At 51.4% G+C, this 228507-nt stretch carries 237 protein-coding genes, 2 tRNA genes, 4 pseudogenes, 2 riboswitches and 1 other annotated feature (2 of these 246 only partly in view); of the genes and pseudogenes, 134 read left to right on the top strand and 109 right to left on the bottom strand.

All coding sequences use genetic code 11. The annotated features are described in order from the left end of the window. The 6 genes from ACRQU7_RS11265 to ACRQU7_RS11240 form a co-directional block, all read left to right on the top strand. Positions 1-292, top strand: the 3' portion of a protein-coding gene (locus ACRQU7_RS11265; RefSeq protein ID WP_038324602.1) for a YhbY family RNA-binding protein. The gene continues 14 nt to the left of window position 1, outside the view; only the last 292 of its 306 coding nucleotides appear in the window; its start codon lies off the left edge, out of view; the stop codon is at positions 290-292. 24 nt (positions 293-316) lie between these two features. After that, positions 317-928, top strand: coding sequence for a nicotinate (nicotinamide) nucleotide adenylyltransferase (gene nadD, locus ACRQU7_RS11260; protein ID WP_444640916.1), 612 nt, complete (start codon positions 317-319; stop codon positions 926-928). Next, positions 921-1493, top strand: coding sequence for a bis(5'-nucleosyl)-tetraphosphatase (symmetrical) YqeK (gene yqeK / locus ACRQU7_RS11255; protein WP_141825367.1), 573 nt, complete (start codon positions 921-923; stop codon positions 1491-1493). The genes nadD and yqeK overlap by 8 nt, the downstream gene beginning before the upstream one ends. Before the next feature lie 17 nt (positions 1494-1510). Then, the gene (gene rsfS, locus ACRQU7_RS11250) at positions 1511-1867 is read left to right on the top strand and encodes a ribosome silencing factor (protein ID WP_038324597.1); all 357 of its coding nucleotides are present in this window, start codon (positions 1511-1513) and stop codon (positions 1865-1867) included. Between the two features lie 24 nt (positions 1868-1891). Continuing rightward, complete coding sequence (leuS, locus tag ACRQU7_RS11245) at positions 1892-4300, top strand: leucine--tRNA ligase (protein WP_444640913.1); 2409 nt, start codon at positions 1892-1894, stop codon at positions 4298-4300. Positions 4301-4623: 323 nt separating this feature from the next. Further along, positions 4624-5172, top strand: a complete 549-nt coding sequence (locus ACRQU7_RS11240) for a hypothetical protein (RefSeq protein WP_444640911.1) — start codon at positions 4624-4626, stop codon at positions 5170-5172. A gap of 589 nt (positions 5173-5761) precedes the next feature. Here ACRQU7_RS11240 and ACRQU7_RS11235 read toward each other — a convergent pair. After that, a complete protein-coding gene (locus tag ACRQU7_RS11235) occupies positions 5762-6034 on the bottom strand; it encodes a DUF1294 domain-containing protein (RefSeq protein WP_038324592.1) in 273 nt (90 codons plus the stop codon). 14 nt (positions 6035-6048) lie between these two features. Further along, positions 6049-6417 (bottom strand): zinc ribbon domain-containing protein, encoded by a 369-nt coding sequence (locus ACRQU7_RS11230; RefSeq protein ID WP_444640909.1) that lies wholly within the window; start codon positions 6415-6417, stop codon positions 6049-6051. Between the two features lie 136 nt (positions 6418-6553). On the opposite strand from ACRQU7_RS11230, the gene ACRQU7_RS11225 reads away from it, so the two are divergent. Beyond that, positions 6554-7837 carry a glycoside hydrolase family 10 protein gene (locus ACRQU7_RS11225; protein WP_444640907.1) on the top strand — a complete coding sequence of 428 codons (1284 nt, stop codon included), beginning with the start codon at positions 6554-6556 and terminating at the stop codon, positions 7835-7837. A 78-nt stretch (positions 7838-7915) separates the two neighbouring features. Here the strand turns inward: ACRQU7_RS11225 and mtaB are convergent, their stop codons facing one another. After that, positions 7916-9232 carry a tRNA (N(6)-L-threonylcarbamoyladenosine(37)-C(2))-methylthiotransferase MtaB gene (gene mtaB, locus ACRQU7_RS11220; protein WP_444640905.1) on the bottom strand — a complete coding sequence of 439 codons (1317 nt, stop codon included), beginning with the start codon at positions 9230-9232 and terminating at the stop codon, positions 7916-7918. A 129-nt stretch (positions 9233-9361) separates the two neighbouring features. Between mtaB and ACRQU7_RS11215 the strand changes: the two genes are divergently transcribed. Then, positions 9362-9601 carry an HPr family phosphocarrier protein gene (locus ACRQU7_RS11215; RefSeq protein WP_038324589.1) on the top strand — a complete coding sequence of 80 codons (240 nt, stop codon included), beginning with the start codon at positions 9362-9364 and terminating at the stop codon, positions 9599-9601. 38 nt (positions 9602-9639) lie between these two features. On the opposite strand, the gene ACRQU7_RS11210 is transcribed toward ACRQU7_RS11215, so the two are convergent. Further along, the gene (locus tag ACRQU7_RS11210; protein WP_444640903.1) at positions 9640-11538 is read right to left on the bottom strand and encodes an ABC-F family ATP-binding cassette domain-containing protein; all 1899 of its coding nucleotides are present in this window, start codon (positions 11536-11538) and stop codon (positions 9640-9642) included. Between the two features lie 88 nt (positions 11539-11626). Next, a complete protein-coding gene (locus tag ACRQU7_RS11205; protein ID WP_141397600.1) occupies positions 11627-12058 on the bottom strand; it encodes a hypothetical protein in 432 nt (143 codons plus the stop codon). A gap of 200 nt (positions 12059-12258) precedes the next feature. Here ACRQU7_RS11205 and ACRQU7_RS11200 point away from each other — a divergent pair, with 200 nt between their 5' ends. Together ACRQU7_RS11200 and nrdR are read left to right on the top strand one after the other, a co-directional pair. Next, on the top strand, positions 12259-13044 hold the full coding sequence (locus ACRQU7_RS11200) for a sugar phosphate isomerase/epimerase family protein (protein WP_444640900.1): 786 nt from the start codon (positions 12259-12261) through the stop codon (positions 13042-13044). An 81-nt stretch (positions 13045-13125) separates the two neighbouring features. Then, on the top strand, positions 13126-13584 hold the full coding sequence (gene nrdR / locus ACRQU7_RS11195) for a transcriptional regulator NrdR (RefSeq protein WP_038324582.1): 459 nt from the start codon (positions 13126-13128) through the stop codon (positions 13582-13584). A 51-nt stretch (positions 13585-13635) separates the two neighbouring features. Here the strand turns inward: nrdR and ACRQU7_RS11190 are convergent, their stop codons facing one another. The 3 genes from ACRQU7_RS11190 to ACRQU7_RS11180 form a co-directional block, all read right to left on the bottom strand. Beyond that, a complete protein-coding gene (locus tag ACRQU7_RS11190) occupies positions 13636-14016 on the bottom strand; it encodes a DUF4363 family protein (protein WP_038324581.1) in 381 nt (126 codons plus the stop codon). Beyond that, positions 14013-14690: a DUF421 domain-containing protein gene (locus tag ACRQU7_RS11185; RefSeq protein WP_038324623.1), complete on the bottom strand. Its 678-nt coding sequence runs from the start codon at positions 14688-14690 to the stop codon at positions 14013-14015. Before ACRQU7_RS11185 ends, ACRQU7_RS11190 begins: the two co-directional genes overlap by 4 nt. Positions 14691-14903: 213 nt before the next feature. Then, positions 14904-16157, bottom strand: coding sequence for a glycosyltransferase (locus ACRQU7_RS11180; protein ID WP_444640897.1), 1254 nt, complete (start codon positions 16155-16157; stop codon positions 14904-14906). 136 nt (positions 16158-16293) lie between these two features. Here ACRQU7_RS11180 and ACRQU7_RS11175 point away from each other — a divergent pair, with 136 nt between their 5' ends. The 4 genes from ACRQU7_RS11175 to ACRQU7_RS11160 all read left to right on the top strand — a co-directional run bounded on the left by ACRQU7_RS11175 (position 16294) and on the right by ACRQU7_RS11160 (position 19497). Beyond that, the gene (locus tag ACRQU7_RS11175) at positions 16294-16419 is read left to right on the top strand and encodes a hypothetical protein (RefSeq protein WP_444640895.1); all 126 of its coding nucleotides are present in this window, start codon (positions 16294-16296) and stop codon (positions 16417-16419) included. A 2-nt stretch (positions 16420-16421) separates the two neighbouring features. Continuing rightward, positions 16422-17486 (top strand): glycosyltransferase family 2 protein, encoded by a 1065-nt coding sequence (locus ACRQU7_RS11170; protein ID WP_444640893.1) that lies wholly within the window; start codon positions 16422-16424, stop codon positions 17484-17486. After that, entirely contained in the window at positions 17486-18673 is a 1188-nt protein-coding gene (locus ACRQU7_RS11165) for a glycosyltransferase (RefSeq protein ID WP_444640891.1), read from the top strand. The genes ACRQU7_RS11170 and ACRQU7_RS11165 overlap by 1 nt, the downstream gene beginning before the upstream one ends. 257 nt (positions 18674-18930) lie before the next feature. Continuing rightward, a complete protein-coding gene (locus tag ACRQU7_RS11160) occupies positions 18931-19497 on the top strand; it encodes a hypothetical protein (protein ID WP_444640889.1) in 567 nt (188 codons plus the stop codon). 110 nt (positions 19498-19607) lie between these two features. On the opposite strand, the gene ACRQU7_RS11155 is transcribed toward ACRQU7_RS11160, so the two are convergent. Further along, positions 19608-20972, bottom strand: a complete 1365-nt coding sequence (locus tag ACRQU7_RS11155; RefSeq protein WP_444640887.1) for a radical SAM protein — start codon at positions 20970-20972, stop codon at positions 19608-19610. Positions 20973-21307: 335 nt separating this feature from the next. Here ACRQU7_RS11155 and ACRQU7_RS11150 point away from each other — a divergent pair, with 335 nt between their 5' ends. From ACRQU7_RS11150 to ACRQU7_RS11105, 10 genes are all read left to right on the top strand, one after another. Further along, positions 21308-22762: a UDP-N-acetylmuramoyl-L-alanyl-D-glutamate--2,6-diaminopimelate ligase gene (locus ACRQU7_RS11150; protein ID WP_444640885.1), complete on the top strand. Its 1455-nt coding sequence runs from the start codon at positions 21308-21310 to the stop codon at positions 22760-22762. A gap of 8 nt (positions 22763-22770) precedes the next feature. Beyond that, positions 22771-24129, top strand: coding sequence for a UDP-N-acetylmuramoyl-tripeptide--D-alanyl-D-alanine ligase (locus ACRQU7_RS11145; protein ID WP_444640883.1), 1359 nt, complete (start codon positions 22771-22773; stop codon positions 24127-24129). Between the two features lie 410 nt (positions 24130-24539). Next, positions 24540-25979, top strand: coding sequence for a C40 family peptidase (locus ACRQU7_RS11140; protein ID WP_444640881.1), 1440 nt, complete (start codon positions 24540-24542; stop codon positions 25977-25979). A 371-nt stretch (positions 25980-26350) separates the two neighbouring features. After that, a complete protein-coding gene (gene potA / locus ACRQU7_RS11135; RefSeq protein WP_444640879.1) occupies positions 26351-27484 on the top strand; it encodes a spermidine/putrescine ABC transporter ATP-binding protein in 1134 nt (377 codons plus the stop codon). A gap of 2 nt (positions 27485-27486) precedes the next feature. Then, a complete protein-coding gene (locus tag ACRQU7_RS11130; RefSeq protein WP_141825352.1) occupies positions 27487-28305 on the top strand; it encodes an ABC transporter permease in 819 nt (272 codons plus the stop codon). Beyond that, a complete protein-coding gene (locus ACRQU7_RS11125; protein WP_444640876.1) occupies positions 28302-29114 on the top strand; it encodes an ABC transporter permease in 813 nt (270 codons plus the stop codon). The genes ACRQU7_RS11130 and ACRQU7_RS11125 overlap by 4 nt, the downstream gene beginning before the upstream one ends. A gap of 3 nt (positions 29115-29117) precedes the next feature. Further along, positions 29118-30320, top strand: a complete 1203-nt coding sequence (locus ACRQU7_RS11120) for an ABC transporter substrate-binding protein (protein WP_444640874.1) — start codon at positions 29118-29120, stop codon at positions 30318-30320. A gap of 219 nt (positions 30321-30539) precedes the next feature. Continuing rightward, positions 30540-31772: a SpoIVB peptidase gene (gene spoIVB, locus ACRQU7_RS11115; protein WP_444640872.1), complete on the top strand. Its 1233-nt coding sequence runs from the start codon at positions 30540-30542 to the stop codon at positions 31770-31772. A gap of 120 nt (positions 31773-31892) precedes the next feature. Then, positions 31893-32678, top strand: coding sequence for a sporulation transcription factor Spo0A (gene spo0A, locus ACRQU7_RS11110; RefSeq protein WP_444640870.1), 786 nt, complete (start codon positions 31893-31895; stop codon positions 32676-32678). A gap of 103 nt (positions 32679-32781) precedes the next feature. After that, complete coding sequence (locus ACRQU7_RS11105; RefSeq protein ID WP_444640868.1) at positions 32782-33051, top strand: hypothetical protein; 270 nt, start codon at positions 32782-32784, stop codon at positions 33049-33051. 10 nt (positions 33052-33061) lie between these two features. Here the strand turns inward: ACRQU7_RS11105 and ACRQU7_RS11100 are convergent, their stop codons facing one another. Both ACRQU7_RS11100 and ACRQU7_RS11095 read right to left on the bottom strand, forming a co-directional pair. Next, positions 33062-33232: a hypothetical protein gene (locus ACRQU7_RS11100; RefSeq protein WP_444640866.1), complete on the bottom strand. Its 171-nt coding sequence runs from the start codon at positions 33230-33232 to the stop codon at positions 33062-33064. A 129-nt stretch (positions 33233-33361) separates the two neighbouring features. After that, a complete protein-coding gene (locus ACRQU7_RS11095) occupies positions 33362-33841 on the bottom strand; it encodes an acyl-CoA thioesterase (RefSeq protein ID WP_141825349.1) in 480 nt (159 codons plus the stop codon). Between the two features lie 304 nt (positions 33842-34145). Here ACRQU7_RS11095 and ispD point away from each other — a divergent pair, with 304 nt between their 5' ends. The 13 genes from ispD (at position 34146) to pfkA (ending at position 48304) form a co-directional block, all read left to right on the top strand. Continuing rightward, entirely contained in the window at positions 34146-34853 is a 708-nt protein-coding gene (gene ispD, locus ACRQU7_RS11090) for a 2-C-methyl-D-erythritol 4-phosphate cytidylyltransferase (RefSeq protein ID WP_444640864.1), read from the top strand. Beyond that, on the top strand, positions 34850-35320 hold the full coding sequence (gene ispF, locus ACRQU7_RS11085; protein WP_444640862.1) for a 2-C-methyl-D-erythritol 2,4-cyclodiphosphate synthase: 471 nt from the start codon (positions 34850-34852) through the stop codon (positions 35318-35320). Before ispD ends, ispF begins: the two co-directional genes overlap by 4 nt. 60 nt (positions 35321-35380) lie before the next feature. Then, complete coding sequence (locus tag ACRQU7_RS11080; protein WP_243122461.1) at positions 35381-35608, top strand: DUF3343 domain-containing protein; 228 nt, start codon at positions 35381-35383, stop codon at positions 35606-35608. Beyond that, positions 35605-36741 carry an aminotransferase class V-fold PLP-dependent enzyme gene (locus ACRQU7_RS11075; RefSeq protein WP_444640860.1) on the top strand — a complete coding sequence of 379 codons (1137 nt, stop codon included), beginning with the start codon at positions 35605-35607 and terminating at the stop codon, positions 36739-36741. Before ACRQU7_RS11080 ends, ACRQU7_RS11075 begins: the two co-directional genes overlap by 4 nt. Positions 36742-36826: 85 nt before the next feature. Beyond that, entirely contained in the window at positions 36827-37711 is an 885-nt protein-coding gene (gene cdaA / locus ACRQU7_RS11070) for a diadenylate cyclase CdaA (RefSeq protein WP_444640858.1), read from the top strand. Then, complete coding sequence (locus ACRQU7_RS11065; protein ID WP_038324405.1) at positions 37708-38985, top strand: CdaR family protein; 1278 nt, start codon at positions 37708-37710, stop codon at positions 38983-38985. The genes cdaA and ACRQU7_RS11065 overlap by 4 nt, the downstream gene beginning before the upstream one ends. Before the next feature lie 220 nt (positions 38986-39205). Further along, complete coding sequence (gene hprK, locus ACRQU7_RS11060) at positions 39206-40171, top strand: HPr(Ser) kinase/phosphatase (RefSeq protein WP_038324404.1); 966 nt, start codon at positions 39206-39208, stop codon at positions 40169-40171. A 33-nt stretch (positions 40172-40204) separates the two neighbouring features. Beyond that, positions 40205-40945 (top strand): phosphatase, encoded by a 741-nt coding sequence (locus ACRQU7_RS11055; RefSeq protein ID WP_444640855.1) that lies wholly within the window; start codon positions 40205-40207, stop codon positions 40943-40945. Positions 40946-40987: 42 nt separating this feature from the next. Beyond that, a complete protein-coding gene (gene murB / locus ACRQU7_RS11050; RefSeq protein WP_444640853.1) occupies positions 40988-41899 on the top strand; it encodes a UDP-N-acetylmuramate dehydrogenase in 912 nt (303 codons plus the stop codon). Between the two features lie 9 nt (positions 41900-41908). Next, the gene (rapZ, locus tag ACRQU7_RS11045; RefSeq protein WP_038324399.1) at positions 41909-42769 is read left to right on the top strand and encodes an RNase adapter RapZ; all 861 of its coding nucleotides are present in this window, start codon (positions 41909-41911) and stop codon (positions 42767-42769) included. Positions 42770-42790: 21 nt separating this feature from the next. Beyond that, a complete protein-coding gene (whiA, locus tag ACRQU7_RS11040; protein WP_444640851.1) occupies positions 42791-43711 on the top strand; it encodes a DNA-binding protein WhiA in 921 nt (306 codons plus the stop codon). Between the two features lie 23 nt (positions 43712-43734). After that, on the top strand, positions 43735-47232 hold the full coding sequence (locus tag ACRQU7_RS11035; protein ID WP_444640849.1) for a DNA polymerase III subunit alpha: 3498 nt from the start codon (positions 43735-43737) through the stop codon (positions 47230-47232). A gap of 103 nt (positions 47233-47335) precedes the next feature. Then, positions 47336-48304 carry a 6-phosphofructokinase gene (pfkA, locus tag ACRQU7_RS11030; protein WP_038324393.1) on the top strand — a complete coding sequence of 323 codons (969 nt, stop codon included), beginning with the start codon at positions 47336-47338 and terminating at the stop codon, positions 48302-48304. A gap of 44 nt (positions 48305-48348) precedes the next feature. Here pfkA and ACRQU7_RS11025 read toward each other — a convergent pair whose 3' ends face one another. The 3 genes from ACRQU7_RS11025 to ACRQU7_RS11015 all read right to left on the bottom strand — a co-directional run bounded on the left by ACRQU7_RS11025 (position 48349) and on the right by ACRQU7_RS11015 (position 49733). Next, the gene (locus tag ACRQU7_RS11025) at positions 48349-48657 is read right to left on the bottom strand and encodes a late competence development ComFB family protein (protein ID WP_444640847.1); all 309 of its coding nucleotides are present in this window, start codon (positions 48655-48657) and stop codon (positions 48349-48351) included. Between the two features lie 119 nt (positions 48658-48776). Then, on the bottom strand, positions 48777-49268 hold the full coding sequence (locus tag ACRQU7_RS11020; protein WP_444640845.1) for an amidase domain-containing protein: 492 nt from the start codon (positions 49266-49268) through the stop codon (positions 48777-48779). A 72-nt stretch (positions 49269-49340) separates the two neighbouring features. Next, a complete protein-coding gene (locus tag ACRQU7_RS11015; RefSeq protein ID WP_444640843.1) occupies positions 49341-49733 on the bottom strand; it encodes a hypothetical protein in 393 nt (130 codons plus the stop codon). Between the two features lie 225 nt (positions 49734-49958). Between ACRQU7_RS11015 and ACRQU7_RS11010 the strand changes: the two genes are divergently transcribed. Then, the gene (locus ACRQU7_RS11010) at positions 49959-51155 is read left to right on the top strand and encodes an HD-GYP domain-containing protein (protein ID WP_444640841.1); all 1197 of its coding nucleotides are present in this window, start codon (positions 49959-49961) and stop codon (positions 51153-51155) included. On the opposite strand, the gene ACRQU7_RS11005 is transcribed toward ACRQU7_RS11010, so the two are convergent. The 6 genes from ACRQU7_RS11005 to ACRQU7_RS10980 all read right to left on the bottom strand — a co-directional run bounded on the left by ACRQU7_RS11005 (position 51152) and on the right by ACRQU7_RS10980 (position 53776). Beyond that, positions 51152-52078, bottom strand: a complete 927-nt coding sequence (locus tag ACRQU7_RS11005) for a Gfo/Idh/MocA family protein (protein ID WP_444640839.1) — start codon at positions 52076-52078, stop codon at positions 51152-51154. The genes ACRQU7_RS11010 and ACRQU7_RS11005 overlap by 4 nt on opposite strands. 192 nt (positions 52079-52270) lie before the next feature. After that, positions 52271-52423 (bottom strand): hypothetical protein, encoded by a 153-nt coding sequence (locus tag ACRQU7_RS11000; RefSeq protein ID WP_156103900.1) that lies wholly within the window; start codon positions 52421-52423, stop codon positions 52271-52273. 131 nt (positions 52424-52554) lie between these two features. Further along, entirely contained in the window at positions 52555-52827 is a 273-nt protein-coding gene (locus tag ACRQU7_RS10995; RefSeq protein ID WP_038324384.1) for a zinc-ribbon domain containing protein, read from the bottom strand. Positions 52828-52954: 127 nt separating this feature from the next. After that, complete coding sequence (locus ACRQU7_RS10990) at positions 52955-53167, bottom strand: cold-shock protein (protein WP_038324383.1); 213 nt, start codon at positions 53165-53167, stop codon at positions 52955-52957. Between the two features lie 224 nt (positions 53168-53391). Then, complete coding sequence (locus tag ACRQU7_RS10985) at positions 53392-53535, bottom strand: hypothetical protein (protein ID WP_038324382.1); 144 nt, start codon at positions 53533-53535, stop codon at positions 53392-53394. 73 nt (positions 53536-53608) lie between these two features. Next, positions 53609-53776, bottom strand: coding sequence for a hypothetical protein (locus tag ACRQU7_RS10980; RefSeq protein WP_156103898.1), 168 nt, complete (start codon positions 53774-53776; stop codon positions 53609-53611). 88 nt (positions 53777-53864) lie between these two features. Between ACRQU7_RS10980 and ACRQU7_RS10975 the strand changes: the two genes are divergently transcribed. Next, positions 53865-54140 carry a hypothetical protein gene (locus ACRQU7_RS10975; RefSeq protein ID WP_444640835.1) on the top strand — a complete coding sequence of 92 codons (276 nt, stop codon included), beginning with the start codon at positions 53865-53867 and terminating at the stop codon, positions 54138-54140. A gap of 367 nt (positions 54141-54507) precedes the next feature. On the opposite strand, the gene ACRQU7_RS10970 is transcribed toward ACRQU7_RS10975, so the two are convergent. The 3 genes from ACRQU7_RS10970 to ACRQU7_RS10960 form a co-directional block, all read right to left on the bottom strand. Next, complete coding sequence (locus ACRQU7_RS10970) at positions 54508-55956, bottom strand: amino acid permease (RefSeq protein WP_444640833.1); 1449 nt, start codon at positions 55954-55956, stop codon at positions 54508-54510. A gap of 171 nt (positions 55957-56127) precedes the next feature. After that, entirely contained in the window at positions 56128-56895 is a 768-nt protein-coding gene (locus ACRQU7_RS10965) for a type III pantothenate kinase (RefSeq protein ID WP_444640831.1), read from the bottom strand. Between the two features lie 14 nt (positions 56896-56909). Further along, positions 56910-57581, bottom strand: coding sequence for an ECF transporter S component (locus ACRQU7_RS10960; protein WP_444640829.1), 672 nt, complete (start codon positions 57579-57581; stop codon positions 56910-56912). 269 nt (positions 57582-57850) lie between these two features. Between ACRQU7_RS10960 and ACRQU7_RS10955 the strand changes: the two genes are divergently transcribed. After that, positions 57851-57997, top strand: a complete 147-nt coding sequence (locus ACRQU7_RS10955; RefSeq protein ID WP_185741074.1) for a hypothetical protein — start codon at positions 57851-57853, stop codon at positions 57995-57997. Positions 57998-58058: 61 nt separating this feature from the next. On the opposite strand, the gene ACRQU7_RS10950 is transcribed toward ACRQU7_RS10955, so the two are convergent. The 7 genes from ACRQU7_RS10950 to ACRQU7_RS10920 form a co-directional block, all read right to left on the bottom strand. Further along, complete coding sequence (locus tag ACRQU7_RS10950) at positions 58059-58259, bottom strand: hypothetical protein (RefSeq protein ID WP_038324376.1); 201 nt, start codon at positions 58257-58259, stop codon at positions 58059-58061. 123 nt (positions 58260-58382) lie between these two features. Beyond that, positions 58383-58808: a CBS domain-containing protein gene (locus ACRQU7_RS10945; RefSeq protein WP_444640826.1), complete on the bottom strand. Its 426-nt coding sequence runs from the start codon at positions 58806-58808 to the stop codon at positions 58383-58385. A gap of 118 nt (positions 58809-58926) precedes the next feature. After that, positions 58927-59487: a CBO0543 family protein gene (locus tag ACRQU7_RS10940; RefSeq protein ID WP_444640824.1), complete on the bottom strand. Its 561-nt coding sequence runs from the start codon at positions 59485-59487 to the stop codon at positions 58927-58929. Positions 59488-59500: 13 nt separating this feature from the next. Beyond that, positions 59501-60082 (bottom strand): CBO0543 family protein, encoded by a 582-nt coding sequence (locus tag ACRQU7_RS10935; protein WP_444640822.1) that lies wholly within the window; start codon positions 60080-60082, stop codon positions 59501-59503. A 37-nt stretch (positions 60083-60119) separates the two neighbouring features. Then, positions 60120-60623: a CBO0543 family protein gene (locus ACRQU7_RS10930; protein WP_141825332.1), complete on the bottom strand. Its 504-nt coding sequence runs from the start codon at positions 60621-60623 to the stop codon at positions 60120-60122. Positions 60624-60949: 326 nt separating this feature from the next. Continuing rightward, positions 60950-62284: an acetyl-CoA hydrolase/transferase family protein gene (locus tag ACRQU7_RS10925; protein WP_444640819.1), complete on the bottom strand. Its 1335-nt coding sequence runs from the start codon at positions 62282-62284 to the stop codon at positions 60950-60952. A 20-nt stretch (positions 62285-62304) separates the two neighbouring features. Next, positions 62305-63513 (bottom strand): MFS transporter, encoded by a 1209-nt coding sequence (locus tag ACRQU7_RS10920; protein WP_444640817.1) that lies wholly within the window; start codon positions 63511-63513, stop codon positions 62305-62307. 246 nt (positions 63514-63759) lie between these two features. Here ACRQU7_RS10920 and ACRQU7_RS10915 point away from each other — a divergent pair, with 246 nt between their 5' ends. Continuing rightward, positions 63760-64647, top strand: coding sequence for a LysR substrate-binding domain-containing protein (locus ACRQU7_RS10915; RefSeq protein WP_444640815.1), 888 nt, complete (start codon positions 63760-63762; stop codon positions 64645-64647). Between the two features lie 332 nt (positions 64648-64979). On the opposite strand, the gene ACRQU7_RS10910 is transcribed toward ACRQU7_RS10915, so the two are convergent. From ACRQU7_RS10910 to ACRQU7_RS10830, 17 genes are all read right to left on the bottom strand, one after another. Next, entirely contained in the window at positions 64980-66608 is a 1629-nt protein-coding gene (locus ACRQU7_RS10910; protein ID WP_444640813.1) for a recombinase family protein, read from the bottom strand. A 191-nt stretch (positions 66609-66799) separates the two neighbouring features. Beyond that, positions 66800-66955, bottom strand: coding sequence for a hypothetical protein (locus ACRQU7_RS10905; protein WP_164919018.1), 156 nt, complete (start codon positions 66953-66955; stop codon positions 66800-66802). An 11-nt stretch (positions 66956-66966) separates the two neighbouring features. After that, positions 66967-67353: a recombinase family protein gene (locus ACRQU7_RS10900; protein WP_444640810.1), complete on the bottom strand. Its 387-nt coding sequence runs from the start codon at positions 67351-67353 to the stop codon at positions 66967-66969. A gap of 557 nt (positions 67354-67910) precedes the next feature. Next, positions 67911-68360: a sigma-70 family RNA polymerase sigma factor gene (locus ACRQU7_RS10895; protein ID WP_444640808.1), complete on the bottom strand. Its 450-nt coding sequence runs from the start codon at positions 68358-68360 to the stop codon at positions 67911-67913. A 410-nt stretch (positions 68361-68770) separates the two neighbouring features. Further along, positions 68771-68862, bottom strand: a riboswitch (cyclic di-GMP riboswitch). Positions 68863-68957: 95 nt separating this feature from the next. After that, complete coding sequence (locus ACRQU7_RS10890) at positions 68958-69227, bottom strand: hypothetical protein (protein WP_128742608.1); 270 nt, start codon at positions 69225-69227, stop codon at positions 68958-68960. A 73-nt stretch (positions 69228-69300) separates the two neighbouring features. Next, the gene (arsA, locus tag ACRQU7_RS10885) at positions 69301-71037 is read right to left on the bottom strand and encodes an arsenical pump-driving ATPase (protein ID WP_444640806.1); all 1737 of its coding nucleotides are present in this window, start codon (positions 71035-71037) and stop codon (positions 69301-69303) included. Between the two features lie 143 nt (positions 71038-71180). Beyond that, a complete protein-coding gene (gene arsD / locus ACRQU7_RS10880; protein ID WP_066648736.1) occupies positions 71181-71573 on the bottom strand; it encodes an arsenite efflux transporter metallochaperone ArsD in 393 nt (130 codons plus the stop codon). 66 nt (positions 71574-71639) lie between these two features. Further along, a complete protein-coding gene (locus ACRQU7_RS10875; RefSeq protein WP_444640803.1) occupies positions 71640-71963 on the bottom strand; it encodes an arsenic metallochaperone ArsD family protein in 324 nt (107 codons plus the stop codon). A gap of 30 nt (positions 71964-71993) precedes the next feature. After that, positions 71994-73082, bottom strand: a complete 1089-nt coding sequence (gene arsB / locus ACRQU7_RS10870) for an ACR3 family arsenite efflux transporter (RefSeq protein ID WP_444640801.1) — start codon at positions 73080-73082, stop codon at positions 71994-71996. 50 nt (positions 73083-73132) lie between these two features. Then, complete coding sequence (locus ACRQU7_RS10865; protein ID WP_444640799.1) at positions 73133-73486, bottom strand: metalloregulator ArsR/SmtB family transcription factor; 354 nt, start codon at positions 73484-73486, stop codon at positions 73133-73135. Between the two features lie 426 nt (positions 73487-73912). Continuing rightward, complete coding sequence (locus ACRQU7_RS10860) at positions 73913-74386, bottom strand: arsenate reductase ArsC (RefSeq protein WP_444640797.1); 474 nt, start codon at positions 74384-74386, stop codon at positions 73913-73915. 82 nt (positions 74387-74468) lie between these two features. Further along, on the bottom strand, positions 74469-76112 hold the full coding sequence (locus tag ACRQU7_RS10855) for an FAD-dependent oxidoreductase (RefSeq protein ID WP_444640795.1): 1644 nt from the start codon (positions 76110-76112) through the stop codon (positions 74469-74471). Continuing rightward, positions 76100-76429: an ArsR/SmtB family transcription factor gene (locus ACRQU7_RS10850; protein ID WP_444640793.1), complete on the bottom strand. Its 330-nt coding sequence runs from the start codon at positions 76427-76429 to the stop codon at positions 76100-76102. The genes ACRQU7_RS10855 and ACRQU7_RS10850 overlap by 13 nt, the downstream gene beginning before the upstream one ends. A gap of 178 nt (positions 76430-76607) precedes the next feature. Continuing rightward, entirely contained in the window at positions 76608-77081 is a 474-nt protein-coding gene (locus tag ACRQU7_RS10845; RefSeq protein ID WP_444640791.1) for a C-GCAxxG-C-C family protein, read from the bottom strand. A gap of 349 nt (positions 77082-77430) precedes the next feature. Continuing rightward, complete coding sequence (locus tag ACRQU7_RS10840) at positions 77431-77925, bottom strand: GNAT family N-acetyltransferase (RefSeq protein ID WP_444640789.1); 495 nt, start codon at positions 77923-77925, stop codon at positions 77431-77433. Positions 77926-77939: 14 nt separating this feature from the next. Continuing rightward, positions 77940-78749, bottom strand: coding sequence for an arsenite methyltransferase (gene arsM / locus ACRQU7_RS10835; protein ID WP_066648714.1), 810 nt, complete (start codon positions 78747-78749; stop codon positions 77940-77942). 41 nt (positions 78750-78790) lie between these two features. Then, positions 78791-79231, bottom strand: coding sequence for a MarR family winged helix-turn-helix transcriptional regulator (locus ACRQU7_RS10830; RefSeq protein WP_444640787.1), 441 nt, complete (start codon positions 79229-79231; stop codon positions 78791-78793). A gap of 54 nt (positions 79232-79285) precedes the next feature. On the opposite strand from ACRQU7_RS10830, the gene ACRQU7_RS10825 reads away from it, so the two are divergent. Continuing rightward, a complete protein-coding gene (locus tag ACRQU7_RS10825) occupies positions 79286-79654 on the top strand; it encodes a MerR family transcriptional regulator (protein ID WP_444645585.1) in 369 nt (122 codons plus the stop codon). A 175-nt stretch (positions 79655-79829) separates the two neighbouring features. Here ACRQU7_RS10825 and ACRQU7_RS10820 read toward each other — a convergent pair whose 3' ends face one another. The 3 genes from ACRQU7_RS10820 to ACRQU7_RS10810 form a co-directional block, all read right to left on the bottom strand. After that, complete coding sequence (locus ACRQU7_RS10820) at positions 79830-80588, bottom strand: ABC transporter permease (RefSeq protein WP_444640785.1); 759 nt, start codon at positions 80586-80588, stop codon at positions 79830-79832. Then, positions 80585-81250, bottom strand: coding sequence for an ATP-binding cassette domain-containing protein (locus tag ACRQU7_RS10815; RefSeq protein ID WP_321173108.1), 666 nt, complete (start codon positions 81248-81250; stop codon positions 80585-80587). The genes ACRQU7_RS10820 and ACRQU7_RS10815 overlap by 4 nt, the downstream gene beginning before the upstream one ends. A 66-nt stretch (positions 81251-81316) precedes the next feature. Continuing rightward, positions 81317-82507 (bottom strand): MFS transporter, encoded by a 1191-nt coding sequence (locus ACRQU7_RS10810; RefSeq protein ID WP_246419221.1) that lies wholly within the window; start codon positions 82505-82507, stop codon positions 81317-81319. 394 nt (positions 82508-82901) lie between these two features. Here ACRQU7_RS10810 and ACRQU7_RS10805 point away from each other — a divergent pair, with 394 nt between their 5' ends. From ACRQU7_RS10805 to ACRQU7_RS10780, 6 genes are all read left to right on the top strand, one after another. Continuing rightward, positions 82902-83378, top strand: coding sequence for a helix-turn-helix domain-containing protein (locus tag ACRQU7_RS10805; protein WP_444640782.1), 477 nt, complete (start codon positions 82902-82904; stop codon positions 83376-83378). A 207-nt stretch (positions 83379-83585) separates the two neighbouring features. After that, the gene (locus ACRQU7_RS10800) at positions 83586-84125 is read left to right on the top strand and encodes an RNA polymerase sigma factor (RefSeq protein WP_444640780.1); all 540 of its coding nucleotides are present in this window, start codon (positions 83586-83588) and stop codon (positions 84123-84125) included. Between the two features lie 261 nt (positions 84126-84386). Further along, a complete protein-coding gene (locus ACRQU7_RS10795) occupies positions 84387-85325 on the top strand; it encodes a zinc ribbon domain-containing protein (RefSeq protein ID WP_444640778.1) in 939 nt (312 codons plus the stop codon). 7 nt (positions 85326-85332) lie between these two features. Continuing rightward, entirely contained in the window at positions 85333-85959 is a 627-nt protein-coding gene (locus tag ACRQU7_RS10790) for a phosphatase PAP2 family protein (protein WP_212506671.1), read from the top strand. A gap of 13 nt (positions 85960-85972) precedes the next feature. Beyond that, complete coding sequence (locus ACRQU7_RS10785) at positions 85973-86584, top strand: DedA family protein (protein WP_212506672.1); 612 nt, start codon at positions 85973-85975, stop codon at positions 86582-86584. 123 nt (positions 86585-86707) lie between these two features. After that, positions 86708-86798, top strand: a riboswitch (NiCo riboswitch). 106 nt (positions 86799-86904) lie between these two features. Next, complete coding sequence (locus ACRQU7_RS10780; protein ID WP_444640775.1) at positions 86905-89433, top strand: cation-translocating P-type ATPase; 2529 nt, start codon at positions 86905-86907, stop codon at positions 89431-89433. A 79-nt stretch (positions 89434-89512) separates the two neighbouring features. Here ACRQU7_RS10780 and ACRQU7_RS10775 read toward each other — a convergent pair whose 3' ends face one another. The 6 genes and pseudogenes from ACRQU7_RS10775 to ACRQU7_RS10750 form a co-directional block, all read right to left on the bottom strand. Further along, entirely contained in the window at positions 89513-90025 is a 513-nt protein-coding gene (locus tag ACRQU7_RS10775; RefSeq protein ID WP_066648681.1) for a ferritin-like domain-containing protein, read from the bottom strand. 202 nt (positions 90026-90227) lie between these two features. Beyond that, positions 90228-90635: pseudogene (locus tag ACRQU7_RS10770) on the bottom strand (cupin domain-containing protein); the annotation flags it as partial. 224 nt (positions 90636-90859) lie between these two features. After that, positions 90860-91069 carry an FMN-binding protein gene (locus ACRQU7_RS10765; protein WP_444640772.1) on the bottom strand — a complete coding sequence of 70 codons (210 nt, stop codon included), beginning with the start codon at positions 91067-91069 and terminating at the stop codon, positions 90860-90862. Positions 91070-91118: 49 nt separating this feature from the next. Next, a pseudogene (locus ACRQU7_RS10760) lies at positions 91119-91358 on the bottom strand (hypothetical protein); the annotation flags it as partial. Between the two features lie 59 nt (positions 91359-91417). Further along, entirely contained in the window at positions 91418-91798 is a 381-nt protein-coding gene (locus ACRQU7_RS10755) for an ArsR/SmtB family transcription factor (RefSeq protein WP_444640770.1), read from the bottom strand. A 49-nt stretch (positions 91799-91847) separates the two neighbouring features. Next, positions 91848-93971 carry a heavy metal translocating P-type ATPase gene (locus tag ACRQU7_RS10750; RefSeq protein ID WP_444640768.1) on the bottom strand — a complete coding sequence of 708 codons (2124 nt, stop codon included), beginning with the start codon at positions 93969-93971 and terminating at the stop codon, positions 91848-91850. Positions 93972-94152: 181 nt separating this feature from the next. Here ACRQU7_RS10750 and ACRQU7_RS10745 point away from each other — a divergent pair, with 181 nt between their 5' ends. Next, a complete protein-coding gene (locus ACRQU7_RS10745; protein WP_164919016.1) occupies positions 94153-94296 on the top strand; it encodes a hypothetical protein in 144 nt (47 codons plus the stop codon). 589 nt (positions 94297-94885) lie between these two features. On the opposite strand, the gene ACRQU7_RS10740 is transcribed toward ACRQU7_RS10745, so the two are convergent. From ACRQU7_RS10740 to ACRQU7_RS10560, 37 genes and pseudogenes are all read right to left on the bottom strand, one after another. After that, positions 94886-95140: a helix-turn-helix domain-containing protein gene (locus tag ACRQU7_RS10740; protein WP_212506677.1), complete on the bottom strand. Its 255-nt coding sequence runs from the start codon at positions 95138-95140 to the stop codon at positions 94886-94888. A 12-nt stretch (positions 95141-95152) separates the two neighbouring features. Further along, complete coding sequence (locus ACRQU7_RS10735) at positions 95153-96970, bottom strand: type IV secretory system conjugative DNA transfer family protein (protein WP_444640765.1); 1818 nt, start codon at positions 96968-96970, stop codon at positions 95153-95155. A 13-nt stretch (positions 96971-96983) separates the two neighbouring features. After that, positions 96984-98435 carry a DUF3991 and toprim domain-containing protein gene (locus ACRQU7_RS10730; protein ID WP_444640763.1) on the bottom strand — a complete coding sequence of 484 codons (1452 nt, stop codon included), beginning with the start codon at positions 98433-98435 and terminating at the stop codon, positions 96984-96986. A gap of 15 nt (positions 98436-98450) precedes the next feature. Further along, positions 98451-98576: a hypothetical protein gene (locus tag ACRQU7_RS10725; RefSeq protein ID WP_444640761.1), complete on the bottom strand. Its 126-nt coding sequence runs from the start codon at positions 98574-98576 to the stop codon at positions 98451-98453. Between the two features lie 14 nt (positions 98577-98590). Then, positions 98591-101481 (bottom strand): annotated as a pseudogene (gene mobP3, locus ACRQU7_RS10720) (MobP3 family relaxase). A gap of 5 nt (positions 101482-101486) precedes the next feature. Next, positions 101487-101900 carry a hypothetical protein gene (locus tag ACRQU7_RS10715; RefSeq protein WP_444640759.1) on the bottom strand — a complete coding sequence of 138 codons (414 nt, stop codon included), beginning with the start codon at positions 101898-101900 and terminating at the stop codon, positions 101487-101489. Positions 101901-102346: 446 nt separating this feature from the next. Then, positions 102347-102817 (bottom strand): hypothetical protein, encoded by a 471-nt coding sequence (locus ACRQU7_RS10710; protein ID WP_444640757.1) that lies wholly within the window; start codon positions 102815-102817, stop codon positions 102347-102349. Between the two features lie 209 nt (positions 102818-103026). Next, positions 103027-103329, bottom strand: coding sequence for a plasmid segregation centromere-binding protein ParR (locus ACRQU7_RS10705; RefSeq protein WP_444640755.1), 303 nt, complete (start codon positions 103327-103329; stop codon positions 103027-103029). A gap of 5 nt (positions 103330-103334) precedes the next feature. Further along, positions 103335-104219 (bottom strand): ParM/StbA family protein, encoded by an 885-nt coding sequence (locus ACRQU7_RS10700; RefSeq protein WP_444640753.1) that lies wholly within the window; start codon positions 104217-104219, stop codon positions 103335-103337. A 187-nt stretch (positions 104220-104406) separates the two neighbouring features. Then, a complete protein-coding gene (locus ACRQU7_RS10695; RefSeq protein ID WP_444640751.1) occupies positions 104407-105450 on the bottom strand; it encodes a M23 family metallopeptidase in 1044 nt (347 codons plus the stop codon). 98 nt (positions 105451-105548) lie between these two features. Further along, positions 105549-106061 (bottom strand): gamma-glutamylcyclotransferase family protein, encoded by a 513-nt coding sequence (locus ACRQU7_RS10690; protein ID WP_444640749.1) that lies wholly within the window; start codon positions 106059-106061, stop codon positions 105549-105551. Positions 106062-106084: 23 nt separating this feature from the next. Further along, a complete protein-coding gene (locus ACRQU7_RS10685; RefSeq protein ID WP_444640747.1) occupies positions 106085-107134 on the bottom strand; it encodes an amidoligase family protein in 1050 nt (349 codons plus the stop codon). A 24-nt stretch (positions 107135-107158) separates the two neighbouring features. Continuing rightward, positions 107159-108508, bottom strand: a pseudogene (locus ACRQU7_RS10680) (VirB4 family type IV secretion system protein); the annotation flags it as partial. Positions 108509-108988: 480 nt separating this feature from the next. Continuing rightward, entirely contained in the window at positions 108989-109384 is a 396-nt protein-coding gene (locus ACRQU7_RS10675) for a DUF4320 family protein (RefSeq protein ID WP_174193237.1), read from the bottom strand. Continuing rightward, a complete protein-coding gene (locus ACRQU7_RS10670) occupies positions 109378-109743 on the bottom strand; it encodes a DUF3848 domain-containing protein (RefSeq protein WP_444640745.1) in 366 nt (121 codons plus the stop codon). Before ACRQU7_RS10670 ends, ACRQU7_RS10675 begins: the two co-directional genes overlap by 7 nt. A 106-nt stretch (positions 109744-109849) precedes the next feature. After that, positions 109850-110722, bottom strand: a complete 873-nt coding sequence (locus ACRQU7_RS10665; RefSeq protein WP_444640743.1) for a secretion protein F — start codon at positions 110720-110722, stop codon at positions 109850-109852. Between the two features lie 5 nt (positions 110723-110727). Continuing rightward, a complete protein-coding gene (locus ACRQU7_RS10660) occupies positions 110728-111657 on the bottom strand; it encodes a type II secretion system F family protein (protein ID WP_444640741.1) in 930 nt (309 codons plus the stop codon). Next, on the bottom strand, positions 111654-113012 hold the full coding sequence (locus tag ACRQU7_RS10655; protein WP_444645583.1) for a type II/IV secretion system ATPase subunit: 1359 nt from the start codon (positions 113010-113012) through the stop codon (positions 111654-111656). Before ACRQU7_RS10655 ends, ACRQU7_RS10660 begins: the two co-directional genes overlap by 4 nt. 11 nt (positions 113013-113023) lie before the next feature. Next, positions 113024-113839 carry an AAA family ATPase gene (locus ACRQU7_RS10650; protein ID WP_086035622.1) on the bottom strand — a complete coding sequence of 272 codons (816 nt, stop codon included), beginning with the start codon at positions 113837-113839 and terminating at the stop codon, positions 113024-113026. Next, on the bottom strand, positions 113839-114684 hold the full coding sequence (cpaB, locus tag ACRQU7_RS10645) for a Flp pilus assembly protein CpaB (protein WP_444640738.1): 846 nt from the start codon (positions 114682-114684) through the stop codon (positions 113839-113841). The genes ACRQU7_RS10650 and cpaB overlap by 1 nt, the downstream gene beginning before the upstream one ends. Positions 114685-114703: 19 nt before the next feature. After that, positions 114704-115120, bottom strand: coding sequence for a prepilin peptidase (locus tag ACRQU7_RS10640; RefSeq protein WP_444640736.1), 417 nt, complete (start codon positions 115118-115120; stop codon positions 114704-114706). Positions 115121-115125: 5 nt separating this feature from the next. Continuing rightward, positions 115126-115356, bottom strand: a complete 231-nt coding sequence (locus tag ACRQU7_RS10635; RefSeq protein WP_444640734.1) for a DUF6133 family protein — start codon at positions 115354-115356, stop codon at positions 115126-115128. A 51-nt stretch (positions 115357-115407) separates the two neighbouring features. Beyond that, complete coding sequence (locus ACRQU7_RS10630) at positions 115408-115794, bottom strand: SpoVG family protein (RefSeq protein ID WP_444640732.1); 387 nt, start codon at positions 115792-115794, stop codon at positions 115408-115410. A 41-nt stretch (positions 115795-115835) separates the two neighbouring features. Next, entirely contained in the window at positions 115836-116834 is a 999-nt protein-coding gene (locus ACRQU7_RS10625) for an IS30 family transposase (protein WP_444640730.1), read from the bottom strand. A gap of 147 nt (positions 116835-116981) precedes the next feature. Next, on the bottom strand, positions 116982-118898 hold the full coding sequence (locus ACRQU7_RS10620) for a DUF5057 domain-containing protein (RefSeq protein WP_444640728.1): 1917 nt from the start codon (positions 118896-118898) through the stop codon (positions 116982-116984). Positions 118899-118974: 76 nt separating this feature from the next. Further along, positions 118975-119565, bottom strand: coding sequence for a hypothetical protein (locus ACRQU7_RS10615; protein WP_444640726.1), 591 nt, complete (start codon positions 119563-119565; stop codon positions 118975-118977). Between the two features lie 48 nt (positions 119566-119613). After that, a complete protein-coding gene (locus tag ACRQU7_RS10610; RefSeq protein WP_444640724.1) occupies positions 119614-120183 on the bottom strand; it encodes a hypothetical protein in 570 nt (189 codons plus the stop codon). A gap of 40 nt (positions 120184-120223) precedes the next feature. Next, entirely contained in the window at positions 120224-120823 is a 600-nt protein-coding gene (locus ACRQU7_RS10605) for a YodL domain-containing protein (RefSeq protein WP_444640722.1), read from the bottom strand. Between the two features lie 28 nt (positions 120824-120851). Further along, the gene (locus ACRQU7_RS10600) at positions 120852-121448 is read right to left on the bottom strand and encodes a hypothetical protein (RefSeq protein ID WP_444640720.1); all 597 of its coding nucleotides are present in this window, start codon (positions 121446-121448) and stop codon (positions 120852-120854) included. Next, positions 121441-121737 (bottom strand): AbrB family transcriptional regulator, encoded by a 297-nt coding sequence (locus ACRQU7_RS10595; RefSeq protein ID WP_444645581.1) that lies wholly within the window; start codon positions 121735-121737, stop codon positions 121441-121443. The genes ACRQU7_RS10600 and ACRQU7_RS10595 overlap by 8 nt, the downstream gene beginning before the upstream one ends. After that, entirely contained in the window at positions 121724-122170 is a 447-nt protein-coding gene (locus ACRQU7_RS10590) for an AbrB/MazE/SpoVT family DNA-binding domain-containing protein (RefSeq protein WP_444640718.1), read from the bottom strand. The genes ACRQU7_RS10595 and ACRQU7_RS10590 overlap by 14 nt, the downstream gene beginning before the upstream one ends. Before the next feature lie 135 nt (positions 122171-122305). Continuing rightward, positions 122306-123250 (bottom strand): DNA adenine methylase, encoded by a 945-nt coding sequence (locus ACRQU7_RS10585; RefSeq protein ID WP_444640716.1) that lies wholly within the window; start codon positions 123248-123250, stop codon positions 122306-122308. After that, the gene (locus ACRQU7_RS10580; protein WP_086035635.1) at positions 123247-123453 is read right to left on the bottom strand and encodes a hypothetical protein; all 207 of its coding nucleotides are present in this window, start codon (positions 123451-123453) and stop codon (positions 123247-123249) included. Before ACRQU7_RS10580 ends, ACRQU7_RS10585 begins: the two co-directional genes overlap by 4 nt. A gap of 195 nt (positions 123454-123648) precedes the next feature. Next, complete coding sequence (locus ACRQU7_RS10575; protein ID WP_444640714.1) at positions 123649-124878, bottom strand: hypothetical protein; 1230 nt, start codon at positions 124876-124878, stop codon at positions 123649-123651. After that, the gene (locus ACRQU7_RS10570; protein WP_444640712.1) at positions 124865-125596 is read right to left on the bottom strand and encodes a DUF4314 domain-containing protein; all 732 of its coding nucleotides are present in this window, start codon (positions 125594-125596) and stop codon (positions 124865-124867) included. Before ACRQU7_RS10570 ends, ACRQU7_RS10575 begins: the two co-directional genes overlap by 14 nt. Position 125597: 1 nt before the next feature. After that, positions 125598-126068: an LPD28 domain-containing protein gene (locus tag ACRQU7_RS10565; RefSeq protein WP_444645579.1), complete on the bottom strand. Its 471-nt coding sequence runs from the start codon at positions 126066-126068 to the stop codon at positions 125598-125600. A gap of 318 nt (positions 126069-126386) precedes the next feature. Beyond that, positions 126387-126462: transfer RNA gene (locus ACRQU7_RS10560), tRNA-Ala, on the bottom strand. A 426-nt stretch (positions 126463-126888) separates the two neighbouring features. On the opposite strand from ACRQU7_RS10560, the gene dhaS reads away from it, so the two are divergent. The 16 genes from dhaS (at position 126889) to ACRQU7_RS10480 (ending at position 142658) form a co-directional block, all read left to right on the top strand. Continuing rightward, a complete protein-coding gene (gene dhaS / locus ACRQU7_RS10555) occupies positions 126889-127497 on the top strand; it encodes a dihydroxyacetone kinase transcriptional activator DhaS (RefSeq protein WP_042081847.1) in 609 nt (202 codons plus the stop codon). An 83-nt stretch (positions 127498-127580) separates the two neighbouring features. Then, positions 127581-128543 carry a glycosyltransferase family 2 protein gene (locus ACRQU7_RS10550; RefSeq protein ID WP_444640709.1) on the top strand — a complete coding sequence of 321 codons (963 nt, stop codon included), beginning with the start codon at positions 127581-127583 and terminating at the stop codon, positions 128541-128543. 195 nt (positions 128544-128738) lie between these two features. After that, positions 128739-130085 (top strand): tRNA (N6-isopentenyl adenosine(37)-C2)-methylthiotransferase MiaB, encoded by a 1347-nt coding sequence (gene miaB / locus ACRQU7_RS10545; protein ID WP_444645577.1) that lies wholly within the window; start codon positions 128739-128741, stop codon positions 130083-130085. A gap of 70 nt (positions 130086-130155) precedes the next feature. Then, entirely contained in the window at positions 130156-130563 is a 408-nt protein-coding gene (locus tag ACRQU7_RS10540) for a YlbF family regulator (protein ID WP_038324338.1), read from the top strand. A gap of 39 nt (positions 130564-130602) precedes the next feature. Further along, entirely contained in the window at positions 130603-133212 is a 2610-nt protein-coding gene (gene mutS, locus ACRQU7_RS10535; RefSeq protein ID WP_444640707.1) for a DNA mismatch repair protein MutS, read from the top strand. 19 nt (positions 133213-133231) lie between these two features. Further along, complete coding sequence (locus ACRQU7_RS10530) at positions 133232-133756, top strand: GNAT family N-acetyltransferase (protein WP_444640705.1); 525 nt, start codon at positions 133232-133234, stop codon at positions 133754-133756. A 26-nt stretch (positions 133757-133782) separates the two neighbouring features. Then, positions 133783-135696, top strand: coding sequence for a DNA mismatch repair endonuclease MutL (gene mutL / locus ACRQU7_RS10525; protein WP_444640703.1), 1914 nt, complete (start codon positions 133783-133785; stop codon positions 135694-135696). Continuing rightward, complete coding sequence (gene miaA / locus ACRQU7_RS10520) at positions 135696-136649, top strand: tRNA (adenosine(37)-N6)-dimethylallyltransferase MiaA (protein ID WP_444640701.1); 954 nt, start codon at positions 135696-135698, stop codon at positions 136647-136649. The genes mutL and miaA overlap by 1 nt, the downstream gene beginning before the upstream one ends. Further along, positions 136646-137932, top strand: a complete 1287-nt coding sequence (locus ACRQU7_RS10515) for an HlyD family efflux transporter periplasmic adaptor subunit (protein WP_444640699.1) — start codon at positions 136646-136648, stop codon at positions 137930-137932. The genes miaA and ACRQU7_RS10515 overlap by 4 nt, the downstream gene beginning before the upstream one ends. Continuing rightward, on the top strand, positions 137910-138647 hold the full coding sequence (locus ACRQU7_RS10510; protein WP_444640697.1) for a YggS family pyridoxal phosphate-dependent enzyme: 738 nt from the start codon (positions 137910-137912) through the stop codon (positions 138645-138647). Before ACRQU7_RS10515 ends, ACRQU7_RS10510 begins: the two co-directional genes overlap by 23 nt. Before the next feature lie 20 nt (positions 138648-138667). Beyond that, the gene (locus ACRQU7_RS10505; RefSeq protein ID WP_038324326.1) at positions 138668-139144 is read left to right on the top strand and encodes a cell division protein SepF; all 477 of its coding nucleotides are present in this window, start codon (positions 138668-138670) and stop codon (positions 139142-139144) included. Then, a complete protein-coding gene (locus ACRQU7_RS10500) occupies positions 139144-139899 on the top strand; it encodes a YlmH/Sll1252 family protein (RefSeq protein ID WP_444640695.1) in 756 nt (251 codons plus the stop codon). Before ACRQU7_RS10505 ends, ACRQU7_RS10500 begins: the two co-directional genes overlap by 1 nt. 14 nt (positions 139900-139913) lie before the next feature. After that, the gene (locus tag ACRQU7_RS10495) at positions 139914-140681 is read left to right on the top strand and encodes a DivIVA domain-containing protein (protein WP_444640693.1); all 768 of its coding nucleotides are present in this window, start codon (positions 139914-139916) and stop codon (positions 140679-140681) included. Positions 140682-140789: 108 nt separating this feature from the next. Continuing rightward, positions 140790-141269 carry a signal peptidase II gene (gene lspA, locus ACRQU7_RS10490; protein WP_052010595.1) on the top strand — a complete coding sequence of 160 codons (480 nt, stop codon included), beginning with the start codon at positions 140790-140792 and terminating at the stop codon, positions 141267-141269. After that, positions 141269-142189 (top strand): RluA family pseudouridine synthase, encoded by a 921-nt coding sequence (locus ACRQU7_RS10485; RefSeq protein ID WP_444640690.1) that lies wholly within the window; start codon positions 141269-141271, stop codon positions 142187-142189. Before lspA ends, ACRQU7_RS10485 begins: the two co-directional genes overlap by 1 nt. 22 nt (positions 142190-142211) lie before the next feature. After that, on the top strand, positions 142212-142658 hold the full coding sequence (locus ACRQU7_RS10480) for a ComEA family DNA-binding protein (RefSeq protein WP_444640688.1): 447 nt from the start codon (positions 142212-142214) through the stop codon (positions 142656-142658). A 162-nt stretch (positions 142659-142820) separates the two neighbouring features. On the opposite strand, the gene ACRQU7_RS10475 is transcribed toward ACRQU7_RS10480, so the two are convergent. From ACRQU7_RS10475 to ACRQU7_RS10460, 4 genes are read right to left on the bottom strand one after another with little or no spacing between them, the layout of a single operon-like run. Further along, positions 142821-143054 (bottom strand): hypothetical protein, encoded by a 234-nt coding sequence (locus ACRQU7_RS10475; protein WP_444640686.1) that lies wholly within the window; start codon positions 143052-143054, stop codon positions 142821-142823. 16 nt (positions 143055-143070) lie between these two features. Beyond that, positions 143071-144147, bottom strand: a complete 1077-nt coding sequence (locus tag ACRQU7_RS10470; RefSeq protein WP_141825318.1) for a 6-phosphofructokinase — start codon at positions 144145-144147, stop codon at positions 143071-143073. Positions 144148-144183: 36 nt separating this feature from the next. After that, entirely contained in the window at positions 144184-146298 is a 2115-nt protein-coding gene (locus tag ACRQU7_RS10465) for an RNA degradosome polyphosphate kinase (RefSeq protein ID WP_444640683.1), read from the bottom strand. An 18-nt stretch (positions 146299-146316) separates the two neighbouring features. After that, a complete protein-coding gene (locus tag ACRQU7_RS10460; protein WP_444640681.1) occupies positions 146317-147792 on the bottom strand; it encodes a Ppx/GppA phosphatase family protein in 1476 nt (491 codons plus the stop codon). A 384-nt stretch (positions 147793-148176) separates the two neighbouring features. Between ACRQU7_RS10460 and larE the strand changes: the two genes are divergently transcribed. Continuing rightward, positions 148177-148989, top strand: coding sequence for an ATP-dependent sacrificial sulfur transferase LarE (larE, locus tag ACRQU7_RS10455; protein ID WP_444640679.1), 813 nt, complete (start codon positions 148177-148179; stop codon positions 148987-148989). Between the two features lie 84 nt (positions 148990-149073). On the opposite strand, the gene ACRQU7_RS10450 is transcribed toward larE, so the two are convergent. Beyond that, a complete protein-coding gene (locus tag ACRQU7_RS10450) occupies positions 149074-149847 on the bottom strand; it encodes a sulfite exporter TauE/SafE family protein (RefSeq protein WP_444640677.1) in 774 nt (257 codons plus the stop codon). 177 nt (positions 149848-150024) lie between these two features. Here ACRQU7_RS10450 and ACRQU7_RS10445 point away from each other — a divergent pair, with 177 nt between their 5' ends. Then, positions 150025-151335: a glycosyltransferase gene (locus tag ACRQU7_RS10445; protein ID WP_444640675.1), complete on the top strand. Its 1311-nt coding sequence runs from the start codon at positions 150025-150027 to the stop codon at positions 151333-151335. On the opposite strand, the gene ACRQU7_RS10440 is transcribed toward ACRQU7_RS10445, so the two are convergent. Both ACRQU7_RS10440 and ACRQU7_RS10435 read right to left on the bottom strand, forming a co-directional pair. Continuing rightward, positions 151306-152004, bottom strand: a complete 699-nt coding sequence (locus tag ACRQU7_RS10440) for a GNAT family N-acetyltransferase (protein WP_444640673.1) — start codon at positions 152002-152004, stop codon at positions 151306-151308. The genes ACRQU7_RS10445 and ACRQU7_RS10440 overlap by 30 nt on opposite strands. A 188-nt stretch (positions 152005-152192) precedes the next feature. Next, a tRNA-Ser gene (locus tag ACRQU7_RS10435) sits at positions 152193-152278 on the bottom strand. A gap of 191 nt (positions 152279-152469) precedes the next feature. On the opposite strand from ACRQU7_RS10435, the gene asnS reads away from it, so the two are divergent. The 34 genes from asnS to purD all read left to right on the top strand — a co-directional run bounded on the left by asnS (position 152470) and on the right by purD (position 185681). Then, on the top strand, positions 152470-153864 hold the full coding sequence (gene asnS, locus ACRQU7_RS10430) for an asparagine--tRNA ligase (protein WP_444640671.1): 1395 nt from the start codon (positions 152470-152472) through the stop codon (positions 153862-153864). Between the two features lie 51 nt (positions 153865-153915). Further along, entirely contained in the window at positions 153916-154308 is a 393-nt protein-coding gene (locus ACRQU7_RS10425) for a bacteriohemerythrin (RefSeq protein ID WP_141825310.1), read from the top strand. A 187-nt stretch (positions 154309-154495) separates the two neighbouring features. Next, positions 154496-155776: an aminotransferase class I/II-fold pyridoxal phosphate-dependent enzyme gene (locus ACRQU7_RS10420; protein WP_444640669.1), complete on the top strand. Its 1281-nt coding sequence runs from the start codon at positions 154496-154498 to the stop codon at positions 155774-155776. 148 nt (positions 155777-155924) lie between these two features. Then, entirely contained in the window at positions 155925-157334 is a 1410-nt protein-coding gene (locus ACRQU7_RS10415; protein WP_444640667.1) for a preprotein translocase subunit SecD, read from the top strand. Beyond that, entirely contained in the window at positions 157331-158287 is a 957-nt protein-coding gene (gene secF / locus ACRQU7_RS10410; protein ID WP_444640665.1) for a protein translocase subunit SecF, read from the top strand. Before ACRQU7_RS10415 ends, secF begins: the two co-directional genes overlap by 4 nt. A 207-nt stretch (positions 158288-158494) precedes the next feature. Beyond that, a complete protein-coding gene (gene recJ, locus ACRQU7_RS10405; RefSeq protein ID WP_141825307.1) occupies positions 158495-160582 on the top strand; it encodes a single-stranded-DNA-specific exonuclease RecJ in 2088 nt (695 codons plus the stop codon). Beyond that, positions 160557-162734 carry a RelA/SpoT family protein gene (locus ACRQU7_RS10400; RefSeq protein ID WP_444640662.1) on the top strand — a complete coding sequence of 726 codons (2178 nt, stop codon included), beginning with the start codon at positions 160557-160559 and terminating at the stop codon, positions 162732-162734. Before recJ ends, ACRQU7_RS10400 begins: the two co-directional genes overlap by 26 nt. A gap of 61 nt (positions 162735-162795) precedes the next feature. Then, complete coding sequence (locus ACRQU7_RS10395) at positions 162796-163431, top strand: MBL fold metallo-hydrolase (RefSeq protein WP_038324303.1); 636 nt, start codon at positions 162796-162798, stop codon at positions 163429-163431. Further along, a complete protein-coding gene (hemZ, locus tag ACRQU7_RS10390) occupies positions 163428-164924 on the top strand; it encodes a coproporphyrinogen dehydrogenase HemZ (RefSeq protein ID WP_444640659.1) in 1497 nt (498 codons plus the stop codon). Before ACRQU7_RS10395 ends, hemZ begins: the two co-directional genes overlap by 4 nt. Then, entirely contained in the window at positions 164887-165831 is a 945-nt protein-coding gene (locus ACRQU7_RS10385) for a uridine kinase family protein (RefSeq protein ID WP_444640657.1), read from the top strand. Before hemZ ends, ACRQU7_RS10385 begins: the two co-directional genes overlap by 38 nt. 74 nt (positions 165832-165905) lie before the next feature. Continuing rightward, positions 165906-166271, top strand: a complete 366-nt coding sequence (locus ACRQU7_RS10380) for a zinc-ribbon domain-containing protein (protein ID WP_081928281.1) — start codon at positions 165906-165908, stop codon at positions 166269-166271. Positions 166272-166475: 204 nt separating this feature from the next. Continuing rightward, positions 166476-168239 (top strand): putative polysaccharide biosynthesis protein, encoded by a 1764-nt coding sequence (locus tag ACRQU7_RS10375; protein WP_444640654.1) that lies wholly within the window; start codon positions 166476-166478, stop codon positions 168237-168239. 47 nt (positions 168240-168286) lie between these two features. Then, positions 168287-169078: a nucleoside triphosphate pyrophosphohydrolase gene (mazG, locus tag ACRQU7_RS10370; protein WP_444640652.1), complete on the top strand. Its 792-nt coding sequence runs from the start codon at positions 168287-168289 to the stop codon at positions 169076-169078. A 54-nt stretch (positions 169079-169132) separates the two neighbouring features. Next, the gene (locus ACRQU7_RS10365) at positions 169133-169408 is read left to right on the top strand and encodes an HU family DNA-binding protein (RefSeq protein ID WP_038324296.1); all 276 of its coding nucleotides are present in this window, start codon (positions 169133-169135) and stop codon (positions 169406-169408) included. A gap of 78 nt (positions 169409-169486) precedes the next feature. Next, positions 169487-169747: an RNA-binding S4 domain-containing protein gene (locus ACRQU7_RS10360; RefSeq protein WP_444640649.1), complete on the top strand. Its 261-nt coding sequence runs from the start codon at positions 169487-169489 to the stop codon at positions 169745-169747. Positions 169748-169805: 58 nt separating this feature from the next. Continuing rightward, on the top strand, positions 169806-170084 hold the full coding sequence (yabP, locus tag ACRQU7_RS10355) for a sporulation protein YabP (protein WP_444640647.1): 279 nt from the start codon (positions 169806-169808) through the stop codon (positions 170082-170084). Positions 170085-170098: 14 nt separating this feature from the next. Then, the gene (gene yabQ / locus ACRQU7_RS10350) at positions 170099-170635 is read left to right on the top strand and encodes a spore cortex biosynthesis protein YabQ (protein WP_444640645.1); all 537 of its coding nucleotides are present in this window, start codon (positions 170099-170101) and stop codon (positions 170633-170635) included. 3 nt (positions 170636-170638) lie between these two features. Then, a complete protein-coding gene (locus ACRQU7_RS10345) occupies positions 170639-170941 on the top strand; it encodes an FtsB family cell division protein (protein WP_038324291.1) in 303 nt (100 codons plus the stop codon). A gap of 33 nt (positions 170942-170974) precedes the next feature. Further along, positions 170975-171418, top strand: a complete 444-nt coding sequence (locus ACRQU7_RS10340; protein WP_038324290.1) for a S1 RNA-binding domain-containing protein — start codon at positions 170975-170977, stop codon at positions 171416-171418. 46 nt (positions 171419-171464) lie between these two features. Beyond that, positions 171465-172619: an amidohydrolase gene (locus tag ACRQU7_RS10335; protein ID WP_038324289.1), complete on the top strand. Its 1155-nt coding sequence runs from the start codon at positions 171465-171467 to the stop codon at positions 172617-172619. A gap of 10 nt (positions 172620-172629) precedes the next feature. After that, complete coding sequence (locus ACRQU7_RS10330) at positions 172630-173472, top strand: fumarate hydratase (protein ID WP_444640642.1); 843 nt, start codon at positions 172630-172632, stop codon at positions 173470-173472. 89 nt (positions 173473-173561) lie between these two features. Then, the gene (hpf, locus tag ACRQU7_RS10325) at positions 173562-174098 is read left to right on the top strand and encodes a ribosome hibernation-promoting factor, HPF/YfiA family (protein ID WP_141825296.1); all 537 of its coding nucleotides are present in this window, start codon (positions 173562-173564) and stop codon (positions 174096-174098) included. A 120-nt stretch (positions 174099-174218) separates the two neighbouring features. After that, positions 174219-175337 (top strand): THUMP domain-containing class I SAM-dependent RNA methyltransferase, encoded by a 1119-nt coding sequence (locus ACRQU7_RS10320; RefSeq protein WP_038324285.1) that lies wholly within the window; start codon positions 174219-174221, stop codon positions 175335-175337. 32 nt (positions 175338-175369) lie between these two features. Further along, the gene (locus tag ACRQU7_RS10315; protein WP_444640640.1) at positions 175370-176272 is read left to right on the top strand and encodes a diacylglycerol/lipid kinase family protein; all 903 of its coding nucleotides are present in this window, start codon (positions 175370-175372) and stop codon (positions 176270-176272) included. Positions 176273-176429: 157 nt separating this feature from the next. Further along, a complete protein-coding gene (locus ACRQU7_RS10310; protein ID WP_038324283.1) occupies positions 176430-176714 on the top strand; it encodes a co-chaperone GroES in 285 nt (94 codons plus the stop codon). A 39-nt stretch (positions 176715-176753) separates the two neighbouring features. Beyond that, complete coding sequence (gene groL / locus ACRQU7_RS10305; protein ID WP_444640637.1) at positions 176754-178388, top strand: chaperonin GroEL; 1635 nt, start codon at positions 176754-176756, stop codon at positions 178386-178388. Between the two features lie 243 nt (positions 178389-178631). Beyond that, positions 178632-179087, top strand: a complete 456-nt coding sequence (locus ACRQU7_RS10300) for an NfeD family protein (RefSeq protein WP_038324281.1) — start codon at positions 178632-178634, stop codon at positions 179085-179087. Between the two features lies 1 nt (position 179088). Further along, the gene (locus ACRQU7_RS10295; protein WP_038324279.1) at positions 179089-180006 is read left to right on the top strand and encodes an SPFH domain-containing protein; all 918 of its coding nucleotides are present in this window, start codon (positions 179089-179091) and stop codon (positions 180004-180006) included. A 303-nt stretch (positions 180007-180309) separates the two neighbouring features. Continuing rightward, entirely contained in the window at positions 180310-180816 is a 507-nt protein-coding gene (purE, locus tag ACRQU7_RS10290) for a 5-(carboxyamino)imidazole ribonucleotide mutase (RefSeq protein ID WP_141825292.1), read from the top strand. A gap of 22 nt (positions 180817-180838) precedes the next feature. Beyond that, complete coding sequence (gene purM / locus ACRQU7_RS10285; protein ID WP_444640634.1) at positions 180839-181873, top strand: phosphoribosylformylglycinamidine cyclo-ligase; 1035 nt, start codon at positions 180839-180841, stop codon at positions 181871-181873. Then, positions 181867-182496, top strand: a complete 630-nt coding sequence (purN, locus tag ACRQU7_RS10280; RefSeq protein WP_444640632.1) for a phosphoribosylglycinamide formyltransferase — start codon at positions 181867-181869, stop codon at positions 182494-182496. Before purM ends, purN begins: the two co-directional genes overlap by 7 nt. Positions 182497-182498: 2 nt before the next feature. Next, the gene (locus ACRQU7_RS10275) at positions 182499-183206 is read left to right on the top strand and encodes an IMP cyclohydrolase (RefSeq protein ID WP_444640630.1); all 708 of its coding nucleotides are present in this window, start codon (positions 182499-182501) and stop codon (positions 183204-183206) included. A 15-nt stretch (positions 183207-183221) separates the two neighbouring features. Further along, positions 183222-184400: a phosphoribosylaminoimidazolecarboxamide formyltransferase gene (locus ACRQU7_RS10270; protein WP_444640628.1), complete on the top strand. Its 1179-nt coding sequence runs from the start codon at positions 183222-183224 to the stop codon at positions 184398-184400. A gap of 21 nt (positions 184401-184421) precedes the next feature. Continuing rightward, positions 184422-185681, top strand: a complete 1260-nt coding sequence (purD, locus tag ACRQU7_RS10265) for a phosphoribosylamine--glycine ligase (RefSeq protein WP_444640626.1) — start codon at positions 184422-184424, stop codon at positions 185679-185681. A gap of 50 nt (positions 185682-185731) precedes the next feature. Here the strand turns inward: purD and ACRQU7_RS10260 are convergent, their stop codons facing one another. The 5 genes from ACRQU7_RS10260 to ACRQU7_RS10240 all read right to left on the bottom strand — a co-directional run bounded on the left by ACRQU7_RS10260 (position 185732) and on the right by ACRQU7_RS10240 (position 191132). Beyond that, positions 185732-186031: a hypothetical protein gene (locus ACRQU7_RS10260; protein WP_444640624.1), complete on the bottom strand. Its 300-nt coding sequence runs from the start codon at positions 186029-186031 to the stop codon at positions 185732-185734. A 56-nt stretch (positions 186032-186087) separates the two neighbouring features. Then, positions 186088-186333, bottom strand: coding sequence for an IreB family regulatory phosphoprotein (locus ACRQU7_RS10255; RefSeq protein ID WP_038324264.1), 246 nt, complete (start codon positions 186331-186333; stop codon positions 186088-186090). Between the two features lie 72 nt (positions 186334-186405). Continuing rightward, entirely contained in the window at positions 186406-188784 is a 2379-nt protein-coding gene (pheT, locus tag ACRQU7_RS10250; protein ID WP_444640622.1) for a phenylalanine--tRNA ligase subunit beta, read from the bottom strand. Between the two features lie 15 nt (positions 188785-188799). Then, positions 188800-189819, bottom strand: a complete 1020-nt coding sequence (pheS, locus tag ACRQU7_RS10245; RefSeq protein WP_444640620.1) for a phenylalanine--tRNA ligase subunit alpha — start codon at positions 189817-189819, stop codon at positions 188800-188802. Between the two features lie 62 nt (positions 189820-189881). Further along, positions 189882-190096 (bottom strand) — a binding site (T-box leader). A gap of 46 nt (positions 190097-190142) precedes the next feature. Beyond that, complete coding sequence (locus tag ACRQU7_RS10240; protein ID WP_038324261.1) at positions 190143-191132, bottom strand: LacI family DNA-binding transcriptional regulator; 990 nt, start codon at positions 191130-191132, stop codon at positions 190143-190145. Positions 191133-191466: 334 nt separating this feature from the next. Here ACRQU7_RS10240 and malQ point away from each other — a divergent pair, with 334 nt between their 5' ends. The 9 genes from malQ to sigE all read left to right on the top strand — a co-directional run bounded on the left by malQ (position 191467) and on the right by sigE (position 200785). Further along, entirely contained in the window at positions 191467-192960 is a 1494-nt protein-coding gene (gene malQ, locus ACRQU7_RS10235) for a 4-alpha-glucanotransferase (protein WP_444640617.1), read from the top strand. Between the two features lie 27 nt (positions 192961-192987). After that, the gene (locus tag ACRQU7_RS10230) at positions 192988-195327 is read left to right on the top strand and encodes a glycogen/starch/alpha-glucan phosphorylase (RefSeq protein ID WP_444640615.1); all 2340 of its coding nucleotides are present in this window, start codon (positions 192988-192990) and stop codon (positions 195325-195327) included. Positions 195328-195434: 107 nt separating this feature from the next. After that, positions 195435-195947 carry a DUF6106 family protein gene (locus ACRQU7_RS10225; RefSeq protein WP_444640613.1) on the top strand — a complete coding sequence of 171 codons (513 nt, stop codon included), beginning with the start codon at positions 195435-195437 and terminating at the stop codon, positions 195945-195947. Beyond that, a complete protein-coding gene (gene acpS, locus ACRQU7_RS10220; protein ID WP_038324253.1) occupies positions 195928-196314 on the top strand; it encodes a holo-ACP synthase in 387 nt (128 codons plus the stop codon). The genes ACRQU7_RS10225 and acpS overlap by 20 nt, the downstream gene beginning before the upstream one ends. Then, entirely contained in the window at positions 196295-197827 is a 1533-nt protein-coding gene (locus ACRQU7_RS10215; RefSeq protein ID WP_444640611.1) for an NAD(P)H-hydrate dehydratase, read from the top strand. Before acpS ends, ACRQU7_RS10215 begins: the two co-directional genes overlap by 20 nt. Positions 197828-197859: 32 nt before the next feature. Then, positions 197860-198357, top strand: coding sequence for a hypothetical protein (locus tag ACRQU7_RS10210; protein ID WP_444640609.1), 498 nt, complete (start codon positions 197860-197862; stop codon positions 198355-198357). A gap of 160 nt (positions 198358-198517) precedes the next feature. Next, entirely contained in the window at positions 198518-198889 is a 372-nt protein-coding gene (locus tag ACRQU7_RS10205; protein ID WP_038324246.1) for a type II toxin-antitoxin system PemK/MazF family toxin, read from the top strand. 285 nt (positions 198890-199174) lie between these two features. Beyond that, positions 199175-199999 (top strand): sigma-E processing peptidase SpoIIGA, encoded by an 825-nt coding sequence (locus ACRQU7_RS10200; RefSeq protein ID WP_444640607.1) that lies wholly within the window; start codon positions 199175-199177, stop codon positions 199997-199999. 69 nt (positions 200000-200068) lie between these two features. Next, positions 200069-200785 (top strand): RNA polymerase sporulation sigma factor SigE, encoded by a 717-nt coding sequence (gene sigE, locus ACRQU7_RS10195; protein WP_081928287.1) that lies wholly within the window; start codon positions 200069-200071, stop codon positions 200783-200785. A 41-nt stretch (positions 200786-200826) separates the two neighbouring features. Here the strand turns inward: sigE and ACRQU7_RS10190 are convergent, their stop codons facing one another. Both ACRQU7_RS10190 and ACRQU7_RS10185 read right to left on the bottom strand, forming a co-directional pair. Further along, a complete protein-coding gene (locus ACRQU7_RS10190) occupies positions 200827-201327 on the bottom strand; it encodes a DNA-deoxyinosine glycosylase (RefSeq protein ID WP_038324241.1) in 501 nt (166 codons plus the stop codon). Beyond that, on the bottom strand, positions 201311-202633 hold the full coding sequence (locus tag ACRQU7_RS10185; protein ID WP_444640604.1) for a CCA tRNA nucleotidyltransferase: 1323 nt from the start codon (positions 202631-202633) through the stop codon (positions 201311-201313). The genes ACRQU7_RS10190 and ACRQU7_RS10185 overlap by 17 nt, the downstream gene beginning before the upstream one ends. Before the next feature lie 183 nt (positions 202634-202816). Between ACRQU7_RS10185 and sigG the strand changes: the two genes are divergently transcribed. Beyond that, on the top strand, positions 202817-203587 hold the full coding sequence (gene sigG, locus ACRQU7_RS10180; RefSeq protein ID WP_038324238.1) for an RNA polymerase sporulation sigma factor SigG: 771 nt from the start codon (positions 202817-202819) through the stop codon (positions 203585-203587). A gap of 88 nt (positions 203588-203675) precedes the next feature. Then, a complete protein-coding gene (locus ACRQU7_RS10175) occupies positions 203676-205814 on the top strand; it encodes a glycosyltransferase family 39 protein (protein ID WP_444640602.1) in 2139 nt (712 codons plus the stop codon). 72 nt (positions 205815-205886) lie between these two features. Here the strand turns inward: ACRQU7_RS10175 and ACRQU7_RS10170 are convergent, their stop codons facing one another. Next, complete coding sequence (locus ACRQU7_RS10170) at positions 205887-206417, bottom strand: inorganic diphosphatase (protein WP_038324237.1); 531 nt, start codon at positions 206415-206417, stop codon at positions 205887-205889. 108 nt (positions 206418-206525) lie between these two features. Between ACRQU7_RS10170 and ACRQU7_RS10165 the strand changes: the two genes are divergently transcribed. From ACRQU7_RS10165 to hisE, 19 genes are all read left to right on the top strand, one after another. After that, positions 206526-206816: a YlmC/YmxH family sporulation protein gene (locus tag ACRQU7_RS10165; protein ID WP_243122456.1), complete on the top strand. Its 291-nt coding sequence runs from the start codon at positions 206526-206528 to the stop codon at positions 206814-206816. Between the two features lie 144 nt (positions 206817-206960). Beyond that, positions 206961-207707: a 30S ribosomal protein S2 gene (gene rpsB, locus ACRQU7_RS10160; RefSeq protein WP_444640599.1), complete on the top strand. Its 747-nt coding sequence runs from the start codon at positions 206961-206963 to the stop codon at positions 207705-207707. Positions 207708-207762: 55 nt separating this feature from the next. Then, complete coding sequence (gene tsf / locus ACRQU7_RS10155; RefSeq protein WP_444640597.1) at positions 207763-208677, top strand: translation elongation factor Ts; 915 nt, start codon at positions 207763-207765, stop codon at positions 208675-208677. A 189-nt stretch (positions 208678-208866) separates the two neighbouring features. Beyond that, the gene (gene pyrH / locus ACRQU7_RS10150) at positions 208867-209577 is read left to right on the top strand and encodes a UMP kinase (RefSeq protein WP_275715938.1); all 711 of its coding nucleotides are present in this window, start codon (positions 208867-208869) and stop codon (positions 209575-209577) included. A gap of 2 nt (positions 209578-209579) precedes the next feature. Next, positions 209580-210134 (top strand): ribosome recycling factor, encoded by a 555-nt coding sequence (gene frr / locus ACRQU7_RS10145; protein ID WP_444640595.1) that lies wholly within the window; start codon positions 209580-209582, stop codon positions 210132-210134. Between the two features lie 8 nt (positions 210135-210142). Continuing rightward, entirely contained in the window at positions 210143-210850 is a 708-nt protein-coding gene (locus ACRQU7_RS10140) for an isoprenyl transferase (protein WP_038324230.1), read from the top strand. Beyond that, on the top strand, positions 210851-211696 hold the full coding sequence (locus ACRQU7_RS10135; protein WP_038324229.1) for a phosphatidate cytidylyltransferase: 846 nt from the start codon (positions 210851-210853) through the stop codon (positions 211694-211696). It begins immediately after the preceding gene. Positions 211697-211739: 43 nt separating this feature from the next. Then, positions 211740-212891, top strand: a complete 1152-nt coding sequence (locus ACRQU7_RS10130) for a 1-deoxy-D-xylulose-5-phosphate reductoisomerase (RefSeq protein WP_444640592.1) — start codon at positions 211740-211742, stop codon at positions 212889-212891. A gap of 13 nt (positions 212892-212904) precedes the next feature. After that, complete coding sequence (locus ACRQU7_RS10125) at positions 212905-213978, top strand: M50 family metallopeptidase (RefSeq protein ID WP_444640590.1); 1074 nt, start codon at positions 212905-212907, stop codon at positions 213976-213978. After that, on the top strand, positions 213978-215021 hold the full coding sequence (ispG, locus tag ACRQU7_RS10120; protein ID WP_444640588.1) for a flavodoxin-dependent (E)-4-hydroxy-3-methylbut-2-enyl-diphosphate synthase: 1044 nt from the start codon (positions 213978-213980) through the stop codon (positions 215019-215021). Before ACRQU7_RS10125 ends, ispG begins: the two co-directional genes overlap by 1 nt. Before the next feature lie 14 nt (positions 215022-215035). Then, entirely contained in the window at positions 215036-219379 is a 4344-nt protein-coding gene (locus ACRQU7_RS10115; RefSeq protein ID WP_444640586.1) for a PolC-type DNA polymerase III, read from the top strand. 71 nt (positions 219380-219450) lie between these two features. Beyond that, positions 219451-220647, top strand: coding sequence for an ATP phosphoribosyltransferase regulatory subunit (hisZ, locus tag ACRQU7_RS10110; protein ID WP_444640584.1), 1197 nt, complete (start codon positions 219451-219453; stop codon positions 220645-220647). A gap of 12 nt (positions 220648-220659) precedes the next feature. Next, positions 220660-221298, top strand: coding sequence for an ATP phosphoribosyltransferase (gene hisG / locus ACRQU7_RS10105; RefSeq protein WP_444640582.1), 639 nt, complete (start codon positions 220660-220662; stop codon positions 221296-221298). After that, positions 221295-222572: a histidinol dehydrogenase gene (gene hisD, locus ACRQU7_RS10100; protein ID WP_444640580.1), complete on the top strand. Its 1278-nt coding sequence runs from the start codon at positions 221295-221297 to the stop codon at positions 222570-222572. The genes hisG and hisD overlap by 4 nt, the downstream gene beginning before the upstream one ends. Before the next feature lies 1 nt (position 222573). Beyond that, positions 222574-223626: a histidinol-phosphate transaminase gene (hisC, locus tag ACRQU7_RS10095; RefSeq protein WP_444640578.1), complete on the top strand. Its 1053-nt coding sequence runs from the start codon at positions 222574-222576 to the stop codon at positions 223624-223626. A 17-nt stretch (positions 223627-223643) separates the two neighbouring features. After that, the gene (gene hisB, locus ACRQU7_RS10090) at positions 223644-224219 is read left to right on the top strand and encodes an imidazoleglycerol-phosphate dehydratase HisB (RefSeq protein ID WP_444640576.1); all 576 of its coding nucleotides are present in this window, start codon (positions 223644-223646) and stop codon (positions 224217-224219) included. 21 nt (positions 224220-224240) lie between these two features. After that, on the top strand, positions 224241-224978 hold the full coding sequence (hisA, locus tag ACRQU7_RS10085; RefSeq protein ID WP_444640574.1) for a 1-(5-phosphoribosyl)-5-[(5-phosphoribosylamino)methylideneamino]imidazole-4-carboxamide isomerase: 738 nt from the start codon (positions 224241-224243) through the stop codon (positions 224976-224978). Beyond that, positions 224965-225321, top strand: a complete 357-nt coding sequence (gene hisI / locus ACRQU7_RS10080) for a phosphoribosyl-AMP cyclohydrolase (protein ID WP_444640572.1) — start codon at positions 224965-224967, stop codon at positions 225319-225321. The genes hisA and hisI overlap by 14 nt, the downstream gene beginning before the upstream one ends. Then, positions 225314-225640 (top strand): phosphoribosyl-ATP diphosphatase, encoded by a 327-nt coding sequence (hisE, locus tag ACRQU7_RS10075; RefSeq protein WP_444640570.1) that lies wholly within the window; start codon positions 225314-225316, stop codon positions 225638-225640. The genes hisI and hisE overlap by 8 nt, the downstream gene beginning before the upstream one ends. Before the next feature lie 103 nt (positions 225641-225743). Here hisE and ACRQU7_RS10070 read toward each other — a convergent pair whose 3' ends face one another. Continuing rightward, positions 225744-226703 (bottom strand): RluA family pseudouridine synthase, encoded by a 960-nt coding sequence (locus ACRQU7_RS10070; protein WP_444640568.1) that lies wholly within the window; start codon positions 226701-226703, stop codon positions 225744-225746. 150 nt (positions 226704-226853) lie between these two features. Here ACRQU7_RS10070 and pyrE point away from each other — a divergent pair, with 150 nt between their 5' ends. The 3 genes in view from pyrE to uvrB are tightly spaced (at most 23 nt apart) and all read left to right on the top strand, a layout consistent with a single transcriptional unit that may run on beyond the window. Continuing rightward, on the top strand, positions 226854-227435 hold the full coding sequence (pyrE, locus tag ACRQU7_RS10065; protein ID WP_444640566.1) for an orotate phosphoribosyltransferase: 582 nt from the start codon (positions 226854-226856) through the stop codon (positions 227433-227435). A gap of 23 nt (positions 227436-227458) precedes the next feature. Beyond that, positions 227459-228220 (top strand): JAB domain-containing protein, encoded by a 762-nt coding sequence (locus ACRQU7_RS10060; protein ID WP_444640564.1) that lies wholly within the window; start codon positions 227459-227461, stop codon positions 228218-228220. A gap of 3 nt (positions 228221-228223) precedes the next feature. Then, positions 228224-228507 carry the 5' portion of an excinuclease ABC subunit UvrB gene (uvrB, locus tag ACRQU7_RS10055; RefSeq protein WP_444640562.1) on the top strand. It continues 1678 nt past the right edge of the window, so the window shows 284 of its 1962 coding nt (coding positions 1-284); it begins with the start codon at positions 228224-228226; its stop codon lies beyond the right edge, outside the window.

Genomic DNA, 228507 nt, shown 5'->3' with positions numbered 1-228507 from the left:
ACAGCGCGCATTTCTCCGCTCCCTCGCGAACGATATTGATACGATTTTAATGGTGGGAAAATCCGGCGTCGGCCCGGATGTCGTCAAACAGGCGGACGACGCTCTGACCGCGCGGGAAATCCTGAAAGGGAAAGTATTGGAGACCTCTCCCGTCCCCGTCAGGGACACCGCCGAACGGATTGCCGCCGAGACGGGTTCGGAAGTCGTACAGGTCATCGGTTCCAAGTTTGTACTGTACCGCAGAAACGAAAAAGAACCGAAAATCACTCTTCCCAAAGCGGCAAAAAAGTAATATGATATGACATAAGGTGGAAATATGCAGAAAATTGCCGTATTCGGCGGCACCTTCAACCCCATTCACAACGGGCATATGCATCTGGCAAAGCGGTTTGCAAAGATGATCGGGGCGCAAAGGGTACTGCTGATTCCGACTTATCAGCCTCCGCACAAGCACGCGCCCAACCTTGCCCCCGGCAGGGACAGGCTTGCAATGTGCCGCCTTGCGTGCGAAGGGAATATTTTTGAAGTCAGCGACATAGAGCTGAAACGGAGGGGCCGCAGCTACACTGCGGACACTCTGCGGGAACTGAAAAAAAGAAATCCGGATTCCGAGCTTTACCTGATTACCGGCGAGGATATGTTCCTTACCCTGAAGCAATGGTACGAAGCGGAAACGATTTTTAGGCTGGCTGTTCTGTGCGCGGCCCCGCGCGGCGGCGACGGACTGCGTTCCCTTTTGGACTACGCTGAAATTCTGGAGAGGGAAGGGGCGAAGACCTTCATCCGGAATATTGAATATCTTCCTATTTCGTCAACAATGGTCCGCAATGCGGTTCGGGATGGAAAAAGCATCTCGGAGCTTGTCCCGCCGAAGGTTGCGGATTATATAGCGGAAAATAAGTTGTATTTGGAGCAGGAAAATGAATAAAATCGATTATGAGGCGATTATTAAGCCTTTTCTCAGCCAAAAACGGTATGATCATTCCCTTTGTGTCCGCGACGCTGCGGTGCGTCTTGCAAAAAAGTATGAGGCCAATGTGGAAAAAGCGGAAGTTGCCGGAATCCTTCACGATATTATGAAGGACGTTCCGCCCGAGGAACAGCTGAAAATGATGATGCGCTACGATATCATCCTGACCGATGTGGAGCGCAGCGCGCAGAAGCTTTGGCACGCAATGCTTGGGGAAGCTTATCTGGAAAAGGAACTGAAAATCGCCGACGCGGAGATTTTAAATGCCGTAAGATATCACACGACCGGGCGGGCTCACATGACCCTGCTCGACAAAATCATCTTTATCGCCGATTTTATTTCCGCGGACCGCGACTACGACGGCGTAGAGGCTTTGCGCAGGGCCGCCGACGTCAGCCTGGAACAGGCGATGATCGAAGGAATGGTTTACACCATTCAGGACCTGACAAAGGGCTGCCGCGCTATCCATCCCGATACGATCGCCGCTTATAATGAGGCGGTTCTGAAAAATAAATACAGTTAAAGGAAAGGTTGTTGTGTATGACGTCACTGGAACTGGCAAAGGAAACAGTTAAGATTTTGGATGAAAAGAAAGCCATGGACCTGAAGGCCATCGGCATTAAGGATATTTCCGTACTTGCGGATTATTTTGTTTTTTCGACCGGTACCAGCAGCACTCACGTCAAGTCGCTTGCGGAAGAGGTCGAGTTCAAGTTAAAGCAGCTCGGCGTCAGCCCGGAGCATGTTGACGGCTACCGTTCCAACTCCTGGGTGCTTCTGGACTACGGTAATGTCATGGTCCATATTTTTACGGCGGACGCGCGCGAATTTTACAATCTTGACCGTTTGTGGCAGGACGCGGAAAAAATCGATATTTCCGATATTGTAAAAGATTAATCAAAATATAGGAGCGAAGGAAAGATGAAATACGATCACAGGTCAATTGAGAAAAAATGGCAGGATAAATGGGAAGCGGCAGGTGTTTTCCATGCCTCCAACGCCAGCAGCAAGCCGAAATATTACACGCTGATAGAATTCCCTTATCCGTCCGGACAGGGGCTTCACGTCGGTCACCCGCGCTCCTACACGGCAATCGATATCGTTGCGCGCAAGCGCCGCCTGCAGGGCTACAACGTTCTTTATCCCATCGGCTGGGACGCGTTCGGCCTGCCCACGGAAAATTTCGCCATCAAGAACCATGTGCATCCGACGGAAGTGACGAAGAAAAATATCGCCCGCTTTAAGCAGCAGCTTCAGTCCCTCGGCATCTCCTTCGACTGGTCGCGGGAAATCAATACGACCGACCCCGATTATTATAAATGGACACAGTGGATTTTCCTTCAGCTGTTCAAGCACGGCCTTGCCTACAAGAAGGAAATGGCCGTCAACTGGTGCACTTCCTGCAAATGTGTGCTGGCCAACGAAGAAGTGGTCAACGGCGTCTGCGAGCGGTGCGGCAGCGAGGTCGTCCGCAAAGTCAAATCCCAGTGGATGCTTAAAATCACCGAGTATGCCCAGCGCCTGATCGACGACCTTGACCTTGTCGACTACCCCGACCGCGTCAAGGCGCAGCAGAAGAACTGGATCGGCCGCTCCACCGGCGCGGAGGTGGACTTCACCGCGACGACGGGGGACAAGCTCACCGTTTATACCACCCGGCCGGACACGCTTTACGGTGCGACTTACATGGTCGTTTCCCCGGAGCATCCCATGATCGAAAAATGGGCCGACAGGCTGAAAAATATCGACGAGGTGCGCGCTTACCAGAGCGAAGCCGCCAGAAAGTCCGACTTTGAGCGCACGGAGGTCGCCAAGGATAAAACCGGCGTCCGCCTTAATGGCGTAGCGGCTGTCAATCCCGTTACCGGAAAAGAGATTCCGATTTTCATTTCCGATTACGTGCTCGTTTCCTACGGTACGGGGGCCATCATGGCCGTTCCGGCGCACGATACCCGCGACTGGGAGTTTGCGAAGAAATTCGATCTGCCGATTATTGAAGTGGTCAAGGGCGGCGACGTGGAAAACGAAGCCTTTACCGACTGCGCGACCGGCATTATGGTGAATTCCGGGATTCTCGACGGCCTGACCGTGGACGAGGCCAAGAAAAAGATCACCGATTACTTAACGGAGAAGGGACTGGGGCACTCCAAAGTGAACTTTAAGCTGCGCGACTGGGTCTTTTCCCGTCAGCGCTACTGGGGCGAACCCATCCCGGTCGTTTACTGCGAGAAATGCGGCTATGTTCCGCTGCCGGAAAGCGAGCTTCCGCTGCGGCTGCCGGATGTCAAATCCTACGAGCCGACCGACACCGGCGAATCCCCGCTGGCGCACATGACGGACTGGGTAACGACTACCTGTCCGCACTGCGGCGGCGAAGCGAAGCGCGAAACGGACACCATGCCGCAGTGGGCCGGTTCCTCCTGGTACTTCCTGCGTTACATCGATCCCCACAACGACAACGCGCTTGCCAGCGAGGAAGCCCTGAAATACTGGACGCCGGTCGACTGGTACAACGGCGGAATGGAGCATACAACGCTTCATTTGCTCTATAGCCGCTTCTGGCATAAATTCCTTTACGACATCCATGTGGTACCTACGCCGGAGCCGTACGCTAAGCGCACCAGCCATGGCATGATCCTGGGCGAAAACGGCGAAAAGATGAGCAAATCCCGCGGCAACGTCGTCAACCCCGATGAAATTGTCAGCGAGTACGGCGCGGATACCATGCGCCTTTACGAGATGTTTATCGGCGATTTTGAGAAAGCCGCCCCGTGGAGCTCCGCGGGCATCAAGGGCTGCCGCCGCTTTGTGGAGCGCTACTGGAACCTTCAGAATATTCTCTGTGAAGAGAAGGGCGTCAGAAAGAGCCTTGAAATTTCCTTTAATAAGGCAATCAAAAAGGTCGGCGAGGATATTGAGGCGCTCAAATTCAATACCGCCATTGCCACGCTGATGGCGCTGATGAACGATATTGCCGACGCGGGCTCCATTACCAGGGATGAGCTCAAAGTTTTCACTGTTCTGCTCAATCCGTTTGCACCCCATGTAACGGAAGAGATGTGGGCGCTGATGAAGTTCAACGGCGCGATGGCCTGCCAGCAGGCGTGGCCGGAATACGACGAGGCGAAATGCACCGAGGACACCGTTGAAATTGTTGTCCAGGTCAACGGCAAAGTGCGCGCGCACCTGAGCGTCGCGGCGGATATCGCCAAGGATGCGGCGGTTGCGGCAGCCAAGGCCGACGAAAAGATTGCCGCCGAACTCGGCGGAAAAACCGTTGTCAAGGAGATTTATGTCCCCGGCAAGCTGGTCAATATCGTCGTAAAATAATAAATTAAAATCAGCAAACGGCACCGGTTTTACCGGTGCCGTTTATTTGTTTGTCTTACTATTTGTTCTGGAACAGAAATGGCATACTGTATAAAAAACCATGAATCGATTTATACAACATCACAAATTTTAAAAAGCTTGGGAAAAACTGTAACAAAACACGGTTTGAATCGTTATATCTATAGGAAAGAAAATGGACTTTCGTTATTCACTGTGTTCATTGTGTCGGATTTTCAGAGGGATAGCCGATCGGCATGAAATGTGCAGGCAAATCATACATTATGTTGGCAATACCGGATTAAGCAAAAGAAAGGTCGATAGAGTTGCAGAAGCTTTTAAAACAAAGGAATGCATCCGGTGAAAACAGTCCATCCGCTCTGGTACCGTTTGTATTGTTTGGGGTCGTGATGTTCAGTGTCAATATCATCCAGTTCAGCTATCGGGTCTATTCCCGTCAGGTATATTTGGCGCTGCTGTCGCTCCAAAAGCAAAGCGTCAAGTCGCCGGAGCTGGACAGTCTTTGGAAAACAATCGGCTATACGGCGACGGCCGTCGAGATCGGTTATTACCTCATTGGAATCGCCTTTTTTATCTGGATAGGATATCGGATGGTCTATTCCAGAATTCAGATTCATCAGGTGTTTCTGTATACCTTTCTGATGTATGCTTTTTCCATTTTGATTTTTCTGCCGCTGCAGATCAATTATCTGGAAGGGAATCTTCTGTCGCCTGTTTTTATTTCCTTTCTTCTTTCTTTTGTACAGATATTTCTTGCATGGACAAAATGCAGAAGAGAGAATTCCGTATTGGAGGAAACCAAAGATCAGCCCGTTTCCCGTCCTGCGGACGACCGAAAAACAGTGGGGTGGTAGTCGCATGAACAAAAAGTGTCACATTCTGCTTTTCGTGAAGCATATTTGCGAACCGGCTGTTTTTATACTGTTTACCATCGTCAACCTTTTCGTTCTGAAAGCGATGGATCAAGACCGTGTGTTTTATTTCCATCCCTATAGAACGATCATTGTACATATAATCATTCTGTTTCTATCCGGAATGTTTTTCAATGCGATTAACAAAAAACTGATCTTTCGCTTTGCTCTTTTTTATTTAGCAGTTTCTTTGCTGTGTATTGTGGCTATCATACTTCTGTATGTATTTTATGCGTCTCTGCCGCAGTTCTTCGTTCAGAATTTGAATACCATTCAATTGTTTCTGTCTATCTATTCCGGGGCAAATTTCCTTTCTGCTTTTTATGGAGAAAAATCCGAATTGGGAACGTAATCTGGTTTCCCGCTGCAAATCGGTTGTCAGGAAGCAATACCGGGCATTATCCGGAAACAAAAAACCAACCAAGGGGCTGATGCAAATTCTTTTGCAACAGCCCCTTGAAATTTTTATAAGGATGGATGTCTGCTTTTCTTTCTTGCCCAGGCACGAATCTGAGCCCTCTTTCCTACGGTATCATCTGAAAAACAGGTAATAGACAAAACACACCTGCATCGTAATAATCATCGGAATGCCAAACATAAATTTCTTATGCTGGGTTTTATGCCGGATCGCATACATGGTGAGCAGCATAGCGGGGGAGCCGCCGAGCGCCGCAATCAGGAACAGGGTGTTTTCCGGAACACGCCAAAGGTGTTTTTTCGCGTTGTGCTTGTCTGCTGCCGTTATGATGACCGCAATAAAATTAATAATAATTAAGTAGCAAACCCAATATATATAACTAGGCATGTCTTACGCCTCCGTCAAAGCAGTCTGGCGCCGCAGTTGGGGCAGTACCGGCTGTTGGGGTCCACCGCGTACCTGCAGCTCGGACAGGTTTTCCGGCTGGCGCCCTGTACAACATACATTCTCTCCGGATTGATTTCAGCCGCAGGGTCTTTTTCAATGCGCCTGCCCTCGTCTTTTGCCAGCTCGTATACGGTACCGCAGTTGGGGCAGGTGACGAAGTATCTTTTCCCGAAACGGAACAGCGGGATAAAGAAAAGCGTGAATTGCTGAAACGTATAGGTAACCGCCGCCATCGCGCCGCCGCCGGAACAGCAGGAGAAATAGCCGCATCTCCGCAGGCCAAGGTCGTGCGCGCCGCTGGTTACTCCGATAATGAAGAACACCACACCGCCCCCAATCAATGCATTTATTAAATTGTATCGTACACTATCCGGACAGTTCTGTCAAATAGATGGTTGTTGAAATTGAAAAAACGTCACAAAATGGGGGGAAAGCTACAATTGGAAAGGATGGGTTTCTATGGTAATCAAGCTTTTTAACCGGCACAGTATTTTTATCTGCGCCTGCATTCTGGCAGGAGTCATCGCACTTACTATGCTGGTCAATATCGGGCATAACCGGTTCAGCGAACAGTCCTCCTCGGCGCCCGGGGGGAATTCGGATTCCACGTCCGCTTCCGCGCCCGCCGCGACCGCCGCCGCAGTTCCGGCCTCCTCCGACGAAATGCGGGCGGTATGGGTGCCGTATATGAATCTGAATATGAGCAAGGAAGAGGATAAAAGCGAAAAGGGCTTTCAGAAAAAGTTCGACGCCATTGTTGCCGGGGCAAAAAACTGCGGGATGAATACGCTGATCGTCCACGTACGGCCGTTTGGGGACGCGCTGTATAAATCGGCCTATTTTCCGTGGAGCCATGTCGTCGGCGGAACACAGGGGGTGGACCCCGGCTACGATCCCCTCGCTTACATGGTTACGGCTTCCCACAAGGCAGGGCTGAAAATTCAGGCGTGGATCAATCCGCTGCGCATTCAGGTGTCCGGAACGCCGTCCATTCTGGCGCAGGGCAATCTTTACAATACATGGAAAAGCGACACTTCCAAGGCGGGCTGGGTCGTGGACAGCAACGGCGGTAAATACTACAATCCCGCCTATCCTCAGGTGCGCAAGCTGATTGCGGACGGCGCGAAGGAAATCGCGCAGAATTACGACGTCGACGGGATTCAGTTTGACGATTATTTCTATCCGACGCAGGACGGCTCGTTCGATAAGAGCGCCTACGACGCATACTGCGCCTCCGCTTCCAAAAGCGGCACGCCGCTCGGTCTGCTGGAGTGGCGGCGCGGCAACATCAATGCGATGGTTTCACAGGTCTACAGCGAAATCAAGTCGGTAAAGCCGAACCTGCCGTTTGGAATCGCCCCGCAGGGAAATGTGCAGAACGACATGAATATGGGCGCGGACGTCGCCTCCTGGTGCAGCGCGCAGGGGTATGTCGATTATATCTGCCCGCAGCTGTACGTCAACTTTGAAAATCCCGTTCTTCCGTTTGACACCGCCGCCCAAAGCTGGCGCAAAATGGTGGTGAACACAAACGTGAAACTGTACCTGGGTCTTGCCGTTTACAAAAGCGGCTCTGACGCCGACAGCGGCACCTGGAAAAAATCGAACAATATCCTGGCGCAGCAGGTGGAGGTCGGCCGGAAAACCTCCTGCGACGGGTTTATGTTTTATTCCTGGGATTATCTGAACAGCGACCAGACGAAGCAAGAGGTGCAGAACGTCATGAAGGTGCTGAATTCGTGACGCCCGGCTTTGGATGATTTACATCAAAGAAAAGCACTTTGAAACGGCTGTAAAAGCCAGTCAAAGTGCTTTTTGCTGTCATGTGGAAGCAATCGGCTGCCCGCTATTTTTTATTTCGGCAAGGCAGCAGTCGCTCAGGGCATCCGTAATGAGGGCGGGAACAATTTCCCCGCTCAGGCTTTTGCCGCTGTGCGCTTTGACCGGCGTGTAGTTTTCGGTGTAGCCCTCATAGACGTTCCTGTCGCATTCCCGCTCGAACAGCACCGGCTCGGTCAGTCCGATCTGTCTTTGGAAAAACGCTTCCTTGGTCTGCTGCGTCGCTTCGATCATCAGGCGGCTGCGCTGTTCCTTCACCGTCTGCGGAATCTGGTCGGGCGCGTCGTTGGCTTTTGTGCCGGGGCGGCGGGAATAGGCGAAAACATGAACCTTCGCGAAAGCGATTTCCCTGGCAAAGGCCAGCGATTCCTGAAACTCCTCTTCGGTTTCGCCGGGGAACCCCACCATAATGTCGGTGGTGATCGCCGCGTTTTCAAAGGCCGCGCGCAGGTTTTTTACAATCGTCCGGTACTCCTCCGTGCTGTAATGCCTGTTCATGCGCTTCAGCGTGGCGTCTGAGCCGCTTTGCAGGGACAGGTGGAATTGAGCGCAGAGCTTTTGCTGCCGGCTCAGACGGGCAATGACGTCCTCGCTCAGCTGCTCGGGCTCCAGGGAACCCAGCCGTACGCGCGCGACGGAATCCGGTTCACAGGCGGCTTCGACCGCATCGCAGAGATGCAGGCCGATCTCCTGCCCGTAAGCGGACAGGTTGATTCCGGTCAGAACGATTTCCCGGTATCCGTTCGCGGCGATTTCCGCGATTTCTTTTTTCAGCTCGTCCATCGGCTTGGAGCGTACCCGACCGCGCGCATAGGGGATAATGCAGTAGGAGCAGAAGCGGTTGCAGCCGTCCTCAATTTTAACAAAAGCGCGGGTGCGCTCAAAAAAGCTGCTCACGTTCATCGACTCAAAGCCCGGGGCCTTTTCATGGGGAACAATGTCTACAACGCGCTGACGCGAGGAAAGGTATTTCATGATGTCGGGCAGAAGCGCCGCACGGTTGGAATTGCCCAGCACAATGTCCGCGTCGTGCAGCCCGGCCGCCGCTTCGGGGAAGGCCTGGGGCATGCAGCCGGTCAGGACAAGGACCGCTCCGGGGTTCTTCCGCCTTGCCCGGTGGAGCGTCTGGCGCACCTTGTGGTCGCTCATGGAGGTGACGGTGCAAGAATTGATTAACACCACGTCGCTTTCCTCCGCGGCGTCGCATACGGTAAATCCCGCAGAGACAAGCTGAGCCAGCATTGCCTGTGATTCGTATTGGTTTACCTTGCATCCAAGGGTAATAACAGAGACTTTCATTTTTTCACCTTTTACAAATTTAGATATTTAAAATTACTTATTGACATAATGTATGGCTATATTAAATATTGAAAAAATTCCTTCCGTGCTATATCATGAGTAGTGAATTTTGTAATACGGAGGTATCTTATGTATACAACTTCTATTTTACTTTCCAGCATTGAGGCTGTCAAAAAGTTTGTAACGCTGACGAACAGCTATACCTTTCCGATTAACCTGACTACAGATAGATACAAAATTGACGCGAAATCAATTATGGGAGTATTTAGCCTGGATCTGTCCAAGCCGATTACGATCGAAGTTCCGGGTGAGGAAGGGAAAGAGTTTATCTCCCAGCTTGAACAGTTTAGACCGCAGACACAAAACTAAATTGATGGTAAGCAGTCCGGTGATCCGGACTGCTTTTTTTATTCCTGATATTTCTGCGCCAGATCGCTCCAGCGCTGAAACAACTCTTCGTTCTCTTTGGTCAGGCAGTCTATTTTTTCGGTGATTTCCATCGCCGCTTCGTAGTCGCTGGCCACTTCCGGTTTGGAGAGCTCTTCCTTTAAAACGGTGATTTCCGCTTCTAGCTCGTCAATCCTCGCTTCGCTGCGTTTCAGCTCCGCCTTTTCCTTCCGGATAGACGCGTCGCGTTCCTTCTGCAGCCGGTACTCGTTCGGTTTCACGGCGGCAGGCTCCGCTGTTTCCGCGGTCTTTGTGCGGCTTTTTTCAAGATAGCTGTCGTAGCCGCCGATAAATTCCTGCGCGCCGTCCCTGTCAAGATAATAGACCCGGTCGGCGATTTTATTGATCAGGTAGCGGTCGTGAGATACGATCAGCAGGGTGCCTTCGTAGCTCTGCAGTGCTGCCTCCAGCGCTTCGAGGGAGTCGATATCCAGATGGTTGGTAGGCTCGTCCAGCAAAAGGAAGTTGTCCATGGAAAGCATCAGACGGAGCAAAAGAACGCGCGCCCGCTCTCCGCCGCTTAAAGACTCCACGGCTTTGAACACATCGTCGCCCTTGAATAAAAAGACGGCCAGCGCGTTTCGGATATCAGTCTGGGTCATTTTCGGGTAGGAATCCCAGATTTCGTGGATCACGGTTTTTTCCGGATGCAGGCCCGCCTGAATCTGGTCGTAATAGCCGACGTCGATTCCCGCGCCGAAACGGAATTCGCCGCCGGAGGGGGTGTTGATCCCCAGAAGCGTCTTTAGAAGGGATGTCTTTCCGCAGCCGTTCGGCCCGATCAGAAAAATTCTTTCGCCCCGGTGGATTTCAAGATTCACATTCTGAAACAGCAGTTTGCCGTCGAATTGCAGGGCAAGGTTTTCGGTGCTCAGGACATCGTTTCCGCCCCGCTGGCGGATACCGAAATCAAAATGGATGCCGTCCGGTTTTTCATCCGGCTTTTCCAGCGTTTTTTCCAGCCGTTCGATCACCTTCATTTTGCTTTCCGCGGTCCGGATGCTCCGTTCCTTGTTCCATTGCCGCTGCTGCGCCACGATTCCCTCAATGCGCTTGATTTCCTTCTGGGTATTGTCGTACTTGCGCTGCGCCGCCAGATTGTTTTCGTCTTTCTGGGCAAGATAGGTGCTGTAATTGCCCTTGTACGGCATTAGGCGGCCGTTTTCCATTTCAAAGGTACGGTTGGTCACTTTGTCCAGAAAATACCGGTCATGGGAGATGACCACGAAGGAGCCGCCGTAGGAACGCAGAAAATCTTCCAGCCATTCCACGGAGGAGATATCCAAATGGTTGGTCGGTTCGTCCAGCAGCAGCAGGTTGGCGCCGCACAGCAGCATTTTCGCCAGTTGCAGCTTCGCCTTCTGCCCGCCGCTCAGCACGGCGATCGGCAGCCCCATCTGCTCGTCGTCGAAACCGAGTCCCAGCAGCGCGGAGCGCGCCCTGCTTTTACAGGTCAGCCCGCCCTGTGCGACAAAGCGGTCGTTCATTGCGGCCTGCTTTTCTATCAGCCGGTCAATGTCCTTCGGTTTTGTCTGCAGCTGCAGATTGATGCTTTCCAGTTCCTTTTCCATTTCCAAAAGTCCGGAAAATACGGTCAGCACCTCGCTGTAGGCGCTTCTTTCCAGATCGCGGCAGACATGCTGTTCCATATAGCCCAGAACGGTCGAATTCGCCTTGAAAATATCGCCGCCGTCCGGCTGCGTTTCGCCGGTCAGCAGCTTGAGCAGAGTGGTCTTGCCCGAGCCGTTGATCCCCACAAGCCCTATGCGGTCGTTTTCCTGTATCTCAAAAGAGACGCCGCTGAAAATCACATCGGCGCCGAAGGATTTATTCAAATTGCTTGCGCTCAGCAAACCCATAGCAGTAAAAACCCCTTATATGTAAAGTGCGGAGCGTTCGGGCCCCGCTCCCATATTATAATGAAATAGCGCGGTTAAATCAAGTTCTTCAAAGATGCTTCTTCAATTCGTCAATATTTTTCTGCTCATTGATGATATAATCTTCCGCCAGCTTCTTTACTTCGGTGTCGGCGCCGTCGAGCCGGTTCAGGTTTTTGGTGATGTCTTTGATTCCCATGGCGGTGCCGTTAATCATCAGCTTGGCTATGTGCGACGGGGTCTGGTTCATCATCGTGTTGATCTGGATGGACCCGCGCAGCATTGCCTTCTGCATCGTCTTTTCCGGCTTCGGCATCCTTCCGTCGGTGTGAAGCATCTGCTTTGCTTTCGCGCCCATATCCTGATAGCGCAAAGCATGATCCTCTATTTCGGTGCGCAGCTGCGGATTTTGAACCTTGGGAATGATCAGCTGAGTCGCTTCCAGCCCCATTTTTGTTGCCTGATAGATTTCTTCCAGCAAAGATGCGTTTTCGTTTATCATGATTTCTTCTCCCGCTTTCTTTTAGGCCAGGCTGCCGATCAGGTCATGCAGCCGTAAAATTGCTTTACAGATTTTCGACGGTCCGGGCCTTGTTAAGGAATTTGTTTTTTCCGGCAATATTATAGAATATCCAGCCGTGCATTGATTAATCTGGACATTTTTCTTCCGTCGGGATATAATCTTAAAAAAGGGGTGATACTATGCGTTCCGGCATCTCAACGGCCTGCCTTTATCCCATGGAACTGGAGCAGGCTCTTCCGGCATTAATCGCGCTTGACTTCCACCTTTTTGAGGTGTTTATCAATACAATCAGCGAATTAAGACCGAAATATATCAAAGAATTAAAAAGAATGGCGGATGACAGCGGAAGTATCGTAAAGTCCGTTCATCCGTTCACCTCCGGCTTTGAAAGCTTCCTTCTTTTTTCGGATTACCAGCGCCGTTCCGACGACGGTTTGGAGTTCTATAAACGGTACTTTCACGCCGCGAACCTTCTGGGCGCGGAAATTCTGGTGCTTCACGGCCAGCGCAACGACAAACGCAGCAGAATCACCGAGCAGGAATATTTTGAGCATTACGCGCGGCTCTATGCGCTGGGAAAAACGTTCGGCGTCACGGTGGCGCAGGAGAATGTCAATCTGTTCCGCAGCAACGAGCCTGGGTTTATCTCGAGAATGCGGGAATATCTGCACGAGGACTGTGCGTTTGTGCTGGATGTCAAGCAGGCGGTGCGCGGAGGGGAGGATCCCTTTCAGATGTGCGCGGCGATGGGGGAAAGGCTGGTCCATGTCCATATTAACGACAACAAACCGGGGGAGGACTGCCTTTTGCCCGGCAGCGGAACCATGAATTTCGGCGCACTGAAACAGCTGATGCGGAAATCCGGCTACAAAGGGGACCTGGTTATCGAGGTCTACCGGCGCAATTTTGGCGAACTGAACGAATTGACAGGCGCAAAAAAAGTCGTAGATGGTCTAATTTACTAATATTTTGTTTCATAAACGCTTGCTAATGGCTGAAAAAATATGCTATAATTATACAAATAGTTTTATAGAGGTGATTTTACAATGCGGTGCCCGTATTGCGGCCATGAAGAGTCAAAAGTCATCGATTCCCGCCCGACCGACGAAGGCGAAAGAATCCGGCGGCGCAGGGAATGCTTGAAATGTACCAAGCGCTTCACAACCTATGAGGTAATCGAAACGGTGCCCATTGTTGTGATAAAAAAAGATAAATCGCGTGAAACCTTCGACCGCAACAAGCTGTTGAACGGCCTTCTGCGCGCGTGTGAAAAGCGGCCCGTGTCCATCGACACGCTGGAACGCATTGTGGACGAAATCGAAAACATGCTCCAGAATTCGCTTGACCGCGAAGTGCCCTCCAGCCTGATCGGCAAGTACGCTATGGAAAAGCTGAAGGACGTGGATGAGGTGGCTTACGTCCGTTTTGCCTCGGTTTACCGTCAGTTCAAGGATATCAATACCTTTATGGATGAATTGAACAGAATGATTAAAAGCAGGTCCTGAAAAGTTTCATAAAAACAGGGAAAGCGGCAGGTATAACCTGCCGCTCTTTTTTTAAAAGATATTTTCAATGGAGGGAAGCTGGGATTCGTTCAGATACATGATCTGTGTGATACCGCGGTCGCAGTCCGCCCCGAATTGGTCCGTTCCCTCAAAATAACAGAGCATGGGAAGCCCTGAGAGCGTCTGGTCAACGGCTTCCAGCGGTGCGTGCGGCATAAAGGTGCACAGCACTTCATGATAGCCGTGCCAGTCGTCCGCGGCCTTTTGGCTCAGCTTCTGTGCTGTTTCAAGATCGCCCTCCAGCGCCGCCTGTCGGGCGCTTTCGAGGGTTTTGGTCATCTGTTCGCTGACCTTTTGGGTTTTGACCGTTCCGTAGGTGCAAACCGTTATGAGCAGAACGAGGATCACTGCGCAGGCCCATAAACGTTTCATTGTTTTTCATCCTTTTTGATAATATTGAAATCTCCCTTTCTGTTGGCCGTCATAATAAAAATCTGGTCTGTGCTGATGTTTTTGCCGCGCAGGACGCCTTCCAGCCATTCCCGGCTTTTGTTGCACAGCTGAAGGGAAAAGTCGGAAATGACTCCGTCGCTGATGACGACGGTTTCGAGCCCGGTGTCCGGCAGCGCCACGCCCAGCATACCGGCGGTCGGCTGCTCCTTGTCCGTCTTTTTGATGATGCTCATCTTTCCGTTGGTCTCCACAATCGCGTAGGCAACGTCCTCAAGGCTGAATACGTTTTTCTGCCGCAGCTGCTCGGAGAGGTCCTCCGTGCTCATGCGCAGGCGGCGCATTTCCTTCTGGTCTACCTTCCCGTCGTTGATCACGATGATCGGTCTGCCGCAGATCAGCTTTCGGAATTTCGTGCTTTTCAGCATCAGGCCGGATACGAGGATTTCACACATTACGAGCACCGCGATGGGGATGAACCCGCTTACCAGGGGCTGCCCGGTGTCCTGCATCGGGATTGCCGCAATATCGGAAATCAGGAGGGTCACGACGAGCTCGCTTGTCTGCAGCTCGCTGATCTGCCGTTTGCCCATCAGCCTTACCGCTACAATAATGACTATGTAGAGCAGTAAGGTCCTTATAAATGAAATGGTCATGTTTTTATCACCGCTGATAGTATGTTCCTCCTGCGGCGGCTTATTCATTTTGTCCGAAATCGAAGAACCGCACAGAACCAAAAAAGGCGGAAAATCTGTGTTTATAAAGCGGTCCAAAAATGAAAAAACATGCCCTCTGCAAAGGCTTTTCAGCCTGTCAAAGCGCATGTTCGGCACATGGTATTTTTGATGATGTTTTTGCCGCGGTCCTTTTTAAAGCGGTTTAATCTGCTGGGCGAAAGCGGCAAAATTGTCCTGCGCACAAAAGGTGCTCAGATAAACCGACCGGCAGTTTTCGCGCAGCTTTTTTCTTTCTTCCGCCGGTAACTCCGCCACGGAACGAATGGCCGAAGCCAGCTTGTCCGGGGTAAAATCCGCCTCGATTAAAAAGCCGGTTTCGCCGTCGCGGACGATTTCTCCGGTTCCTCCCACATCCGTTGCAATCGCGGGAATCCCGAACGAGCAGGCTTCCATAATGCTGACAGGAAGCCCCTCCGTGCTGCTGGTGTTGACGAACAGGTCTACCGGGGTGTTTCGGTAATAGGCCATCAGGTCGGAATTTTTCACTTCTCCCCGGAAATCATACTCCATAAACCGCAGATTTTCCTCCGCGTATTTTTTCAGCTCTTCCAATGCGTCGCCGCCGCCGAAATGCGTCCATTTCAGCGCAAGACCGCTGCCGTTCAGCAGACTCAGGGATTTGGCAAGCAGATCCACGCGTTTGAGCGGGACGATGTGGCAGCAGCTGACAATCTGGAAAGGTCCCGTTCCGTCTGCTTGTGTCGTCCCGTAATCCCGCGTACCCAGATAGGCAGTCTGGATTTTTCCCGCGTATTGGGGATACAGGCCGGTCAAGTAATCGTTTCCGTCTTGGGAGCAGGTGTAGACCTTGTCTATGTTTTTCAGAAGGTAATGCCGCAGCGGCAGATAATTCATGGAGTTGCGGTAAGCGTAAAGGTCGTAGCCGTGCGCCCGGCAGACCGCCAGCTTGGCTTTTGCCTGACAGTACCGTTTGAGCCTTACCGCCGCCATGGCGATATCGTAGAACCAATAGCTGTAAAACGTTACGCCGTCGTATTGCTGCAGGGAATACGGGGCGAGAATTTTAACCGTTTCATCGTACACGATTTCGGATTTCGCGATAAAATAACTCAAATAAAGGTTTTTTTTCAGCGATCCCTTTACGGCGTTCCGCTCATCTTTTCCGGAATAGCCCTTGTAATCCTTAAAAGGAAACTGTCTTGCCACCGCTCCGGCAAGGCTGCGTTTGACCTTGGATGCACGGATGCTGTGGACGCAGACGTTTTCAGGCACGCTTCTTGTCTGTACCGGGTTGTCGGCAGTGCTTGTGGCCACGATAATGACCTGATCGAATGCTTTCGCCAGAAGAGGGAGTTCGTCTTCTATGAATTCTTCCCCTTTGTCGAAAGGGAACGTTTTCGTTAACAATACCAGGCAGTCCTTCATCGGAAAACAGCCTCCTGATCGATTTAAAATAGAAATATATAAAAGAATAGCATACAAAATGCTGCATTTCAACACGCTGCTGCAAAATAATCTTGTATTGGTTCACAGAAAATGGTATCATAAGATGTATTTTTATATGCGAATACGTTGGCTGGCGCCTGTTTCCCGGTTCTTAACCGGTTTGATTCGGGGGCTGGAAGGATGCCCGGTGCTGTCCGGAAAAGGACGCTGCCGCCGGGGCGACGAAGAGAAGGAGGTCTGATCTTGCCAAAAGTAAGTGTGATTGTACCGGTATATAACGTAGAAAAGTATTTGGCGCAGTGTGTCGAAAGCATTTTGGCGCAGACGCTGACGGATATAGAGATTCTTTTAGTAAACGACGCATCGACCGACCGTTCGCTGGAGCTTGCGCGGACATATGAGAAGGACTCCCGTGTCCGGGTGCTGGACAAGCCCCATGGAGGCCTGGGAAATACCCGCAATTACGGCGCCGCCCGCGCCGCCGGAAAATACCTGTCTTTTGTGGATTCCGACGACTGGCTTGACCCGGAGGCATTGCAGAATCTGTATTCCTCTGCGGAAAAATGTGCCGCGGATATGGTCGTCTTTAACTTTGTACGCGAAAACAGTAAAGCGGAGGAGCACCGTGTCTGCAAGCTGCCGGTGAGTTTCCCTGCTTTCGATCGGGAAACGCGGGAAATCCTGCTCCGGGAGCTGATCGGCCCCGATCCGACGGACAGCCCCTGGCGGCAGGTAGAGATGCTCGGCTGCGCGTGGCGCAGGTTTTTCCGCCGGGAGTGGTTTCTGGAAAATCACCTTTCCTATTTCAATGAGCAGGAAATCATGCTGGAAGATCTTCCGGTATCGATCATGGCGCACTGCCTGACGGACAAAGTGCTTGTTCTTGGCGGGGCCTATTATCATTACCGTTATAATCCCGAATCGTTAAGCACCCGGTACCGTCCCAGAAAAATGGAAATGATGACCGCCTGCTACCATGTGGTGCGTGACTTTTTGCAGAAAAACGGCCTTTACGCCCAGTATGGGGAACGCCACCTTGCGTGGCTTCTCCGCAGCGCGGCGCATTCTTCTCTGGTCAACTGCTTCAGCCTTAATAATGATAAGGGTTTTGCGAAAAGATACAAAGAGGTGCGCGGCATCCTCCGGAATCCGGTGCTCCGGGTTGCGGCCCGTTCCGACTACCTGAAAAACGGCACCCGTGCGGACAGGATCGTCCTGCGGGTTATCCGGTCCAGAATAACCCCGGCCGTCTATTTGTTCTACCGGATTTATTCCAATATGCTGTTGAAAAACGCGGGGAAAAGATAATGGCGAAAAAACGTGTTCTTTTTATCAATTACAGCCTGCACAGCGGCGGCATTGAAAAAAGTCTGGTCACGGTGCTGTCTTTGTTCGATTATGAAAATTACGAGGTCGACCTTCAGCTTTTCGCAAACGACGGCCTGTTTCTGAGCCGCGTTTCACCGAAGGCAAACCTTCTGCCTCCGCTCTTTCCGGCGGAGTATAAATTAAATATCCGCCAGGCCTTTTTTGCCCTCATCAGAAAGGGGCATCCGCGAATCGCGCTCTGCCGCCTGCTGGTTTCCTTTGCCGGTCTGCGCGGGACCATGGGCGAGCGGCTGGTACGCATGTGGAATGTGGAAAGGTGTTTTATCCGGCCTTCCAAGAAGGAATACGACGCGGTGGTGGCCTTTATGGAAGGCCAGCCGATTTATTACGCCGTAACCAAGGTCAAAAGCCCCGTCAAAATCGGGTTTATCCACGGCGATTATATGGCAATGGGTTTGAACAGCGATTTTGACCGTGCGTTTGTTGGAAAACTGAACGCGCTGTGCACGGTTTCCGAATCCTGTAAGACTGCGCTTGAGAACACTTTCCCGGAGTATTCCGACCGGTTCCATGTGATCTACAATATTATTTCCTCCACCTTCATGCGCCAGATGGCCGAAGAACCGGCCGATTTTGAAGATGATTTTTCCGGCCTGCGCGTACTGTCCATTGCCCGTCTTTCTCACCAGAAGGGGCTTGACATTGCGCTGCCCGCCATTGCCGTGTTAAAGAAGAAGGGGCTTCGCTTTAAGTGGTATATCATCGGAATCGGCCCGGAAAAGGAAAACCTGGAGGCGATGGTCCGGGAACTCGACATCGGCGATTACGTCCGGTTCATGGGGGAGCGCCCCAATCCGTACCCGTATCTGAAGGCGTGCGACGTCTACCTGCAGCCGTCCCGGTTCGAGGGCAAATCCATCGCCGTCGACGAGGCGATGGTCATGTGCCGCCCGATTCTTCTCACCGATTTTTCCACGGCCCGCGATCAGATCGATTCCGGCAGAAACGGACTGATCGTTCCCATGGACAGCGAGGGGGTTGAAGCGGGTCTGGAAGATTTGCTGCTGCATGAGGAGAAACGCGCGGAGTTTTCACAGTCTTTGGCACAGTGTGATTATACCAATGAAGAAGAAATCGAAAAACTGTATGCGCTACTCAATCATTAAATAAAACTTAAAAAATGGTGTTTCAAAATTAATTTTGAAACACCATTTTTGCGTGGTATCTTATCTTTTGAAGAAAATATTGACATATATGAATTATAGTGTTAAGGTGAATATGGAAATATAAAAGGGGATGAGACAATATCTTATTATACTGCTTCTGAGGCAAGCGATTTGAGTGGATATATCAGATACAGCGGTGGAGGAACAGAGGCAATCAGCACCGGAATATTATATTCTGAGTAATTAAGGAGATTGAAATGATAAACAGCATAGCTTCCGTATATTCAAATGGATTCTCAGGCTTCGTCAATAGTGCCGGAAAAAAAGCGAGATCCGGTGCTTTTGCCAATATGGTGCAAAGCGCCTCAAAAGAAAGTATGGATGGAGTTACATTTTCTTCCCAAAATGAAGCATGCCTGCCAGCTATTACGGAAAAAGGGAAAAAATCAACAGGGGGTAACACGTTGTCCGGTGTGCAGAAACAATATTTTCGGGACAAGTACTCTGGTTCAGACGCTTCCGGAATGGATTCCTTGCTGTCTGAATTGACCAACAGCGGCGTTTTGTCCTATCAGGATTACCTCCTGGCGGGGGCGAGACCGACGACGGCACAGGGGACGGTAACAGTAACGAAAGGTTCTGCCGATGCTTCTGACAGCTTGCTGTCATCGGGAAATTATGCGGAGTATTTTAAAAAAGTAATTCAGCAGGAAGTGGAAGAGGCGGAGTATATCAAGAAAAGTGGAGACGAACCGTCTGCTTCTTTTAATGAGTGCATCCAGTCACATCAACACATTGTAAACGTGTTGGAATCGTTTCTTTAAGGACTCGTTGAAATATAAAAAGGACGGCTTCCGCTTAGAGTATGCGAAAGCCGTCCTTCTTTATATATTAAGAATATTGATGAAATCGGATACTTTGTTCGGCTGTTTGGTCAGCCCGCGTTTTCCTGTTCTTCGGGATGGGATTCGTCCCAGAGCCTTTCCGCGACGGGAGCCCAGTTCTTCGCGGCGTTGACGCATTTTGCGCTCAGCTCCTCAACATCCTCGGGATGAGTCATGTCCGTCGATTGTGCGCCGGACTTGTGCACTATGTCGGACAGTCTGCCCGGATTGTCGAGCAGAGGGCAGGGGCGCAGGTGATTTCCGTTGAACGGCTGGTTCCTGCGGTACTGCATGAACAGCGGGGATTGGTACGCTTCCAGAAGCGTTTTGTCCCTGATGTTGGAATCTGCATAATGGATAAACGCGCACGGCTCGATATCCCCGTTCGCGTTGATGTGCAGGTAGCAGCGTCCGCCCGCAATGCATCCCTGTACATACTCGCCGTCGTTCCAGAAGTCCATGGTGAACAGCGGCTTGGTTTCCCTGAATTTCCGGATCTGGTGATACATGAACTCCCTTTGCTCCGCGGAAGCCATCAGCTCGGGGACCGCGTCGGCCCCGACCGGCATATAGGTGAAGAACCACGCGAATTTCGCGCCCTTTGCAATCATGTCGTCAAAGTATTCTTCGCTGCCGATCACGTCGGTGTTCTTGCTGGTGTAACAGCAGGAAATGCCGAACGGAAGCTTTTTCTCCTTTAAAATCTCCATCGCTTTGATGACCGCCTGATAGGTGCCTTCTCCGCGGCGGAAATCGGTGGCTTCTTCAAAGCCCTCCACGCTGATCGCGGGCACGAAATTCTTTACCCGCAGCATTTCGTCCGCGAACGCTTCATCAATGAGCGTTGCGTTCGTAAAGGCCAGAAATTCACAGTCGCTGTGCTTTTCGCACAGCCTGATAATATCGTCCTTCCGTACGAGCGGTTCGCCGCCGGAATAGATATACATATAGGTGCCGAGCTTTTTCCCCTGCTCGATGATGCTGTCGAGCGTCTCAAAGCTCATATTCATCTTGTTGCCGTAATCCGCCGCCCAGCAGCCCTTGCAGTGCAGGTTGCACGCGGAGGTGGGGTCCATCAGGATTGCCCACGGAATGTTGCAGTCGTACTTTTCTTCGTTTTTATTTTTGCGCTGACAGCCTACAATGGAGGAATTGATCAGGAAATTTTCGAACATTTTTTTCCTGACACCGGAATCAATGTCGTCATAAAGGCTCATAATCAGTTTGTACCAGTTGTTTTCCGGATTTTTCAGCGCTTCTCCAACCAGATCGTAAGCGTTGTGATAATAATCCTCCCTGTCGAATCTGCGTACCCAGCTTAAGACCTTCGGTACGTTTTCCTCAGGATTGTTGTCCAGGTAGCTCAATACTTTTTTCAGTCCGTAGGATTCCAGTTTTTCATTCACAGTTCCCATCACGTATGCTCCCTTTCTATCGTTTTAAGCGCCGTGTACGCTGTTTGACTGTATGTTAGCATTATCCGGAACGGTTGTATCTATACAAAACAGTTCCACAGTCCAAATATCATACATAAAGTGGAAAGTGTCATGTAACCGCAAAGAAGGGTTACCGGGCTAATACAATTGACTTTGACATATCTTTATTGTATCATCAGAAGAGTTTCTATCGTAATTCCAGTTACGTTTGCGGGATAAAACATGTTCCTCCCCCGCCTTCGGCGGGGGAGGAACGCAACCTTGTTGCAGAATCGACTGGAAATGCTCTAAATTATGGATACGGAGGCTGGATTATGCAGTTAAAAAACATACTCGAAGGATTAAAATATACCTGCTCCGGCAACACGGACGTTGAAATAACCGATATCGTTTACGATTCGCGCAGGGTGATTAAAAACTGTGTGTTCGTGTGCCTGTGCGGCTCTTCCGTCGACAGCCACGACTTTGCGCAGCAGGCGGCGGATGCCGGCGCGGCCGCGATTGTCGCGCAGAGCCCGGTAACGGTGCACGGTGCGGCGGTGATCTTGGTGGAAAATACGCGCTATGCCATGGCGGTGATGTCGGCGGCCTATTTCGGGCACCCCGCCGATCAGCTCCGCGTGGTGGGCATTACCGGCACGAAGGGCAAAACGACGGTTTCCTATATGATCCGTTCCATTCTTGAGGCGGGCGGAATCAGGACCGGCATCATCGGGACCATCGGGACGGTTGTCGGCGACGAAGTGATTCAGACGAACAACACCACTCCGGAATCGTACGATGTGCAGCGTTTCCTGCGCAAAATGGCGGACAGCGGCTGCAAAGCCGCCGTGATCGAGGCCTCTTCCATCGGGCTCAAGGACCACCGTGTGTCGGGCTTTCTCTTTGACATCGGGCTGTTCACCAATTTTTCGCCCGACCATATCGGCGGCAACGAGCATAAAACACTGGAAGAGTACCTGCAGTGCAAAAGCATGCTGTTCCGGCAGTGCCGGACCGGTATTATTAATATAGACGATGAAAATTACACGGGAATTATAGAAGGCCATACCTGTACGATCGAGACCTACGGCTTTTCGCAGGAGGCTGGGCTGCGCGCGGGTAATGAAAAGCTCATTTCGCGCCCGGGTTATCTCGGCGTTCATTTTGACCTTGAAGGTCAGCTTGCCTTTGGCGTGGACGTGGATATCCCCGGCAGATTCAGCGTTTACAACGCACTTGCGGCGGCGGCGGTCTGCCGCCATTTTGACGTGACCCCGCAGGCGATTGCCGAAGGGCTGAACACGGTCAAGGTCAAGGGAAGGGTAGAACCGGTCGGTGTTCCCGGAAATTATACTCTGCTGATCGATTACGCGCACAATGCGCTGAGCATGGAAAATATTCTGGAAACTCTGCGCGAGTACCATCCGCACCGCCTGGTCTGCATGTTCGGCGCGGGGGGCAACCGCGCGCGTTCCCGCCGCTATGAAATGGGCGAGGTCAGCGGAAAGCTCTCCGACCTTTCCGTCATTACGGCGGATAATTCACGCTACGAGGATGTCATGGACATTATTGAGGACATCAAGGTCGGTATCGCCAAAACGGACGGAAAATATGTGGTGATTCCCGACCGTAAGGAAGCGATCAAATACTGCATGGAGAACGCCGAAGACGGCGATATCGTCGTCCTTGCGGGCAAAGGCCACGAGGATTATCAGGAAATTCAGGGCGTCAAATATCATTTGGATGAACGCGAGGTTATCGCGGATATTATCAACGGAAAAATATAGGTGATAGTATGAGAATGACAGTTGGAGAAATTATCGCCGCCTGCGGCGGGAAGCTGCTCTGCGGCGATCCCAATACTCTGATCACGTCGGTCAGTACGGACAGCCGCAAAATCCAGTTCGGCACCCTCTTTGTCCCCGTCGTGGGGGAAAGGACGGACGCCCATTCGTTTATCAATGCGACTTTTGCGGCGGGGGCCGCCGCAACGCTCACACAGGAGCACGATGGGATGATCGACTCCCACGCGTGGATCCGCGTACAGAACACGGAACAGGCCCTGCAGAGGATCGCCGCCGTTTACCGGCAGCGGTTCCGTATTCCGTTTGTCGGAATTACGGGAAGCGTAGGCAAAACGACCACGAAGGAAATGGTCGCCCTCGCGCTTTCCGGCTCGTTCAACGTGATGAAGACCGAGGGAAACTATAACAGCCAGATCGGGCTTCCGCTGACCATGTTCCGGATTTCCGACAGGCATCAGGCCGCCGTGGTGGAGATGGGGATGAGCAATTTCGGGGAAATGAGCCGTCTGGCGCAGATCGCCGCGCCGGACTATGCCGTTATGACCAATATCGGCATTTCCCATATTGAGCAGCTCAAAACGCAGCATAATATTCTGAACGAAAAGCTGCATATTACCGATTGCTTCCATAAGGATTCCATCCTGTTTCTGAACGGCGACGACGCGCTCCTTGCGGGTCTGCGCGGAAAACCGGGAATCAAAATCGTCTGGTTCGGCACCGCCTCCTGGTGCGATTTCCGGGCGGAAAATATCCGTACGGCGGCCTCGTCCACCCGGTTCACTCTGGTAATGCCGGGCGGGTCCTGCGAGGTGGAGCTTCCGGCGCTGGGCCTTCATAACGTGACCAACGCGCTGGCCGCCCTGGCGGTTGCCAGAACGCTCGGCGTTCCGATGGAAAAGGCCGCTGCAAAACTTGCGGAGTACCGTCCTCTTGCCATGCGCCAGCAGATCCATCACGTCAGCGATGTCACGATCATCGACGATTCCTATAACGCCAGCCCCGACGCGATCAGAGGCAGCGTCGACGTCCTGTGCGGCTTCCATACGGGCAAGCGCATCGCGGTGCTGGCCGATATGCTGGAGCTCGGCGATTTCTCCCAGCAGGCGCATTTTGATGTGGGCGCGTACACCGCCCGGGCGGGGGTGGACATCGTGCTGACGGTCGGCGAACGGGCCAGAGAAATCGCCGAAGGGGCGCGCAGCGTCAATCCGGACTTCGTCTGCTATTCCTTTGGAGACAACGCGGAAGCGATTGCAAAGCTCAAATCCCTTCTGACCGGGGGAGACGTGGTGCTTGTCAAAGGTTCCCGCGGAATGAAAACCGATCAGATCGTCAAAGCCCTGCTTTAAAAGAACGGTCTCCTGTTTTGCCTCCCTCCGGCGCATTGCGCACGTCACTTCTCTTTTTCGGCATTCTCCCGCGGCGGACTTTTTTAGTCCGCCGCTTTGCTTTCCAGAATACAGCATTTCCAGTTGATTCTGTAACAAGCTTGCGTCACTCCCCCGCCGAAGGCGGGGGAGTGACGTCCTTTGTCGCGCAAACTGAAATGGAATTGCTGTAAGATAATTATTTAACAATTTTAGCATGCGAAAGTTGACGCGAATTGTGAATTTTTTCATAATTCTGGTCTTTGCCTGTTGCGTTCCGGAAAAACATATGTTAAAATGTTACTAATTTGTAATATGTGTAACGAATATGTATCATTTTTTACAGACAGAAAGTAGAAAAAAGAGTAACGGAAGTGCAGCAGGAGGTTAAAATGAAAAAGGGGTTCGGGTTTCTATCAGCGTTCGTCGTGGCAGTCCTTATCGCGATCCTTTCGATGAATGTTTCTTCAGCCGTCAGCGCGGCAAGCGCCAAAACAGGAGTCGGACTTTCCGAACATGTCCTCAAGGCTTATAAAGAGGGATGGAAATACCGTGCCGGCGGGTACGGCCAGTTTTCCGGCGGAGTACGCGGGACCGATTGCTCCGGCCTGATCAAGTCGTATCTTTGGTGGACAGGCGATTCCAGCGACCCCAGACCCAGTTTGGTTTCCGTAGCCGGAAGCTCCGGCGCGATGCTCGATTCCGCCAGCTCAAAGGGTAAAATCAATTACTCCGATTCCTCCTCTCTGCCGCGAATCCACGGCTTGATTCTGTACCAGCCGGGCCATGTCGGCGTTTACGTCGGCAATAACATGGCGGTGGACAACCGTGCGACGGGGGTCAATATAAAATACGAGAAGGTTTTCGGCCGCGATACGCCGAAATGGACCATGTGGTTCAAACTGCCCCAGATTACATATCCTACCACAGGCTTTGCAAGCTTCAACGGCCAGAAATATTACTATGAAAACGGCCAGTATGTCGTCAATACGACCAGAACCATTTCTGGCGTTACCTATACGTTCGGCGCTTCCGGCGCACTGACCGCTTCCTCCGGGGAGGCGATCCAGGCTGCCGCGGAATCCTCGGGCGCGACCCCTTACCTCACGCTTCAGACGGATTCCAAAGGCGCGGATGTGGAAAAGCTGCAGCAGCGTCTCAAGGACCTTGGGTACTATTATGAATCGGTAAACAATTATTACGATTACTGCGTGTCCGATGCCGTCAGCGCGTTTCAGGGCGCTGCGGGCATCAATTCCACCGGCATTGCCGATCCGGCCACACAGACAAAGCTGTTTGCATCCAGCGCGGTGAAAAACCCGAAGCCGGGAACCGTTACGCCCGGCATGCATTCCTCGCTGGTTCTTTCTATGCAGAAAAGGCTGATCGCTTTGGGCTATATGACCGGCGACCCGACCATTTACTACGGGGACCTTACCAAACAGGCCGTTCTGGCCTACCAGAAGGCTTCCGGTCTTGCGCAGACCGGAATTCTGGATCAGGCCGCCCTTAGCGTCCTTTATTCGGATGCCGCGGTGAAAGCCCCGGCGCAGCCGGTTTCCTCCGTAGCGGAGAAGAGCCTTTCCGCTGAAGCTGCTGTGGAAAGCAAATCGAGTGCGGAAAGCAAATCCGGGACCATCGTCTTCAGCAACATGATTCCCGCCGTCAACGCCGCGGCGGCTGACAGAAGCGCACAGGAAGCTTCCGGTTCCGACGGCGGTATGGTTTTCAGCGTCGTGCTGTTGTCGGCATTTTTGTCCGGCGTCTTTATGACGGTGAAAAGGATTCTGTCTTTACGGAAAAGAACGGCAGCGGTTATTATTAAAAAATAAAACAGCTTGATTTCTCACAAATCCCGCAGGAAACTGCGGGATTTTTTCATCCATTTAACAATTATTTTGTCTGGAGAAAAACAGAGCATTTCAGCGGAAAACAGAGGAAAATTAATAAAATTCGTGTGTAATTTAAAAAATCGATAGAAATTTGATGAAATATTCAAAAAAATCTTGACAAATCGTATTTATGACACTATATTTGATATGTTGCGTTTGCATCTGAATTCTATATCGGCGACGCTTCACTGCCGCAGTCAGCAATGACCGCGAAAAATCCTTTGCGGAGGGCAGTGGCAACGGCGTGGCTGGGATTGCGTTTAACCGCTAGGCTTAACGTAACTAATTTTACCGCAAAGGGGATGCACTATTTGGAAAATCCATCCATCATTTCATTAAAAAACATCGCGGTATCGTTTGACGGAGAAATTGTGCTGAAGGATTTTAACCTCAGCATCAGGGACGGTGAATTTGTCACCCTGCTGGGACCTTCCGGTTGTGGAAAAACGACAACCCTCAGGATCATCGGCGGCTTTGTCAAACCGGACACGGGCGATGTTTTTTTCAATGGCAAAAAAATCAACGATCTTCCGCCGCATAAAAGGGAGGTCAACACCATCTTTCAGAAATATGCCCTGTTTCCGCATTTGAACGTATACGACAACGTCGCGTTCGGCATGAGGGTACACGGCAAGAGCGAGAGCCAGGTCAAAGCGACAGTAAAAGAAATGCTCAACCTTGTCAACCTGAACGGTTTTGCGCACAGAAATGTCAATCTGCTTTCCGGCGGTCAGCAGCAGCGCGTTGCCATTGCGAGGGCGCTTGCGAATGAACCGAAAGTTTTGCTCCTTGACGAACCATTGGGTGCGCTCGATTTAAAGCTGCGAAAGGATATGCAGGTTGAGCTTAAAAAGATACAGCAGCAGACCGGAATTACCTTTGTTTTTGTTACCCATGATCAGGAAGAAGCGCTTTCCATGTCCGACACCGTCGTGGTGATGGACAAGGGTGCCATTCAGCAGATCGGCTCTCCGCGCGACATCTACAATGAGCCGGAAAATGCTTTTGTTGCTGATTTTATCGGAGAAAGCAATATCCTTGACGGCGTGATGCATGAGGATTATCTTGTGGAATTTGCGGGATACCCCTTCAAATGCGTCGACAGGGGATTTGAGCCGGACGAGCCGGTGGACGTCGTGATCCGCCCGGAGGACATCGACGTGGTCGAGCCGGATACCGGCCATCTGTCGGGGATTGTTACCAGCGTGACCTTTAAGGGCGTTCATTACGAAATCATCGTGGACGTCCGCGGCTTTAAATGGATGATTCAGTCGACCGATTTTCAGGAGGTCGGCAAAAAAATAGGAATGATGCTTCAGCCGGACGACATCCACATTATGCATAAATCGGAATACTCCGGTATGTTCGGCGATTACAGCACTTTCAGCGACGAAATGGACGAGGACAGTCAGCCTCTGCCTGAAGAAGGGGAGGTCGAGAATTAAGAATGAAAGCAAAATCAGCCGCGGCTCCTTATGCTGCATGGATGTCCATTTTTATTATTGTTCCGATGATTCTGATCGTTATTTTTGCGTTCACCGATAAGAGCGGGGCGTTTACCTTCAAAAATATCGCCGAAGTCGGACAGTATTCCAATGTTTTTCTGCGCTCCATCTGGCTGGGCGCTCTGGCCACCGTGATTTCCCTGCTGCTGGGGTACCCGCTTGCCTATATTATTTCCCACATCAGCGCGCGCAGGCAGAGCATGATGATTATGCTCGTCATGCTGCCGATGTGGATGAACTTTCTGCTCCGTACCTACGCCTGGATGACCCTGCTGGAGGACAACGGGATCATCAACAGCCTGCTTGCGTCGTTCGGCCTGGGCAAGCTGCATTTGATCAATACGCAGGGCGCGGTCGTGCTTGGAATGGTCTATAATTATATTCCGTATATGATCCTGCCGCTTTACTCCGTACTTACCAAAATCGATTCCAGTGTGATTGAAGCGGCCCAGGACCTCGGTGCGAATCAGATGCAGGTATTTTCAAAGGTCACTTTTCCCATGAGCATGCCAGGGGTGATTTCCGGAATCACCATGGTTTTTGTACCGGCGGTCAGCACCTTTATCATTTCCAAAATGCTCGGCGGCGGCGCGAACCTGATGATCGGCGATCTGATCGACATGCAGTTTCTGGGAAGCGCCTACAACCCGAATCTGGGTTCCGCCATTTCGCTGGTCCTTATGGTGCTGATTCTTATCTGCATGGGGATTATGAACCAGTTTGACGACGGGGAGAGCAACGGGGGAGGAATCATGATATGAAAACAATTTCAAGGATTTATTCCGCCGTCCTGTTCCTTTTCCTCTACGCGCCGATTTTCGTATTGATCGTTTTTTCCTTTAATAATTCCACCACCATGAGCCGTTCCGTCTGGTCGGGCTTCTCTTTCAAGTGGTACGCACAGCTGATGCAGGACGGCATGCTCCTGAACGCTCTGAGAAACACGCTGGTCATCGCGGTGATCGCGGCGGTCGTTTCCACCGTTCTGGGAACGGCCGCGGCCATCGGCATCAACGGCATGAACAAATGGATGAAGCGCATGGTCATGAATGTGACCAACTTGCCCATGGTCAATCCCGAGATTGTCACCGGCGTTTCCCTGATGCTGCTGTTCGTGTTTTTCGCAAAGGGCATGGGGAACGTATCGCTCGGCATGTTTTCCCTGATCCTGGCTCACATTACCTTCTGTCTGCCTTACGTGATCCTGTCTGTCATGCCGAAGCTCCGCCAGATGGATTCCCATCTGTATGAAGCGGCACAGGACCTCGGGTGCAGCCCGGTTCTTGCCTTTTTTAAGGTGGTTCTGCCGGAAATCATGCCGGGAATTGTGACGGGCATGATTATGGCCTTCACCCTTTCCATAGACGATTTTGTCATCAGCTATTTTACAAGCGGTACCACGCAGACGCTTCCGATCTTTATCTATTCCATGACAAGAAAGAGAATCAGCCCTGAGATCAACGCGCTGTCGACATTGCTGTTCGGCACGATCATGGCGCTGCTCATCATTGTCAATCTTCGCCAGTCGAAAGACAAGAAAGCGGAAGAAAACCTGATTGAGGAGGCGTGAGATTTGAAAAAGACGATTGCAGCTCTGGCAGCTGCCGTACTGCTTGCCGTCACTGTCAGCCCGTCGGCGTTTGCTTCTTCGGAAGAGCCCGAACAGCCCGCCGCGCCGAAAACGGGGGTGACCATCAATGTATACAACTGGGGCGAGTATATTTCGAACGGCGTCGACGATACGCTTGACGTCAACAAGGAGTTTACCAAACGGACCGGCATCGACGTTAACTATACCACGTTCGACACCAACGAATCCCTTTACTCCAAGCTTGCCAACGGCGGGGCGAACTACGACATTATCATTCCTTCGGATTATATGATCTCGAAGCTGATTGACGAGAAAATGATTGAAAAGCTGGATTTCAGCAACATCCCGAATTTCCAGTATATCGACGAACAGTTCCGCAACCCGAAATACGACCCGAAAAATGAATATTCCGTCCCCTACACATGGGGGGTAGTCGGTATTTTTTACAATAAAAAATACGTCAAAGAACCGGTCGACAGCTGGAAAATCCTGTGGGATAAAAAGTACGCGGGAAAAATCCTGATGTTTGACAACCCGCGCGATTCCTTCGGCATCGCGCAGAAAATTCTCGGCTATTCCTACAACAGCACGAATGTGGAGGAGTGGGAGAACGCCGCGAAGCTTTTAAAGGAGCAGAAGCCGCTTGTTCAGGCCTATGTCATGGACCAGATTTTTGATAAAATGTCCAGCGGCGACGCCTGGCTTGCCCCGTATTACGCGGGGGACGCCGCCACTCTGGTGGAAGATAACCCGGATATCGGTTTTGCCATCCCGACAAAGGAAGGGACAAACTTCTTTGTCGATGCAGTGTGCATTCCGACCGGCGCCCAGCACAAAAAAGAGGCCGAGGCATACATCAACTTTCTGTGTGACCCCGAAATAGCCGCGGCGAACGTGGACTATATCGGTTATTCCACGCCGGAGTCGGCCGCCAAGGAGCTTTTGCCGGAAGAAACCGTCAACAATCCCATTTTTTATCCCAGCAAGGAAATTTTGAATAAATCGGAAACCTTTGTCAATCTTCCCGAAGATACGAATCTGCTGCTGGATACGCTTTGGGCGGAAGTAAAAATGGGCGGTCCCGGCCAGACGGCGACATTGGTCGCGGTTCTCTTGGGATTTTTACTGCTCTATATCGGAATTGTTGTTTATAAAAAAATGAAAGCGAAACGCGAACTGCAATAAAATTGCATTTTTAAAAATGAAAAGAATTCAAAGCCCGCGGTGTTTATGCGCCGCGGGCTTTGCGATTTTATCCCATCTCATGTAAATCAAGGCATTTTCGGCCTAAGACAGCGCGACTGGAGTAAATAATTCCAGTTAATTCCAATAATCAAGAGAATTGTCATAATAATTTCACCGTCCCGTGGCAGATTAATAGAGCGGCGCAAGGGAGGTGAAATTTTGAAAAAATTTCTAAAAGGATTCACCGCATTCGCGGCTGTGCTGGCTCTTTTGTATACTGTCAGTGTCGGCATGGCCGATTATTTCACACCTGATTCCTATAAAATTACTGCCGGAAGCAGTCTGCAATGGGGTTCGGACGCAATTACGGCGGTGGCCGAAAACGGCGCCGATATTTCCACCGGCATAGATGCGTCACCGAATAAAAGTTATAAGGCAAAGCTGATGCTCTATCATGTGATACCCATCAAGACGGTCAACGTGGATGTCGTCAAGGAAACGCTTCTGGTACCCTGCGGCACGCCGTTTGGGATCAAAATGTTTACAAACGGTGTGGTTGTCGTAGGCGTAGCCGATATTAAAACTTCATCCGGAACCATTAACCCCGCAGCCGTAGCGGGCCTCAAGGTCGGCGATATCATTACGGAGGTTGACGGCAAAAAAGTCAATACCAACGCGGAGATCATCGACATGGTCACAGACAGCGAAGGCCGCAGCCTTACTTTTACCGTTTCCAGAGACGGACAGGTCTTTACGGCCGCCGTTCAGCCGGTTAAATCCGAAATTGATTTCCAATACAAAGCCGGCGTATGGGTGCGGGACAGCACTGCGGGAATCGGGACACTCACCTTTTACAATCCTGTTACGAAATCTTTTGCCGGTTTGGGCCACGGTGTCTGTGATACGGACACCAATGAGCTGATGCCGCTGCTGAACGGAGACATCGTTCCCGTTACAATCAGCGGAATTACCAAAGGCGAAAAGGGAAGTCCGGGAGAGCTTCGGGGATATTTCAGCACCGATACCGCGATGGGAACGCTGGAAGCCAATGTTCCGGCCGGTGTCTACGGAACCCTGAATAACGCTCCGAAAGGAGAAGCCATGGAAGTGGCGATGAAACAGGACATCAAAGCCGGCCCCGTCAAAATCCTTTCGACCATAGACGGCGGCAGGCCGCAATACTTTACCGCTGAAATCGAAAAAATAGACTATCGCGAAAATGTACAGAGTAAAAACATGGTTTTGCACATTACCGACGAAAAGCTGCTGAACGCCACCGGCGGAATCGTTCAGGGAATGAGCGGCAGCCCAATTATTCAAAACGACAAAATCATCGGCGCTGTGACTCATGTTTTTGTGAATGATCCGACACGAGGATATGGCATTTTCGCTGAAAATATGCTGTCGGTTTCACAGAGCGTTAGCTCTAATGACAAAGAAAAAGCTTCTTAATCCGGTGTCCCACTTTTATATTTCCCCTTTTTAGCAAAAAATATTTTTACAACCTATTGCCATTTTTTCCAATATATGGTAATATAACGGTAAATTAAATCTATTAGGGGGACACTCAAAATGGAAAAGCGTATTAAACTTCTCATAGCAAATGACAGTGCAGAGTTTAACCGTGATTACGGTCGAATTTTCGAACAATCCGGCATGGAAATAATCTATACGCAAAAGGATGGCATGAAACTCCTTGAAAAAATAGAAGCCATCCATCCCGATGTTGTCCTTGCCGATTTGTTTATGCCTCGTTTGGATGGAATAGGCGTGATGAAAGCGACTCAGGCAAAGGTCCCGGGCATGGGACCGATGTTTGTAATTATTTCCAATTTTACCAGCCCTGCTTTGGAGCGTGAAGTGATGATGTCGGGAGCGGCTTATTTTGCGATTTATCCATTTAACGCCGCGGACCTTTCCGACAGAATCATTCAGCTTTGTTCCATTTCCGGTTTAACGCAGAAAGCGCCTTCCAGACAGCAGGCACCGGCCGCGGCGGAACCATCGCTTGAAATTCAGGTAACTGAAATACTCCATCAAATAGGAGTCCCTGCTCATATTAAAGGTTACCACTATTTACGCGACTCAATTATTATGGCAATAGAAACACCGGATATTATCAATGCAGTTACCAAACAGCTTTACCCCAGCGTTGCAAAACAGTATGATACAACGGCTTCGCGCGTGGAACGCGCCATTCGCCATGCAATAGAGGTCGCGTGGGACCGCGGCGACGTGGATATCCTCAATTCCTATTTCGGTTATACCATCCACAATACGCGCGGAAAACCAACCAACAGCGAGTTTATTGCAATGATCAGCGACAGGCTCAGGCTTCACATGAAAAGCGCAAGCTGATTTTGATTTTTAAATTCTGATGCACTCCTTTACTTTATTGGATGTGAATTTTTATTCTGCCTTTAAAGTAAAGGAGTTTTATTTAACATGGGTGGTGATTGCTATGAGACGAAGCATCTTGATTGTCCTCTTTCTGCTTGTAATGACGCTGAATTTCACCGGCTGCAAAAATACCGCCAAAACAGAGGCTGCGGGCAAAACCGCCGACGCCGGCGCCCAGAGCAAGGTGCCGGATAATCTGAAGCTGGTCAGCCTCACGAAGATCAGCGCGGACGATATCCTGTATGTTTATGTCGACCAGGTTTATCATACGGAGGTTTATGTCTGTAAAAATTTAAAATCAAACACGGTCAGTATTTCCACCAACAAATAGAAGAGGCGGATCAGTTCGATCCACCTCCGCGATAATCAATGACATTTGTAAAATCAATGGCCAAATCATCCGGCTCTCCCGCCAAAAGGTCGGCCTGTACTTCCTTGGGCGATTTTCCCTGCTGGGTGATTTCTTCTTTGCTGTCCCGGTTGGTTTCCCGGTGATCGAGTCGGTCAGACATACCATTCACTCCCTTCGATTCACAGGCTTAGTATAACACCGTACACGGCATTTCATTCAAGGCCCGGGAATCAGGAAGAAAATGCAAAAACTTTTTATTCGGATGCCGATACCGGATCGGCCGGCGTCTTCAGTATGCTTCCAGGCGGCGCTGTTTGCGCAGGTTGCGCCGCTTTTCGCCGGCGTCCCATTCCATTTTTTCCTGAAAGCTTTCACAGATCAGCCCGGGAACAGGGGTCGGCTTTTCGTTTTCGTCAAGCGCTACAAGAACCAAGTATGCCGTGTTTACAAGCCTTCTTTGTCCCAACAGGTCCTCGGAAAAGCTGTCGACGCGCACTTCCATCGAAGTCGTTCCGACGTAAGTGATTTTGCCGTGTAAAACCACCAGGTCGGTCATGTAGACCGGGCTTTTGAACCGGAGCGTATCGATTTCCGCCGTGGTGACATTGCGGTTGGAATGCCTGCGCGCAACGGTCCCCGCGACAATGTCGATCCAGGAGGCGAGCCGCCCGCCGAAAACACGTCCCTGGCCGTTCAGATCGTTTTCGAAGATGACCTGTATCTGTTCCGTTTCAGAATCCGACACCCTTTTTGCCGGTAACTCGTTCATAATATCACCAGTCCTTATCAATGAATTCATACACTTAATCATATACGATCCTTGGAAAAAACTCAATACAGCATTTCCAGTTCATTCTGCAACAAGGTTGCGTTCCTCCCCCGCCAAAGGCGGGGGAGGAACGTGTTTTGCCCTGCAAACTGAAATGGAATTGCTGTAGGCGGGGCGCCTCTATAATTGTTAACACAGTTTTAATTTTCAATTAGTGACAGGATTGTAATTGCGCCGCGGCGGATAAAATATTATAATAATAACCATTCGATCAAAATCCGATCAAAAAGGAAGGGACGAATGGATGGGAAAAAAGCCTCACTGCTGTGCCGTTATCGTTGCCGCCGGAAGCTCCACCCGCATGGCGCTCGGTTTTTCAAAGCAGTTTGTTTCCCTTTGCGGGACGCCCGCCATTGTGCGTACGCTTTCCGCCTTTAGCAGCGCGGAATTAATCCAGAGTATCGTTGTGGTCTGCCGCGAAGAAGATATTGCTCAAGTCGGGAATGAGATTCAGAAATATAAAATCAAAAAAGTAACCGCGATCGTCCAAGGGGGCGCTACCCGGCAGCAGTCCGTTGCGGCGGGGATTTCCGCGGTGCCAGAAAATGCTGCCTATTTTGCCGTTCACGACGGTGCAAGAGCGCTGATTACTCCCGAAGAAATCAACGCGTCGGTGGAAGATGCCTATGAGTGCGGTGCGTCCGCGCTTGCGGTTCCCGTCAAGGATACGATTAAAATAATCGGGAAAAATAATTACGTGGTTTCCACCCCGGAGCGTTCCACCATGTGGGCGGTCCAGACCCCGCAGGTGTTTGAACGGGGGCTTTACCAGCGGGCGATGCAACAGGCCCAGGCGGACGGGGCAGATTATACGGACGACTGCCAGTTGGTTGAACATATAGGGGTTAAGGTGCATTTATGCATGGGAACATATACGAATATCAAGCTGACCACGATGGAAGATGTGGAAATTGCGCAGGCCATTTTAAAAGGCAGGGAGGTACCGCTATGAGGATCGGCCACGGTTACGACGTGCACCGGCTGACGGAAGGCAGAAAGCTGATTTTAGGCGGTGTCGAAATCCCTTATGTCAAGGGCCTTCTGGGCCACTCCGACGCGGACGTGCTTGCCCACGCCGTCGCCGATTCGCTATTGGGGGCCGCCGCTCTCGGCGATATCGGGACGCATTTTCCGGACACGGACCCCGCTTTCAAAAACGTGGACAGCCTTATGCTGCTTACGAGGGTTTGCACGCTTCTCGCTCAAAAAAATTACCGTATTGCAAATATTGACGCCACGGTCATTGTGCAGGCGCCGAAATTAAAACCCTATATCGCGGCCATAAGGGAAAGGCTGGCGGCGGCCTGCGGGGTTGGCTTGGATCAAATCAGCGTGAAGGCCACCACCGAGGAGCATCTTGGTTTTACGGGTGCGGGCGAGGGAATCGCCGCTCACGCGGTATGTCTTATTGAATCATAACCGATAGTCAAAAGGCATGTTTTCGGCATACTCTGTAGTAAAAACAGAGAGGTGATTATCATGAGCAAACCGATGATTCTGATTAGTTCAATCACGTATGCCATGAAGAGCCGCGACATCCTGTTCAGCTACGGTATTAAAGCTTATGTTGAAAGAACACCGAGCGGCAACCGTGCCGGCTGCGGTTACAGTATATATGTTCCCGACAGGACGGATGAGGCGGAAAGTATTTTAGTCGGTGCCGGCATTAAAATACTTGGACGAGCGGAAAGAGACGGATCCTTATGATTTATCTTGACAATGCCGCGACTACGTATCCAAAGCCGAATTCCGTTCTAAGTGCGGTAAATGTTGCTTTGAGAAATTATGGGGCCAACCCCGGACGCGCAGGCCACAGTATGTCGCTTGCAGCGGCAGAGGAGGTTTACCGCTGCCGTAAGGCAGCGGCCGATTTTTTTCATGCACCGGGGCCGGAATGCGTTGTATTTACTCTGAATTGTACGCATGCGCTGAATTATGTGATAAAAGGACTGCTCAGGCCCGGCGACCACGCGGTGGTTTCCTGCCTTGAGCACAACGCCGTCATGCGGCCCCTGCAAAAACTGATGGAGTCCGGAGTGACTGTTACCAGAGCGCGTGTTTTTCCGGGCGATAACGACGCCACGGTAGACGCTTTCCGCAGTGCGCTCAAGGAAAGCACAAAGCTGATTGTCTGTACACACGCCTCCAATGTCTGGGGGATCCGGCTGCCCGTCGAGCGCATTGCCGCCCTGGGCCATATTTACGGCATCCCGATTGCGGTCGACTGCGCACAGTCGGCGGGCGTTCTGCCGATCGATATGGCGGACGGCGGTTTCGACTATCTCTGTATTGCGGGCCATAAGGGCCTTTACGGTCCGATGGGGACCGGTATGCTGATTACGCCGAACGGCGCGGAGCTTCCTACGATCATTGAAGGCGGAACCGGGACCAACTCCCTTTTGCTCGAACAGCCTTCCAGCATGCCGGACCACATGGAAAGCGGCACTCAGAACATGCCGGGCATCTCCGGGCTGAGGGCGGGAATCGAGTTCGTGCAAAGCCGCGGGGTCCACACGATCTATCAGCATGAGATGTCGCTGATCCGGCATCTGTATAAAAAACTGTCGGAAATAAAAAATGTGAAGCTTTACACGGCGGAGCCGGACGCACCGTATTTCGCGCCGGTACTTTCATTCAATGTGGGCGACGTTCCCAGCGAGACTGTCGCGCAGAAGCTGAACGCCCGCGGTTTTGCGGTGCGTGCGGGACTGCACTGTGCGCCTGCGGCGCATGATTTTATGGGTACCCTGACACAGGGCACCGTGCGGGTCTGCCCGTCCGCTTTCAGCAATTTGGGCGAAATTAACAATTTTGTTGCGACTCTGATGAAAATAATCTGAAAATAAAGATAAAAGGATTGCATATCAAATTATATATGTTAAAATTATAAGGGATGTGTTTTATTCTGACGGAAGGAAGTAAGTTATGGATGTCGTTGTAACCATATGGAATTCGTTTATCGGTATTGTGAAACTGTTTCGTGTTTCCGATGCGTTGGACGTCATTCTGGTTTCCTTTATCATTTACAGTGGAATAAAACTGGTTCGTGAAACAAGAGCGGAACAGCTGATTAAAGGAATTATTGTGCTTCTGGCGGTGTGGGGTGTGTCCTATGCCCTGAAGCTTTATATGATGAAAAACCTGCTGACCTATTTTTTTCAATTCAGCGTTGTGGCTGTTATGGTGGTCTTTCAGCCGGAAATCCGGCGTGCGCTGGAACAGATCGGCCGCAGCGGTATGGGGAATAAGCACTGGCTGTTCGGAGTTTCAAACGATGACCTTGAAACGATGAGGCAGCAAAACCGCAGGGGCGTGAATGCCGTTGTGGATGCCGCGGCGGTTCTGCAGAAACAGAAAACGGGCGCCTTGATTGTTTTTGAAATGCAGACAAAGCTGGGCGATATTATTGATACGGGCACGGTGGTGAATGCGATTCCGTCCTCGCCCATTATCTGCAATATCTTCTTCAACAAGGCTCCGCTTCACGACGGCGCCATGATTATGCGCAGCGGTATGGTGTATGCTGCGGGCTGCATTCTGCCGCTGACTAAGAACGACAGCGTCAGCATTGAACTCGGTACCCGCCACCGCGCCGCGATCGGCATGAGTGAGAACTCCGATGCCGTTGTGGTTGTGGTGTCCGAAGAGACGGGGCAGATTTCCGTTGCCGTAAACGGCGTGCTTACGCGCAACTATACCAGGGAAACGCTGAAAAGCGAGCTGGAAAGCCTGATTCTGACCAGTGAGGCCGAACCCGGCGAAAAGCGCCAGAGCATCATCCCTTCGATCAGGAGGGCAAAAAAGAAATGAAGAATAGAAAATTTAACATAGGACGTTTATTTTATGACGATAAATTTGTAATGCTGTTTTCTGTCCTTTTCTCCATCGTCCTGTGGATTTTTATGGCTACCGGAAACACCGAGGAGTTTCCAAGGCAAATCACCGAGGTGCCGGTTGTCATCAATCTGTCGGACGCAGCGCAGGAGGACGGGTTAAAGGTTTTCAGTCCGGTCGATCAGACCGCGACCGTATCCATTAAAGGCAACAGCCTGATTGTCAATCAGATCAAGGCTTCCGATATGCAGGTTGTGGCTCCGCTGGCTTCCACCATTACCAGTCCCGGAAGCTACACGTTTAATTTGTCGGTCCAGAAAAAAGGAACCCTTTCCGATTACGATTGGGTTTCCATTTCCCCCAGCCAGGCGATCATCACGGTGGACCGGTATGCGGAAAAGACCTTTACCATCCAGAATGACATCAAATACAAGTCGGGTTATCAGTCCGATCCCGCTTTCTTTGTCAGCTCGCCTACCTTCAGCAGTGACACGGTCACGGTTTCTGGCCCTGAAAAGGAAGTCTCACAGATCAACAGGGTGTCCGTACAGTACGAGATCAGCGACACGCTGAGAGAATCCAAGAGCTTTACGACCGATTTGGTCATGTACGATGCAAACGGCAATAAAATTACGAGCAACAAGCTGAAAATGAGCGAGCAGAAGGTGGATGTCACCATCCCCGTCCTTGCAAGGCAGGTCCTGCCTCTCAACGTGAGCTTCACAAACAAGCCTCTGGGCCTGTCGTTTGCCTCCGGCCAGATCAAAATTGACCCTCAGACCATCGAGGTGGCGGGTCCGCAGGATGTGCTGGCCAACCTGACGGAGATCAGTCTTACTCCTCTGGATTTTTCGGGCATCAGCCCGACGAGAAATTCCTTTGACGTGAACGTGACCCTTCCGGCTACCTGCAAGAATCTGAGTAATGTTCCGGTTGCCAAGGTTACGCTGGATTTGAGTTCCATGTCCACGCGGCAAATGGTGGTCAATAATTTCACCGTTAAGAATCTCGCGGCCGACAAGTCTGCCACCGTTTATACCAAGACACTGACGGTTACGGTGGTCGGGCCGGAGGCTGAGATTTCCAAACTGACGGAAAACAGCCTTTCCGCTCAGATTGATATGTCCGGCAAGGAGAATTTCACCGGACACACGGAAATGCCGGTCACCATCAGCGTGGGGAATTCCGTAAGCACCTGGGTGTACGGAAGCTATATGGCAAATATCAGCGTCACCTCCAAAAGCGGATAGCCCGTGAAAAAACTGCTTTATTTACCCCTGGCAATGAAATGAATGACGCCGTGAAAACGGACAGCAAACACCTCCGGCTGCAGGCAACTGCGGGTGGGGGTGTCTTTCTGAAAGTGTGCGATATTATTTAATTATTGGCTTTAAACTTTTCGCCGGTTGAGATATAATAAATATATCATAATATTCTATATATTATAAAAAGAGGGAAGCAGGTGTTTTTTTGACTAGCAATTTTACGGTGCCTCTGTCCAAGGTGATCGGCGAGCTGTCGCTGGATACGATTTATATGCCCGGAGACCCTGAAGATATTCTGATTTCTTCCACGGATGTCAACCGTCCGGGACTGGAGCTGAACGGGTTCTATGATTATTACGATACAAGACGCATTATTATTTTCGGAAACGCGGAGGCCTCCTTTCTGAGATCGATTTCCTCCGATAAACGCAGCACGGTTCTGAACGAGATTTTTTCCCAAAAGCCTCCCGCCGCGATCATTGCGCGCAGCATAGAGCCGATGTCCGAACTGCTGGAAGCAGTCAAAGCCCATGAAATACCACTTTTAACAACGCCGGAGACAACCTCCAGCCTGGTGGCTTCCCTTGTTTCCTTCATGAACGTGGAGCTTGCCCCGCGGATTACGCGCCATGGGGTGCTGATCGAGGTTTACGGCGAAGGAATCCTTCTGGTCGGCGACAGCGGCGTCGGCAAAAGCGAAACAGCCATTGAGCTGGTTAAGCGCGGTCACCGCCTGATAGCGGACGACGCGGTGGAAATACGCAAGGTGTCCGCTAAATCGCTGGTCGGACAGGCCCCGGATAACATTCGGCATTTTATTGAGCTTCGCGGCATAGGCATTATTAACGCCCGCCGCATTTTCGGCATGGGCGCCGTCAAGCTGACGGAAAAGATCGACATGGTAATCAACATGGAAATCTGGGACAATAACAAGGTTTACGACCGCATGGGCATCGACAGCGAATACACGGAAATTCTCGGTATCAAGGTGCCTGTGCTGACCATTCCGGTAAAGCCGGGCAGAAACCTTGCGATCATCATCGAGGTGGCCGCTATGAACAACCGTCAGAAAAAGATGGGCTACAACGCGGCGCAGGAGCTGATGCAGAACCTCGGCATGGATATTTCCGTGCTGCAGGAATCAGAAAAAAAACTGGATCTGGATTTCTAATATGGAATAAGGGAATAGAAGCTGGGAGTAAACATGAATATCATCGCAGATACGCATACGCATACAATCGCGTCCACACACGCCTACAGCACCTTACAGGAAATGGTACACGCAGCGTTTTTAAAGAAGCTCTATGCCATCGCCATTACCGACCACGGCATCACCATGCCGGGCGCGCCGGGCCGCTGGTACTTTCACAATTTACGGATCGTTCCTCATCTTCTGGAAGGGGTGCTTGTCCTGCGCGGGCAGGAGACCAATATCATTGATTTTGACGGCAATATCGACCTTGAAAAGGACAGCATCTCTACGATGGACTGGGTGGTTGCCTCCATCCACGCGGAAGCGATTCCGAAGGAAAGGCCGACTGTCGAGGAAGTTACAAACGCATGGATGAATATTGCGAAAAATCCGCATATTCATGTAATCGGGCACAGCGGTACGCAGAAATACCGGTACGACTACGAGTCGGTGATCCCGGAATTCGGGCGTCGGGGAAAGCTGGTGGAACTGAACGAAAGCAGCTTTACCGGAAGGGAGTCGTCCATCCCCAACTGCAAAAAAATCATGGAAATCTGTAAAAAGCGCGATGTGCCGGTCATTGTCAACACGGATTCCCATTTTTCCAGCCTGGTGGGCTGTTTTGACCGGTCGCTGGCGCTGTTGAAGGAAGTGGATTTTCCAGAGGAGCTTGTGGTGAATTCCAGCGTGGAACGTTTTCAGGCATACCTCAGAGAATATACGGATGTTTTTAGCGATCCTTTATTACAGTAAAAATGATTCCGATTGACACTGTCGGAATAGCCGGAGGAAACGATGAATCATTTAGAACAGCTTGCTTTGACGGCGGAAGACCTGGGCTGTAAAGTCATCCGCAAGGAACCGATGAGCCGGCATACCACCTTTAAAATCGGAGGACCGGCGGATTTGTTTATTACCGTGTCCTCGCGTGCGGAAATCCAGAAACTGTACCGCGCGGCGGCCGAACTGGAAGTGCCGCTGATGCCGATCGGCAACGGCTCCAACATGCTTGTGAGCGACGGCGGGATACGGGGAGCGGTTGTCGCGCTGGACGGCGAGTTCCGCGAAATCAGACAGAACCCGGACGGTACGGTTTCCTGCGGTGCGGGCGCGTCCCTGGCGGGTGTCTGCGTTTTTGCCAGAGAGCATTCGCTGACCGGCCTTGAGTTCGCCTGGGGAATTCCCGGAGCGGCGGGCGGAGCCGCGTTTATGAATGCGGGCGCCTACAATAAGGAAATGAAGAGCGTACTTCTTTCCTGCACGCATGTTACAAAGGAAGGGAAAATCGGCACGCTGTCCGGCGAAGCGCTGCAGCTGGGTTACCGCCGCAGCGCCTATACCGATAACGGATACACCATTCTGGAGCTCAGGCTCGATCTGAAGCCGGGGGATCAGGATGAAATTTCGGCGGAAATGGATGACCTTTACAGTCGCAGAAAATCAAAGCAGCCGCTGGAGCTGCCGAGCGCGGGAAGCGTGTTTAAACGGCCGGAGGGCCACTTTGCCGGCACCCTGATCGAGTCCTGCGGCTTGAAGGGCAGAACGGTGGGGGGCGCGATGGTCAGCCCCAAGCACGCGGGCTTTATTGTCAATACCGGCACAGCAACCTGCCGGGATGTGACGGAGCTGATTAAAATCATTCAGGATACGGTTTATCAGCAGACGAAGGTATCTTTGGAATGCGAAGTGAAAACCATTGGCAGTTAGGGAGGAATTATGGAGTTTCTAATTATTACGGGCCTTTCAGGCGCGGGGAAATCCCGCGCCATTGACGCATTGGAGGATATCGGCTTTTATTGTGTGGATAATATTCCTCCCAAGCTGATTATCGCTTTCTACGAAATGTCCAAACAGGCGAAGGGCACGCTGTCCCGGGTGGCGGTCGTCACCGATATCCGCGGAGGGGACATGTTTTCCAGCCTGTTTGAAACGCTGGATCAGATGAAAAGCGAAAATAAGGAATATAAAATCCTGTTTCTGGACGCGAACGATTCTGTGCTGATGAACCGCTTTAAGGAAACCCGCCGCAAGCATCCGCTGGTGGAAAACTGCCTCGGCTCGCTGGAACAGGCCGTAAAGCTGGAACGGGATGTTTTAAAGCCGGTCCGCGAATGCGCGGATTATATCATCGATACCTCGTATCTTTCGCCCGCGCAATTGAAAGAACGCATTTCCAGCCTGTTTCTGGGCGATTCCTCCGACGCGCTGATGATCCACTGCGTTTCCTTTGGATTCAAGTACGGGATTCCCGCCGAGTCGGATCTGGTGTTTGATGTGCGCTGTCTGCCTAACCCCTACTATGTTGAGGATTTGCGCAACCTGACCGGACTTGACGAGCCGGTGCGCAGTTATGTGATGAAATGGGAGCAGACGCAGGGCTTTATCGAACGCTTCCTGAATCTGATCGATTACATGATCCCGCTCTACTGCAACGAGGGCAAAAGCCAGCTTGTGATCGCGATCGGCTGTACCGGCGGACATCACCGCTCCGTTGCCTTGGCCCAGCTTCTGTACAATCATCTGCTGGAACAGAACCGGAGGACAAGCGTCAACCATCGCGATATTCAAAAGCAATAACAGAATCGGGAGCGTGCAAAAATGTCATTCGCGTCTGAAACAAAAACCGAACTTTGTCAGGCGATGCCGCAAAATTTCTGCTGCCGGAAAGCGGAATGCTACGGCATGCTTTTATTCGGCCGCAGCTTTTCTCAAAATGCCATTTCCCTGACGATTGAAAACACCGCCGCCGCCCACAGGGCCGCGCAGCTTACCGCGGAAACCGTGGGGGTGATCGTGGATATTTCCACCTCTCTGCTGCGTCGAAAAGAGCGCAAAAGCGCTTTTACCGTTGCTGTATCCGGTGGCGGACAGAGGGAAGAGGTGCTTTCCTGTTTCGGGCACACGGGAAAAGAGATCCATCTTCGGATCAACCGTGCCAATATGGAAAATGATTGCTGCGCCTGCGCGTTTTTGCGGGGCGTTTTTCTTTCCTGCGGTACCGTGACCGACCCTAGCAAGGATTATCATCTGGAATTCGTGGTGCCGTTTATGAACCTTGCCAGGGATTTATGTGCCTTCATCAGCGAAATCTATGAGCTTGACCTGCAGCCGGGTCTGCTGAACCGGAAAGGCTCGTACGTCGTTTATATCAAGGGGAGCGAGCATGTCGCGGATTTCCTGACCTTTATGGGCGCCGGAAAGGCCGCCATGAGCCTGATGCAGGTCAAGATGCTGAAAGAGGTCCGCAACAACGTCAACCGGAAAACCAATTTTGAGACGGCGAATATTGACAAGACGGCGTCCGCCGCGGCGGCGCAGATTGTTGCAATCGAAAAGATCATCCGTTCAGCCGGGGGATTGTCCGCGCTGCCGGAGGAACTGCGGGAGCTTGCCGTGCTGCGCTGCCGGTATCCCGAAATGTCGCTCCGCGAGCTAGGCGCAACGCTTTCCGAACCGCTCAGCCGTTCCGGGGTGAACCACCGTCTGCAGCGCATTATGGAGTTTGCAAGAGTATTATAAAGACTGACAGGAGGGTACCGCACATGTTTGTTCATCTGCATCTGCACACCGAGTACAGCCTGCTGGACGGCGCGTGCCGTATCACGGAGCTGCTGAATACCGCTGCCGAGCGGGGAGACACCGCCGTAGCGATTACCGACCACGGGGTTATGTACGGCGCGGTCGATTTTTATAAGGAAGCCAAAAAGCGCGGCATCAAGCCGATCATCGGGTGCGAGGTCTACGTCGCGCAGCGCACGCGTTTTGACAAGGTGCACGAGATGGACTCGGAGCACCGGCATCTGGTCCTTCTCTGTGAAAACAACACCGGCTACCAGAATCTGATCGCCCTTGTGTCGAAGTCATGGACGGAAGGCTTTTACAGCAAGCCGCGTGTGGATTTCGACCTTTTAAGGGAGCACCACGAGGGGCTTATCGCCCTTTCCGCCTGCCTTGCGGGAGAAATCCCGCGCGCCCTGACCGCGGGCGACTACGCCGGGGCGAAGGAAGCCGCCCTTCGCTACCGTTCTATTTTTGGAGAGGACAATTTCTATCTGGAGCTGCAGGATCACGGTTTGAGGGAGCAAAAGCGCATCAATCCGTCCATCATAAAGCTTTCGGAGGAAACGGGAATCCCGCTTATTGTGACCAACGACTGCCATTACATCAGTCAGGAAGACAATAAAATGCATCATATCCTCCTTTGTATCCAGACCAACCATACGGTTGAGGATAAGGACGGTATGGAATTCGGCAGCGACCAGTTTTATTACAAGAGCGAAGAAGAAATGCGCGCCCTGTTCCCGGGCCATCCGGAGGCCGCCGACAATACGGTCCGTATCGCGGAGCGGTGCAATGTGGAGTTTGAATTCGGCAAAACCAAGCTGCCGCATTTTGATACGCCGAACGGACAGGAGAACACGGCTTTTTTTCGTGACAAATGTTACGAGGGCCTTTACAAATATTACGGCGAGAATCCCGCAAAGGAACTGGCCGAGCGGCTGGAATATGAGTTAAATACCATTGAGCATATGGGGTACGTCAATTACTACCTGATCGTCTACGATTTTGTACGTTATGCGAAGGAAGCCGGTATCCCGGTGGGGCCGGGAAGAGGCTCCGGTGCGGGAAGCCTTGCGGCGTACTGCATCGGGATTACGGGAATCGACCCCATTCGGTACAATCTGCTGTTTGAACGCTTTCTCAACCCGGAGCGTGTCAGTATGCCGGACTTCGATATCGACTTTTCCGACGAACGCCGTCAGGAAATGATTGATTACGTGGTGCGGAAATACGGCGCGGACCATGTCGCTCAGATCGTCACCTTCGGCACCATGGCGGCGCGGGGCTCCATCCGCGATGTGGGCCGCGCCATGGCGATTCCCTACGCGACGGTGGACGGGGTCGCGAAGCTGGTGCCGATGGAACAGAACATCACGCTGGAAAAGGCGCTCAAAGCTTCCTCCGATTTAAGGCAGCGCTACGACACCGATTCCCAGATTCACGAGCTGATCGATATGGCGAGAAAGCTGGAAGGAATGCCGCGCAACGCCTCCACCCACGCCGCGGGCGTCGTCATTACGGACAGGCCGGTCGCGGAGTATGTGCCGCTTGCCAAAAACAACGATTCCGTAGTCACGCAGTATACCATGACCACGCTGGAAGAGCTCGGCCTGCTGAAGATGGACTTCCTCGGCCTGCGCAACCTCTCCGTCATCCGCGACGCACAGGACATGATCGCCGCGCAGCGGCCGGGCTTTCAGATCGAGGACATTCCGCTGGACGATAAAAAGGTGTACGCCATGCTTTCCAGCGGCGCGACCGACGGCGTGTTCCAGTTTGAATCCGCCGGGATGCGCAGTGTCATTATGCAGCTGAGGCCCGAATACATCGAAGACCTCATCGCGGTCATTTCGCTTTACCGCCCGGGGCCGATGGAATCCATTCCGCGCTATGTCGAAAACCGCCATCATCCGGAAAGGGTTTCTTACCGCCATCCGCTTCTCAAGGACATTCTGGACGTTACCTACGGCTGCATTGTCTATCAGGAACAGGTGATGCAGATTTTCCGTACGCTGGCGGGCTATTCGCTGGGGCGCGCGGATATCGTGCGCCGTGCGATGAGCAAGAAAAAAGCCTCCGTAATGGAGCGGGAACGGGAAATCTTCCTCTACGGGCTGACCAACGAAAAGGGAGAGGTTGAAGTGGACGGCTGCATCCGCCGTGGTGTGGACGAGCCGACGGCAAAAGCCATCTACGGCGAAATGGAAAGCTTCGCGTCCTACGCCTTCAACAAATCCCACGCCGCGGCCTACGCTCTGCTCAGCTATCAGACCGCCTGGCTCAAATGCTTCTATCCGCGCGAATATATGGCGGCGCTGATGACCAGCGTGCTGGACAACAACAATAAGCTGGCGGCTTACATAGCCGAGTGTATGCGCCTGGGCATCCGCGTGCTGCCGCCCAACGTCAACCAGAGCGGCGTCGGCTTCACCGTTGCGGGGAAGGACATCCGCTTCGGCCTGCTCGCCGTGAAAAATCTGGGCAGGGGATTCATTGTCAGCACCCTGCGCGACCGGAAAGAGAACGGGCAGTATACCACGTTTTACGGCTTCTGCAAGCGTATGTACGGCGAACTGAACCGGCGCGCGCTGGAAAGCCTGATCAAATGCGGGGCGCTGGACGGCCTTGGCGTCAACCGCAGACAGATGCTGACCAGTGTCGGCAATATCATGGATCATCTCGACGACGACAAGCGCCGCAATGTGGACGGCCAGATGGGCTTTTTCGACACCCCCGCCCAGACGGCGGACGATGAGGAGTATTCCATACCGGCCATGCCCGATTTCAGTGCCGGCGACAAGCTCTCCATGGAAAAAGAAGTGACCGGCATGTATCTTTCCGGCCATCCCATGGCAGAATATATCAATCAGTATGATGCAGTCCACGCAAGCCGCACCGGCGATATCCTTGACGACGCAAGGGAGGACGGGGGACGCTTTCACGACGGCGATACGGTGACTCTCCTCGGGATTATTGCCGGCGTAAAAATGAAAGTGACCAAGAGCAATACCACAATGGCCTTTGTTACGCTGGAAGACATGTTCGGCTCTATGGAGGTTCTGGTTTTTCCGAAAATCCTCGCCCAGTATGCCGAGTGGATCACGGAAGGAAAAATCGTGAAGATGTTCGGCAGAATCAGTATGCGCGAAGACGAAGAGGCCAAGCTGGTGTGTGAGTCGGTCGCTCCCGCTCCTTCCCTTCACGGGGGTTCGGAAAAAAGTGCGGGAGCCGCAAAGCCCGCGCACCCGGGGCTTTACATCAAAGTGCCGGAGGAGGAGTCGGAGCTTTATGACCGGGCCAAAAAATACCTTGCCATTTTTGACGGCAGGACGCCGCTTTATATTTACTTTGTCAATACCAAAAAGCTGGTGCGGGCTCCCTTTTCCATGTATGTCAGCGTCAACGATATTTTGGTGCGGGAATTAAAAAATCTGCTCGGAGAAAAAAATGTGGCGGTTGTGAAGGAAATACAACAATAATCCATATAGCAGATACTTTTGTCCATATTCACCGGTTGATTCTTCTTTGCCTGATATACTATAATTTAGATATGGCAAAGCAACGAATTTAGGGGGTATCATCATGAATGCAAAAACAATTGCGGTTCTGACCAGCGGGGGAGATGCGCCGGGAATGAACGCAGCCGTCCGGGCGGTAGCAAGGGCCGGTATTTCTTATGGAATGAGAGTCATGGGCGTACGCAGAGGCTTCAACGGCCTTTTGAACCGCGACGTCTTTGAAATGAATCTGCGCAGTGTTTCGGATATTATTCATCACGGCGGTACGGCCTTGTTTACGGCCCGCAGCCCGGAATTCAATACTCCGGACGGCGTAAAAAAGGCGGCCGACAATTGCCGCGACATGGGCATCGAGGGCATCGTGGTCATTGGCGGAGACGGTTCTTTCCGCGGTGCGCGCGACCTTACCAAGGAAGGAATTCCCTGTGTAGGCGTGCCGGGTACGATTGACAACGACATTGCCGCCAGTGAATATACCATTGGCTTTGACACCGCCATGAACACCGCCGTGGAGATGGTTGACCGTCTGCGCGATACGACCGAGTCGCATGACCGCTGCAGTGTTGTAGAAGTAATGGGCAGGAAATGCGGCGATCTGGCACTCCAGACCGGCATTGCGGTCGGTGCAACGACCATCCTTGTTCCGGAAGTTCCCTTCGATTTTCAGACGGACATCATCAACCGTATGATGTTTACCCAGAAAACGGGTAAAAAGCATTTTATCATTGTGGTGGCCGAGGGCGTCGGTGGAGTAGACAAGCTGGCAAAGGATATTGAAGAAAAGACGGGGATCGAAACCAGAGCTACGGTACTTGGCCATGTACAGCGCGGCGGGTCGCCCACGCTCCGTGACCGTGTGGCCGGCAGCGTGATGGGATTCCATGCCGCCGATCTTCTGTACAAAGGCCGGGGCAACAGGGTCGTTGTGATGCAGAATGGCAAGATCGTTGATCTGGATATTACGGAAGCGCTTGAGATGGAGCGCGTTTTTGACAGGAGCCTGTACGACATAGCGCTAAAAATTTCAATCTAAATTAAAAAAATAAAAGGAGTTCCGTTTTTCTGGCGGAACTCCTTTTATTTTTGCGTACTATTTTCAGAAGAAATTTCAGTGGGAAGAGTATGGTGAGGGTTTTCCGAAACCACCTTTGCGGCCTGAAACAATGCGTTGAGCAAATCCGTTTCATACTGTGTGGACAGCGTATCCAGCTTGGAATAAACCTCGCCTTCATAGGTGGCAACATATTTGGGCGGGAGTCTGTTCAATGCGTAAGAAGCGATGTCCATCCGGCATTTTTCACATTTACAGCAATCCAGCTTATCGATTACCTCGTCCATTTTGGTCAAAAGCAGGGATTCCATCAGATTTTTCAGTTTTACTCCCATACAGATCTGCCTTTCCTTCAAATTGCCTGTTCATAGCTATTTCATTCTATCATTATTGGAAGTATTTGTAAATGATTTTCGAAAACATGCTGTTCTCTTTTTCAAGCTCCGGAAAAATTTCATTGATATTTCCTTACGCCTTTGATATGTAAGTAACGGATGGTACTGTAAAAATAGCTGCTCAGCGGCCGCATATATGCGTCGTACGTATGGGCGGCGATAAAAATATCCTGCTCAGTGATACCCACAATGACGGGGGAATGGTAAAAGTGGTTTTCGGCGTTGCCGAGCTGAACAATATCCCCAACCTCCAGGGAGCTTACGTCGACCTGCTCCGCATAAGGTCCCGCTTCCTTGTTTGTCGTCAGGAAATTAAAAAGATATTGAACGCCGCTCCACGAAGGGGTACGGTCATTGCTGCTTTTGTAGTACCAGCCGAAAATGGGGGTGTAATTCATCACCCTGCTTCCGGCATAAATGCACTGCGAGGCAAAATTGGTACAGTCGCCGCCCATTTTATCGAAATTCATAAAGGCGCGGTTCCTCAAAAGAGCCCACGTTTTGGCGTATTCGGCTACCTGTTCCCGGTTATACGGTATCTCAACCAGCATAAGGATGCACCTCTTCCAATTATGATTCTTATCAAATCTTATGATGCATCCGTCCTTGGCATGACAAAACGTTCAGTCTTTTCCGCGATATCGGATTTTGTGATAACAATAGGAGAGGAACTGCAATACGGTGCCGGCGCAAAGCCCGATGGCCATCCAGGTGAACAGGGATAAAAGGCCGGCCAGGTCCTCCCACCCGCTTCTGCTTCCCAGAAATGTCCGGAACATATCAAGGTATCCCACGAAAAGTCCCAGCACGAAGACAAAGCACATGATTTTCAGCTGCAGCAGATACAAAACGGAGGAGACGGCGCCGAAAATCAGGGAAAGGATGACGTATGCGGCAATATTCTGCAGGGTGACCGGATTTCCGAGCAGATATTTTATACCGAGATAGAGCAGCGTAAAGGACAGAATAGCCACAGTGAAAAAAATGAACCAGAAATTTTTTTTGTTTTTCTTCATGCAAATCCTCCTGACCAAACAGAATAAAAAGGATATTTCTGTCAGGAATATGCCCGTTTTTCCGCTTGCTTAGACGCAGGCGGAAAGGGAGGTTTGTGCAGCGTGGGTAGATTTTTTAGATTTAAAATCTGTAAATTTTGATACATGGTCATAAAAAGTCATTTCTTGTATTATTATAAAATAAATGTTATAATTTACCAAACTGCAAACATGGAGATTGTGATCATGGATTTTAATGTAAATGAACTATTGAATTCTCTTTCCTATACGCTTGACTTCGTAGAAAAGGATTTAATCAGCGACGTTACCAATCACGGCAGAAGGGTTGCCTATATTGCCGCAAGAATCGGGCAAAAAATCAATTTATCCAATACGGAATTGTTCGACCTGATTTCCTATTCGCTTCTGCACGATAACGGCGTGACCAAAGCACTGATCCAGGTAGATGGCATTGAAAACTACAGAAAAGCGGAACTCGACAGGATGCATTGTGTGGAGGGGGAGAAAAACATTAATTTTTTCCCTTTCTTTCATAAAATACCGAATGTTATTCTCTATCATCACGAGCATTATGACGGCAGCGGATTTTTCGGCGTTTCCGGCAAGGAAATCCCGATGTTTTCAAGGATTATCGCTCTGGCCGATTTCGTCGCCATCTATTTTTCCGAAGGAAAGAAGCACGCCGATATCGAAGCCCGGGTTAAAAAATTCCCGATTTTCGACCCGGATTTTATCGATGTTTTTCTGGAGCTGAGCAGAAATATTGAATTCTGGCTGAATATGGATGACAATTTCGTATTTCAGGCGCTGCGCGTAGTTACCCCCACCGTCCACAGGGAGTTCAGCTATCAGGAAATGCGCACGGTTTCCAGAATATTCAGCAATATTATTGACGCCAAATCGCCGTTTACCGGTTCGCATTCGCGCGGGATCAGTGAGAAGACCGGGATTCTGTGCGATTATTATGAATTTGACAGAGAAGCCTATTGGAAAATGCGGATTGCCGCTGATCTGCACGATCTGGGAAAATTGATGATACCCAATGAAATTCTGGACAAACCCGGTACTCTGGATGCGAATGAAATCGCGGTCATACAGTCCCATCCGTTTTATACCCGCAAAACGCTGGAAGAAATCACAGGGTTTGAAGAGATCGCCGACTGGGCGGCCAATCATCATGAAAAGCTGAACGGGAAAGGGTACCCGTATGGATTTGACGGGAACAGGCTTGACTTTAATTCCCGGCTTCTGTGCTGCGTGGATATCTATCAGGCCCTGACGGAGGACAGGCCGTACCGTCCGGCTATGCCGCACAGCAGGGCGATTATGCTGATGCGGAACATGTCGGAGCACGACCTGATTGACGCTTCCATTGTAGAAGATATCAATTCCATTTTTGAAGCGGCTTGCGCGACGGCCTAATTTCCGATATGCATCATCGTGTCCAGAAGCCTTTGGGTTTTCAATGCTTCCTCGCCGTTTACCAGCGGCTGGGTATTTCCCCCAATGGAATTGATAAAATGGAGAATGGCCCCTTCAAATCCCTTGCGTTTTAAAATGGTTTCCCAGGCCGGCGGAGTTTCCGTTTCCGTTTTTCCCCCGGCTTCGGTTTCAAAAGTATCTATGTCCAAGACCCGCACGAGGGCCCCTTCGGTGAGAACCTCGATTCTTTCCAGATTGGTACCGGCTTTCCGGTGCATGTCCAGAAAGACGGTACAGCCGTTTTCCGCTTTATATTGGTGCTGGGCAAAAATCAGTTCCTGATTTTCATTCACCTTGACGGAACCGCCGATCTGACTGCCGTCCTCGGGCTCGGCGAACCAGCGGGCGGTGTCTGCCAGATGAATATAGTCGTCCAGCATTGTGATTCTATAATTTTCGGACCGGATGGAGTCCGCCCGGTGCTTTTCCAGCCGAATCAGCGCCGTGCCGGCGTCCGTCATGTTTTTTGCCCGGACATACATCGGCGCAAATCTGCGGTTGAACCCGACCATCAGCTTTCTGCCGTATCGCAGGCTGAGCTCCGCGAGCTGTTCCGCTTCGTCGGAGGTAGCCGCAAGCGGTTTGTCTGCATATACGTCTTTTCCGTGCTTCAAAGCTTCTGAAACGATTTCATAGTGAGACTCCGTTGACGAGGACACGAATACGGCGTCCGTCTCCCTCAGCAAATCCGTCAGATTGGGGAACGCTTTGATCCGGTACATGCCGCACAGCTGGTTCCTTTTCCATTCTGTAGGGCTGTATCCCCCGGCCAAAGTCCAGTTTTTTTCCGCGGAAAGAAACGGGAGATAAACCTTCTGCGCTATATTTCCAAGTCCGATCATTCCAATACGAATTTTTGACATGGTGTCCTCCTGATATGTGTTTTTTCCATTTTATCATAGCGCGGAAGCGATATCAATCATGCGGTTAAGATATGGACGGCAGTCTGCAGACAGAAAAAGACCTCCGGCTTCATGAAAACAGGCATGGCTTTTTAAGCCGCATCTGGTTCAACCAAGCGGAGGCAGTTATTGGGAACGGGCATTGCCGCTCATTCAGTCCATACTATCGATTTCTTCCTGGAGTTCGTCTATGAAAACTTCGATCTTGTCCATGCGTGTATGGTCCTTTTGTTTTTCAGCCTGCTGATAGCAAACCTTGTATACCAATAATTTGCTTTTCAGCATTGCTTTTTTCTTTGTATTCAATAGAGCACCTCCTAAGTGTATTTCTTTTATTATAACATAGAAATATAAATCCATAGTGTGATTGAAGAAAGAGAAATATTGACAAAAAAGTACGCCGTAAACGGCGTACTTCAGCAATCGGCATTCTTAAATTATCTTTGCTTGGAAAAGCATTCGCTACAGTAAACCGGGCGGTCGTCCCTGGGACGGAAAGGAACCTTGCAGGTTGTTCCGCAGGAAGCGCAGACAGCGTCAAACATTTCACGCTGGGGTTTTCCGGCGTTTTTGCGGGCATTGCGGCAGTCCTTGCAGCGTGTGGGTTCATTAGTGAATCCTTTTTCAGCGAAGAAGTCCTGTTCACTTGCGGTGAATACGAATTCTTGTCCGCAGTCTCTGCATGTCAGGGTTTTGTCTTTGTTAAACAATTGAAGTACCTCGTTTTTAAAATATATGCCTGACCGTGAGGTCAGGCACTATTGTCAGTATACAGGATACCAGCTTGATTGTCAAATTTATTTTTATGAAAAATTTGACCTTTTTTGCTTCATAATGTTATTGTACAACAGTAACATTGGCAGCTTTCAGTTTCCCGTTGCGAGGATCTGTCTCGGTGTCGAAAGTAACTTTCTGACCTTCCGTTAAAGATTTATATCCCTGACCGGTAATAGCGGAAAAATGGACAAACACATCGTCCCCGCCTTCGTCGTTGGAAATAAATCCAAATCCTTTATCCTGATTAAACCATTTTACTGTACCTTTATTCATAAAAAGCACCTCCAAATATATTATATCCGCATGTAAAATAAAAAACCGCACATTTATGTAAATCATTAAACGGTCAATGACTTACATAAATATGCGAGTTCCATTGGTACATTTAGAATACATATCTATTATATCACAAAAACAGGAGAAGTCAACCGTAGCCAACGATTATTTGGGGATTTTTCATATTCTATTCCTGCGGCCTCTGAAAAAGCAGCAGAGGGTTACCCCTCTGCGACAATGGAGTCCAGGCACTTAATCAAATCCTGAATGGAATTGATTTTGACATCCCTCTTCATGATTTCTTCTTTCAGATCCTTTGACAGGGAGTCAAACTTGCTTTTCATCGCAGGTCCTATATCAGCCATATTATCACCTCGCGAGTAGGATTCCCTTTCCTCTGTGAAAAATACAGCCGTCCCGGATTCCGGGACGGCTTTTTCAGTTTGGCTGATTCCGATCGCTCCGAAGAAAATCCTGATAAGAATTGTCTTCGTCACTGTCATTTTTTTCTGTTTCTTTCTCGTTGTACTCCATAAAATCATAGTCGCCGGCTTCAAACGGATTATTTTTGTCGTTTTTATTCCAGCCGCAATACGGAATATTCATAAAAATCAATCACCTCAGGATTAATTTTTACGAAACCGCTTGATTTATGAATGGAAATTTATTTTGAACGCGGTGTGTTGCCCCCGCTTTGCTTTTTAATGTCCACGCTGGCGTCCCGGTCTGCCGGGCGTATGAGGCGGTCCCGGCGGATGAGGCGGCCCCGGTGGATGGGGTGGTCCCGGTGGATGGGGTGGCCCCGGCGGACGGGGTGGTCCCGGTGGATGGGGTGGCCTTGGCGGACGGGGCGGCCCCGGCGGATGAGGCGGCCCCGGCGGACGCCTTCTGGGCTGGAACCACCACCAGAAGGGGAAGAATCCTCTTGCCATATTATTACACCTCCTTACTCTCTATAATATGCAGCTGACAGAGTTAAGAAGGTTCCAACGTAAAATAAAAGCGGCTCATACCGTATCACCGGTGCAAGCCGCCTGTACCGCCTGTTTTCAGACGGGCAAAAAAGAGGGAAATGAAAAAGAGTATATGTGAATCCCCATAGGGGAACCTGCTGTTAGTCTGCCTGCCTGTCGGTTCGGTATTCCGTCTGTGCCGACAGGCGTACGGCAGTAATCATAATATCTTTATACATAAGGAGGAGCAAAAACCTTTTCGGAACAATTAAAAGTATATCGTCCGCTTATGTCTGTGCGGTGAAGCAGCTTTTAAAATTTTAAGAAATTAATGTTAACAAATTAAAAACATGGAAATATGTGGAGTTCAAATAAAAAAACCGTTTATTTCCGATTGGTGTCGTTGTTTTTCGTGTTTGGCGGGGTAAGCTCTTTGGAAAATTCAGCCGAAAGATTTTTCTTGAAATCTTTTTTAACTGCGTTTCCGCGGGAAAGCTCCGGATGCTTCGAAAGATAATACAGTCTGACTGCGACATAGCACAGCGAATAAAAAATGACCATAAAAATTCCTGCCATCAGTCCGGACGCCTGTCCGGGAACGAAGGGCATACTGACCATGATCACGATCAGGGCAAGCAGGACAAACAGGGAGGTGTAGGGATATCCCTTTACCTGACATTTCCCGTTCGGCGGACAGCCGTGCTGTTTGCGAAAACGGATATGGGTCGCCATGATGAGCGTATAGGTGAAGAGCAGGGCAAAGCCGCCGGAGCTGATCAGAAACAGGTAAACTCTCGGAAACAGCAGACCGAGTCCCAGCCCCACCAGCATGGAAAAACCTGAAAACAGGATTCCGCGGCGGGGAACATCGTTCTGATCCTTCAGCCAGACGGGGGCAAGTCCCTCCTCCGCGAGCGAACGCATCATCCGCCCAAGACCGAACATGGCCGCCAGCATAGTGGACAGGATGGCAGTCACCAGCACCAGGTTCATGGCGGTACCGGCCCATCCGATTCCGCTTCTGTTCAGGGCGGCGACCAGGGGACTCGTATCCTCGTTAATATCGGCGGTCGGAATCAGGGGGAGAAGTACGGCGACGGAGAGAATGTAAAATCCGACCAGACAGAACACCGTATAATTGATTGCTTTCGGAACGGTTTCCTGCGGGTTGTCCGCTTCCGAAGAAGCGAGGCCGATAATCTCAAAACCAGCATAGGCGAACATGACGATCAGCATGCTTCCGGCGATCCCCTTGATTCCTCCCGGCATCAGGGGCTCCTTCATAAGCGCTCCCGTACCGACTGCCGGGCTTCCGGGGAAGAGTCCGGCAATCAGCAAAGCGGCAATTACCACAAAGGAAACGATGGCCAGCAGCTTGATTGCCGCCAGTCCGCTTTCCAGCCTGCTGAGCTTGTCCGCGCCCAGCAGATTCAGAGCGGTTACAATGATAATAATCAGGCTTCCGAACAGCGGGATGGAAAGATTCGGCACCCATTCCCTGACAAGGATGGAGACGGCGGTGGCCTCGCTGGACATGGCGAGAATCATTCCCGTCCAGTACACCCACCCCACGACAAATCCCGTGCCCTGCCCGTACGCCTGAGCCGCAAAGGTACGGAAAGAGCCCGAGTCGGGATTGGCGACGGTCATTTCGGACAGCGCGAACAGGATAAAGTAAACCAGAAACCCGGCTAAAATGTAAGACAGTAAAATCGACGGGCCCGCGGCGTGAATTGCCACCGACGAGCCGAGAAAGAAGGAACCTCCTATGACCGTTCCCAGCGCCATCATGGTAAGCTGCCACGCGGACAGTCCCTTTTCATTTTTCTTCATAATCCCAGCTCCGAACATAAAATCTCTCTGTTGTTTCGCAACAAAGATAGTATGTCCGGATTTTTCCTGATCCGGGCTGTCAGCTTTTTCCTCGGCGGACGATGAACTTCTGTCCATACAGCGGAATTAAAAAAGGAAGGCTGAAATCCACCGGATTTCAGCCTTAGTAAATTATTTGATATTTTTTTTATAGATGATGTACAGACCCTTTAAAGTAAGGTCGTTGTCCCAAATGATCTTGCTCTTGCAGTAAGGAACAATGTGGCGCGCAAGTCCGCCCGTAGCCACGACGGTCACGTGCTGATGCAATTCTTCCTCAATGCGGTCGATCACCCCGTCCAGCATGGCGGCATTCCCGAAAATAGCGCCGCTTTTCATACAGTCCACCGTGTTTGTTCCCGTGATTTTTTTCGGCGCCTCCAGGCTGATGTGCGGAAGCTGAGCGGTTTCTCTGGAAAGCGCTTCCATGGCGACGCGTACGCCGGGCATAATCATGCCGCCGATGTAGTTCCCGCGCGTGTCTAAAACAGAGAGGGTCGTGGCGGTGCCCATATCGAAAATAATGGCGGGCTTCGGATACTCGGCGTAAGCGGCTACCGCGTCCACGACAAGGTCGCTGCCGAGCTGCGCCGGATTGTCGATCAGAATATTCAGCCCGGTCTTTACGCCGGAGCCGACAATCAGAGAGACTTTCCCCGTCAATTTTTCAATCGCATCCTGTAAAACCACAGAAAGCTCCGGGACAACCGAGGAAATGATTCCGCCCTCTACTTTGGAGAAAGGACAGCGGTTTACCATAAAAAGGCTCTGCACCAGAATCGCGTATTCGTCGCTTGTCTTTGCACGGTCCGTGGCAAAGCGGGCGGTAAAGTGGATTTTATCGTCATCCATACAGCCCAGGACAGTATTCGTATTCCCAACGTCAACGGCGAGAATCATAAAAAATCACCTGCTTATTTTCTATTCGGAAGATTTTGGACTCCGGCATATTCTTTTTTCCGCAGCTTCAGCAGCGGCTTGCATACCGCAACGGTAATCAGGGCGGCCACAAGAGCCTCCGGCACGCCGTTTGTTCCGACAATGCCGAGCACGACGCCGATTACCGCACTGACCGGAATGGATTTGGCGGTCGCATAGGCTTCTTTAAACAGAAAATAAATCAGGCTCATTACCAGCGCGGTGTTGGTGAGAGCTCCTGAAATTCCGCCAAGCGTAAGGGAAAGATATTCTCCCTTGGAGCTGTTCTTTGAGAGCTTCTGCGCAAACTGATACACATAATACGGCACAACGCCCACCAGAATGCGGGGAATGAAGCAGATCACGAGGGCCAGAGGGCTGCCGTGCGCGGTTCCCGGGACAGGAATAAAGGGACAGAACGCGAAAGAGAGTACGGACGGTGTCATGTAGTTGCTGAGCAGGCTTGTCAGGCCAAAAATGCCGCCCAGAATCGCCCCGCGTTTCGGTCCCAGCACAATCGAGCCGATGATGACCGGGATGTGGATGATGGTGGCTTTGATAATCACCAGATTGATAAAACCAATCGGGGTGAAAGCCAGCACGAAAATGATGGCGGCGAACAGCGCCGTCAGGACAAAGTCCCCATACTTTGCGGATTGTTTATTCACTTTTATTACCTCCTGCTGCTGTTCCGTTGCCGGATACAGCGCAAATTTCCTGTTTATTATATCAGTCTGTGGGAAAAAGTCAATCGCTTTATCCAATCCTAAGGAAATAGCGATAGTATTTCCGATTGATTCTGCAACAAGATTGCGTTTCTCTCAAATTTAAAATGGAATTGCAATAGGCACCATTTGATGATAAAAAACGATGGGTTTTAGCCGAAACAGACGAATTCCTTGATTTCTCAGACAGTACCTGATAAAAAAAGCCGCCGATGAATCAAAAAATCCAACGGCGGCGAAAAGGCAAAACTGTCAGCGGTGGCCGCGTGGCCGCATCCACCCGTGGGGACGGCGCGGTTGTGGAATCCTCGGACGACGGGGAGGGAACCACCACCAGATATAAGGTAATCTTAACATAATACACACCTCAGTATTATGATATGCAATGATGCTGAGGTGTGGAATCGTTTTCGACTTTCTTTATTCGTGCTGCAGACCGTTGTTTTCTTCATTTTCCGGTTTCGGAATATGGTAAATTTCCGTGTAGGATTCAGCTTCCCCTTCGGATACCGGAGGAGTCTGTATCAGGCCGGTGCATTCCGTCGAGGAGATGACGTTGTCCGTATAGAAAAAGGAATCCTGATCGTTCAGCTTCAATTTGCGTTTTTGTATATCGCTCATTAGGTTGTCCTCCTTAATTTTGATGATATCTTAGTTTATCCAAATCACAGAATTTATTGCATAATAAATGCACCCCTCATCGATTTCGGACCTTGGGGTGCATTCTATGGGACGGCTGCGTATTCACATACTGCCGTGGTTGGGCTGAGAAATATTTTTTAAGGCTTCCTGGGCATTGTCCTGCTGGGTGGGCTCAAGGGAGATGTCACCCAGCGCGACGATCCCGATCAGGCTGTTATGGTCCACAATGGGAAGCCGTCGGATCTGTTTTTCACTCATGATTCTGGCGGCGTCATGGACATCCATATCGGGGCTTCCGACGACCGGATCAGAGCTCATGATATCCCTGACCGTCTGTTTCGCGTCCCCGCCGTCCGCCGTCGCCCGCAGGGCGATATCCCGGTCGGTGACGATGCCGATGACCTTATCCTGACTGCACACAGGGATCGAACCTACATCGTATTGCTTCATCAGCTGTGCGGCCTTTTCGATGGAATCATTTGAATCCAGGCTCGCAATTTTTGTTGACATGATTTCTTTTACTTTCATAATCCTCACCTCAGTGTTAGTTTTCCTTTGATGGGCGGAATTATTACCGGTTCAATAAATTTCATGCGTCAAATGCCGCCTGTGCATAGAAAAAGGACGAACCGAAGAAAAGCTACGTTCAAAGCTGTCCGGAATGTTTTATCTGCGTTCTGAATATCTTCACCATGATTGCTTTTGAACAGATTCCTATGGCGAAATACAGCGGCAGTCCATAATAGGTTTTCCATGTAATCATTTGATAGATACCGCTCAAAACAAAAAGAGGCTCAAGGACGAAACACGAGAGAACGGACATAATAATCGAGGCAATCGCGAAGCTCTTCCATGTCCGGAAATGTTGATAGATCACAGAGTAGACCAGAGGCAGGCTTGCCAGGTCAATAGCCGCTATGGGAGGAAACAGCGGAAATATCTCCACGGGATAATCCCAGAGAGTCATTTCCTCACCCAACTCGTCAAGGATCAAAATCATCACGGTTACAATGCCTGCATACAGAATGATCTCATTCAGTCTGGATTTGTCGACTGTTTTCCACCAGACAACAATAGAAAACAGAAACACAAGCAGCAGCAGCCACCACCTAAAACGCAGCAGCTCGGTCTGAAACCATTCTTCAAAGCGGGCGGAAGTCAATTTCCATTGAATGTCGGCGTTTGCCAGCATATTATTCGGTATCAATTACATCCGCTCCTTAATTTCGATTCGCCGGGACACTGATCTGATTTTTTTCTCTGATCGCGTAAATTTTCATTACCGCTGCTTTTATGCCGATTGCCACTATCGTATAAATCGGGAAGCTGAAATAATATTGCCAATGAATAAGATAGTAGAATCCTCCCCAGGTAAGGAGCGGCTCAAACAGAAAACAAACTGCAGCCGATGTTATGATAACTGCATATACAAACCTTTTTCCCTTGCCGAAGTGCTGATAAACCAGTGAATAAATCAGGGGGAAACTTATTAAATTAACGGAAGACAACGGCGGGAATATGGGAATAAGATCGGTCGGATAATCCCATAACGTCAATTCTTCCCCGTATTCGTTGATGCCCATAAAGACTATGACGGACAAAATCACAAACAAGCAGATTTCCATCGATCTCGATTTATCAAGCATTATCCACCAGATCAATGCAAGAATTACAAGAAAGGCAATCAAAAACCACCATTTAAAATGGAATACGTCTTCCCGCAGCCACTCTTGGATATGGATATCCGTCAGTTCTTTTTGGATATCCACACTTTTGGGGACAGCAAACTCTTTCGCAAACATCGAAATTCTCCTAAAAATGGTACATTCAAATAAATTTTTATAAATCCGCTAAAGGAATTTTAAAATGGAATACTCCGCCGGCCACTAATGCAAATAATATCACCCATGCCCATATCGGATTTTTATAGTGCAGCCGCAGCAATGGGAATACTCCAACGTAAAGCAAAACGGACCACCAGAGATTCCAGCCGTTGTAATATTTTATCTCTCCATGGGAATAAAGCACGATTTCGACGAACGACATCACGGCAATAAATGCACATAAATACGCGATCTGCTTCATTCTGCCCTTGGGGTATCTTGATAAAAACAGGATTACCACACAGGGAAAAATCAAAAAGCCGAATAGATAATCGGCTAATCGGTCAATCGACGTTGAGCCATAGTAGAGCCACAAAGGTTTTTTGCAGGTGATAATGTCTTCCGTCAGATTTCCAATAATATAAAAAAGCATTGTCGGGTAATACAGTTTCCAGTTTTTCCAATCGCTCCACTTATAGCAAAGTCCTAAAAATACGATTTGCATGATGGCAAGCGTCAAAATTTTACACGTCCTCACAAATTGGAATTTTTATAGTACTTTACAGCATTTCCCAGTTGGTTCTGCAACAAGGCTGCGTTCCTTCCCACCGAAGGTGGGGGAGGAACGCGTTTTGTCTCGCAACTGAAATGGAATTGCTGTAGATAGTTTGTTCCTGTATTTTTGCTGCTTTAGAAATGATGGTTTATTAGTAGAAAGGGACGCTTCCTATAATTTCTCCAGCCGTCCCATTTTCTATACAATAAAATAAACAAGCAAATGCAAGCGCACCCTCTGCCGCAGGAAAACCGCGGCGGGGGGTGCGCTGTGCTAGGGAAAGCAGTTCTTTACCAAATTTTGTTGATTTCAGCCTGGCGGCGCAGTTCCTCGCGAAAGTCCGGGTGCGCAATGTTGATGAGCGCTTCGACGCGGCGGCTCACGTTCAGCCCGCGCAGCCACGCAACACCGTATTCCGTTACCACGTAGTCCGTGTCGTTGCGGGACGTGGTGACCACCGCGCCTTCCTGCAAAAACGGCACAATCTTTGAATGAAGGATCTCTTTGCCGTTTTCGTCCTTGGTGGTATAGGTGGAGTGCATGGCGATAATCGACTTGCCGCCGGGGGACATCTGGGCACCCTGCACGGTTTCCGACTGTCCGCCCGTGCCGGACCATTGGGTATGGCCCACTGTTTCCGAAGCGCATTGTCCGGTAAGATCAACCTCCAGTGTGGCGTTCACCGAAACAAATTTGTTGTTTTTCCCAATGGTGTACGGGTCGTTGGTAAAGGTGCAGGATTTAAACAAAACGGATGGATTGTTGTCGATGTAGTCGTACAGCCTCTGGCTGCCCATTGTAAAAGAGCAGACCGAGTAGCCGTTGAGCAGACCCTTCTGGGAATTGTCCACCGCGCCGCATTCAAGCAAATCCACCATGGTTTCCGTAAACATTTCCGTGTGGATTCCCAAGTGATGTTTGCTCTTCAGCTCTGTCGCCACCGCGTTCGGAATATTGCCGATTCCCAGCTGAATCGTGGAGCCGTCCTCGATCAGTGAGGCAATAAATCTGCCGATTGCCGCATCCGTTTCGGTGTAGGGAGCCAGCTTGCTTTTTAAAATCGGACGGTCGGATTCCACAACTGCCGCAACCTCGGAAATGTGAACCTGTGTATCGCCGAAGGTACGGGGATAATTCGGGTTTACCTCCACGATGGCAAGCGCCCCTTTGTTGATCAGGTCCCGCTCATAAATCGCGCTGACGGAGAGAGACATATATCCGTGCTGATCCATGGGTGATACCGTGGCCAGCACCACGGGACGGCGGTTTTCATAAGCGATGCGGTCAAGAGTTTTGCGTAGAATGGAGGTGGAGCTTTGGGGCACGTCGCTCACCAGCTTTTTGGTTTGTGCGTCGCGCAGACCGGCATTGAAGAACCAGCCGTTGTGCGCCATGATACCCTTCATTTCAGGGTCCTTGAACGCCTCGTAATACTTCAGGGGCAGACAGGTGTTCAGAACCGTGTTTTTTACGCCGGTCTTCTTGAGATGCTGTAGTTTTTCCAGAATCGCCTCGGGCTCCCCGGCGGCTTGGGCGGAAAACAGATAGTCGTTGTCCTGAATCAGCTCGAGTGCCTGTTCTGCGGTCATTTTTTTCTCACGGTATATTTCTTTAAACGATTTCATAAAGATATTCCTTTCCATTCTTACTGCTTCTTTTCTTTCGTGGTACGCCCCGTTTCCGGAAGGAGGAACGATCCGAGAAAGAAGGTGGCGCTCATTACCAGCGCGATGGTCAGTCCGGCCGAATACCCGGATTTGTCGATCACAATGCCGATCAGATAGAATACGACCGATTCAATCACATAGGACAGCGCCCAGAACAGCCCCATGATGGTCGTCAACTTTGCGGGGGACATGTTCGGCAGTTCCTGCGGAATCATTACGAGGGAGGTGATCGGCAGGAACATCAGCACGCCGATGGCAAAGGCGGCAATGATCGAAAGTATGCCGTTTTTCGTGTTAAACATCAGCACACCGAAAAGGGTCATGGCCAGACCGCTCCAGCGGATTACGGGCAGGCGCTTGAAGTATACCCTGGACAGAAGAATCGCCAGCACGGAACCGACAACGCCGCCGACCGCCACCAGAGTGCTGAGTGTTTTAGAGTTGATTGCAGTAACACCGGAAATCGGGAAAATATTGAGCAGCACAATGTAGAAGGTAAGTAATCCGGAATACGTAAGCGGCAGGAACCAGTTGTTTTTTTCCTTGATCGCATCTCCTATGGTATATTTTTCCGCGTCCGCTCCGGAGGAACGGTTCAGTTCAAAGTCCTGTCCCAAAACGGGCCACGCGATAAACAATACGGCGCTGATTGCTGCGAAAAACGCCATGCTGTACTGCCAGGTCTGCATCCAGCGGATGACCGGGCCGACGATCAGCATTGCGATGATTCCTCCGACATTGTAGGCCACGTTATTGAGCGCATTGACTGTCGGTCGTTTCTCAGGGGCAAAAAAGTGAATGACAACGGGGCTGAAATAGACGACGTACAGCGCACCGCCAAACCCCATAAGAAAGCGGCCCAAAATAAAAATCCAATACTGCGGCGCCAGCACAGCCAGCGCGCTGCCCGCGACGATCAGCCCGGACCCCAGACCGATCGCTTTTTTGGGCAGCAGCTTGACAAGAATTCCGGCAGCCAGGAAGTTGCCGATGATTTTTGCGATAGTAATCGCGTTGGAAATGAAGGTTGCCGAAGCAAACGACTGCAGATTGAAATACTTCATGATCTGCGGCGTCAGCGTACTGCCGGCGACCCAGTTTACGGCGAAAAACGCGTATGTAAAAAACATCACCGTTTCAATCAGAATGGCTCTGACGGAAGATACTTTTTTCTCTTGCTCTTGCACAAATACCTCTCCTCTCGCTTACATACAGCCGCATGCAAGCAGTTCATTCAATTTTGTCTGCTTTGGCCAAAGCATTTCTTTACTGTAATCATAGCACGGCATTTTTCAGAGGAAAAATACAAAAAATTCATACCCGTATGAATTAAATTCATACAAAAACACCTTGATCTATCTATTTCAGAATTGCAATCACGGAATTTCCAAGTATAATGAAGACAGAGTAAAAGATTGAGGAGGGAATCCCCAATGACAATGATTCAGCTGGCTTACTATGTGGAAGTGGTAAAGCAGCGTAATTTTACAAGAGCGGCTGAGAAGCTTTTTGTCAGCCAATCGACCCTGAGCAAGGCCATTCGCGCACTGGAGAATGAATTTCAGGCGGAATTCATCGGACGCCGGGCGAAGGATCTTCTGATTACGCAGGACGGTTTGGCGTTTTATGAATACGCAACAAAGCTGCTGGACTATTATCAGACCCAGACGCAGGAACTGGAGCAGCGGCTGCGCTGTGCGGGCGGTTCCCTGACGCTCGGCCTGCCCCCGTCCGCCGGAACCATCTATTTTTCCTCCCTGATTTATCAATTTCGGAAAGCTTACCCGGAAACCGACCTGCAGATTACGGAGATCACCTCCAAATCGATCCGGGATATGGTGGACGACGGAACGCTGGACCTGGGCGTGGTGATCGAACCGTTTTCGGACAGTAAGTTTTACAGCCAAACCGTTTTTCATTCGGAGGCCGTGCTGGTCGTCCCCAAGCAGCATCCGCTTGCCGCCAAAAGCAGCGTGGACTTCGGGACGCTGGGTACAGAGCGTTTGTTGATGGTTTCTCCGGATTATATGTATTATGATGTAGTGATGGAACGCTGCAAAGCCGCGGGCTTTACGCCGAACATCGTTTTTGAAAGCTCCCAATGGGATTTGCTGCTGGAGATGGTAGCAAATAATCAGGGCGTCAGCATTTTGCCAAAGCCTCTGGTCGATAAGCTGTACTCCGGCCGCGTGTGTCATCTCCACCTGAAGAACCCGGAATTTCCCTGGGCGCTCTCCGTTATTTACCGTACGGATAAGTTTCTGACCGTACCCATGCAGCGTTTTTTAAAAATCTGCGGCAAGTCAAAGCCGACCCCTTAAAGCAGTATGGACGGGTTAGAAGCAGTAACGGACGGAGTAAGGGCAAAGGGCTTGATGCAAAACAGCCGATAAAAAAGTCGGAGTGACCGGCCCATAGGGTCGGCAGCTCCGACTTTATACGTTTCTGTGTATTTTTCAAGGCAAAACAAAAAATCCAGGAACCATCAGGTTCCTGGATTTTTACTTGGTGGAGCATAGCGGGATCGAACCGCTGACCTCCACACTGCCAGTGTGGCGCTCTCCCAAAGTATCGGGTGTGCACCACCACAAAACCCAACCCGCATATGTAGATATTTACTCAGCTGTAGAGAGTTTATGGAGGCTGCATCAATTTACGATGCCACCGCGGGACGCGATTCTTCATCGTCGCTGATGCTGTCAAGACCATTCAGAAATTGCTGCACATTCAGGTTCAGCTCAATGTCCAGTTTATAGCCTTTGAATACATTGACTCTCTTGATGATGTAGTTCGCGATCATCTTCTTGACTTCCATATCGCTGCCATCGAAAATCTCCGACCATGTGCGGATGCGGGAAAGTTCAGATTTCATTTCAGTTACCCTTGCATTGCCGCGTTCCAACTCGGCTGTTAATGAAGTCAACCGTTCACTGGTGGCAATCACCTTATCGCGGCACTCATTTACAACCTCTGACAATACATCCTTGGGCATATCGCTCGTGCCAAGAACGACCTTTACCATTTCAGCTTTCATGGATTCGTACTCGGTGGTAGCCTTGCTGTTCTCGGCCTTAGCCCGTTTAACCTCGGCTCGTAATTCCGCCATCCGGCGATCCTCCGTGCTTCCAAGAATCATGCTGTCGGAAGCCGAATTCATGCGGTCAAAAATCTGATGCAGGACCTGAACCACCGCATCGTCAAGGATGTGCATAGTATAGCCTGTTTGTCCATCGCAGTCAAGACGGCGCCTCGTTTTGTTATAGCAGATATAACGAATGCGCTTGACACCCTTTTTTTCACCGTTTGCAAGCCTGACTACTTTGCCGTTGGTGGTTAGGACCAGGCGCCCGCCGCAATGTCCACAGAATACATTTCCGGACAGAAGCGATTGACCTGCGGTGTTTAGCGGAACCGTTCTTTCGTTTTTCTTCTCATTTACCCGCTCAGTCATAAGCCTTTGCGCTAAATCAAAAGTAGAGGGATCAACGATTTGAAGTTTCTCGAACGGCTCTGAGAAAGTGGTGCCGCTCCGGAGGACGCCCTTGTATATCACGTTGTGCAGAATTGCGCCTACCGATGCGTCATGCCAATTGGTTCCCTTGCGAGTCTTGATTCCCTTATCATTCAGGAACATGGCAAGCCGCCAGCGTCCGTAACCTGCCGAAACGCATAAATTAAACATCATGCGTACTACTTCGGCTTCTTCCTCGTCAATGACCAATTTGTAGACTTCATGCTTGCGCTTGTTGATGATGCCGCTTTTCTCGAGACAATAACCATATGGAGCAGTGCCGCCGCGGAAGCGTCCCTCCTGAACCATCTGTCCAAGAGCAGTTCTGGTTCTGATGGAGGTTTTCTGACTTTCGCCGTCAGCCTGCCAAAAGCGGATATAGTTTGTCAAGCGGTCGGTGTGGGACTCAAACCGCTGCTCTCCTTCATTGACGCTCCATACTCTGACACCCTTTTTTACGAACCATTCCACTACAAAGGGAGTTTCATCGGCTTTCCTGCCGAGCCTGTCGAACATAAAAACCAGAAGGATATCAAATTTGCCTTGCTCTGCATGTTCTCTTATGAGCTGGATTTTGTCACGCTGAGCGGCACTGACTTTATAGCCGGAAACACCGTCTTCCTGTTCTTCATGAACAATGGTCCAGCCCATGCGGTCTGCAAATTCATGGCAGGCTTTGCGCTGCATGGGAATGTCGGCCTGATTCTGTTCATCATGGTCTACCTGCTTTGCGGTAGATACTCTGTATAAACAATAAACTCTTTCAGCCATTTTGTATCCGTCCTCTCATATCGTTGGTGTTTTGAGTGAGAGACCGGACACTTGATTTTATTCAATTGTCAAGGAGCAGTTGGTTTTTTGCCAACGCCATTATCTCACACAAAGCAGGAAAAAGCTATACAAATAGCTGATTTTTCGCATATTGACATTAGAAAAAACCGCCTTTAAATTGTGCTTTGCGTTTATGCTGTCCTAACTACATAAGCATTTATCAAAGCCTTTTTTATGAAATCAGCCGCTTCTTTGTTCGGCTCCGCAGAAAAAAGCAATGTGACAGGTAGTCCATTTACTTGGATTCTTATAGTCTCAGCTCTTGTATCCGGCTGCTTTGCCTTCATAGTGAAGCCTCCTATTCCATGCCCATGGTGAGCTCATGGATTGCATTGATATCTCTGAACAATCTGATTTCTCCTTCCAGCGGTGAATAGAGCTTTATGCCCGACTGCTCCAGCTTCCGGAGAAAATCCAGCGTTTGTGCCGAATCTCTCCCGAGGCGGCTTAGTTGTTTTACTAACAAGACATCCATCCTGTCTTGTTCAGCGGCACGTTCGACTGCAATCAGGCCGGGGCGATTATATTTCAGGCCGCTTCCCAAATCCTCGGAACAGCCAACAATGGTGAATCCCAGCTGATCCGCATAGTCATAGAGCTCTTTTTTCTGACCTTTCAGCATGCCGTGGGCATCCTCCGGCGCGTCAATGCGGCAGTACAGCCACGCTCTTTTTTTCAGTCCCATTATAAAAACCTCCTGTTCCTAAATAATGTGGTTTGACCTCACAAGGGCGCGGCAGGGCGCAATTGTCCTGCCGCGTAGTTTCTAAGGTCAAACGATTTGCTTGTTCTTCATTTCAATTTAATGCTTCTATTCGGCACTGCTTCCCGAAGCGAGGGCGGCAACATAAATGGTTTGCCGGTTAAGCAAACACCATAGGGATTTCACCTCTCCGTGGTTCTCACCGAGCCGCCCCCATTGCGTGATCCCGCTTTCAGGCGGGGCTGTGGCTGGACGGAAGTAGCGTTAGCACTGTCCGTTTCATTGCGAAACAACCCACCACGGGCTGCTTTATAACCGGGCTTTGCCGCTCGTCGCCTTCGATGCCATCGGTTCAACGGATGTCTGTCACCCATCCGCAGGTAGTCTTGGCGCGCCCGTCAATGTCGCTGCCGCTCATCACGGCCGGACAGATCATGTATTTATGTTGCCGGATATGAAATTTTCAAGGAGCAATGAGGGAAGAGTAAAACCCCCTCACTTATTTCCACGTTGAGTGAGGGGGTTGAGCGGATAAATTTTTATTTTCCCATAAGTTTTTTTAATTCCGCCAGGATTTTTACCTTTCTATCGTGAATTGTCCGCTGCGCGATCCCGGTTTCTCTGGATAGCTGGCGCTCGCTCTTATCCATAAAAAAGAGAGCCGTGATCAACTCCTGTTCTTCCGGGGCGAGATGTTTGAGGCAGGCCAGCATTTTCCCGATCAGCACCGTCTTGATCGCGGCATCCTCAACACTTTCAATCTCGGTGACAAACTGTCTGTTTTCCTCCAGAAGCCGCTCGTAGGAGTCCTCTCGGCTGGGAAGGTATGTAGCGGTGCCACTGCCATAATCAATCCTGCACCGTTCGACTTTGATGTCGTACTGCTGGTATTCCATCAGGCGGTCGCTTTTCTCCAGAACCTCGATAATTTCTTTGCTTACATCGGGATATTTATCCCGGTAATTTGTTTTTCTCCGATACTTTGCCATAAGCTTGTCCTCCATTTCGTGATTGTTGAAATCCGGAAATGAAGAACAAGCGGAGGGGATCGGCAATGTCGATTCGACACGCTTCTACAAAAAGAAAAGAGCTTAAAATCGAAACTGTTCTTTAGCGGTCGAGGCGGGGCTTTTGTTGTCGAAAATAAAAAATCAGCACTTTGCCCGGGACGGCAAAGTGCTGATTTTTGAATATATTCAGTTAATGGAGGCGAGTGTGTACGGGATTCGCCGTCTTTATTTCAACCTCCGGAAAAGGAAGAAGTAAAGAATATTCATGGGTTCCCCTTTCACCAAGGGACATAGCAGAGCCATGAATGATCTTTGTTCAAATTATCCGTCAGAAGCTATAAAAACAATGAAAGCCTGCCCGTAAAAAGGGCAAGCTTTCAAGTGCGACTTCCGGCAGCCAGGCTGTCATAGCGCGCTTTTACGCACTTTAGACCCTATGGCTTTGCGTCCCCATCGTTAAATGGGTTTGCCCTTGGTTTGACTATTTTGTTGTTTTAACATCTTTCGGCTTGTGCTTCCGTATGATAGGCGCACGTGATTTGCAGGGAATGGGGGGATTCCATATTACTGTTTCCATCAACAGCAGCATGACTGATCGTCCTGAATGGTCAGCTCGCCATTTTCCGCTGCAAGTGTCACAGCCTCTGTCCTTGTTTGAGTCTGGTCATCCATCATAACAGGGACCCCGTCAATGGAAACGGACTTCTCGCCTGCTTGCAATTTGATCAGTTCAAATTGCAAGGATGTGCCGCAGCAGGATTGCTGCTGTGATACTTTTAAACAGTCACAATCATTGGAATCAAATGCCGCCTGAATCAAGGATTTTGCTTCTTCTGTAATTTTCATCTTTCATTTCTCCAGTTCTATCATTTTATGATATCTTTATAATGACACAATCGTCCCATTGGAAAGTGTTAGCTTATATTGTCAGCAGTTTATCTCCTTCGATTTCCTCAGCGCTCCATGCAATTACCGCAAAATTTCCCTTGGAATGTTCATCCACCTTGTTGATCCACTCGATTTCGTTGCTCACCTTTGCGGAAAGTATTTGATTCGTTGTATCGGTCCGGTAGAAAGACGAATTGATTACCCACCATTTTGTTTCGATGCTGGCGCGCTTTAAATCTTCCTCCAGGCGCAGTGCTTCATAGACGGGCGTATCCTCAGCCAAAGTCACAATAATGACCTCGGTTTCATCAGGATTGCGGAGGCGCGGCAGAAGCTTCCGTGCGGATTCGGGGATTTCGCCCTGGGAGCGTTTGATCTCCTGATTGTAGCTTTGTGTGGAATCCAGCAGCAAAAGGGTATGCCCTGTCGGAGCGGTATCGATCACGACGGTCTGGTCTTCCGCTTTCTCTACAACTTCGGCAAAAGCCCGGAATACTGCAATTTCCTGCGTACAGGGAGAACGTAAATCCTCCTCGATATAAGCGATATCATCAGCGGACATGGTTTTCTTTGCATTGGAAAGCACTTCTTCCTGATATTTTTTCAGTTCGGCTTGTTCATCAATATGGCTCATGGTGATGCCGCTGGCCTCGCTGATTACGGATTTCAGGTGCCCGGCCGGGTCCGTCGTAGTCAGATGAACTTTCCTTCCTCTTTTTGAAAGGCCCAGTGCAATTGCGGCCGCAACGGTGGTTTTCCCGACACCGCCTTTCCCCATGGTAAAGATGACCTTTTTATTCGTGCGATACAGATCGTCAATGACATCTTCCAGATGAGGAATCGATTTAGCCCTGACTTTTTCATCGCGGATCTTATACTGATCCTGGGTCAGAAAAGCCCTGACATTGTCAATTCCGGTGATGTTATAAGCCCGCAGCGGAATCCGGTATGCGGTCAGTTTTTTCAAGCCTTGCGGGATGTCATGAAGCGCGTCTTGCTGTTTCCGATACAGGCTCTCGGAAACGCTGTCGTCATAGGAAGTCAGCACGCCGTTGATCACCAGTGTCTGATTGTTGATACCGATCTCCGCCAGTTCCCTGGATGCCCGTTCCGCTTCTTTCAAAGGTGCTTCTTCCGGACGCGAAACAAGAATCAGCGTCGTCTGCTTCCCGTCGGACAAGGTTCTGACGGCTTCTTTATAAACTTCCTTTTTACTTTCCAATCCCGAAAGCTGACCTAAACAGGAAGCTCCATGCGTATTTTCACTGATGAAATTGCTCCAAGCGGACGGCAGTTGCAGCATGCGAAGCGTATGCCCTGTCGGAGCGGTATCGAACAAGATATGATCATAGTCTTTCCGCACCGTTTCATCTGTGATGAATTTTGAAAACTCATTGAAAGCTGCAATCTCGACCGTACACGAACCGGAAAGCTGTTCCTCCATATTTTTAATCACCGCATCAGGCAGCTTGCCGCGATAGGGGCCGATGACACTTTCCCTGTATTCTGCTGCTGCCTGTATGGGATCAAGGTTGGAAACAACCAAATTTGGAACTTCTTTAATCGCTACCCCTTTGTTCGTAAGCTCCGTATGGAAAACGTCCTGCAAATTTGAGGCGGGGTCCGTACTGATTAAAAGCACCTTTTTCCCTTTGTCTGCAAGGGTGACGGCCGTGGCGCATGCTGCCGATGTTTTTCCGACTCCACCCTTTCCCGTGTAAAACAAATATTTCGTCAACCTAATTAATTGTGGATTAAAATTCTCCATGATGATACCTCCAATCTTTTATAAAAAGATAAGGAGCATCCTCGTCCCTTGTGAAAAATTCACACAACTGATTTGGGAAGATATGCTCCTATCGTCTTGTTAGAAGTGCTAAATCTCTTTCTCAGCAGAAAGTATGAACCGAATCAGCAGCACTTTCCTCCCGAGCAGCCGCATCCGCCCGACCTTCTCGGAGTGACCTTGACAACCTTCGGCTTCCCGCCGAACAGATTTGCCGGGACGCCGAGTAGGTTGGCAAATTCTTCATTGGTGGGGTACCGGCCTGCGGTCACGATTTCTCCGTCCAAAACAGTGACGGGCAGCCCATCGACGCCCTTTGTGTTGATAAAGTGATTGACTGCCTTGTTGTTTACGAACTGCTGCGGAGCATTTGACAGATTGAACCGTTCAACATTGATCCCGTTTTTCTTGAGTGTATTCAGGGCAGTCGAAATCCTGAGAAGTTCGGGGTCCACTCCAACTCCGCAAAGGCCAGTCGAACAGCACATGGCAGGTTCAAAGATTTGCATTTTTTTCATATAAGACATCTCCTAAAAATTGTTATTTACCATTGATCGTCGACCGACGATCAATGGATAGATTGGTTAATTAAAACAACTCACCGGAATATTCAAGAGCGTTGCGAGCTCATCGTTGGTTGGATATCGGCCCATAAATACAATTTCATCATCCAAAACAATGATTGGAAGCTTTCCAAGACGTTCCCCATTGTTGATGAGCTTATTAATGGATTTGTTGTTTATAAATTCCATTGGCAAGTCTAAAAGGTTAAAACATTCAACCTTAATGTCGTTTTTCTCCAACGTCTTGAGAGATACTTTGAATCGAATCAATTCAGAATTAGAATTATCATTGCGTAATCCAATGGTGCAGCCCAACGCCGATTCAAAGATTCGCATTGTTTTCATGAAATCGCTCCGGATAAATCAGTTCGCCAGTCATTTTTGAGCCTCTGGTTTATGGAGCGGAAGCCCATTTCCATCAAAATATTTGCCTTTCAGATAGAGCGAAAGCCGTACAAGTGAAATCATCACCGGTACTTCGATCAACGGCCCAATAACTGCAGCAAATGCTTGCCCGGAACTGATACCGAAAACTGCGACCGATGTGGCGATAGCAAGTTCAAAATTGTTGCTCGCGGCGGTAAAAGATAATGTCGCGGTCTGGTCATATTTGAAACCGCTCTTGTATGAAATAAAGAAGCTGATTACAAACATCAGCACAAAGTAAATCAGCAGTGGAATTGCAATCCGCACTACATCAAACGGTAACTCAACGATCATGCGCCCTTTGAGCATAAACATGATAATAATCGTATAGAGAAGCGCTATAAGAGCAAGCGGTGAAATCTTTGGTATAAAGGTATTGTTCAGCCATTCCTTGCCTTTGATTCTGATCACCGAGAATCTTGTGATAATACCGGCTGCAAACGGAATGCCAAGATAAATGAGTACGCTATGTGCAACTTCCAAGATTGATACGTGTACGGCCTCTCCGCCCCATGAGAGATGTAAAGCTTCCGGTAAAACCGTGACAAAAAACCAAATGTAAACGGAGTAAAGAAGGATTTGGAAGATTGCGTTGAGGGCGACCAATGCGGCACAATACTCGTTGTCGCCTTTCGCCAGCGTATTCCAGATGATCACCATGGCAATGCAACGGGCAAGCCCTATGACAATAATGCCGATGGCATACTGCGGTTTGTCTGGTAAAAAGATGATCGCAAGGAGAAACATCAGGATCGGGCCGATGATCCAATTTTGTAAAAGCGAAAAGCTGAATACCCGCTTATTATTTGCCACCTTACCAATTTCTTCGTACTTAACTTTAATAAGCGGGGGATACATCATAAGGATCAGTCCGACTGCGATAGGCCACGACGTCGTCCCTGTGCTGAGGCTGTTAATTGCATTTGCCGCAGACGGGAAAAAGTTACCGACGGTTACGCCAATGGCCATGGCAAGAAAAATCCACAATGTAAGGAATCGATCCAGAAAAGACAATTTTGCTTTACTTTCTACACCCAACTATAAAACCTCCCAAGTGAATAATGATTAACGAATTTTATATCGTTTTGTTATTTAAACATCTTGTTATTTAAACATCCGCACAGATTTTGACCTTTGCATTTCCGGCATTCTTCCCGGTCAACTTTGTAAGTCGGAAGTTCTATCAGTTTGCGCTGAAGGTACTCCCAAAGCTCAGCGTTTTCTTGCTTAAAATTATCGTCGATCCGGTAATACGCCCATTGTGCCACTTTGTAGCTATCCAAAATCCCGCAATTTTTTAAGGCTGTCAGATGCCGCGAAGCATTCGATTGTGTCATTTTCAACGTGGCTTCAATCTCGCATACGCACATTTCGTTTTCCAAAAGTAAAGATAAAATCCGTAACCTGCTTTCCTCTGACAATGCCTTAAAGACCTCGATCATTCATTCCACCTTCCTTGAATACACTTGCTTCGCTAATTGAGATCAGTGCAGCGATGGCCGACCTTATTGAAAACCATTCATGTTATTTAGACAGTACTTTGCATTACTCTGATCTGTTACACCGCACATGTTTTCAATACTATAGCGTATATTATTTCTGTTTGTGACGCCGCACATATCGCTAATTCCAAATTGCGTATCCTCTCTGCACGTGGCTATATTCATATTGTTGATGCTGAGATAATCTGTCATAACATAATCCTCCTTAACCACCGTATGATGTATTTGAAGCACCCTGTTCCAATATCGCTGTATGATCATATATGCATATACTATGCCCATAACAAGACATTTGTTACAATGGCAATATAACAAATTATTAAACTGGATTTATTTTGCTATAATACCGAAAATTTCTCATAAAATTCAATTCGTTTCCACTATTTCATTAAGCTTTTTCTTTAAAGTCGTCCTGTCGGATTTTTCCAAGGGAAGAAGCATAAACAAGTCAATCCTTCTGGTTAATTCATTCACCAGGGTTCTGAACTGCTTCAAGATTTCTTCATCAGTACCTTCAAAATATTTCGGATCAGGAAATCCCCAATGCACATGTATAGAGGGGCCAGCTATTACTGGACATTGATTTCTTGCACGATCACACAAAGTAATTACAAAGTCGAAGTACTGATCTGAAAATAATTTCAGGGATTTTGGCTTACAGTCACTTATATCGATGCCAATTTCTTTCAATACCTTGATGGCATAGGGATTAATTTCTTTTTCAGGTTCGCTTCCAGCACTATAAGCAATTATCCGGTCTTTCCCTTTCGAGTTGAGAATTGCCTCGGCAATTTGGCTTCTTGCAGAGTTGCCTGTGCATAAGAATAATACCTTTAACATGATTGCCCCTCCAACAGTTTCAACTTTTTCAAGTCATCTCAAACCTTTTGGCACCGATGATTAAGACGGGCTGAGAGCGATCTTATTTCTCTCCATGCGTTTTGCCATATTGTTTTTGTCCGCCTGAAAGGTTATATACTTTTTTAACCCCTTTGCCCAGCAGAATGTTCTGTGCTGCGTTTCCGGTCACGCCCTTATTGCAGTAGGTAACCGTAATCGCGTCCTTATCCAACGACTCGGCCGCGGCTCTCACTTTGGCGTGGGGGATGCTTCTCGCGGTTTCAATATGATTCTTCTCATATTGCGCAGCAGCTCTGGCGTCGATCAACGTATAGGGTTTCCCAGACCGCATCAGGGTATCGAGCTCCTGCGCCGTGATCAGCGGTCTGCCCCTGTGAATGGCATTATCCAGGATCATCCCGGTGTACATCACCGGGTCCTTTGTGGTAGAAAACGGCGGGGCATAGGCCAGATCAAGATGGAAAAGATCTTCCACTTTCGCCTTGAAGGTAATCGCCGTCACAAACACGTCGATTCTCTTGTCCACGCCCTCATATCCGACGATCTGCGCGCCCAGGAGTCTGCCGCTCACGCGGTCGGCGATTCCCTTGATGACCATTTCCCTGCCGCCCATATATTCCGGCTTGTTGGGTTTGATGTTGTGGCAAACCTGGACTTGATAACCCAAGGCAAGCGCCTCACGTTCGGAAAGGCCGGTCTGAGCCACCGTCATATCAAATATTTTGAAGATTCCGGTACCGAGTATGCCTCTGAATTCCAGATCGCCGCCCGTCATGCTGTCTCCGGCGATTCTGCCGGTCTTGTTGGCTGTAGAACCCAGCGGCCGGTAAACCGGTTTTCCCGTCACCGCATGGAACTGCTCGATGCAGTCTCCGCAGGCATAGATATCCGGTTGGCTGGTTTGCATCTTTGTGTTCACACGGATCGCACCGGAAACGCCAAGCTCGATCTCCGCCGCTTCGGCCAGTGCCGTGTTGGGGCGAACCCCGGCAGAGATCAGAACCAGATCCGCAGGAATCTCTTTGCCGCCCGACAAAACGACACTACTTTCCGTAATCTCTGTAATAGAAACGCCCGTCAGGACAGGAACGCCATTCTTTTCTATATGGTCCTGCACATAGACCGCCATGTCACTGTCGAGCCCCGGTGTCACTTGCGGCAGCTTTTCCAGCAGGGTCACTTCTAAACCGAGTTTTTTCAGATTTTCACAGACTTCCAGCCCGATGAAGCCCGTTCCGATGATCACCGCGCGCTTCGGGCTGTTTCCATCGATATAAGTTTTGATGCGGTTCATGTCACCGATATTGCGCAGAGTAAAGACGTGCCGTCCGTCTGCGCCCTTGATTGGTGGAACGACCGCCCGTGCTCCGGTTGCAATTACCAGCTTGTCATATGAATCGGAAAACACCTCTCCGGTGGTAAGGTTTTTGACTTTCAGAACCTTTTGATCGGGGTTAATTGAGAGCACTTCATGACGGGTCAAAATATCCACATTGTATTTACTTTTGAAAAACGCGGGATCGCGTGGGGTGAGTTCGTCTGCGTTTTCGACTTCACCGCCGATGTAATAGGGCATACCACAACCGGAATATGAAATAAAGCTGTCCTTGTCATAAACGACGATTTCGGCGCTTTCGCTGTTTCTTCGTGCCTTTGCCGCGGCGGACGTTCCGGCGGCAACCGCACCTATGATTATAATTCGCATTTTCCTTCCTCCTCGACATTATTACAGATACAATCCCGATATTCCGATGTGATTCCGTCCCAGAAATTTTTTATGGCAGTAACTTTTTTGTCGTTGATCGTATACCTCATCCAGGTTCCTTCGCGCCTGCCGTTCACAAGGCCGCAATCCGTCAGAATTTTCATGTGGTAGGAAAGGGTAGGCTGCGTGATCTTGAAGGATTCCAGAATGTCACAGGCGCACATTTCGCCGCAGGAAAGAATCTCGACGATCTTCAGCCGAGTTTCGTCGGACAGCGCCTTAAACACCGGGGCATATTCCGCGTGGGAATATCTCATTTTCTGTACACCTCCCAGTTTTGCATAAGATAGACATGCATCAATTTCATTCAAATTCATCTATATTATATACTTATATCGATGAATGTCAATATGCTGGCGAAAATTTAATAATAAAAAACCCAAGGCGGTAAGCTATTTCTGCGGCCCTGGGTTTAATGATAATATTTATGTAAATTTAGTCCAGCTCCAAGTTACCATTGCTTTTTACCGGTGCTGGCTTACTTTCCCTCTCTAAAATATCAGTTAATATTTCTACAGCACCTCTGACATATTGCTCACAGAGCTGATGATGCTCCGGTTCTCCCCATTTTACTGATCTCGTCAGCACACGGCAGCAGGTAGCCTTATATCTTTTTTTAAACTCATTATGCAATTCCTGAGTTAAGGAAAACACCTCATCTACATTGCCTTCTGTACTTGTTCTGCCTTTCACGGCGCTTAAAACCATCACTGCACCTGTCAGCGAGCCGCAGCAGCATTTCGACGCACCTAAACCTGCGCCAAATCCGGTTGCCATTTTTATGGCAGTGTCATTCAATCCCAGGCCAAGCTCCTTATTAAAAACCTGAAGAATTGCTTCCGAACAATAGAGCCCATTTCTGAATAGATCAACGGCTTGGGTGGCCAACACTTCTTTTTGTAATGTCATTGCTGTTGATCCCCTCTAAATTAAAGTAATCAGATATGTAATATATATTATGATACAGTATAAAGTCAATATCGATGATTGTCAATATCTTTAAATCGAAAAATCGAATTTATAAATATTTTTAGAACTGGTAAATGCCTGACAAGAAAAGGAGCTTCACGAATTTTGTTCGTGAAGCCGCCTTCTGACTAATTCGACGATTTCGGAAATCTCCTGCTCCAGCATTCCATCCGGCAATATTCCTCATAATCGGAGTTGCTTTCCCTTGGAGTTACCGCGACGATGATCAGTAAAATTATGAAAAGAAGAACCATTTTATGCCACTGCTTTCTACTTGAAATAGATTGATTCAGCCAACAGCTTTGCTTCTGCGCTCCATTAAAACGACGTCATGCCATTTTTCATTTGACATCTGTCCTAATCTTTCTCTGAAGCCAAGCTCCCGAAACTTGCATTTCTGATGTAATTCTCGGCTGTGGGTATTTTCTTTGATGATTCCGGCTTGTAAAGACCAGAAACCTTCTTTTTCCGACTGATGAATTAAATTTTTCAGGAGTTTAGTTCCTATGCCCTGATGTTTATATTCCGGATCGATGTATATGCTGACTTCGGCTACTCCCGCATAGACACATCTGCTGGAGGTTGGGGATAAAGCTGCCCATCCCAAAATCACATCATTGAATCGTGCAACAAAACGGCAGGAATTCAGATGGCTTTGATCCCACTCCTTCCAGCTTGGAACGTCTCTTTGGAAAGTTGCGATCCCGGTTTTGATGCCTGCCGAATAGATGGTAGAAACCTGAGGCCAGTCGGCCGGTTCCATCTTCTCAATCGTAAAGTCCATTTCAAAGCCTTTCTCTATTTATATGCCTTTACATGTGCGCCCGCAAAAGCACCGTCCAAGGCATCTTCGTTTAGGTGGGAGTAAATCTCACCAAGTTCCTTTTCTTCCGCAATACTTCGGATGATTTCTTTTGTATAGATATTGACAGGCGTAATTTCTACGTTTGTAAAGCCGACTTTTTTCAGAATTCGTTCATATTCTGCGACGCTCAATGCCCCGGAAATGCAGCCGACCCACATTTGGACGCTTTTGCGAATCTCATCCGGAACGGCTTTCAGTTCAACAATATCAGCAATCGCAAGTCTTCCGCCCTTTTTCAAGACCCGATAAGCCTCTCTCAGAGCGACTTCCTTGTTCTCAGTCAGGTTGATTACACAGTTCGATGTAACAACGTCAACAGATTCGTCTGGCAGTGGAATATTCTCAATGTATCCTTTAATAAATTCAACATTTTTCGCGCCGATCTTCTCCTTATTGCGATTCGCCAGTTCCAGCATTTCGTCGGTCATATCCAATCCATAGGCTTTGCCTGTTTCGCCCACAAATTTTGCGGAAATCAGCACGTCTATCCCGCCGCCGCTGCCCAAATCCAGCACCGTTTCACCCTTTTGCAGGTTTGCAAGGGCAACCGGATTCGCGCAGCCCAACGAGGCCCGGATCGCTTCTTCCGGCAATCCGGCAACATATTCTACGGAATACAGATCATTCGATATATCACCGCAGCAAGACCCACCACCGCAACAGGAACTTTTTGCGGTTTCAGACACTTTTTTTGCAATATCGCCGTAATGCTCCTTGATTTCTTCCCGAATGTTCTTCGACATAAAGATAGCCTCCTTAAAATTAGCAATAAAATCATTTCCGATTAACAGCATTTGTTGCGTTGCGCCGCGTCCGCCAGGAGCTTCAAGCCTTCCAGCACCTGACTTCTTTTATCCTCTGGAATGGAACCGAATATCCCTTTGTAGTAGCTCTCCATGCTTTTTTCAATATTCTGGAATACATCTTTGCCCTTTTCTGTCAACTGAATTGTAACATATCTCCTGTTTTCAGCATCCAGTTCCCGCACCGCTAAATCCGCTTCCACAAGGTTATTGACAGTCCGGCTCATGGTACTTTTGTCCACGCCCAATAAGTCGGCAAGGTCCACCAGTGATATTTTTTCTTTCCGGCCAATTTCGACAATGGCGTGACATTGCGTGATCGTAACGCCGCAGCAAGAGGCATCGCCTTTTTCCAGGATGCCTAAGTTCCTTACAAGCACCCGGATCAGCTCTCTCAGGATTGCGCTCCCTTGGTCAATCATTTCATCACCTCGTGCATATTCTATCATACAACAGTTGTATATTGCAATAGTTAAATAAAAATATTTTCCTACGTTGGGGGTAGGGAGTGGGGGCCAGCTTGCTACCTCTGCCGGCAAAAGACTATCTGCGGCGGCGTCCGGCGTTTTTCGGAAGAAGACCTGGAGTGGCTTGGTCTGGTTTTTTGCCTGAAAAACACCGGAATGCCAATCAAAAAGATCAGGGAATTCGTCGATCTGAGCCGCAGGGGGGAGCAGACTCTGCCTCAGCGCTGCGAAATTCTAATGGCACATAAAAGGGATGTGGAAGGTCGCATCGCCTCCATGAAAAAGCAATTGGCCAAAGTGAACCAGAAAATTCAATGTTTCAGTTCCCAGTCCAAGGCTTTCTGTGTCAGCGGTAAAATCCAAAGGCCGTTGGTTTAAATTCTGCCTCCGCAACCAAACAGAAGGGGCTGTTGCAAAATGGCCCCTTTTCCTATGTCCGGGGCAAAGGCGAAAAATTGCTTTTTGCCCCATACCCGGCAAAAAGCGGCCCTTTTGCGGCGATTCTGCCCCACACGCTGGAGCAGTCCGCGAGGGGCCGTTTATTTTAAAAGCGCTATAGCAGTTGCTTTCTTTCATTGAAGAAGGTCCGGTAAGAGAGAAAGCAGGCCATAAATGAGGAAATCGCCGTCGTAGACAGCAGCATGAATGTCACCATGATCTGGTACCGGATTGCCATGAGCGGGGATATGCCGGCAAGGATCAGCCCCGTCATCATGCCGGGAAGGGAGACGATGCCCAGCGTCTTCGTGGAGTCGATGGTGGGCACCATCCCCGTGCGGATCGAGTCCCGGAGAATATCCATCGAAGCCGGAAGAAGGTCCGCGCCCAGCGAAAGCTTGATTTCCACTTCGTTCCTCCGGCTTTTGAAATCGCCGGTGAGCTGCCGGTAGCACAGGCCGATGGCGACCATGGCGTTGCTGATGATCATGCCGCTGATCGGAATGATCTGATTCGCCTCGTACCGCACCGCGCCGGAGAGGACCAGGACGGAAAGCGTGGCGCCTGCGCCGACTAAAATGGAAAGGAAAGAAATCAGAATTCCGTTTTTGATCCCTTTTCCCCGCTTGGCCGCGTTAAAGGCCGCGTTAAAGATCATGAAGAGCACAATCAGCGTCGTGACGGCCGGGTTGCGGAGTCTGAAGATAAATTGAAGGACATATCCCACCGCAAAGAGCTGGATGACCGCCCGTATGACGCTGATGAGGGTCTCTTTTTCCAGCCTGAGTTTCTGAAAATAGGAAAACAGCAGAGAGACGAGAACTAACGAAGACGCCATCAGAAGAGAGGCGTCGCTGATATTCGCACCGTTCATTTGATTTCCTCCGATGATTGGATTCGGCCGTTTTCCAGAGTCAGCAGCCGGCTGGCGTATTTCCGGCTCTGGGCGGTGTTGTGGGTGACCCACAGGACCGTGACGCCCTTCCGGTTCAGCCGGAGGATTTCTTTTTCAATCAGTTCCGTGTTCTCGGCGTCGAGTGCGGAAGTCACTTCGTCCAGCAGCAGAATTTCCGGTTCGAAAAGCAGCGTGCGGATCAGGGAGATCCGCTGTTTTTCCCCTCCCGACAGCCCTTTGACCTCATGCGAGAGGTAGCTTTCGTCCAGATTGAAGCGGGCGAGCAGCGAAACGATTTTTTCCCGGTCGATCTTCCGGTCCCTGACGCGGTAGGGAAACGCGACGTTGTCTTCCACCGTATTCCCCCAGAGGACCGGCTCCTGAAAGCAGTAGCTGATTTTTTTCCGCAGCCCGATCGGGTCTTCCTGAAGCATATCCTTCCCATGGAAGAAGATTTTTCCTTCCGTCGGGCTGATCAGATGGCAGCACAGCCGTAAAAAGGTACTCTTCCCGCTTCCGGAGGGGCCGACGATGGAGACAAAGTCGCCGGCTGAAAACTGTGCCGAAACGTCTTTGAGAATCTCTTTTCCGCCCTGCCGGTAGGAAACATCCCGGAATGTGAGCTGTTCCAATGCTTTCACCTCAAGATCAAGACTTTCCGCGGCGGCAGCGGCCGCTTTTTCTGAAAATTTCCTCCTGTTCCGGCTTCAATCCGAACGGTCCGCCGCTTTCCGCCCTTTCCCGGAGCGGAGGATGACAGCGATCAGCAGGGCGGAGACGATGCCCAGAACGCCGCCGAACCAGAACGGTGCGTCGGAGCCCCAGACATTCCACATCCCGCCGGCGATTATGGAGGAAAACAGGAGGCCGAAGCCCTGCAGCATGCCGTAGACGCCGAGCACGGTCCCCTTATATTCCGCCGGCGACGCCTCCGCGATCAACGCCCGTTCCGCCCCGCTGATAAAGGCGGTATAAGCGCCGTAGGCGACGAACAGGATCAGCAGGGAGACTTTCGACGTCAGCAGGGCAAACCCCAGATAGACCAGGCCGTAGATCAGATAGCCGGGGATCAGGACCCTGCTTCTGCCGAACCGGTCCGACAGCCGGCCGGCCGGGATCGCCAGAATGGACGCGGAAACGTTGAAAATCAGATAGAGCAGCATCACCTCGGAGGTGGAAAACCCGCGCGACTGCGCCTTGAGCAGCAAGAAGGCGTTGGAAGAGTTGCCGAGGCAGAAAAGGAAGAGAACGGCGAAATACCATTTCAGTCTTGCGTCCAGTTTCAGGCCCCGAAAGGCCAGCCTCCGCTGTTTTGGGGCGGCTCCCTTTTCCTCCCGGATCAGCGGGATGATCGTCACGGCGACGACGCCCGGAATGACGGACCAGAGGAACGCCGAGCGATATTTCATTCCGATGGCGATAAACAGGAAAGCAAAAAGGGCCCCGAGCGAAGACCCCGCCATATCGAGCATCTTATGTAAACCGTAGGAACCGCCCAGTTTCCCTTTTTCGCTCGACTGCGCCACCAAAGCGTCGCGCGGGGCGGTCCGGATCCCCTTGCCGGTGCGGTCGATCACCCGCGCCGCCAGCACGCCGCCCCACGAGCCGGCTATCAGAAGGACGAACTTATAGAGCACGGAGGCGGAATATCCGAGGAAAGCCAACCGTTTTTTATTTTGATATCGATCCCCGATGTAGCCGCTCGCCACTTTCAGAAGGGAAGCGACGCTTTCCGCAACGCCTTCGATCACGCCGACGATGGCCGGCGTCGCCCCGAGAACCGCCGTCAGGTACAGAGGAATGATCGGGTAGATCATTTCCGTACTCATATCCATAAAAAAGCTGACCAGCCCGATCAGAAAAATATTGGAAACGATTATCATCTTTTTTTTCGACAAAACAAACGCCCCCGTATTCGTGCCGCATACTCCCGTACTTTCCTTCAAAACAAAAGCCGACCGCGCCGGCACAAATCCGCCGTCATGCCGCCGTGAAAACAGAGAATTACAAATTTATCTTATGATAGCGCAAATACTGAATAAAGTCAATGTATAACGGAATATAATCATATGATAAGCGTACTTAGTGCCAACATCAATTACAATAGTGGAAAATTGAAAGAGCAAAGCCGGTTTGCCCGCCGAAGATGCCGGAAAGGCGTTGGAAAAGATTAAAAATACCGCCAGATTACCGTTAAGTTCTTTCATAGTGAATTTAATTTCCATTCGGCTTGCCATTTTAGGTTGGAAGTATTATACTATATTCCGCAGACGGTTCGGGAGGAGGAACAACATGGACAACGACATCTTAAATCTGAGTCAGGCATCGGAATTTTTGGGAATCAGCGAAAAGACGCTGATTAAACTGCTCCGGGAGGAGCATATCCCCGCCCGGAAAATCGGCCGGGAATGGCGCTTCAGCCGGGAAGCGCTGGTCCGCTGGCTCGCCGCCGGGGATTCGACGAACTATATCAACCAAAACGAGCGGTACATGGTTTCCGAGGACACGCCCGGCAAATCCCTCGACCTGCTCGACGGCATCGGAAGCAGACTGGACTCTCTGCGAAAAAACGGAAACCGCATCCAGGCGCTGCTGCCGGAGCTCGGCAGGGACGTCACGATCCCGCGGGAAGCCACTCTGCGCGTCAGCTATAAGCAGCAGCGGGAGATCGAAAAGCTGGAGTTCAAAATTTTCTGGAGCCTGCGCGAAGAATGCAAACTGGAAGCAAATCAGAAATTCAAAGCGATTCCTCAAAAGAAAGATCGATAATACGCCCGCCCGGGCCGCGCGGATATCCGCCCCGGCTCAGGCCCAATGCAGCGATCTGCCGGCTTGTCCGGCGGGTTCGCTGCTTTTTCCATGCCTTCACCCGGGAATCCGCACATGCCGGAAAACGGGCATTCTGTTTTTTGCGATTCCCTGCAACTTTTTTCCGTCCGCTGCGTGTAATAAGCAGAGTCAAAAGGCGGTGAGGGTTTGAATGAGCGTTCTTTGCTTTTGAAGGCTCAAAAAGGGGAAAAAGAAGCGTTTCAGGACCTGATCGTCTTTTATTATCCCTACGTCTCAAAATTCCTTTTCAAGCTGACGAACGATTCTTCCCTCAGCGAAGACCTGACGCAGGACACATTCGTGAAGCTGATTCGGGGCATCGACCGATTCGACGTCCGCAAAAAAACTGCTTTTTCCACTTGGGTAATGACAATCGCCAAAAACTGCTATCTTGATTTTCTAAGGCGGAGCAAGCCGGAAACACTGAGCTTTGAGGAGCAGGACTTGCCGTCTTCCTTCGATGTGCAGGACAGGGTGCTGAACCGTATGCAGGCGGAAAAACTAAAAAAGGCGCTGGAAAGTCTGCCGCCCGAGCAGGCCGCCGCCATCCGGCTGAAATACTGCGAACAGCAAACGCTTCGGGAAATAGCCGATCGGTTCTCCTGCGACCCAAAAACAGTGAAAAGCCGCATCCACAACGGCATGACCAAATTGAGGAAAAAGCTGAAAAGGGGGCTTTTGTTATAAAACAGGATAAAAATGTGATTCTGTCCAGGCTGGATAGCGAGATCGATAGAAAATGTCTTGAAATCTGCCGGCGGCGCAGGGATCGTGCTCTGCGCGCCGCCTTCGTCGTCGCCTGTTGCCTGTTTCTTCTGCTCCCTGGATTGCTCGTCTTTCTCGGAGTCAGCCTCTGGAGTTTCTGCATTCCGTCCGTCCTGTTCCTTTCCGTCGGCTTTTGCCTACTGTCCCCGCTGATTTTCAGCAGGAAATCGGGAGGTTCCGAAAATGAATCACTTTGACGCTGCCATCAAAAAATTCAATTTCAAGAAAGCGGTGACCGTTTACCTGGTCCTTGCGGTCCTGGCCGGAATCCTGTCGGCCGGCTTTCTGGTCCATACTTTCCGGGACAGGATCGTCCTTGCCCAAGGGTACCGCAGAGTGAGCGAACAGGCAATCGGCATGAAGAGCGGATACGAGGGATTAAAGCCCGAGCTGAATCAATTGGCGGCTTCCTCGCCGGATCTGGTGGACATTTTGATTTTGGACGGACAAAACCGGATTTTGTTCGCCGCAAAGCATTCGGATTTGTCAAAGGAAGGTTCTCTGAACCTTGTGGAGAAACCGGATGGCCAAAATCGTTATTTCACGGATGCGACGAATCCGCACCTGCATTTCCGCTTGCTGGACGGCGGTAGGCTGAAAGCCTCGAAAGAACTGCTCGGAATCGACGAAGAGGCGGAGCAGGAGATGCAGGATCGTTCCTTTTATAAAAAGCAAGACCGGCAGCAGAAAAACTATCTGCTCTCTTACCTGGCGGACGAGCCGGGCGGCGGAAAAATTTATTTTATCAGCAGCGCTCAGCCGGTCCCGCGCGGCGAATTCTATCTGAAGGCCGCAGCCGCCCTCGCCGTCCTTTCCTTCATGGTTTACTGGGTCCTTCTGGCCCTCTGGGTTTACGCGCAGGCCCTCAAGGCCCGGATGGACGCGGCGGTATGGGGGATCGCCACGCTTTTTACCAATCTGGCCGGATGGCTCGTTTTTCTTTTGTACCGGCAAAGCCGCCAGACCTGTTACCGGTGCGGAGCCGTGCAAAACAAAGACAACGCCTACTGTACCTGCTGCGGGGCGAAACTCGGAAAAATATGTCCTCGGTGCCATATGCCGGGGAGCGAAGACGACCGGTACTGCAAACACTGCGGCAGCGCACTGGATGGAGGAGAGTAGGGACGGGATGAATAAACGCATCATATGGCTTGTGGTGATGCCGGTCATTTTATTTGCGATGCTCGCTGTATGTATCTATGCCGGAATCACTATTCGCTTTGAAGGATGGTTTTATGGGGAAGCAGTGGAAAATATGTCCCCCGTTTTGACTGCAATGATGAAGGTGATCACCCATCTCGGCGATCCAATTACTGTAATTGTGTTCTGCCTGTCACTGTTTCTCGCACCAAAAACGAGGAGAACCATCGCACTGCCTACTTCGGCGGTAGTGATAATGTCCGGTGTGTTCAACGTCCTCCTGAAGCAGATTTTCGCGAGGGGACGCCCGAATGTCCTCCGGCTGATCAGCGAAACGGGCTACAGCTTTCCCAGCGGCCATGCGATGATCAACGCGTCGCTCTATGTCATGCTGATCTTGATGATCATCCGGTATCTTGGAAGTTTTTCCCGAAAACTATTTCTTTCTTCCCTGTGCATCGCCTTGGCGGGCCTGATCGGATTCAGCCGAGTCTATCTGGGCGTCCACTATGCGAGCGACGTTCTGGGCGGCTGGCTGTTCGGGGCCGCCATATCCCTGCTGGTTTACTCGCTTTGGAACGGCAGACAAGCAAAGATTAAAAACTCGGATTTTTGAAAGGAAGTTCAAAATGCAGGAATGGGTCATCCATATTATGAACCAGTACGGATACGTGGGGATAGCACTGCTGATCGCAATCGAGAACCTGTTTCCTCCCATTCCGTCCGAGCTGATCCTGACTTTCGGCGGCTTCATGACCACTTACACCAGCATGAACATCTGGATCGTCACCTTGTCCGCCACCATCGGGTCGGTGGCCGGGGCAATCGTCCTTTACGGCGTCGGACGGCTGCTTCCGGCCGAGAAAATGGACAGGTTCATCGGGAAATGGGGACATGTCCTCGGGCTGAAAAAAGGGGATGTGGAACGGGCGGATAACTGGTTTAATCGGCGCGGTGCCTCCACCGTCTTTTTTTGCCGGTTTATTCCATTAGTCCGAAGCCTCATCTCCATCCCTGCGGGGATGGCGCGGATGCGCAGAGGCAGGTTCCTTTTGTACACTATCCTCGGCTCCGCAATTTGGAATGTGGTTCTGGTGCTGCTGGGCGCTTTTGCCGGAGCCGGCTGGGAACGCGTCAGCCAATCCATGAATCTCTATACCTACATTGCTCTCGCCGTGATGGCGGTCGGAGGGGTCGGTTTTGTTGTTTGGATTTCTAAAAAAAGGAAAAATCAAAAATAGGTTTTCTCTCAGGATCCGCCATAAAATTCATGATAGGAATCTTATATTTTTGTTTTTAATCACTTGACGTGAGTAAATGAATATGATAGAATATCTTTCATCTCTTTGCGCTGCATTTGATCTACAGTACAAACTGAGCAGGCGATAAACCCGATATTGGGTTTATGGGGCTGGGCCTCGCGGCAACAGGTTGATCAGAACCTGTGGGACAGTATGTTGTCTCACAGGTATTTTTGTACCCTTTTGAGGCTGCAGCTGTATCTTTGCAATGCCATAGAGCTGTCGCATAAATGCTGAGAAGCATGATGGAGGTAACTTTTATGACAGAACGAAAGAAAACCATAAATCCAACCGGCCTGACAACGGCGGAAGCCGTGCAACGTCAAAAGCGATTCGGCAGGAACGAATTGATTCCGAAAAAGAAAAAGAATGTTCTTCAAGAGATTTTGAAAGCCTTGTCGGAACCTATGTTTTTGCTGCTCATCGTGACGGCGGTCATCTATTTTTTGCTGGGTGAGCCGCGCGACGGAGTTGTTATGCTGATCTTTGTATCGGGTATGATCAGTATCGATGTGATTCAGAGCTGGAAAACCGACAAGACTCTGAACGCCTTAAAGGATCTCGCGGCGCCGCGCATTACGGTGCTGCGGGACGGAGCGGAGCGGCGGATCGACAGCGCCGATCTTGTCCCGGAGGATATCATGCTAATTGCCGAAGGCGACAAGATCCCGGCGGACGGGGAGATCCTTCAGGCGAACGATTTGTGCGTCGACGAGTCGTCCATGACGGGCGAAGCGGAAGGCGTTTGGAAGGTCGCGCTCGGGACCGCCGATGCAGACGGCGGGCACTGGCGGCGCGACCACTGCTACGCGGGGACTCTTGTGACGCAGGGAAGCGCGCTGGTCCGCGTGGATCAAATCGGCAAAGCCACCGAGTTCGGGAAAATCGGTACAAATGTCGTCGGCGCACCGGAAGCCCCGTCGCCGCTTCAGAGGCAGACCCGCGGGCTCGTGAAGCTTTGCGCGGTTATTGCGGCGGTCCTGTTTGTATTGGTAGGCTGTTTCACCTGGCTGAATATCCCGGACCACCAATTTACCGACAGGCTGATCGAAAGCATCCTTTCCGGCGTCACGCTCGCCATGGCCATGATCCCGGAAGAGTTCCCGGTTATTTTAACAGTCTTCCTTTCCATGGGCGCATGGCGGCTTGCAAAAAGGCATTCGCTTATGCGCAGGCTGGCTTCCGTGGAAACGCTCGGCGCCGTGTCGGTTCTTTGCGTTGATAAGACCGGCACCATTACGATGAATCAGATGACCGTATGCGATACGTGGACAGAGGAAAACAAAGAGCGGGACCTCTGCGCGGTCATGGGGATGGCCTGCGAACCGGACGCATATGACCCTATGGAAAAGGCCATGATTTCGTATTGTGAAGGCAGGGGCCTGTCCAGGGATTTCCTGTTCGGCGGCAAGCTGATTCGGGAATATTCCTTCACTCATGAGGCAAAAATGATGGGCCATGTCTGGCGGCGCGGCAATGAAATCCTGATCGCCGCGAAAGGCTCGCCGGAAAAGGTCCTCGCTTTATGTAATCTCAATTCGGACGAACGGGACAAAGCGCAGGAAAAAGCCGCCGATATGGCGGCACGCGGGCTCCGCGTGATCGCGGTTGGCAGAATGGACGTTGGAACGGCGGGCGAAGTTCCCGCTTCTTTGGCCCAGTGCCGCCTTCAGTTCTGCGGATTGGTTGGCCTTGCGGATCCTCCGAGGGAATCCGTAAAAGCGGATATCCTCCGCTGCAGGAAGGCAGGCGTCCGCGTTGTGATGATTACGGGCGACAACGGCATCACGGCAGGCGCGATCGCGAAGCAGATCGGCATGCCATGCGGGAAATCCGTCACTGGCGGCGAGATCGACCGGATGACGGATGAGGAACTTCAGAGACGTGTCCGTTCCGTCAGCATTTTTTCCCGCGTCGTCCCGGAGCATAAGATGCGCATCGTGAAGGCTTTCAAGGCAAACGGTGAGATCGTGGCAATGACGGGCGACGGGGTCAACGACGCCCCCGCGCTCAAATATGCCGATATCGGCATCGCGATGGGAAAGCGCGGTTCGGAGGTGTCCCGCGAAGCCGCCGATCTCATCCTGCTTGACGATAATTTTTCGACGATTGTGGATACCATCAGGGACGGCAGGCGGATTTACGACAACATCAAAAAAGCGGTCGGATATGTGTTCACGATTCACATTCCAATCGCGTTTTCCTGTCTGTTGGCCCCTCTTCTGAAAGTAAATCCGGCGAACCTTATGTTACTGCCCATCCATGTCGTCCTTTTGGAACTGATTATCGACCCGACCTGCTCCATCATTTTTGAACGACAGCCCGCGGAACAGAATGTGATGGAACGCGATCCCCGTGATCCGAAAGAAAAACTGATGAGAGCGAAAGGTCTCTTCAGAAGCATTCTGCAGGGGCTGACGGTTTTTGCCTCTTCTTTTGGAACCTATTATACGGTTCTTATGGCAGATCCAGCCGTAAACGCTCCGGTTGCCCGTGCAATGGGCCTTTCCATTATTTTTCTAAGCAATCTGCTTTTGGTTCTGGTCAACAGTTCCCAAACGGATTTTGCATTCCAGTCATTCCACCGTCTGATCAAAGACAAGGTGATGTGGGCGGCCTTTGCGGGAACCATTTCCATGCTTGTCCTGCTCTTATACACTCCGCTTTCAGCCTTTGTGAAGCTGGCTCCGCTGACCGGACCGGAAGCGATCGCCGTAATCGTGATGTCGGCGGCGTCGGTACTTTGGGTCGAAATCGTAAAACTTGTAAAACATCTGAGAAAGAATTAACAGTAAAATCAGAACGGCCGTGACATCCCCAATGGATTTCATGGCCGTTCAAGTCGTCGGTTTCCTGAAACACCCGGAATCAGACCAATTCATCATACGGATCGACGTCATATTTTAGCAACAGCCTGGTAAGATGCTCCGCGTGCCCTTTTTCGTCATCAATCACGGCCTGCAAGGTGGTGCGGATATCCCGGTATGGATATTTTGGCAGCTGCGCTTCATACAGAATCACGGCCTCGAGTTCTCCCTTGATGTCGTCCCGGATATCGTTCAGAATGGCCGCACCGCCGGACTGGGAATGGGAGAGCGACACCGGTGTCTGGGGCCCGGGGTTGTCGCCCTTATGAGCTAAAAACTGTTTATACTGCTCCGGATCATATTTGCGGAGCAGCTTCAGAACCCAGCCGTAATGCTGCTTTTCGTCGAGCATAATACTGTGCCAGGCATCGTTTATTTCAGAAATGTCCGAGTTGGCGATGTGGGTTTGGTAACCGTTAATCGCGATGATTTCACTGATCAGGATTTCCCTGAGTTTATCCGTAAACTTCTGTGCCGTACCCTGCGGCTGTCCGTTCGGATGCGTATAACTCATGATAATCCTCCGCCTTTCATATAAATCTGCCTTCAGCCGCTGAGAGGCCCTCCCTTTTAGCCTCAAAATTGGACAGGCAGGAATAGCGTACAGTAGGCTGATCCTGCCTGAGTCCTCTGTTCAAATCTTTTTCTGCATCATTATTCCAATGGGACTTGGGCCCGAATTCAAATACTCCAAAGCGCTTGATGATACCGTTATTTTATGTCCCTGTTGCTATTGCGTCGTCTTTCGTTTTGTGAACGGTTCCCCAAGGATGTTGGGGAGGTGCATAAATCGAATATACTTTTAAGGGTACGGTGCCTACATTGACGACGTTATGCCATGTCCCGGCCGGTATGACAATGGCATCGCTTGGCCCGACTCGCTTTTGAAAATTCATATTGTCTCTCCGGTTTCCGAACTTCGCAAGCCCTTCGCCCTGCTCGATGCGGATAAACTGGTCAACATCAGGGTGCATTTCCAAGCCGATATCATCGTTCACACGAATGCTCATCAGCGTAAGCTGCAGATGATTCCCTGTCCATAAAGCGGTACGGAAGGTATTGTTTTGCTCCGTAACCGCTTCAATATTCACTACTATTGGTATGGGGCCATAGTCTCTTAATTCTTCATCAGGCATATCTTCCGATCCTCTCCCGTTGATTTTAACCCATAATATGAATTATCTGCCGGAAAAGTGCTTTTCAAAACGATATGGGTTCCATGTTATTGCCGCGCGATTGGCTCAGTTCGTTTCAATCTGTTCCGCTGAGGGGAACGGAAACCTTGCTTAGACCCAATAAACCTGTAGACGGAAATTCATCCCCAATATTTGCATCTTTAAATGAATCATTATGCTTGAGCCAAGGCATTGGAAACTGCATCCATAATGCCCCTGCTGCTGTATGTCGCGCCGGATACAGCGTCCACTTCCGCTGTCTGGCTGCTGATGATTTCATTGGAAACCATTGTGTACGCAGCATTGAAAAAGCTCGGAGCATCCTCGCTGGAATCCACTTGGATTGCAGTAATTTTCCCGCCTGAAACTTCGACCGTCACCATCGTTGTGCCTCCCCGAAATCCGGCGCCAAATCCATGATAAGTACCGTCCTTATACCGCCCCGACGACTGAGCGGAAAGTGTATGGACATAGACATAAAAGAAAGCACAGCATCCGGCCGGCAAAATATACGGCCAGTTGGGCGTGGATCACGCTCCAGTCCTGCCGCCTGCCGGTCAATTTTTTCGTGATGTCCATCATGTCCAGATACAGCATCTTGAGCAGACTGTCATCCGTCGGAAAGATCGATTTCGCCTTCGTCACCTTTCGGAGCTGCCGGTTGAAGCCTTGGTGGTGTAGATCAGCCGGCGCACCCCCGCCTCATTTCAGCTAAACTAATACCTGTATCATTATTTTTTGATATGCGTTATACATAGATCAAACATCATTTTAATGTGTGCATCATTCAGTGAATAATAAGCGATTTTCCCGTCACGCCTGTATTTAATTAAGTGGGTTTGCCGTAACGATTTTAGATGATGCGAAATAGCAGGTTTCGACATATTCAGCAAAGCTGAAATATCGCACACGCACATTTCAGAAAGCATAAGCGCATTTATAATTTTTAGGCGTGTAGGATCGCTGAGTACTTTAAATATACCAGCCATATTATACAAAGTATCATCGTCAGTTATTTCTTTTTTCACTTTATCTAATATATCCTGATGAATAATAGTGATATCACACATTGCATTTTCTTGATCTGTCATGTTTTCCTGGTTTTCAGACATTATAGTCACCCTTTCATATAAACAATATAAGATATAACCATAAAAAGATTTATATTTTTTTCGTATTCAGAGCTCTCATTGCATTAACAACTGCAATCAGAGCAACCCCCATATCTGCAAACACGGCCGCCCACATGGAAGCTAACCCCAATGCTCCTAATACGAGGAATATGGCTTTAACTCCTAATGCAAACACGATATTCTGAGATACAATGTTTCTCGTTCTTTTCGCAATTTTTATCGCTGATGCTACTTTATGAGGTTCATCAGTCATAATCACTACATCTGCGGCCTCAATCGCAGCGTCCGAGCCCAAGCCTCCCATAGCGATACCGATGTCTGCTCTTGCAAGTACCGGCGCATCGTTAATTCCATCACCAACAAATACAATCTTTCCCTTGTGAGATTTTTGGGCTTCCAGGGATTCAACTTTTTCAACTTTATCGGCGGGTAACAGTTCAGAATAAACCTTGTCTAAACCTAATTCCTTGCCGATATTGTCTGCCACCTTCTTCAAGTCGCCAGTAAGCATAACTGTTTTTCTAACGCCAAGCGCTTTCAACTCTTTAATTGTTTTTGCAGAGTCTTCTTTCACCTCATCTGAAATTATGATACTGCCCGCATACTTTTTGTCTATGGCCACATGTACTACTGTGCCTAACGTATCCACATCAGTGTATTGGATGTTTTCACTGATCATTAATTTAGTATTTCCAACGAGTACTTCCTTTCCATTGACATTGACCTTAATGCCATGTCCCGCTATTTCCTGATAATTTTCAATTTTATCTTTATCAATTTCAGCATGATAAGCAGCTATAATTGAAAGTGCAATCGGATGATTTGAATAGCTTTCAGCATATGCCGCGTATTTGATCAGTTCATCCTCTGTATAACCGTTTTCAGAAATCGCTTTTGTAACCTTGAATACACCTTTGGTTAAAGTCCCCGTCTTATCAAAAACAACTGCTTCAACATTGTTCAACGCTTCAAGGTAGTTGCCGCCTTTTACTAATATTCCCTTTTTTGAAGCTCCCCCAATTCCCCCAAGGAATCCCAATGGTATTGAAAGCACTAACGCGCAGGGGCAGGAAACCACCAAGAATACTAACCCTCGGTAAATCCAGTCAGAGAAGGATGCTCCTGGAATAACCAAAGGCGGAATAATTGCTAATGCCAATGCTCCAAATACAACAACCGGAGTATAGTAACGCGCAAATTTTGTTATAAATTTTTCAGTTGGCGCTTTTTTGTTGCTGGCATTCTGTACTAAATCCAAGATTTTTGAAACTGTAGATTCTCCGAATCCTTTTGTAACTTCAATAGTCAAAACGCCATTCTTATTTACAAACCCGCTCAAAGCATCACTTCCGGGTTTTAACTCACGTGGAACGGATTCTCCGGTTAATGCCGCTGTATCAACCATTGAAGTGCCTTCTATGACCTTGCCGTCAAGAGGAATTTTTTCTCCCGGTTTTACTACGATCTTATTACCGATATTTACTTCATCAGGAGATACTTTTTTGAGTTCTTCGCCAACCTGTAAATTTGCATAATCAGGTCTTATATCCATTAATTCACTGATTGACTTTCTGGAATTATCCACGGCCATATCCTCGAATAATTCCCCAACCAGATAGAACAACATAACGGCGACGCCTTCCGGATACTCTCCAACAAAGAAGGCACCGATTGTAGCAACACTCATAAGGAAGTGCTCACTGAATACCTGACCTCGTACGATCCCTTTTATTGCGCTTAAAACAACTTTTCTGCCAACAATGATATAGCTTATTAAAAATATGGTAAGTTCAAGCCAGTTTTGAAATTTAAAAATCAATCCAACAACAAATAAAGTTCCTCCAATCACCAGTTCGACTATCTCTTTTTTATGCCCTTCTTCACCGTCGTCATCTTTTTCTTCTATTTTAGATTTAGAAGGGTTCTCCACTAAAGCAATTTTAACATCCGGCTCAATTTTTTTTACGATGCTTTCTATCTTCTCCACTAACATAGGAACATTGGTATTCGACTCAGCTTCCCAAGTAAGTCTCTTAGAAACAAAATCTACTGAAGCGAACTTAATCCCTTCAATGTTTTTAATTTCTGTTTCTATTTTTGCGGCACAGTTGGCGCAGTCCAACCCATTAAGCATAAATACCTTCGTCGACATGGATGAGCCCCCTTAATATAACGATTAAACGATTGCTTAATCGTTATATTATCATTATCATAAATTATTGTCAATAGAAAAATAAAAAATATCCCGGATCTGTTGGATGCCGTGTTTGTGGTTGAAAATCCTGGCCCACCGTTCGTAGCCGATGCCCTTTCCGGCGCGGAGTTTGGCCCGAATGTACACCAGCAGATTGACTCGTTTTCCCGGCGCGGATCTGATGACTTTATTGCGCGGCTTGTGTACCTTTTCCCGGAGAGTACGGCTCGAAGCACTGCTGGCCTGCAGCCAGCCGGATGGAGAAATCATCGCCGATCCGTGAACGGTATTTGCTGAACTGGATCCCCCAAAAGAGGCACCAACTACGGGAGCCGTCGTAACAACCCGCTTCGGGAAGCAGGGGTGGAAATACAGAATGTGGCATCGGTTTCCACCATCAGCGATGTTCTGCGCGCGCTCAAAAGCAAATATCTGACACCGGATGTGCCGGACATTCAGGAGCAATGAAAAACTTAGCGCGACACCAATTGATTCTGTCAAGGTGACGGCGTTTTTGACGCTTACTTAAAAACAGTTGTTATCCCCGCTGCAATGAATACTGGTGAACCGCTCCGGCTCCGTTCTGGCGGTTTACAAAGAACAGATGCTCGTTTTTGTGGAATCTGCCGCTCATCTCATTACATATGCCAGAGAAAAGAACAAGGAAACTATTCTGATTGACCCGGATACAGCGGAGGTTACTCCCATACCGGTGAAAGAAAGGAAGAAAGAAAAAAACCTTTCCGCTTGTCTTTTCTCTGATTTAGATCTGCTTAGAGTAGGAGGTTCGCTTTCATGGTTCACCATGAACCGTTCCACGGTTCACCTGTGGGCAGACTTTCTTCTTGGCAGAGCAGATACTTTTTCAGCGTTTACCTTATGTGATACAGATTGGAGGATTTTCCGCCGTTTTCGCGCCACCTCGGCTCTTTGCAGAGGTGGTCGCTTTTTTCAAGATCGGCGATAGCCCGTTTGACCGTGCTTTTGGACAGCTTCAGCTCCCGTGCGATGGTACCGATCGCCGGGTAGCATTTGCCGTCCTTATCGGCTCGGTCGCGCAGGTACATATACACGGCAACCGCGCGGTGAGGAAGCTCAGAAGCGTAAAGGGATGTAAAATACCCCATGATATATCACTCCTATTCGATGCGGACGGGATCTTTTCTTCGCGGAAAACCACTTATCTCCTGCGCAGGCGAATGCTGGATCCCGCCGTGTGTATTGGGTTCACCTTCCGCTCTGTCCGGGTCCATCGTATAGGCCGCATTTCTGCGGATGAGTTCTTCCTCCAGCTCGAACCGGTCGGCGTACTCCACCTTCCGAGCCGACTTTTCCTCCACCTCATAGGGCTTGCCGAACGTAATACCCCAATCCTTAAACAGCTTGAGACGGGTGCGCATTGGATAAGCACCGGTTTTCGTCACAACGAATCTGCCCTTGGGCATGGACTTGAGTTCGTCTGGGCTTAGAAGAGGGCGCTCGATCATTTCGAGGTTCTGCGAGCCGTCGTTTCTGCCCCGGTTAACCGTACCGCTCATCACCGTCCGGCTGCCCAAGGATTTGGACAGGGTTTCCGCCGATTCGCTGTTGGGTGCAAAGCCGCCGAACACTGTGTCTTGACAGTTATCCACTATAATGGCGGCGCCTTCTTTTCCGTAGTTTTTTTCCAACTGAGCGAGGCTCTGGATAATGGCTGTTATAGACACCCGCCGCGAGCGGCTGGATGAGAACATCATCTCGGCTGACTCTATTTTTGGAATGGTCCCTATCTCATCAAGGTACATCATGACTCGGTTGGGCAGTTTTCCGCCGTATTCGTCGGCCACGGCAAGGATTTCCCGATAAAGCTGTTGGACGATCAGCGAGATAATAAAATATTTCGTGTTATCTTCTTCCGGCATGACAAGAAAAACGGCGCTTTTCTCCGTGCAGAATTTTTCCGCGTCTATGGCTGTATCGAAGCACAGAACCTGCTCCAGTTCGGAATCCAGGAATGCGTTGAGCCTGGAAAGCGCCGTGGAAAGGACGCTCTGCATCGCCATATCCGCGCTGTTGAGCGCCGCGCCCGCGAACCATTTTGTCTTGTGGTCGTCCGGAAGATGCGCCATCAGCAGCTGGAACAGAGTCCTGCCCTTCACGCCGCTCGGTGCGAGCAGGTCCTGAATCAGCTTGAAGACGGAGACGATGTGACGCTTCTCCGGAGGGCAGAATTCCGCGAGCAGAAGGATGACCGAGGTCAACAGACCTTCCGCCGCATCGTAAAAAAAGGCGTTCTGGCCTGCCGTGGCAATATCGAACCCGCCAGATCCGATGATGGTCTTCGCCGTAATCTTGGCATATTTTTCGGCCTTTGCCTTATACGCAAGATTTGCATCGTCCCGCAGATAGGCGTCCATGTACCGGTTGACGAGATGGTTCAGGTTAAATCCGTCGCTTTTGGTCGGATTGCGCAGATCAATCACGGCAACGTCGTAACCGTAACACTCTTTTGCGATCCCCCCATAATTGCGATACAGATCTCCTTTGGTGTCGGTCGTAAGAAAGCTCATGCCGGCCGCACAGGCGTATTCGAGGTTGGGATATAAAAAGTTTGCGGTTTTCCCTACGCCCGCAGCCCCGATCATGAGGCAGTGAATATCGTCGTCATCAACCAGCGCGTAGCCGTGTGGAGCGGCCCGGTCAAACAGCGGCGCTTTATGCCAGCCGATAATCAGGCCCTGTGCGGAAGGAAGGTTTTTGCCCTGCCGCCAGAGTTCCGGCTCAAAAGGGACTTCCGAATAGGTGTGCTTGATTTCGGATTTGGTCGCCCAACGGGCCGTACCGTGCTGGCCGTCGCCCACCGTCCGGGATTTGATGCCGTTGAGGGTATAGTAATGCGCCAGCAGGGACAGAAGCCCGATGACGGCGAACATCAGGAATCCGGCGATCAGCAGAGTGACAACCGGAGAAATAATCATAAATAGACCTCCTTCACAAGCTCATCTTAAAATTTAGCGCCGATTCCTTCGGCGCCTGGAGCGGCTGGGACAGTTCCAGCCGGACAAAAAGCTGCGCCTTCACGCAGTCAAGCGCGAGGCGCCTGTAATCCGAAACCAATGCCAGCCGCTCCTGCAGCGTGCGGATGCCGGGTGCGAGTGACTGCCGGTCTATATTCACCGCATCCTCGCGGATATCTTCCGCTTTGGTTCGCATCCAGCCCCGGTCCAGGTGGGGCCTGTAGCTGTCCCGCAGGTTTCCGACCAGCTGCCCGAGCGTTTCCGGCCGTTCCATTTGCCGAAGCTCCCGCTGAGCGGCCAGCAGCGCGCCCGCCGCCATTTTCTGCAGACAAGCTCCCACGATTTCCGGATTCGCGGCAGCAAGCTTTTCGGAATCGACCAGCGGCGTCAGCCTCCGGTGATATTCCCGGATGACAGAGGCCGGATCCGGAACGGCCGACAGGGTTTCACAAGCGGAGAACAGATTCTCGCAGATCTCCGGCAGCAGGACGAGTTTCGGATGCTCCCCGGCAGGGATGGGGGTAATGCCGTGTTTTGCCTTGATATCTTCGTTCCAGTCCTTGTACCGGGATTGCAAAACAGGAATGTCCATATAGGCGGGGTCGTCATAATCGTGTTCCGCAAGGATGTCCTTCAGTCTGCCGGTGGCCTCAATCCCGGCCTCGTCGTGATCAAGGCACAGCACAATCTTTTTCAGGTTCGAATGGCTTTTCAGCTGTTGCAGCATCGCGTGCTCAGACACACCGTCCAGCGTGACATAGCTGTGTTTTTGCCAGTCCTTCAGGTGAAGGGAAATAAAAGAGAGCATATCGATCGGCGCTTCGAACACATAAAGGGTGTCGTCCTCGCCGATGTAGTGAAAGCTGTATTTCGGATCGCTTCCCTCGACGTTGCCCTTGTAAGGCTCGCCCTTGGTATAGGTGCCGCGCTTGTGCGCATGCCGGGCGGCACCATCCTCATCCAGACCAACGAATACGGCGTTGTGGTATTCTTTGTCCTCGTAGATCAGGTGTTCGCGCGCGAAATACGACAGCACGCTCGGGTCGATGAACCGCTGTTTGAGAAGATAGGCAAACACCCGGCGCATGTCCGGATTGGCCTCCGGAAGCGCGAAGTTCTTTTTGGGCGGCGGCGCGCTTTTCGCGGTCTGGTTCCATTCCAGGCCGCCTTCGCCTCCGAGCAGAAAGGTGACCGCTCCGGGGAAATCCATGTCGTAAAACCGTTGGACGAAGTCAATCGCGTGGCCTCCTTCCTTGCGGGAATGCCGAAACCACTCGCTGCCGCGGATCGTCACGCTGTCGTGCCGTTTCCAACGCCACTCATGCCCGGAGCGGACGAGCTGCTCGCCCTGCCTCTGCAAAAAATCCACCAGGTCAACCGAGTTAGCCCTTTGCTTTTCTTCCTCTGTGAACGGGATATAGGACATGAAGGATCCTTCCTTTCAGCGTTTGCGTTTCCCGCACCGGCGAAAAAAGGCCGTCCGCTGATGTACGGACGGCTTTTCCGGCACCATATTGATTTTGGCGGGCGGGATCTCTTTTGCCTGTGGATACTGCTTTCGCATCAAATGTGCGCCTCCTGTTAATAGGTTTGTTCGGGCGCCCGCTCGTCGGGCGCGTGACCCATTGCCATCTTCTTCTGCCGAAGCCGGCGGCGGAGCTTGCTGTCCGTCTCCATGGAGGGGCCTCCGTACAGTCTGCTTTGCTGCTGCCGGAAGATCCGGCTCAGATGGTGCAGGAGCCGGGTAACCGCCAGCATCGGGGACGGATCACGGAACGAGTCCAGATGATTGAGAAAAATTTGGGCGTATGGATTGCCCTGCCCGGCGGAAGCCGTCAGCCATCGGGCGGCGGCCTCGCGGTCGCGGGGAACATCCTGCCCCATCAGATAGAGCTTGCCGAGCATGTACTGGGCATATTGGTTGTTCTGTTCCGCTGCGTCTGTGAGCCACCGGAAGGCGGCATCCACATCTTTGGGAACTTCCTCTCCCAGAAGGTACAGCTTGCCGAGCCGGTATTGGGCAAAGGAATTGTTCTGCAGGGCCGCCTTTGTAAGCAGATCCACCGCCCGCGGAACATCCTTTGGCACATCTTCGTCGGCCAGATACAGCTTTGCCAGCGCGTACTGCGCATACGCATTGCCGAGGCCGGCCGAGAATGTCAGCCATCTGGCTGCGGCACCCGTATCCTTTACGACAGCCGTTCCTTCGAGGTACAACTTTCCCAGGGCGTAGGCGGCGTAGGGGTTCTTCTGTTTGGCCGCCGCGGTGAACAGTGCGACGGCTTTTTCCGAGTTCCGCTCCACATACAGGCCGTCCCGGTAGAGCTTTCCTAATAGATACTCTGCGGAGTCATTTCCGGCATCCGCAGCTTTGGTGAGCCAGAAGATGCCCCTTTCGGGGTTCGCATAGGAGTTTTCAACCGGATTCAACGGACTTTCAACAGCCAGATAAATTTTTCCAAGCAGACATTGGGCATAGGCATTCCCGAGCCTGGCCGATTTCTCGAGGTATTGCACCGCCGCGCCGATATTCTGTTCCGTTCCGGTGCCCGTATAAAGCATTTGTCCGAGGCGGTACCGGAGCTTATCGTCGCGGCTCTGAGCCTCCAGTTGCTGAAAGCTTCCCGGAAGCAGGCGGCGGCCGCATCATGATCTTTTGCCGTGCCGATACCGTCGCGGTACATCTTCGCCAGTTCATAGGATGCATACGGGAAATGCTGCCGCGCCGCTTTCTGATACAGCGCAAACGCTGTATTATAATTCTGTTCCGCGCCCTGGCCCCGGTAGTGCAGTCCGGCGAGGGAATACTGCGCGTACTTGTAATTTCCCGAAGCGGACTCTTCAAACCACCCCGCCGCTTCTTCATAATCCTGATCGGTGCCGTGACCGGCAGCATGCATTTTGCCGATGCGGTATTCCACATAGCGGTGGCTTTTCCCCATTTCAATCTCATAAAAGGCTGTGAGGGCCTTTTCGTACCAGGTGAAAGAAATCCCCGCATCGGCTTCTATCCCCAGTCCATCTGCGTACATGCGTCCGAGATCATGCATGGCGAGTGCGTTTCCAGCATCGGCTTCTTCTTGAAACAGCCGGAGCGTCTGAGCTAAATCCGGCTCCATATCGTCTTTCCCGTACAAAAATTCACGGGCCTGTTTGTAGCGGTCGCTCCATTCGATATATGGGTGGGGTGTCGCGGGCGGACTTTCAATGGGTTCCGGGCCTTCTGATGTGCTGTCCGGAAAATTCCCGTCTTCTGGGGATTCATCGCATGGTTCATCCTCCGGTTCATATACCGGATCGGTCTGATCCGCTGCCGTTTCCGCCTGAGCTTCTATAGCCTCGTCGCCATCAAACGTGATCTGCCTCTCATTGATGCGCAGGGCTTCCTCGATCACGATGTTCTTGATGTGCTTGAATTCCTTCTGCCGGGAAAGCGGCAGCGGGTCAGGCAGCTTGTCAGCATAAGTGTGCAGGACCTCGTTATGTAATTCGTACCATGCCTGGTAGGCTTCCGCCACCCGCGCGTCCTTTGACAGCTCCTCCACGATCTGATCAACGAGGGCCTTGAGTTCCACTTTGAGGTAACCGTATTGTTTTCTGCCCGTGGTGTATTTCAGGCGTTCGGAAAGCCGGGAGAGCAGATCTTCAATGACCTTGTTTTCGTAGACGCCGGATTCCATCTGCCTAATGATTTCGGAAAGCGCGGCGCGGCTCTGTTCGGCAAGCTCGTTGCGCCGTGCGGTTTGCTCCGGATAGATCTGCATCAGGTCCTGCTGGAAGATTTCATGTGCCAGCGTACTCCGCATGTTGTTGATGGCGGGTTTGGTGACGTAACCCTCGCGGGGATCGATGGAATAGACGATCATGTGGCAGTGCGGATGGTGGCCTTCATCGTGAAATGCCGCGTACCAGCGCAGGTTCTCCGGTGAGATCTTCATCTGCTCGGAGAACAGGTTGCGCTGTTTGCGCAGCAGCGCCATCCACGCCGCGGCATGGTCATACCCGAGCCGGACGGCGTCCTCCCGCCGCAGGCTGATAATCGGTGTCCAGACGTTTCCCGTGTGGCGGGAGACTTCCTCCACCACCTCGGGCAGCACTGGAGGCACCCCGGCATCCGAAAACAGGCCGTGCGTGCCGGATTTCTCCACACGAGGGCGGGTAGCGATATATTGAACGTACACGTCCTTGTGCCCGAGCTGATCCAGGTTTTGTTCCAGCGCCGCCGTGATGAATTCCGAGGCGTTTTCAATGGTCGGCTGTTTTTGGTAGTCCTCATATTCGAACAGGTCCGCGGTGTCGGGGAACTGAGCCAACAGATCACCGATGAGCCGCTGCTGTTTTGCCGTGGTGGGCTGGGAACGGACATTCTCCGGGAGCTTTTCCACGCCCTCGCGCGTCGCCATGTATTCCACGAGGTTGGCGGCATGGGTTCCGTTCTTGAGATACCGGCACTTGAAGATGATTTTCGGCATGGCCGTTACTCACCCTTCTGGAATTTCACCACATCTTCAAAATTGACGGAGCCGACTGATTTTTTGACGTCGTTCACGCATTTGCCGCGCAGCCTGCGCAGCATGGCTTCGTCTACATCGGCGTTTGCCGCGAGGATGTTCATCATCATGCTCATCTCGACAGCCAATTTGAAAACAAGGCGGGCCATCCGGCTTTCCAGACTGTCCACCATGCCGGTCATCGCGGATGTGATGGCGGCGGGCAGATAGCGCACGCCGTCCTCCGCCGAAATGTAGCCGCAGTAGAAACGGACGGCTTTTTCGATGAACTCGCTCTGGCTCTGGCAATTGTCCTGCTTGTACCATTTCTCGATCAGAGTGCGTGTTTCCGGATACATCCACAGCGGGAATTTCTTCTTGTTTGCTTTTTCTTCCGACATTGTTTTTCTCCATTCTGTTTTATACAAAAAGGGCCATGACTCCTGTCATGACCCCTCTGTGTAAGGCGTAAAGATGCAGGTTATCGGCCCTTTTTTCTGCCGCTGACCCCGGAACCGACCCCAAGAGACGAAATCCGACCCCGGAGCAAAACGTTCCCCGACCCGCATTGCGGGGCGGTGTGAGCCGCAGCGGGGACGCACCGCGACCCCGCTGCTTTAACCCGCATCGTTTTCCACCCCATGGTTCATTCCCCGAAAGCGGAGCTTCTCCTGTCTCAAACTTCCGCACAAAGCCCCAGCACTGGGTCTCATCGCCTCATGGGTGTAACCGTGCGATCCCTGCTGAAAAAAAGCGACACGGGGGCACATGGGCGGCGACACGGGCGAGAAGCAGACTTCGCTGTTTCAAGGGCAGCGTCTACGGGCCCTGATCCTATGTCGGTGCCTTACATCCGCATTTCGGGCGCCTGGACTGGTTGGTTCAGGGAGGGATCAACTGTCAGCAGGTTCCAGCTTCGGTCAGCCGGATGGTAATGGCAACTCTCGACAGTCTGGCCCCTCAGTTCCTCCCAGGTGACCGGGATTTCCGTGCCGCGCTCGCCCGCATGGGCAAACAGCTCGTTCAACGGCCTGTCGGGGGCGATGGTGACATAGCCGCCAGGTGACATGATCTGGATCACGTCGTTTGGATGCTCCCGCACAAACTGCTCCAGCGTTTCCGGTTCTTCCCCAGACTGAGCCATATTCCGTTTGTCAATGACCTCCCGGACTGCGGCCGGCACATGGGACTGATAAAGGGTATCCAACAGGGACTCCATGCCGGATCGCAGCTCGGATTCATCCTTCATATATTTCTGGAGGGCGCACAGTTTTTCGGCGTCATAAGAAATCTGCATTTTAAAAGCTGCCTGTTTCATAGGTCCATTCATCCTTTCCATTTTCGGTTTCAACAATTGGTCTTGTAATCGGCAGGGTTCGAAGGGTATGAGGCCAGACACCTAACAGGGTGCATGCGAGAGTGAGACGGTACGGAATTTAATGCTCCAAACACCTAACAGGGCGCATGATACCGATATGCGATGCCTGCTCGTGAGAGCGTTGGCACCCAATGGTGCTTGGGTGGGTATTATGGATCATCCATCGCGTGGAGCAGGCTGTCCGGCACATCCGAAAGATTTGCCTCATCCAGCTGCAGAACAGCTGCGAAGGCAGGCGGGTCGGACGGCACTTGGCAATCGGTGAAATGCCGCAGTTCCTCCTGAATGGCCGTGCGGACGATCTTCTCCAGTTTCACCGACCGGTCATATAGCAGGATACAATCCACAATAAACTCCGTGCGCTGCCCGACAGGCTGTTCATCGAGCAGGCGGGCAGCTTCTCTATGCCGTGCGGCTTGTAAATCAAAGGAGACATTGAAGCGTTTTCTCATGTCGCTCACCCCAACAGCAGACGATAGCCATCCGCATTGGCGAAGCGGTTCAGAACGGCCACCGTATTGACGCTGCCGCCACGCAGCAGGCCGCCGAGCAGCTCCGCGCCGCCGCCCGCGAACACGGTGGGGAGCTTCAGGTCAAGTCCCCTTTCCCGCAGTGTGTTAAGTAATTCCCTGGTATACCTTTGCATTTCCTGTTCCACGGTCTGCCGTATGAAGTCCTGATCCGCGTGCTGAATTTTACCGCGGATGGCATCGGTGACAAGTTCGTCGGTCAGCAGGATGTCCCGTTGCCGCAGGATGTCCTGAATGCGGGTATAGAGCGTGATGGTGCCCATCCGGAGGCTTGTGCAGCTCGATCGGTCCAGCCTGGAGCCATGCATGGTTAGAACATCTACCGTATACCCCCCGATGTCGGCCAGGGTAATGCTGCGGTATCCCCGGAGCTGAGGATAGTACCGGCAGAGTGCCGCATGCCCTTGGGCGAACACTTTGCAATCCGCAATGTGGCAGCGGTAATCCGCTCCTTCAAACCGGAAAGTCAGATTTCCGCGCAGAAAATATTGGCGGAAGGCGTCTTTCTGCATTCCGTATGCTTCGATGGGCAGCCCTACGCCCAGAAGGACATCTGCTTCCTGAACACCCGCCTTTTTCATGGCGGACGCAATGGCCGGCAACGTCAGAAGAAAGGTGTCCGGATCTTTCGTTTTGTCCTGCTGAAACCGCATCCGCTTTTCGCCAATGGCGTAATATCTGCCGCTATAGCAGAGCTGCATCTCATCCGTGATGAATTCCTTATCGCTTGCCGCGTACCCGGAGGCGTACAGCATCCCCTCTGAGGATTTGGTGTTGTAGTTTCCGTTATCCACACCGAGTTTGATCACCATCTGAATCACACCTCTCTTGAAAAATATAGACAAGTCGCATGGCCTGCCTCCATATGATTGCTTCCCGGATTACATGCCACTGAGGTTCAGCATGCTTTACCTCCTTCGAAGCACAAAAAGCCGCCTCCCAAGAGACGGCTTCGATCGGTTTTATATTAAAAGGTCTCCTGTATGTACGGGGCTTGCTTTACGGCAGATACCCTCTGGGGTTGACTGCCTTGCCGCCGATGCGCACTTCAAAGTGCAGGTGGCTGCCTGTGCTGTGGCCGGTGTTTCCAGAAAGTGCGACGACGTCGCCGGCTTTGACAGCTTGCCCTGCATGGGCGATAATTTGGGAGCAGTGTCCGTACAGCGTGATCAGCCCGCCGCCATGGCCGATTATAAGATAATACCCATAGCCGTCAGGATCCCAGGCAATCTTGGAAACAGTTCCATCCTTCGCCGCATAGACCTGTGTGCCGGTCGGTACGCCCAGATCGATGCCTGTATGGACAGTGGCTTTTCCGTTGATCGGGTCAATGCGGGGCCCGAATTCCGAGGTGACCAGTGCCCGCCAGTTACTTCCGACAGGGGAAATCAGGCCGGCAGTGGAGGGTACTTGCGATGAGACGGTAAGCCCTGTGCCGGTTTCGCCCAAAGCTCTTTGACAGATTTCATCGGCATTGGATTTTTCATCGTCCGTGACGGTCCGGCCGAGGAGTCTGTCAAGATTCTTATAGACCTGATTGAGATCAGTCAGCGGAACAGCTGCGTCATAGCTCTGTTCAGTATGGGTTCCATCCGAATTCTGAACAGTGCGGGTGCGGGTTTCCGTTTTTGCAAAGCAGCCGGCAAACGAATCGTAGTCCACCCCCTGCAGGGAGTCGGCGCCGAAATACAGAGAATAAAAAACAGCCTTGACCCGCGTGGAGTCGAGGCTTCCGTCCCCGGATTCAATATGCAGCTGTGCGATCGCATCGTCCAACTGGCTGAACGCATCTTGCATTTCTTCAATATGCTGCCGATATTCAGAGGGAACATCCGAGGAGATCGTCCCTCCGTGGAAGGCGAGATTCACAGCGTCGTTGTTGTGTGCCGCGCCCCCGGAGAGAAAACTCATGAGTAAAAGTACGGCAAGAATAAAGGGCATCAGGACAGCGGTGATGGTTACTGCGATCACCTTCCACGTCCGTTTGTCTGTGGCGGCGGCAACCGCCGCCTTAACTGCAAGGGCCACAGCGGGTGCAGCCATGAAGCATTCCTCCTTTGGGCAGAAAAGAACAGACACCCCGGCGGGTAGTAGGGCGTCCGCTTTACGCTCCTATTGCAATAATCGATTGAGCGTTATTTTCATTTCATATTGAACAGACTGCCTTGTTCCAGATCCGGTGATTCCTGTTCGGACTGCTCTTGTTCTTCGGCCAGACGGATGGACTTTTCCACGGACCTTTCCAGAAAATCCGTATCAAAGTTCGCCGTTTTATAACCCTCCATGATGACTCCCAGGTAGTAATCCGAAGGGGTCCCGAAGGGATGCCTGTCGTTCATGATGTAGACCATGGCCGGTTGTGTCTTTCCCCCAAGTTGCACCGGCAGGATCTCTTTGTGATAAAAATGGGGGTATCCTTCATACCGGTCGAGTGCCTGCTCGTCGGCAGGCCGGATCTTCCATAACAGAATGGGAACATTCGCCCCCTTGAGCGGCTCCACGGTGGCAACCGCCCCACGGCGTCCGCCGCGGAACAGCAGTTCATAATCCCTGATCTCGCTTGTTCCAACCACTTTGGCGGTCGGGCAGCGGTAAGCCATCTGCGGAAGGTTAAGGTTGCTGCCGTAAGCGATATACAGCATAGATTTGCTCACAAAAACACATCTCCTTTATATGTTTACATACGCATGACAAGGGCCGGGGACTCGTCCTCCCCGGCCGATTTCTGCTGTGGAGTGGCCGTTGCAGTCTCCTGTTGGGCTTGGCTTTCTGCGGCCGATTCCAGTTCTTTTTCTTTTTTCTGCCGTAACCTTTGCTTTTGCTGTATAGCCTGCTCGGGGTTTTTCCACGCGATACAGCCGTCCAGATGCTCCAGCAGATGCAGCCGGGCGGTTTTGAATTCATCCCCAATCAGCCCAAGCCGTAAAAGCCAGGTGCGGAAAGTGTATTTTTCATTGGTGCTGTGGGTTTTCTGCCTGCTGGCGCAGCGCTGGTTGAGGGCCTGCGCGGAAACGGCGAGGCAGAACTGGATATATGCCTTGATCTTTCCGGCATGAGTGGTGGAATTAAAAAGCCTGAACTCAATTGTGCCCTTTTGGAACACGCTATGTAAGTTCAGGCAGTGGTAACGGGAATCGTCGTAATGGTGGTAGCTCCGGTCTGCGCCTCCGTACCAGATGCGGCTGACCTCATTGAGCGTTCTGGGTTTTTTGCGATTGAGTTCTTCAAGAAAACGCTGATCGACCTTTCTGCAATATTGGTGCTCGCGGGCAACCTCCACCTGCATGGCCTTATAGATCAGATCCTCTTTCGCAGCCATGATATTGGTGATGTTGCGCAGAGTGTTCGCGTTGTGCGGAGAGGCGTCCACATGCACATGGATCCCGCAGCTTTTATCGGCGATCATTCCGGCGCCGCGCAGTTTCCGCACGATTTCCTGGATGATTTCGATGTCACCCCAATGGCAGATGGGGCTGACCAGCTCCACACTGTAATCATGGTCCGCGGGAACAAGCCTGCCTCCTTCTTTTTTCTGACAGGTGATACTGCCGTCGCTCATGACCTTCCAGCGGCGGCTCTCACTGTCCAAAACAGAATATTCGCCGTAATACCCCCCGTCGCGGCTGACGGGATTCCCGAAATGTTCGGACAGCACACGTGCGGCAGCCTCACGGGTCAAGCCTGTCATCTCGATTTCAATCCCGAACCGCTGTTCTTTCATGTCCAAAATTTTTCATCTCTTTTCCGATGATCAGCGGCCTCCGGCCGTACCGAAGAGTTTTGATTTGTACTCCGGTGCGGTGACCATCAGGTTATACCGCTCGTTGCCGCATTTATACAAGCATACGCCCCGCTGGGGGTAGCGGATCAGGTTGTACTCGGATTCCTCGAACTGCAGGGAGTCGATGTAAAAACGCTTGTCGATGTTGCCAGCGTTGAAGAGGAACGCGTGCGTGGGGATGGAAAACAGCGGCTTCGTCAGCTCCCTGATGCCCTCGATGTTGAAATCTTCGAGATTCTGCGAGGCCAGAATCATGGCGGAGTCCTTTTTCCGTACCCGCTTCATGCAGCTTCGAATATACTCAATGACCACATAATTGTTGCCGTTCCCGCCGCCATTGTTGGTCAGGAACAGATACAGCTCGTCGATGCTGGCGGCCGTATTGCCTTCGGTCAGCAGTTTGTCGGACATAAAGGAAAGGACGTTGAACAGGAGAGCGCTCTTGACATTCCGGCTGGCCTGCAGTAATCCCTTGACGCCAAACACAATAAAGCGGTTGGAAGTCACATTGGTATGGCCGTTGAAGAATTTGCTCTCGGCGCCCTGGCACATGGAGTGGAGCCCCAGCAGGATTTCCTGCAGGAGCTCGGCGGTGTAGAGCTGATATTTTGCCTGGTCGTAGCTTTTGTACTCATCCTCAATCAGCGCGTACAGGTCGGAAAGGATGGGGTAATCAGCGGCCTCCAGCTTGCTGAAATCGGTGCGGTCGCTGAGCCCCCATTTTTCATAGAGCTTACCCAGCATGATTTCGATAACATCGATGTGGCGGTCGGAAAAATTCTTGTAACAGCGGAAAAAGTCCTTCAGGAAAGAAACATGCTGGCTGAGCTTTGTCCGCTGCCGGAATGCCTGGGGCGCTTCCTTGTCCTCGGGGCTGCCGCCTTCGTCCCAGGTCTTGGGCTCCAAAGGGTTTATCATATATTGACCGCTCATGAGGTCGGCAAAACACCCCCCGAGGTTTTCGGCCAGATCAACGTATTCATGTTCCGGATCGAGGCAGATCACGCTTTTTCCGGATTCAAGGATATTGCAGAGGATCAGCTTCAAAAGGTGGCTTTTGCCCTGGCCGCTATTGCCAAGGATCAAAATATTGCTGTTGGTTTTATCATCGTCCCGCTTGTCGAAGTCCACGATTACATTCGAGCCGAACTTATCGCGGCCCAGGTAAAAGCCATGGGGATCTGTTTTGCCCGAATAATTAAAGGGGTACAGGTTGGCGGCGGAGCTTGCGGGCAGGACCCGCTCAAATTGGCTGGAAAACGCATTCCAGCCTGAGGGGATGACGCTCTGGAATCCCTGCTGCTGGCGGAGCAGGAGTTTACTTCCAGTTGAATCGTCGCGTCGGCCGCAAAGGCCGGACTGTTTGCAGGGTTGGAGGGCGCCAGCGGTGCGTTTTGAATGGTCACCGACAAACCAGATATCTTGAATTCCTCCGCGCCGTCTGCTTCCTTTACATGGGCTCCGTTCTCATTTTTCAGGCCGAGGTTCCGATCAAGCCGGCCATAAATATCGCCGGTACTGACGCTTCCGACCCAGGAAGAGCCGCTGGGTCGATATCCACCGGAATATCCCTCACGGACTCCGTGATAAACGTTGCTGTAATTGTCGGTTACGGTAGCGACGACGGCAGACTGCACCGCATCCCGGACGCCCGACGCGATGATGCATAGACGCAGGTATTCGGAGATCCCGCACAGGATGAGCACCAGCGCGAGGGCGACCGCCACAACCAGCGGGAAGGAAAACCCGCGCCGGTCTTTCAGAATATGCTTCAGTTTTTTGCGCACGTTTTCCTTCACCTCATTTCCAGTAAATTTCGCTTTTCCCGTTGGCCTTTCCTTCCAGATTGATCGGAAAACTGCCGAATCCGCCGAACAGTCCGATATTCGCCTGTGCGGACACCGTCACTGTGAATTCCTGATCGAGCGGGATTTTACCTGTCCTTGACCAGTCGACAGACGGGTGCAGCCCGGTCTGTTCCTCCAGTTCCCGCGCCCGTGCGTCCGTTTCCGTACCGACGCGGCCTGAGATCTCCGCTTCCCGGCACAGCTCCGTGGCAAAGGAGTCCAGCTGGTTTTTCTCTATATACACGGGAAACAGTTTGACCGCGAAAGCGATGACCAGCATGGCGCAGAGCACCAGCACCGCGATGTCGATATAACCTTCCCCGCGGCGGGAGCGGAGCCGTTTCAGCACAGTTTCACCCCCTGCTGTTCCGGAGGGTGAAAATCCTCGTCAAGTTCATAACTCTGCTCTGCGTCGCCGCGGTCCGCGACCGACCAGAGAACATGCTCCATATCCTCATCGGGCGCATAGGATTCTTCCTCCATCCACTGATCCCGCACAACCTCCAGAGGGTTCCGGAATCGGAGCAGATATTCCATGTCCCTGAAATGGCTGGCCCGGAGCGCCTTGTATACCGTTTTGGTTGCGGCGATTTCCTCCGCTTTTTCGATCAGGGTCGGTGTGTCGAGATTTAACCATCCCTGCACAAAGGCATTGTAATTTTCATCGAGCTTTTCCTGAAGCTCCTGCAGCGTTTTCTGATGGTCCATCTATAAACCTCCCTTCCTCACATACATGGATATATTCAGGATCGCGGGTGCCTTGTTTTCCGCTGGATGCTGTCTGCACCCGCGTCATATTAGCGGCGGTTCGCCGCTAAAACATGGTGCCGAGGGATTTCATGATTGAGATCGCCATGACGGCGAGCCATGTGAACAGGAAACACATCAGCATCACAAAGGAATAGACGCGGATCTTCGGCGGAATTTTAAGCGCCTCGCCGCGCAGCCGCTGGAGCTCCAGCGCCTTGAAGTCGTGATCGAGCATCTGGAAATATACCGCCCCGTCGTCGCCCCGCAGCACCCCGATCAGGCCGCGCGTCACATCGGATATACGAGGCGAATTGAACCGGGCCTCAAAGCGGGTCAGCGCCGCCTCATAGGAGGAAGAGCGCATGTCGGCGGTCAGGATTCCCAGCTCATTCGCAAAGGCTTCGCCCGCGTTTTGCTTGTAATGCTCCAGCATCGCCAGCACGTCGCGGCTGGATTTGAGGGATTGCTCAATGGTCGCCACAAAGCGGGGCAGCTCGCTTTCAATCTGCTCGCGTTTCGCCTTGAGTTGCTCGTCCGCCTTTCGGATTTCTTTGAAATATACAAGGGCGGCAAGCAGCATCAGCACCGGAACCAGCAGCGGAAATAAGAACAGACAGGGGATCACAAGGACAGCGATCGCTCCGCTTTTCACAATGGCATACGCGGTGTAGACCTCCGGCGTCATGGGAATCCCCGCCGCTTTGAGGGTGTTCTCCAAACGGCTGCGTTTATATTCGTCCATGCGGATAAGCCTTGCCAGCTTGCCGGCACACATCATGAGGTAAGCCTCCACGCTTTTGGCGGATTTTTTCCGGGGCTTCCCGGCGCTCAGCAAAGCCTTGGCCGCGGCCAGCGTCGGAAGCTTCAGCAAATCGGAAAGAAGAAAAAACAGCCCCGCCGCAAGCAGGACCGCAAAAAGAAACAGCAAGCCCGTCATCCCCGTCACCTCCTGTAGCGGATGGGCTTTGTCAGTTTAATGACAAAAGCACCGCAGATAAAGATTGCCGCGGCGCAGGCCGCAAGGACGATCTGGCCCGCGAGGCTATGCATCAGCGCCGCGTACCAGCTCCGATTGAGAAAATACATGAGCGGGATATTGCCGACAACCAGCAGTGCCATGATGACGAATTCCTTTCGCGGTTCAAACACCAGGTAGTCCAGCTCGGCGTTGACCACGCGAATGTCGGAGAGTTTGGTAACAATCGGCGTCAGCGTGCTTTTCAGGCTCCTGTCGTATTGACACGCGGCGACGGCATCGCACCATTCCTGAAACACTTCGTTTTGAATTTTGGGCTTCATCTCGCGGATTGCCGCCTCCACGTCGGGGTCGATGAGCTTAACCCGCGCGGAAAACTCCGCAAAAACATTCTTCACCGGCGGGTTCAGATAGGGCAGGTTTTCCTCCATCGAGGTCAGCAGATCCTCATTCCGCAGGTAGGCCGACGTGACAATAGAGAGCGCCGTTTCCAGTTCGGCGGCGACGTTCTTTTTGAAGTGTTCCGCCGTCGTCCGGACATAGAGAAACGGCAGGAACGCGAGCCCCACCGCCAGAACCGGCACAAGAAACACATTCTGCATTAGAATGGCAACGCACGCTCCGAAAGCGAAGAACAAGAGCGACGCCGCGCAGACCATGGAGAAGCGTTCGCTCCGTCCGGTCATACGGAGGATTTCCTGCGCCTCGATGATTTCACGGCGCAGGAATGACGGCTTTTTTCGCCTGGTGGTTTCATTGATCTCATCCCGGATGCTCCGGGGCCGTTTCAGCAGAAAGCCGAACAGCCCGTCCGCGAATTCCAGCGGCGAGAGCTTCAGAATCATAAAAGCGCCGGCGATCAGACCGGCGCAGGCAAACAATTCTATTGCGGTCATGCGGCCTCGCCTCCAATCTGCAGGATCCGTTTGAGGATGTCCTGCGGCATGCCGTTTTCAATGAGCCGCCTCTGCAGGCTCGGAGAGATACCCTGTACCACGCTGTGGCTGCCGCTGATGATGAACCGGCCGTCTTCGATACGGTTTTCATTGATGGCGAACTGGAAGATGGGGCGAAAATTTCTTGTGCCGTCCGGCAGGATTTCGCACTCCATCACTTCCATCACACGGCGCTGCCGGTTTTCGAGCTGTTTGCAGAATACAATCAGCGGGAACGCCTCCGTGACATAGCCCATGAGGGTCGCGTCGGGCGTATCGACGGCGCGCTTGCACAGGGATACCATACGGGAATAGGTTGCCTGGCAGGAGTTGGCGTGGATTGTGGTGACAACCGCGATGCCGGTGCGGGCGGCTTCCTGCGCCGCGTCCGCTTCGGGTCCGCGCATTTCACCCACCACGACATAGTCTGGGTTGAAACGCAGAGCGATGTCCAGCAGGTCGGTCTGGTCGATTCGCTGCCGGCCGTTTTCGCTGTCGCGGGTCAGCGTGTGGATGACGCTGTTGCGGATTTTCCCGTTTGCATCCCGGCGCACCAGCGAAAGTTCGCGGCTCCCGGATTCAATGGTGAAAATGCGCTTGTTGTCCGGTATAGTGGTCAGGAGCCATCCTGCCAGCGTGGTCTTGCCGGATCCGGTCGGCCCCGCGACGCAGATGGAAACGCCGTAACGCAGGCACTCGGAGAGAAAATCCAGCATGTCCTCCGTCGCCGTGCCGAGACGGATAAAATCATCACGCCCCATGTTCTGCGGGTTGACGATCCGGATGGACGCGGCCACCGCCACATCCTCATCCACCAGAGGATCCTTGAGCGTTGCGATGCGGATGTTTTTGCTCAAATGCCCCAGCACGGCCGGGCTGGCATTGTCGAGCACCATGCCCGATATGTGGAGCATGCGGCGGATGACGCTGACGGCGTGCGCCGGGGAATCGAAGCGTTCATCGAGTTTTTTTATGCTGCCGTCGCTGTACTGCACCTCCACGTCGTCCCAGGCGTTGACGTCGATTTCTTCAACGCCGGAGCCGAAAATGTAATGGGTCAGGAAACCGAACTCCGCCATTTCAGTGTGCAGCGCCTCTACGAGCCGGGGCTGATCCATGCCGGCGACGGCGATCCGGTTTTCCCGCACATACTGCGCGATGTACCGCTTGAGCTGCGCCTTGGATTCAAGGCCCGCCCCCGCCAAAAGCAGAGAGGCGTAGTGGGTGGAGATATACCCCTGAACTTCCCGCAGAACCTCTCCGAAGTCTCTGGATTCGTCCGCGGGTGTAAAAAACAGGTTCTGGCTGTCTGTCATATGAATGGGCTTCAAACGTCGAACACCTCCTTGCTGATTTTCTGAATTTCCCTGCGAAAGCCCCGGCTCTCCTTGAGCGACAACTCCCGGAACAGATCTCCGGCGAGCATCTGGCTTTCCAGCTCGTCGGAATGTGGAATTTTGAACGCAACGTTTCCGAGAACCTGTTCCATGTTTTCGCTGGCCTGATTGGGCTTAATGTTGCTTGCCGCCTTATACTGCTTCTCCGCATCCCATTTGTTATCTTTGAGGAGCGGAAGCTGGGAGGACAGGTAGCTGACGGATTTCAGATCGCAGCCAACCAGCCGCAGAACGGCGTCGGACTCCATGAGCGCCACCGCTGACAGGATGTCATGGGCGATGGCGCTGCCGCAGTCGATGATTACATAGGGCGCGACCTCCCGCAGACCGGCGATCAGTTCCGCCGCAAGCTCGGAGGTATATGGCGGGTAGGTAAAGACGTTTTCTCCTTTGCGCATTCCGAGAATACTCAAGTGGCTGATGCGCTTATGGGTAATGCAGTTGTGCCGGATCAGGCTTGCGGTGATATGCGAAGCGGCAAGGACACTCCCAAGGGAGCACTCGCACTCAAGGTCCGCGGGCGGGCAGATACAGGGCAGCATGGGAACCGTGCTGTCACAGAGCAGAAGCAGCACGTTGCGGCGCTGATCCGTCAGGTATTGGGCCAGCTTGACGCTGACCGTGGTTTTTCCGGAGGAGGGGCTTCCCCATACGGCCAGAATTTGTGCGGAAGGCTCCGGCTCGGGATCCGCCTTGGACGCGCCGGAGCTCCGGGAGAAAAGGCTTCCGGTCTGAAAATGGAACATTACTGTCCCCCCTCGCCGGAGAAAGCGGCGGTCTGGGAAGAGCTGCTTTCCTGAACCGGGCCGGAGGAATCCGTCAGCGCCGTACTGGAGGCGTCCGGGTACAGCTCTTTCAGGGCCTTGTCCTGTGCGCCCAGGAATTTCTGAGCGTTGTCCTTGCTGCCCCGGTAGACAAGGGCAAGGTGCAGCTTCCCGTCCGCGTCCAGCCCCGCGAGGATGGCGCTCTGCTCCGGCGTCGCCAGCAGGGTGACGGTGCTTGGCAGATTCTTCGCATCATCCGTCGTTGTGCCGCCCGACGATGCGTTCTGGCCGATGTTTGCATTGGCATCCGCGCCCTCACTGGTGGTCACGCCGATGACTTCCACATACTGCAGTTCCTTCGGAGTGACAGTGCTGCCCTGGTTCTGGTAGTCTGGGGCGAGGACAGACACAATATCTCCCGGCAGCAGTTTGCCTGAAACCCCTTCCGCAAGGGTTTTAAGCGTCACGGAAATAGCCTGCCTGCTCCCGTTCAGGGCCGACAGATAGGCGTTTGACACGGTAGGAGTTCCGGTGACTTTCGTGCTGAGGATATAGTCGCCGGGAACGAGCTCCGCGGCAGCGTATTTTCCGACAACACTGTCCGGGCTTTTCAGTACATTTGAAGGCAGGTTGTAACCGCCGACTTCCAACGTCTGCACCATGTCTTTGGTAATCTGCTGCCCGGCCTGGATGTCCTTCGTGACGCGCACAATGCTTGTCTTATGCGAAACCCCGGCGTTAAAAAGGGGCGTGACCGCAAAGCAAATGAGGAGTGAAAACAAAATGCAGAGCGCCCCGAGAACGGTGCGGTTTTTGAAAAAGCTCACGAGATAATCCCTCCAATATTCATAGAAAATAGGCCGCGATAAAGCCGAATGAGATAAAAGGCGCAAGGGGGTACGGCTGGTTCAGCACCTTTCCATGCGGCCTGTACTTCCGATAGATCCGACAGCCGACGTAAAAAAAGAGCATGGAGCTGTAGGCGATGATCTGTGCCCACAGCCCATGCTCAAATCCAACGACGGACCCGGCCGCGATTGTCAGCCATACGTCTCCGAAACCCAGCCTGTCCTTACAGATCAGGGCGAGGATAAAAATTGGGGCGCCCGCGAGGGCGCCGAGCAGCCTGATCGGGTTAAAGACGAGGAGTCCGGCCAGGAATATGCCGGGAATGTCGCCCCTCGGGATCTCCCTGTTTTTGAGATCGCCGGCAGCAGCCGCCGACAGCAGAAGAAAAAAAGCGGCGGTTCGTATCCAGGCCATGGCCTTTACCCGGCATAATTGAACATATCTTTGATCCGCTGGGTCACGGTCGGCAGGATCGTATTGCCGAACAGGGCATACAGGCCGGCGAGGAGCAGCGCACCGATGACGACGGCAATCAGGATTTTGATGGCGCTGTCAACGAATCCTTCCGCCTTCCGGGAAGATATTCTGGCATAAAACCGGAGCAGCTTGCTCGCGAACCCCTTTTTCGCGCTGGATATTTTCTTTTTCATGACATACCTCCGTTATTCTGTTTATACTTTGGGGCGAAAAGATGGCGGGCGTCACACGCCCGCCATCTGCATTCCGGCTTCCTGCTTCGGAGCCTCGGGAGGATGCTGCCTGAGGGCTTCCTTCTGCCCCTGGATCAGCGCCTGGTGATAGGCGTCCAGCACCGCGCCGTTGAGCTGCTCCCGGAATTTCTTGGTGACCGGGAAGCAGATGTCCCGATACTCGCCGTTCCCGGCCCGGTAGCTCGGCATGCTCACGAACAGTCCCTTGCTGCTTTCGAGCACCTTGACATTACGGATAGCAAAGCAGCCGTTCAGGTTGACTGAAGCGTAGGCTTTGATATTGCCCTCCGGCCGGATGGAGCCGATTTTCACATCCACCTGCATGGGCTGCGCCGGACTTTCGGGGGCGGCGGCCGGTACATTCTGCAGTTCACTCATGACTTGTTCCTCCTGTGTTTTCAAATTTGGGTCTTGAATTGTCAAGTCAAGTGCAACGATTTGTTAAAAAAGACTTCAAAGGGTGTTTTCCAAGCCAAGCATTTGCGAGGTCTGTGATTCAGTTTTTCAACGAAGTCTGCGATATCCTCTTCAGAGGACAACGCAATATCAAAGAATTTTGGCAGGTACTCTCTGAGCAAGCCGTTTGTATTTTCGTTTGTACCTCTCTGCCAAGGCGCATGAGGGTCCGGAAAATAAAATGGCAAATTTAACGACTCCGTTACCAGTGTGTGTTCGGCAAACTCCTTGCCGCGATCTGGAGTAATCGTTTTGCGTTTTCTCTTTGGCAAGGCTGATAACAATGCAATCATTTTACCCGCCACAAGAGCCGAATACCTTTTAGCAACTTTTCCGGCCAACAGATAGCGACTGCACCGGTCTGTGATGGTTACAAGGCAGGCAGAGCCTGTTTTCCCAGCCACGGTGTCCGCTTCCCAATGTCCAAGCACTTGTCGACCATCAGCTTCTTTAGGGCGTTGCTGAATCCGGTTGCTGATAACAATCTTTCCTCGGGTTTCAATGCTGCCTTTGCGCCGCCTGGTTTTTCCCCGATGACGCAGCTTTCTGATAATGCCCCGATTCCCATGCGAAAGCCGCCCGGTATCCAGCATCCCGGCGTAAATGGCTCGATAAATGGTTGGATAGCTGATTCTGAAGGCACTTTCTTCATAAACAAGGCGATTCGCAATTTGTTCCGGCGACCATTGATGCTCCAGAAACAAACGCCCCACGATTTCTTTCAATTCGGTATTATCCAACAGCTTTGTGCGCTTACACCTTTTACGCCGTTTCTGATATTTTTCCTGCGCTTCTATTGCTGAGTAGGTTTGGCCCTGACCGGTGCTTCGCCTGATTTCCCGAGACACGGTTGAAACGGATCGGCCAATCTCTTTTGATATCGCGTGCAAACTTTTCTTCTCCGTATAAAGAACCAGTATCTTTTCGCGCTCATTCATGCTAAGATGGTGATAATGGCTCATTGTTTGAAAGTCCTTTCATAGTTGTCGTCGCAAACACTATGATATCGGATTTCAAATTCTGAGTCATCTTTTTTACCTGTTGCACTTACATTGTAAATTCAAGGTATAAAAAGACAGCCTTCCGCTGTCAGTGGAAGAAATCTGTTTTCAATCTGTAAGATCGAAAAACAGCGAAAGGCTGTGAACCGAAGTGTAGGCTTTATCCCAGGCAAGACCGTATTTTGCCGTGAGTGCCAGTGTTCCCGCGGCACCGTTGGGGTTCAGGATGCCGAGAGGAATCCTGCCTGTGACAGCAGATGCATAAAGCGGGGTTGTCCGGTCGATTTCCGACCATGTGTTGCTTCCGGTTGATGTTTCCCTGATCCCCAGCCCGAGGGCGATGTCCGATCTGGTCTGCGCGGAGGTCAGTTTGCTCCAGTCCGCATACTTGGACGGCAACACGTCGTTCAGCGTGAGCGAACCACCTGCGGATGCAAACAGGCTCTGGACAGAAACCCGGATGGGGATCGTGGAGTTGTTGACGATTTGGACATCCGGCGCCGTAAAAGGAGCCGCGCTGTTGGGGTTGATCGCATAGCCGACGCTGACCGGATGTGTGACGGAAACGAGCTCATCCACATGATAGGTCGTGACTGCTGAAACATTTCCTACGTTGTCTACAGCGGCAATGTGAACATAAAAACCGCTGCCGGATGGCCGCGCAAAGGTGTAGCTTCCCGAGGTGGTGGTGATGGAGCCGTCCGGAACCCCGGATGGGTTATTGTCGATGGAAATGGAGTAACCCTTCATCCCGCTTTCGATACTGGTGCTGATGGTGGGCGAATCGTATTTCACGCCGTCGTTTTGACCGGTGCTTTCCACATAATATTGGTAACCGGTCGGATTATCCTGCGAGGAGTAGTTGACTGTATACTGTGTCCGGCCGGAATTGTGGGTGATGCCCGATATAGCCGGCGCATCAGGTGCATCCAAATCCTGTCCCTTATGGTCATTCCAGCTGGTTGCAGAAGTGATTTGACTGAGATAGAAGAGTGAATTAGCAAGGACTTTTTGCTCATCCGGCGTTGCCGCCCCGTTGGAGTGGCCGGTTTGAATCATTGCCACGTTGTTCCATGTCGTCAGATAAAAATTATTGGTACCGGATTTTCCGTTATAGGTGTTCATCTCGGAGGCGGTGCTCCATAAATTTTGAGGGTATGTCATCCAGATGTCACCCATGGCGAATTGACCATAAGTATGGGACATGGGCGTGTTCAGGATTGAGCCGATATCTCCGATTGCCCAAGGGTAGCTGGTCAGAAGCCCCTTTTTTCTGATCGTAACCTGATTGTAGCCATAGGCCGGAAATTGGCTGAGTCCCCCCAGTGCATACAAGTTTGCGTACTTTTCCGCGAGTCTGCTGAAATAGGTGTGCATGAATTCCGGAGCGCAAGACGCGGTATCGTGCCCAATGAGAAGTCCACGACCAGTATTCACGAACGCTTCAACATACGGTTCGGATGCCGACGTCAGATCCTCGTTGGAATTTCCGTCCCACGAACCGAAAAACACGGTGTCGTACTTATATGAACCGTCTGCCGCTTTTAAATAGGCGTTCGGGTTAGCATTGAAGCTGGACAGAGGAACGGTATCCACTGAGATAAGACCTTTGCCGTACCCATTTAGGCTGTCAGGATTTGTGGCTTCCATCCACATTTTCAGAGACGCGCTTTTGGGGAAAGTATAACTTTTTCCGTCTAATGTGCTTGTGAAGGATACCGTTCCCGAAACGGCCCAAGATCCGGAAAAATTATCCGGGTAGATGTTCAGCACTTTCACGCTGGCCTTTGATGGAATACTTTGGAACGTCGAATCATGGGATGATTTGCTGTACAGCATGTAGCTATACGGCTGGCTTTTGTCGCTGTTTGTCCAGCTCAAAGCAACATAATTTTCTGCGGGATTCGGCGTTGCAGAAAGTGTCAGGGTGGTTGCCGCGGAGGCCGTGATGCCGGGCAAAATGGACGTGAACAGGAGAAAGCAGGCAAGGAGCGGGACGCAACACAGGCGCTTGAAGCAACGCATGAAGAGTTTGACCTCCTTTCCGGGGGACAGACAGCGGCCGGAAACTGTGTGCCTCCGGCCGCCTGTCCGTTATCGGTTATGTGAGCTGGAACAGGAACACGAGACTGTGGTTTGCGGTGTAGGCCGCGTCAAAGGCAAGGCCGTAATCCGCCGTAAGCGTCAGGGTCCCGGTTGTCGCGGGATTCAACGATCCGACCAGCAGCGGCGACGGGGTGGTCGCCCAATGGGTGGCGGTGCTGTAGCCGGAGCTCCAGCCAGTGGAGTCCTTCGCCTTTACGCCGAGCGCGATGTATTTCTTGGAATCCGCGTTATTCAGCGTACTCCATGACTTGGACGCGGGGTCGACGTCGGTAAAGGTCAGCGAGCCGCCGGATGCCGCGGCGAGGGACTGGACGGTGACATTGACCGCCGTCTTGGTGTTGTTGGTGATGCCGATGTCCGGTGAAGTGAACGTGCCGGCGTCGGGGCTGATGGCGTAGGCGACGTTGATGGGGTGCGTCACGCTGATCGTCAGCGGCGAAATGGATCCGTTGATGGTTACAGAGCCGGTGACGTTGCCGGTTCCCGAGTCGGTTGTGGTGGTCGCGGCAAACGCCGGAACCGCCGCGAGGGAAAGCATGGCGAGGGTGACGATGCCCGCAAGCAGTTTTTTGATACCCTTTTTCATTATGGGAAATCCTCCTTATAAATCTGATTGTAAGCCGGAAATCCGGCTTTACGGAACAGTGAGCTTGAGGCGGTAATCCGCCTGACCAAGCAGTGACTTGGTATCCGTGCTGTAATATTTGATATTTGCGATGACGTCGTAAGTACCAGGGGCTACCTTCTGGGAGAGGGTGATCTGCTCAATATGCTGGCCCGGATAGATCGGCACCGATTCCGCGACGGTCTGTCCGTTCAGTATGACAGCGCACTGCTCAATCACCTTGTTGGATGCCGGGTTTTCCACCGTCCATGTACCAACCGTGCCCTTTGCGCCACTTGAAAAAGCGATCTGTTCGCTCACTTTGTCGGTGACTACGACCTCCTTTTCCCGCAGCTCGGACAGGATCTCCTGCCGGGATTTGGGGACGTACCCGCCCGGTAAGGCGTTGCCGTTATTATCGAGTGAAGAAGAAGGGGCCGATTGGCTGGATGGGGACGGGCCGCCACCATTCGGTGTCCCGGCATGGCAAAAAGAAAAAGTGATGCCGATGATCGCAAGCAGAAGGATGAGCAGGATAATCAGCAGCACCCTTTTGCGCTTTTTACTTTTTTCCTTTCCGTTGTTGTTTTCCTGATTCATTCCACACCTCCGTATTTTGTTTGAAATTTTATAGCACCCTTCAGGGACTCAGGGCGGGCCCCTGGCGCATCTCCTGTCCGGGTGGGTCAAATCTGATCTCTTTAAAGCCGAAATGGTCGACATAGTGGAAAGAGCTGCCGGCTTCGTCGTACAGCTCCACCACGTCCGACATAGAGAGGCTGTGCCCCTCGTAACCGGGCGGATGATCGATGTTGAATTTGGTGTAGAGTTCCTCCAGATCGTTGGTTTCCACCTGCCCGTCGTAGGCAATCTGGTAATTGCCGGGATCCGGCTCGCCGAAGTTCTTCAGCAGCTCGTCGTAGCCGACGAATTTCATGCGGACATCCACGTCCGGCTTCAACTGCCATATCCGGCAGCTTTTCAGCGGCGGGCGGTCGGGGAAACCATGGGCCCGCCCGGCTGCGGGGACCTCCGCGCCTGCCGCTGTGGTTTCTCTCGCGGCAGTGAGCCGGTCGTATACACCGTTGGTCCATAGAGTCTCGAGTTTCTCCTTTGTAAGAAAGTCCGAGAGCTCATCGCTTTGGAAGATGGGGTCGACCACGGCCCTGCCGTTTTCCACATAGCCCGCTTCATTGCCGTAATACAGGACGCGGCCGTTTCGGATTTCAATATTCTTCATTGCCGGATCGCCTCACTTTCTCGGAAATTCACGGTTTCATTTCCATCCCGCCGGATACGGGCGCGTCCGACAGCGTTTGTTCTTCATTCAAGCGCTCGATGTCCTCCTGTGTAGGGAAAATGACCTTACCCGCGGTCATTTCGAATACACAGCTGTCTTCGCTGTCGCAGATCATGACGCGGTGCTGGTATCCGCGCTGCGTGTCGATGTACTCCCGCACCTCCATCTCATCGGAAAGAGGAACACCCGCGGCATAGCGCCCGTCCGGCAGGAAGCAGTAACCGAAAAATTGCGGCGCCTTGGGGACCTCCGAATCCAGGGGCCGGATCTGTGACAGCTGAAGCCGCGCGCGGTCGGGAAGCAGCTCGGGTTTCAGCAAACCGAGAATCTCGCTGCGTCTCCGGCGAACACATTCTCCGCCGACGAGGGAAACGGCGCGCACGGAAGAACCGTCGGCCTCGTCCGGGACGCTGCCCCATCCGCCTTCGCAGAAGAGAAGCTGACGGATACCATGCTGATCTTTTGGCACTGCTTCCGGTTTAAGAACGACCACATAACCGGCGATGAACATACCGGTTCCGGTTTGGACGCAGTCTTCCTCGCCATAGACCGGTTTCTCATCCATGGCGGCCTTCCTTTCTCTGCTCGATGAGCTCCAGCAGCCGGGCGGCGATGGCGATCTGGCTTTCCTCCGGCATCTCGCGGATGGCGGCGTGCACGAATGCCTCCACCGCCTCCGGAGATTTGTCCCCAACCTCGACGATGTTGACCTTTTTGACCGACACCCGGCCGTTCTGAACATCCAGACGGACAATGTCGCCGTAGTCCATACCCGCGGCTGAGCGCGCTTCCCGCGGGATCAGCACGCGCCCCTTGGCGTCGAGAATCTTGTAAATCGGCTTATTCACGGAAATAACCTCCTTTCCGCATCACATTCCGAACCGTGCCGGGGTTGAATCCGAGATCGCCGCACAGCCTGCGCAGATCGTCCGGCAGACTGACGAGAGGGTCGAGACGGCCGGGCGCTTCGTCCGAGGCCGTAATGACGATCTTCCGCTCGCCGCAGATGGCGTCAAGTCCGTCGCCGGCGCGGAGCCCCGCCTGCGCCAGCATCTCCCCGGGAAGCACAACTTCCTCCAAAGCCTCGTTGTCAGCCGGATCCTGTTCATCCTCCACGCCGTGGCGGGAAACAAACTCCCGCCACAGAGCCTGCAGAGTGTGTGAATCGTCGCAGATCAGGGCACGGATTTCATCGCCGGGGGAAAGCTCCAGCTGAATGGAGACTTCCTTGGGAATTCTGAGGCGCCCTTTCCGGTCGACGGCGGCGCTGGTTTCAAGTAATCTCATTGCATTTTCCTCCTTGATTTGGGCCGTTTGGTCATAAAACTTCATGCGCGGATTATCGCGCGCCACGATGGATGCAAAAGAGGCGGGAGCGCATGAAGTTTTCGCGCATGTGGCGCGGTTGAATTTATTTTATTGCTATGCTTTTGCATAGCAAAAAAGGCCGGCGTCGGACGAACCGAAGAGGTTCATTTGCACCGGCAGTTCGCGCAGTCTTTCACTGGTGTCATAGTTGGCGATAAGGACTTCGGCGTATTCGCAGCCGCCGTCATACCGCTGGGCAAGGTTGCTCAGGCGGCTGACCGTCTCGATCTGAAAGTCATGGTAGAGCTCACGGATGAATGCGCAGTCGTTATAGCTCACCAGCCATTTCCCCTTGCAGGAAGCGAGCGTGTCCCGCAGACGGTAATGGTCCTCGAGGCCAAACGCCACGGCGTAATGACCTTCCGTCTGGTAATACGGCGGGTCGCAATAATAGAAGGCGTCATCCCGCTCGTACTGCCGGATGAGGGCCTCAAAGTCTTTGTTCTCTATAACCGTGTCGCGGAGCCTCCGGCTGCCTTCCCACAACAAATGGAAGGTCTTGCGGATATCGAAGGGCTGGCAGCCGTAGCTGGTGCAGCCGCTGCCGTAGCTCAGGCGGACGAGTTTGTAAAAGGCCGCGGCCCGCTTGACGTCATTCATCGTTGCGTTTTCGAGCAGGATCGGCTTGATTTCCTCATACTCCGGAGGAGCCAGATAACGCTCGGCGATCTCCAGTTCCTCTTTCAGGTAAGGACTGGTGAATTCCTCTTTTTCGAGGTACCTTTTGAGGACGCCGAATTCGTCCCGCCCGTTAAGGGGCAGAAAGTTCAGTTCCTTCAGAAGCGCGAACGGGCGGTCGCGGACGCAGCGAAAAAGGTTGACAAGATTGGCATTGAAGTCGTTATACACCTCCATAGCGGAGTCGGGCCTTCGTCCGAACAACACCCAGCCGCCTCCGCCGAACACCTCGACATATCGTCCTATCTGAATCGGCATCCGCTGGTAGATCTGGTCGCGCAGAGCTTTCTTCCCGCCGATCCAGCTGATGATGCTGTTCACTTGCGCCGCCTTCTTCCATCGCGGCGGTTCATTTCTTCCTCATCCGTGCGTATGCAGGTCCCGTCCGTGTTCCAGCAGATGAAGCCGATTCCGGGGTACGGGCAGCCTTTGCAGCGGGACAGCTCTTTGGGAAGCGGGAGGGTTACCGGCTTCGGAGGGCCCGCCGATCCTGTTCCGGGATTTTCTTTTGTTTTCTGATCCATGGTTCATCTCCTTATAACGGAAACGGCGCTGCCTTTTTGCAAAGGCGGCGCCGTTTGTTAACCGTATTCGATTGTCCTGCCAACACTTTTCCTCCTGAAACAAAAAAGTGCCTTTTGATCTTCGTTAAAATCAAAAGGCGGCGCAAAGTTTATTCTGTTTACGGTTGCACATCTCTGGATAAAAGTATGATTCATTCACCTCATTTCCATCTGCGGCTCAGGCCGATTCAGGCACTGCTCCACCGTCCGGCCGCCCCGTGAGACGAGGGCGCCGTATTCGGTGGAGGAAGCCTTGTCGCGCTCCATGAGCCTTTCACCGTAAGAGCAGAGGGCCGCGTCACTGGCAAACAGTTCCTCTTTCAGCGGGATTGTACATTTCGCAAGCTCCGCTTTCGCGTAATCCGCAGGGGTCGCGGTTTCCCGCAGAAGCCTGAATTCATCGGTCTGATACGCGAGATCGAGAGCCTCATCCAGAGAGATGTCCTCGGGCGCCACCGCCAGCATCGCTTTGTAAGCGGGGATACCGCCCTCACGGTCAAGATGCCGTAGCTGTCCTGCCAGCTCATTGACCAGACCGTAGCAATCGCCATTTGTTGCTTCCAGCTCATCTGTGATTTTCTCCGTCAATTGCGGAATGGCGCAGTCCACGGCGACAAACGAGCAGTCCTCCGGCGATACCGCGTCCACCTCCTTCACCGCTTGAAAAAGCTCCTGATCGCCGGCGGGCAGCTTCAGGAGCGCGGAGAGACCGTTGTCAGATTCGGGATCGTTGAAATACCCTTTGGTCACGCGCAGGAGCACCGTGTAGTCCGGCTTCTCGGCGGGGACGGCCTCTCCGCTCTGATACAGCCGCGCGATCATACCGTTCTGCACCACATAGCCGTGCGGGGTAAAGACGCCGCCTTCGCCCTCGCGAATCTCTTTTCCGATCTTGCCGAAGTCCAGCCATGCGTAGATATTGTCCGGCAGGCTGTCCAGTTGCAGCACGAAGCCGTTTTCCGCATAAAATTTGCCGAGGGATTCGTCGTTGTGTGCTTCGTAGGCGATCTGACAGTGCTCCATACTGACGGTCATGTTGATCAGCCGCTCCACAGGGATCAAAGCATAGCTGTTCTGGATAGCATCCATCATCACCATCCCTTCGAAGCAGTCCAGCTCCCAATCGCTGAGTGAGGCCAGCCGCTGGGAGAGATGGTTCATTTCATACAGGTTGGAGCTGGGGCTGAGAAATTGGGGCAGGTAGTCCAGCTCGCAGCGCAGGATTTCCGTGGAGTAGATAACCCGTTCGTCGGTCACGCGCGCCCTGTCCAGTGCATCCAGCAGCTCATAGGGGGTGGCGGGCAACGCAATTGTCGACGAAGTATTCGAGCCGAACGTATCGGGACGGCTGATCTCCAGCTCCATGATTCTTTTATTGTTGATCAAGCCGCATGCCTCCCATCTGCTGGCTTTGCTCCAGCTCATCCTGCGTCATGATGTTCCAGCCTTTCTCGCTGCTCCACAGGCTGACGTAAATCTCACCGTCCGGGGTCTTGATCGGCCGCTGCTCGAAGCCTTCCCCAAACCCATCGGACGCCTGGCCGGAGACGTTCGCCTTGAGCCGTTCCAGTTCCTCAGCTGTCAGTTCGCTCTTGATGCGGCACTCAGCGACTCCCATCAATTGGCCCTGGACACGTTCCACCGTGAAAACATAAGACCGCACCTTGTCGTTTACAGCGTCGTCCGCGCCATAGTATTTCATGAGGCCACGCTCCGCTTCCTCCGGCGCGCGCTCCTTCAGAATGGCGGCGAGGATATGATCCTCATAGGGAAGGACCGTCCGGCTGTCAAGCTTGACGGGATCGTTGTCCATGTCGCCGTATTCGTCGCGCTCATAGGTGGTGACGGTGAGCGGCATGTAGAGCTTGAGAGTCTGGAACGGCCGCGGAATGATGGAAAAGTGATCCTCACTGGGGATGAGCGCGAGGGTGCGGCCGTTGTCCCAATTTATCTGGAACTGGCCCGCGTCGTCGATGTACTCGAGCGTCCCCTCGGTGCCGGGCGGCACGGGGGAATAGGGATCGTTCATCTGTGCGAGCCGGATACGTGTGCCCGGCGGGTACTGCTCGCGTAAAAACTCCAGCCATTTCGGATGCTGTCTCATCTCATAAGCCTCCCATCGTGATGCCCTGTTCGGGCGTCTGATCCCCGATTCCATCTTCAAGGCCGCAATCCTGCGCGGGTGTTTCCTGTTTCATGTTCATCCTCTGTACCCGCAGATCGAAAGCCGCAAGGTACGCCTGATAATCTCCGGGACCGGGATTGCACCGCAGGCAGTAGCGGTAACGCTCCGTTTCCACGATGTAGCCATAGTTCTGCCGCCCGCCGCGCAATCGGCGAAAGCCCTCCCTGGGAATGGTGATTGGCTCGGCTGTCAGCACCGTACCGGCGTGATTGACGGCCACCCGATTTTCCACCGTCGTCGGTTTTCCGGGGTCGCGGTCCGAGCCGCGCAGGTCGTAGCAGTGGAAGCCTTCCGGCACGGTGCCGCGGTCAATGCGGGAATTCGTGAAAAGCGCGGGCCGGCCGAACAGCTCCACATGCTCATATTCTTCTTCTCTGGCGTTTACGCTCACCAATATTCATCTCCTTCTTTTGATTTGTCAAGCACATAAGATACCACGAAGAGAACGGAATAGCTACTCCATTTTTATAACGCCCGCGATTATTAGGATTTTCGCGTTTGGATATAAAAAAAAGAGCTATGTCCTCCAATTGGAAAACATAGCTCTTTCCTCGCTTTTGGTAATGGGATTGCTCTATGAAAATGAGGATATCAGGGATTACCCATCATGCGATGACTGATCTCCGCATTCCCCTGATATTTATCAAGTGTCCGGTCGCCGTAGATAAAACGCAAGCCACAAGGTTTTGGCCTTGTGGCTTATTGTTTTTGGTGGAGATAAGCGGGATCGAACCGCTGACCTCCTGCATGCCATGCAGGCGCTCTCCCAGCTGAGCTATACCCCCAAATATTGGAAAGCCCTTTATTGATGCGGCTTTCCGGGCTATTCGATTTTTCATTTGTTCCTGACTCTGAGGTGTTGCTTACCGGATGCACTGCGCTCCCAGCTGAGCTATACCCCCAAATATTGGAAAGCCCTTTATTGATGCGGCTTTCCGGGCTATTCGATTTTTCATTTGTTCCTGACTCTGAGGTGTTGCTTACCGGATGCACTGCGCTCCCAGCTGAGCTAATGCCCCATACGTTTTTTTAAAACAGCTTTGTAATAATATCATACTTTCTGGGAGAATGCAAGTAGTATTGTAAAAAAATCTGATTCCTTACAGCCATATTGAAAAAATGCAATAATACTGGTAAAATGGAAACAAACCATTCATCCGGGGTGCGAACCTTAATACATAACGTCCTCATGTATTTCAGGAGAAGAAACCATGTCTGATTCACTGATAACCAAAAAAGCGATTGCCGCTTCCATAAAGGAATTGATGAAGAAAAGACCGCTGCAGAAAATATCGGTTGCCGATATTGTGGAACATTGCGGGATTAACCGTCAGACCTTTTATTATCATTTTAAGGACAAATATGATTTGGTGGACTGGATTTATTACAATGAGGTCGTTTCCGCCGTCACACAGCACCGATCGTTTGAAGAATGGAACAACGTTGTTCTTGACGTTCTGAAAACGATGAAGAATGAGCAGTATTTTTATACGAATGCGCTCAGCGTCACCGGACAAAACGCTTTTCAGGACTATTTTTTCAATGTAACGAAGGACCTGATTGCCGAAATGCTGGATACTGTTTCACAGGGGAGTCAGATCGCCGCGGAAGACAAGGTCTTTATAGCGGAATTCTATTCCTACGGGCTTGTCGGCGTCGTTATCCAGTGGGCGCGCTGCGGCATGAAGCAGCAGCCGGAGGAAATTGTCCTGCGCCTGACGCATTTTATCGACGACAGCAAGCTCTACACGGCCGGCCGGTATTTTCAGGAGCATCCGGCGGAGAAAAAAGCGAATATCACTGAAAGTAATTTGAATTAGGAACGGATAACTGTCAGTTTTCATCTTTTCTATTCATCACAATATGATATACTGGTAACAGATTCAGTAAAGGAGGTTCGGTAATGCAGATTACAAAGCTTTCCATTATTGTTCCGGTCAAGAATGTTGAACAGGAAATATCGGGAGTATTGCGCTCGATCGCGGCGCAGGCAGCCGGGCTGGACGCGGAATTTGTCGTAGTGGACATGGGTTCCGCGGACAAGACGGTCTGGGAAGCCGTCCAGCTTATCAAAGAGCTGAAGCTTCGTGGTTTTGTCATTCAGAACGGCGACGGAACCGTCGCCGCGGCTTTAAATACAGGAATACAGAAGTCCGGGGGAGATTACCTCACCTTTATTTTCGCCCGCAGACTGTACCGCGATTTTATCGGCGGATATCTGGAAACGGCTTTGCATACTTCGGCGGATTTTGTATTCGGCAGCATCAGTGAGGAGGAAGCTCATGCCGCGGAACGCCGGCTGATCAGCAAGGCCATCCGTCAGGAAAGCGGCGCCCAATACCTGAAGGGCGTTCTCAGCCATTCGATCCATATCGATATCTCCGCGGTCATGCTCCGGCGCAGGTTTCTGCTGGACAGGCAGATTTATTTTTTCGACTCCTGCAGCCACGGATACGCGGAGGAGTTCGTTTTCCGCTGCCTGCTCTGCGCCGAGACGATCGCGCAGTCGCCGACGGTCATCAAACGGGATACCGTCTATGAATTAAAGCGCGGCAAGCAGAAGCCGGTGGGGAAGAATATCTTTCAGCATACCGACGCCCTGCTCCGGATTTTTGATCTCATCAAAACCACCCGCCGGGATGACGCGGAGCTGATTCAGCTGTTTGAACACCAGAAACTGCCGCTGACCGTTATGAACGGGGTGGACATTATGCTGAAAGAAGGCGCGGGCTATAACGCGGTGCGCGGCTATCTGCACGCCGCCGGATACGACAAGCTGCTTTCGGCGGGCAGGAAGACGGATAAGGCGCTGAAACGCCGGATCGCCGTCTGGCGCACCATTCCGTGGATGTATAAAGCAAAATAGGGCCTTCTTTTTCCCTGCCGCCGCTTGCCCGGTGGCAGGGATTTTGGTTCTTTTTTCTTGAAGTAACCAAAGCAACATGATATAATCAGTTATACCATATAACATAGGAGGGCTATCCTTTTGGCAGAAAAATTTCCGGCTCAGGAGCAGTCGGCGCGTTCCCAGGCTGAATTCATCAGCGACGTTTCTCAAATCATGGCGATCCGGGCGCGCGGCGCCGTTCCCATGGCGCTGGTGCACACTTACGGCTGTCAGCAGAATGTTGCGGACGGTGAGAAAATAAAGGGTCAGCTTGAAGAAATGGGTTTTTCCTTTACCAATCAAGAGGATGAGGCGGACCTCGTCATTTTTAATACCTGCGCGGTCCGCGAGCATGCGGAAGACAGGGTTTTCGGAAATGTGGGAGCGCTGAAAAATGTGAAACGGCGCAATCCTTCCCTGATTATCGCCCTCTGCGGCTGTATGATGGAGCAGGAGCATGTTGCCGAGCGAATCCGGAAGAGCTTTCCTTTTGTCAATCTGGTTTTCGGCACCCATGTGATCCATAAGCTTCCCGAGCTTTTATTTACCACAATCACACAGGGCTCCCGTGTGTTTGCGCGCGGCGACGACAGCGAGGACAGGCAAATCGTCGAAGGTCTGCCGGTCCACCGCGACGGAAGCACAAAAGCATGGCTTACGGTCATGTATGGCTGCGACAATTTTTGCTCATACTGTGTTGTGCCCTATGTGCGCGGCAGGGAGCGCAGCCGTACCCCGGAGGCGATTCTGGAGGAGTTCAAGGGCCTTGTAAAGGCGGGATATAAAGATATTACCCTCCTGGGGCAGAATGTCAATTCCTACGGCAAGCGTCTGAATGAACCGATGAATTTTTCACAGCTCCTGCGATTGCTCGACGCGGTGGACGGCGATTACCGTATCCGTTTTATGACCTCGCACCCGAAGGACGCGACCCGTGAGCTGATCGACACGATTGCGCAGGGACGGCATATCAGCCACCACCTTCATCTTCCGTTCCAGTCGGGCAACGACCGCGTGCTGAAGGAAATGAACCGCGGCTACACCCGCGAAAAATATCTTGACCTGATCCGTTACGCCAAGGAAAAGCTTCCGGACCTCTCTCTTACCTCCGACGTGATCGTCGGATTCCCGGGCGAAACCTACGAGGAATTCCTCGATACCGTCAGCCTGATTCAGGAGGTGGAATTCACCTCGCTGTTTACTTTTATTTATTCCCCGCGTGTGGGGACAAGGGCGGCGAAGATGCCCGACCCGGTTCCCGCCGGGGAAAAGTCAAAATGGTTTGCGCAGCTTTGTGAAGCGCAGGAGCATATCGCGGCTTCGCGCTGCGCCGGGATGGTCGGCACGGTCCAGCGTGTGCTGGTGGAAGAGCGCAATGAAAAGAACGGCCTTCTTTCCGGGCGGACCGACGGCAACATCGTTGTGGACTTTCCGGGGGATCAGGGCCTGATCGGCAGCTTTGCCGAGGTAAAGATCACTTCCGCCCGCAACTGGATTTTAAACGGAGAGCTTCATCCATAAATCAGGCGGTAAATCAAATTTTTCAACGTTTTTTATGAATCAATATAAATTATTATTAAGGAGTAACAACATGGATATTATCAGTTTAGCGAGAGAAATCGGCAAAGAAATACAGAAGGATTCGCGTTATCTGAACATGCAGCTTGCAAAGCAGAACAGCGACGACGATCAGCAGCTGCAGGACCTGATCGGCGAGTTCAACCTGAAGAGAATGGCGATCAACAACGAGGCCCAGAAGCCGGAGCAGGATTCCGACAAAATGCAGGTGCTCAATCAGGAGCTGCGCCACATTTACGCCCAGATCATGCAGAATCCGAATATGACGGCTTACAACAAGGCCAAGGAAGAAATGGATGCCCTGCTTCAGCGCGTCAGCGCTATTATCGGCCAGTCCGCCGACGGCGAGGACCCGGAGACCACCGATTACGTGGAATCCTCCTGCGGCGGCAACTGTTCCTCCTGCGGGGGCTGTCACTGATTCCCCATCAAGTCATGAATTGGAGATGAAACGCAGGTTATGGCAAATCTTTCACCAATGATGCAGCAGTATTTTGAAATCAAAAAACAGAATCCCAATACAATCTTGTTTTTTCGCCTTGGTGATTTTTATGAAATGTTTTATGAAGACGCCAAACTTGCATCGAAGGAACTGGAACTGACGCTGACCGGGCGCGACTGCGGACAGGAAGAGCGGGCGCCCATGTGCGGCGTGCCCTTCCACAGCTATGAAAGCTATGTGGCGCGTCTGGTCGCGAAGGGCTATAAGGTCGCCATCTGTGAGCAGATGGAGGACCCCGCGCTGGCCAAAGGGCTGGTAAAACGCGATATCATCCGCGTGATTACGCCCGGTACGGTGTTGGAAAGCAGCATGCTGGACGAGGCGCGAAACAACTTTATCTGCTCGCTCTGCGCTGAGGGTTCGGGCGCGGGAATCTGTTTTGCGGATATTTCCACCGGCGAACTGCACGCGACCACACTTTCCGGCGGGGACCTGACGGAGCAGATTAAAAACGAGCTTTCCCGCTATTCGCCGCGCGAAATCCTTGTCAACCAGAATACTCTGGAGCTGACCGGGCTTCCGAAATTCATCAAGGAGCGGCTTTCCGCCAGTCTGGAACTGCTGGACAATACGGAGTTTGAGACGCAGAGCTGTTCTTTGCTGGTGCTGGACCAGTTTCATTCCAAAAGCCTTGCGGATTTGGAGCTTTCCGATAAAACAGAGATTGTTCAGGCTGTCGGCGCGCTGCTTTCCTATCTGAAGCGCACACAGCGCGTGGGCATTGAACGCATTAATGGGATAGACCTTTACACCGGCGCGCAGTATATGCATCTGGACTTGAACGCGCGGCGCAACCTGGAGCTTCTGGAAACGATGCGCAACAAGGAAAAGCGCGGCTCGCTCTTGTGGGTGCTCGATAAAACGCGCACGGCGATGGGCAAACGCCTCATCCGCAGCTGGATCGAGCAGCCGCTGTTGGGCCCGGTGCAGATCAACCGCCGTCTGAACGCGGTGGAGGAACTGGCGGGGGACGCCATTCTGCGCGACGCCGTTGCCGAACAGCTGACCGGAATCCACGATCTGGAACGGCTGATGTCCCGCATTGTGTACGGTTCCGCCAACGGCAGGGAGCTTCGTTCGCTGTCCTCTGCAATCATGCGGCTGCCCTCTTTGAAGACCCTGTTAAAAGATGTAAAGTCTAACCTCCTTACGGAAATTGAACAGCATATCGACGTTCTGGAGGACGTTTACCGGATGATCGACCGTGCGATTGTGGAAGAGCCTCCGTTTTCCATTCGGGAAGGCGGTATGATCCTGCCGGGCTACAGCGAGGAACTGGATCTTCTGAAAGGCGACATGAGCGACGGCCGGGGCATCATCGCCCAGATCGAGGCGCAGGAACGGGAAAAAACCGGTATCCCGAAGCTGAAAGTCGGGTACAACCGGGTATTTGGGTATTACATTGAAATCAGCAATTCCTATAAGGATCAGGCGCCGCCGGAATACATACGCAAACAGACCCTTACCAACTGCGAACGCTTTATTACCCCCGAGCTCAAGGAGCTGGAGGGAAAAATCCTCGGCGCGCACGAAAAGTCCGTACAGCTGGAATTCCAGCTATTTGACGCCGTCCGTAGCAATGTAGCCGCGCAGCTGACCCGCGTGCAGGCGACGGCCAACGCGATTGCAAGGCTCGACGTGCTGACCTCCTTTGCACAGGTTTCGGCGGAACATCATTACGTCCGCCCGATCGTCAATCTGGACGGGAAAATCATTCTCAAGGAAAGCCGCCATCCGGTCGTCGAGGTTTTGCTCGATACTCCCTTCGTGCCGAACGACGTTACGCTCGACAGGAACGAAAACCGGGTCGCCATCATTACCGGCCCGAACATGGCCGGTAAATCCACCTATATGCGTCAGATCGCGCTGATCGTCATTATGGCTCAGATCGGCTGTTTTGTGCCGGTTTCCTATGCGGAAATCGGGATTACGGACAGCATCTTCACCCGCGTGGGCGCTTCCGACGATCTGGCTTCCGGCCAGTCGACCTTTATGGTCGAAATGTCCGAGGTTGCGGATATCATTAAAAACGCCACCGGCAACAGTCTGCTGATTTTGGATGAAATCGGGCGGGGAACCTCAACCTTTGACGGGATGAGCATTGCCCGCGCCGTTCTGGAATATGTCGCCAACAAACAGCTTTTGGGCGCGAAGGCTCTTTTCGCTACCCATTACCACGAGCTGACGGAGCTGGAAGAGCTGATTGACGGCGTAAAAAATTACAATATCGCCGTAAAAAAACGCGGCGACGACATTACCTTCCTGCGCCGGATCGTGCGCGGCGGAGCGGACGACAGCTTCGGCATCGAAGTGGCCAAGCTTGCCGGCGTGCCGAATAAAATTGTGAACCGTGCAAAACAGGTGCTGACGGAGCTGGAAAGCGGGCAGCAGGTGACCATGCCGAAAAGGCGCGGGCATAAAGAGGAAACGCAGGAAGATTTACAGCTTGTGATCACTCCGCCGAACGAGACGGAAATTATGGACAGGCTCAAAAAGCTGGACGTCAACACCCTGACGCCCATTGAGTGCATGAATACGCTGTTTGAGCTGGCCACACTCGCAAAATAGCTTTTACAGGAGCAGAGTTATGTGTCGGTTAGTTAAATTGAATGCCTCGATGGAACGGGAATATCGGGAATACATAAACGAATGGCAGCGCAGCGGAGAAACCATTTATCCTTTTTCCTCCTGCCAGGGGGATCACAGCTTTTCGGATTACCTGTGGCTGCAAAAAGAGTTGGAAACCGAAGAAGGCTGTCCGGAGCACTTTGTTCCGGGGAGCACGTGGTTCTACGTAAATAGCGACGGAAAAATTCTTGGCTCGGTGAACCTTCGGCACAGGCTCAACGACTATCTTTTCTCAGTCGGGGGACACATCGGCTATGGCGTACGTCCTTCGGAACGCAGAAAGGGCTATGCCTGTAAAATGCTTTCTCTCGCATTGGAAGAGGCAAGGAAATTGGGAATTTATAAGGTCCTGATTACCTGTGACAGAAAGAACCGCGGTTCAGCGAGAACCATTTTGAAAAATCATGGGATTTTAGAGAACGAAGTTCAAAAAGAAAACAGGATCATCCAGCGATACTGGATTTCTCTGGATGTTGATGTTTGATCTGATTGTAGAAAAGGAGGCGTTTCATGAGTAAAATCAATGTATTGGACAAACATATCGCGGAATTGATCGCCGCCGGTGAAGTAGTGGAACGCCCTGCTTCCGTTATTAAGGAGCTGGTCGAAAATTCAATCGACGCCGGTGCGGCCTCTATTACCGTGGAAATAAAAAACGGCGGGATTACCTATATGCGGGTCACGGACAACGGCAGCGGGATCGCCCCTGACGACGTCGCGGTCGCCTTCCTGCGCCATGCCACCAGCAAGGTTCACAGCCAGGACGATTTGGAGAGCATCTCCACCCTCGGCTTCCGCGGCGAGGCTCTGGCCTCCATTGCGGCTGTGGCCCGGGTGGAGCTTCTGACCGCGACACAGGGCGAGCTGGCGGGGACGCGCTATGAAATCGACGGCGGGGTGGAACAGACCTGTGAGGATGCGGGCTGCGCGCAGGGAACCACTCTTGTGGTGCGTGACCTTTTTTATAATACGCCCGCGCGCATGAAATTCCTGAAAAAGGATGTTGTAGAGGCGAACGCCATCGCCGCGGTGATAGATAGGATTGCTCTTTCCCATCCGGAGATTTCGGTGCGCTTCATCCGTGATTCCCGCGAAACGCTGAACAGCCCCGGTGACGGCAAGCTGAAATCAGCCGTATACGCTGTTTTTGGAAAGGAATTTACCGCGGGGCTGATTCCGGTGGAATACGAATTAAACGGTGTAAAGCTTTCCGGCTTTATCAGCAAGCCCTCCTCGGCGCGTCCGAACCGGAGCATGCAGCATTTCTTTATCAACGGCCGCTATATTAAAAGCCGTACCGCGATGGTCGCTCTGGAAGAGGCGTTCAAGGGTTCTCTGATGGTAGGGAAGGTCCCTGCCTGTGTGCTTCATATGGGCATTTCCTATCAGGCGGTGGACGTCAATGTCCATCCCTCGAAAATAGAGGTTCGCTTTATCAATGAAAAGCCGGTATTTGACGCGGTTTACCACGGCGTCAAAACTGCTCTTCACCGCGGGGACGCGCCAACCGTCATGGCTTTTCAAAAGCAGGAGACTTCGGTTTTTGAACAGCCGAAGGCCCCGGTTCAGATACAGTTTGCCGCTCCTCCCGCAACAGCGGCAGTGCAGCCGCCGCCGGCTGTGCCGGTAATTCCGGCGGTTCGCCCCGCGGCGCCTTCCTACAGCTTTGCGGTCAGCGACGCGCACAGGCCGACGTTCCATACGGATTTCTCGGCGGCGAATATTGAATTTACCGAGCCGGTTCCCGTGACACAGGAAAATCAGGCGACCGTCCCCGCCGTCACGGAGCCCGCTGCCATGGAGCCGGAGAATCCGGCGGCGCCGGAACCCGGACCGGTCGAACCTCTCGATTCCCCGGAACCGGAAAAGCTGGTGGGGGAAGCCTTTCATACTTATATTATTCTGGAACGGGGAGACGAACTGGTCTTTATCGACAAGCATGCCGCCCATGAGCGGATGCTCTACGAAAAGCTCAGGGCGCAGGAAGGCCGGGCCGACCAGCAGATGCTTTTGGAGCCGGTCGCCGTTACCCTGGAGAAAAACGAGTACGCCGCGGTGATGAATTCCCTGGACGTCTGCGCGGCGGCGGGGTTTGAAATCGACGACTTCGGTTCCGGCACCGTGCTGGTCCGGAGCGTCCCGCTGATTCTCGGCGACGACGATATTGCGGGAACGGTGATGGAGATTGCGGGCTACCTGCAGTCGGCCAAAAACGATATCACGACGGAAAAGCTCGACTGGCTTTACCACAACGTCGCGTGCCGGGCGGCGGTTAAGGCGGGGGACCTAAGCTCGCCGATGGAGCTTGCCGCTCTCGCCAGAAGAATGGAAAATGAGGATATCCGCTACTGCCCGCACGGGCGTCCGGTATCCATCGTGATGAAAAAAAAGGACCTGGAGCGCCAGTTTGGGCGTATACAATGATGAACAGGAAAGAAAAAATCCCGGTTGCCGCGGTTGTCGGCCCGACCGCTTCCGGCAAAAGCCGGCTTGCGGTGGAGCTTGCGCTCAGCAGGAACGGCGAGGTGATTTCAGCCGATTCCATGCAGATTTACAAAGGGATGGATATCGGCACGGCCAAGCCGACGGCGGAAGAAATGCGCGGTGTGCCGCATCATCTGATTGATTTTGCACCGCTTTCCCAGCCGTTCAGTGTGGCGGACTATGTCTCGCTTGCTTCGGACTGCATTTCTGAGGTGCACGCGCGCGGCAGGCTGCCGGTCATTGCGGGGGGAACCGGGCTTTATATCCGCTCTCTCCTGCAAAATATACGGTTTACCGAGAACGATAAGGACGAAGCTCTGAGAAAGGAACTTGCCGAAAAGGTCGAAAAGCTGGGCGTGCAGACGTTGATCGACGAACTGCGCAGCTTTGACCCCGCCTCCGCGCAGCGAATTCATCCGAACAATCTGGGGCGCGTGATCCGTGCCATTGAGATTTACCGCACGACCGGCGTCACAATGACCGAACAGCTTGAGCTGTCAAGGCAAATGCCTTCCCCGTACGACGCGTGTATCATCGGCCTCGACTTTCAGGACCGTCAGAAGCTTTACGACAGGATCAATCTGCGGGTGGACTGGATGATGCAGGACGGGCTGCTGGCGGAAGCGGAAGAAATTCTGAACCGGCCCGGCGCCCAGACTGCGATGCAGGCGATCGGCTACAAGGAGCTTTTGCCGTATTTCCGCTCGGAGTGCTCTCTGGACGAGGCGGTCGAGTCCGTTAAGCGGGAAAGCCGCCGGTACGCCAAGCGCCAGCTTACCTGGTTCCGCCGTGACGAAAACATCCATTGGATTATGGTGGACGAGTACACGGATTTTGACGGAGTGACCGAACAGGCATTCCGGATGATCGATCGGAAAGGATGGGAACGATGAATAGTCCGCTGCTGAGAAGAATCGCATCGGCTGTTGTGGCCATCCTTCTGTTTATTTATATGGGATATCAGATTTATAACTCCCATTACGCAAAGGTCCAGACGGAAACGGCGTCCTACGCCAGCACGGCGGACACCGTACAGGTGACCGGCACCGCCGTCAGGAAAGAAAAACTGATGAATACCAAAGTCAACGGCGTGATCACTTACAGCATCAGCGACGGGGGAAAGGTGGCAAAGGGCGGCACGGTCGCGAAGATTTATCCCAACGAGCAGAGTGCCGCGGCGCAGCAGCAGATTGCCGACCTCGATTACCAGATTTCCAAGCTGCAGAAGCTCAGCACGCCGGGGGACACCTATGCGGCTAGCATCGGCTCCATCGGCTCGCAGATCAACCTGAAACTGGTCGATTTGCTGGACTGCATCCAGTCGGGCGAATACACCGAGCTGACGAACAGCCGCGAAGATTTGCTCTACCTGATCAACGAGCGCCAGATCGTAACGGATAAGACGGCGAATTTCAACACCAGAATCAATGCGCTGAAAGCGGAGCGCGAGACGCTGTCCAAATCCAACAGCGCGGCGACCGGTTCTGTTACCGCTCCGGCGTCGGGTTATTTTATTAGCTCCGTGGATGGGTATGAATCGGTTTACGACTATGACAAGCTGTTGACCATTACACCTGCGGAATTCAAGGAAAAGCAAAAGGAAAAACCGGCGGGGCAAAGCGGCTCCGCGGGGAAAATCTGTGAAGATTACGACTGGTATTTCGCCTGTCTGGCAGCGGCGGACAAAGCCTCCAAGTTCAAGGAGGGCGACGCCGTATCCATTCAGTTTCCGTTTGCCTCCAATCAAACCGTCCCGGCGACGGTCGCCGCGGTGAATCAGGCGGACAAAGACACCGAAGCGGTCGTTATTCTGCAGAGCAGCAGTATGAATTCTTCTCTGGCGCTGATCCGCAACGCCACGGCGCAGATTCAGATCGAAAAATACACGGGAATCCGTGTGAGCCAGAAAGCGATTCATTTTGCCAAGGTGACGAAAACAGGAAAAGACAGCGACGGCAAGGCAACTTCTGTTACCAGGGAAATCAAGGGCGTGTATGTCATGCACGGCAGTGAAATAGAGTTCAGACAGATTTTTCCGTTGTTCAGTACGGCGAATTATGCCATCTGCCAGACTGACCCGCCGAAGGAGGACCTGATGACCGATTCAACCGTGAAGCTGTTTGATGAAGTAGTTGTGGAAGGGACTGATTTATATGATGGAAAAGTCGTCAAATGATTTTGATCGCCGGTTTTCGGATTTGGAAGAAAATCTGAAGGTGATCCGCAGCAATATAGCCGACGCCGCCGTAAAGTCGGGACGCCGCCCGCAGGATATCACGCTTCTTGCGGCCACGAAAACCGTTCCGGTGGAGGTGATCAATCACGGGATCGCACTGGGCATCGACCATATCGGTGAAAATAAAGTACAAGAGCTTTGCGAAAAGTACGACGCCTATTCGCTTTCCCGGTGCGAGCTCCAGTTTATCGGGCACTTACAGACCAATAAGGTAAAAAATATAGTGGGAAAGGTCTCCATGATCCAGTCGGTGGACAGCGTTAAGCTGGCAAAGGAAATTTCCCGTCTTTCGCTTGCCGGAGGCCTTACGACCGACGTTCTGATCGAGGTCAATATCGGGAGCGAGCCCAACAAATCGGGGGTGCTGCCGCCGGAGCTGCACGATCTGATCGGGCAGATTTCGCTTTTGCCGTCGATCCATATCCGCGGTTTGATGGCGATTCCCCCTGCAGACGCGGACAGCGGCGAAACACAGGGATATTTTTCAAAGATGTCTCAACATTTTATTGACATCAGGGATAAAAAAATAGATAATGTTAATATGGATTACTTGTCCATGGGCATGTCGTCCGATTATTCCCAGGCAATCTTATTGGGAGCCAATATGGTTAGAATTGGTTCTGCTCTGTTTGGCCCAAGAATATACAATCAATAATCATTACAGGAGGCTTAGCGATGGCAGGAATTGTAGAAAAAATCAAAGATATGTGGAACCCGCCGGAAGACGAGTACGACTACGATTATGACGGTGTTCAGCAGGAGGAAATTTCCTCCCGTCAGAACGAGGAAGCCGAAATCCGTGAACGCGATACCATTAAGCGCGCACCTGTGCAGAACAGCGGAAACAAGGTCGTCAATATCCATGCGACCGCTCAGCTGCAGGTCGTTCTGTTTAAGCCGGAGCGCTTCGGCGAAGAGACCTGTGCAGTGGCGGACGAGCTTTTGAAAATGCATACGGTGGTTTTAAATCTTGAAAATACAAACAAGGATGTTTCCCGCCGTATTATTGATTTTTTGAGCGGCGTCGCTTACGCGAACGGCGGAAAGATCAAGAGGGTCGCCACAAGCACCTTCATTATAACGCCCTATAACGTTGACCTGACGGGTGACGACGTTTTAGATGAGCTGGAAAACAACGGTGTTTATTTTTAATGGAGAAACAGTCGGCCGACGCAATTTTTGAAGCAAAACTTTGCGATGCCGTACGTCTGGCGCAAAGCGGAGCGAAGCCCCGCTTTGTGGGCTTTTTAGACGAGCGTCAGGCGCTTGCGGCACAGAAAATCATGAATCGTCTTTCCTTTAAAAACTATATGCTCTGGGGCGGATACGGCGGCTCGGAGCGTGTAGTTTTTGGCGCATTTCCGGACTTTGCAGAGCCGGATGCCGAATCGTTTCCCATTGCCGCGGTTACCACAGGCTATCGTGCCTGCGATACGCTTACCCACCGCGACTTTCTCGGCGCTCTCCTTGCAAACGGCCTCCAGCGTGAAACGCTCGGGGATATCCTTGTGGAGGAGGGCCGCTGCGTGATTTTTTCCCGCAGCGAGGTAACCGATTATCTTTTGTCCCAGACACAGAAAATCGGCAGAGTGGGTGTTCATCTGGTCAAAGGCGCCGTACTGCCGCTGCCGGTTGGCAGAAGCTTTGAAGATTTTTCCGCGGTTGTCGCTTCCGCGCGGCTGGACTGTATTGTCGCGGCTGCCATCGGCACAAGCAGGGAAAAGTCATCAGAGATGATTCGCGCCGGGCTGGTGATGCTGAACCACGAAGTGAACACTTCGGTGTCGGCGTCTGTCGCGCCGGACAGCAAACTCTCCATCAGGGGAAAGGGCCGCTTTGTTCTTGACCGCCTTGGGCCCGTCACAAAAAAAGGCAGATTGTGTATTACAGGCAGGAAATATATTTAACGGAGGGCTCGAACATGCTATCAATGAACGATATTATTAACGCCAGTTTCAGAAAATCCGGTTTTTCCGGGTACCGTACCGACGATGTGGACCAATTTATCGATCAGGTAAAGGAATCCTATGATGCGCTTCTCAAAAAAGATCTGGAACAAAAAGAAGCGTATGAAAGGCTGAAAGCGGAAAACGAACAGCTTCTTGAAAAAATGAAAATATTGGCTGCAAAAGTGGAAGACTACCGTTTGGAAGAGGATGAGATCAAAAATGCCCTTGTCAGCGCCCAGAAGCTGGGCGATGCTTCCATCCGCGAATCCCGCCACAAGGCTGAAATTATTGTAAAGGACGCCAACATTAAGGCGGAGCGGATTATCTCCGGCGCCAAACAGAGCGTGACCGAGCAGCAGAAGGAAATGGAGCGCCTTCAGCAGACTGTTTCGGATTTCCGTTCCAAGCTGCTGGGCCTTTATAAAGAGCACCTTACCTTAATTGACGCTCTGCCGGCGCATAAACCGGAAGCAGCGCCCGTGCCTGCACAGAATGCGGAGGTTTTGGTGCCGGAGCCGGCTTCTCCGTCCCCCGCGGCTGAGGAAGAGGCTCAGCCTATGGAAGAATCGGCTCCTTCTGAGAAGCAGGACCGCCTGTTTAACACAGAGGTTTCCAATTTCGATGAGGACGATTTCCCGCCGGAGGGAAAGCCGAAGCATTTCAGTTCTATTCAGTTCAGCGATGAAGATGAAACTGCCGACGGCGAGGATTCTTCCGAAGGCATCTACGACCGTCATTAAAAATGCTCCCTGCCGTTGCGCATGAGCTTTCAATAACTGCAAAAAGGGCGGGCTGTCTGGTTCGCCCTTTTCCAATCATCATCATACCATACAAAAGGAGAGATTCCGTTGGCAATTATTGCACTATTGCTTGCAGCGGCGGCTGTCGCAATCGACCAGATTCTCAAGCTGCTGGTTACGTCCAATTTGCAGCCTAACAGCGGCTTTCATGTGATCAATGGCTTTTTAAAAATCTTTTATATTCAGAATCGGGGGGCGGCGTTCGGAATGCTGCAGAACCAGCGCTGGCTTTTCGTTGTGGTGACTTTGACTATTTCCGCCGTCATCATTTACGCCCTGTTCCAATACAGGCAGCATAATTTCTTTTCCTATGCGGCCGGTACGCTGATTATCGGCGGGGGAATCGGTAACCTGATTGACCGGATGATGTATGGCTACGTTGTCGATTATATTTCCGTCAGCTTTTTTCCTCCGATTTTTAATTTTGCCGATTGCTGCGTAACGGTCGGAACGGTGTTTTTAATGATTCATATCCTGTTTTTTTCCGATTTAAACAGCAACGCAGAAAAGGTTATCCGTACAAAATAATGCAGAAGATGATTCAAATTGAGATACATCCGGAAGATTCCGGTATCCGGCTGGACAAGCTTGTCAGCGAAAAGACGGAAAATATCACGCGCTCTGCGGCGGAAAAGCTGATTGAGCGGGGCAATGCGACCCTGAACGGAAAGCCCCTTACGAAAAGCTACCGGGGTGCGGCAGGCGACTGCATTGACCTCGTCGTTCCCGAGCCGGAGAAGCTGGATGTCCAGCCGGAGGAAATTCCTCTGGAAATTCTGTATGAGGACGCGGATTTGCTGGTCGTCAATAAGCCCAAGGGGATGGTAGTGCACCCGGCTGCCGGTAACCACACCGGTACGCTGGTCAACGCCCTTCTGGCGCACTGCGGCGATTCGCTTTCCGGAATCAACGGGGTTATCCGGCCAGGCATCGTTCACCGCATAGACAAGGATACAAGCGGCCTGCTGATTGTGGCGAAAAACGATTTTTCCCATCGGAAGCTGGCCGAGCAGATAAAGGCGCACAGCTTTACACGCCTCTACGAGGCGGTTGTCCACGGCAATCTGAAAGAGGATGACGGGACGATCGACGCGCCTGTCGGCAGACACCCGCTCCACCGGAAGATGATGGCGGTGACCGAAAAGAACTCCCGCAATGCCGTTACGCATTATCATGTTCTTGCACGGTACAACGGATTTACCCATGTGCAGTGCAGGCTGGAAACGGGTCGCACGCATCAGATCAGGGTGCATATGGCGTACATTGGGCATCCGGTTGCGGGGGATGCGGTTTACGGCCCGAAGAAACCCGTTCCGAACCTGAACGGCCAGTGTCTGCACGCTAAGGTGATTGGATTCCTTCATCCGCGTGACGGGCGATACATGGAAATCACCAGCGAGCTTCCGGCTTACTTTGTTCAGTTTCTGAAAAAGCTAAAGCAGGATTAGCGCTGGATAAGGTGGCTTCAGCATGGATGATGAAACTTTGCATGTGCGGTATCTCATGGTAATCGCGGCGGTACTGTTTGCCCTCATCATCGGATATAACGCGTTTTATGTGCCCGAAGTTTCTCTTTCCGATCTTGTTGTCACGACGGACGCTTCTGCGTCGGCTGATGAAACGTATATCCCGAAAACCGGATCGGAGGCTTCGTCCTCCGCAGCTTCCGCCCTTTCATCCAAATCGGAGAAGATTGCGGACGAGACCCCGGCGGTCAACGGAAAAATCAATATCAATACTGCCACCGCCCAGCAGCTGAGCGACGGCCTTGACGGAATCGGCGACGTAATCGCGAAGCGAATTGTGGATTACCGGGAGAAAAACGGTTCTTTTAAAAGCATAGAGGAAATCAGGAAGGTCAGCGGCATCGGCGAAAAAACGTTCGCGGGTCTCAAAGACCACATTACGGTATCATAAAAATTTAATCTACAGCGTTTCCGGTTGATCTGCAACAAGGTTGTGTCACTCCCCCGCCGAAGGCGGGGGAGTGACATGTTTTATCTTGCAAACTGAAATGGAATTGCTGTAAAGCAAGCATCCGCCGGCTCAGCCGGCGGATGCTTGCTTCTGGAAGATAGATTATCCGTTTTTTTGTTCGCTGTCCGTTTTTTCCGCCGTGTGGTTCTTTCTGTAGAGCCGCGCGGCTTTTTCAATTTCAGGCAGTGATTTCTGTACCGTATTGGTACAGCGAACAATCCTGATAAAAGCGCAGATGTTCAGTACGGCCGTAAATGCCATCATGGCGGCGGAAATCGCGCCGATCATCATGGTAACCGCCACGACGGCGGGTTTCTTGTTTTTGCTCGGTTTCATATGATTCCCCTCTTTCTCAATCGCCGAAGCTGATGCCGATGTCCCTTGCGGTCTGAATGATCTCGCAATCTGTTGGGACGCCCTTCAGCTTTCCTGCAACCTCATTCAATGGAACGGGAACGATGCTTCCGTTTTGCAGAGCCACCATATTTCCGTATTTTTTATCGGAAATGAGTTTTGCCGCCGCGGTGCCGAACCGCGTTGCCAGAAGCCTGTCATAGGGGCAGGGACTTCCGCCGCGCTGAAAATGCCCCGGAACCGTCACGCGGATTTCCTGGCCGGTTCTCTCGCTGATTTCCCTTGTAAGCCGATAGGAAATGGAGGGATAAGGCATCCCTGCCCTCGATGCTTTGAACTCTTTTTTATTCATTTTTGATTCCTGCTGGGAGATCACGCCCTCCGCTACGGCAAGAATGGAAAAACGTTTACCGTGTTTGTTGCGCTGTTCCAGCGTTTGGGCGATACTGTCAATGCTGTAGGGGATTTCCGGCAGGAGGATCACGTCCGCCCCGCCCGCAATGCCCGCGTGCAGGGTCAGCCATCCCGCTTTGTGGCCCATGATTTCCACAATGAACACCCTGCCGTGAGAGGTCGCGGTGGTGTGGATGCAGTCCAGTACGTTTGTCGCGATTTCCATTGCGCTGCTGAATCCAAACGTCATATCGGTGCCCCAGACATCGTTGTCGATGGTTTTCGGCAGGGTGACAATATTCAGGCCTTCTTCGCTCAGCAGGTTGGCGGTTTTATGGGTTCCGTTTCCGCCCAAAATCACCAGGCAGTCCAGCTTCATCTTTTTATAGTTGTCTTTCATGCATTTGACTTTGTCGACACTGTTTTCGTCCACCACGCGCATAAGCTTGAAGGGCTGGCGGGAAGTGCCCAGAATGGTGCCGCCAAGGGTCAGAATACCCGAAAAATCGTCCGGCTTCATGTGTTTGTAGCTGCCCTCAATCAAGCCGCGGTATCCGTCGTTGATTCCGTAGATCTCGACGTTTTCCTTAAACTCAACATAAAGCGCTTTGGCGACGCCGCGGATCGCTGCGTTCAGTCCCTGACAGTCCCCGCCGCTTGTTAAAATTCCGATTCTTTTCATACGTTTCCTCTTTCCCTGATTCCTTTATCCTTAAAATTACCTGAGTTCCACACTGTAAATTGGGCGGAATGGCTTATTGCCGTCCTGTTCTATATATTTGTTTACCGCCGCCTGTGCCAGACGGGAAAATTCAATCTGGCAATTGCAGGGGGCCTTTCCGCGTTTATCAATATGAGCGTACACCGTGTCGGATTGCATGATCCTGGCATTGATATTGTCGCTCAGCATCAGGTCCAATATCGCGAACGCCCGCTGCCGCAGGTCTTCTTCCTCAATCGGAAATATAAGCTCCACACGCCGGTCGAGGTTGCGCTGCATCCAGTCCGCGCTTCCCATATAGATTTTGGGGCTGCCCCCGTTTTCAAAGCGGAAAATGCGGCTGTGCTCCAAAAGTTGGCCGACGATGCTGTAGACCGTAATATTTTCGCTGGTTCCCGGCAGCCCGGGAATCAGGCAGCAGATCCCGCGCACCAGCAGCCGTACCGGAACGTTCGCCTGGGAGGCTTTGTACAGCAGCTCGATAATATCGGGATCGACAAGGGAATTCACCTTTGCCGTGATCCCGCAGGGCAGGCCCTGACGGGAGTTTTCAATCTCTTTTTCGATCATCCGCCGGAAAAAACTTCTCATTCCGTGCGGCGCAACCACGAACCGGTTGTATTCCGGCGGGCGGGAGTACCCAGTCAGCACGTTAAACAGGGAAGAAGCGTCCGTTCCGTAAGGCTCCTTGCAGGTAAAGACGCCAATGTCTGTATAAATTTTTGCGGTCGAATCGTTGTAATTTCCCGTTCCCATATGAAGGTACCGGCGAATGCCGTCCTCATCGCGGCGGACGACCAGCAAAATTTTGCAGTGGGTCTTTAGTCCGGCCAGACCGTAGATGACATGGCACCCGGCTTCCTCCAGCTTTTTTGCCCACAGAATGTTGTTTTCTTCGTCAAAGCGCGCTTTCAGTTCCACCAGTACGGTGACCTGTTTGCCGTTTTCCGCCGCGGTAATCAGCGCCGCCACAATCGGGGAATGTCCGCTGACGCGATAAAGCGTCTGTTTGATTGCCAGCACGTTTTCATCTTCCGCCGCCCTGCGGACGAAATCAACCACGATGTCAAAGCTTTCATATGGATGGTGAACCATCCTGTCCTTTTCGCGGATGGCTTCAAAAATGTCGTCGTAGCCCCAGAAATCGGCGGGGGGATAGACCGGCTCGATCGGTTGAAAGCACAGGCTTTTAAATTCCGGAATGGAGGCGAATTTTGAGAAAAAGGTCAGATCGAGCGGGCCGGGCAGCTCATATATTTCATCCTCGCTGACGTCGAGCATATCAATCAGAAATTCCCGCGTCTCAACGTCGCATTTCTGTATCAGTTCCAGACGCACGGGCTTGCCGCGTTTGCGCTTTTTAATGGATTTCTGTATTTCGATCAGCAGGTCCTCCGACTCCTCGTCAATGTCCAGATCCGAATTGCGGGTCATGCGGAACGGGCAGGCGGACTGAATATTGCTGAGCTCGAACAGCTCTTCCAGCTTATACATGATGACATTTTCCAGAAGGACATAGGTTTTGCCGCGGGTGGAGGGAACTTCCAGAAACCGGGACAGAATCGACGGTACCTGTACGACGGCGAAATAGGAATCTTCCTCACCCTTGAGCCGTACCGCAATATTCAGGCTTTTATTTGCAAGCAGGGGGAACGGGCGGCTTGTGTCCACCGCAAGCGGGGTCAGCACGGGGAAGAGCACTTTACCAAAGTAATCGGAAATAAAACGCAGCTGGTCGGGGCTCATTTCCTCAGGAAGGATAAAGCTGATATCGCTTTTTCTCATTGCCGGCATAATGGAGCGGTACAAACAAGAATACTGTTTTTCCGTGAAGGCATGGATTTTCTGGGAAAGCAGGGGCAAAAGCTGTTTCGGCTTCAGGCCGGAAGGGTCCTCGCCCCGATAATCCGAGTTTACCTGTTCTTTCACGCCGGCTACGCGTACCATAAAAAATTCATCCAGATTGGAAGCGGTAATCGCCAGAAAACGGATGCGCTCCATGATCGGGTTTTCCCGTTCAAAAGCTTCTTCCAGCACCCGGCCGTTAAAGTCCATCCAGCTCAGTTCACGGTTGATATAGGGAATTTTTATTTTTTCGATGATATCGTTCATGATCAACACACAGCCTTTTTATATAAGAGATGATTTGATGGTGAGCACCGGATTGTATCCGAAAACCTCCTTAAAGAAAGGGGCGCACTGTTCAAACGCCCATTTTTCCAAATAGACGTTATCGTTGCTTTCCGCTGTAATGAGTAACTTGTCGTTTTCCAGCTTGACCTTAATATCCTTCAGCTTCTGCTTCTGCGATTTATCCAGGGCATTGGCAAGCCGGAAAATCGCCACCAGCTTGGAAACGATCAGCCTGTTCTTGTCGCTGGTGCGGATAAATTCAACGTCATCGTAATTCGGCACGTCGTATTCGTTGTACCGGGAGACATACGCCGTAATCAGCATTTCATCGTCGGTCATTCCGTAAACGTCAATGTCTTTAATCAGGTCGAACGCACTCAAAAGGTGCTGCTTGGCCGTCACATAGTGCCCGCTGTCGTGCAGGATAGCCGCCAGCTCCAGAAGGAGCCTTTTCCTGTGGTCAAGGCCGTGGGCGCCCTTCATTTTGTCAAAAATACGGCAGGCGAATTTTCGGATATTATCGGAATGTTTTTGATTGCAGTTGTAGGTTTTGGCGATTTCCTGTGCGCAGGAAATCGCATTTGCACGGACATGTTCAAAGTATTCATCCCCGCTTTTCGGGATGAGCATCAGCCGCATCAATGCGTCCCAAAGCTCAACCTTGGGCGAAATGATATAATCGGAAGTGGTAAAATCGATCAGAGAGATATAAATGGCCAGAGCGGAATACAGCAGCTCCGCGGTTTCCTCGGTGATACCGTACTCGATCCCGATCTTTTCCTGGGACATGGAGCGTACCCGCTTAAACAGGTCGGTGAGCATTGCCGTGGGAATGGTGTAACAGTCGTCCACCGGCTCCACGCCGCAGATTTTTGCAATCAGCTGAATTTCGTTGCCGGTCAGGATCAGATTTGACACGGTCCCCTTTTTAAACGGAATGTTGATATGTCCGATAATCGAATGAAGATATTCTTCTACAACAGTGTAAAAGTCCTCTGTCAGCTCCTGAATATTTCCCAGCATATCATGCAGCTTCAGCGCGCCCATCGGGATGTTCTGAGAAAAAACCATATGCTTGCCGTTATAAACGGAAAATCCGATGGTTCCCGCGCCGATGTAAGAGATCAGCGCATTTTCGCTCTTCTTATTTTCGATTCTGTTCAGGAAATTTAATATTTCGGAATAAATCAGCGTTTTTTCCTGGTCGTCTTCCAAGACCTGAACCGTAATATCGTTTTGGATTTTCAGCTGGTCGACAACGTAGGACCTGTTTTTGGCATCCCGGAATGCGGTGGTGGCCACGACTTTGCACTGGTCAACTCCGTATTCGTCCATAATGGAAGAGTATCCGTGCAGAACGCGGGAGAGCTCCCGCAGGCTTTCAAACCGGATTTTTCCTTCCGTAAAGACCTCGTGACCGAGGCTCAGGGGATACTCCAGGATATCCAGATCAACGATTTCGCCTTTTTTCAACTGAGATATTCTCATTTTCAACATATTCGAACCAATGTCGATTACTGCTGCTAACTTTGCTGTCTTATTCGTCTTTTTTCTGTTCAAAACGCGACACCACCAATGTTTCGTTTTATAAGTCGATTATAACAAATGTCGGCCTGTTCATCAACTTTTTAAGGCCCTTCCGAAAACTTTATTATTTTATTGAAATCTCGGAAGATTTATGTATGACAAATAGGAGCTTTTGCCGAAAACGCAATTCGGCTTCCCCCTTTTGCAGACCATTTCCGGTTGACAATCCGAAGGATTTAAGATAAAATGAATACTAATCTGATAGGAATTGATAGGATTAAATCAGTATGATATCAGGTATGAGAAAAAATAGAATTGATGGGGACAGATATGGATTTATTAGAGATTAAGTATGAGAACCTGAAAGAATATTTAAGAAGTCTGAAAAGCGTAGCCGCCGCTTTTTCCGGCGGGGTTGATTCCACTTTTCTTCTGAAAGTGGCCCATGACGTTTTGGGCGACAAGGCAATTGCCGTTACGGCGCGTTCCCTCAGTTTCCCCAAAAGGGAACTGGACGAGGCAACGGCGTTTGCGTTTGACAATTCCATCGAACATATCGTTGTAGACTCCGAAGAACTGAATATCGACGGTTTTTCCAAGAACCCGACCAACAGATGCTACTTATGTAAGTCCGAGCTTTTTTCCAAAATTAAAGCAATCGCACAGACAAAAGGAATTGAAAATGTTATCGAGGGTTCCAATTCGGACGATAACGGGGATTATCGCCCGGGCCTGATGGCTGTCGCGGAACTGGGGATTAAAAGCCCCCTGAGGGAGGCCGGTCTTACGAAGGCGGAAATCCGCCAGCTTTCCAAAAAGCTGGGACTTCCCACATGGAACAAGCAGTCCTTTGCCTGTTTATCCTCTCGTTTTCCGTACGGGGAGGACATTACGCCGGACAGGCTGCGCATGATCGATCAGGCTGAACAGTATCTGCTTGATTTGGGCTTCCATCAGGTACGCGTCCGTTTTCACGGAAATCTGGCACGTATCGAGACGGATGAAAACGGCTTTGCCGCAATGCTGGACGGAAAGACGCGTGGCAAAATTGATTCCAGATTCAAAGAGATCGGGTTTACCTATATTGCGCTGGATATCAAAGGCTACCGCACCGGAAGCATGAATGAGACCTTGAATCAATAAATAAGCCATTCCCCGTTTTTTGCATAGCAGAGCCCCGGACCGTTTTACGGAGGTCCGGGGCTTTTCTCATCCTTATTATAATTCCTATTTTATCAGCATGTCGTAAACGACTTTGGAAAACAGGAGTACCAGTACGAAGACCATAACGGGCCGGATGAACCGGGCCCCTTTTTTAATTGCCAGTCCGGAGCCGATCCAGTGGCCGGCGATGGAACAAACTGCCGCGGGAACCGCAACGGAATACTGAATCGTTCCCGCCGCAACAAACGTAACAAGCGCGGCTACGTTGGAGGCCAGGTTGACAACTTTGGTATTGCCGCAGGCCGTTTTGTAGTCGAACCCGAGGAAAGCAGTAAAAGCAATAATCAGAAAAGTGCCGGTGCCCGGCCCGAAAAAGCCGTCGTACATGCCGAGAGCCAGCCCGATCCCCGCGGAAAGGATCATGGCGCGCCGTGTGGGGATCTTTTCAAAAGTGCTGATATCCGAGCTGTCCTTTTTCCGTGAGAGCAAGATGACGGCGGCGGCAAAGGGGAGAAGCACCAGCATGGCGAGACGAAGGAAACGGTCGTCCAGGAAGAGCGCCAGCCGCGCGCCGGCGTAGCTTCCAGCCAGGGCAAATCCGGCCGAGACGAGAGCGACGCGCAGATGGAAGCTGCCGCTCTTTAAAAACCTTCCGGTAGAGAACATCGTGCCGATACAGGAAGAAAACTTGTTGGAGCCAATGGCAAAGTGAGACGTCATGCCCGTCAGGTAGTATGCGGGCAGAGAAATCAGTCCGCCCCCGCCCGCGACCGCGTCCACAAAGCTTGCCAGAAACACCAGAGGGCAGGCGATAAGGATTTGCTGATAAACTGTCATGATTGGATTCCCCCGTAAATTGTCATTGTAAGTTTTGCTTGGAATAAAAATTCTCTTTTGAAAATATCAATTGCCTCAGCCTGTTCATATAATAATAGGATGAACTTCTGTGAAACGGAGATCGGGTGAGTTACGCCGTTACCGGAGTGAACCAATTCATTTAAGGAGAGCGGGAAGATGGGTACAGAGCAAAAGGAAGCGGCGCAGATCGAAAACAGGGAAACAGTATCTCCGCTGGTGAGCATCGTGGTGCTCGCGTACAATCATCTGGATTATACCAGGCAGTGTATAGAAAGCATCTATCGTTATACCTCCCACATCGATTTCGAGCTGATAACCATTAATAATGGTTCCTCGGACGGCACGGAAGAATATTTCAACAGCCTGCCGAATCAGAAAAAAATCAGTTTTCCGGAAAACATCGGCGTATGCAAAGCGTTCAATTGCGGGTTCAAAATAGCGGAAGGAAAATACACCATGAATGTCAGCAATGATGTCGTCGTTACCGCTCATTGGCTTGACAACCTTCTGAATTGTTTCGAATCCGATCCGAAAATCGGCATGGTGGTGCCGGTCTGTGACGCGTCGTGCAATTATCAGCAGATCAATCTGCCGTGCCAGTCGATGGAGGAAATGCAGAGGATTGCGGAGCGGTACAATGTCAGCAACCCCGATCTGTGGGAGGAACGTCTGAAGATGACGGTTTACGCCGCTATTTACAGAACGGAAATTCTAAAGGTGCTGGGCGGATTTGACGAAGATTTCAATCCCGGGTGCTATGATGACGACGCCATCTGCTTCAGCATCAGAAGAATGGGGTATAAGACCATTCTGGCAAAGGACACGTTCGTCCATCACTTTGGCGCCCGTACGTTTAATGCGGAATATGAAAAGGATAAAAATCTTGCCATCAGAAACAAGGGGCTGTTTTTTGTAAAGTTCGGGGTCGACGCCTATATAGCGGGCTTGATCGACTTCAACGTGCTAAATGTTCTGGATTACGGCAGTAAAAACGAGGTCAGCATTCTGGGAATCGGCGGTTCCTTCGGTACCACCGTACTGCAGCTGAAAAATGTATGTAAAAGCCACGGCTGCAAGGATGTGGAACTCTATTATCTGTCTGAACGGAGCAATAATATGACGGAGCTGAAAACCATCTGCAGGGAATGTGTTCAGGGTCCTGCCGAAGACGTTCAGCTGTATTTCGGCGGCAGGCAGTACGATTATATTGTGCTGGAAAGCGAATCGGCCGCGCTTCACAACAGGGAAGGGCTTTTTACAATCCTCTACGGTCTCCTGAAGCCCGGCGGGCAGCTGGTATGTACGGCGGCGGGTCCGGAAGTCCTTTATGAAACGATGGGAATCTTTTACCGTCTGGGCGCCGACTTTCGCAAACAGATCAACGATTATTATTATCTGTCTTTTGTCAGGCCGGAGCATCCGTCGGGCGGGGAGACGCTACTCCAGCCAGCAGATGGCCTGTTCTGAAACGGTAAAGCCCAGCTTTTGCTGCAGCTTTAGGGAAGCCGTGTTTCCGGCAATGATCTGAGCGAACGGAACCCGGCCTTCCGCCAGGAAATGGTTGGCGAGGAAGGTTTCCAGTACGACGGCAATGCCCTGGCGGCGGTATTCCGGAAGCACTTCCAGCAGACCCATGGAGCCTTCCGCGTGAGTGCCGGCAAATCCTGCCAGCGCGCCGCTGAGAAACGCTCCGAACATGGAGCCGGATTCCAGGCGTTCCTGCACCGACACGATGCCGGCGAGGGAATAGTACTTTAACAGAAACGGCAGATAGGATTCGTCCAGCGGGCGGATCACCGCCGGGGACTCCGGTACGGGCAGCGGGTCCCTATTAAAATATGCAGCCTGATGGCAGGCTGTTTTCCTGCGGAACCGGAATTGCTTCTGAACCGTATCGATACAGAAATTCTGATGCGTGACGATCACTTCGGGCCGTTTGACGGATGAAAGCATTTCTTCCGCTGTCTGCCCGTCCTGCGCGCTGATCATATAGACGCCGCAGCTTTCATTGTAAAGCAGGACGCCCCGGTCGGACGCCTTCAACACTTCGGTGTCCTTCCGCTTCAGGATTTCCAGCATATCAATATGTAAAAGCATATCTTTTGATAAATACGATACGGCTTGTTTTGAAACCATTACATTTCCGCGTCCTTTCTGCTAAACTGCTACAGCATTTCCAGCTGATTCTGCAACAAGGTTGCGTTCCTTCCCCGCTGAAGGGGGGAGGAACGCGTTTTTTTCGTAAACTGAAATGGAATTGCTGTAAGATGTTTTTTTATCCTTATTCATGAAAAAGAGCACCCGCAAATGCGGATGCTCTTTCTTGGCGGAGAGGATGCGACTCGAACGCACAATGCCTTGCGGCACACCACATTTCCAATGTGGCTCCTTACCATTAGAATACCTCTCCAAGTGGCAATTAAGTTGCTCTCACATCAGGCAACTCTGATATTATATCGAATGTTCCGGGAAAAATCAACCCCTAATTTGCAGATATTTGAAGTTTTGCGGAAATTCCTGCGTTTTTGGTATTGCACAGAGTAGCTTCGTGTTATAATATAAGAATAATTCATAAGTTGCTAATATTTAGGAGGTATCAGCTTGAAAAGGACTGAAATAGCCGAATTATATTCCAAAACGGCGGAACTCGGCGGGAAAACCGTCATGGTTTGCGGCTGGGTACGCACGATCCGGGATTCCAAAGCGCTTGGTTTTATTGAACTGAATGACGGAAGCTGCTTTAAGGGAGTCCAGATTGTATTTGAATCCGATAAAATTTCTAATTTTACAGAGATTGCAAAGCTGAATGTGGGTTCGGCTCTTACGGTGTCGGGCGAACTGCTTTTAACGCCCGAAGCGAAGCAGCCTTTTGAAATCCATGCCGCGCAGGTGGAGGTGGACGGCCAGTCCACGCCGGATTATCCCCTTCAGAAAAAACGCCATTCTCTGGAATATCTGCGTACGATCGCCCATCTGCGCCCGCGCACCAATACGTTCAGCGCGGCGTTCCGCATCCGTTCCGCCGCCGCGTTTGCGATTCATAAATTTTTCAATGAAAATGATTTTGTCTATGTTCATACTCCGCTGATTACCGGCAGCGACTGTGAGGGAGCGGGAGAGATGTTCACCGTGACCACGCTGGACGCGGACAACCCTCCCAGGACGGAAAGCGGTGCGGTGGACTATGCACAGGACTTTTTCCAGAAGCATACTTCGCTGACGGTTTCGGGGCAGCTTGAAGCCGAGTGCATGGCCATGGCTTTTGGAAAGGTATACACCTTCGGCCCGACCTTCCGTGCGGAAAAATCCTATACCCAGCGTCACGCGGCGGAATTCTGGATGATAGAGCCGGAAATTGCGTTCGCCGACCTGCAGGACGACATGGAGCTGGCGGAAGCGATGATTAAATTCGTCATCGGATATGTTATGGAGACCTGTCCGGACGATATCGCGTTCTTTAATCAGTTTATCGACAAGGGCCTTGTGGACCGTCTGCAGAATGTCGTCGATTCCGATTTTGCCCGCGTGACCTATACCGAGGCGGTTGAGCTTCTAAAGAAAAACAACGACCAGTTTGAATATAAAGTGGAGTGGGGAACCGACCTTCAGACCGAGCACGAGAAATATCTGACGGAAAAGGTTTACGGAAAGCCGGTTTTTGTGACCGATTATCCGAAAGAAATCAAAGCATTCTATATGCGTCTGAACGACGACGGCAAAACGGTGGCGGCGGTAGACCTGCTGGTGCCGGGAATCGGTGAAATTATCGGCGGCAGCCAGCGCGAGGAGCGCATGGACGTTTTGCAGCAGCGCATGAAGGATTTCCATCTGGATGAGGAAAATTACTGGTGGTACCTCGACCTGAGGCGCTACGGCGGCACAAAGCACGCCGGTTACGGCCTTGGCTTTGAGCGTCTGGTCATGTATCTGACAGGAATCGCCAATATCCGCGACGTGCTGCCTTTCCCGCGCACGACCGGCACGGCGGAATTTTAATAAGGAAATTTTTTGGGATTTGATATAGGAAACAGAAAGGATGTGTCTTTTATGGCAATGTGGAAAGAAAGCCTGAAAATCGGCGTGCCTTTGATCGACGGGGAACACAAGGAGCTATGCGACCGGATCGACCAGCTCTTTGCCGCCTGCAATCAGGGCAAGGGCAAGGAAGAAATTTTCAAAACGCTGGAGTTTCTGGAGGGCTATACCATCAAGCATTTTTCGGACGAGGAAAAGCTGCAGAGAAGCAGCGCCTATCCGAAGTACAAAGAGCATAAGGAACTGCATGAGTATTTTAAGAAACAGATTGCCGATCTGAAAAACGATCTTTCAAAAGAAGGCGCTTCCATCGCGCTGGTATCCAAAACCAATTATTTTCTGATGAACTGGCTTCTGAATCATATCCAGAAGGTGGACATTGAGCTTGCGCAGTATTTGAAGTGATTTCCATCGAGACCCTTTTGGGCAGCTTCTTAAATGTAATACATAGAAATGGGTTCTTAGGATTCTAATTTCATGAAGATTGATGAAAGTGCAGGAATTTTATTTTAAACTTGCATTTCACCGCGGCATATATTAGAATAATAGGAGTTTACATATGTATTTTGCATATTATGATAGGGAGATGCTCATGTTGCAATTTTTATCCATGTCAGATTCCGAGCTGTCAAAAGTGAAAACAGACTTACAGAACCGCTACGACCAGTTTAAAGCCCAGGGCCTTAAACTGAATATGGCGCGTGGAAAACCGGCGACGGATCAGCTGAATCTTTCCATGAAAATGCTGGATACTCTGAATTCAGGTTCCGATATGCATTCTTCAACCGGAGACGACTGCCGCAATTATGGTCTGCCGGACGGCCTGCCGGAACTGAGGGAGCTGTTCGCGGAAATGATGGGCGTGGACGATCACAATATCATCGTCGGCGGAAATTCCAGCCTGAACATGATGTTTGACGCGATATCCTGTGCCATGACGCATGGCTTTGCAGGCTGCGAGCCGTGGGGCAGACAGGGTCCTGTTAAATTTCTGTGCCCTTCGCCCGGCTATGACAGGCATTTTGCCATCACCGAATATTTCGGCTTTGAGCTGATTGCCGTGCCGATGCTTGCCACCGGCCCGGACATGGATGTGGTAGAGAAGCTGATCGCGGACGATGCGGCGATCAAGGGAATCTGGTGCGTGCCGAAATATTCCAACCCCACGGGCATTACCTATTCCGATGAAACGGTCCGGCGGTTTGCGGCCCTGAAGCCGGCGGCAAAGGATTTCAAAATCTTCTGGGATAACGCCTACTGTGTTCATGACCTGACAGATACTCCGGACACCCTGCTGAACCTTTGGCACGAATGCCGGAAATATAACAATATCGATTTGCCTATCTTCTTTTCTTCCACCAGCAAGATCACCTTCCCGGGTGCGGGTATCGCGGCCATGGGGGCAAGCGAGAGCAACCTCGCCGTCCTGAGGGAGCATTATTCCTTCCAGACGATCGGGCCGGATAAGCTGAATCAGCTCCGCCACATTTATTTCCTCAAGGATATGGACGGCGTGATGAAGCACATGGCAAAGCACCGTGCTCTGCTGGAACCGAAATTCCATACGGTGATCTCCAGCCTGGAATCGGAGCTGGGAGGCAAGGGGGTTGCCGAATGGACCAACCCGAACGGCGGTTACTTTGTCAGCGTGGATGTTCTGGACGGCTGCGCAAAGCGCGTGGTTTCGCTCTGCAAGGAGGCCGGAGTCACTCTTACGGGCGCGGGCGCGACGTATCCGTACGGCAAGGATCCGAACGACAGGAATATCCGGGTTGCGCCGACTTACCCGCCCGTGGCGGAACTGGAACAGGCGATGGAATTGTTCTGTATCTGTGTTCAGCTGGCGGCGGCGGAAAAGCTGTTGAGCAAATAGGGGAAGGGGAGCGCTGCTCCCTTTCTTTTTTTGACTGTATCCGTTAATAATCTTGCCAAATCGATTGACTTTTTGGGGCAATAACAATATAATAAACTTTGTTACGTCTGCGAGGATTCACAGAACACCAAAATTGGAGGATTTACGAATGAAGCGAGTAGCAAAACCAGTTTTTTTCATCGTCGCCCTCCTCATACTGTTTTTAACTTATACCGCTACTTTTGGTATTAAGGGACAAAACGGGGATAATTCGAACACCTACATAAAGGGTGTAAGCGACATTAGATGGGGAATTGACATCAACGGCGGCGTCGAGGCTACGTTCAGCCCCGCAACTTCGACTAAGGCAACCAAGGAACAAATTGATTCCGCCAAATCCATTATTGAAGTTCGTATGACCAGCAAACACATTACCGATTATGAGTTGTATACGGACTACGATCATGACCGGATTATTGTCCGCTTCCCGTGGAAGAACGGCGAAACCACTTTTGACCCGGAAAGCGCAATCCAGGAGCTTTCCGCAACAGCGTTGCTTACCTTCCGCGAGGGCGGCGAGTACACGACGACGGAAACAGACGCCGATGGACAACCCGTCTATAAAACCCCGAAGGGAACTACCGCAGACGCCATCATCCTGCAGGGCAGCGACATTAAGAGCGCCAAAGCAGAGATGTCTCAGGACCAGACAAGCGGTACCTCCAAGTACATGGTCGGCCTTGAACTGAACGACAGCGGAACCGAAAAATTCGCGGAAGCGACCGAGCGCCTGCAGGGAAAAGTCATTTCCATCTGGATGGACGATGTGATGATTTCCAGCCCGACGGTCAACGCGGTCATTACGGACGGTAAATGCTCTATTGAGGGCAATTTTACCGCTGCGGAAGCATCCGCCCTGGCAAACAAGATCACTGCCGGTGCGCTTCCCTTTAAGCTTACCACTACAAACTTCAGCACGATCAGCCCTCTGCTGGGAGCTTCTTCCCTGCACGCCATGCTGATTGCCGGCTGCATTGCATTCGCTATCATTTGTATCTTTATGCTTTTCGTTTTCAGACTTCCCGGTTTTGTCGCGATTATTGCGCTGCTTGGCCAGATCGCGCTTTCCTTTGCGGCTGTTTCCGGTTACTTCCCGTTTGTAAACAGCTTTACCATGACCCTGCCAGGTATTGCCGGTATTATCCTTTCCATCGGCATGGGCGTGGACGCAAATATTATTACCGCATCCAGAATCAAAGAGGAACTGTGGGCGGGCAAAACGCTTGACGGTGCGATCCAGAAGGGTGACGATAACAGCTTCTGGGCGATTTTCGACGGCAATATCACCGTTATTATCGTTGCTCTGATCCTGATGGGCGTTTTCGGACCGACGAACATTCTTTCCATGATCTTTGGCCCGTCGACCACCGGTTCCATTTATTCCTTCGGTTATACTCTGCTCATTGGTATTGTCGGCAACTTCGTGTTCGGCGTAACGGCGACCCGCCTGATGACAAAGTCCCTTTCCGGGTTTAAGTTCGCACGCAGCAAATGGTTATATGGAGGTGCCGCAAAATGAAAACCTTTCACATCAAATTTTTTGAAAACAGGAAAATCTTTTTCGGCATTTCCATCGGAATCATGGCCATCGGTCTGATTTTCAATATCATTTTCGGCACCCAGCTCGACATTCAGTTTACCGGCGGCGCGGTCATCAAATATTCCTACACCGGAAAGATTGTACAGGAGGATGTAGAGAAGATTGTTCAGGATACCACGCAAAAGGATGTTACCGTTCGTATTCTTGAGAACGTGAAATCCGCCGACGGCTCGGAAGCCAAAAACAATGTTTCCATTTCCTTTGCGGGAACGGATTCCATTTCCATTGACAACCAGCAGGCAATTGCCAAAGCGCTTACGGCGAAGTACCCGAACGCGGCTTTCCAGGTTGTCGAATCAAGCTCCATCAACCCGTCCATGGGACGTAACTTCTTTGCAAAATGTATCGCGGCGATTGCGATTGCCTTCCTGCTTCTGATTTTTTATGTCGCGCTCAGATTTAAGAAAATCGGCGGTATGTCCGCAGGCGTTATGGCGATTATCGCCCTTCTGCATGATATCGCGATGGTTTACTTTACCTTTATTATCTTCAGAATGCCGCTCAACGACAGCTTTATTGCGGTTGTTCTGACCATTTTGGGATATTCTCTGAACGATACCATCATCATTTACGACCGTATCAGAGAAAACCGCAGGCTGCTTGGACCGAAGACTCCGTATTCGGTTCTGGTCAATACCAGCATCAATCAGACCTTTACCCGTTCCCTCTATACCGCCGGATGCACCTTTTCCTCCATTGCGACGGTGTATATTGTCGGCGCTGTTTACGGCCTGAGCAGTGTAACGACGTTCGCCCTGCCGATGATGGTCGGTATTGTTACCGGCTGCTATTCCTCCGTCTGCGTTGCCGGTCCGATGTACGTCATGTGGCAGAACCACAAGGCTGCAAAAAGGGCGCAGGCAAACGCTTAAGGCTTTTACGCGGGTGAAAACCGTTATTTGAATCCATGCCACCGGTCTGTCCGGCTGACCCGTTTCTGTGGTCGCCGGCAGTCATCGGTGGCTTTTTGTTATTATGCATGGGGAACCGTGGCCGCTTCGATGTGATAGGATGCAGATAAATATTGAATATTTTTTATCAAAATGATACAATAAGAAATTATGGGGCAGGTGTAGTGCGTGAGTATAAAAAAGTGGCAGGTCTTTCCTTGTGATGGCCGATCTGCGCAAAAAATATCGAATGAAACAGGAATCCCCGAACTCCTGGCGGTTTTGCTGCAGGCACGGGGAATCACAGAGCCGGAGCACATCCGGGAGCTGTTTCAGTCCGAACTGACTTTTTCCGATCCGTTTCTGATGGCCGATATGCGTCAGGCGGCTGACCGTGTTTTAAGCGCTGTGGACGGATTTGAAAAAATAGCGGTTTACGGGGATTACGACGCCGACGGGGTTACCTCTACCGCAATGCTGTATTCCTATCTGGAATCCTGCGGAGCAAATGTGCTGTATTATATTCCGGAGCGTGAAGGGGAAGGCTACGGCCTCAACAGGAACGCGATCAAAACACTGCATGAGCAGCAGGTCAGCCTGATTGTTACGGTGGATAACGGAATATCGTCGATCGAAGAAGTCGATTATGCCAACAGTCTTTCCATGGACGTTGTAATTACGGATCATCACCGGCCGCGCGCGGAGCTGCCGCGTGCCTGTGCCGTTGTGGACCCTTACCGAAGCGACTGCAAAAGTCTTTATAAAGATTTTTCCGGAGTCGGCGTCGCTTTTAAGCTGATTATGGCTCTGGAAGGGGAAGACTGTGATATAACGGCTCTTCTCGATAATTACGCCGATCTCGTCGCGATCGGGACGATCGGTGATATCGTTCCGCTGACGGGAGAAAACCGCAGCTTTGTCAAAGCGGGGCTCAGGATGATTTCCCGCACCGACCGGCTCGGCCTTCGCTCTTTGCTGGAGCAGGCGGGGATGGAAGGGCGGAAACTGACGTCCGGAAATATTGCCTTTACCATTGTGCCGCGTATCAACGCGACGGGGCGGATCGGTTCCCCCGACAGGGCGGTCCGTCTGCTGTTAACCGAGTATCCGGACGAAGCGGGAGAACTTTCCTGCGATATCAATGACGAAAATGAATACCGGCGCCAAATTGAGAGAGAAATATATGAGAAAGCACTGCAGCAGTTAAAGGAACAGCCGCAGCGGCTTTACGACCGTGTTTTGGTTATCGAGGGCGAAAACTGGCACCACGGCGTCATCGGAATTGTTTCTTCCAGAATTACCGAGCAGTTTGGAAAACCGAGTATTATCATTTCCTATTCGGGTGAAGAAGCCAAGGGTTCCGGCAGAAGCATTGAGGGATTTTCCCTTTTTGAAGCGGTGCGTTCCTGCGACAGGCTGCTTACCCGCTACGGCGGGCACCCGATGGCGGCCGGTCTGACGCTGCCGACGGAAAACATCGCCGCGTTCCGCAAAACGATCAATGCTTACGCCGCTTCCGGCCCAATGCCGGTTCCCGTTTTAAAAATCGACTGCCTTTTAAAACCGAAGCAGCTGACGCTGGACATTCCCGAATACGTACAGGCACTGGAACCGTTCGGGATGGGAAATCCGTCGCCGCTCTTTGGTTTGTATCATATGACATTGTCCGACATCACGCCGGTCGGCGGGGGAAAGCATCTGCGCGTAACTGTGACGCAGGGTACCGCCGCTGTACGCTGCATGAAATTCGGCACCACGCTGGAGCAGTTCCCGTATTCTACCGGCGATCTGCTCGACCTTGCGGTCACGCTGGAAGCGCGGGAGTACAACGGAAAAAATACGCTTTCCATCTATATCAAAGACCTGAAACGCTCCGATGTGGATTTGGACGAAGTCATTGCCGGGCTTGCGCTTTATGAGAAATCCAAAAGAGAAGAACCTTTGTCGCAGGAAGAGCTTTCCGGTCTGATACCGGACCGGAACGAATTTGCCGCCGTTTACCGCGCGGTGCGTGCGGGGAACGGCTTTCGCGGGGAAGCGGAAAGCCTTTTGGCGAAAACCGGCTCCGCGCAGATCGGTTTTGCAAAGCTTCTGACGGCACTGGACGTTCTTGCTGAGCATCATCTGATTACGCTGGAGAAATCCGGCAATATCTGTACGGTAGAAATAGTACATACGGAAAAGAAAGTGGACTTGTTCCGCTCCAACATACTGAATCATTTATATTCTCTGGGAAAGGAGGGTGAACCCTATGGCGTGGCCGCTAATGACGTATGACCGTTTGGTCGCTTTAATCAAGGAAAGTGAACATGAATATGACATGGATGTGATAGACCGCGCCTATCAGCTCGCGGTAAAATCCCATGAGGAACAGAAGCGCCTTTCCGGCGCGCCCTATATTTCCCATCCTGTCGCGGTTGCGTGCATTCTTGTGGAACTGGGTATGGACACCGAATCCGTTGCCGCCGGCCTTCTGCACGATGTCGTGGAGGATACGCCGGTCAATTTGGAGCAGCTGAAAAAGAGCTTTGGGGCGGAAATTGCCAACCTGACGGACGGCGTAACAAAACTCGGCCGTATTCCGTATTCTTCCCGGGAGGAACAGCAGGCGGAGAACCTGCGCAAAATGCTGATCGCCATGGCGGAGGATATCCGGGTCATCATTATTAAGCTGGCCGACCGCCTGCACAATATGCGCACCATTGAATTCATGCCGCCGCAGAAGCAGCGCGACAAGGCGCTGGAAAACATGGAGGTTTACGCCCCGATTGCGCACCGTCTGGGCATCCGGGCCGTGAAAGAGGAGCTGGAAGACCTTTCCCTCCGATGTCTGGACCCCGTGGCCTATGAGGAGATTGAAAGCAGTCTTGAGCTGCGGAGCAATGAGCGGAAAGCCTTTATTGAACGGACTAAAAAGTGTATTTTTGAACGCGTGTCGCCGCTGATTCCCAACGTTTATCTGGAAGGAAGAGTCAAGAGCATTAACGGGATTTTCCGGAAGACGTTTATTCAGGGACGCTCCATGGATGAAATATACGATATCTACGCCGTACGCGTCATCGTTGATACGGTAAACGACTGTTATAACGTTTTGGGCGTTATTCACGACATGTACCGCCCGATTCCGAACCGATTTAAGGATTATATCTCCACCCCGAAGCCGAATTTATACCAATCCCTGCATACAACGGTGATCGGGAAGGACGGAATCCCGTTCGAGGTGCAGATCAGAACGTGGGAAATGCACCATACCGCGGAATACGGAATCGCGGCTCACTGGAAATATAAGCTCGGTCTTGGCGGGAAGAGCGGCGATTCGCTGGAACAGCGTCTTGCCTGGATCCGCCAGATGCTGGACAGCCAGAAGGACAGCGGGGACGCGACCGATCTGGTGCGCACCATCAAATCGGATCTGGCCCCAGAGGAGGTCTTTGTCTTTACGCCGAGAGGCGATGTCATTAACCTGCCGTCCGGCTCCACTGTGATCGACTTTGCCTATGCCATTCACAGCGCCGTCGGCAACCGGATGATCGGCGCCAAGGTGGACAAGCGGATTGTACCGATTGATTACAAAGTAAAAACCGGTCAGATCATTGAAGTCCTGACCTCCAAAGAGACCCGCGGGCCCAGCCGTGACTGGCTGAAAATCGTCAAAACAAGCGAGGCCCGCAATAAAATACGCGCATGGTTTAAACGTGAGAAGCGCGATGAGAATATCGTTGAGGGAAAAGCGGAGCTGGAACGCGAGTTCAGAAGGAACGGCATTGAAATGAGCGAGTCCGAGCTTGCGGCCCTGCTGGAAAAAATCGGCGCAAAGCAGAACTGCGTCACGGCGGACGACGTATACTCCGCCATCGGCTACGGCGGAATCCAGCTTTGGAAGATCATGCCCAAAATTAAAGAAGACTATATGAAGGACAAGCGTCCGCCTGTGGCTGTGCCTGCACAGCCCCCTGCCAAGCAGACGCCGAAGAAGCCCGTGGGTGGCGTTACAGTCGACGGGATGGACAACTGCCTGATTAAGTTTTCGCGCTGCTGCAACCCCCTGCCCGGGGACGACATCATCGGCTTTATTACCCGGGGCTTCGGCGTTTCCATCCATAAGCGCACCTGTTCCAACGTTCCGCAGAATCTGCAAGACGCGCCAGAACCGGAAAGATGGATCAAGGCGCACTGGACGGGTGAAGTCAAGGAAGAATTTAAATCCACGCTGGAAATTGTGGCGAACGACCGCTCCGGCCTGCTTGCCGACGTGACCCAGCAGCTTTTCAATATGCACATCTTTATCCATTCGCTCAATTCCAGAGAAACAAAGGACGGCAGCGCCGTGATCTCCGCTACCATCACCATCAACGGCCTCGAGCACCTGAACAGCATCATTAACCGCCTCAATAATATTGAGGGGATTATTTCCATCAAGCGTTCCTGAGAGCTGACCGAATGGCCGAACTGTCGGCAATTATGAAGATACAGGAGGACTTGGACCAGATATGAAAGTAACTAGAATCACCGGCGGGCCGCTGCCCACCAACTGCTATATTCTGACAGATGACGAAACCGGTCTGTCGGCGGTAATCGATCCGGGTTTTGAGGACCCGAGACTGACGGAGGCGGTTCTGGCCGCGGGCAAGGAGAATGTCAAAGCCATTTTGTTAACTCACGGGCATTTTGATCATATTATGGGGGTAAGTTCTTTAAAACGGCTGACGGATGCTAAAATCTATATCTATTCCGACGATATGCTGTTTACTTCAGACAATTCCCTGAACTTGTCCACCATGGTCGCTCCGCTGGGGGCGGAGCCCTTTACGGCGGACGTCTCGCTGAACGACGGCGATAGGATAGAGCTTGGCAGCCTGAAAATCCGTGTGATGCATACGCCCGGACATACGATCGGCAGCTGCTGCTATCTTGTGGGGGACGCCATTTTTACAGGCGATACGCTGATGAAATGCAGCTGCGGCAGAACGGATTTCCCGACCGGGAGCTACCCGCAGATGATGGATTCCCTGAAAAAGCTCGAGAATCTTGAGGGGGACTATCATGTTTACCCGGGGCACGAATGGGAAACGACACTGGAATACGAGAGAAAAAACAATCCGTATATGGGGAACGGCGTCTTATGATCCTGATGATCGACGGACACTCGTTCCATTACGAAATGGAAAATCTCTGCCGCGTCTTTTTTCCTTATCAAAAAATCAAAGTGGTTTCCGAATTGCCCGCTGACGAGCAGGACGACTGCTTTGTTTACACCGGGCTGAAAGCATTTCCGGAAGCGTTGAGGATTTCCGTGCGTGTGAAGCTCGGCTCCTACGAAGGAGAAGACTCGGATATGCTTGCTTTAACGGAAAGCGTTCAGCAGAAGGACAGCGAGCGCCGTATGGCGGTTATGCTGTTCCGCCTTCTGACACGGTTCTGCGGCTTTACTCCGAAGTGGGGCATCCTGACGGGAGTCAGGCCGGTAAAGCTGCTGCGCCGCCTGATTGCCGAAAAAGGGGAACAGGAAGGGCTGGATTATTTTCGGAACGAGCTTCTTGTGTCCGGCACCAAAACGGAATTAAGCCTTCTGACCATGCGCGGTGAAGAAAAGATTCTGGCACAGTCCGGGCCGGAATCCTTCAGCCTGTATGTTTCCATTCCTTTCTGCCCGACACGCTGTTCTTACTGCTCCTTTGTTTCGTCGTCGGTGGAAAAAACGGCAAAGCTGATTCCGCAGTATCTGACCCTTCTTTGCGAAGAAATCCGACATACCGCGAAAGTAGCCGCCGGCCTGAAGCTGCGGCTGGAGTCCGTTTACATCGGCGGGGGAACACCCACGACCCTGTCCTCGCAGCAGATGGATGTCCTTCTGACCGCCATCCGCGACAGCTTTGACCTGTCGGCCTGTCGTGAGTTCACCGTGGAAGCGGGCAGGCCGGACACCATAGACGGCGATAAGCTGGACGTAATGAAGAGGCGCGGGGTTACGCGCATCAGCATCAATCCGCAGACGCTGAACGACGAAGTGCTCAAAGCGATCGGCCGCCGCCATACGACCGCGCAGACCCTTTCGGCTTTCGCGCTGGCGCGTGAACACGGCTTCGGCAATATCAATATGGATCTGATTGCGGGACTGCCGCAGGACACGGTGGAGAGCTTTATGTCCACTTTGGATGAAGTGATCCGCCTTGCCCCGGAAAGCGTTACGGTCCACACGCTTGCCCTGAAGCGTTCGGCCAGGATTTTTCAGGAGGGAAGCGAGCCCTTTGTAAGCGGCGCCCAGGCGTCGGAAATGCTGGATTACGCCGACAGCCGGCTGCTTTCGCACGGGTATCTGCCGTATTACCTTTACCGGCAGAGCCGGATGGTGGGCAATCTGGAAAATACCGGATGGGCGAAGCCCGGCTTTGAAAGCCCGTACAATGTTGTGATTATGGATGAGTCCCAGACGATCCTCGCCTGCGGCGCGGGTGCCGCCAGCAAAATCAAGGACCCGTACTCGGACGGACTTACCCGCATTTTCAACTTTAAATATCCCTATGAATATATCAATCGCTTTGAGGAAATGATTATTAGAAAAGATCAGGTGAAAACTGTTTATGAGCAATTTTGTAGAGTATCAGAACGAGCTCAGTAAGATCAATGCCGTGGCATCCGCGCAGCCGGAAGCTTTTGTTATGCGGACAGAAGAGGCCTATCACCAGAGCATCCGAAAGATAGCCAGAACCATTGCCGGACAAAAGCGAAACTGCAGGCTGATTATGCTTTCCGGCCCGTCCAGCAGCGGAAAAACAACCACCTCGAATCTTTTGAAAAACGCATTTCAGTCGATCGGAATCGGTTCCACCATCATCTCTCTGGATGATTTTTACCGCGGGGAGAGGCAGGCTCCGGTGCTTGCCAACGGGCAGCACGATTATGAGTCCGTGGACGCGCTGGATGTTCCCGATATTGAAAGATGCCTTCTTTCCCTGATCGAGAACCGCCACTGCACGATGCCGGTTTTCAATTTTGAAATCCACATGCCGTATCCGCACAGGCGTCATGTGTCTTTGCGGGAGCACGACATCGCCATAGTGGAAGGAATCCACGCGTTGAATCCGGTTTTTATCGATAAGCTGCCCCAGGAGGACGTATGTAAAATCTATATTAGTGTGAAGCAGGGGATTCACGAAGGGAACAGACAGCTGTTTGACGCGAATGAAATGAGGCTGGTGCGAAGGATTGTAAGGGATTACAATTTCCGGGGCGCTAAGCCGGTGCGGACGCTGGAAATGTGGCCGACGGTGATGGATGGGGAGAGGAAATACATTAAACCCTACCGCAGCGGCGCCGATTATACCATCAATTCGCTGCATACCTATGAAACCTGTGTGCTGGCAAATCAGGCCATCCCTCTTCTGAAAACCGTTTCACCCGATTGCGGGCAGTACCCTTTGACGGAGAAACTCGTCCAAAGCCTTGAGAAGTTTACTCCGATCAACAGTGAATTTGTTCCCCGGGATTCCATTATCCGCGAGTTCATCGGCGGTGGGATATATTGATGAATTTTATTGCAATTCCTCTGCCGTTGGAATATAATTTCAGTAAGAAAACCTAATAAAAGGAGTGTGCTATTATGGGACTGTTTGAAGATGTCGTTGTCAACGCGAAGTCCGCGGTGAATGTTGTCGGCAAAAAAGCAGGTCAGTTTGTTGATGTCTCTAAGCTTAGAATAAACGCTGCCGATCTGAACAATGAAATTTCAAAGCGCTTTGAATCGCTTGGCAGGACGGTTTATGAAGCCAAAAAGACCGATAACGACTCGTCTGACCTTGTCAGTGAATGCATTACCGCAATAGATGATTTATATGAGCAGCTTGACGCTGTCAATGAGCAGCTGGTCGCCATGCGCGCCAGAATGGTTTGCAAGAACTGCGGTGAGGAAAATCCGCAGAACGCGGATTACTGCAGTAAATGCGGCCATAAGCTTTCGGATGACTGAGATCGTTCGGCATTTATTAAAGAGAGGGGCGTAGCACCCCTCTTTTTCAATGTCTGGAATAATGTTCATAATATTTTAACTTATTTAGTATACTATTTACCATGAGATGATGTGTGCAACAGAAGTTCCTCTTTCCGTGGGAAAGGGGCGTTTGTTGTTTACGGATAGAAAATCATGTGATTACTTTGGAATGGATGTGTCGCAATGGAAAACAAAAGGACCGCGGCCGTTGGCAAGCAGAGCTTTTTACACGGCGCTTTAATCCTGATGGTAGCGATTGCCCTGGTAAAGATTATCGGAGCGCTGTTTAAAATTCCGCTCGCCTGGATACTGACACCCGTTGGTAACGGCTATTTTGGAAATGCGTATTCTCTGTATTTTCCGATTTTCAGCCTTGCCACGGCGGGTTTCCCGATCGCTATTTCCCGCCTTGTGTCGGAAAACTCTGCCCGAGGCCGGTACCGCGACATCCGACAGATCCATACGGTTTCCATAAAGATATTCCTGTTTCTCGGCATTGTCGCTTTTTCCATTATGTTTTTCGGGGCGAAGCCCTATGTTTCCTACGCGGTCGGAAACAACCCGCAAAACGCCCTTCCCGCGATTTACGCCCTTGCTCCGGCGATCCTCTTCAACAGCCTGATGGCGATCTACCGGGGATACTATGAGGGCCTTCGCAACATGTATCCCACCGCGATCTCCGAAATCGTGGAAGCGCTGTGCAAGCTGATTTTCGGCCTTGCCATTGCGTCGATGATTATTCAGTCCGGGTTGAAGGAATTCGCGGCGAGCGGTACGGTTTACGGCGTGAAAATGGCTTCGGCGGAATATGCGAAGATCGCCACGCTCCCTTACGCGGCCGCGGGGGCGATTTTCGGCGTTACCATCGGCTCCGTTTTCGGTTTCCTCTATCTTTTTATTTACCACAAAAGGCACAGCGACGGAATCACGAAAGAGATGCTTCGCGCGTCCCCCCGCCCGCTGCCCATGAAATATACGACCGTCCGCCTGATTAAAACGGCCATCCCGATTGCGCTGGGTTCGCTTGCGGTCAATCTTTCCACCTTTATCGACAGTACGTTCCTGCAGAAGCGCATCAATGATATCATGTCCGAGCATTCCCAGGTGTTGATCGGCATGTACGCGAACGTGATGCCGGACTCCGTCGTCAAGCTCAACAATGTACCTACTTTTCTGTTTGGCTGCTTCTCCAACGCCTCGACCCTGTTTATGCTGGTGCCCGCCATTACGCAGGCGTTCGGCGTCAGCGCTCTTCCGAACGTCACGGAAGCCTGGACGGGCGGAAATCCGAAAAAAATTAAGCGAAGCATTGAATCGGTTCTTCGAATTGTGGCAATGCTAACCATACCGGCAGGATTGGGGCTCTCCGTACTCTCCACGCCGATCGCGACTTTGCTGTACGGTTCTCAGAACGCGCCCACGGTTATCGGCAGAATTCTGGTACTGCTGGGGCTTGGCGCGATCTTCGCTGCGATGAGCACGCCGATCAACAGCATGCTTCAGGCGGTGGGCCGGGTGGATCTGCCTGTAAAGCTGCTGGCCGTCGGTCTGGCAATTAAGCTGGTTTTAAACTACACGCTGGTCGGGATTCCCGAAATCAACGTGATGGGCGCGGGGACCGGAACTCTGGTGTGCTATATTTTTATTATGATTTTTGCCCTGTTCTTCCTTTGCCGGGAAGCAAAGATCACAATCAATTTCGTGAGCATATTCCTGAAGCCTCTGCTGGCCTCCATCATCTGCGTATCGGCCGCGTTTTTCATTCAGAAGGCGGGTGCGATGCTCGGACTGGGAAAGATCGCGACCCTGCTGGCCATCGCCGCTGCGGGAGTAATTTATGTCATCTGCATGCTGTGGTTTAAGGCTCTGAATGCAAACGATATGCTTATGCTTCCAAAAGGACAAAAAATTGTGAAAATACTTGAAAAACATAATTGGATAAGGTAAAATGATAGCAGTTTATCCGATACTTTCTTTCACAGGAGATATTTGTTTTGGATTTTCAGTTCAAGGAAAAATACAGCATGCAGGATTTGCTGGATATCATGGCAATTCTCCGTTCTCCGGGGGGCTGTCCGTGGGACAAAGAACAGACACATCAAAGTATCCGAAATTGTTTTATTGAAGAGACTTATGAGGTCGTCGAGGCAATTGACAATGAGGATACGGAGCTTTTAAAGGAAGAGTTGGGCGACGTCCTTCTTCAGGTGTTGTTTCATTCTCAGCTTGAAAAGGAAACCGGCCGTTTTGATTTTTCAGATGTGGTGGACGGGATTGCCCAAAAGATGATTATCCGTCATCCCCATGTTTTTGGCAGCACGGTCGTCAACAGTTCCGACGAGGTTCTTGTCAACTGGGACGCGATCAAAAAGGAAACCAAAAATCAGGCAACCCAGACGGAAGTTCTGCAAAGCGTCTCGAAAGCCTTGCCCGCTTTGATGCGAAGCGCCAAGGTGCAGCATAAGGCCGCGAAGGTCGGGTTTGACTGGCCCGATATTTCCGGCGCGCTTGATAAGGTTGCGGAAGAAACCTGTGAATTAAGGGAAGCGATAGACCATGGAAGCTGGGAAGACCGCGTGGAAGAATTGGGCGACCTTTTATTTTCTGTCGTGAATGTTTCGCGGTTTTTAAAAGTGGAGCCTGAGCAGGCCTTAAGCTTTTCCTGTGATAAATTTATCTCGCGCTTTCAGAAAATGGAACAGCTTGCAAATGAACGCGGGGCCGATATGTCTTCTTTGTCGCTGGAACAGCTTGATTCTCTTTGGAATGAAGCTAAGACAAATTAATCATTCTCAGCTTTCTGCTGTTGAATAATAATAAAAAAACGGAGGTCAAATATTATGAACAAAACAGAATTAATTGCTGCTGTTGCTGAAAAGGCAGGTATGTCCAAAAAAGATGCCGATAATGCTGTCAATGCAATGATTGACACAATCGTTAAAGCTGTTTCCGAAGATGAGAAAGTCCAGATTGTTGGTTTTGGTACGTTTGAAGTACGTAGCCGCAGTGAGAGACAGGGCCGCGACCCGAGAACAAATTCTCCCATTACTATTCCCGCTTCCAAAGTCCCTGCTTTTAAGGCGGGCAAAGCATTTAAGGACGCTACAGCTAAATAAAATAAAACGGTTCTCATAAAAGGCTGTAACAGACTATGACGTTACAGCCTTTTATTTATGTTCAGAAAGGGTTGTACTATGCGATTGGACAAATATCTGAAAATATCCCGTATCATTAAACGCCGCACGATCGCGAATGAAGCCTGCGACGCTGGCCGGGTGCTTGTGAACGGAAAATCGGCCAGAGCCTCCTACGACGTAAAGGTGGACGATATTCTGGAGCTGCAGCTCGGTTCGCGCAGCGTAAAGGCGCAGGTGCTCAGCGTAAACGAATACGCGAAAAAGGAAGAGGCCGCGGAAATGTACCGCGTTCTGTCGGACGGACCCGCGAACCTTTAAGTATATGTCCTTCCATTTATGCATACAAATTGGTATGAATGAATAGGAGGGTCTTGAAATGGCTGAAGAAAAAAAGTCTGTAAAAGTACCGCACAGCCTGATCCTTGAAAACCGTCGCGCGCTGACTGCCACCGGCGTTTCCAATGTTGACAGCTTTGACGAACAGACCATTGTCGCTTACACCGACCTTGGCCAGCTGATTATTAAGGGGACAAAGCTGCAGATCAATAAATTGAATATTGAAACCGGCGAACTGACCTTGACCGGCGATATCAGCGCCATGTCCTATGTTGAAAATCAGCTTTCAGGCGGCTTGTTCTCGAGGCTGTTTAAATAGGGGAGTGAGGTTATTTGAATTTATCTCTCACTGCCCAGTTACAGGGGTTTGTCATTGCCATTGTTGCCGGTGTATTCCTGGGCGCGTATTATGATATTTTCCGCATCTTTCGCACCGTATTTCAGTCGGAGCGCCGCGCCGTGTTTTTTCAGGACCTGTTCTATATGGTCACGGCGGCGTTTGTTACCTTCCTGCTTGCCCTGGGCGTCAATTACGGAGAAGTAAGGTTTTATATTCTGGCGGGGGAAGGAATCGGCTGGTGCCTGTATTATTTGACGGTAGGCACGGTAACCTACCGTGTGTTCCGTTTGATAGCGAGAATCGTCCGAAAGTTCATTATTGTTCCTATTAAGAAATTACTTGCTAAAATATCTCATTTGCTTCTCTCTGTTCTGAAGAAAATTGGTAAGAATACAAAAATAGTCGCGTCAAATCTGAAAAAATGCTTGAAACATCACCGTGAAATAGTGTATAATCATTTCAAAGCAAAGCCTGAACGGAAAAAGAAAAAGAAGCGGAAAAAGACAGCAAAGCTTAGGAGGCGCCGCTGAGTTATGAAGGTTATCAAGAAAAAAAAGCAAAAGGGCAGTTTTTTGCTGCGTACGGCTATCTTTGCTTTTGCAATCTATACGATTGTTGCGCTTGTTAATCAACAGGTTCAGATCAGTCAGAAACGCCAGGAACTTGCGGCCGTTAAGCAGAAGATCGTTATTCAGCAGGTAAAAAATGAGGACATAAAACATGCTCTGAGCACAGGCGCAAATGGTAACAGCGATTATATTGAACGCGTTGCGCGCGAAAGCCTGAATTTTGCCAAGCCGGGAGAACGTGTTTTTGTTAATATTGCAGGGAATTAATCGCTCTATTATTAAGGAGGAAATCACTTACATATGCAGCTTGAGGTAGGAACGATCCTGGAAGGAAAAGTTACGGGCATTACAAAATTCGGCGCTTTTGTAGAGCTGCCGGGCGGCAAAACCGGTATGGTGCACATTTCGGAAGTCGCACCCACCTTTGTTAAGGAAATACGCGACTTCGTGACTGAAAACCAAATGGTGAAGGTCAAGGTAATGAGCATCAGCGAAGACGGGAAAGTCAGCCTTTCCATGAAAAAGGCCATTCCACCCGCACCGCGAAGCAATGCTCCCGCTCCACGCGTATCCAGACCGGGAAGCTATGAGTGGCAGGGCAGGAGAAGCGAAGCGACAAGCTTTGAGGATATGATGTCCAAGTTCAAGCAGACAAGTGATGAAAAGATGTCGGATCTGAAAAGGTGTGTGGAGTCAAAGCGCGGTGGCTTTTCCAAGCACGGCGGTTCCGGCCAGTCGAAATAATTTGAGCGGAGTGTACGCACTCCGCTTTTTTGTTGGAGGAAAAACAATGCTGATCATTCATGCGAAAATTTATACGATGGCGGGCAAAGTCATAGAAGACGGCTGGGTTCGCACAAAAGGCGATAAAATCGATTCTTTGGGCTCCGGCTCCGTACGGCCCGGACAGGATGAGGAGGTCCTCGACGTTCAGGGAGCGGGGGTTTATCCGGGCTTTGTGGACGCGCACACGCATCTCGGCATGTGGGAGGACGGCCTTACTTTTGAGGGGGACGACGGAAACGAGGAAACAGATCCCGTTACGCCGCAGCTGCGCGCCATTGACGCAATCAATCCCATCGACCGCTGCTTCAGCGAAGGCCTTGCCGCCGGTGTTACGACGGTTGTGACCGGTCCCGGCAGCGCCAACCCGGTCGGCGGCCAGCTCGCCGCGATCAAAACCTGCGGGGGCCGGATCGACGACATGCTTGTAAAAGCTCCTGTTGCCATTAAAATGGCGCTGGGGGAGAATCCAAAATCCGTATATCACGGTAAAAATCTTGCCCCCTCCACAAGGATGGCGACAGCCGCCCTGATTCGCGAGGAGCTTTTCAAGGCGCAGCGGTATCAGAAGGATCTGGAGCGCTCGGAGACCGACGAGGACTTTGACGCGCCCGAATTCGATATGAAGTCCGAAGCACTGCTTCCCGCTCTCAGGGGCGAAATAGAGGTGCATTTCCACGCGCACCGCGCCGACGATATTTTTACCGCCATCCGCATTGCCAAAGAATTTCACCTGAATTACGTGATTGTCCACGGTACGGAGGGGCACCTGATTGCGGATTCGCTGGCAAAGGACGGTGTACGGGTACTGGCCGGTCCCTTCCTTTGCGACCGCTCCAAACCGGAGCTGAAAAATTTAACGCCGCAAAATCCGGGAATTCTCGCAAATGCGGGAATCCTTATAGCGATTATCACCGATCATCCCGTCGTTCCGCTGCAGTATCTTCCGACCTGTGCGGCGCTTGCTGTGCGCGAGGGAATGCGCTATGAGGACGCTTTAAAGGCGATTACCATCAACCCGGCGAAAATCTGCGGAATTGACGGCAGGGTGGGTTCGATTGAACCCGGAAAAGATGCGGATATGGTCGTCTTTGACGGCAATCCGCTCGAAATGACTTCCAAACCGAACTATGTGATCGCCAACGGAAAAATCATTCAATGAGGGAATGCGTATGAGAGAGATTACTGTTTCACAGATTACCGAAGCGCTTAAAAAGCTTTTTATTGACGCGAATCGCGTTCTGCCGGAGGACCTTGAAAGCAGTATCGCCGCCGCCTCGCAGAAGGAAACGTCCCCGATTGGCAAGGCCGTTCTGTGCGATCTGTGCGAAAATATGAATGCCGCGCGGGAGCTCGAAATCCCCATCTGTCAGGACACGGGCATGGCTGTGGTTTTTGCCGAAATCGGGCAGGAGGTTCACCTGACCGGCGGCTCGTTTGAGGACGCCGTCAACGAAGGGGTGCGTCAGGGGTATCTCGAAGGCAGGCTGCGCTGTTCGGTGGCTGCGGACCCTATCCGCAGGGGAAATACGGGGGACAACACGCCCGCCGTCATCCATCTGCGCCTGGTTTCCGGGGACAAGCTTACGATTACCGCAGCTCCGAAAGGCTTCGGCAGCGAAAATATGAGCCGGATCAAAATGTTTACCCCGTCCGCGGGCGTGGATGAAATCATCGATTTTGTCGCGGAAACGGTTCGGGCCGCGGGAGGGAACCCGTGCCCGCCGGTTGTTTTGGGAGTGGGCATCGGCGGCGATTTTGAAAAATGTGCGCTGTTGGCAAAACAGGCCCTCTGCCGCCCGGTTTCACAGCGGAATTCCGACCCGTTTTACATCGATCTGGAGAAGCGGATGCTCGAAAGAGTCAATGAGCTGAACGTAGGCCCTCAGGGCTTTGGCGGGCTTACAACGGCTCTTGCGGTGAATATAGAGCAGTTTCCCACTCACATTGCCGGGCTGCCGGTAGCGGTCAACGTAGGCTGCCACGTGACCCGTCACAAGAAAATTACCATTTAAATTTCCGGACGCTTTTATTTGCCGTATGATTATGGTATATTATAGGTAGTCGATATTCTTTTTTAAGAATAGAAAAAGGAGATGTTCATATGAAGATTACTGTTACTGGCAGGAAGGTCAATCTGAGGGATAATTTTAAGGAGTTGGCTGCAAAAAAGCTGTCGCGCTTTGACAGGGTTTTCGATGATGACGCGCAGGCCAATGTGGTGGTAACGCTGGAAAGGAACCGCCAGACGGTCGAAATTACGATTAAATCGCGGGGAATGATTTATCGTGCGGAAGCAACGGACTTTGAGATGAACGACGCGTTGGACCAGGTGATCAGCGCGCTGGGCAGACAAATCCGTAAAAATAAGACAAGGCTTGAGAAAGAAATCCATTCTGCCGCACTTGACCAGTATGTACAGGATTATCTGCATACTGCCGAGGAGGACGACAGCGAATATAAGATCGTTCGTACCAAGCACTTTTTTGTAAAGCCTCTCAGCACGGAGGAAGCGATTCTTCAAATGAATCTGCTCGGTCACCAGTTCTTTATGTTCCGTGACGAGCAAAGCGGAGAAATCAATGTGGTTTATAAGCGCAAGGACGGGAATTATGGATTATTAGAGCCGGATACGGAATAATAGAATATTCGCACCCGCACTGTTTTGGTGATAAAGCACGGTGCCTGATAGAGAATAGTTTTCTATAACGATTGGGGCTGCGTACTGTCGCAGCCCCATATTTTAATTTTGGAGTGGAATATGGATCATTTTAAATTGGTATGCCCCTGCCTTCTCGGGGTGGAAGGCCTTGTGGCGGAAGAACTGCGTGCAATGGACGCGAAAAATGTGGAGCCCCAGAACGGACGGGTCGTTTTTGACGGCTCCGACGAAATGCTTGTCCGGGCAAATCTCTGGTCGCGTTACGGGGAACGCGTGCTCGTGCAGATGGGAAATTTCCGGGCGCTCAGCTTTGAGGAGCTCTTTCAGGGGGTAAAGGCCCTGCCGTGGGAGCGGTGGATCGGGAAAGACGACCGTTTCCCGGTCAAGGGGCGCAGCCTGAGTTCCAAGCTGTCCAGTGTTCCCGACTGCCAGTCCATCATCAAAAAAGCGATTGTGGAGCGTTTGAAGCAAAAGTACCATGTCGGCTGGTTCGAGGAGACGGGAACGCTTTACCAGGTCCAGTTCCTGATCATGAAGGACCAGGTCAGCATCATGATCGATACCTCCGGAGAGGGGCTTCACAAGCGGGGATACCGCGCAAGCTCCACGGAGGCGCCGATTAAGGAGACGCTTGCCGCCTGCATGGTGCATCTTTCCCGCGTACGGCACGACGCGAATTTTATCGACCCGTTCTGCGGTTCCGGTACGCTTCTGATCGAGGCCGCCATGTACGCGCTGAATATCGCCCCGGGCCTGCAGCGTCATTTTTCCGCCGAACGCTGGGACTGTATCGATAAGACCCTTTGGCAAAAGGAAAAGGTACGCGCGCAGAGTATGGTTCTGCGCGACGCTCCGTTTACCGCTCACGGCTACGACATTGACGGCGCGGCGGTCACGCTCACGCTGGAAAATGCGAAAAAGGCCGGAGTTATTTCCCAGATTCACGCGGAAAAACGGGGGATAGAGGATTTCACGCCGGTGGGCGAATACGGCTGCGTGATCTGTAATCCTCCCTATGGGGAGCGCCTATTGGACATGCGTCAGGCGGAAGAACTTTACAGGACCATGGGCAGCGTTTTTGAACAAAGGCATGGATGGAGCTACTCCATTATCAGCCCGGACGAGACCTTTGAAGATTGTTACGGCCGCAAGGCCGACCGGCGCAGAAAGCTTTACAACGGCATGATTAAATGCCAATACTACATGTATTTTAAATAATATTCCTCAAATCATTTCAGCTGGAGGCTATCATGCGGTATGTATTTATTGTGAATCCCGTCGCCGGTAAAAAGAATGCTTATGATACGGTGTTTCCTGCTATCCGCAAATATCTGGAGGCGAACGGAATTGAATTTTCGTGTTATGTCACCGAGAGGCCGAAGCATGCCACCGAGCTTGCGGAAACAGAGAGCGGAAAAGGGGATGCGGTCCGGATTTACGCTGTCGGAGGAGATGGGACGCTGAGCGAGACGGCGGCCGGCGCGATCGGGAGAAAAAATGCCGAGGTGGGAATTTTCCCCTGCGGTTCCGGCAATGACTATATCAAAACTTTTGGGGAGGCCGCGAACTTTTTATCCTTAAAAAAGCAGTTGAAAGCACACTCCCGCTCCGTGGATATGATTCATTCCAACGGGCAGTATTCCATTAACCTTTGTTCCGTGGGGCTGGACGCCAGGGTCGCTTTTGAAATGGTGAAATTCAAGGACATTCCCTTTATCAGCGGGCCTATGGCCTATAATCTGGCGGTTGCAAAAGTGCTTGCCGGAAAACTGGGTGAACAGCTGGAGATTCTGATCGACGGCGGCAAAAGGTTTGACGGCACTTATCTGTTCGCTCTGGCCGGCAGCGGAAAGTATTACGGCGGGGGCTTTTGCGGCGCGCCGCAGGCCGTCCCGGACGACGGGCTGCTGGATTTTGTGCTGATCAAAAAGCCGCCCCTGTATAAAATTCCGACCCTGATTAAGATCTACAAGAACGGCGGACATCTGGAATCCGAAAAATTCAGAAGCCTTCTGACGTTTTGCCGGGGAAAGAAAATGGAAATCACAGCGCCGAATCTGGCCATCGCGAATTTTGACGGCGAGTGCGCCGTAATCAGAAGCCTCCGTTTTGAGGTGGTTCCGAACGCGGTTAATTTTATTGTCCCGGTTTAGAAATCTAAAAAATTCACAATAATTGTAAATAATTTATGAAATTGAAGATTTTTAGAAAAAAGCACTTGATTTTCCGGACATAAGTATATAGAATATATCTTAGCACTCGGGGATTGTGAGTGCTAAAACAAATCAATTATTTGAAGGAGGACATATTATGACTATTAAACCATTGGCAGACAGAATTTTAATTAAAATGGAAGAAGCCGAGGAGACCACAAAGGGCGGTATTCTTCTTGCCGGCTCCGCAAAGGAAAAGCCGCAGATCGCGGATGTGATTGAGGTAGGACCCGGCGGCGTTGTGGACGGCAAAGAAGTTAAAATGTATGTGAAAAAGGGCGACAGAGTCATAACGAACAAGTATTCCGGAACCGAAATCAAGATTGACGGTGAGGAATTTACCATCGTTCGCCAGAGCGATATTCTTGCAGTTGTAGAGTAATTGATAGAGATCATAAATTGATATTGGAGGAAATAAACAATGGCTAAACAGATTATTTACGGCGAGGATGCCAGAAAAGCGCTTTTAAGCGGTATTAATCAGCTTGCTGATACAGTAAAAATTACCCTTGGCCCGAAGGGCAGAAACGTCGTTCTCGACAAAAAATTCGGTTCTCCCCTGATTACCAACGACGGTGTCACCATTGCCAAAGAAATCGAGCTGGAAGACGCTTTTGAAAACATGGGCGCGCAGCTTGTTAAGGAAGTCGCGACAAAAACAAACGATGTTGCCGGCGACGGTACCACCACAGCTACTCTGCTTGCGCAGGCCATTATCCGCGAGGGCATGAAGAACGTAACCGCGGGCGCCAACCCGATGGAAGTCCGCAAGGGCGTACAGAAGGCCGTTGACGCTGCCGTAAAATCTTTGGCGGATCATTCTAAAAAGGTTTCCGGTTCCGAGGATATCGCCCGTGTTGCAACGATTTCCGCTTCCAGCGATTTTATCGGCAAGCTGATTTCCGAAGCAATGGAGAAAGTAACTTCCGACGGGGTCATTACAGTAGAAGAGTCCAAAACGGCTGAAACATACTCCGAGGTCGTAGAAGGCATGATGTTCGACCGCGGCTATATTACTCCTTATATGGTAACAGACACCGAAAAAATGGAAGCCGTTATTGATGATGCATATATTTTGATTACAGACAAGAAGATTTCCAATATCCAGGAAATCCTTCCGCTTCTGGAAAAGATCGTACAGTCCGGCAAGAAACTGGTTATCATCGCAGAGGATATCGAGGGCGAGGCTCTTACCACCCTGATCCTGAATAAACTGCGCGGCACCTTTACCTGTGTCGGTGTGAAGGCTCCGGGCTTTGGCGACAGAAGAAAAGACATGCTTCGCGATATCGCCGTTCTGACAGGCGGTCAGGTGATTTCCGAGGAGCTTGGACTGGAGCTCAAAGAGGCTACGATTGAGCAGCTCGGCCGTGCGCGTCAGGTAAAGGTGGACAAAGAGAACACCATTATTGTCGACGGTGCCGGTGATAAGGATGAGATCAAAGCAAGGGTCTCCCAGATCCGTTCCCAGATCGGGACCACAACCTCCGACTTCGACCGTGAGAAACTGCAGGAGCGTCTTGCCAAGCTTTCCGGCGGCGTAGCCGTTATCAAAGTCGGCGCGGCAACCGAAGTGGAAATGAAAGAGCAGAAGCTCCGCATTGAGGATGCTCTTGCCGCAACAAAGGCTGCTGTGGAAGAAGGCATTGTAGCGGGCGGCGGCGTTGCCCTGCTGAACACCTTTAAGGCTGTGGAGAAGGTTGTTGAGGAGAGCGAAGGCGACGCAAAGACCGGCGCCAAGATTATTCTGAAAGTGCTGGAGGAGCCAATCCGCCAGATCGCTGTAAACGCGGGCCTCGAAGGCTCTGTGATTGTGGAGCACATCAAGAATGCCGACAAGATTGGCTACGGCTTCAACGCTCTTACCGAGGAGTACGGCGATATGATTTCCTCCTTCGGTATTGTGGACCCGACCAAGGTAACGCGTTCCGCACTGCAGAACGCGGCTTCCGTAGCGGCCATGGTGCTCACTACGGAATCTCTGGTAACAGACAAGAAAGAGCCCGCTGCCGCTGCCGCTATGCCGGCTGACCCGGGCATGGGCGGCATGTATTAATCGTAAATAACAGTATTTCAAAAGGACGGACGCTTTTTGGCGCCCGTCCTTTTCTTGTTTGTTCATCCACGGCCCGGCCAAGCGAGAGCCGGCCCGGCTTACTCAGCCCCAATCCGGGCCGAGGGGGTGTACTTATCTGCCCGGTAAAAAACGGGCCAAAACCGTCTTTTTTGACGATTTGGCGTTGTTGTTTTCATATTGGAATTGTGGTAAGATAAATGCAACACCGGAAGGAGTGAAAACATGGAGACATATTTGCCTTACTTTTGGCTCGCGGTGATTATTGTCGCGGCAGTCGTCGAAGGCTCTACCGCTCAGCTGGTTTCCATCTGGTTTGTTGCAGGCGGGGTCGGCGCGCTGATTGCAAACCTCTGCGGAGCCGAGCTTTGGACCCAAACGGTGGTGTTTGTGGTGGTAACCGCCATTACGCTGGTAAGTACCAGGCCGTTGGTGAAAAAGCTGATGAATTTCAAGAAAGAAGAGACCAATGCGGATCGCTATATTGGAAAGGACGGCATTGTGATAGCCGAAATTAACAATACCCTGGGCGTAGGACAGGTGAATGTTCTGGGCAGCGTCTGGACGGCGCGGAGCGAAGACGGTTCGGTCATAAAAATCGGAGAACATGTACTGATCAAAGCAATCGAAGGGGTTAAACTGATTGTAACGGTACATAATGGAATGAAGGAGGAAGAATAGAATGGAAATCAATCTGGCGGCGATTTTTCTGGTCGCGCTTGCAATTATTGTTCTTATTATCTTAATCAGCAATATCAAGGTCGTGCCTCAGGCGCACGTGTATGTGGTGGAACGTCTTGGTGCTTACAACAGCACCTGGACGACCGGCCTTCACTTTAAAATCCCGTTTATCGACAAAATCTCAAAAAGGGTTTCTTTAAAGGAACAGGTCATTGATTTCCCACCGCAGCCCGTTATCACAAAGGATAACGTCACCATGCAGATCGACACCGTCGTGTATTTTCAGGTTTCCGACGCGAAGCTCTATGCCTACGGAGTGGAGCGGCCGATTTCCGCAATTGAAAACCTGTCCGCCACCACGCTGAGAAACATTATCGGCGATCTGGAGCTGGATCATACGCTGACCTCCCGCGACGTCATCAATACGAAAATCCGCACCATCCTTGACGAAGCCACCGACGCGTGGGGCATCAAAGTCAACCGTGTGGAACTGAAAAACATCATCCCGCCGAGGGAGATTCAGGAATCCATGGAGAAACAGATGAAGGCCGAGCGTGAGCGCCGTGCCCAGATTCTGACCGCGGAAGGCGAAAAGCGCAGTGCCATCCTGATTGCGGAAGGCGAGAAGGAATCCGCGATTCTGCGCGCGGACGCGGAAAAGGAAACAAAAATCCGTGAGGCACAGGGCGAGGCGCAGGCGATCATGCTGGTGCAGCAGGCCTATGCGGACAGTATCAAGCTTTTGAACGAGTCTAACCCGGGCGACAGCGTCCTTGCGCTCAAGAGTCTGGAAGCGTTTGAAAAGGCTGCGGACGGAAAAGCCACGAAGATTATAATTCCGTCCAACATCCAGTCTTTTGCGGGTCTTGCCACATCCCTGAAGGAACTGGTGGCGAATGATGCCGGCGCTGCAGAATAAGCTGGGTCATACTGTACAAATTATGACAAGACAAGCTGCTCTGCGCATGATAACTGTACAAAAAAATTTTTTCGCATGTACAACTATTGAATTTATCGTCAGAATCACCTACAATAAATACATTATGTGTTGTCGGAGGGGAATGCAATGACAGTATCTTCCGTTCGTAGGTTAAAGGGAACTGGAATTGTTTACTGTCAAGCTGCGCCAATATTCCGGATGTTATAATGGCTTCAGGCTGTGCCATCTCATGGTGCAGCCTGTTTTTTTATTGCTCCGGACCGACGGAAACAGGAGAGTGTAATGATGGCAGATAAAAAAGTAGCGATCATCATGGGAAGCGACAGTGACTTCCCGGTCGTTTCGGCCGCGGTGAAGCGGCTGAAAGCGTTTGGAATCCCGATGGAAGTGCATGTGATGTCCGCGCACAGAACGCCGCAGGCGGCCGCGGAATTTTCCCGTTCCGCCGCTGAGAACGGATTTGGAGTAATCATTGCGGCGGCAGGGAAGGCGGCACATCTGGCTGGCGTGCTTGCCGCGCACACCACCCTGCCGGTCATCGGCATTCCGGTCAAGTCCTCCACCCTCGACGGCCTTGACGCCCTGCTGGCGACGGTACAGATGCCGAGCGGGATTCCGGTTGCCACCGTGGCGATTGACGGAGCGGATAACGCCGCGATTCTTGCGGCGCAGATGCTGGCCCTTTCGGACGAAACGCTGGCCGCAAAGCTACGGGAAATGAAACAGTCAATGGCGGAGGGCGTCGCGAAGAAGGATGAGGCGCTGCAGGCGAAGGTTCAGGAACTGTGAGAAAATATTGGGAGGATCGGACATGAAAAGTTTCAGCGATAGTTATAAAGCGGCCGGAGTCGACGTTACCGCCGGATATAAAGCGGTCGAATTGATGAAAAACCATGTGGCCCGCACCAAAATACCGGGCGTGGTTTCGGGAATAGGAGGGTTTGGCGGGCTGTTCCAGCCGGATCTTTCCGGGATGAAGACTCCGGTTTTTGTCAGCGGCACGGACGGCGTCGGCACAAAGCTGAAAATCGCTTTTTTAATGGACAAGCATGACACAATCGGGATCGACTGTGTGGCAATGTGCGTCAACGACGTTGTTTGCTGCGGGGCAACGCCGCTCTTTTTCCTGGATTATCTCGCGGTAGGGAAAAACTATCCGGAAAGGATTGCGCAGATCGTATCCGGCATCGCGGACGGCTGTGTGCAGTCCGGCTGCGCGCTGGTTGGCGGGGAAACGGCGGAAATGCCCGGCTTTTATCCCGTTGACGTATACGACCTGGCGGGTTTCTCCGTCGGAATGGTCGACAGGGACCGTATCATTGACGGGTCTGAAATTGAGGTCGGAGACGCGATCATCGGGCTGCAGTCCTCCGGCGTTCATTCCAACGGCTTTTCGCTGGTCCGTAAAATTTTCAATATCAGCGAGAAAAACATTAATATGCAGATCAATGAATTTGGCCATACCCTTGGGGAAGAGCTTCTGACTCCGACTAAAATTTATGTGAAGCCGGTGCTGGCGCTGATGGAAAAGGTCGGCATCAAGGCGGTCTCCCACATCACGGGCGGCGGATTCTTTGAAAATATTCCGCGTATGCTCAAGCCCGATACGACGGCCAAGATCGAGCTGGCCTCCCTGCCGAAGCTGCCGGTTTTCTCCATGATGCAGAGGCAGGGGAATATCCCTGAGCGCGAAATGTACAACACCTTCAACATGGGGATCGGTATGTGCATGGTCGTCTCCAAAGAGCAGGCCAATAACGCGGTCGCCGGACTGAATTCCATGGGCGAGCATGCCTATGTGATCGGAAACGTGGCTTCCGGCGGGGAAGGTGTCATCCTATGCTGAACATCGCTGTTCTGGTTTCCGGCGGCGGAACAAATCTGCAGGCGCTGATTGACGCCCGGAACCGGTCCGAGCTCAGCGGCGGAAAGCTGGCGCTTGTCGTATCTGGCAGGGCAGATGCTTTTGCCCTGCAGCGCGCGGAAAAGGCGGGTATTCCTACGGAAATCCTGCTTCGAAAGAGTTTTGCGGCGCAGGAGGACTACGACCGTTCCCTTCTGGAAATCCTGAGCCGGTACGAAATCGATCTCGTCGTCCTTGCTGGCTTTATGACCATTATCAGCGAAAAGGTTGTCCGGCACTATGAAAACAGAATCATCAATGTCCATCCGGCTTTGATTCCTTCCTTCTGCGGAGAAGGCTTCTATGGGCTGAAGGTCCACGAGGCCGCGCTTACGAAGGGAGTCAGGGTAACGGGGGCGACCGTGCATTTTGTCAACGAGGTCTGCGACGGCGGGCCGATTATTCTGCAAAAGGCGGTGGAGGTTCTGCCGGGCGATACGCCGGAAACCCTTCAGCGCAGGGTGATGGAGCAGGCGGAATGGAAGCTGCTGCCCAAAGCGGTTTCGCTGTTCTGCGAAGGCAGAATTGAAGTGGCTGACGGAAGAACCGTCATTAAGGAGGACTGAGCATGGAAATACAGAATATTGAAAGCAATCTGTCGTCCAATGCGTATCCGGGGCGCGGGATCATTCTCGGCAGGAGCGAGGACGGAAAAAACGCCGTGATTGCCTATTTTATCATGGGGCGCAGTGAGAACAGCCGCAACCGCGTCTTTGTGGAGGACGGCGAGGGAATTCGCACACAGGCGTTCGACCCGGACAAGCTGAGCGACCCTTCCCTGATTATCTATTCGCCGGTTAGGGTTTTCGGCGGGACCACCATTGTGACAAACGGCGACCAGACCGACACGATCTATGAATTTTTAAAGGCGGGAAAGACTTTTGAGTCCGCTCTGCGCACGCGTACCTTTGAACCGGACGGGCCGAATTTTACGCCCCGTGTTTCAGGTATCGTGGAAGCGGACGGAAGCTATCGGCTGTCCATTCTGAAAAGCGCAAACGGAAATCCGGCCTCTGCACAGCGCTTTTTCTATGAATATTTCTCCACGGTCAGCGGGGAAGGGCATTTTATCCATACTTATCAGGGAGATGGCAATCCCCTTCCCTCCTTTGAGGGCGAGCCGACGCTGGTCGGTATTTCCGGCGAGATTGACCACTTTACACAGAAGCTCTGGGAAAACCTGTCTGAAGAAAATAAGGTTTCTCTGTTTACCCGTTTCATCAACCTGAAAACCGGGCTGACGGAAACCAGAATCATCAACAAAAACCACGATTAACAGGAGGGCGCTGAAATGTCAAATGAGCTTACTTTAAAATACGGCTGCAATCCGAACCAGAAGCCGTCGCGCATTTTCATGCAGGATGGAAGCGATCTTCCGATCGAGGTGCTGAACGGAAAACCGGGCTACATCAATTTTCTGGACGCCTTCAACAGCTGGCAGCTGGTCAAAGAGCTGAAAGCAGCCGTGGGGCTTCCCGCCGCCGCCTCTTTTAAGCATGTCAGCCCCGCGGGCGCCGCAGTTGCGTGCGAGCTGTCCGACACGCTGAAAAAGATTTATTTTGTTGACGACCTTACGCTTTCCCCGCTTGCCAGCGCGTACGCTATGGCCAGGGGAGCGGACAGAATGTCTTCCTACGGCGACTGGATAGCCCTGTCCGATATCTGCGACAGGGAAACGGCGACCTTGATCGCACGCGAGGTTTCGGACGGGATCATTGCTCCGGGCTATACGGAGGAAGCGCTTGCCATTTTGAAATCCAAGCGCAAGGGCGGCTACAACATCGTCTCGATTCAGCCGGACTACAGGCCCGCTCCCGTCGAGCATAAGGACGTTTTCGGCATTACGTTTGAGCAGGGCAGAAATGAAATCCTGATCGACAACGACATGCTTTCCAATGTCATTACGGAAAATCGTGAAATTCCCGAAAGCGCGAAGCGCGATCTGATGATTTCCCTGATCACCCTGAAATACACGCAGTCCAACTCCGTCTGCTACGTTAAAGGAGGGCAGGTGATCGGTGTCGGCGCGGGGCAGCAGTCCCGCATCCACTGTACCCGTCTGGCGGGAAATAAAGCGGACGTCTGGTATTTGCGCCAGCACCCGAAGGTGCTTGGGCTGAAATTTAAGGAAGGAATCCGCCGCCCCGACCGCGACAACACCATTGATGTGTATATATCCGACGATTACATGGACGTTCTGGCGGACGGAATTTGGGAGAATTTCTTTGCGCAGAAGCCGGAACCGCTTACCCGTGAGGAAAAACGCGCCTGGCTGGATACGTTAACGGATGTCGCGCTGGGTTCGGACGCCTTTTTCCCGTTCGGGGACAATATTGAGCGCGCCCACAAAAGCGGCGTGAACTATATCGCGCAGCCGGGCGGTTCCATCCGTGACGACAATGTCATTGATACCTGCAACAAATACGGAATCGCCATGGCCTTTACCGGCATGAGGCTGTTCCACCATTAATAAGACGTAGGAGCGGATAATATGAAGATACTGGTCATCGGCGGGGGAGGCCGCGAGCATACCATTGTGCGCAAAATCAAGGAAAGCCCAAAGGTGGAAAAGGTCTATTGCGCTCCCGGAAACGGCGGAATTTCACGGGACGCCGAGTGTGTGGATATCCCGGTAACGGATATCGACGGCGTGGTCCGGTTTGCAAAAGAGAACCGGATCGACCTGGTTTTTGTCGCTCCCGACGACCCGCTTGCCGCCGGGATGGTGGACGCGCTGGAATCGGCGGGAATCCGTGCGTTCGGCCCTCGCGCCAACGCGGCTGTCATTGAAAGCAGCAAGGTGTTCTCCAAGGATTTAATGAAAAAATATCATATTCCCACCGCGGGATATGAGGTCTTTGACGACCCACGTGCCGCGATGGAATATATCCGGGCAAATAACCAATATCCCATCGTCATCAAGGCGGACGGTCTTGCGCTGGGAAAGGGCGTGATCATAGCCGCCGATGACCACGAGGCGCGCGACGCGGTAAAAACGATCATGGAGGATAAGGTGTTCGGCGCCTCCGGCAACCGGGTGGTGGTGGAAGAATTTATTACCGGGCCGGAGGTTTCGGTGCTGGCGTTCACGGATGGAAAATGCCTGAAACCGATGGTTTCCTCCAAAGACCACAAGCGAGCGCTGGACGGGGACAAGGGCCTGAATACCGGCGGAATGGGCACGATCAGCCCGAACCCGTATTACTCCGAAAAAATGGCGGAGCTGTGCATGAAGACCATCTTCCTGCCGACCGTAGAGGCGATGAACCGGGAAGGCAGAACGTTCAAGGGATGCCTGTATTTCGGACTGATGCTGACGAAGGACGGGCCGAAGGTGATCGAATACAATTGCCGTTTCGGCGATCCGGAAACACAGGTGGTCCTGCCCCGGCTGAAGACCGATTTCGTAGAGATTCTGGAGGCGGTCGTTGACGAACGGCTGGACTCCCAGTCGATCGAATGGAGCCGGGAAGCCTGTGCCTGTGTCGTGATGGCTTCCGGCGGATATCCCGGAAGCTATGCCAAAGGAATCGAAATTTCCGGCCTTGACGATTACGGACAGGTGGAGGGCGCCACCGTCTACCACGCAGGAACGCTGTACCGGGACCGTCGGTTCTACACCAACGGCGGCCGTGTGTTGGGGGTCACCGCGCTGGGCGGCACTTTGGACGAGGCGCTTGAAAAGGCTTATGCCTGCGCTGGCAAAATCCGGTTTGAGGGTGCTCACTACCGGCGGGATATCGGGAAATAGATACAAAAAGGGCGATACGGAATTTTCCGTATCGCCCTTCATTATATGATCTATTCTGCAAGCGCCCTGGTCAGCCAGGCGTCCGCAATATCCATTGCAAGGTAAAGCCCGGTTTTTTCACTGGATTTTACAATCTGTTTGCGTGAACGGATGTTCTGATCCGTATACATCAGCTGTATGGTGACCCGGTCCGCAACGTCAAGGTCCTGAACCTTTTTTTTGCTCTTTATCTCAAGCTTTACAACATATTTATCCTGCATGCTTCCGTAATAAATCACATCACCGCAGCGCACCAACGGCTTGCCCTTGTAGGTAGGGAACTGAGGTTTGCTTTCTTCTACATCATTCATTCGTGTGTCGTCCTCCTTCTGTTCAATTCATAAGTGCTTCTGTAACAGTGCGTGATTTACTCACCCAAATAGGATTTCAACAATACCTGCAGCAGCTCGTCGCGGTCGATTCTGCGAATCAGGCTGCGGGCATTATTGTGTGTAGTGATATAAGTCGGATCCTCGGAAAGAATGTAGCCGACAATCTGGCTGATGGGATTGTATCCCTTTTCCTTCAAAGCATCATACACCAGGGTGAGTGTTTTTTTAATATCCTCTTCACGGTCGGTGCCGAGCGAAAAGGTCATCGTTTTATCAAGCATGGAAACACCTCCGATACTGACATCATACAACATACATACAATAATTTCAAGAACTAATTTGTGAACAGAAGCTTATGAACGTAAAATAGCGCCGGCCTTTTCAAGCTCCTTCATGATTTTTTTCATCGTTCCGGCAATGCGCTCATCCGTCAGTGTGCTGTCTGCAGAGCGCAGGGTAACGCTGAACGCGACGCTCTTCTTGCTGGAATCGATTTGCTCACCCTTATAAACGTCAAAGAGCTTGATTTTTTCCAGCAGGTTTCCGGCGCCGCGGATAATGGCTTTCTCAAGCGTCAGCACGGGAGTGCTGTCGTCGCAGAGAAGAGCGAGGTCGCGGGTCACCGCGGGGAATTTCGGAAGGGGAGTATACGTCTTTTCGGACTTCGTGTATTCATACATTTTATCTACATCCAGCGAAAAGCAGTAAACCCTGTCTCCGATGCCGTAATTTTCGGAGACCTTCGGATGAATTTCCCCAATCACGCCCAGATGTTCTCCGTCAATGCTCAGCACGGCGCAGCGCCCTGGGTGATAGCTGGGCTCTTCGGAAGAAGCCTCGATTTCCCAGCCGTATACGCAGAGTTTTTCCAAAATCTGCTCTGCCATTCCTTTTGCCGTAAAGTAATCGGCGTGATTGCCGTACATTCCGACGATCAGATTGGTTTTTTCAATCGGCAGTTTGTCCTCCGAAGTCGGAATATACTCGCTGGCAAGCTCAAACAGGCACGCGTCCGCATTTCTGTTGTTGTAGTTGCGTGAAAGGACCTCCAGCATGGAGGGAAGGGCCGTGGTACGCATGATGCTGGTATCCTCGCCGAGCGGATTGGAAATGGTGATGGACTTGCGCAGCGGCGAGCTGGCCGGCATTAAGATTTTATCGTAGTATTTCGGGCTGATGAACGAATACGTCATGATCTCACTGGCGCCCAGCGCGAGCATGGTGTCGTTGATGGTGCGCTCGAATTTTTGCCTTGCGGAATATTTTCCCTGCGCGCCGCCGCCCAGCGCGGTGCCCGGAATCTTATTGTAACCGTAAAATCTTGCGATTTCTTCGGCAATGTCGGCTTTATGCTGCAGATCGGGGCGGAAGGTCGGCACCAGAATATCGTCGCCGGCGAATTCGCATTCCAGCTTGCTCAAGATCGCTTTCATCTCGTCCACGGTCAGCTGAATATCCAGAAAGCGGTTGGTCCAGTCCGCGTCCAGATGGATTCTGGTACGTTCGCCGGAGGAATGGTCGTCAACAATCCTGTCGTCAAGCACGTCGCCGGCGTCCAGCAGCTCCACCAGTTCACAGGCGCGCTCCAGCGCGGGAAGGCAGTTGTTGGGGTCCAGTCCCTTTTCATAGCGGGAGGACGCGTCGGTTCTCATTCCCTGATCTCTGGCGGTCGTGCGCACGGAAGCTCCGTTGAAACATGCCGACTCAAACACGATCGTTGTGGTGTCGTCGACGATTCCGCTGTATTCGCCGCCCATCACTCCGGCAATGGCAATCGGTTTGCGGGCATCCGCGATCACCAGATTCTTCGCGGTCAGCTTATGGTCGACGCCGTCCAGCGTAGTGATGGTTTCCCCGTCCTGCGCACGGCGCACACGGATTTTACCCTCGTCAATAAAACGCAGATCAAAGGAATGCATCGGCTGGCCGTATTCGAGCATGACGTAGTTTGTGATATCGACGATATTGTTGATTGGGCGCACACCCATGGCGCGCAGCCTTTCACGCATCCAGCGCGGGGAGGGCTTTACACGGACATTCTTGACCACGCGGGCAGAATAGATGGAGCATAGGTCCGGAGCCTCCACCTTTACGTCGAGCATTCCCTTACAGGAGCCGTTTCCCGCCTTTACAGCCGGCGTGTGTACGCTGAAGGGCTTATGGAAGGTCGCCGCCGCTTCCCGGGCAAGGCCGATCACGGAAAAGCAGTCCGGTCTGTTGGACGTAATTTCAAATTCGACTTTTGTGTCGTCGAACCCAATTGCCTTGCACACGGGCTCGCCAAGCGCGCAGTTCTCCTGTATCACGAAAATACCGTCTTCAACCGCATAGGGAAAGTCGTGCTTTGTCAGCCCCAGCTCGCTGAGGGAACAGAGCATTCCGTTGCTTTCCACGCCGCGAAGCTTGCCCTTTTTGATTTTTTTGCCGCCGGGCAGTAAGGAATTGTCCATTGCGACCGGCACCAGGTCGCCCACCTTTAAATTCTGCGCACCGGTAACGATTTGAATCGGTTCCCCGGAACCGGTGTCGATCTTGGTAATCCATAAATGGTCGGAGTCCGGATGCTTTTCCAGAGAAAGCACCTTTCCCATGATCACGTTTTCAATTTCGCTGCCTTCGGTCTCCCAGCCCTCGACCTTGGAGCCGCTCATGGTCATCGCTTCTGTAAAATCGCGGATCGGCATATCGTCAAGCGTTACGAATTCTTTTAACCATCTCATTGAAAGATTCATTGTTCTGCATCCCCCTTAAAATTGCTTCAGGAATCTAACGTCGTTTTCATAAAACAGGCGTAAATCATCAATGCTGTATTTTCTCATGACTACGCGTTCCAGCCCCATGCCCAGCGCAAAGCCGCTGTAGACCTCCGGGTCGATCCCGCAGTTGGAAAGTACCTTCGGGTGTACCATGCCGCAGCCGAGAATCTCAATCCAGCCCTCGCCCTTGCAGAGGCGGCAGCCTTCGCCGTGACAGTTGAAGCACTGTACATCCACTTCGGCGGAAGGTTCGGTAAAGGGGAAGTGGTGCGGACGGAACCGTACTACGGAATCCTCGCCGTACATACGCTTTACAAAGGTCTCTAAGGTTCCCTTCAAATCTGCAAAGGTAATTCCCTTGTCAACCACCAGACCTTCAATCTGATGGAACAGCGGGGAGTGTGTGGCGTCAACCGCGTCCGAACGGTAAACCCTGCCGGGGGAAATAATGCGGATCGGCGGCTTCTGCTTTTCCATCACCCTTACCTGCACCGGCGAGGTCTGTGTACGCAGCAGAATATTGTCGTTGATATAAAAAGTGTCCTGTGTGTCTCTCGCGGGGTGATCCTTCGGAATGTTCAGCGCCTCGAAGTTATAATAGTCGTATTCGACCTCCGGGCCCTCGACGATCTCAAAGCCCATACCGACAAAGATTTCCTTGATCGCGTCCAGCTCAATGCTCAGGGGATGCTTTGCGCCAAGCTCCCGGCGGACGCCCGGCAGCGTAACGTCGATTTTCTCTTTTTCCAGTCTTTTCCGGGTTTCTTCTTCTTTCAGTTCCGCGGCGCGCCTGACCAGATCGGCTTCAATAAAAGTGCGGACCTCGTTGGCCAGCTGGCCGATTTTGGGGCGCTCTTCCGCGGAGAGACCGCCCATCTGTTTTAAAATGGAGGTCAGTTCTCCTTTTTTTCCCAAATATTTAATACGCAGATTTTCAAGTATCTGCTGTCCTTTCGCCTCATCCAATTCGCGCATCGCTTTTTCGCGGATTGCTTCCAGCTCCTGCTTCATAGCGTTATCATCCTTTCCGTTCTTTCAGACATGAATCAGCAATAAAAAACGCCTCCGCCCCGGCAAGGGACGAAGACGAAAGCTCCGTGGTACCACCCTAATTAATTACTCGTCAGCCTTTAACGGTGCCTGCCGTCGCAGCCTACTGAAAAGGTTCAGCCGCGCCACTCCAAAGGGAACTTCGCCTTTTATGACTTACAGGCATGCTTTCAGCCGCTGACATGCCCTCTCTGAAATAAGCGGGGAAAAAGGTTACTTCCTTTATCATTGTGTTAATACTACATAATATAACACCTTAACACGTCAATTGCAAGCGGGATTTTTTACGGGCAGGTTCCTGTGGAATTCCGTATAATCAGCTCCGGCTTCAGCAGAACCTTGCTGATGCTTACGCCGCCGATCAGTTCATCCAGCATCATGAAAGCGCTTTTGCCGATCGCCACCCTGTCCTGACGGATAGTCGTCAGGGTGGGGGTCAGGTGCTGTGCGATCGGCAGATCGTCGAAGCCGACCACGCTCATATCCAGGGGCACGCATTTTCCAAGACGGTTCAGTTCGGCAATCACGCCCGCCGCGATCACGTCGCTCGCGCAGACAATAGCGGTCGCTCCGTTTTTCATAAAGGAACCGACATAGTCTTTGGCGCATTCCGGAACATAGTAGCCGTTGGCAATTAAATTAGGATTGACTTTCAGTGAATAATGTTCCATGCTTTGAAGAAAGGCCTGGTGGCGTTCATTGGTCACCAGACTGTTCTTGGAACCGTTCAGCAGGGCAATGTTTTTATGACCGTACTCGTAAAGATGCCTGACCGCAAGATCAATGCCGTTATACCCGTCGGTGCCGACGTAACCCACGTGCTTATTGGGGATGCAATTGTCCAGTAAAACCGTTGGAACCGACGTTTTGTACAGTTGGTTGATGTAGTCGTCATGCAGCGCGAATCCCAGCAAAAACGAGCCGCTGTATCCGTGTTTCAGCATATAGGAATCATACTTTTCCTGAGTCTGCATGTTCAGGTTTGTGGGAATGACCGTTACGTCGCAATGATGTCTGGCAGCGCTTAGTTTAAACCCTACAACAATTTCATAGCCAAACTGGTCAATGTTCTCATATTCCATGTTTTCGACCAGGATGCAGACCTTGCGTTTGCCGAGCTTTTGCACTTTTTTGGAAGCGTATCCCATTTCTACAGCGGTGTCCAGCACCAGCTGGCGCATTTCCTCGCTGATATCGTTGGCCCCGTTTAAGCCTTTTGATACGGTGCTGACAGCAATTCCAAGTTTTTCTGCAATGTCTTTAATCGTAGCCATAGAAATCCCTCTTTTCCTGTTCAACCACAGTATATACTTTGGCCGCACATCATTTCAAGAGTTATATTTGCAAATTGGAAAATATATGAAACAAATTTTTTATAAAATAATATTAAAGATTTGAGACTTTAAGATAATTTTAAGAAAAATTACGAAATATATCTTTATATATCGGTTTCTTTTATCATTCTTGATTGAACAAATGTCCCGAAATATTATGCTTAAAAATATAAAATACTTACAGAATAGTTCCTTTTTTCATATTGACATTCAGAAAATCCTTTGATATTATATTGTCATATTTTCGTGTTTTTTCGTAGTGGGGTGGAAAATATTGCCAGTTAAAAATAAGTTTGTTCGCGGTTCGGGTATTTTGCTCCCAATCAGCAGCCTGCCTTCCGACTACGGGATCGGAACGTTTGGCGGTCAGGCATTTCGGTTTATCGACTTTCTGAAGGATGCCGGACAAAAATACTGGCAGGTGCTTCCCATTGGTCCTACCAGCTATGGAGACAGCCCTTATCAGTCCTTTTCCGCTTTTGCGGGGAACCCGTATTTTATCGATCTGGACACCCTGACGGAGGAAGGGCTTTTGAAGCCCGGTGAAGCGGGTTCTTTTTTCTGGGGAGATAATGAGGACAGTGTGGATTATGCCGCGCTTTTTCAGTCTAGGTTTGCGGTGCTTCGCACGGCCTTCTCCAGAAGTAGACACGCAGACACTGCGGAGTATGGGCAGTTCTGTGAAGAAAATGCATACTGGCTGGAAGATTATTGCCTGTATATGGCTTTGAAGTTTGAATTTGAAAATAAAGAGTGGCTGCTCTGGCCCGAGGATATCCGTTTCCGCCGTCCGGCCGCTGTACGGCAGTATTCGGAAAAGCTGAGAGCGGAAATGGATTTCTGGAAGTTCTGCCAGTTTGAATTTTACAGGCAGTGGAATCGGGTAAAAGCCTATGCAAATCAGCGCGGAATCCGGGTGATCGGGGACATTCCGATTTATGCCGCCCTTGACAGCTCGGATGTCTGGGCAAACAGCGAGCTTTTTCAGCTGGATTCCCGCCGCAGGCCGACAAAGGTAGCCGGGGTCCCGCCCGATCTTTTCTCAAAGGAAGGGCAGCTCTGGGGGAATCCCTTGTATGACTGGGAGGCCATGGAACGCGGTCATTTTGACTGGTGGAAAAAACGGATGGAATTTTCCGCAAAGAGATACGACGTTATCAGAATTGACCATTTTATCGGCATTGTCCGGTACTATGCCATTCCCGCGGGAGAAACGACGGCGGTCCGCGGCAGCTGGCAGCCCGGTCCGGGGCGCAAACTGACGGATGTGATAAACGACTCCATCGGAAAAGCGCAGGTGATTGCGGAGGATCTGGGCGTTGTTGTTCCCCAGGTGAAAAAGCTCCTGAAAATCAACGGATATCCCGGAATGAAAGTCCTGCAGTTCGCGTTTGACGGCGATCCGGCCAATCAGCATCTCCCAATGTATTATACAAGCAATACGGTGGTTTACGGGGGGACGCACGATAATGACACGCTGGTTGAATTTTTCAGCAGGATGCCGGCAAAGAATATAAAGTACGCAAAAGAATATCTCAATGTCAAAAGGAAAAAAGACCTGCCGGGGGCGGTCCTTCGCGCCGCCTATGCCAGCGTGGCCGATACGGTGATTTTTCAGGCGCAGGATATCCTGCTTCTGCCTGGCTGGGCCAGGATGAATTATCCCTCCACGGTGGGTTCCAACTGGCGGTGGAGGCTGAAAAAGGGTCAGCTTACCGACGAAATTTCAAAAGAACTCTGCAGCTTGGCGAGGATTTACGGCAGATAGGTCTCTGTACTTTAAGGAGTGGATTTTATGAACACATTTAAGAACGATGTGATAACCCTTTTGGAATTGGAAAACGGTAAAACGATCCATCAGGCGGATGTTCTGGAACTGTATCACGCGGTTTCGACGGCGGCAATGAAGCAGGTGAAGTCCAAATGGGAAGCGCCAGACGCCGGTAAAAAGGCCTGCTATTTTTCCGCCGAATTTTTAACCGGACGGCTCATTTACAGCAATTTACAAAATTTAGGGCTTCTGAACCAGCTTTCTGAGCTATTTCATGAAAATAATATAGACGTGGCCGTTTTTGAAGAGATCGAAGACGCGGCTCTCGGAAACGGAGGGCTTGGCAGGCTCGCCGCCTGCTTTCTGGATTCGGCCGCCACACAGGGGATTGCCCTGAACGGTTACGGAATCCGGTACAGGTACGGCCTTTTCAGGCAGTATTTTGAAAACGGATTCCAGAAAGAGACCGTGGACACCTGGCAGCAGTTCGGCGACCCGTGGTCTCAGCGCAGAGAAGAGGACAAAGTGGAGGTCAGGTTCAAAAACCAGACGGTCTATGCGGTTCCCTACGACACGCCCGTCATCGGGTACGGAGCGAACACAGTGAACACCCTGCGTCTTTGGCAGGCGGAGCCGGTGGTCCCGTTTGATTTTCAGCTGTTTAACGACCAGAAATTTGATCTTGCCGTCCGGGAGAGGGACGCCGCCGAAGCGATTTCCAGCGTACTGTACCCGAATGACACGACGGACAAGGGGAAAAAGCTCAGGCTGAAGCAGCAGTATTTTTTCACAAGCGCGTCTTTGCAGGACCTGATCAGGACCTATAAAAAAAGATACGGAAATGATTTCACGCATTTTTCAGCGGAGTACGCGATCCAGCTGAACGATACGCACCCCGTGGTGTCCATCCCCGAATTTATCCGGCTTCTGGTCTCCGGGGAGGGGGTGTCCTTCGGCAAGGCGCTGAAAATCGCAAGACAGACGTTTGCCTATACCAATCATACCATTATGGCAGAAGCGCTGGAAAAATGGGACGCAAAGCTGTTCAAGAGCGTGCTCCCCAATGTCTACCGGTATGTGGTCATGATCAATAAAGCCCTGCTCAAAGAGCTGTCCGGTATGGGGATTACAACAGAGGAATTGCAGAAGCCGTATCTGATTATTGACGAAAACTCGGTGATCCATATGGCGCGGCTCGCCGTTTTCTCTACCCATTCCGTGAACGGTGTGGCGGAAATCCATACGGAAATACTGAAAAATTCCGTATTGAAAGAATGGTATCAGATTTACCCCAAGCGGTTTAACAATAAAACCAACGGGGTCACACAGCGGCGCTGGATGGCACTTTCCAACATGGAGCTTTCCGGGTTTCTCACCGACAAGATCGGCAGCGGCTGGGTTACGGATTTGGAAAAGCTCAGAAATCTGGAACGATATAAGGACGACGATAACGTTATCCGCCAGTTTGCGCAAATCAAACAGATAAAAAAGCAGCAGCTTTCCGACTATATTGAAAAGCATGACGGAATCAGACTGAATCCAGAATTTATTTTTGACGTTCAGGTGAAACGGCTGCACGAATATAAACGTCAGCTCTTAAACGCTTTTTCCATTCTTGATTTATATTTCGGCATAAAGGACGGAAGAATTAAGGATTTTAACCCAACGGCTTTTCTGTTCGGCGGCAAAGCGGCCCCCGGGTATCTCAGAGCAAAGGGAATCATTAAATTCATCAATGAAATTGCCAATAAAATCAACAATGACCCGGATGTCAACCGTTTGATGAAAGTCGTTTTTGTTTCTAATTACAATGTGTCCTATGCGGAAAAAATCATGCCTGCCGCCGATATTTCCGAACAGATCTCGACAGCGGGAACGGAGGCTTCCGGTACGAGCAACATGAAGCTGATGCTCAACGGCGCGGTAACGCTCGGAACGCTGGACGGAGCGAATGTGGAGATCATCCGTCAGGCGGGGGAAGAAAACAATTATATTTTCGGAGCGCGTGTGGAGGAGCTTGAAAAAATTGCGGACTCCTACAACCCGAGAACGATTTATGAGCAGAACGAAAGGGTACGGGCGGCGGTGGATACTCTTGTCAACGGCATGTTTGACGACGGAGGTACCGGAATGTTCCGGGAGCTGTACCATTCCCTGCTTGACGGGGCCAGCTGGCATAAGCCGGACCATTACTTTGTTCTGTATGATTTACTCTCTTACAGTGAGACAAGGCTGCGGGCGATTTCCGATTACAGCGACCGACTGGCATTTTCCCGCAAAGGTTTTTTGAACACAGCCGGCGCCGGAAAATTTTCGAGCGACAGGGCAGTCAGGGAATATGCCATACAAATCTGGGGAATGTGATAAGGAATCCGTCAACAATTCCGATGCCGGGGGCGCAATCCCTTGTAATGCACAAACCGATATGTTACAATATCCAATAAATCAGCATTCGGTTGGAGAGATTGAAAATGGATATTTTTGTTGAACAAATGATCAGAAAAAGGATGGGGAAAAGCGATTGGTTCGTATTTGCCGGGGTCCTCGCGGCAAGCTGCCTGATTCTTGCGCTTTTGGCGGTGTACATACCCATGCTTTTATTGCCGGCTATGGTTGGTATTTTTGCTCTGGATTACTATCTGGTTTCTTCGCGCAGCCTGGAATACGAATACAGCGTGACCAACAGTGATATTACGATCGATAAAATCATCAGCCGCCGGAGCAGAAAAAAAGTGATTTCCGTTGATGCGCACGACATTGAAGCTCTGGGCAGGTACCGGAAGGAAGATCATCAAAAGCAGTCCTATTCGGCCAGATTCAACGCTTCGGAATATGAAAACGGCAGGGACGCCTGGTACCTTGCGGCGCGCCATCCCCAAAAGGGGAGGATCCTGGTGCTGTTCAGCCCGAGCGAAAAAGTCCTGGCTGCGATCAAACCATTTCTTTCAAGGCAGGTAGCAGTCAATGCTTTTGGCAGGAATTGATTTAGTTGAAATAAAAAGAATCAAAAAGTCCATGGAGAATCCGCGCTTTTTACTGAGGATACTTGGCCCCGCCGAGTACGCTCAGCTTGAATTGCGCGGATTTCCCGTTCAGAGCGTCGCCGCCAGCTTCAGCGCAAAAGAAGCCTTTTCCAAAGCGCTGGGCACGGGGATGCGCGGATTTTCGCTCGGCGAGGTGGAGCTGTTAAGAGAGGAAAACGGCAGGCCTTATTTTCAATTGCGCGGCAGCGCGCTGAAAATCGTGCAGAAAAGAAAAATTGTTCTCCAGGTCAGTGTGACCCATACAAAAGAATACGCTTCGGCGGTTGTGATCGGGGAGGAGCCTGAAAATGAAGGTATTAAATTGTGAGCAGAGCAAAGAGCTTGAAAAAAAAGCCGTCGACTCCGGAATCAGCTATTTGGAGCTGATGGAAAACGCCGGTGCCGCAGCTGTTCGCTTCCTGCGGAAAAAGTTCAGCCTGTCCGGACGGAAAGTCGTGATTCTCTGCGGGAAAGGAAATAACGGTGGGGACGGCTATGTGATGGCGCGTAAGCTGTTTGAGCTCGGCGTGCCGGTTACCGTGGTAATGACCGACGGCCTTCCCCGCACAGATCTTGCAAAGACCGTGTTTTTGCGTCTGAAGGATACAACGGTAAAAATTCTGGACGGTGAGGAAAACGGAAGGGCGGAAACCGTCATTGCCTCTGCCGACTTCATCATCGACGCCATTTACGGGACCGGATTTCACGGCCGTGTTCCGGATGAAATCCTTCCGGTTTTTCACGCGGTGCAAAATTCCTCCGCGGTGGTGGTTTCCCTGGATATCCCCAGCGGTGCCGGCTGCGATTCTGGGGCGGTGGACGGGGAATGCATCCAGGCAGACTATACGGTTTCCTTTTCCACCCTGAAAAACGGGCATCTGATTCAGCCCGCGCAGGATTACTGCGGACAGGTTACCGTGGCGCCGATCGGGATCGGCGCGGATCTCATCGGAAGCCAGAAGTCGACGTTTGAGGTAACGGAGCTTTCGGCGGCACAATCCCTGCTGGGGCCGCGGGACCCGCTCAGCAATAAGGGGAATTACGGCAGACTGCTGTGCCTCTGCGGCAGCGACGGAATGGCCGGAGCGGCGGTAATGAGCGCAAAGGCGGCTGTTCGCTGCGGGGCCGGTATTGTGGATGCGGCGCTTCCCCGTACGATTTACCCGATCGTCGCTTCCCAGATTGTGGAGCCGGTTTTCACCCTGCTTGACTATGCGCCGGACGGAACGATGCTTCCCGCCGGACATAAGGCGCTGGAGGATGCCCTGTCCAAAGCGAGCGCGTGCCTGATCGGCTGCGGGCTGGGGCGCGGGGAAGAAATGACGCGGATCGTATGCGGTCTCGTTTCCGATTCTCAGGTTCCCCTCATTATTGACGCAGATGGCATAAACATCCTTGCGGAGAATATAAATGTATTAGAAACAGCCCGCGTTCCTGTTGTGCTGACTCCCCATCCCGGGGAGATGGCCCGTCTGATGAAGACCACCGTAAAGGATGTGCAGGCCCACCGGTTTGAATATGCCCGGAGCTTTGCGGAAAAGCACCATGTCATCCTCGTGCTCAAGGGCGCCGGAACATTGATTGCGGAGCCGAACGGAATGGTACATCTCAATCCAACGGGAAATCCCGGAATGGCAAAGGGAGGCAGCGGGGATGTTCTGGCGGGAATGGCGGCTTCCTTTATTGCACAGGGGATTGACCCTGCGGCGGCAGCGGTCGGCGCGGTGTATCTTCACGGTGAGGCGGGGGATCGCTGTGCGAAAGCGTTTTCCCAGTGTGCCATGCTGCCGACGGACATGATCGGTATGCTTCCGGGTCTGTTTCTGGAGCTTGAGCGGTAAAACCGTATTTTTTGTGCGGAGAGTGGAAAGCTATGCGCCGGACAGCGATATGCCTGTTTTCTTTTTTTCTGGTTTTCTCTTTTTCTGCCTGTGCGGCGCAGGAAATAAAAGCAGAAGACATCGTTTTCTGTTTTCACTGCACGGCCGATATTGATTACAACGGCGAAAAAATACAATGCGCATTGAGCCGCGACGCGCCCGGAAGGGCGAACGTGCAGTTCCTTTCCGGGGACATGAACGGCCTGACCTACGATTGGAGCGGCGAAGGATTTTCTGTTTCCTACAGTGGACTTTCCGCCAAAAGCGATGAGTGTGTTTTGCCGGACACCTCTTTTGCGGTCGTTTTACTGCAGGTTCTGGACTATGCAGAGAAAGACGGTTCCCTTACCAGAACGCATGGGGATGAATTTTCCGGCACTGTGGAGGGCATTGATTTCACAATGACCGCCGACAGAAGCACAGGGCAGATTCAAACCATTTCCATTCCTCAAAAAAAACTGAAAGCGCAGATGCGCGACGATACACAATAAGGGTGTGACAGCGGTTGCACCCTTTTTTCTATTTAATTTTATGTCAACCCCCGCGTCTAAATAATATTATGTGTTAGGGACTGCATGCGAATAAATCGTCTGGAGAATGTCAACAATAATCGCAGACCCTATATCATAAATTATTCGGAGCGTGAAAAATGTGAACATTAGAAGAGGCGATATTTATTATGCCGACCTAAGCCCGGTTGTTGGTTCTGAGCAGGGCGGCGTCCGACCTGTGCTGATTGTTCAGAATGATGTTGGAAACCGGTTCAGTCCGACCGTGATTGCCGCGGCAATAACCAGCCAGCGAGCAAAAGCAAACCTTCCAACGCATATTATGCTCAATGCCCAGACCACCGGACTCGCAAAGGATTCCGTTGTCCTGCTTGAACAGGTTCGTACAATCGACAAACACAGATTGAAAGAGCGCATGGGGCGCCTTGATAATACGGCAATGACACAGGTCAATCAGGCTCTATCTATCAGCTTTGGCCTTGATCTTGACGAAGAGGAACGCGAGGCTACATAGAGTTGCCTGAAATCAATAAAAATATGTACATTTCTATTGGCCGTAAAAACCATAAAAATAAAATAAAAAAGAGAAATGGTCTTCCCGCAAAGGAACAGCAGAAAACCCAGCAGGAAAAACAGAAGTACGAAAATGTGAATCAAATAAAACGCAACGCCGGTTCTTGTGAGGACCGGCGTTTTTTTATTGTAAACATACAATTTTAATTCTGAATCGGATACAATTTCTGACACAATGTTTGACCCTGCACCGGTATAATTATTTTTAGCGCAGGGAGGGATCTCTTTGAAGCAGACGATTTACATAGACGTACTGGTCGGTATCAACTTATTTATCAATTATTTTTTGCTGCTTGCCGTTTCAAAATTTCTTTCGCTGCCGGTGAAACGTTTCAGAATGGTTGCAGCCGCGGCCCTGGGTGCGGCCGCTTCTCTTTCTATTCTGCTGCCCGAAACCAATCTCTTTTTATCCTTGGCTTTTAAGCTGGCCGTGTCGGGACTGATTGTTTTATTTGCGTATCCCTATTACGGAATCAAGCAGTTTCTGAGAGAACTGGCCGCCTTTTATATCATGAGCTTTGCCTTTGCGGGTTTCATGCTCGCGCTGTGGTATTTTATCGCTCCGCAGGGGCTCATCATCAAAAATTCGGTGGTTTATTTCAATGTTTCACCGCTTCTTCTGATTGTTCTGACAATCGTGTGCTATTTTATCATACGTCTGATCCACCGTATTACGGGCCGTCAGGCTCCGGAAGACCTTTTCTGCCGGATTCAGATCGATTTTAACGGAAAGTCGGTTTCCTGTGCCGCAAAGGTGGATACCGGAAACACGCTGACCGAGCCGTTTTCAAACGCGCCGGTCGCCGTTGTCTGTGAGGATTGTCTTGACGGAATCGCCCCGCAGCATGAAAGCGGGAAAATCCGGCTGGTGCCGTTTCAGGCGGTTTCCGGGGAAGGGCTTCTTCCGGCGTTTAAACCGGATAAACTGACAGTCATGACAGGAAGAGAGAAGATTGAAGTACACGAGGTATACATAGCGGTAACCAAATCGAAGCTTGGAGCGTTCAGCGCGCTCTTAAATCCGGATTTACTGCAAAAAACGTCAGCCTAAATTTGGCCGTAGGCAGGCGCGTTTCTCAGCCGCGGCGGCAGCGGCAAAAGGGAAAGAGTGAAAATGGGAATGAATAAGCTGATAAGGGAAATGGGAAATAAGCTGTCATTATTATGGCTGCGATTAGGTCTAAACGGGCATGTACACTATATTAACGGGCCCGAGACTCTTCCTCCGCCGCTGACGAAGAAGGAAGAGGAAAAGGTGATGACGAACATTCTGAACAATGTTCCGAACGCGAGGGAACCGCTGATTACCCACAACCTCAGGCTTGTTGTGTACATCGCAAAAAAGTTTGAATCGAGCAGCGCCGGGGTGGAGGATTTGATCTCGATCGGAACGATTGGGCTGATTAAAGCAGTAAACACTTTTTGCCCCGAGCGCAACATTAAACTGGCAACCTATGCGTCCCGCTGTATTGAAAACGAAATTCTGATGTACCTCCGTAAGAGCTCCCAGTTAAAAAATGAAGTCTCCATCGATGATCCGTTAAATGTGGACTGGGACGGAAACGAGCTTTTGCTTTCCGATATTCTGGGCAGCGACCAGGATACCGTCAACCGCAACATTGAACAGGAGGTAGAGCGGAATCTTTTGCTGACCGCCGTGTCGCATCTCGCTCCGCGGGAACGGGAAATCATGCAGCTCCGTTTTGGTCTGAACAATACGAAAGAGCATACGCAGAAGGAAGTAGCCGACACCCTTGGCATTTCACAGTCATACATATCGCGCCTGGAAAAACGCATTATTGAAAGGCTGAAAAAGGACCTGGAGCGCGTAAGCTGAAAAAGGCGGGCATCGTGATGCCCGTCTTTTTCGACGCTTCTTTATTCCATTGTGTATTTCAAAATCACCCGGTAGGCTTCTCTCAGGCTTTCATAATTGTAGTGACGGCAGTTGGCCGGGCTTGTCGAAGGCAGCGCAAAAGCCGGACACCCCGTGCTTTTTTCACAAAACCTGTGGTAGAGAGCGGCGGCCTTTGTTCCCGTGGTAAATACTGCGCGGATATCGGTTTCTTTTAATAAGGCCCCGATGTCGTTTGCGACCGGGTCGCGGATACTGCCGTCGTCCGCCCCGGAGATTTTGCAGCTTTTGAGGACATCCCAAAGCGCAATGCGGTTTCTCAGCAGAAATTCCGTTTTTTCCGCGTTTCCTTCCGGAAGCTTCTGGCCGTATAAATCCGATACGATTCGCCAGAACCGGTTCTGCGGGTGGGAGTAGTAAAACCCATATTCGCGGGATTTCGGCGAAGGGATCGTTCCTAAAATCAATATTCTTGAGTTTTCATCATAAACAGGTCCAAAGGTATGCTCAACTGTTTCCGTCATGGTATTCTTCCTTTAACTGTAATGCGTATTTCAGAAGTGCTTCCCGCCGGTTTAAACATTTGCCGTCCATCACCGCGCTTAAGAGCTGGGAAAGCATCCTGCCGATTTCGCTCCCTTCAGGAATGCCGATCAATAATAAATCCGAGCCTTTGATCTGTAGATCTTTCAGAGAGTAGCATAATCCCCGTGTGAAAATGCTTTGGAATATCGCTTCCGCTTTTTTCAGTTCTTCCAGTCCGCGGGTGTCGGGCGGGTTTTGCGCCCGTAAATTCGCGTCCCGCACTTTGAAAAGCAGATCCATTATTTTTTTGCCGTACTGATGGAGAAGCTTCAGCAGGCTTCTTTCATCTGCGGGAAGAGGAAGCCGTTGAAGCGCCGTAAGTTCGGAAACAGTTTTCACCGTATCGCTGTCATACCGGAGCCGTAAAAGAATTGCCTTGACAGCTTCGGCGTTTTGGCTGAAGGAAGCGTCAAAGGATTCTTTTTCGTTTCGGCTTTGTTCAGATGGGGCAGATTGTCGGATATGATATAAAAGCATAGTCAGCCGTAAAACGGGTGTTGCGTCTACCTTTGAAACGGCTTTCAGCGTGTGTTCCCATTCATCCAATTGGGTCATGAAGGAAAATTCCGGGATAATCTGCTCCAGCACGGTGCGGTATTTTCGAAGCACCTCAGACGAATTTCCGCAAAGGAGCCTGGTCAGCTCCGACTGAATGCGCTCCCGGGCGATTTGTTGGAGCAGCCCGCAATTGGACAGGATGGCGGCCGAGGTGTCTGGTTCCGGGGAAAATCCAAGTACGGAGGAAAAGCGGAGCGCCCGTAAAATTCTGAGCCCGTCCTCCTGAAAACGCAGGCCGGGGGTTCCGACGCATCGGATGATCCGGTCTTTCAGGTCATCCATCCCGCCAAAGCAGTCGATTACGCCGTCGGCATGGGAATAGGCCAGAGCGTTGACGGTAAAATCCCTGCGCGATAAATCATCCTTTAAGCTGCGGGTAAAGCGGACGCTGTCCGGATGCCGGTTGTCGGAATATTGTCCGTCCACCCGGAAGGTGGTCACTTCCACGGGCCGATGATCGATCAGCACTGTAAGGGTTCCGTGCTGAATCCCGTTTTTTACGCACGGATAGCTGCTGAAAATGCGTTCCGTTTCCTCGGGCGGGGCGGAGGTGGTCACATCCCAGTCGTTCGGCTCCAATCCGAGGATGGAATCCCGCACACAGCCGCCGACAACATAGGCCTCAAAGCCGGAAGCCGTCAGTTTTTGAAGAACCGTTTCAACCTGCGGCGGTATCTGAATTTGCATGGCTCCGCCTCGCTTGCTCTTATTTCCTGTTTTTACAGGATACTGATTGATTATAGTATATACGACTTTATAACGGAAAAGCAATTCCCTTTCCCCATAATATTTTTACTGCCGGCTCCGCATGAATCACCCCGCCCATGGTAATAATGGTAGTAAGTTATTCCATGGAAATGAGGGAACGGCATGCAGTACAATAAAGTCGAAATCTGCGGAGTCAATACTTCGAAATTAAAAGTACTTACCGAAAAAGAAAAAATGCAGCTGTTGCGTCGGGTAAAAGAAGGGGATATGAAAGCCCGCGACGAACTCATTAACGGAAACCTGCGTCTTGTTTTAAGCGTCATTCAGCGCTTTACAAACCGCGGGGAAAATCTTGACGATCTTTTTCAGGTGGGCTGCATCGGCCTGATCAAGGCGATCGACCACTTTGACATCAATCAGGGAGTCCGTTTCAGCACCTATGGGGTGCCTATGATTATCGGGGAGATCCGGCGTTATCTGAGGGATAACAATTCCATACGCGTCAGCCGATCGCTTCGTGACACCGCGTATAAGGCCATGCAGGCGAAAGAAAGAATGACGGCGGAAAACAACCGCGAGCCGAGCATCGATGAAATAGCAAAAGAATTGAACCTGCCGCGGGAGGATGTGGTGCTTGCGCTCGAATCCATTGTAGAACCGGTTTCGCTTTTTGAGCCGGTTTTTTCAGACGGCGGCGACACCATTTATGTGATGGATCAGGTGGGCGACAACAACGACGATTCCAACTGGCTGGACGAAATCGCGCTGAAGGAAGCGATCCGCGATTTGAACAGCAGAGAAAAGCGGATTCTTTCCATGCGCTTTTTCCAGGGAAAAACACAGATGGAGGTTGCTTCGGAGATCGGAATCAGTCAGGCGCAGGTTTCCAGGCTGGAAAAGGCCGCGCTGGATAAGATCAAGAAAGACATTTAGCTGTTGTTTTCTTTCCCGTCACGTCAACTTCACAATCAGCAATTATACTGGGCGCTGTAATAGATTGCAAGGAATCGGAGGACCTTCTATGCAGCACATCATTGTGAAGTTCAGAAAAAAGCCTTATATCCCCGCGCTGATGTTGATTGCGGCGCTGTCGTTTACCTTAAACTTCTACGCGATTTCCAACTACGGAACCGGAAACGAATATTACGCGGCGTGTGTAAAAAGCATGACGCTGAGCTTTAAAAATTTCTTCTTTGTTTCATTTGATCCCGCCGGAATGGTTTCTGTGGATAAGCCCCCGCTCGGCTTGTGGACGCAGGCGATTTCCGTACTTATTTTCGGCTATCACGGCTGGGCCATGCTGCTCCCGCAGGCTTTGGCGGGCACGGCCTCCACCGTGATGATTTACATTTTAACCGCCCGGTATTTCGGGCGGCCCGCCGGGCTCGTTTCGGCCCTGATTTTTGCCATAACCCCGGTCGTCGTTGTCGCATCGCGCAACAATACGATGGATATGCAGCTGATTTTTGTATTGCTGGCAGCGGCGTGGTTTCTTTTTCGCTCGATCGACAGCGGAAGATGGAAATATCTGTTTCTCGCGGCACTGTTTGTAGGCTTGGGCTTTAATATTAAAATGCTGCAGGCATACATGATTTTGCCTGCCGTTTCCCTCACTTATCTGTTTTTTGCAAAAGAAAAAATTGGAAAACGGATTCTTGCCGGGATTTTGAGTATGGTCATTGTTCTGGCAGTCTCTTTCGCGTGGGTGCTTGCCGTGGAATTTTACCCCTCGGAAGACCGGCCTTACGTGGACAGCACCAGCAGCAATTCCATGATCGAACTGATTTTTGGCCATAACGGCACGGAAAGGCTGTTCGGACAAAGCATGGGCGGGGGAATGGGAGGCGGCTCTGGACGCTCATCCGACAGGGATGCTTCCGGTTCGGCACCACAGATGAATGATGACGGAAACGGGACGCCTCCCGACGGTTACGGGCAGGGCGCGCCGGACAGTAACACGAATGGAAGCGGACAGGGAATGCCCGGTGGCAATGCAGACGGGAATGGGCAGGGCACGTCCGACGGCGCCTACGAAAACGGGCAGAACATGCCTGACGGCGATGCGGACGGCCGCGGAGACCGCCAGGACGGCGGCCGCAATATGGGTACCAATGGAATGGGCGGCTCTGAAATCGGGAATGCGTCCCCTCTGCGGCTGTGGACGTCAAATTTATACGGGCAGGGTTCCTGGTTCCTGCTGTTCGCCCTTTGCAGCATGCTGCTCTGCGTGAATAAATGGAACTTCAGAAGAAAAAATGAGCGTCAGGGTGCTTTTGTATTCTGGTCTTTGTGGCTGATTACCACGGCGGTTTTCTTCAGCTTTGCCGGATTCTATCACCGGTATTATCTCTGCATGATGGCGCCCGCCATTGCCGTTCTGAGCGGCGTCGGAATTGTTACCGTCTACAACGGGCTGAAGCACAGACGGGAGAAAAAAACGGAGTATCTGCGTCCCGTGCTCCTGCTGGCTGCGTTCCTTCTCAATCTTGCCCTGCAGATTGTCTGTGTTTTGCGATATTCCGAGCTGAAGACATGGCTGCTTCCCGCTATGCTTGCCGCGGCGGGCGTTGGAATCCTCCTGTTCGCCGTTTATTGTGTCAGACATAAGCGCGGCGTTCTCGCGGTTTCCCTCGCGGTGCTTGTCCTGTCCTCACTGGCGGCTCCTTTTTACTGGGCGCTTACGCCGGTCATGGGCGTAACGAATTCCACAATGCCGTACGCCGGTCCGGAGCTGCTGCAAAGCGGACAGGGGAACGGAACCGGTATGCTGTCGGACAACGGCAGCTCGCAGAGCTCCTCTTTGGAAGCTTATCTGGTGGAAAATTATAAAGAAGGCAGCTTCCTTGTTACCGCACAGCGCTCCAGCAGCGTAGCGCAGTTCATCATTGATACCGGGCTGCCTTGCTATGCTTACGGAGGGTTCCTGGGTTCGGACAATTCCCTTACGGTCGATCAGCTGAAAACGCTTGTCGCTGAAGGCAAAATCACTTATTTCCTGCTGAGCGGAAGCTTCGGCAGTTCCGGCAGTTCCGGTTCCGATATTGAGTCTTATGTAAAAGAAAACGCGGTGTTGGTGGATTCCGGCGAATATAGCTCCAATACAAGCAATGTCGGCCAAATGGGCGGTCAGGGCGGCACTTTATATCTGTTCCAGTCATAACGGTTTATTTGATAGATTGCGGCACAAAAAATCCCCTGTGAAGTTTCACAGGGGATTTTGAATCGGTGGGAATTATTTGCAGAATTTTTCGATGTAGCTGTCAATGGAGCTCTGAATGATTTCCTTGGCATCTTCGGGTCCTTTGACTTCGTCGATCGCCGTCACTTTTCCTTCCAGCTGCTTGTAAACGGAAAAGAAATGGGACATTTCGTCAAAAATATGTTTCGGCAGCTCTTTAATGTCACGGTAGCCGTTATAGGTGGGGTCGTTGAACGGAATCGCGATGATTTTTTCGTCTTTCATCCCGTTGTCCACCATAATAATCACGCCGATGGCATAACAACGCACCAGGGAAAGCGGACGGATATCCTCGGAACAGAGGACAAGTACGTCAAGAGGGTCATTATCGCTGGCGTAAGTGCGGGGAATAAAGCCGTAGTTTGCGGGATAATGAGTGGAAGTGTAAAGAATACGGTCCATCAGCAGCAAACCGGTTTCCTTGTCGAGCTCATATTTGATTTTACAGCCCTTTGGAATTTCTATAACGGCACAAAAGTCTTCAGTCTTAATTCTTTTCGGTGAGATATCATGCCAAATGTTCATAATAGCCTCCTGATTTTTTCTCGGATAATTATACCATTTTCTTTTTGATTAATCAATTAATTAATTATATAACAAAGTTCGGCATATATCTGTAGGGGAGGTGGGAGCGTGAATTGCCGGATCATCGATATGCGCCATAAAGAAGTCATTAATGTAAAGGACGGGACCCGGATAGGATGTGTCTGTGATGTGGAAATAGACACCGCGGACGCCAGAGTGATTGCCATTGTAATTTACGGCCGCCTGCGCTGCTTCGGACTGCTGGGCAGGGAGGACGATATTATTATTAAATGGCAGGATATTCAAGTAATAGGGGACGATACTATTTTGGTGACGTATAATAACTATTGCCGAACGAAAAAAAGAGGGCGCGGGTTTGGCGGATTCTTTGGCAACTGAAAAAGTCTTGAATTTTATTCTTTTATATGCTATAATTATCGGCGCAATAAAAAAACACACGTCTCTGCTATGACGATTTGGTGCCCGGCTTCCGGGTGTTGCGTCTGTTAAAGCGGGACGGAGGAAAAACCAAGGAGGATTATTATGTCAGTAGTATCAATGAAACAACTTTTGGAGGCCGGCGTTCACTTCGGTCACCAGACCAGAAGATGGAACCCGAAGATGGCTCCGTATATCTTTACGGAACGCAACGGTATCTACATCATCGACCTGCAGAAAACCGTTAAGAAGCTGGAAGACGCTTACGGCTTTGTCCGCAGCCTTTCCGCTGAAGGCAAATCCGTACTGTTTGTCGGCACCAAAAAGCAGGCTCAGGATTCCGTGAAGGACGAAGCGGAACGCGCAGGCGCTTACTTTGTCAACGCGCGCTGGTTGGGCGGCATGCTGACCAACTTCCGTACGATCCGCCGCAGAATCGACCGTTTGAACCAGCTCAAGGCCATGGAAGAAGACGGCACCTTTGATCTTCTGCCGAAAAAAGAAGTCATTAAGCTTCGCCTTGAGATTGAAAAGCTCGAGAAATTCCTGGGCGGCATCAAGGATATGAAACAAATTCCCGGCGCACTGTTTATTGTTGACCCGCGCAAAGAGAGAATCGCCGTAGCGGAAGCAAAAAAGCTCGGCATCCCGATTGTCGCGATTGTCGACACCAACTGTGACCCGGATGAAATCGATTATGTTATTCCCGGCAACGACGACGCGATCCGTGCCGTCAAGCTGATTTCCGCAACCGTTGCAAACGCGATCGTCGAAGGCAAGGAAGGCCAGATGGGCGCCGCTGCCGCCGAAGCGGAAGAAGCAAAAGTGAATGAAGCAGAAGCCGCGGAATAATCGGTGATATGCGCAAATACTAAATAAAACGAATATTAAGAGCGGAGGAAATAGAATGGCTTTTACAGCTAAAGATGTTGCAGCGCTTCGTGAGAAGACCGGCTGCGGGATGATGGACTGCAAAAAAGCACTGGAAGCATCCAACGGAGATATGGATGCCGCGATCGACTTTTTAAGAGAGAAAGGCCTTGCGGCCGCCACGAAGAAGGCGGGCCGTATTGCAGCCGAAGGCGTTGCTTTTGCGTGCCTGAATGAGGAAGAAACCGTCGGTGTGGACATCGAGGTCAACGCCGAGACCGACTTCGTTGCGAAGAATGCGGATTTCCAGCACTTCGTGAAGGTCTGTGCGGATACGGTTATCGAGTCCAATCCTGCCGATGTGGAGGCTTTGCTTCAGTGCAAGGCAAGCGGTTCGGATCAGACTGTCGACGCGCTGCTCAAGGATAAGATCCTGACCATCGGTGAGAACATTAAGATTCGTCGTTTCAAGCGTTTTGAAGGCGTGGTTGCAGCCTATATCCATGCAGCCGGAAAAATCGGCGTTCTCGTTAAATTCGATACTTCCGCTGAAATTGCGGCCAAGGAAGAGTTTAAGGAGTACGCAAAGAATATCGCCATGCAGATTGCGGCCATCAGTCCGCAGTATCTCGATCAGAAATCGGTTCCCGCCGATGTTGTTGAACACGAGAAGACCATTCTGAAAGAGCAGATTATCAACGATGGCAAACCTGCTGCAATTGCTGATAAGATTGTTACCGGCAGACTTGGGAAGTTCTTTAAGGAAATCTGCCTTTTGGATCAGGCCTATGTCAAAGACGGTGATCTTTCCGTGCAGCAGTACACGGAGGCTACCGCAAAAGAGCTTGGCGGCTCTATTTCGATTGTAGATTATGTCCGTTTTGAAAAGGGCGAAGGCATTGAAAAGCGCGAAGATAATTTTGCAGAAGAAATCGCCAGCATGGTTAAGTAAGAATTCACTGAGGAATAGCGCAGGAAAACAATCCTGCGCTATTTTTATGCCTTCCTGCTGTTACCGCTTTCGGAGAAATGTTTCTAAATTATAAAACTTGACAATAATAACTATATTTAGTTATGAAAGCCTTTACTTTACACAATGCTTATTGTAGAATAATATAAAATGAAAACAGGGGTGTTTTATTTGCAACCTAAATATAACAGAATTCTTCTCAAGCTGAGCGGAGAGTCTCTCGCGGGCAGCGAGACCCACGGAATTGATTTTGATACGGTACTGAAAATCTGCGGACCGATCAAAAAATGTGCGGATATGGGGGTTCAGATCGGGATCGTTGTTGGCGGCGGCAATTTCTGGCGCGGCCGCAGCAGCGGAAAAATGGACAGAACCCGCGCGGATCATATGGGGATGCTCGCCACCACTATCAACGCTCTGGGCGTTGCCGACGCGTTGGAACAGCTCGGTGTTCAGGTCCGTGTGCAGACCGCGATTGCGATGCAGCAAATTGCCGAACCGTACATCCGCAACCGCGCCGTACGGCATCTGGAAAAGGGAAGAGTCGTTGTATTTGGCTGCGGTACCGGAAACCCGTTTTTCTCAACCGACACGGCGGCAGCGCTGCGGGCAGCCGAAATTGACGCAGATATTATTTTAAAAGCCACCATGGTTGACGGCGTTTATGACAGCGATCCCAAAAAGAATCCGGACGCCGTAAAATTTGACACCCTGTCCTTTATGGACGTACTCAACCGGAACCTGCAGGTGATGGACAGCACGGCTGCTTCATTATGCAAAGATAATAAAATTCCGATTCTTGTTTTCAGCATTGGCGAGCCGGATAATATTATCAAGGCCGTTTGCGGGGAATCGATCGGAACACTTGTGAAGGAGGACTAATGATGAAAGAAGTATTGGAACACGCAGAGGACCAAATGAAGAAATGTGTCAGCGCTCTTTCGGATGATTTTGCGTCCATCAGAGCGGGCAGGGCAAACCCGGCGGTGCTGGATAAAGTGAAAGTCGATTATTACGGCACGCCGACTGCCATTAACCAGCTTGCGGCGGTGGCGGTAAGCGAAGCGCGTATCCTGACCATTCAGCCCTGGGATATTTCCGTATGCCGTGCCATCGAAAAGGCCATCCAGACCTCGGACATCGGAATCAATCCCCAAAGCGACGGAAAGATCATCCGGATCACATTCCCTCCGCTTACGGAGGAAAGGCGCCGCGAATTGGTGAAGGAAATCAGCAAAATGGCCGAGGAGCGCAAAATCGCGATCCGCAATATGCGCCGCGACGCGATGGAGAAGCTCAAAGGCATGAAGAAAAATTCGGAGCTCACGGAAGACGAGCTGAAACAGGCGGAAAAGAAAACGCAGGATTTAACCGATAAATATTGCAAACAGGTAGACGGCGTATTTGAAAAAAAGCAAAAGGAAATTATGGAAATATAGGTAAGAAAATGGAACAACAGTATCTTCCAAAGCATCTGGGGATCATTATGGATGGAAATGGCCGGTGGGCTAAAAAGCGCGGACTCCCGCGTTCCGCCGGCCATACTGTAGGAGCGGCTGTCTTCAAGACGATCACGCGCTACTGCAGTTCGATTGGAATTGAGTATCTTACGGTATATGCTTTTTCAACGGAGAATTGGCGGCGTCCAAAAGAGGAAATCGGGGCTTTAATGAAGCTGTTCAAGCAGTATCTTGAAGATGCTTTGCGTGATTTTTTAAATGAGAACATCAAAGTACGTTTTATCGGGGATGTGTCGGTTTTTCCGCCGGAGCTGCAGAAACTGATTCAGGAAACGGAGAAGGTTTCGGAGAAGCGCACCGGCATGGTTCTGAACATTGCCATGAATTACGGCGGCCGCGCGGAAATCGTGCACGCGGCCAGAACGCTTGCCGAGGATGTGCAAAAAGGAAAGCTGTCCCCCGAACAGATCAGTGAAACTTCCATCTCGGAACGGCTTTACACCGGCGGACAACCCGACCCGGACCTGATTATCCGGCCGAGCGGGGAAAGCCGTATCTCGAATTTTTTACTGTGGCAGTCGGCTTACGCCGAATACGTTGTCATGGATATTTTGTGGCCTGACTTTAAGCCAAGGGATTTAGATCGCGCATTAAACGAATACGCGAGCCGTAACAGGCGCTTTGGAGGGGTTTAATTGAAAGAAAGGGTTGCTTCAGGAGTATCTCTTGTTCTTTTTTTGGCCGCGATTGTAGTATTTAACAGCACCATTCCGGCAGCTTTGAACATTGCGATTGCGTTGATTTCGGGTTTGGCTGTTTTTGAAATTATTTCCGCTTTGGGATTGTCCAAAAATTTTGTCCTGCTGATTCCAAGTCTGGTTTTTTCCGCGGTAATCCCGATGATTCAGGCGATCGCTCCGCTGCCGCAGGTGGATATACTGCAGCAGGCCGCCTATTTTCTATACACGGTCGTCATATTCGGGGCGCTGATCCTTTATCATAAGGCGCTTACCTTCCGTGAGGTGGGCGTTATCTACAGTATGTCGCTGATGATTCCGACGGCCCTTGAAACGCTGATCAGCTTACGGAACCTTGGCGGGAAGCACGGCATGTTTTATGTGATTATTGCGATTTTTTCCGCATGGATAGCGGACACCGGAGCGTTTTTTGCCGGCAGCCTTTGGGGAAAACATAAATTGTGTCCGGATATCAGCCCGAAAAAGACGGTGGAGGGCGTTATCGGTGGTTTTGCTCTGAATATTATCGCCATGATCGTTTTTGGATATATCTTCCATGCGGTTTACTATGCTTACAGCGTCGAAATATCCTACCTGACGCTGGTGGTCATTGGATTTTTCGGAACGATTATGTCTATTCTGGGCGACCTCAGCTTTTCGCTCATCAAGCGCAGCTGCCATATCAAGGACTTTGGGGAAATCATTCCGGGGCATGGCGGGATTCTGGACCGCTTTGACAGCGTGATTTTTGAAGCGCCGTTTGTGTATTTGCTTGTCCAGTTTATGCCGCTTGTCTTTCAATAAATGTCGGCCCAGATGCAATAAAACAGCAAAATGGTGAATAATAATGAAAAGATGTCTTTCGATTCTTGGTTCGACCGGTTCCATCGGTACGCAGGCGCTTGACGTTGTACGCGGTTTAGATTTGAAGGTATGCGCTTTGGCAGCCAATGCCAATACGGCGCTTTTAGAGCAGCAGATCAGAGAATTTAAACCCGAACTGGCTGTGATGTTTGATGAGTCCGCGGCGAAAAAACTGAAAATTGCCGTAGCGGACACTCCCGTCCGGGTTGTGGCCGGTATGGACGGCCTGTGCGAGGCCGCGGCGATGGAAAGCGCCGATTTGATCCTGAATTCCGTCGTCGGCATGGTTGGGCTGGTACCCACCCTGACCGCGATCGGAGCGGGAAAGGACGTGGCGCTCGCCAATAAGGAAACACTGGTCGCCGGGGGCTCCCTTGTGATGGAGGCGGCCAAAAAGAATTCGGTAAAAATCCTTCCGGTTGACAGCGAGCATTCGGCTGTATTTCAATGTTTGCAGGGCTGCCCGGAGAAAAAAGCACTGAAGCGCATCATCCTTACGGCTTCCGGCGGGCCGTTTTTCGGGAAAAACAGAGATCAGCTGATTCATGTAACGCCGCAGCAGGCACTCAGGCATCCGAACTGGAATATGGGTGCCAAGGTTACGATCGACTCCGCTACCATGATGAATAAAGGATTGGAAATTATAGAAGCGTCCTGGCTGTTTAATATGCCGGCCTCCAAAATTTCCGTGGTCGTCCATCGGGAAAGCGTCGTTCATTCCATGATTGAATATGAAGATAATTCCGTCATTGCGCAGCTGGGACTGCCGGATATGAGAATTCCCATTCAGTATGCAATTACCTGGCCGCAGAGGTTTCCTTCGCCGGTTGGGCAGCTGAGCTTGACGGATTACGGTAAACTGACCTTTTTTGAGCCCAATTTACAGACTTTTTCCTGCCTTGAGGCATGCAAAAAAGCAATTGAGCGCGGCGGGCTTGCCCCCGCGGCGGCAAACGGGGCAAATGAGGTCGCGGTAAAGCTGTTTCTGGACGGCCGGATTTCTTTTCTCCGGATTGGGGAACTGGTCCGCCGTGCAATGGAAAATCAGCCGGATGTTCAAACAGTTTCGTCTGTTGAAGATATTTTGAATGCCGACCGCAATGCGCGGGATTATGTTTTCGGCGCGGTCGGCTGATGATGAGGTGATCATGATTACAAAAGCAATATTGGTGATTATAGCGATTCTTCTTTTTAGCTTTATTATTTTTATCCACGAATTCGGGCATTTTTTCACAGCGAAGCTTTCCGGAGTTCGTGTCAATGAATTTGCGATCGGCATGGGGCCGAAGCTGTTTCATTTCACAAGAGGGGAAACGGAGTATTCCCTGCGCGCATTTCCGATCGGCGGCTTCTGCGCGATGGAAGGCGAAGATGAGGACAGCCCGGACGACCGTGCCTTTAACAACAGGCCGGTTTGGAAACGGATGCTGGTGGTTGTGATGGGCGCCGTGATGAATATCATCCTGGGCCTTGTCATTATGATGATTCTTTTAGGCCAGCAGCCCGCGTTTTCATCAACGACCATCTCGAAATTTACCGATCGGTCGGCTCTGCAGGCAGCAGGGCTGCAGGTTGGCGATGTTTTTAAAAGCATCAACGGCTACAAAATAAACGGGGACCGCGATTTGAGCTTTGCTCTCGCCATGGCGGACCCGATGAAGACGGATATTCAGGTTTCCCGCGGCGGCAAGCTGCTGAACTTTGATGATATACGGTTTAACACGAAGGAGTCGGACGGGAAGCAAATCCTCACTCTTGACTTTTATGTGCAGCCGATTGAAAAAAATCCCGGCACCCTGATTGCTAAATCCGCGCAGGACACGGTTTCCACTGTGCGAATGGTCTGGTACAGTCTGGTCGGACTTGTCACGGGTAAATTCGGGTTCAATGATGTCGCGGGTCCCGTCGGCGCGGCAAATGCCATAGGGCAGGCGGCTTCGATCGGCCTGCAGCAGAATTTTATCGCCGCCTTGAACAATATTCTGATGATGATGATGGTCATTACCGTCAACCTTGGTGTCGTGAATCTGCTTCCGCTGCCGGCGCTGGACGGGGGCAGGCTGCTGTTCCTGATCGTGGAAGCGATTTTCCGCAAGCCGATCAACCCGAAATACGAGGGCTGGGTAAACACGGCTGGATTCTGCCTGTTGATGGGGTTGATGGTGATTATTACTTTCAACGATATTTTCAGGCTGATTACCGGCAAGGGGTTGGGTTCATAATGCGAAAATCAAGGACGGTTCATGCCGGGAAGGTGACAATTGGCGGTAGTTCCAAGATATCCGTGCAATCCATGCTCAATATTCCTTCCACGGATATCGACGGAAGTGTCCGTCAGGCGGTGGAGCTGGAGCAGGCCGGGTGCGATATCATCCGTGCCGCGATTCCGAACAGGGACGCAATCCGGCTGATTCCGGCGATCAAAAACGCCGTACAGGTTCCGCTCGTCGCGGATATTCATTTTGACTATCACCTGGCGCTGGAAGCGGTGGAGGCGGGAATTGACAAAATCAGGATCAATCCTGGCAATATCGGTTCCGACGACCATGTCAAGGCGGTGGCGGATGCCTGCCGCCGGAAAAATATCCCTATCCGGATCGGAGTAAATTCCGGTTCGCTGGAAAAAGAAATTCTGGAAAAATACGGCAGCCCAACGCCGCAGGCGCTTGTGGAAAGCGCGCTGTATCACGCTTCGCTGCTGGAAAAATATGATTTTCACGATATTGTCCTATCGATTAAATCCTCCGATGTTAACAAAATGATTCAGGCCTATGAGCTGGCCGCGCAAAGCTGCGACTACCCGCTGCATCTGGGCGTAACGGAGGCTGGAACCGAGCGGATGGGTCTGATAAAATCCTCGATTGGAATCGGTTCTCTTTTGCAGCGCGGGATAGGGGATACTATCCGTGTTTCCCTGACGGCCGACCCGGTAAAGGAGGTCGCCGCCGGTTTTGATATTTTGCGGGCGCTTGATCTGAACACGGAAGGAATCCAATTCGTTTCCTGCCCGACCTGCGGCAGAACGCGGATCGACCTGATCCGCCTTGCGAACGAAGCCGAGCAGCGCCTTGCGGGATGCAAAAAGAATCTGAAGGTCGCCGTTATGGGCTGTGCAGTAAACGGCCCCGGAGAAGCCCGCGAAGCCGATATCGGCATTGCCGGAGGAGACGGGGTAGGCCTTCTGTTCAAGAAAGGCCGGATTATCCGCAAGGTTCCGGAGGATCAGCTTTTGGACTGCTTAATGCAGGAGATAGATCAGATGTAAAGGAAGGAATTCCATTGAAAACTTTTGGTGAATTTTTTGGTGCATACATAGAAGCTTCACGACTACCGTCTCCCGTGTGCAACGGAAGCATTTCTTCGTTACAAATCGATACAAATAACAGAATTATTACTGCTGACGTGGCGTTTCCATCTTTGGTGGAGCGCCGCGTGCTTTATGATGTGGAAAAGTGCATGGTTGCCTGTAAAGAACTGAACCTTGCCAAAGCCTGCATCTTTCCATCCTTCCCGTCCGAGACCTTCAGCGTTGACTATTACCCCAGTCTGGTAATGGAGCTGAAGCGCCGGGAAGCCAGCATCAACGGGACCCTGACGGATTCCTCCGCAAGGGTCGAGAACGGAAAGCTGATTATCTCTCTGACGCACGGCGGACGGGATTTGCTGATTTCGCGTCATATTGACCGCCTGATTTCCAAGCTGATTCATGAGGAATTCGGAATCAGCCTGACGGTGGAATTCGACGGACTGCTGACGGTAGACAGCGAGAATCCGGCCTATATAGAAAAGAAAAAGAAGCAGCAGGAAACGCTGAAGCGCGAAGCGATTGTGGACCAGGTGGAAGCCTACGAAACAAATCTCAACCATGTAAAAGCGCCCAGGACGATTCAGGTGCGCTCGGGCGAGACACTGCTCCCCTGCATGATACCGGAAACTGCCCGCGAACTGTACGGGCACGCGCCGAAAGCAAAGCCGGTTCCGATCAATAAGGTAACTCCGGATATCGGGAGCGTAACGATCTGGGGCGAAATTTTTCAGATTGAAGAAAAGATCACAAGGGATAAGCAAAGAAAAATCATTACGATCAATATAACGGACTATACCAGCTCCATGACGCTGAAAATCATTGAGATGGTTTCCCAGTGCAAGGCATTGGACACGCTGGCGAAGGGTATGTCTGTCATCGCCCGCGGCGATGTGGAATACGACAAATACGACCATGAAATCGTCTTGCGAGCTAAAAGCATCAGCACGGTCCAGCAGCTGAAAGTAACGGATAAAGCCGACGTGAAGCGGGTGGAACTGCATTTACATACTAACATGTCCAGCATGGACGGCGTAAATTCCGCCGGGGACCTGATCAAGCGCGCGGCTCAGTGGGGGCAGAGCGCCATTGCTATTACCGACCACGGTGTGGCTCAGGCTTTTCCGGACGCTATGAACGCCGTGAACGACCTGAAAAAGAAAGATATCAATATCAAGGTCATTTATGGGGTGGAAGCCTATTTCGTCAATGATCTTGTACAGGCTGTCAGAGGAGAATCCTCGAAAACGCTGGATGATGAATTTATCTCATTCGATATCGAAACCACGGGTCTGAGCCCGAACAAGGACAAAATTACCGAAATCGGCGCGGTCAGGATCAAAAATGGCGAGATTACGGAAAGCTTCGACACCTTTGTTAATCCGCAGATCCCGATTCCGGCAAAAATAACGGAACTGACGGGGATTACGGACGGTATGGTAAAAGACGCGCCGCTGGAAAAGGAAGCCATTCAGGCGTTTTATGATTTCTGCGGAAAAGACGCCGTTCTGATTGCCCACAACGCCGAGTTCGATACCTCGTTTATCCGGGTAGCGGCGCAGCGCAGCGGAATGGATTTCTCCTACCCGTACATCGATACCGTTCCCATGTGCCGTTCCATGCTGAAAGATATCAAAAACTGCAAGCTGGACACAGTCGCCAAATACTTAAAGCTCGACCCGTTCAATCATCACCGCGCGAGCGACGACGCAACGGTGCTCGGCAAGATTTTTATGGCGCTGTTAACGCGTCTGAAGGAGGACACCGGCGCGCAATCGGTGATGGATATCAATTCCTCTCTGGCCGGCGGAGACCCTAAAAAAATGAAATCCTACCATCAGATCATTCTGGTCAAAAATAAAGCAGGTTTGAAAAATCTGTATAAGCTGATTTCCAAGTCCCACCTGGACTACTTTTACAGAAATCCGCGTATTCCCAAAAGCGAGCTGATCAAGCACAGAGAGGGCCTGATTGTCGGCAGCGCGTGTGAAGCTGGAGAACTTTACAGAGCGGTTTTTAACGCGCAGCCGTGGGAAACTCTGTGTGAAATCGCAAGTTTCTACGATTATCTTGAAATTCAGCCGATGGGGAACAATCTTTTTATGGTTCGCGAGGGCCTTGTCCCCGATGAGGAGAAGCTGCGTGAATTTAACCGTACGATCGTGAAGCTCGGAGAGTATCTTCATAAGCCGGTGGTCGCAACGTGCGACGTTCACTTTATGGACCCGAAGGACGGAGATTACCGCAGAATCCTGATGGCCGGGCAGGGATACAAGGACACCGACGATCAGGCGCCGCTCTACATGCGCACCACCGCGGAAATGCTGGCGGAATTCGCCTATCTTGGGAAGGAAAAAGCGTATGAAGTCGTGGTGAAAAACACAAACTTGATTTCAGAGATGACGGAGGAAATCCGCCCGATTCCCGAGGGAACCTATCCGCCCTTTATCGAGGGTGCCGAGGAACAGCTGACCAGTATCACATGGGCAAGGGCGAAAGAGGTTTACGGCGATCCGCTGCCGGATATCGTGAAAAAGCGCCTCGACCGTGAGCTCGGCTCCATTACGAAGCACGGCTTCTCCATCCTTTATATGACCGCGCAGAAGCTGGTCGCGGACTCGGAAGCGCACGGCTATCTGGTCGGCTCCCGTGGTTCCGTCGGGTCTTCGTTTGTGGCGAATATGTCCGGTATTTCCGAGGTAAACCCGCTGGAGCCCCATTATGTGTGCCCCAACTGCAAGCACAGCGAGTTTATTACCGACGGCAGCTATGGCAGCGGCTTCGACCTGCCGCCGAAAAATTGTCCTGTCTGCGGCACGGAGTACAACCGTGACGGGCATACGATTCCGTTTGAGACCTTCCTGGGCTTCGACGGCGACAAGACGCCGGATATTGACCTGAACTTTTCCGGTGAATACCAGACCAGCGCACACCGCTATACAGAAACGCTGTTCGGCAAGGACAACGTCTTTAAGGCCGGAACCATCGCAACCGTAGCGGATAAAACCGCAATCGGCTTCGTGAAGAAATACGCGGAGGAAAAGGGGATGGTGATGCACCGTGCGGAGGAACAGCGGCTGGCGCTCGGCTGCACGGGGATTAAGCGTACGACCGGTCAGCATCCGGGCGGTATGGTCGTCGTGCCGAAGGGCATGGAGATTTACGATTTCTGCCCGGTGCAGCATCCGGCGAACGATCAGAAATCGGATAATATCACCACCCATTTCGACTTCCATTCTATTCATGACACCATCTGCAAGCTGGACGAGCTCGGGCATGATGTTCCGTCCATTTACCGGTATCTGGAAGATTACACCGGCATTCCGGTTATGAAGGTTTCCATGAGCGACCCGGAGGTCATGTCGCTGTTCACCTCCACAGAGGCGCTGCACGTCAAGCCGGAGGATATCGATTCCCAGACCGGTACATTTTCTTTGCCGGAAGTCGGCACCAGCTTTGTACGGCAAATGCTGATCGATTCCCAGCCAAAAACCTTTTCCGATCTTTTGCAGGTTTCCGGCCTTTCACACGGTACGGATGTCTGGCTCGGCAACGCGCAGGACCTGATTAAAAACAAGACCTGTACCATCGCGGAGGTAATCGGAACCAGAGACAGCATTATGACTTATCTGCTGCTCAAAGGGCTGGAGCCGAAAATGGCGTTTAAAATCATGGAGATCACCCGTAAGGGCAAGGCCTCCAAGCTTTTGACCGAAGAACATATTCAGGCCATGAAGGATCATAATGTACCGCAGTGGTATCTTGATTCCTGTATGAAGATCAAGTACATGTTCCCGAAAGCGCACGCGGCGGCATACATGATTTCTACCCTGCGCCTTGGGTGGTACAAGGTACATAGGCCGGTCGAGTACTACGCCGCTTATTTTACCGTGCGCGGAGAGGACTTTGACGGCGCCACTGCTATGAAGGGCAGGGAAGCCGTTCGGAGGCGCATGAATGAAATCAGCATGAAGGGCAAGGAAGCAAGCGCGAAGGAAGAGGCCGCCTATGCTACTTTCCAGATCATCAACGAAATGCTTGCCCGGGGAATCGAGGTTCTTCCAGTCGATCTTTATGAATCCGACGCGAGAAAATATCTGGTTGAGAATGGAAAAATCAGGCTTCCGTTTTCCTCTCTTTCGGGTGTAGGAGAAGCCGCGGCAAACAGTTTGGCGGCCGCAAAGGAAAAGGGCCCTTATATTTCTGTTGACGATCTTCAGACCCGCTCCAAGGTTTCCAAATCCGTGATTGAAACGCTCAAGGAAGCCGGTGCGCTTGCCGGATTGCCGCAAAGCAGCCAGATGACATTATTTGGTTGACAAAGAATAGTTTAGTGTGCTATTATATTACCATACTAAAGCGTTCAACTGAAAATTGATAGGTGTATTTGATGAAAAAATATAACAAAGTCACTCCGGAGGGGACGAAAGACCTTCTTTTTGAAGAATGCCTGGTGCGCAGGTATGTGGAGAAAACCCTGAGGGATGTCTTTTCTTCCAGAGGCTTCAATGAAGTGGTTACTCCCGGTCTGGAGTTCTATGATGTATTTGACCCGAATTTTTCCGGGATCGGGCAGGAGGTCATGTATAAAATGTCCGACCGCCGCGGAAGACTGACTGTTATGCGGCCGGATTCCACTATGCCGATCGCGCGTCTGGCCGCGACCAGGCTGCAGGGCCTGCCAAAGCCGATCAGGCTTTTTTACACTCAGCCCATCTACCGCAACAATCCCGCTCTGACGGGCCGCAGTGATGAAACGGTCCAGACTGGGATTGAGCTTCTCGGCGCGGACGGAATGCGCGCAGACCTTGAAGTGATCGTGACGGCGATCGAGGCGCTGGGGAAATGTGTCCCTGATTTTCGGTTCGAACTGGGTCATGCCGGACTTTTCCGCGCGTTGGCTGAGCAGCTGCCAATTTCCGACGACCTGCGTGAAGATATCCGCAGCGCCATCGAATCGAAAAATTACGCGTCCCTGAACAGGATCCTTGACGGTCTGGAGGAATCCGGGCCGGTAACGGCGATGCGCACGCTTCCGCGCCTTTTCGGCGGGGAAGAGGTGTTTGCGCATGCGGAGCCGTTTTGCTCCGATGAAAAATCCGGAGGAATGCTGGAATATCTGCACAAGCTTTACCGCTCTTTGAGCCGCCGCGGCCTTGGCGATAAGATGATTGTCGATTTGGGCCTGGTACAGCGCAACGATTATTACACCAATATTGTTTTCAGCGCTTATGTGGAAGACTGCGGTGACGCGGTCCTTCTGGGCGGAAGATACGACAATCTTCTGGGTTACTTTGACTTTCCGATGCCGGCCATCGGGTTCGCAATCAACGTGGATGCGATTTCCAAAATCATGCTGGAACACGGTACGCTCTATTCCGTTATGCCGGCGGACGTTCTGGTTCACGGCGAGGCCGGTTTTGAGATGGAAGCCCTGAACTATGCTTCCACACTGATTGAAAAGGGTCTGAAATGCGAAAACAGTATTTTTGAAACAAAAGAAAAAGCGCTGGAATATGCGAAAACACGCGGAATCAGGCGCGTGGACTGTATCGGAGACCGTATTGAGACCATAAATCTGACATAGGGTTGGGAAAAGATGAAACCACTTAGAATCGCCCTTACGAAGGGCAGGCTTGAAAATGATACCGTTGCCTTATTTGAGAAAATCGGCTTTGACTGTTCCGCCGTCAGAAAGAAAGGGCGCAAACTGATTCTGCCGGTCGGTGGGAACCGGTTTGAGGTGGTTCTTGCCAAGGCCGCAGACGTCATCACCTACGTAGAGCACGGCGTCTGTGACCTGGGAGTCGTGGGTAAAGATACGATTCTGGAGCAGGGAAGCGGTTTTTATGAAGTGCTGGACCTTGGTTTCGGCAGATGCAAATTTGCACTTGCCGGTCCGAAGAACCGGGATTTTTTCAGCGGATATTCCTCTAAAACCATTGCTACGAAGTATCCGAATGTCGCCAGAAATTACTTTGAAAGCAAAGGAATGGACGTCAGGATCATAAAAATTGAGGGCTCCGTCGAGCTGGCACCGCTTCTGGGCCTTTCCGACGCAATCGTAGATATTGTTGAAACGGGTTCTACCCTAAAAGAAAACGGACTCGAAGTGATTGAAAGCATCAGTGATATTTCCGCAAGACTGATTGTCAACGCGGCGAGCCTGAAAATCCGGAAAACGGAAATAGAAAGTCTTGCGGAAGAGATGGACCGGGCAAAGGAGGGAACAGCGTGATACAGCTTGTGAAAAAGGGCGGCAGCCGCGATCTGATCAGTCAGCTGAAACAAAGAAATGAGGAAACCAACAGGGCTGTGGAATCAGCCGTTTCGGAAATCATTGAAAATGTACGCCGTCGCGGCGATGACGCGGTTCGCGAATACACCCTGAAATTTGACGGCAGTCTGCCCGAAAAAACAGAGATTTGCGCCGCGGAGGTGAAAGAGCTTACCGGCCGGTGTGAACCGGAGTTTTTGTCCGCGCTCGCCAGAGCCGCGGAGAACATCAGGAATTTTCATTCCCGGCAGAAGCAGCAGAGCTGGTTTCAAACCGATGAAAGCGGAGTAATGATGGGGCAGCGCATTCGCGGCCTGTCAAAAGTCGGTATCTATGTGCCGGGCGGAACGGCAGCTTATCCTTCTTCCGTCCTGATGAATGCGATTCCCGCCAAAATTGCCGGAGTGAAAGAAATCATCATGGTGACGCCTCCCGGAAAAGACGGAAAACCCAATCCGGATATTCTGGCGGCGGCACTGACCGCCGGGGTCGACCGTGTTTTTCTGGTCGGCGGGGCACAGGCGGTCGCGGCGCTCGCGTTTGGGACCCAAACGATTCCCAAGGTCGATAAAATCGTCGGCCCGGGAAATATTTATGTAGCCACCGCTAAAAAGCAGCTTTACGGCACCGTCGATATCGATATGATCGCCGGTCCGAGCGAAATCCTGATTATCGCGGACGAAACGGCGCGTCCGGAATTTCTGGCTGCGGACCTGATGTCGCAGGCCGAACACGACGTGCTTGCCTCCGCTATTCTGCTGACGACTTCAGAGAAAATTGCGGAGCAGACGGTTGCCCAGATTGACCGGCAGCTTCCCCAGCTGTCACGCAGGGAAATCATTTCCCAGTCGCTGGACCGTTTTGGCGCAGTGGTGGTATGTGAAAGCATGGAGGAAGCCGTTTCCTTTGCCAACGAGCTGGCGCCGGAGCACCTTGAGGTTTGCGCCGCAAACCCGATGGAGTATATCGGGAAAATCGACAACGCCGGTTCCGTTTTTCTCGGCAACTATTCGCCGGAACCGCTTGGCGACTATTTCGCGGGGCCGAACCATGTTTTGCCCACCAGTGGGACCGCGCGCTTTTTCTCCCCGCTTTCAGTGGACAGCTTTATCAAGAAATCCAGCTTTATCTATTATACGGAAGATGCGTTGAAATCGGCGCAGAAGGATATTATTCAGCTCGCAGAGGCCGAGGGCTTGACCGCTCACGCGAATTCGATTAAAGTGAGGCGCTGAAATGGCTTACCAGTTAAATGAAAAAATCAGGGATCTGCGCCCGTATGACCCGATTACCGGCAGCTATCCGATTCGTCTGGATGCCAACGAGTCCTTTCTTCCCATTCCGAACCGGATTGCGTTGAAGATCATGGAATCTGCGGCGTTTACCGCTTATAACCGGTACCCGGATCCGATGGCGTCGGAGCTTTGCGAAAGCTTTGCGGAGTTTTATCAGGTCAATCCCACCCATGTTACGGCCGGAAACGGTTCCGATGAACTGATATCCGTTATCTGCGGTGCTTTTTTAATGAAGGGCGATGCAATGCTGACGGTGTCCCCGGATTTTTCCATGTATCGCTTTTATGCCTCCATTGTGGAAGCGAAAAGCATTGTCTACGCTAAAAATCCAGATCTGACCATCGATGTGGATAAGGTGATTGAACTGGTCAATGCAAACGACGTCAAGCTGATTCTTTTTTCCAATCCGTGCAATCCCACTTCGCTTGGACTGTCAAAAGAGGAAGTCCGGCGGCTGATTACATCGGTGAAGGCGCTGGTGGTGCTTGACGAAGCCTATATGGACTTTTGGGGCCAGTCCCTGCTGGGCGAGGTGGAGCAGTACGACAATCTCATGATTCTGAGAACCTGCTCCAAAGCGTTTGGTATGGCGGCCATCCGGCTCGGGTTTGCCGTGGCAAATCCGGCACTGACAAACGCGCTGAAAGCAGTCAAATCACCCTATAATGTGAACTTACTCACTCAGAAAATCGGTTCTCTTATTTTAAAGGAACCCGATTTAGTCCATTCGGGTATAGACAACATTGTTGCTTCCCGGAATATGCTCTATTCGGAAATGGTGCGCATAGAAAAAAACAACAGTGAAAAAATGCATGTGTATCCCACTGCAACAAATTTTGTATTCCTTCAGATTGCCCAGGCGGAGGAAATTTTTCTCGCCCTATTAAAATCAGGGATCGCCGTCCGCTTTATGGGCGATTTCCTGCGGGTGACGGCAGGTACGATGGAAGAAAACAAAGAGTTTATCAAAGTTTTTGAAACAGTGATTCAATGACAAAGGGAGGCGGAAAAATGAGGACGTCGGTACAAAAACGCAAAACCAAGGAAACGGATATTGCTGTTTCGCTTTCCCTTGACGGCGGCGAAGTGAGCATTTCAACCGGAATCGGCTTTTTTGACCATATGCTCAATGCCTTTGCCGTACACGGGGGCTTCGGACTCACCGTGGAGGCGGTCGGCGATTTGGAGGTCGACGGTCATCACACGGTTGAGGATGTCGGCATCGTTTTGGGAAAAGCCTTTGCAGAGGCCCTTGGCGACAAATCGGGAATCGCCCGTTTCGGTACCTTTTTTGTGCCAATGGACGAAGCGCTTGCCTTTGCCTCCGTGGACATCAGCGGGAGACCGTACCTTGTTTTTCAGGCGGAGTTCCAGCAGGAACGGGTGGGGGAATTCGATACCTGCCTGACGGAAGAATTTCTGCGCGCCTTCGCGGTCAATGCCGGAATCACGCTCCACACCCGTATTGAATATGGAAAAAATGCGCACCATGAGATCGAAGGAATGTTCAAAGCCGTTGCCCACGCCATGCGTCTGGCGGTTGCGAAAACTTCCGCCGGGGTACTCTCGACTAAGGGGTCATTGTAAATTTATCTATAGGAGACGGCTATGGTTATTTTGCCAGCAATCGATATTAAAGACGGCGAATGTGTGCGTTTGGTAAAGGGTGATTACAGCACGGCGCATAAAGTGGCGCAGGACGCGGTGTCCGCCGCCGGGGCTTTTGAATCTGCGGGAGCAAGGTGGCTGCATGTTGTCGATCTGAACGGCGCAAAAGCGGCTCATCCCGTAAATTCGGAAATCATTTTTAAAGTACTGCAGAATTCCGGGCTGAAAATAGAAATCGGCGGCGGAATCAGAAGCATGGAAACGATTGATTTTTATCTTTCCAATGGTGTTTCAAGAGTCATTTTGGGTTCCTCGGCGCTGAACGATCCCCATCTTGTCAAGGAATCTGTTCAGAGATATGGAGAACGCGTTGCGGTTGGAATCGATGCCTTAAACGGCAAGGTTGCCGCGCAGGGCTGGACGGAAACCTCAACGGTGGATTATCTTGAGCTTGCCAAAAGGATGGAACAGTATGGAGTAAAGTATATTATCTTTACAGATATTTCCCGGGACGGTACTTTGACCGGCCCGAATCTGGAAATGCTGGATCAACTGAATCATGCGGTTTCCTGCCATATTATCGCGAGCGGCGGTGTCAGCAGCCTTGCGGATATCGCGAATTTACTGGATTTGAAGCTTTATGGGGCAATCTGTGGAAAAGCCCTGTATACCGGTGCGCTCGATTTGAAAACAGCGATTGCGCTTTGCGGAGAGGAAAAAATAAATGGAATGTATTGATGTAAAGGGAAAAACCTTTATAGATCGTTTTTTTCAAAAATCTGATTTGCTTCCGGCGATCGTTCAGGAATACGGAACAAACGAAGTTTTGATGCTGGCCTATATGAACCGGGAGTCCATGAGAAAAACGCTTGAGACGGGATACACTTGGTTTTACAGCCGTTCCCGTCAGGAGCTTTGGAATAAGGGCGCGACCTCCGGGCATTTGCAGAAGGTTGTGAGCATTCATGGCGACTGTGATGACGACACCCTTCTGGTCGTCGTCAGACAGACCGGCGCCGCCTGTCACACGGGCGCGCACAACTGCTTTTTTAATGAAATCTGGAGGGATAACGATGCTTGACACCTGGCAGGAGCTATACAGTACCATACAGAGCAGAAAAGAGAATCGTGCGGAAGGTTCCTATACCTGCTACCTGTTTGATAAAGGCCTTGATAAGATTTTGAAGAAATGCGGGGAAGAGTGCAGCGAGACAATCATCGCCGCCAAAAACGGGGACAATGCCGAAACCGTCCTTGAAATATCGGATCTGCTGTATCATCTGACCGTTTTAATGGTCAACGAAGGCATCTCCCTGGAAGACATCCAGGCTGAGCTGGAAAGGCGCAGTGAAAAAACAGGGAACCTGAAAACCTTTCATCAGGTAGATAGAAACAGCTGAAAAGAGCCGGCGCGTGTGCGCCGGCTCTTTTCAGCACAGGCAGCCGGGCAAGCCGCGCGGCATGTTTTCGCGGCGCCCGGCGAGTTTTAGTATCCCGAAGGGGTCACGCCCAGCTGTAAAAGTCTTTTAAGAACCAGATATCCTTTGCTTCATATTCCGAGCCGTTCAGGTAATTCAAAAGCCCCGCGTCCGTGCCGAAGGTAAATTTCAGTTTGTAGGAGTAAAGGGCCTGATAGGAAAATCCGGTTTGCTTATTGATCGCGTTCGTGCCGTACTTTCCATCCCCGGCGAGCGGATGTCCGACGGAAGCAAGGTGCGCGCGGATTTGGTGGGTGCGTCCGGTCAGGAGCTCAACCTCCAGCAGACTGAAGCTTCCGCGCTCTTCAAGCACCCGGTAGCGCGTTTTGATCGATTTGGTGTCCGCGGTGGGCCTGTGGGAAATATAGACGCGGTTCTGGCTTTCGTTTTTTTCGAGAAAGCCTTCCAGCACCGCTTCTTTCGGATTCATTTTTCCATGGACAATGCAGAGATACATCTTCTGCATTTCGCGCTTTTTTACTTTTTCATTCATCACGCGAAGGGTTTCCGCGTTCTTCGCCGCCATTACAATGCCGCCGGTGTTTCGGTCAATCCGGTTAATCAGGGCCGGGGCGAACGAATTTTCGTTTTCGGGGCGGTATTCCCCTTTTTCATATAAATAATGCTGAACGCGGGCAATCAGGGAATCAAAATGATAATTTTCATCCGGGTGTACGATTAATCCCGGCTTTTTATCCAGAATCATGATGTTTTCGTCTTCATAAATCACCGTGAGCTTGTTCGGCGCTTTCAGAAAGTCGTATTCCTTTTGTTCCTGCTGAAAAAATTCGTCTTTTAAATACAGGGTGAGAACGTCGCCCTCATTCAGCCGGGTGGAAATTTCACACCGCTTCCCGTTCAGCTTGATATCTTTTTTACGGATGCTTTTGTACATCATGGATTGGGGGAGGTTGCTGAAGGATTTTGTGAGAAACTTGTCCAGCCTCTGTCCGGCGTCGTTTGCGCCTATGGTTATTTCTTTCATATGGAAAGACTCCTAACTTGATACATTTTCAGTGCTTCCGCCTTTCCAGATTATATCACGGATAAGGCTGCGGCAACAGTCGGAAATACTTTTCAAAAGAGATTTTTTAGTATATAATAGAATGAAATATGCGAGAAGGAGAACGGATTTATGATAACACAGCAAAGGGTCATGGAGATTTTGGAAGAGGCTGGGGTTTTGCTGGAGGGGCATTTCAAACTGACCTCCGGCAGGCACAGCAACAAATACCTCCAATGCGCCAGGATTTTTCGCAATACAAGGTACAGTGAGGAGCTTTGCGCGGCCCTTGCGGAACAGTATTGTCATGATAATGTTCAGATCGTCATCGGACCGGCGATGGGTGCGGTCCAGATGGCTTACGAAGTCAGCCGCGCGCTTCACTGCGAAAACTTTTTCACAGAGCGCGGCGAGGACGGAAAAATGGATTTGCGGCGCGGCTTTTCCGTAAACCCCGGGGACAGGGTGCTTGTGGTGGAAGACGTGGTGACGACCGGCGGCTCAGTCCGTGAGGTGATCGAGCTGGTAAAGGAAGCCGGCGGCGAAGTGGTCGGTGTCGGCTCCATTGTTGACCGGACAGGCGGAAAAATCGATTTCGGCGTTCCCTTTAAGGCGGTCGTTTCCGTTGAAGTGGAATCCTGGGAACCGGAAGAATGTCCTTTGTGCAAGGCCGGTGCTCCGGCTCCCGTCAAACCGGGCAGCAGAAAAATCTGATGGATGATTGGGGGCGGGCATCGTTGGAGGAAAACAAGGAGCAGCTCAGAAAACAGCCGCCGAAAATCAGTAACGAGGCCCAGCCCGTGCACGGTGGCCACAGGGACCGCATGAAAAACAGATTTCTGAAGGACGGGCTTGACTCTTTTGAGCCGCACGCGGTTCTGGAGCTGCTTCTTTTTTACGCGATCCCTTTAAAGGACACCAATCCCATCGGCCATGCGCTTCTGCAGAAATTCGGGTCGCTGTCGGGGGTGTTCGACGCGCCCTATGAAGAACTGATGAAAGTGGAGGGCGTGGGGAAGTCGGCGGCAACGCTGATGAAACTCATTCCGCAGCTGTGCCGTCGTTACCAGGAAAATTTGGATAAAGACAAAAATGTGATTTTCAGTTATAATGAAGCAGGCATGCTTTTGACACGCAAATTTATCGGCCGTTCGGACGAGGTCATCGTACTGATGCTCCTCGACAGTAAAAACCGGCTGATTTACTGCGGTGTGGTCAATGAAGGCACTGTCACCACCGCCAATATTTATATCAAGAAGATTGTCCGGCTTGCGGTGGAGTATAACGCGGCTTACGCGATTCTGTCACATAATCATCCGAGCGGAGACTGTATGCCCTCGAAGCAGGATTTAAGCTCCACACAGTGGGTCTATGAAGCGCTGAATATTGTGGAGGTAAAGCTCATCGATCATATTATCGTGAGCGGCAACGATTATTTTTCGATCGCGAAAAGCGGAATCATGCCGGGAACTTTTGATGTCGGATTTGATACGGAGTAAAAAATGGATTTTAAATTAGTTTCACAATATCAGCCGAAGGGAGACCAGCCCAAGGCGGTTCAACAGCTTGTTCAGGGATTGCAGACCGGCTACCGCGAGCAGACGCTGCTTGGCGTGACCGGTTCCGGAAAAACCTTTACCATGGCGAATGTTATCGCACAGATGAACCGTCCCACTTTGGTCCTGGCTCACAACAAAACGCTTGCCGCACAGCTTTGTTCCGAGTTCCGGGAGTTCTTTCCGGAAAACGCGGTCGAGTATTTTGTATCCTATTATGATTATTATCA

The organism is Caproiciproducens puteiluti (assembly GCF_052442865.1).
In the GTDB taxonomy this organism is placed as follows: domain Bacteria; phylum Bacillota; class Clostridia; order Oscillospirales; family Acutalibacteraceae; genus Caproiciproducens.
The sequence above is the reverse complement of the archived record's forward strand: the minus strand, read 5'-3'. Positions and strand labels throughout refer to the sequence as shown.

Excerpts from the sequence above, each read along its gene's own strand:
- ACRQU7_RS10225 (WP_444640613.1), top strand. The coding sequence starts at position 195,435 with ATGGATATTTTTGTTGAACAAATGATCAGAAAAAGGATGGGGAAAAGC.
- ACRQU7_RS10315 (WP_444640640.1), top strand. The coding sequence starts at position 175,370 with ATGCGGTATGTATTTATTGTGAATCCCGTCGCCGGTAAAAAGAATGCT.
- spo0A (WP_444640870.1), top strand. The coding sequence starts at position 31,893 with ATGGAAAAGCGTATTAAACTTCTCATAGCAAATGACAGTGCAGAGTTT.
- ACRQU7_RS10790 (WP_212506671.1), top strand. The coding sequence starts at position 85,333 with ATGAATAAACGCATCATATGGCTTGTGGTGATGCCGGTCATTTTATTT.
- ACRQU7_RS10330 (WP_444640642.1), top strand. The coding sequence starts at position 172,630 with ATGAGAGAGATTACTGTTTCACAGATTACCGAAGCGCTTAAAAAGCTT.
- ACRQU7_RS11175 (WP_444640895.1), top strand. The coding sequence starts at position 16,294 with ATGCGAATACGTTGGCTGGCGCCTGTTTCCCGGTTCTTAACCGGTTTG.
- ACRQU7_RS10230 (WP_444640615.1), top strand. The coding sequence starts at position 192,988 with ATGAACACATTTAAGAACGATGTGATAACCCTTTTGGAATTGGAAAAC.
- hisI (WP_444640572.1), top strand. The coding sequence starts at position 224,965 with ATGGAATGTATTGATGTAAAGGGAAAAACCTTTATAGATCGTTTTTTT.
- ACRQU7_RS10765 (WP_444640772.1), bottom strand. The coding sequence starts at position 91,069 with ATGGTGACGGTCGAAGTTTCAGGCGGGAAAATTACTGCAATCCAAGTG.
- ACRQU7_RS10925 (WP_444640819.1), bottom strand. The coding sequence starts at position 62,284 with ATGAAATCGTTTAAAGAAATATACCGTGAGAAAAAAATGACCGCAGAA.
- ACRQU7_RS10850 (WP_444640793.1), bottom strand. The coding sequence starts at position 76,429 with ATGAGATATTCCCACGCGGAATATGCCCCGGTGTTTAAGGCGCTGTCC.
- ACRQU7_RS10605 (WP_444640722.1), bottom strand. The coding sequence starts at position 120,823 with ATGAAGAATATTGAAATCCGAAACGGCCGCGTCCTGTATTACGGCAAT.
- ACRQU7_RS10510 (WP_444640697.1), top strand. The coding sequence starts at position 137,910 with ATGATGGAAAAGTCGTCAAATGATTTTGATCGCCGGTTTTCGGATTTG.
- ispG (WP_444640588.1), top strand. The coding sequence starts at position 213,978 with ATGCGAAAATCAAGGACGGTTCATGCCGGGAAGGTGACAATTGGCGGT.
- ACRQU7_RS10425 (WP_141825310.1), top strand. The coding sequence starts at position 153,916 with ATGGCAATGTGGAAAGAAAGCCTGAAAATCGGCGTGCCTTTGATCGAC.
- ACRQU7_RS11160 (WP_444640889.1), top strand. The coding sequence starts at position 18,931 with ATGATAAACAGCATAGCTTCCGTATATTCAAATGGATTCTCAGGCTTC.
- hisZ (WP_444640584.1), top strand. The coding sequence starts at position 219,451 with ATGAAAAAATATAACAAAGTCACTCCGGAGGGGACGAAAGACCTTCTT.
- ACRQU7_RS11125 (WP_444640876.1), top strand. The coding sequence starts at position 28,302 with ATGAAAACAATTTCAAGGATTTATTCCGCCGTCCTGTTCCTTTTCCTC.
- hisB (WP_444640576.1), top strand. The coding sequence starts at position 223,644 with ATGAGGACGTCGGTACAAAAACGCAAAACCAAGGAAACGGATATTGCT.
- ACRQU7_RS10335 (WP_038324289.1), top strand. The coding sequence starts at position 171,465 with ATGCTGATCATTCATGCGAAAATTTATACGATGGCGGGCAAAGTCATA.
- ACRQU7_RS11055 (WP_444640855.1), top strand. The coding sequence starts at position 40,205 with ATGAATATCATCGCAGATACGCATACGCATACAATCGCGTCCACACAC.
- ACRQU7_RS10700 (WP_444640753.1), bottom strand. The coding sequence starts at position 104,219 with ATGGTGATCAAACTCGGTGTGGATAACGGAAACTACAACACCAAATCC.
- ACRQU7_RS10505 (WP_038324326.1), top strand. The coding sequence starts at position 138,668 with ATGGCAGGAATTGTAGAAAAAATCAAAGATATGTGGAACCCGCCGGAA.
- ACRQU7_RS10965 (WP_444640831.1), bottom strand. The coding sequence starts at position 56,895 with ATGATTCTCGCCGTTGACGTTGGGAATACGAATACTGTCCTGGGCTGT.
- ACRQU7_RS10215 (WP_444640611.1), top strand. The coding sequence starts at position 196,295 with ATGAAGGTATTAAATTGTGAGCAGAGCAAAGAGCTTGAAAAAAAAGCC.
- ACRQU7_RS11005 (WP_444640839.1), bottom strand. The coding sequence starts at position 52,078 with ATGTCAAAAATTCGTATTGGAATGATCGGACTTGGAAATATAGCGCAG.
- ACRQU7_RS10895 (WP_444640808.1), bottom strand. The coding sequence starts at position 68,360 with ATGGCAAAGTATCGGAGAAAAACAAATTACCGGGATAAATATCCCGAT.
- mutL (WP_444640703.1), top strand. The coding sequence starts at position 133,783 with ATGAGTAAAATCAATGTATTGGACAAACATATCGCGGAATTGATCGCC.
- ispF (WP_444640862.1), top strand. The coding sequence starts at position 34,850 with ATGAGGATCGGCCACGGTTACGACGTGCACCGGCTGACGGAAGGCAGA.
- leuS (WP_444640913.1), top strand. The coding sequence starts at position 1,892 with ATGAAATACGATCACAGGTCAATTGAGAAAAAATGGCAGGATAAATGG.
- ACRQU7_RS10950 (WP_038324376.1), bottom strand. The coding sequence starts at position 58,259 with ATGAGCGATATACAAAAACGCAAATTGAAGCTGAACGATCAGGATTCC.
- ACRQU7_RS10630 (WP_444640732.1), bottom strand. The coding sequence starts at position 115,794 with ATGAGTGAACTGCAGAATGTACCGGCCGCCGCCCCCGAAAGTCCGGCG.
- ACRQU7_RS10130 (WP_444640592.1), top strand. The coding sequence starts at position 211,740 with ATGAAAAGATGTCTTTCGATTCTTGGTTCGACCGGTTCCATCGGTACG.
- dhaS (WP_042081847.1), top strand. The coding sequence starts at position 126,889 with ATGTCTGATTCACTGATAACCAAAAAAGCGATTGCCGCTTCCATAAAG.
- ACRQU7_RS11015 (WP_444640843.1), bottom strand. The coding sequence starts at position 49,733 with ATGAAGAAAAACAAAAAAAATTTCTGGTTCATTTTTTTCACTGTGGCT.
- hisA (WP_444640574.1), top strand. The coding sequence starts at position 224,241 with ATGGTTATTTTGCCAGCAATCGATATTAAAGACGGCGAATGTGTGCGT.
- ACRQU7_RS10185 (WP_444640604.1), bottom strand. The coding sequence starts at position 202,633 with ATGCAAATTCAGATACCGCCGCAGGTTGAAACGGTTCTTCAAAAACTG.
- ACRQU7_RS10470 (WP_141825318.1), bottom strand. The coding sequence starts at position 144,147 with ATGAAAAGAATCGGAATTTTAACAAGCGGCGGGGACTGTCAGGGACTG.
- pheS (WP_444640620.1), bottom strand. The coding sequence starts at position 189,819 with ATGAAGCAGGAGCTGGAAGCAATCCGCGAAAAAGCGATGCGCGAATTG.
- ACRQU7_RS10275 (WP_444640630.1), top strand. The coding sequence starts at position 182,499 with ATGGAAATACAGAATATTGAAAGCAATCTGTCGTCCAATGCGTATCCG.
- ACRQU7_RS10495 (WP_444640693.1), top strand. The coding sequence starts at position 139,914 with ATGCTATCAATGAACGATATTATTAACGCCAGTTTCAGAAAATCCGGT.
- ACRQU7_RS10255 (WP_038324264.1), bottom strand. The coding sequence starts at position 186,333 with ATGCTTGATAAAACGATGACCTTTTCGCTCGGCACCGACCGTGAAGAG.
- ACRQU7_RS10890 (WP_128742608.1), bottom strand. The coding sequence starts at position 69,227 with ATGAAAATTACAGAAGAAGCAAAATCCTTGATTCAGGCGGCATTTGAT.
- pyrE (WP_444640566.1), top strand. The coding sequence starts at position 226,854 with ATGATAACACAGCAAAGGGTCATGGAGATTTTGGAAGAGGCTGGGGTT.
- nrdR (WP_038324582.1), top strand. The coding sequence starts at position 13,126 with ATGCGGTGCCCGTATTGCGGCCATGAAGAGTCAAAAGTCATCGATTCC.
- secF (WP_444640665.1), top strand. The coding sequence starts at position 157,331 with ATGAAAACCTTTCACATCAAATTTTTTGAAAACAGGAAAATCTTTTTC.
- miaB (WP_444645577.1), top strand. The coding sequence starts at position 128,739 with ATGGCGATCCGGGCGCGCGGCGCCGTTCCCATGGCGCTGGTGCACACT.
- ACRQU7_RS10735 (WP_444640765.1), bottom strand. The coding sequence starts at position 96,970 with ATGATTATTTCTCCGGTTGTCACTCTGCTGATCGCCGGATTCCTGATG.
- larE (WP_444640679.1), top strand. The coding sequence starts at position 148,177 with ATGGATTTATTAGAGATTAAGTATGAGAACCTGAAAGAATATTTAAGA.
- ACRQU7_RS10970 (WP_444640833.1), bottom strand. The coding sequence starts at position 55,956 with ATGAAGAAAAATGAAAAGGGACTGTCCGCGTGGCAGCTTACCATGATG.
- ACRQU7_RS10530 (WP_444640705.1), top strand. The coding sequence starts at position 133,232 with ATGTGTCGGTTAGTTAAATTGAATGCCTCGATGGAACGGGAATATCGG.
- ACRQU7_RS10945 (WP_444640826.1), bottom strand. The coding sequence starts at position 58,808 with ATGAAAGTAAAAGAAATCATGTCAACAAAAATTGCGAGCCTGGATTCA.
- ACRQU7_RS10170 (WP_038324237.1), bottom strand. The coding sequence starts at position 206,417 with ATGAACATTTGGCATGATATCTCACCGAAAAGAATTAAGACTGAAGAC.
- ACRQU7_RS10860 (WP_444640797.1), bottom strand. The coding sequence starts at position 74,386 with ATGTTAAAGGTATTATTCTTATGCACAGGCAACTCTGCAAGAAGCCAA.
- ACRQU7_RS10745 (WP_164919016.1), top strand. The coding sequence starts at position 94,153 with ATGTACACCAGCAGATTGACTCGTTTTCCCGGCGCGGATCTGATGACT.
- ACRQU7_RS10140 (WP_038324230.1), top strand. The coding sequence starts at position 210,143 with ATGGAACAACAGTATCTTCCAAAGCATCTGGGGATCATTATGGATGGA.
- ACRQU7_RS10485 (WP_444640690.1), top strand. The coding sequence starts at position 141,269 with ATGCAGAAGATGATTCAAATTGAGATACATCCGGAAGATTCCGGTATC.
- ACRQU7_RS10340 (WP_038324290.1), top strand. The coding sequence starts at position 170,975 with ATGCAGCTTGAGGTAGGAACGATCCTGGAAGGAAAAGTTACGGGCATT.
- ACRQU7_RS10710 (WP_444640757.1), bottom strand. The coding sequence starts at position 102,817 with ATGAAACAGGCAGCTTTTAAAATGCAGATTTCTTATGACGCCGAAAAA.
- pheT (WP_444640622.1), bottom strand. The coding sequence starts at position 188,784 with ATGAATCTTTCAATGAGATGGTTAAAAGAATTCGTAACGCTTGACGAT.
- ACRQU7_RS11235 (WP_038324592.1), bottom strand. The coding sequence starts at position 6,034 with ATGCCTAGTTATATATATTGGGTTTGCTACTTAATTATTATTAATTTT.
- ACRQU7_RS10935 (WP_444640822.1), bottom strand. The coding sequence starts at position 60,082 with ATGTTTGCGAAAGAGTTTGCTGTCCCCAAAAGTGTGGATATCCAAAAA.
- ACRQU7_RS10190 (WP_038324241.1), bottom strand. The coding sequence starts at position 201,327 with ATGACGGAAACAGTTGAGCATACCTTTGGACCTGTTTATGATGAAAAC.
- ACRQU7_RS11210 (WP_444640903.1), bottom strand. The coding sequence starts at position 11,538 with ATGGGTTTGCTGAGCGCAAGCAATTTGAATAAATCCTTCGGCGCCGAT.
- ACRQU7_RS10515 (WP_444640699.1), top strand. The coding sequence starts at position 136,646 with ATGAATAGTCCGCTGCTGAGAAGAATCGCATCGGCTGTTGTGGCCATC.
- ACRQU7_RS11165 (WP_444640891.1), top strand. The coding sequence starts at position 17,486 with ATGGCGAAAAAACGTGTTCTTTTTATCAATTACAGCCTGCACAGCGGC.
- ACRQU7_RS10780 (WP_444640775.1), top strand. The coding sequence starts at position 86,905 with ATGACAGAACGAAAGAAAACCATAAATCCAACCGGCCTGACAACGGCG.
- ACRQU7_RS10955 (WP_185741074.1), top strand. The coding sequence starts at position 57,851 with ATGAATCAAAAAATCCAACGGCGGCGAAAAGGCAAAACTGTCAGCGGT.
- frr (WP_444640595.1), top strand. The coding sequence starts at position 209,580 with ATGAAAGAAGTATTGGAACACGCAGAGGACCAAATGAAGAAATGTGTC.
- ACRQU7_RS11025 (WP_444640847.1), bottom strand. The coding sequence starts at position 48,657 with ATGGGAGTAAAACTGAAAAATCTGATGGAATCCCTGCTTTTGACCAAA.
- ACRQU7_RS10295 (WP_038324279.1), top strand. The coding sequence starts at position 179,089 with ATGGAAATCAATCTGGCGGCGATTTTTCTGGTCGCGCTTGCAATTATT.
- ACRQU7_RS11190 (WP_038324581.1), bottom strand. The coding sequence starts at position 14,016 with ATGAAACGTTTATGGGCCTGCGCAGTGATCCTCGTTCTGCTCATAACG.
- ACRQU7_RS10270 (WP_444640628.1), top strand. The coding sequence starts at position 183,222 with ATGTCAAATGAGCTTACTTTAAAATACGGCTGCAATCCGAACCAGAAG.
- ACRQU7_RS10905 (WP_164919018.1), bottom strand. The coding sequence starts at position 66,955 with ATGAAGGCAAAGCAGCCGGATACAAGAGCTGAGACTATAAGAATCCAA.
- ACRQU7_RS11155 (WP_444640887.1), bottom strand. The coding sequence starts at position 20,972 with ATGGGAACTGTGAATGAAAAACTGGAATCCTACGGACTGAAAAAAGTA.
- hemZ (WP_444640659.1), top strand. The coding sequence starts at position 163,428 with ATGATCCTGATGATCGACGGACACTCGTTCCATTACGAAATGGAAAAT.
- ACRQU7_RS10730 (WP_444640763.1), bottom strand. The coding sequence starts at position 98,435 with ATGTCCTATATCCCGTTCACAGAGGAAGAAAAGCAAAGGGCTAACTCG.
- ACRQU7_RS10070 (WP_444640568.1), bottom strand. The coding sequence starts at position 226,703 with ATGAAAGAAATAACCATAGGCGCAAACGACGCCGGACAGAGGCTGGAC.
- ACRQU7_RS10365 (WP_038324296.1), top strand. The coding sequence starts at position 169,133 with ATGAACAAAACAGAATTAATTGCTGCTGTTGCTGAAAAGGCAGGTATG.
- ACRQU7_RS10385 (WP_444640657.1), top strand. The coding sequence starts at position 164,887 with ATGAGCAATTTTGTAGAGTATCAGAACGAGCTCAGTAAGATCAATGCC.
- ACRQU7_RS10540 (WP_038324338.1), top strand. The coding sequence starts at position 130,156 with ATGGATATTATCAGTTTAGCGAGAGAAATCGGCAAAGAAATACAGAAG.
- purD (WP_444640626.1), top strand. The coding sequence starts at position 184,422 with ATGAAGATACTGGTCATCGGCGGGGGAGGCCGCGAGCATACCATTGTG.
- ACRQU7_RS10785 (WP_212506672.1), top strand. The coding sequence starts at position 85,973 with ATGCAGGAATGGGTCATCCATATTATGAACCAGTACGGATACGTGGGG.
- ACRQU7_RS11140 (WP_444640881.1), top strand. The coding sequence starts at position 24,540 with ATGAAAAAGGGGTTCGGGTTTCTATCAGCGTTCGTCGTGGCAGTCCTT.
- ACRQU7_RS10990 (WP_038324383.1), bottom strand. The coding sequence starts at position 53,167 with ATGAATAAAGGTACAGTAAAATGGTTTAATCAGGATAAAGGATTTGGA.
- rapZ (WP_038324399.1), top strand. The coding sequence starts at position 41,909 with ATGGAGTTTCTAATTATTACGGGCCTTTCAGGCGCGGGGAAATCCCGC.
- ACRQU7_RS10915 (WP_444640815.1), top strand. The coding sequence starts at position 63,760 with ATGACAATGATTCAGCTGGCTTACTATGTGGAAGTGGTAAAGCAGCGT.
- ACRQU7_RS10440 (WP_444640673.1), bottom strand. The coding sequence starts at position 152,004 with ATGGTTTCAAAACAAGCCGTATCGTATTTATCAAAAGATATGCTTTTA.
- ACRQU7_RS10910 (WP_444640813.1), bottom strand. The coding sequence starts at position 66,608 with ATGGCTGAAAGAGTTTATTGTTTATACAGAGTATCTACCGCAAAGCAG.
- ACRQU7_RS11100 (WP_444640866.1), bottom strand. The coding sequence starts at position 33,232 with ATGTCTGACCGACTCGATCACCGGGAAACCAACCGGGACAGCAAAGAA.
- ACRQU7_RS10300 (WP_038324281.1), top strand. The coding sequence starts at position 178,632 with ATGGAGACATATTTGCCTTACTTTTGGCTCGCGGTGATTATTGTCGCG.
- ACRQU7_RS10445 (WP_444640675.1), top strand. The coding sequence starts at position 150,025 with ATGGGTACAGAGCAAAAGGAAGCGGCGCAGATCGAAAACAGGGAAACA.
- ACRQU7_RS10590 (WP_444640718.1), bottom strand. The coding sequence starts at position 122,170 with ATGAGATTACTTGAAACCAGCGCCGCCGTCGACCGGAAAGGGCGCCTC.
- ACRQU7_RS10980 (WP_156103898.1), bottom strand. The coding sequence starts at position 53,776 with ATGAATATTCCGTATTGCGGCTGGAATAAAAACGACAAAAATAATCCG.
- nadD (WP_444640916.1), top strand. The coding sequence starts at position 317 with ATGCAGAAAATTGCCGTATTCGGCGGCACCTTCAACCCCATTCACAAC.
- ACRQU7_RS10775 (WP_066648681.1), bottom strand. The coding sequence starts at position 90,025 with ATGAGTTATACGCATCCGAACGGACAGCCGCAGGGTACGGCACAGAAG.
- ACRQU7_RS11145 (WP_444640883.1), top strand. The coding sequence starts at position 22,771 with ATGAGAATGACAGTTGGAGAAATTATCGCCGCCTGCGGCGGGAAGCTG.
- rsfS (WP_038324597.1), top strand. The coding sequence starts at position 1,511 with ATGACGTCACTGGAACTGGCAAAGGAAACAGTTAAGATTTTGGATGAA.
- ACRQU7_RS10550 (WP_444640709.1), top strand. The coding sequence starts at position 127,581 with ATGCAGATTACAAAGCTTTCCATTATTGTTCCGGTCAAGAATGTTGAA.
- hisC (WP_444640578.1), top strand. The coding sequence starts at position 222,574 with ATGGCTTACCAGTTAAATGAAAAAATCAGGGATCTGCGCCCGTATGAC.
- pfkA (WP_038324393.1), top strand. The coding sequence starts at position 47,336 with ATGAATGCAAAAACAATTGCGGTTCTGACCAGCGGGGGAGATGCGCCG.
- ACRQU7_RS10570 (WP_444640712.1), bottom strand. The coding sequence starts at position 125,596 with ATGAGACAGCATCCGAAATGGCTGGAGTTTTTACGCGAGCAGTACCCG.
- rpsB (WP_444640599.1), top strand. The coding sequence starts at position 206,961 with ATGTCAGTAGTATCAATGAAACAACTTTTGGAGGCCGGCGTTCACTTC.
- hpf (WP_141825296.1), top strand. The coding sequence starts at position 173,562 with ATGAAGATTACTGTTACTGGCAGGAAGGTCAATCTGAGGGATAATTTT.
- ACRQU7_RS10660 (WP_444640741.1), bottom strand. The coding sequence starts at position 111,657 with ATGACCGCAATAGAATTGTTTGCCTGCGCCGGTCTGATCGCCGGCGCT.
- hisG (WP_444640582.1), top strand. The coding sequence starts at position 220,660 with ATGAAACCACTTAGAATCGCCCTTACGAAGGGCAGGCTTGAAAATGAT.
- yabP (WP_444640647.1), top strand. The coding sequence starts at position 169,806 with ATGGCTGAAGAAAAAAAGTCTGTAAAAGTACCGCACAGCCTGATCCTT.
- ACRQU7_RS10805 (WP_444640782.1), top strand. The coding sequence starts at position 82,902 with ATGGACAACGACATCTTAAATCTGAGTCAGGCATCGGAATTTTTGGGA.
- ACRQU7_RS10900 (WP_444640810.1), bottom strand. The coding sequence starts at position 67,353 with ATGGGACTGAAAAAAAGAGCGTGGCTGTACTGCCGCATTGACGCGCCG.
- ACRQU7_RS11105 (WP_444640868.1), top strand. The coding sequence starts at position 32,782 with ATGAGACGAAGCATCTTGATTGTCCTCTTTCTGCTTGTAATGACGCTG.
- ACRQU7_RS11020 (WP_444640845.1), bottom strand. The coding sequence starts at position 49,268 with ATGCTGGTTGAGATACCGTATAACCGGGAACAGGTAGCCGAATACGCC.
- ACRQU7_RS11185 (WP_038324623.1), bottom strand. The coding sequence starts at position 14,690 with ATGACCATTTCATTTATAAGGACCTTACTGCTCTACATAGTCATTATT.
- ACRQU7_RS11215 (WP_038324589.1), top strand. The coding sequence starts at position 9,362 with ATGTATACAACTTCTATTTTACTTTCCAGCATTGAGGCTGTCAAAAAG.
- ACRQU7_RS11130 (WP_141825352.1), top strand. The coding sequence starts at position 27,487 with ATGAAAGCAAAATCAGCCGCGGCTCCTTATGCTGCATGGATGTCCATT.
- ACRQU7_RS10580 (WP_086035635.1), bottom strand. The coding sequence starts at position 123,453 with ATGGATCAGAAAACAAAAGAAAATCCCGGAACAGGATCGGCGGGCCCT.
- ACRQU7_RS10310 (WP_038324283.1), top strand. The coding sequence starts at position 176,430 with ATGACTATTAAACCATTGGCAGACAGAATTTTAATTAAAATGGAAGAA.
- arsM (WP_066648714.1), bottom strand. The coding sequence starts at position 78,749 with ATGTCGAAGAACATTCGGGAAGAAATCAAGGAGCATTACGGCGATATT.
- ACRQU7_RS10865 (WP_444640799.1), bottom strand. The coding sequence starts at position 73,486 with ATGATCGAGGTCTTTAAGGCATTGTCAGAGGAAAGCAGGTTACGGATT.
- ACRQU7_RS11180 (WP_444640897.1), bottom strand. The coding sequence starts at position 16,157 with ATGAAGGACTGCCTGGTATTGTTAACGAAAACGTTCCCTTTCGACAAA.
- murB (WP_444640853.1), top strand. The coding sequence starts at position 40,988 with ATGAATCATTTAGAACAGCTTGCTTTGACGGCGGAAGACCTGGGCTGT.
- cdaA (WP_444640858.1), top strand. The coding sequence starts at position 36,827 with ATGGATGTCGTTGTAACCATATGGAATTCGTTTATCGGTATTGTGAAA.
- ACRQU7_RS10875 (WP_444640803.1), bottom strand. The coding sequence starts at position 71,963 with ATGAAAACAATGCGAATCTTTGAATCGGCGTTGGGCTGCACCATTGGA.
- ACRQU7_RS11150 (WP_444640885.1), top strand. The coding sequence starts at position 21,308 with ATGCAGTTAAAAAACATACTCGAAGGATTAAAATATACCTGCTCCGGC.
- ACRQU7_RS10830 (WP_444640787.1), bottom strand. The coding sequence starts at position 79,231 with ATGATTGACCAAGGGAGCGCAATCCTGAGAGAGCTGATCCGGGTGCTT.
- sigE (WP_081928287.1), top strand. The coding sequence starts at position 200,069 with ATGAATAAGCTGATAAGGGAAATGGGAAATAAGCTGTCATTATTATGG.
- ispD (WP_444640864.1), top strand. The coding sequence starts at position 34,146 with ATGGGAAAAAAGCCTCACTGCTGTGCCGTTATCGTTGCCGCCGGAAGC.
- ACRQU7_RS10475 (WP_444640686.1), bottom strand. The coding sequence starts at position 143,054 with ATGAAACCGAGCAAAAACAAGAAACCCGCCGTCGTGGCGGTTACCATG.
- ACRQU7_RS10985 (WP_038324382.1), bottom strand. The coding sequence starts at position 53,535 with ATGGCTGATATAGGACCTGCGATGAAAAGCAAGTTTGACTCCCTGTCA.
- ACRQU7_RS10395 (WP_038324303.1), top strand. The coding sequence starts at position 162,796 with ATGAAAGTAACTAGAATCACCGGCGGGCCGCTGCCCACCAACTGCTAT.
- ACRQU7_RS10670 (WP_444640745.1), bottom strand. The coding sequence starts at position 109,743 with ATGGACCATCAGAAAACGCTGCAGGAGCTTCAGGAAAAGCTCGATGAA.
- ACRQU7_RS10240 (WP_038324261.1), bottom strand. The coding sequence starts at position 191,132 with ATGGCTACGATTAAAGACATTGCAGAAAAACTTGGAATTGCTGTCAGC.
- ACRQU7_RS11065 (WP_038324405.1), top strand. The coding sequence starts at position 37,708 with ATGAAGAATAGAAAATTTAACATAGGACGTTTATTTTATGACGATAAA.
- ACRQU7_RS10345 (WP_038324291.1), top strand. The coding sequence starts at position 170,639 with ATGAAGGTTATCAAGAAAAAAAAGCAAAAGGGCAGTTTTTTGCTGCGT.
- ACRQU7_RS10750 (WP_444640768.1), bottom strand. The coding sequence starts at position 93,971 with ATGTCGACGAAGGTATTTATGCTTAATGGGTTGGACTGCGCCAACTGT.
- ACRQU7_RS10380 (WP_081928281.1), top strand. The coding sequence starts at position 165,906 with ATGGGACTGTTTGAAGATGTCGTTGTCAACGCGAAGTCCGCGGTGAAT.
- ACRQU7_RS11075 (WP_444640860.1), top strand. The coding sequence starts at position 35,605 with ATGATTTATCTTGACAATGCCGCGACTACGTATCCAAAGCCGAATTCC.
- ACRQU7_RS11225 (WP_444640907.1), top strand. The coding sequence starts at position 6,554 with ATGGTAATCAAGCTTTTTAACCGGCACAGTATTTTTATCTGCGCCTGC.
- ACRQU7_RS10360 (WP_444640649.1), top strand. The coding sequence starts at position 169,487 with ATGCGATTGGACAAATATCTGAAAATATCCCGTATCATTAAACGCCGC.
- ACRQU7_RS10845 (WP_444640791.1), bottom strand. The coding sequence starts at position 77,081 with ATGACATTACAAAAAGAAGTGTTGGCCACCCAAGCCGTTGATCTATTC.
- yqeK (WP_141825367.1), top strand. The coding sequence starts at position 921 with ATGAATAAAATCGATTATGAGGCGATTATTAAGCCTTTTCTCAGCCAA.
- ACRQU7_RS11010 (WP_444640841.1), top strand. The coding sequence starts at position 49,959 with ATGGATTTTAATGTAAATGAACTATTGAATTCTCTTTCCTATACGCTT.
- ACRQU7_RS10755 (WP_444640770.1), bottom strand. The coding sequence starts at position 91,798 with ATGTCTGAAAACCAGGAAAACATGACAGATCAAGAAAATGCAATGTGT.
- ACRQU7_RS10175 (WP_444640602.1), top strand. The coding sequence starts at position 203,676 with ATGCAGCACATCATTGTGAAGTTCAGAAAAAAGCCTTATATCCCCGCG.
- ACRQU7_RS10625 (WP_444640730.1), bottom strand. The coding sequence starts at position 116,834 with ATGAGCCATTATCACCATCTTAGCATGAATGAGCGCGAAAAGATACTG.
- ACRQU7_RS10705 (WP_444640755.1), bottom strand. The coding sequence starts at position 103,329 with ATGAGAAAACGCTTCAATGTCTCCTTTGATTTACAAGCCGCACGGCAT.
- ACRQU7_RS10210 (WP_444640609.1), top strand. The coding sequence starts at position 197,860 with ATGCGCCGGACAGCGATATGCCTGTTTTCTTTTTTTCTGGTTTTCTCT.
- ACRQU7_RS10655 (WP_444645583.1), bottom strand. The coding sequence starts at position 113,012 with ATGACAGACAGCCAGAACCTGTTTTTTACACCCGCGGACGAATCCAGA.
- arsD (WP_066648736.1), bottom strand. The coding sequence starts at position 71,573 with ATGAAAAAAATGCAAATCTTTGAACCTGCCATGTGCTGTTCGACTGGC.
- whiA (WP_444640851.1), top strand. The coding sequence starts at position 42,791 with ATGTCATTCGCGTCTGAAACAAAAACCGAACTTTGTCAGGCGATGCCG.
- purE (WP_141825292.1), top strand. The coding sequence starts at position 180,310 with ATGATGGCAGATAAAAAAGTAGCGATCATCATGGGAAGCGACAGTGAC.
- ACRQU7_RS10600 (WP_444640720.1), bottom strand. The coding sequence starts at position 121,448 with ATGGATGAGAAACCGGTCTATGGCGAGGAAGACTGCGTCCAAACCGGA.
- mutS (WP_444640707.1), top strand. The coding sequence starts at position 130,603 with ATGGCAAATCTTTCACCAATGATGCAGCAGTATTTTGAAATCAAAAAA.
- miaA (WP_444640701.1), top strand. The coding sequence starts at position 135,696 with ATGAACAGGAAAGAAAAAATCCCGGTTGCCGCGGTTGTCGGCCCGACC.
- ACRQU7_RS10650 (WP_086035622.1), bottom strand. The coding sequence starts at position 113,839 with ATGTTCCATTTTCAGACCGGAAGCCTTTTCTCCCGGAGCTCCGGCGCG.
- tsf (WP_444640597.1), top strand. The coding sequence starts at position 207,763 with ATGGCTTTTACAGCTAAAGATGTTGCAGCGCTTCGTGAGAAGACCGGC.
- ACRQU7_RS10420 (WP_444640669.1), top strand. The coding sequence starts at position 154,496 with ATGTTGCAATTTTTATCCATGTCAGATTCCGAGCTGTCAAAAGTGAAA.
- purM (WP_444640634.1), top strand. The coding sequence starts at position 180,839 with ATGAAAAGTTTCAGCGATAGTTATAAAGCGGCCGGAGTCGACGTTACC.
- ACRQU7_RS11095 (WP_141825349.1), bottom strand. The coding sequence starts at position 33,841 with ATGAACGAGTTACCGGCAAAAAGGGTGTCGGATTCTGAAACGGAACAG.
- ACRQU7_RS10500 (WP_444640695.1), top strand. The coding sequence starts at position 139,144 with ATGGAGAAACAGTCGGCCGACGCAATTTTTGAAGCAAAACTTTGCGAT.
- ACRQU7_RS10125 (WP_444640590.1), top strand. The coding sequence starts at position 212,905 with ATGATTACAAAAGCAATATTGGTGATTATAGCGATTCTTCTTTTTAGC.
- ACRQU7_RS10415 (WP_444640667.1), top strand. The coding sequence starts at position 155,925 with ATGAAGCGAGTAGCAAAACCAGTTTTTTTCATCGTCGCCCTCCTCATA.
- ACRQU7_RS11200 (WP_444640900.1), top strand. The coding sequence starts at position 12,259 with ATGCGTTCCGGCATCTCAACGGCCTGCCTTTATCCCATGGAACTGGAG.
- ACRQU7_RS10665 (WP_444640743.1), bottom strand. The coding sequence starts at position 110,722 with ATGACGGGCTTGCTGTTTCTTTTTGCGGTCCTGCTTGCGGCGGGGCTG.
- ACRQU7_RS10375 (WP_444640654.1), top strand. The coding sequence starts at position 166,476 with ATGGAAAACAAAAGGACCGCGGCCGTTGGCAAGCAGAGCTTTTTACAC.
- hisE (WP_444640570.1), top strand. The coding sequence starts at position 225,314 with ATGCTTGACACCTGGCAGGAGCTATACAGTACCATACAGAGCAGAAAA.
- ACRQU7_RS10465 (WP_444640683.1), bottom strand. The coding sequence starts at position 146,298 with ATGAACGATATCATCGAAAAAATAAAAATTCCCTATATCAACCGTGAA.
- ACRQU7_RS11080 (WP_243122461.1), top strand. The coding sequence starts at position 35,381 with ATGAGCAAACCGATGATTCTGATTAGTTCAATCACGTATGCCATGAAG.
- ACRQU7_RS10620 (WP_444640728.1), bottom strand. The coding sequence starts at position 118,898 with ATGCGTTGCTTCAAGCGCCTGTGTTGCGTCCCGCTCCTTGCCTGCTTT.
- acpS (WP_038324253.1), top strand. The coding sequence starts at position 195,928 with ATGCTTTTGGCAGGAATTGATTTAGTTGAAATAAAAAGAATCAAAAAG.
- purN (WP_444640632.1), top strand. The coding sequence starts at position 181,867 with ATGCTGAACATCGCTGTTCTGGTTTCCGGCGGCGGAACAAATCTGCAG.
- ACRQU7_RS10695 (WP_444640751.1), bottom strand. The coding sequence starts at position 105,450 with ATGGCTGCACCCGCTGTGGCCCTTGCAGTTAAGGCGGCGGTTGCCGCC.
- ACRQU7_RS10615 (WP_444640726.1), bottom strand. The coding sequence starts at position 119,565 with ATGAAAAAGGGTATCAAAAAACTGCTTGCGGGCATCGTCACCCTCGCC.
- ACRQU7_RS10820 (WP_444640785.1), bottom strand. The coding sequence starts at position 80,588 with ATGAACGGTGCGAATATCAGCGACGCCTCTCTTCTGATGGCGTCTTCG.
- ACRQU7_RS10840 (WP_444640789.1), bottom strand. The coding sequence starts at position 77,925 with ATGGACTTTACGATTGAGAAGATGGAACCGGCCGACTGGCCTCAGGTT.
- ACRQU7_RS10855 (WP_444640795.1), bottom strand. The coding sequence starts at position 76,112 with ATGCGAATTATAATCATAGGTGCGGTTGCCGCCGGAACGTCCGCCGCG.
- mtaB (WP_444640905.1), bottom strand. The coding sequence starts at position 9,232 with ATGAAAGTCTCTGTTATTACCCTTGGATGCAAGGTAAACCAATACGAA.
- ACRQU7_RS10795 (WP_444640778.1), top strand. The coding sequence starts at position 84,387 with ATGAATCACTTTGACGCTGCCATCAAAAAATTCAATTTCAAGAAAGCG.
- groL (WP_444640637.1), top strand. The coding sequence starts at position 176,754 with ATGGCTAAACAGATTATTTACGGCGAGGATGCCAGAAAAGCGCTTTTA.
- ACRQU7_RS10610 (WP_444640724.1), bottom strand. The coding sequence starts at position 120,183 with ATGAATCAGGAAAACAACAACGGAAAGGAAAAAAGTAAAAAGCGCAAA.
- ACRQU7_RS11035 (WP_444640849.1), top strand. The coding sequence starts at position 43,735 with ATGTTTGTTCATCTGCATCTGCACACCGAGTACAGCCTGCTGGACGGC.
- ACRQU7_RS10260 (WP_444640624.1), bottom strand. The coding sequence starts at position 186,031 with ATGAATGATGTAGAAGAAAGCAAACCTCAGTTCCCTACCTACAAGGGC.
- ACRQU7_RS10400 (WP_444640662.1), top strand. The coding sequence starts at position 160,557 with ATGGCGTGGCCGCTAATGACGTATGACCGTTTGGTCGCTTTAATCAAG.
- ACRQU7_RS10740 (WP_212506677.1), bottom strand. The coding sequence starts at position 95,140 with ATGGGGTATTTTACATCCCTTTACGCTTCTGAGCTTCCTCACCGCGCG.
- ACRQU7_RS10480 (WP_444640688.1), top strand. The coding sequence starts at position 142,212 with ATGGATGATGAAACTTTGCATGTGCGGTATCTCATGGTAATCGCGGCG.
- ACRQU7_RS10450 (WP_444640677.1), bottom strand. The coding sequence starts at position 149,847 with ATGACAGTTTATCAGCAAATCCTTATCGCCTGCCCTCTGGTGTTTCTG.
- sigG (WP_038324238.1), top strand. The coding sequence starts at position 202,817 with ATGCAGTACAATAAAGTCGAAATCTGCGGAGTCAATACTTCGAAATTA.
- ACRQU7_RS11205 (WP_141397600.1), bottom strand. The coding sequence starts at position 12,058 with ATGATAAACGAAAACGCATCTTTGCTGGAAGAAATCTATCAGGCAACA.
- arsA (WP_444640806.1), bottom strand. The coding sequence starts at position 71,037 with ATGGAGAATTTTAATCCACAATTAATTAGGTTGACGAAATATTTGTTT.
- ACRQU7_RS10715 (WP_444640759.1), bottom strand. The coding sequence starts at position 101,900 with ATGTCGGAAGAAAAAGCAAACAAGAAGAAATTCCCGCTGTGGATGTAT.
- ACRQU7_RS10320 (WP_038324285.1), top strand. The coding sequence starts at position 174,219 with ATGGATCATTTTAAATTGGTATGCCCCTGCCTTCTCGGGGTGGAAGGC.
- ACRQU7_RS10635 (WP_444640734.1), bottom strand. The coding sequence starts at position 115,356 with ATGAAAAAGAAAATATCCAGCGCGAAAAAGGGGTTCGCGAGCAAGCTG.
- ACRQU7_RS10640 (WP_444640736.1), bottom strand. The coding sequence starts at position 115,120 with ATGGCCTGGATACGAACCGCCGCTTTTTTTCTTCTGCTGTCGGCGGCT.